We start from the raw sequence: 227,476 nt of genomic DNA on the forward strand, positions 1-227,476 counted from the left end.
AGCGCGCGCCGCGACAGCGCGGCCGCGGGCCTGACCAGCCGATGCGCCAGCAGCAGGCCGATCGCGACCCCGAAGGTCTCCGCGATCACGGCGGCGATCGCCGCACCGGCAATGCCGGTCTCCATCACCTGCACCAGCAGGATGGTCGCCGCCATGTTGATCAGATTGATCGCGATCTGCACCGCGAGCGCGAGCCGGGCCCGCGCCAGGCCGACCAGCCAGCCGAGCAGGACATAATTGGCGAGCGCCAGCGGCGCCGACCAGATCCGGATCATGAAGTAGGTCCGGGCAGCGCCGCGCACGGCCTCGCTGCCGCCCATCAGCTCGAACAGCACCGCCGCGAGCGGCACCTGCACCGCGATCAGCCCGAGCCCGACCAGCCCCGCCAGCGCCAGGCCGCGGATCAGGACCATCAGCATCTCGTCGCGTTCGCCGGCGCCGAGCGATTGCGCGGTAAAGGCGAGCGTGCTCGCGCGCAGGAATGCGAACAGCCAGAACAGGCAGTCGAAGATCACCGAGGCCATGGCCACGCCGCCGAGCATCGCGGGCGCGCCGAGCCGGCCGATCGCGGTGGTCGCGACAATGCCGATCAAGGGCGTGGTCAGGTTCGCGATCATCGCAGGCCCTGCGATGTCGAACACCTGCCGGCTGGTGATGGCCGGCCTCTTGAATCCCGGTGAATGCAACGGACTGCTCGCTCGCTTGGCCGGGTCGCAATGCGTCGCGCTGGTGCGGCGGATCTCAGCCTCGGTCAGGACCCGAGCTTAGCCGGCCTTCCCGGTATGAGGCTATAGATCAATCGTCATACCGTCATGCGCCGCCGCATGCGGCAGGGTCTCCAGCCGGGAGAGCATGTCCGGGCCCAGATGGGTGAGCACGAGCCGCTTCGGCCTGATCGCGTCGAGATGCGCCGCGAGCGCAGCCAGGCTGAGATGGTTCTTGACCGGCCTGTCGAACGTATAGGCTTCGGCGATGAACAGGTCGGCGTCGCGGCCCAGCGGGATCAGGCTGTCGGTCCATTCCGTATCGGCCGTATAGGCGATCACGCGTCCCTCGGCCGCGATGCGATAGCCGAGAAACGGCCCGCCCGAACCGCCATGCACGACCGCGAACGGCGTCACGCCGATGTCGCCGAAGCGCGTCGTGCGCTCCGGCGCGAGCTCGATCACCGCCAGCTCGAATGTCCGTGGCGTCGACGAGGAATGCTCGAACAGCGCCTCCATCACCTGCGTCAGCCGCGTCGCGATGCCGGCGGGGCCCGCGATCACCAGCGGCTGCGTCCGCTTCGAGAACTGCGCGTCGAGCAGCAGGAACGGAAGCCCGGCGAAATGGTCGCCATGGAAGTGCGTGATCAGGATCAGCGAGACATCGTTGCAGGCGATGCCGAGCCGCTTCAGCGCCGGCGGCGACGAGGCGCCGCAATCGATCAGCAGATTGGTGCTGATGCCCGTCAGGTGGAAGCAGGTGTGGGACCTGCCACCCGATCCGAACGCGTCACCACAGCCGACAAAGCGGAGCTGCATCGGCTGCGTCTTGTCATCTGCCGCGCGGAGCGAACAGCCGCGACAGGAACCAGAGCGGGATCACGATCACCGCGCCGAGCAGGAAGTAGCGCCACAGCCAGTTGAAGGCGTCGAAGCCGAGCTCATAGAGCCGGATGAACAGCAGCCGGATGCTGTGGATGATGTTGAGCGGATCGAAGCCGATCGCCGACAGCACCACGCCGACCAGGATCGACAGCAGCACCAGCCGGAACGCCACCGACAGCGGCGAGCCGCCGAGAAAACGATACAGGCCATCCGAGCTGCGCGCGCGGGCCGGATAGTCCCTGATGTCATTCGACATGTCATCGTCTCCAATGCCGGCTCGCCGGCGGATTCGTGCCGCGATTATAAAGCACGGCAGGGCAGGTGGGGAACCCGCCTCAGCGCCGCAAGCGGGTTACTTGCATTTAATGTTCCCGCGATGTTGGACCTTCGGCTGTGAATTGTCGTCATGGCCGGACTTGCCCCGGCCAACCATCTTGCTTGACGGATGGATGCCCGGGCCTTCGCCGCGCCGAAGCGGCTTCGGCGGCGCAGGCGGGTCAAGCCCGGGCATGACGAGAAACAAGACGGCGCCCTGTCCATTCAGGGACGGTGTCGCACGGAAGACGCGGCACCGCGTCACCCCGCCGTCTCGCTTTTCAGCAGGCGTTCCAGCGTTTCCAGCCGGTCGGCATCCCGCGGCGGCTTGTCCCAGCGCAGGCGGTTGATGCGCGGGAAGCGCATCGCGATGCCGGATTTGTGCCGCGGCGAGCGCTGCAGGCCCTCGAAGGCAACCTCCAGCACCAGCCCCTGCTCGGGCTCGTGCACGACATGGCGGACAGGGCCGAACTTCTCGGTGGTGTTGCGGCGGACGAAACGATCGATCTGCAGCAGTTCCTCGTCGGTGAAGCCGAAATAGGCCTTGCCGACAGGGACGAGCTGATCGCCGGCTTCACCCGCCGTCCACACACCGAACGTGTAGTCGGAGTAGTAGGATGAGCGCTTGCCGTGGCCGCGCTGCGCATACATCAGCACGGCATCGATGATGTGCGGATCGTGCTTCCACTTCCACCATTGTCCTTTGGGCCGGCCCGGCAGATAGGGCGCGTCGCGCCGCTTCAACATCACGCCTTCGACCGCTTCGGCGTCGTCGCCGGCGCCGGCCGATGCGGGATTGGCGCGCGCCGCTTTCAGTTCCTCCCAGCTCGCGAAGGCGATCGTCGGCGACAGGTCGACGCGCGGATCGTCCAACCGCCGGATGAACGCCTCGAGCTGTTCGCGCCGTTCGGCGAAGGGCCGCTCGCGCAGATCACTGCCTTCGTCGCCGAGCAGGTCGTAGGCGCGCAGATGGATCGGATATTCCTTCATCAGCTTTGGCGACACGGTCTTGCGGTTCAGCCGCTGCTGCAGCACGTTGAAGCTCTGCACGCGCTTCTCGCGCACCACCAGCAGCTCGCCGTCGAGCGCGCCGGGCAGATGCAGGGATGGCAACAGATCAGGGAAGCTCGGCGTGATGTCCTCGCCACTGCGCGAATACAGCCGCGTCACGATGCGTCCGTCGCTGTCGCGGCCGCTGACCGCCTGCACGCGGATGCCGTCCCATTTCCATTCGGCGATGTAGTCGGCCGCATTCATGCTCGCGAAATCGTCGTCTTCGACGGCATGCGCGAGCATCACGGGCCGGAACGGCGCGGGATCGCTGTTGACGGGTTTGTCGCCGCGGCCCTCGAGCCAGGCGAACAGGTCGAGATAAGGCGGCGACAGCCCCGGCCAGACCAGCTCGACCTCATGCGGGTCCTTGTCGCCGAGCGCGGCCACCGCGGTCTTGGCGAGACGTGCCGATATGCCGATGCGAAGTGCGCCGGTGACCAGCTTCAGCAGCGCCCAGCGTCCGGTCTCGTCGAGCTCGTCGAGCCATTGCGCCAGCTGCCGCGGCATCTCGGTCTTGCCGAGCGTGCGCAAGGTGGTGACAACCTCGGTGAGCGTCGGGGGTGGCGGATTGTTGTGTCCTGCTGCGTGAGCTCCTGGTGGGAGCGCTTCCGGGAGACTGCCCGTGGGGACACCCCCTCCCTGACCCTCCCCCACAAGGGGGGAGGGAATGGAGAGGGCGGGCGCTGAGGAACGGAGGATGTCTGTTGGAGCCACGTTCGAGGCCGTGCCGGCGGTGGATGCCGCACGCCCTGTCGATGCCGTGGGTCCCATTGCCGATGGCATCCCAGGTGCAAGCGCCACGCGCAACTGCGCTCCCTCCCCCCTCGTGGGGGAGGGCTGGGGAGGGGGGGGCCCCGCGACGTGCTGCTGCTGATGCGCACCGCCCTTCGGCCACATCAGCGCGACGGTCTCGGAGAGGTCACCGACGTAATCATACGACAGCGCGAACAGCACCGGGTCGGTGCGGGCGGCGATGAGGTCGCGGATCAGCGCCGGCTTGGCGTGCTTGAACGACAATGCGCCGGTCAGCGCGCCCAGCGCGTAGCCGCGGTCGGGGTCCTCGGCCTCGCGGAAATACGACGTCAGCAGGCGCAGCTTGTTGTTGCGGCCCGGCTCATAAGCGAGGCGGTCGAGCAGCTCGGCGAAGCGGTTCATGCCTCGGCGTCCTCCGTGGCCGCCGCCTCGCTCTCCTCCTCGTCGCCATAGCCGACCAGGTCGAGCGGCCGTGCCGCGAGGCCCTTGCTCCGGCACCAATGCACCAGCGCGTCCTCCTGGCCATGCGTGACCCACACTTCGCCGGCGCCGGTCGCCGCGATGGTCGCGGTCAGCCCGTCCCAGTCGGCATGATCCGAGATCACCAGCGGCAGCTCGACGCCGCGCTGCCGCGCGCGGGCGCGCACCCGCATCCAGCCCGAGGCGAAGGCGGTCACCGGATCGGGAAAACGCCGCGTCCACAGATCGGAGGTCGCGCTTGGCGGTGCGAGCGTGATGGTGCCGGCAAGCTCCGCCTTCTTGACGCCCTTCACCGGCCTGAGCTCGCCGAGCGCGATGCCCTTGTCCTGGTAGTAGCGCGTGATCTTCTCCATCGCGCCATGCAGGTAGATCGGAGCATCGTAGCCGGCCTCGCGGATCAGCGCGATCACGCGCTGCGCCTTGCCCAGGGAATATGCCCCGACCAGATGCGCGCGCTCCGGAAACAGCGCGACCGACGCCAGCAGCTTCTTCACTTCAGCCGCGGCGTCGCCATGGCGGAACACCGGCAGGCCGAACGTCGCCTCGGTGATGAAGACGTCGCATTGCACCAGCTCGAACGGCGCGCAGGTCGGATCGCGCGCATCCTTGTAGTCGCCGGACGCGACGATGCAGGTGCCGCCGGAGGACACCTTGATCTGCGCTGAACCGAGCACGTGGCCTGCGGGATGAAAGCTGACCGTGGCCTCGCCGAGCCGGATCTCGTCGCCATAGCGGATCGCCTGCGTGCTGCCGGCAAAATTCTCGCCGTAGCGCAGTCGCATGATGTCCAGCGTCTCCTGCGTCGCCAGCACCGCGCCGTGGCCGGCCCGCGCATGGTCGGAATGGCCATGCGTGATCAGCGCCCGCTCGACCGGGCGCACGGGATCGATGTGGAAGCCGCCGGCCTTGCAGCACAGGCCGGCGGGAACCGGCAGCAGGATGTCTTGCGGACGCATGGCGGTCATATAGGTCTCGCGTTGGAAGAATTCAGCCTCTCAACGCTCCACTCGTCATGCGCGGGCTTGACCCGCGCATCCATCTTTTGGAATGACTCGTTCGATGATGGATGGCCGGGTCCCGCCTTCGCTGAAGCTACGGCGGGCGGGCAAGCCCGGCCATGACGACTCCGTGGTTCCCCAATGCCCCACCGCTTCTTCCTCTCCTCCGGCGACCTGATCGCCGACCGCCGCTACGAGTTTGCCCGCGACCTGCAGCTCAAGGGCGATCTGGCCGCGGCCGCCGAAGTGATGGAGCAGGCCATCGAAGTCGCCCCCAACTTTGCTTCCGCATGGTTCGAACTCGGCCAGATCAGGATCGCGCTCGGCGAAACGGACAAGGCGATCACCGCCTTCCAGAACGCCTGCGCCGCCGATCCGGATGACCGCCACGGCGCCGGCGTGCGGCTGATGCAGCTCGGTGCCGCGCCGCTGTCGGATATGCCCAAGGCCTATGTGCGGTCGCTGTTCGACCAATATGCGCCGCGCTTCGAGGCCGAGCTGATCGAGCGGCTCAATTACCGCGCGCCGGCGATCCTGTTCAAGGCGGTGCTCGCGGTGCGCGTGGCCGAGAAGAAGCCGGCTTATTTTCAGCGCGCCATCGATCTCGGCTGCGGGACGGGCCTTGGCGCCGCGGCCTTCGCCAAGAATGTCGACAGCTTCATCGGCATCGACCTGTCAGCCGGAATGATCGCGCAAGCGCGCGAAACGGGGCTCTATGCCGCGCTCGAAGTCGACGACATGACGGCCGGCCTGCAGCGGCAGCCCGACCTGTCAGCCGACCTCGTCCTGGCTGCCGACGCGATGGTCTATGTCGGCGATCTCGCCCCGGTGCTCGCCGAGGCCCATCGTGTTTTGAGACCCAGCGGGCTCGTGACCTTCACCGTGGAGACCCATGATGGTGAGGGGGTGATCATGGGCAAGGGATTGCGCTATGCCCATGGTGCGGAATATGTCCGCGGCGTCATCCAATCGACCGGGTTGCAGCTCAAGCATCTCGAACCGGCCTCGCCGCGCACCGAGGAACAGCTGCCGGTGCGCGGGCTTGCGGTGGTCGCGACCAGGACTTGAGTCTACACGCTATTGAATGCGCTGCACGCAGCGTCGAATGCGGCAACTTCGCTCTTGCCGCAGCTCTCCCGATGCCAAAAAATGCCGGCAGTCTAGGGAGAGACAACAATGAAAAAACATCTCACGCGGCGCGATTTCTGCGCCACCGCGCTTGCGACCATCGGTGCCTCGACGATGGCCTCGCCCTATGTCTGGGCGGCCGAAAAGAAATACGATCCCGGCGCCAGCGATACCGAGATCAAGCTCGGCCAGACCGTGCCGCATTCCGGCCCAGGCTCGCTCTACGGCGTGCTCGGTCGCGTCGGCGAAGCCTATTTCCAGATGCTCAACGAGCAGGGCGGCATCAACGGCCGCAAGGTCAAGTTCCTCACCATGGACGACGCCTACAGCGCGCCGAAATGCGTCGAGGCGACGCGGCGCCTCGTCGAGCAGGAGGAGGTGCTCGCTCTGTACGGCTCGCTCGGCACCGCGCCGCAGACTGCGGTCCACAAATACCTCAATTCGAAGGGCGTGCCGCAGTTGCTGCTCAACACCGGCGCCTCGAAGTGGAACGATCCCAAGAACTACAAATGGACCATGGCCGGACTGCCGCTGTATCCGACTGAGGCGCGCATCCTCGCCAAGCATGTGCTGAGCGTGAAGCCCGAGGCCAAGATCGGCATCCTCTATCAGAACGACGATTTCGGCCGCGACTTCCTCGGCCCCTTCAAGAAGGTGCTGGCCGATGCCGGCGGCAAGGCCCAGGTGATCATGGAGCAGACCTATGATCTCACCGAGCCGACGGTCGATTCGCAGCTGATCAATTTGTCGAAGTCTGGCGCCGACGTATTCTACAACATCACCACCGGCAAGGCGACGTCGCAGTCGATCCGGAAAGTGGCCGAGCTCGGCTGGAAGCCGTTGCAACTGCTGTCTGCCGGCTCGACCGGCCGTTCGATCCTGTCGGCTGCCGGTCTCGAGAACGCCAAGGACATCGTCGCCATCCGCTATTCCAAGGATGCCGGCGTGCCGCAATGGAAGGACGATCCGGACGTCAAGGGTTTCGAGGCACTGCGCGCCAAGTACCTGCCCAACATCGACCCCGACAACACCATCGCCTATGCCGGCTATGGCCAGGCGGTGTCGATGGGCGAGATCCTGCGCCGCTGCGGCGACACGCTGACCCGCGAAAATGTACTGAAGCAGGCCACCACGCTGGCCGGCTTCCACTCGCCCTTCTTCCTCGACGGCGTCAATTTCGCTTATACGCCCGATGACTACACGCCGATGAAGACGCTCTATATCTCGATCTTCGACGGCAAGGATTGGAGCATCTCCGAGAAGCCGATGACCGAGTAGGGGGCGCGCTTAGTCGTCATCGCGAGCGCAGCGACGCGATCCAGAGTCTTTCTACGGATAGAGCCTGGATTTCGTCGTCGCTGCGCTCCTCGCAGTGACGAGGTGGGCAGAGCTGCAGCCTGACATTCTGCTGTCGTCCCTGCGAACGCAGGACCCCCTAACCACCGGCCGTGGTGGGACTATGACTGCAGTTGCGCCTCACGGATGGATTCCGCAGTATGGGTCCGTGCGTTCGCAGGGACGACGGCGGAAATCGGGGAGGCGCTGGTCCGCCCCAGCAAGGGCCGGATGCCAGCGGTGTTTCCCGCGGCGGCTCGGCTGCCTCGGGCCTCGACGAACCGCGGGCGACTGCCTACCTTCCCCCGGTGCCGCCCCGCATCTCACCAGTCCCGCCTGACGACAGCGCCGCGCTGCCGGACCATCTCAATAGATGGTTCGCGGCGCGCGGCTGGGCGCCGCGTGCGCATCAGCTGGCGCTGCTGGACAAGGCGCGCGCGCAGCGCTCGGCGCTGCTGATCGCCCCCACCGGTGCCGGCAAGACGCTGGCCGGGTTCCTGCCGACCCTGGTGGAGCTCGGCTCCGCGGTTGCGACACCGCACCGATCGGCTCTCGCCAAGCAAGCCGCTCTCTCCACTCCTTTCCCCCTCGTGGGGGAGGGGCGAGGAGGGGGGCCGCCGGCGGCGGCGCCAATGGTGGAATCCGCTCCGCAACAGCCCGCTTCTCAGCAATCGGCAACTGCCGACACCGCAGCGAAGCAGCCCGCCAGATTCATCGCCCGCCCCGCCGGCCTGCACACCCTCTACATCTCGCCCTTGAAGGCGCTCGCCGTCGACATCGCGCGCAATCTCCAGGCGCCGATCTCCGAGATGGGCCTGCCGATCAAGGTCGAGACCCGGACCGGCGATACGCCGGCGTCACGCAAGCAGCGGCAGCGACGCTATCCGCCCGACATCCTGCTGACGACACCCGAGCAGCTGGCGCTGTTGTTGTCGTCGGACGACGCGCCGCATCTGTTTTCCTCGCTCCAGCGCGTGGTGCTGGACGAGCTGCATGCGCTGGTCACCTCCAAGCGCGGCGATCTGTTGTCCCTCGGGCTGGCGCGGCTGTGGCGCCTCGCGCCCGGTCTGCGCATGATCGGCCTGTCGGCGACCGTCGCGCAGCCGGAGCAGCTCGCGCGCTTTCTGGTGCCGCAGCCGAATGGCAGCAGCGTCGCCGCCGACGTCGTCGTCGCCGGGGGCGCTGCGCCGCCGCTGGTCGAGATGCTGGACACGCAGGAGCGCCTGCCCTGGGCCGGCCATAGTGCCCGGCACGCGCTGGCCGAGATGTACGAGCTCATCAAGACGAACAAGACCACGCTCGTCTTCGTCAACACCCGCAGCCAGGCCGAGATGCTGTTCCAGGAGTTCTGGCGGATCAACGACGACAATCTCGCCATTGCCCTGCATCATGGCTCGCTCGACGTCGCGCAACGCCGCAAGGTCGAGGATGCGATGGCGGCCGGCAGGCTCCGCGGCGTGGTCTGCACATCCTCGCTCGACCTCGGCGTCGATTGGGGCGACGTCGACCTCGTCATCAATGTCGGCGCCCCCAAGGGCTGCTCGCGGCTGATGCAGCGCATCGGACGCGCCAATCACCGGCTCGACGAAGCCTCGCGCGCGGTGCTGGTACCGGCCAACCGCTTCGAGGTGCTGGAATGCTCGGTCGCGATCGAGGCCATCGCCGACAATGCGCAGGATACGCCGCCGCTGCGCACCGGCGCGCTCGACGTGCTGGCCCAGCACGTGCTCGGCTGCGCCTGCGGCGAGCCGTTTGCCAGCGATGAGCTTTATGCCGAGGTGATCACGGCCGCGCCCTATGCACAGCTGTCGCGTGCCGATTTCGACGATGTCGTCGACTTCGTCGCGTCCGGCGGCTACGCGCTGAAGACCTATGAGCGCTTCGCGCGCATCAAGCAGGACGCTAAAGGACGCTGGCGCGTCGCCAATCCCAAGGTGCGGCAGAGCTATCGCTTGAACGTCGGCACCATTGTCGAGGAGGCGATGCTGAAGGTGCGGCTGGTGCGCTCGCGCGGCGGGGCCAAAGGGACGACCGGCGCGATCGCGCGCGGCGGCCGGCTGCTCGGCGAGATCGAGGAATACTTCATCGAGGGTCTCACACCGGGCGACACCTTCGTGTTCGGCGGCGAGATCGTGCGCTACGAGGCGCTGGCCGAGGATCAGGTCTACGTGTCGCGCGCCAACGACGCCGATCCGAAAGTGCCATCCTACATGGGCGGCAAGTTCCCGCTGTCGACCTATCTCGCCGAGCGCGTCCGCGGCCTGCTCGACGATCGCAAGGCGTGGATGCAATTGCCGGAGCAGGTGCGCGACTGGCTCGCGCTGCAGACCGATGTCTCGCGGATCCCTGCCCGGCGCGAGCTGCTGGTCGAGACCTTTCCTCGCTCCAACAAGCATTACCTCGTCTGCTATCCGTTCGAGGGCCGGCTCGCGCATCAGACGCTGGGCATGCTGCTGACGCGCCGCTTGGAGCGCGCGCGCGCCCGGCCGCTCGGCTTCGTCGCCAATGAATATGCGCTGGCGGTGTGGGGGCTCGGCGACATGTCGCTGATGGTGAGCCAAGGCCGGCTGGATCTCGCCGCGCTGTTCGATCCGGACATGCTGGGCGACGATCTCGAGGCGTGGCTCGCTGAATCCGCGCTGATGAAGCGCACCTTCCGCTCCTGCGCCATCATTTCCGGACTGATTCCCCGCCGTTTCACCGGCGAGGAGAAGACGCGCCGCCAGGTGCTGTTCTCGACCGATCTCGTCTACGACGTGCTGCGCCGGCACCAGCCCGATCACATGCTGTTGCGCGCCGCGCGCGCCGATGCCGCCACCGGCCTGCTCGATCTGCGCCGGCTCGGTGATATGCTTAAGCGCATCGAGAGCCGAATCACCCATCGTCCGCTCGATCGCGTCTCGCCTCTGGCGGTGCCGGTGATGCTGGAAATCGGCCGCGAATCCGTCTATGGCGAGGCAGCCGACGAGCTCCTGGCCGAGGCCGCCGAGGAACTCGTCAAGGAGGCGATGGGGTAGTAGCAGCGAGGCGGAATTGCGGGGGACGATCTGCTCATCGGGGATGATGGACGTCGCCGGAACCGCGCTGCGGGTCGATCTCTCCGGTGCGCTGGTGTGGGACGCGCAGCGCCTGCTCGTCGTCTCCGACCTGCATCTGGAAAAGGGGTCGAGCTTCGCCGCGCGCGGCACCCTTCTGCCGCCGTTCGACACGGTTGCGACCTTGCAGCGGCTTACCGCCGTGATCGCGCACTACGATCCCCGCACCGTGATCGCGCTCGGCGACAGCTTTCATGACCGCGAGGCACATCAGCGTCTCACCGGCGACGACCGGGCCTGCATCGCCAATCTGCAGGTCGGCCGCGACTGGATCTGGATCACCGGCAATCATGATCCGGCGCCACGCGGCGTCGGCGGCGAGGTCGCCGACGCGATCACGCTCGGTGCCGTGACGTTCCGCCACGAGCCGACCGGTGCGCGCGGCGAGATCGCCGGTCATCTGCATCCGAAGGCGCGGGTGGCGACGCGGGCGCGCACCTTGGAGCGCCGTTGCTTCGTCTCCGACGGCGAGCGCGCGGTGATGCCGGCCTTCGGCGCCTATGCCGGGGGCTTGAGCGTGCGCGACGCCGCGTTCGCAAAACTGTTCCCGAAGCGCGCCTTCATCGCGCACGTGCTAGGGGATACTCGCCTGCACAGCATCGCCGCGGCGAGGTGTTATTAGTTGGATTCGTGATCTTGCGTCGGCACGTCTGAATCTGACGTGACGATGCCCACCAAGACTTCTGCTGCGCCCTCTCCCCCGCTTGCGGGGGAGAGTTGGAGAGGGGGGCGCCACGGGCACCGCCGTTGGAGCGGCCCCCTCCCTAGCCTCCTCCGCAAGCGGGGGAGGGAATGTACCGCGTGGCGCGATGGTCAGAGAAGCCGCGGACGCCAGCCGTCAAGCCGCCTTCGCCTGAACCTTGTCGCAGAACTCGGCCAGCCGGTCGGCCAGGCGCAACGTCGCCGGGCTGGCATCGGGCGAGGCGACCAGCGCCACCTCGGTGCGGTCGATCGGCGCGAATCCTTCGCGGGCGGTCAGCACGCGATGGTCTGACTGTACCGACATCTCCGAGAGGATGCTGAGGCCCATGCCGGCCGCGACCGCGGCCTGGATGGCGGCGAGGCTCGACGAGGTGTAGGCCATGTGCCAGGCGCGCCCTGCGCTCTCCAGCGCATGGATCGCGCGGGTGCGGTAGATGCAGCCGAGCGGAAATCCGATCAGCGGCAGCGAGCCGCTGTCGAGATTGACGGGATGACTCTTGCTGGTCACCCAATGCACCTGCTCCGGCCACGCGGCGATCGCTGCCCTGGTGTCGTCGACGCCGCGCTTGAGCAGGGCGAGGTCGAGCTCGCCGCGCTCGATGTCGCGCTTGAGGTTGAGGCTCTGGTCGGCGCGCACGTCGAGCCGCAGATTGGGATGGGCGCGCGAGAACGCGGCGAGCAGCTTGGCCAGCCGGTAGGCGGCGAAATCCTCGGGGATGCCGAGCTTCACCGCGCCGTCAGGTCCCGGCCGCGCCACGACATCGCGGGCCTCCTCGGCGAGCGCGAGCAGGCGGCGGGCATAGGACAGCAGCCGCTCGCCGGCCTCGGTCGGCGTCACCGCGCGGCCGTCGCGATTGAGCAGCGTCTGGCCGAGGTCCTCCTCCAGCCGCCGGATCTGCTGGCTGACGGTCGATTGGGTGCGGTGGACGCGCTCGCCGGCCCGGGTGAAGCCGCCGGCATCGACCACCGAGACGAAGCTGCGCAAGAGCTCCAGGTCGAGCATCGGGAACCGTCATTCAAAAATCCACTGAGTTTCAGTCTATCATTTAATTTCCAAATGCGAAAGAACAGCCCTACATCGGCGCCAGAGGAGTTCCCCGATGTCGTCTGTTTCGTCCCCGGCTGCCGTGACCCCGATGAAGTCGACCCTGCTGCCGCTCGAGATCGGCCTGTTCTGCCTGTTATGGAGCTTCGCCTTCGTGGCCGGCAAGATCGGCGTCACCTATTGCCCGCCTTTGCTGCTGCTCGCAGCGCGTTTTTCGCTCGCCGGCGTCCTGATCCTGCTCGTCCCCGTCATTCGCGGCGAGCTGCGCATGGGCTTTCGTGATGCCGCGGTGTTTGCGATCATCGGCATCGCTAACAACGCGCTGTATCTCGGCCTCGGCTACACTGGGCTGCAGACGGTGTCGGCCGGGCTGGGTGGCCTGATCGTCTCGGCCAATCCGGTGTTCACCGCGGTGTTCGCCGCGTTGCTGCTCGGCGAGCCGCTGACCCTGCGCAAGGTCGCAGGGCTGGCGCTCGGCACCATCGGCGTTGCGATGATCGTCTGGCACCGCATGTCGGTCGGGACCGACCAGCTCGAAGGCATTCTCTACACGCTGGCGGCCTTGGCCTCGATCGTCACCGGAACCATCCTGTTCAAGCAGCTCGCGCCGAAGGGCAGCCTGTGGGTCGGCAATGGCATCCAGAACCTCTCCGCCGGCCTCGTGCTGTGGCCGGTCGCGCTCAGCGTCTCCAGCGTTCATGACATCGTGCCGAATCCGCAACTGCTCGGCGCCTTCGCCTTCCTCGTGCTCGGGGGCTCGATCCTCGCTTATGTGCTGTGGTTCCATCTCCTGAAAGTGTGTGGCGCGACCGCCGCCAGCGCCTATCACTTCGTGATGCCGCCGCTGGCGATGATCTTCGCCTTTGTCGTGCTCGGCGAGCACGTCGCGTTGCAGGACCTGTTCGGCGTCGTCCCCGTCGCCATCGGCATCTATCTGGTGACGCGCACGCCGGCGCCGAAGAATGGCTAATCCCGCCGGAACACGATCGACGCCATCCACCCTGTCAGCAGCGCCATTGCCGTGGTGACCAGGCCGTACACCAGACCGTTCTGCCGCGCCGACGTCGCTACGAACTGTTCGAAGCCGACCTTGACGATCTCGAACGCCGTCTCGGACTTGGTGACGAGCGCCCCGTCGGCGAGCAGCTTGATCTCGATCTCATAGGTGCCGATCGGCACCGCCGCGGGCAGCGGAATGCCGGTGCGGAACAAGGTCGGCGTCAGGAAGGTCACGGCGGATGTGTCCTCGCGATACAATCCATGCTGGGACTGCAGCCTGATGAAGGCGCTGCGGAACGCATCGTTCGGCACCACGTCGGCGTAATCCGGCCCGACGCGCTGGGTCAGCAGGACGTTGTTCAGGCCGAGCTGCTGCCGGCGCTGCACCTCAGGCGCGGCCATCGCGTCGAACGGACGGTTGGCGAACAGCGCGAGATAGCCGGGCACCTTCAGGAATTGCCGGGAATCGGTGTTGATCCAGATGCCGAATTTGCGCTCCTTGCGCCGGGTCACCATGTCGGCGCGCGGCCCGCGCACGGTGACCACGAGATCATAGGCGGACCGGCTCGCTGGCGTCTGCGCGTCCTTCTCGACCGAGCCGAACAGCACCAGCTCTTCGCCGGAATAATTTGGCGTCACCGTGACGCGGTGATTGGAGACGGAGGCGATCAGGCGCTCGGCGTGGGCCCCCGCCGCTCCCGAAAGCAGCAGCAGCAGCGTCGTGCTGGCGGTGCGAAGCGGCCTCATTGGCTCTGCTCGGTTTCACGGATCGTGAACAGGTCGGCGGGGCGGATCACGAGCTCGACCGCGAAGCGGATGCCGACCGCGAGGATCAGCAGGCCGAGCAGGAGCCGCAGCTGCTCGCCGCGGATCATCTGGCCGGCGCGGGCCCCGAATTGCGCGCCGGTGACGCCGCCGACCATCAGGATCAGCGCCAGCACGGCGTCGACCAGATGGTTGCTCACCGCGTGCAGCATGGTCGCAATCATCATGGTCGCGAGCGTCAGCACCATCGAGGTGCCGATCACCGTCGAGGTCGGCACACGCAGGATATAGATCAGCAGCGGCACCAGGATGAAGCCGCCGCCAATGCCCATCACGGCGCCGAGGAAGCCGATGAGCAGCCCGATTCCGATGACGGGAATGACGGAGACGTAGATCTTGGATCGCTTGAAGCGCATCTTCAGCGGCAGGCCGTGTATCCAGACGTGACTGCCCGGCCGTCGCACCGTCGGCAGCGCGCCCTGGCGCGCCCGCATGATGGCGCGCAGGCCTTCCCAGAACATCACGCCGCCGACGCTTGTCAGCAGCGCGACATAGGACAGCGCGATCATCAGGTCGAGCTGGCCGAGTGAACGCAGCAGCGTGAAGGTCGACACGCCGAGCGCGGTGCCCAGCGTGCCGCCGATCATCAGCACCAAAGCCAGCGAGGGATCGATCGCGCGGCGCCGCCAATAGGACAGCGCGCCGGAAAACGACGATGCGGCGATGTGGCTGGACACCGAGGCGACGGCGACCGCGGGCGTGATGCCGACGAAGATCAAGAGCGGCGTCATCAGGAAGCCGCCGCCGATCCCGAACATGCCGGAAACGAAGCCGACGGCCGCGCCCATCGCCAGCAACAGGAAGATGTTGACGGGTATGTCGGCGATCGGGAGGTAAATCTGCATTCGCGCGGCCCTGCGAACGGTCCATTAGAGCATCCCGCGCGTCCGAAGCAGGTGCCGTGATCCTGCATAGCCGAAAACCGCGGCAAATGGATCAGGGATTCCCGGTCGGTTTTGTGCGTCAGAAACGGTGCAGCCGCGCCCGGTCGGGAGCGCGGCTGCTGAAGTTTTCGCCGCGCCGGTCAGACGGCCTGTCCCGACGGCGCGGCGGCCCGGTCTGCGCCCTCCTGGCGGCGGGCTTCGGCCGCAAACAGCAGCGAGAGGATCACCGGCAGCAGGGTCAGGGTCAGCAAGGTCGCTGCTGCCAGTCCGCCGATGATCGCAAAGGCCATCGGTCCCCAGAACACCTGCGGCGCGATCGGGATCATGCCGAGGATGGCGGCGAGCGCCGTCAGCAGGATCGGTCGCGCGCGGTGCCTTGCGGCCGCCTTGATGGCGTCATCGGTGGCCATGCCGCCTGCGACATTGATGTCCGCCTCCTCGATCAGGATCACGGCGTTGCGGATGATCATGCCGGCAAGCGCGATGACCCCGAGCTGGGCGACGAAGCCCATCGCGGTGCCGGTCGGCAGCATCGCGCCGACCACGCCGATCAAGCCGAACGGTGCCATGGCCAGCGCAATGCCGGTCCGCGAGAAGCTGCGCAGCTGGACCATCAGCAGCGACACCATGACCAGCAGCATCAAGGGGATGACGGCGAAGATCGACGCATTGCCCTTGGCCGCCTCTTCGACCACGCCGCCCTCGGCGATGCGATAGCCGTCCGGCAGCCCCGCCGCGAACTTGGCCACGGCAGGCGAAAGCGCCTCCGAGACGGTGGCGGGCTGGACGGCTGCGTCGACGTCGGCCTGCACGGTGATGATCGGCAGCCGCTGCCGGCGCCAGATGATCGGCTCCTCGACGCCATAGGCGACGTCAGCGATCTGGCGCAGCGGGATCGCCGCGCCGTCGGGGCCGGTGATCTGCAGATTGGCCACGGTCGCCAGATCGTTGCGCTCGAGCCCAGCGGAGCGGACGACGACGTCGACCAGCCGGTTGGCGTCGCGGACCGTCGTGACCGGGCTGCCGGAGAAGATCGTGGCGAGCGCGGCAGCGACGTCCTGCGACGACAGGCCGACGGCGCGCGCTTCGGTCTGGCGGACCTTGACCTCGACGCTCTTCTGCGGCTCGCCGGCGCTCAGATTGACGTCGCGTGTCTCGGCATTGCCGGCCACGATGTTCGCAAGCTGCATGGCGATCTCGCGCACCTTGCCGACATCGGGGCCGGTGACACGATATTTCAGCGGCCAGCCGACCGGCGGCCCCAATTCGAGCGGGTTGGCGCGGGTGATCAGGTCGGCGAACTCGGTGCGGAACGCGGCATCGAGCCTGGCCTTCACCCGGTCGCGGGCATCCAGATCCCTGGCCACGACCACCATCTGAGTCACGTTGTCATTGCTGAGCAGCACGTCCATCGGCAAATAGAAGCGGATGGCGCCGGCGCCCACATAGGTCGAGAAGCGGTCGATGTCCGGATCCGTCTTCAGCATGGCTTCGAGCCGCTTGGCCTGCACATCGGTTGCCTCGAACGAGGCGTTCTGCGGCAGTGTCAGGCTGACCAGCAGCTCGGGCCGGTCCGACGGCGGAAAGAACTGCTGCTCCAGCCGCATCGCGCCAAGGCCCGAGACGACAAGCGCCGTCAGCGAGACGATGATGGTGGCGGCCGGCCGGCGCAGCACGAGCTCGAGCAGCCGGTTGTAGGCGCGTCCGATCCGGCCGTCTTCATGGCCGTGCGCGGCCATGCTCTTCGGCAGGATCCAGGTGCCGATGATCGGCGAGAACAGCACCGCGACGATCCATGACGCCGACAGCGAGATCAGCACCACCATGAACAGCGAGAAGCAGTATTCGCCGGCGCTGGAGGCGGCGAAGCCGACCGGAATGAAGCCCGCGATCATCACGAGCGTCCCCGTGAGCATCGGAAAGGCGGTGGAGTCGTAGGCATAGGACGCTGCGCGGGCGCGATCCCAGCCGGCCTCCAGCCGCGACACCATCGCCTCCACGGTGATCATGGCGTCGTCGACCAAGAGGCCGAGCGCGATGATCAGGGCGCCGAGCGAGATGCGCTGCAGCCCGATGCCGGCGAGCTCCATGCCGACAAAGGTCATTGCGAGCACCAGCGGAATGGAGAAGGTCACGACCAGGCCGGCGCGCGCGCCGAGCGACAGGAACGACACCGCGAGCACGATCGCAATCGCCTCGACCAGCACCTTGAGGAAGCCGAAGATCGCATCCTTCACGACGCTCGACTGATCGGCGACCGCCACCATGTCGATACCGTGCGGCAGGCGGGCGCCGATCTCGGTCATGCGCTCGCGGACCGCCGCGCCGAATTCGGAGAGATTGCCAGTCGGCGCCATCGAGATCGCGAGGCCGAGCGCCTTCTCGCCATTGACGCGGAACGCGGCCGCCGGCGGGTCGACTGGAATGCGGCTGATCGTGGCGATGTCGGTCAGCGGCACGTAGCGCTGCGCGACGTGCAGGGTCACCGCCCGAAGGCTCGCCTCCGAGGCGAACGCGCCACTGACGCGCAGTGCGATCTTCTCCTCGCCGGTGCGGGTGACGCCGGCCGGCTGCACCGCGTTCTGCGCCGCCAGCGCGTTCATCACCTGCTGCGCATTAAGGCCGAAGGCGGCGAGCTTGCGTGGCGAGAATTCGACCGCGATCTGCTCTTCCTGCACGCCGAGCAGCTGGACCTTGCCGACATCCTTGACGCGCAGCACCTCGGCGCGGATCGTGTCCAGCCGGTCGCGCAGCTCGCGATCGGAGAAGCCTTCGGCCGTGAAGCCATAGATGATGCCGAACGTATCGCCGAACTCATCGTTGAAGAACGGGCCGCGCACGCCTGACGGCAGCATCGGGGCGATGTCGCCGACCTTCTTGCGCACCTGGTACCAGACGTCCGAGACGGCCTGCGGAGGCGTATCGTCGCGCAGGTTCACCATGATCACGGACTCGCCGGCGCGCGTATAGCTGTCGAGCCGATCGAGATAGGGCGTCTCTTCGAGCTTCTGCTCGATGCGGTCGGTGACGAGGTTGGTCGTGTCCGCGACGGTGGCGCCGGGCCAGATCACCGACACCACCATGGTCTTGATCGTGAAGGGCGGGTCCTCGTTGCGTGTCAGCTTAGTGTAGCTCCACGCGCCGGCCAGCAGCACCACGATCATCATGAAGATGACGAGGGATGATTGGCGCAGCGCCCAGGCCGAGAGGTTGAAGCCGGAGCCGTGACCGGAGTGGGTGTCGGGCGCGCTCATTTCACATCTCCATCAAAGGCGACAATCTGGTCGGGACGCAGCTTGCTGACGCCGGCGGTGACGATGTCGTCGCCGGCCGCAAGCCCGGAGGTGACGTAGATGGTCGAAGCCGTGTAGCGGCTGACGGTCACCGGCTTGCGCTTGAGCGTCTTGCTGCGCGGCTCGACGACATAGACCGCCGGTTGTCCGTTCTCAGCGGTCAGCGCCGAGGCGGGCAATGCGATGCTGCGCCCGGCCAGATAGCGCACCGAGCCGGTCACGACGGCGCCATAGGACAGCGGCGGCGTGTCGGGGAGGGCAACGCGGACGCGGTAGGTCCGGGTCGAGGGATCGGCGGTCGGGCTCACGTCGCGCACGCGTCCGCTCAACACCACCGATGGATCGGACACGAGCGTGACCTTCACCTCGATATCGGGCGGCGCGTTGTTGATCACACTTTCGGCGACGTTGAACACCGCGTCGCGCTCGCGCGACGAGGCAAGCCGGACCACCATCTGGCCGGCGGGCACGACTTGCCCCGCATTGGCGCCGATGGCGGTGATCACGCCGGTCTCCGGCGCGAGCAGCCGCGTGTAGCTCAGCCGCGCCTTGGCATTGGCGAGCGCGGAGGCGGCCGCGTCGAGGCGCGCCTTGGCCGAGCGCCAATTCGCGTCGGCCTCATCGACCCGGACCTGGGCGACGATCTGCTTGTCGAGCAGGATCTGCTGTCGTTCCAGCGTGGTCTTCGCCAGGCTTTCCGCTGCCGTGGCGCTGGCAAGATCCGCTTCCGCCGCACGCAGCTCGTTGGCGACGTTGGTATCGTCGAGCGTGGCGAGCAACTCGCCCTTCTGCACGCTGGCTCCGATCTCGACCTGGCGGGAGGTGACGCGCCCGTCGATCCGGAAACCGAGATCGGTCTCGACATGGGGACGAACCTCGCCGGTCTGGGTGATCTCTTCACCGCCGTCGATGGGCGTTGCCTTGACCGTCCTGACCGGGCGGGGCTTTTCAGCGGCCGGCGGCGGCTCTTGACAGGCCGCCAGTGTGAACAGGGCAAGCAACAGGGTGGCGCCTGAAGGCGCGTGCCGACTGAACGTCATGGGGAGTTTACCTCGTCGTTGAGGGAGGGACAGACAAGCCGCGGAGCATCGTGTCCGCGGCGGTAGCGGCCAGCCGAAGCAGGTCGCCGAAATCGATCTGGTTGACGGTGACCCCGAGCGTGACGATGCCGTGGACGCTGCCCCACAGCAGTTGCGTCGCAGCCTCTGCCGGCATCGCCTGCAACGCTCCGGCGCGGATCGCCTGCTCGACGCGCGCCTGCAGCCGCAGATAGGAGGCGAAGAAGTCCTGCTCGCGCGCGAGTTCGTCGAACTGCCCGAGATCGTTTTCGAGGAACATCAGCCTGAAGCGGGCGGGATCGGCGAGGGCGAATTCCGCATAGGCCCTCAGTATGCCGGCAATCGCATCGACATCGTGGTCATGAGCGGCGTCCATGGCGACGATCCGGGCGTCGAGCTCGGCAATGGCATCCGACCAGAGGGCCATCAGCACGTGCTGCTTGGTCGGAAAATAGCGATAGAGGGCTCCCGCCGTCAGTCCGATCGCGCTGGCGATGCGGCGCATCGACAGCGCCGCATAGCCCTCGCTGGCAACGATCGCCGCGGTTTCCGCCAGGATGCGGCGCCTTGTGCTGTCGAGTTCGTCCGGTGTGAGCGCGGGCCGGGCCATGCCATCTCCAAACAATCATAAACGCGTTTATTATTGATGTTTATTAAACGTGTTTTTCAATACGTCAAGAGATGTTCCGGCCGCTGCTCATCACCCAGCGACATCCTAAGCATCTGATTTTATGGAGTATATTGACCGATGACGGCCGGCGATCACAGAGGCTTGAGCTGGACGCTGACCAGTTTCATCGCCTCCGCGTCCTTCGGGTCGAGCCAGCGGATCTCGCGAGTCTGCGACATGGCCTCGATCACCTGGGATGAGACCCCCATCCGCGTCATGTAGCCGAGGATTGCGCCGGTCACGCGCTGCGTATCGGCCACGGCGTCCTCGCCCTGGGCGGCGGACGTGAACCGGTGCACGCCGAGTGCCGAGCCATCGAGGCCGTACCGGGTCTGGCCACCGGCAAAGGCGAAAACGCAGGCGCTGGCGCAGGTGGCGGGGCGAATCCGGCCGGCATCGTCCACGGCCCCCACGGCGGTGGCGAGGCCATGAGCGCGCAGGATCTCGCCCATCAGCACGCCCTGGTCGAGACTGCCGCCGGGCGAGGCCAGCAGCACGATGTCGCCGGGCTTCAGCTGCGCTTCGTCGATGCGCGCGCGCAGCCAGCCCGCCGCCGCAGGACCGATGCTGCCGCGAACAGCGAGCACGGCGCGCTTTGGCGCCAGTCCGGGAATCGCGGCGTCGGCGATCAGTCGCGACGACAGGCTGGGCGACACATACTGATCCTTCCAGAACGACCAGGCATCGGGACGCGACAGGTCGCGATAGGCGCAAATGCCGGTGCCGAGCACGATGGCGACGAAGAAGATCACCGAGCCGATCCGCCGCCACCGGACCCCTGACGGAAGGCGGTCGGTCATGTCCGGCGGCTGCGGCGGAGGAGCGGAGGTCACCGTCGAGGCCGGCCGCGGCGCAACGCGGGGACCCGTCGGCGACTGCCGGAAGCGCGCCCCGTCCTGCTGTCCGTCTTCGGCCGACACGCTCGCACTCCCTCGGGCGCCCCATGATGGTCCGCCCACCTAGCTATACGGATGGGCGGCGCGACACTATGGCGGGCGAGCGCGGGCGTTCAGAATCTTGCCGCCCGGCCGGGCGGTCTTCATCCCAATGTCCGGCGGCGGCTCGGAGCACGGCGCTCAGCGTGGCGCCGCTGCTGCGGTCCGCTTCGCCATGGCGGCCTTGGCAGCCGCCGCCCTGGCGATGGTCTGGGCGCCGTCCCAGCCACCGGCGGGCGCCGGCACATTGACCGCGTCGTCCGGCTGCGGCTCGACGGTGAAGGTCTGGATCGCGAGCTTCGCCGCGGCGAGCGACTGGGCATCGAGCCGCTTGGCGACATCGTCGCGCTTGCGGCCGGCATCGGCATCGCCCTGTGCCGCCGCGAGGCTGAACCATTTGTAGGATTCAGCGAGGTTCTGTTCGACCCCGATGCCGCGGGCATAGAGAATGCCGAGATTGTACTGGCTGTCAGCCACGCCGCGCTCGGCCGCCTTGCGGAACCACTGCGACGCGCTCTTATAGTTCGCGCCCTTGCCGCCGCCATCGGCGTCGAGCACCGCGAGATTATGCATCGCCTTGGCGTTGCCGCGTTCGGCGGCGACGACATAATAGCGGCGCGCGATGTCGGCGTCCTTCTTCACGCCGAGGCCCTTCTCGTAGAAGGTGCCGAGACGAAACACCGCCGGGATGAGCCCGGCCTGCGCGGCGCGGTCATACCATTTCGCCGCTTCCTCGTAGTTCGCGGCGATGCCCTTGCCTTCGGCGAAGCGCACGCCGACCTCGTAGGCCGCCGTCGGGTCGCCCTTCAGGGCGGAATTGCGCAGCGCCAGCCCGCCGATGCCGTCGGGCAGCTTCTCGGACGTCGGCACCTGCACGAGGCCGAGCTTCTGGCCGTTGGCCGCGGTCGGCACCGTGCCGGTGACGTCGGGCGCGGCGGCAGCGGCTGCCTGCTTGTCGGTATCCTGCGGGATCGCGAGCATCGCGATGGTCTCGGCCTCGGTCGGCATCGACCTGTTGTAGGACTGACGGTCCATCGGCGTCGGCGAGGTCAATGACGGGACGCTCTGATCCGGTGTCGCCGGCCGCGGCGAGAGGCTCGGTGTCGCCGACGGCATCTGTGCGCGCGGCGCCTCACCTTGGCTCTCCATCGGGGTGATCGGCGGTGGCGTGCTGCCGGAGTCGAGCAGCGACATCGCGAATTTGAAGGTGCCGAGCACGATCACGACGACGCTGGCGCCGACCAGCAGCGAGCGGATCTTCGATCCGATCGTCGAGACCTCCTCGTCGCCTTCAGCCGTGAGGGCGACCGTCGGCTTGTCCTTGATCTTGGCCTTTGCAGCTTCCTTTGGAATGTCCTTGACGGCTTCCTTGGGGGGCTCCTTGGCCTTCGGCTTGTCCTTCTTGGCCTTGTCCGCCTTCTTCGCGTCGACCGGCTGGGCTGCGGCTGCCGCCTGGGCGGCCCGGCGGGCCGCCGCGATGAAGCTCGAGGTCGAAACCGGTTCGCGCTTGCCGGCCGGAAGCTCGCTGAGCGCATCCTCGGAGGCCGCGATCCGTTCCGCAGGGGAGGCGGTGCGGCCGAGCGGACGCGTACCGGGCTCCAGCGGATGATCCGGCGGCAATTCGGGGACGATGGGGGTCGGGCGCGCCGCCTGGGCCGCGTGGGGCTCCAGGATCTCGGCGATCGCCTTGGGCGGGATCGGCGGTGGAGGCGCGGCCGGGGCGGCCGCCGCATGGAAGTCGCGCGGCGCTGCCGCGAAGGCCGCTTGGTTGGCAGCCGGGCTCACGATCTGCGCCGAAGGCTGCTCGGTCGCCGGGTTCGGCAGTTCGGGCCGATAAGCCGGTTCGGGCCGGGCCGGCTCGGCATAGGTCTGCGGCGCAGGCGCGCGCGCCGCCGGCATCGGCGCCTCGATCGGGGGAGCCAGAATGGCGGCGGGTTGGCTCGAGGTCGCGCGCACATTGCGCAGATCACCCTCGATCATGGCGAGCCGGTCGACGACGTGGCCGAGCGTATTGTGGACCGCTTCCAGCGAGTCCTGGGTGTTGCGATCGGTTTCGGTCTGGCTGAAGCGGATATCCGACAGCTCGCGCTTGACGACGTCGATCAGGCCGCCGTCCTGCGACGTCTCGCGTTGCGACCTGCTCTCGGCGAGTGCGGCAAAGGTCGCCTGCTGACGCTCCAGATAGCGCAGGATGTCCTGCAGCCCGTCCTCGACGCGGGTCATATTGCCGCCGCGCGGATCGTTGGCCGCCTCGAGCCGCTCGAGCAGGAAGCTGATCCGCTGCTCGAGATGGGTGATCGCCGACGAGCCGTCATTGCCGACCTGCAGCCGGTCGATGCGGTCCGACAGGCCGCGCAGCGCGTCCTCGATCTGGGCGGAATTGTCAGGCGCCGCGGCGGGCCGCTCGCGATTCTCCAAGGTCGAGGTCAGTGCCGCGATGCGCTGCTCGAGCGCCGCAAACGAATCGTGGAAGGAGTCGTGCGTGTCGCGGGCCTGCGTGACCTGGTCGACCTTCGAGGACAATTGCCGCAGATCGTCAGAGAGCCGCTCCAGCGCATCGTTGGAGGCGACGTTGGCCACGATCGCGCGCAAGGCAGTGATCGCGCTTTCGAGCTGCTGCACCGTGCCGGGGTCGTCATTGGCGCGCAGGATCAGATCGAGCTTGGTCCCGAGATTGCGAATCGCCTCGTCATAGACCGCGAGCTGCTCGGCCGGCTTCAGCGAGCCCACGACCTCGCGAATGTCGGTCAGCGCGCGTTCGATGCCGGCCAGCGCATGGCCGTCGACGCCGCTCTGGCGGTTCTCGTCGATGCGGCGCGACAGCGAGCGGATCTCGTTCTCGAGCGATTCGATCGCGCGCCGCGGCATTGCCTCGGTGATGGCGTGGCGGATCTCGGCGAGGTCGTTGCGGAAGCCGGCGATCGACTGTTCGATGCCGTCCTCAGGCCGCTGCAGCGACTCGATCTGGCTCGTGATCTTGAGGAGGTGGCGTTCGAGCTGCGAAAAATCCGGGCCGGGCGCGGCGGCCGGCGGTGGCGTCATCAACGGTGCCGCGGCGGGAGTCATCGTGGGAACGGTCGGCGGCGCCTGATGCGACGGCAGGGCGCGCGCATTGTCGAGCTCGCTCTGCCGGGCGCTGATCTCGGCGACGGCGATGTCGAACGCGCCGGGGTTCAATGGTTGAGCCGGGCGATAGAGCTGCGACGCCGCGCGCTCCACGCCGTCCGGTCCGCGATAGCGCTCCTCGGTGGCCGATTTGCGCAGCGGCGTCGAGATCTGCGACAGGCGGGCATCGAGCCGGGAAATGGCCTCGTTGAGCTGACGGGCGACGCCCTGCTCGTCGCGGGGCGTGTCCTTGCGCGCGACCGGGCGCGACATCTGCTCGATCTGACGGGCGATGGAGTCGAGCCGCTGATGAATGTCGGTGACTTCACGGGCATCGCGATTCGCCGGCGGCGTGGCGCGCGGCGGATAGCTGCTGCGGAAATCGGGCGGAGCAGATGCGCCGAGCGTGGAGTTGATCCAGTCGTTCAGCGTCATCCCGGCGCGCTGCGCCGCGGCCTCGGCCCTCTCGCGGACGGTTGGGTCGATGCCTTCATTACTCCACGGTACGCGCGAATTCATGTCTCGTCCGGTTCCGCTTCCAGCGCTCCACCCAGCGCCTCCAGCCTCCCCACGCGTCCCGGATTAGAAGATGAACGGAACCGCGCAGATCGTCTGCTCCAGGTCCGGACTTTTGGCTTTTACGGTAAATATCGGGTTAAGTTTACCATCGTCGCCGTCATAAGTTTTGCAGGCGCACGTAAGCCCCGCGCATCAGCCCGCAGTTTCCCGTGACGGGGGATCGAGCGGCCGCACGCTGCCGCTGTTGGAGATGGCCGACAGGGCGGTGATCGCCTCCTCGCACCATTCCGCCACCATGCGCTCGTGACGCAGCCCGAGGCGCAGATTGAGCAGCTTGCCCATGTCGGCCGGCGCAACGCTGCCGTCCGCATAATGCTTCTTGAGGATGCGATCGTAGCGCTCGGCGCGGTCGCGATGATGTTCGAGCCGCGCCATCAGATCGGCCCGGATCGGCGCGATGTCGGCCGCGCCCAGCGCATAGAGACGAACCAGGAGATCGTCCTTGACCGAGGCCGGCGTACTCGGCCGTGCCGCCCAGCTGCGGAAGGCTGCGCGCCCTTCGGGCGTCAGCGTGTAGACGAGCTTGTTCGGCTTGCCGGTCTGCACCACCTCGCGGCCCTGGATATAGCCGCGATCGCGCAGTCGCGACAATTCGCGATAGATCTGCTGATGGTCGGTCTTCCAGAAGAACCCGATCGAGGAATCGAAGGTCTTGGCGAGCTCGTAGCCCGTCATGGGATGTTCGGTGAGGCAGGCAAGGATGGCGTCGCCGAGGGCCATGGCCGGAAACTGCTCCCGTTTTTCTGATCGTTGTCTGCCCCGTTCCACGCTTGACATTATGCACACTGACGCATATGCGTCAATGTGCATATGGGGTGGTTGTGGTGCTGGCCTGTTCCACCCCGAGGAGACGCCCAATGACAAAGACCGGCCTCGACGGATGGTACGGCTATATGAGGTCTCACGATCTCGGCGGGTTGTGGGAGCTCTTGCACCCGGACGCCGTGTTCGAAAGTCCCGTCGTGCATACCCCGCAGCGCGGCCGCGACATCACCTTCAAATATCTCGCGAGTGCAGAGAAAGTCTTAGGCGGTCCCGGCTTCAAGTATGTCGGGGAGTGGCGTAACGCCACGGGCGCCGTGCTCGAATTCGAGAATGAGATCGAAGGCATCAAGCTCAACGGAGTCGACATCATCACCTTCGATGACGCTGGTCTGATCACGCATTTCAAGGTCATGGTGCGCCCGCTCAAGGCGATCAATCTGCTGCACCGCCTGATGGGCGAACAGCTCGCCGCCATGAACAAACCATCGTGACGCGACCACCGGCCGCAAAGCTACGGCTGCCGTAAGCCCTTAGAACTCGCTACAGTCCGCGGCCTGCATTGCCCGCCGCGTCCGCCAAACATTCCGTCTGAAACTTCAGCCTTCCTGCCGGAGACGCCGATGCCCATCTACAAAGCCCCCGTGGAAGATGTGACCTTCCTGCTCAACGATGTGTTCCAGATCGATCGCTACGACAATCTGCCGGGCTTCTCCGATGCCTCGGCCGACGTCCGCGAGGCGATCATCGGCGAAGCCGCCAAGCTCGCCGAGGAGGTGCTGCAACCGCTCAATCGCGTCGGCGATCTCGAAGGCTGCAAGCGTCACGATGACGGCAGCGTCACCACGCCGAAGGGCTTCAAGGAGGCCTATAAGCAGGTCGCCGAGGGCGGCTGGCTCGGCCTGTCGGCGCCGACCGAATATGGCGGCCAGGGCCTGCCGGTGACGCTGAGCCAGACGGTCAACGAATTCCAGTGCTCCGCCAACATGGCGTTCTCGATGTATGGCGGCCTCACCATGGGTGCGACCGCGGCGCTGATCGTGCATGGCAGCGAGGAGCAGAAGAAGACCTACGTGCCGAAGATGGTGGCGGGCGAATGGACCGGCACCATGAACCTGACCGAACCGCATTGCGGCACCGATCTCGGCCTGCTGCGCACCAAGGCGGTGCGCCAGGCCGACGGCAGCTTCAAGATCTCCGGCACCAAGATCTTCATCTCCGCCGGTGAGCATGATCTCGCCGACAACATCATCCATCTCGTGCTCGCCCGCATCGAGGGTGCGCCGGCGGGCATCAAGGGCGTGTCGCTGTTCGTGGTGCCGAAATTCCTGGTCAATCCGGACGGCAGCGTGGGGCAGCGCAACGGCGTGACCTGCGGCTCGATCGAGCACAAGATGGGCATCCACGGCAATTCGACCTGTGTGATGAACTACGACAATGCCACCGGCTGGCTGATCGGCGAAGAGAACAAGGGCATGCAGGGCATGTTCGTGATGATGAACGAGGCCCGGCTCGGCGTCGCCGTGCAGGGGCTCGCGCAGTCCGAGGTCGCCTATCAGAACGCGGTCGCCTATGCGCGTGAGCGTATCCAGGGCCGTTCGCTGACCGGGCCCAAGGCGCCGGACAAGGCCGCCGATCCGATCATCGTGCATCCCGACGTGCGCCGCACGCTGCTGTCGATCCGCGCCTTCAACGAGGCCGCGCGCGCCATGGTGGTGTGGACCTCGCTGAAGAGCGACGTCGCCCACCGCTCGCAGGATCCGAAGGACCGCCAGGCCGCCGACGACCATATGGGTCTGATGACCCCGGTCATGAAGGGCTACATGACCGACATGGGCTTCGCCAATGCGGTCGCCGCGCAGCAGATGTATGGCGGCCACGGCTACATCGCCGAATGGGGCATGGAGCAGTTCGTGCGCGATGCGCGCATCGCCATGATCTACGAGGGCGCCAACGGCATCCAAGCGCTCGACCTCGTCGGCCGCAAGCTGCCGCGCGACGGCGGCCGCGCCGTGATGGCGTTCTTCAACGAGGTCGGCAGCTTCGCCAAGGAGCAGGGCGGCCATGATGCGATGAAGCCGTTCGTCGCGCCGCTGTCGACCGCGCTCGGCCATCTGCAGCAGGCCACCACCTGGCTGATGCAGAACGCGATGACCAAGCCGGACAATGCCGGCGCCGCCGCGACCGACTACATGCATCTCTTTGCGCTGGTCACCTTCGGCTACATGTGGGCGAAGATGGCCAAGGTGGCGCAGGACAAGATTGCCGCGGGTGACAGCTCGACCTATCTGACCACCAAGCTGGTGACGGGCCGCTTCTTCATGGAGCGCATCCTGCCCGAGACGGCGGCGCATCTCGCCCGCCTGCAGGCCGGCTGCGCGACTGTGATGGAACTGCCGGCGGAAGCCTTCTGAGGACGAGACGAGAGCCGGTGCGTCGCGCGCCGGCCCTCGTCGCTACTGACAACACATGAAGATGACCAGATGAGGAGGGCGTGATGCCTGAGGCCTTTATCTATGACCACGTACGGACTCCCCGCGGCCGCGGCAAAGCCGACGGCGCGCTGCATGAGGTGACCGCGCTCGCGCTCGCCACCGTGCCCTTGAAGGCGCTCAAGGACCGCAACAACATTCCGGAAGATGCCGTCGATGACGTCGTGCTCGGCGTCGTCGACCCCGTCGGCGAGGCCGGCTCCGACATCGCCCGTTTCGCCGCGCTCAATGCCGGCCTTGGCGAGGCCGTCCCGGGCGTGCAGATCAGCCGGTTCTGCGCCTCCGGCCTCGATGCCGTCAACTTCGCGGCCGCGCAGATCATGAGCGGCCAGCATGAGCTCGTCATTGGCGGCGGTGCGGAATCGATGAGCCGCGTCGGCATCGGCGCCTCCGGCGGCGCCTGGCCGATGGATCCGTCGATGGCGGTGCCAGCCTATTTCATGCCGCAGGGCGTCTCGGCCGACCTGATCGCGACCAAATACGGCTTCTCGCGCGACGACGTCGACGCCTATGCGGTGCAGAGCCAGCAGCGCGCCGCCAAGTCCTGGGAAGAGGGCCGCTTCGACAAATCCGTCGTGCCGGTCAAGGACATCAACGGCCTGACCATCCTGGCCAAGGACGAGCACATGCGCCCGTCGACGACGATGCAGTCGCTGGCGCAGCTGCAGCCGTCCTTCGCGGCGATGGCGCAGATGGGCGGCTTCGACGCGGTCGCGATCCAGTCGCACCCGGAGATCGAGCGCGTCAACTACGTGCATCACGCCGGCAACTCCTCCGGCATCGTCGACGGCGCCGGCGCGGTGCTGCTCGGCAGCAAGGAGGCGGGCGAGAAATACGGCCTGAAGCCGCGTGCGAAAATCCGTGCCTTCACCAATATCGGCTCCGAGCCGGCGATGATGCTGACCGGCCCGGTCGACGTCACCGAGAAGCTGTTCGCGCGCACCGGCATGAAGGCGTCGGACATCGACCTGTTCGAGCTGAACGAGGCGTTCGCCTCGGTCGTGCTGCGCTACATGCAGGCGTTCGAAATCGACAAGGACAAGATCAACGTCAATGGCGGCGCCATCGCGCTCGGCCATCCCCTGGGCGCCACCGGCGCGATGATCCTCGGCACCGTGCTCGACGAACTCGAGCGCACCGGCAAGGCGACTGCGCTTGTCACGCTGTGCATCGGCGGCGGCATGGGCACCGCGACCATCATCGAGCGGGTCTAAGCCGTCATTGCGAGCGAAGCGACGCGTCCGCCGAAGCCATCTTGGGCGTAGGCGGAAGCAATCCAGAGTCCGACCCGAGCCCTGGAATGCTTCGTCGCTTCACTCCTCGCAATGACGCGCAACGAACAAACGTAGGGTGGGCCAAGCGAAGCGTGCCCACCGCCTTCTTCATCCACACTGTGGGTGGGCACGGCGCAAGGGCGCCTTTGCCCACCCTACGAATACAGGACAACGCCGCGCCGACCGGCTGCTGGCACCGAGGGAGCACCACATGGCCTTCAAGAACTTCAAACTGGAAACCGATGCCGACGGCATTGCGCTGATCACCTGGGACATTCCGGGCCGTTCGATGAACGTGCTCGACGAGACCTCGACGAATGAGCTCGAGGCTCTCGTGAAGGAAACCACCGCCGATGCCGCCATCAAGGGCGTCGTCATCACCTCGGCCAAGGAGGCGTTCTGCGCCGGCGCCGATCTGTCGATGCTCGAGGGCATGAACCGCCTCTATGCCGACGTGCTGAAGAGCAAGGGCGAGGAAGCCGCCAACCAGATGCTGTTCGACACCAGCCGGCGCTTCTCGCAGATCAACCGGGCGATGGAAACGTCCGGCAAGCCGTGGGTCGCCGCGATCAACGGCCTCGCGCTCGGCGGCGGCTTCGAGATCACCCTGTCGTGCCACTACCGCGTTGCGGCCGAGAATCCGAAGACGCGGCTCGGCCTGCCCGAGATCAAGGTCGGCCTGTTCCCCGGCGCCGGTGGCACCCAGCGCGTGCCGCGCATCGTGCAGCCGCAGGACGCCATGAACCTGCTGTTGAAGGGCGAGGCGCTCACGCTCGACAAGGCCAAGGCGCTGAAGCTGGTCGACGCGATCGTGCCGGCGGCGGATCTCATCAAGGCGGCCAAGGACTGGATCAAGGGCGGCGGCAAGGCGGTTCAGCCGTGGGACGAGAAGGGCTTCAAGCTGCCCGGCGGCCCGGTGTTCTCCAAGAACGGCATGATGATGTTCCCGGCCGGCAACGCCATCTACCGCCGCGAGACCTACGACAATTATCCGGCGGCGCGCGCCATCATGAGCTGCGTCTATGAAGGCCTGCAGTTGCCGATCGACGCCGCGCTGCGCGTCGAATCGCGCTACTTCACCAAGATCCTGCGCTCGAAGGAAGCCGCGGCCATGATCCGCAGCCTGTTCCTGTCGATGCAGGAATTGAACAAGGGCGCGCGTCGCCCCGCGGACGTGCCGGCGACCAAGCTCAAGAAGATCGCCGTGATCGGCGCCGGCTTCATGGGCGCCTCCGTCGGCTACGTCTCGGCCCGCGGCGGCCTCGATGTCGTGCTGATCGATCGCGACCAGGAGAGCGCCGACAAGGGCAAAGCGCATGCGCAGAGCGTGATCGACGGCCTGGTCAAGAAGGGCCGCGCCAAGCCAAGCGAGGCCGAGGCGATCATGGGCCGCATCACCGCGACCGCCGACTACGCCGCGTTGAAGGATTGCGACCTCGTGATCGAGGCCGTGTTCGAGGACCGCAAGGTCAAGGCCGAGACCTACGCCAAGGCACAGGCCTATCTGAAGGACGGCGCGATCTTCGCTTCCAACACCTCGACCTTGCCGATCACCTCGCTGGCCGAGGAGTTCAAGGACCAGGGTCGCTTCATCGGCATCCACTTCTTCTCGCCGGTCGAGAAGATGATGCTGGTCGAGATCATCATGGGCAAGGCGACCGGCGACGTCGCGCTGGCGACCGCGCTGGACTATGTCCGCACCATCGGTAAGACCCCGATCGTGGTCAACGACTCCCGCGGCTTCTTCGCCAATCGCTGCGTGATGCGCTACATCGCCGAGGGCAACGAGATGTTCCTCGAAGGCGTGCCGCCGGCGCTGATCGAGAACGCCGCCAAGATGGCCGGCATGCCGGTCGGACCGCTGTCGCTGTCGGACGAGGTCGCGCTCGACCTCGGTCTGAAGATCATGAAGGCGACCGAGCACGATCTCGGGCCCAACGCGATCAACCAGGACCACAAGAAGCTGATGGTCGAGCTGGTCGAGAAGCAGGGCCGCTTCGGCCGCAAGAACGGCAAGGGCTTCTACGATTATCCCGAGAAGGGCAAGGGTCAGAAGAGCCTGTGGCCGGATCTGGCCAAGCTGCAGCCGAAGCATCTCGATCCGGATACGCTGGATGTCGAGGAGCTGAAGCAGCGCTTCCTGGTGGTGCAGGCGGTGGAAGCCGCGCGCACCGTCGAGGACCATGTCATCACCGACGTGCGCGAGGCCGATGTCGGCTCGATCCTCGGCTTCGGCTTCGCGCCGTTCACCGGCGGCACGCTGTCCTATATCGACTTCATGGGGACAAAGAAGTTCGTCGAGCTGTGCCACACCTTCACGGCGAAATACGGCTCGCGCTTCGCCCCGCCGAAGCTGCTGGAGGAAATGGCCGCCAAGGGCGAAACCTTCTACGGCCGCTTCCCGCCGAAGAAGGCGGCGGCCTGACGATTGCGGCCTGCCTGATGAAGTCTCGATAGCACCGCATCGACGGTGCGCTCCCCTCCCCGCAAGGGGGAGGGGAGTTTACTGACTTCGCGGCTGAATGATCGCTTCTTAAAGGTCTGGCCAGCTCACCGCGCCTGCATCAGCCCTTCCTTCGCCAGCGCCTCCTGCACCTTCGGCCGGGCGGCGACGCGGTTTTTGTAGGCGACGAGGTTCGGCAGCGCCGACAGGTCGAACTTCATCCGGTCGGCCCAGGTCAGGATGGTGAACAGATAGCCGTCGGCGACCGTGAACTGGCTGCCCATCAGGTAATCGCGCCCCGCGAGCTGGCTGTCGATATACTTGAACTTGCCCATCACGCGGTCCTTGAAGAACGCCTTGGCGTCGTCGGCGAGCACCGGCGAGAACAGCGGGCCGAAATTCTTGTGCAGCTCCGAGGTGATGAAGTTCAGCCATTCCAGCAGCTTGTAACGCTCGCCGCTGTTGCGCGCGGGAGCGAGCTGCTTGTCCGCAGCCTGGTCGGCGATGATCTGGACGATGACCGGTCCCTCGGTCACGATGTCGCCGCTCGGCAGCCCCAGGGCCGGTACCTGGCCCTTCGGATTGACCTTAAGATAATCGTCGCCATTTTCCAGGGTCTTGGCGCGGAGATCGACCTTCACGAGGTCGTAGGGCAGGCCGGCCTCGAGCAGGGCGATATGGGGTGAGAGCGAGCATGCGCCGGGTGAATAATAAAGCTTCATCTTGTATTCCCTCCGTGAGACCGTTGTTTCCTGGTGGAACCGGGCTCTCGCGCACGGCCCTTAAATGCACTTGCATGGAATAGTCAAGATTGATGCAGCTGCATCGAATGCGCTAGAACGAGGACATCGAGAATACGAGCCGGCCCATGAAACGCAAACCATCGACCGAGGCGACCGCCGCCTGGATCCGCCTGATGCGGGTCCAGAGCCGGGTGCTGGACGCCGTCGAGCAGGAGCTGAAAAAGGCCGGTTTCCCGCCGCTCGCTTGGTATGATGCGCTTCTGGAGCTGTCCCGCGCGCCGACCGGGGAGCTGCGGCCGGTTGAGCTCGAACGGCAGATGCTGCTGCCGCAATATTCAACCTCGCGGCTGATCGACCGTCTCGTCGATGAAGGCCTGGTTGTCCGGCGCGAATGCAAGATGGACAAGCGCGGCCAATTCGTGGAGATCACGGAGGCGGGGCGCGAGCTGCAGAAGCGGATGTGGTCGGCCTATTCGGCCGCGATCGAAAAGCATGTCGGCTCCAAGCTGTCGGATGCCGACGCCGCCAAGCTCTGCGCGCTGCTCGATCGGCTCGGCTGCTCCTGCGGTCAGGCCGTTCCCTATTCTGCCGGAGAGGGCGCGTCGACCCGATGAGTTACTCGTACCCTTTCACATCCGCGGTCCCCTCGGGTCCGCGGCCCTTCCTGTCACCACGCGCGATCCTTGACGCGCGCTTCCTCCGAGACTCACATGGCGCGTGACCAGATCGATATGACCCCGCTGCAGTCGCGCGACGAACTCGTGGCGTGGCTCGAAGCCGGCGTGAAGCCGCCGTCCGCCTTCCGCATCGGGACCGAGCACGAGAAGACGCCGTTCACGCTCGACGGTCACCGTCCCGTTCCTTACGAGGGGCCGCGCGGCATCGGTGCGTTGCTTGAAGGCATGAAGCTCCTGCTCGGCTGGGAGCCGATCATGGAGCGTGGCAACATCATCGGGCTCTATGACGTGACCGGAGGCGGCGCGATCTCGCTGGAGCCCGGCGGTCAGTTCGAATTGTCCGGCGCGCCGGTCGAGACCGTGCACCAGACACATTCCGAGCTGATGGCGCATCTGGCGCAGGTGCGCGAGATCGCGACCCCGCTCGGCATCGGTTTTCTCGGGCTCGGCATGACGCCATCCTGGTCGCGCGAAGACATTCCCGTGATGCCCAAGGGCCGCTACAATATCATGAGAGGCTACATGCCGAAGGTCGGTCACTACGGCCTCGACATGATGTTCCGGACCTGCACGGTGCAGACCAATCTCGACTTCTCCTCGGAAGCCGACATGATCAAGAAGCTCCGGGTCTCGGTCGCGCTGCAGCCGATCGCGACCGCGCTGTTCGCCAACTCGCCGTTCACTGAAGGCAAACCGAACGGCTATCTGTCGTTCCGCTCGGAGATCTGGCGCGACACCGACAATCAGCGCTCGGGCATGATCCCCTGGGCGTTCGAGGACGGCATGGGCTTCGAGCGCTGGGTCGACTACGCGCTCGATGTTCCCATGTATTTCGTCAAGCGCGACGAAACCTATATCGACGTCTCCGGCACCTCGTTCCGCGACTTCTTCGCGGGCAAGAATCCGGCGATGGCCGGCGAGCGCCCGACCCTGTCGGACTGGGCCAATCACCTGTCCACGATCTTCCCGGAAGTTCGCCTGAAGCGCTATCTGGAGATGCGCGGGGCCGATGGCGTGCCGTGGGGCCGCCTGCCGGCGCTGCCGGCGTTCTGGGTCGGCCTGCTCTATGACGATGTCAGCCTCGATGCCGCCTGGGACCTGGTCAAGGATTGGACCGCGTTCGAGCGCCAGAGCCTGCGCGACGACGTGCCCCGTCTGGGCTTCAAGGCGCGCATCCGCAATCGCTACGTGTTCGAAGTCGCCAAGGAATGCCTGACCCTGGCGCATCACGGCCTGCGCCGGCGCGGCCGCATCGACCATCTCGGCCGCGACGAAAGCCGCTATCTTGAGCCGCTCGACCAGATCATCGATTCCGGCCGTTCGCCGGCCGAGGAAATGCTGGAGAAGTTCAACGGTCCCTGGCACGGCTCGGTCGAGCCGGCCTATGACGAATACGCGTTCTGACGGACGCAGCCCTGGCTGAGCCGGGCGGGCTCGGCGCATCCGGCCGGCCGGATGCCGCAGCGTCGTCGCGCCGCTCTTCGTCCGGGCCGGAGTTCCAAGCCTGGCGGGAATTGGCGGATGGGCCCGGCTTTTTTGTTGCAGTTTGTGTCTTCGGCCCGGTCTGGCGCCGGCGCGCCCCGGTGTGGCCGTGGGCGCGTCGTGTCCGTGAGAGCCGTTCATCCGCCATACAGGTTCGTGGCGATCAAATGACGCTTCAAAATACTCAAGAAAACCTCAAGTCTAACAATGGGTCTGATGGTTCAGCGGCGGCGCGTGGGGCGCCTCATGGGGGTGTGGCTGTGGGCACTGGCGTGCCTGCTCGCGGCCGTGCGTTCGGAGCCAGCTGACGCCCAGACCTATTCCGATCGTCCCGGCGGCGACTATATGAGCGCGCCGATCGCCTCGGGCGACCCGGCCGATTGCGCGCTGCTGTGCGAGCACGACCGGCGCTGTCGCGCCTGGAGCTTCAACTATCCGACCGTGATGGAAGCGGGCGCGGTGTGCTGGCTGAAGAACAGCGTGCCGGCACGGGTGCCCGACAATTGCTGCGTCTCCGGCGTGCGCGGCGCCGGCGTCGTCGAAATCCGCAACGACGCCGTCGAAACCTCGATCGACCGTCCCGGCGGCGATTATCGCAGCTTCGACATCAAGACCACGGACCTGAAGGCCAACGACAAGGTCGAGAAGCCCGTCGACAAAGGCGCAGACAAGAGCAGCGACAAGGCGCCGGACAAGAAAGACGAGAAGGCCGCCGACGCCGAGGAGATCTGCAAGGCCGCCTGCACCGGCGACAACAAATGCCGCGCCTGGACCTTCGCCCGGCCCGGCTATGCCGGCAAGGAGGCGCACTGCTTCCTGAAAAAGGAGATCAAGCCGCCGCGGCGGCGGGCCGGCTTCACCTCGGGCGTGGTGCGGTAGCGTCCGGAGAGCGTCGATCTGCCGATGGAAGCCGTTACGACGGTGACGCTTCGGGCGCCGACAGTGCACCAAACTCAGTGTCATTCCGGGGTGTGACGCGCAGCGGCGCGAGCCCGGAATCATTACTCACGCTGGTGGTTACGGATTCGGGGCTTCGCTCTTCGAGCTACAGCGGACAAACCGCGCGCCCGGAATGACAGGCGGGGAGAGCGGTGGCTCCGCATAGCCAAGTGTGAATCATTCCTCTGCGGCGATCACGGTGATCTCCGGCCATAGCGCCTTCCAGCGCGACGCCTTGGCCGCGTAGTTCGCCGCCGAAAAATTGGCCGTGATGTTCGGTCGCACGATCATCTGCGCGATGTCATCGAAGCCCTTGGGCGCATAGACCTCGTATCCGCCGGCCACAGGCCGGAGGCCGACCTGCGTATTGGTGGTGAGGAAACGGTCGATGCCGTCGGTGGAGCGCGTCAGCGGCGGGTAGGGGCGGCCGTGCTTGGCGGGATACCAGAGGTGGACGCGGGCCTGGTTGCGCACCTCGACCTTGGCGTCGATGCCGCCGAGCGCGGAAGCGATCTGCTTGATCACGGTATCCTCGGCATCCCACGACGTGTCCGGATCGAAATAGAAAATATCGTAGTCGTTGATGCCGTGGTCGACGGCACGTCCCGTGCGCACGTTCCACACGGTCTGTGTCAGACAACCGGCAACGATCCAGGCATCGGGCAACCCCGTCGCCCGCAGCACGTCCATGATCGCGCTGTTGATCGGGTTGCGTAGCGCTGACGTGACGAAGCCCTCTTCGGTCATGCGCCCTTATAACACGCAAATACCTTCGGATCATGCTGACCCTGGCGGTGCTGCGCAACGAACATGAGGACACTGCCTCAGCCGAGGTCGAAGGCCGGGATCGCCTTTCGGCAAACCTGTATCCGCCAGTGCGGGCGCAGTAGCGCCGCGACATCGCCGCGCTCGCCCGGCAGTCATAGGAGATGCCGTCCTCGACCTCCGGCCATGCCAGCGCGAGCGCGCTGACATCGTCGAAGGTCACGGTGCGGCGCGCTCAGCGCACCGCGGTGAAGAAACGATCCAGCCGGAAGCCTGAGAGCCAGGCCCACACCGGCTGGTTCTTGAAGCCGAGATCCCACGAGCCGACCACCGCGTCGGCGCGGCCGACCAGATTGTCGATCGGCAGCAGGCCGACGCCGCCATCGCGCAACGAGACGCGGCTGTCGGCGGAGTTGTCTCTGTTATCGCCGAGCACGAACAGTTTGCCGGGCGGCACGGTGACTTCCGGCGTGTTGTCGAGACGGCCATTGTCGCGCATCTTGAAGATCAGGTGCGACACGCCATTCGGCAGCGTCTCGACATAGCGATAGGCGGGCTCGTTGCGGCCGGTGTCGTCCTCGGCGTCGCCGATGCCGTCCGGCTTCAGCGCGGCGGCCTCGCCATTGATGTAGAGCTGGCCCTGGCGCATCTGGATGCGGTCGCCGGGCAGGCCGACGACGCGCTTGACCCAGGCCTGCGAGGTGTCGCCCGGCCAGCGGAACACGACGACGTCGCCACGCTTCGGCGTCTCGCCGAACAGCCGCCCGGTCTCGGGCAAGGTGATCTGCATCGGCAGCGAGGACGTGCCATAGCCATACGGGAATTTCGACGCGAGCAGCGCGTCGCCGATCAGCAGCGTCGGCTCCATCGAGCCCGAGGGCACGTAGAACGGCTCGGCGATCGCGCCCTTGGCGACGAACACGACCAGGACTACGGCGGCGAGCTGTGCGAGCTGTCCGCCCCAGGTGGCGGTGTCCTTGCGCGCGGCCTTGGTCACGGTCTTCTCGGCCGACATCTTGTCGAGGCTCATCGGCCCGTGCCTCCCACCGTGATGCGATCCATGCGCAGCGTCGGCTGACCGACGCCGACCGGCACGCCCTGGCCGTTCTTGCCACAGGTGCCGATGCCGGTGTCGAGCGACAGATCGTTGCCGATCATGCTGATGCGGTTGAGGTCGGTCGGGCCATTGCCGATCAGCATCGCGCCCTTCACCGGCGCACCGACCTTGCCGTTCTCGATCCGATAGGCCTCGGTGCACTGGAAGACGTATTTGCCCGAGGTGATGTCGACCTGGCCGCCACCGAAATTGACGGCGTAGATGCCGTTCTTGACGGAGGCGATGATCTCGGCCGGATCGCGGTCGCCGGCCAGCATGTAGGTGTTGGTCATGCGCGGCATCGGCACATGCGCATAGCCTTGCCTGCGGCCATTGCCGGTCGGCGCCATGTTCATCAGCCGCGCGTTCTGGCGGTCCTGCATGTAGCCGACCAGGATGCCGTCCTCGATCAGCACGGTTCGGCTGGTCGGCGTGCCCTCGTCGTCGATCGACAGCGAGCCGCGGCGCGACGACATGGTGCCGTCATCGACCACCGTGACGCCCTTGGCGGCGACCGGCTTGCCCATCAGCCCGGCGAAAGCCGACGTCTTCTTGCGGTTGAAATCGCCTTCGAGGCCGTGGCCGACGGCTTCGTGCAGCATCACGCCGGGCCAGCCGGCGCCCAGCACGACGTCCATCTCGCCGGCCGGCGCGGGGACGGATTCGAGATTGACGAGCGCCTCGCGCAGCGCGCCATCAGCGGCTTCGCGCCATGCCTTGGTCTCGATGAAGCGCGCATAGGCCTCGCGGCCGCCATAGCCCTTGCTGCCGCTCTCCTGGCGGTCGCCCTGGCCAGCGACGACCGAGACGTTGACGCGCACCAGCGGGCGGATGTCACGATAGCTCTCACCGTCGGGCCTGATGATCTCGACCACCTGCCAGGTCGCACCGAGGCTCACGGTCACCTGGCGCACGCGCGGATCCTTGTCGCGCAGATAGGCGTCGATCTCGCCGAGCAGCTTGACCTTGCTCTCGAAGCCCGGCGCGTCGAGCGGATTGTCGTCGCCATAGAGCCGCACATTCGTATGCGGCGGCGGGCTGGCGAAGTTGCCCGAATAGCCGCCCCTGACCGCGCTCACCGCGTCCGCCGCGCGCATCAGCGCCGGCAGCGAGACGTCGGAGGAATGCGCGTAGCCGACCGCATCGTCCTTGACGGCGCGCAGGCCGAAGCCCTGGCTGGTGTCATAGGTCGCCTGCTTCAGGCGGCCATTGTCGAAGGTCAGCGCCTCGGTCTGGCTGTATTCGAGAAACAGCTCGCCGTCGTCGGCGCCGGCCAGGCCGCGCGCAATCTCGCTGCGGACCGCGTCACGATCCAGACTGGCGCGATCGAGCAGGGAGGTGGTGGCGGGATTCGTCATGGGTCAATCCGTTGTCGGAGCGGTCATTCCAAGATAGTTGTTTTGACGTCGGGGCGCGAGGGGCTGGATGATTACCGAATTGACATGGTTGAGATCGTTCCAATCACGGCCGCTTACATCGAGAGCTTTCACCGCACGCTGGATTTTGTCGCGCGTGAACGGCGCTACCTGTCCTTTGTGCAGGCGCCACCGCTCGACTCCACGCGGGCATTCATCCTGAACAATATCCAGGAGGGATATCCGCAATTCGTGGCGTTGTCGGCAGGCGATGTGGTCGGCTGGTGCGATGTGACGCCGAAATCAGGGCCAATCGATGCCCGGGTCGGCGTGCTCGGCATGGGCCTTTTGCCGCAGTTCCGGCGCCAGGGCAACGGAACCCGGCTGATGGCGGCGACGCTGGAGGCAGCGCGGCGGGTCGGGTTCTCGCGCGTCGAGCTGAATGTCTACCGCAGCAATACGGATGCGATCCGGCTGTATCAAAAGGCCGGATTCGTTCTGAAGGCGGTGCAGCCGCGCGAGGCTCGCGACGACGGGTTTGACAAGACGCTGCTGGTGATGGCGCTGGCGCTCGACACGGGACGCTGATCGATACGGTCGCTCGGCGCGCGCCAACGATCGCCGTCGTTCACGGCAATGTGTCAGGCGTTCGGCGATAGCGCTTGCTGGTGTCAGGCCGGCTTGGTGTCAGGGCAGCTTGTCGAAGCCGTCGGCGAGGCCGTTGAGGCTCAGCGGGAAGCCGATGCCTTCCTCCGGCGTTTCGAAGATGATGAAGGTCGCGGTCTTCGCCGTCTTGAGCTGGCCGAGCAGCTTGTCGTCCAGCACCACCTCGGCGACGCAGCCATTCGGCAGGCAGCGCACGAAACCGGCGCGGCCGACATCCTGGTTGTCGAGCTTGAGGCCGAGGCCGGACGGCAGCAGCACGCCGAGCGGCGCCACCACGCGCATCAACCGGCTCTTCTGGTCGGCGGTTTTGAGCATGATCACGGTGAGGCCTGCATTGGAGCGATCCTCGGCGACGACGCTTTGAATCAGCGCGCATTGCTCGCTCTGCGCGCCCGGCGGCGTGTCGCAGCGGATCTGCCAATCGCCATGCACCGAGCGCACCGCGCCCTGTGCCTGCGCCGCGCCGGACGTGGTGAGGGTCAGGCTCATCGCCAAGCTCAGCGCCGCGCCAGCGGCAACCATGCCGGTGGTGAGTCGGGCCCAAACAGTGCTCAAACGGCGCGAGTCATTCGCAGCTGGGGTGGACATGTCAGCTGTCCTGTCCGTTGAAACCCTGATCCGGGTCGGTGCCATGCCAATTTCCTGTGGGTGATCTGCGCGTCTGACGCCAAGATACGGCAATGATGGCGTCTTGAGGACAGCGTCGGAAGCCTACGGCACGAACCGCGACGAAATATGGCCGCACCCGGTCGCGCCGCCGCGCCTCACCGAATCAGCCTCGCAGACGGCCGCTGCGCGTTGCCTACATCGCGCAGCTTGCCTGTCAAGCGCTCGTTGTCGGCGAAATCGCGCAACGTCGCAATTTCTCGGAAAATCCGCGCGTTGCTGCAGATCCTGCCCCCGGCGAAATCCGGCTCAAGACTGCATTGCGATAGATCAAGAATTATGGTTTGAGAAGAAAGATTTCGTCATTCCAGTGAACTGGCCCAGGTGCTTCTCTATGCATCCGCCCGAAGGCCATTTGTCAGGAGCGCGGATCACAACAGCGTACCGCTTCAACAGCGCGTGCGCTGAGGGGGAAAGTTCTGAAGGGAGCGCGACGACATGAAGGTGTCGAAAGGCCAATTGAGTGCCCGTTTGCTGGGCTTGGCCATGGCGGGCGTGACGCTCGTCGGGGGTGGGTCGGCGTTCGCGGAGACGGGGCAGCCGGCGCCGTGGGAGTACAAGCTGCAGGAAGCTGCCACGCCGGTGATGGAGAACATCACCTGGTTTCATGGCCTGCTGCTGACGATCATCACTCTGATCACGTTGTTCGTGCTGGCGCTGCTCGTCGCCGTGGTGGTGAAGTTCAACGCGCGCGCCAATCCGGTGCCGTCGCGCACCACCCACAACACCCTGCTGGAAGTGGCGTGGACGCTGATCCCGGTGCTGATCCTGGTCACCATCGCGGTGCCGTCGTTCCGGCTGCTGTTCCTCGAGCTCGACGTGCCGAAGGCGGACATCACCATCAAGGCCACCGGCAAGCAGTGGTATTGGAGCTACGCCTACCCGGACAATGGCAAGTTCGAGTTCGACTCGCTGATGGCGCAGGACAAGAAGCCCCGCCTGCTCGCGGTCGACAATGAGATGGTCGTGCCGGTCAACAAGGTGATCCGGGTTCAGACCACCGGCGCCGACGTGATCCACTCCTGGGCGATCCCGTCCTTTGGCGTCAAGATCGACGCCATTCCCGGCCGTCTCAACGAGACCTGGTTCAAGGCGACCAAGGTCGGCATGTATTACGGCCAGTGCTCCGAACTGTGCGGCAAGGATCACGCCTTCATGCCGATCGCGGTGCGGGTCGTGAGCGACCAGGAGTTCACCGCCTGGGTCGAGGACGCCAAGAAGAAATTCGCCAGCGCGCCGACCAGCACCTACGCGTCAGCCGCAGGCGTGTCGCAGTAGCGCGGGGACGAAACGCGAAATTGAGGGCCGCCTCTGGCGGTCCACCGGGGACACTGAGGATTGGACAATGGCGACGAACGTAGCGACCCATAGCAGCCATGACGATCACGCGCACGACCATCCGACCGGATGGCGGCGCTGGCTGTATTCGACCAACCACAAAGACATCGGCACGATGTACCTGATCTTCGCCGTGTTCGCCGGCCTGATCGGCGGCGCGATGTCGGTCGCGATCCGCATCGAGTTGATGTATCCGGGCGTGCAGCTCTTCCACGAGAGCCACACCTACAACGTGTTCGTGACCTCGCACGGTCTGATCATGATCTTCTTCATGGTCATGCCGGCGATGATCGGCGGCTTCGGCAACTGGATGGTGCCGCTGATGATCGGCGCGCCGGACATGGCGTTCCCGCGCATGAACAACATCTCGTTCTGGCTGCTGCCGGCCTCGTTCGCGCTGCTGCTGCTGTCGACCTTCGTCGAGGGCGAGCCGGGTGCCAACGGCGTCGGCGCCGGCTGGACGATGTATGTGCCATTGTCGACGTCAGGCCATCCGGGACCCGCGGTCGACTTCGCGATCCTGTCGCTGCATCTCGCCGGTGCCTCGTCGATCCTGGGCTCGATCAACTTCATCACCACCATCTTCAACATGCGCGCGCCGGGCATGACCCTGCACAAGATGCCGCTGTTCGTGTGGTCGGTGCTGGTGACGGTGTTCCTGCTGCTGCTGTCGCTGCCGGTGCTCGCCGGCGCCATCACCATGATGCTGACGGACCGCAATTTCGGCACCACCTTCTTCGCTCCCGAAGGCGGCGGCGACCCGGTGCTGTTCCAGCATCTGTTCTGGTTCTTCGGTCACCCCGAAGTGTACATCCTGATCCTGCCCGGCTTCGGCATGATCAGCCAGATCGTGTCGACCTTCTCGCGTAAGCCCGTGTTCGGCTATCTCGGCATGGCCTACGCCATGGTCGCGATCGGCGGCATCGGCTTCGTGGTCTGGGCGCACCACATGTACACGGTCGGCATGTCGTCGGCGACGCAGGCCTATTTCGTCGCTGCCACCATGGTGATCGCGGTGCCGACCGGCGTGAAGATCTTCTCCTGGATCGCCACGATGTGGGGCGGCTCGATCGAGTTCCGCGCGCCGATGCTGTGGGCCGTGGGCTTCATCTTCCTGTTCACGGTCGGTGGCGTCACCGGCGTCGTGCTGGCGAATGCCGGCGTCGACCGCGTGCTGCAGGATACGTATTACGTCGTCGCGCACTTCCACTACGTGCTGTCGCTCGGCGCGGTGTTCGCCATCTTCGCCGGCTGGTACTACTGGTTCCCGAAGATGTTCGGCTACATGTACAACGAGGGCATCGCCAAGCTGCACTTCTGGGTCACCTTCATCGGCGTGAACCTGGTGTTCTTCCCGCAGCACTTCCTCGGCCTGTCCGGCATGCCGCGTCGCTACGTCGACTATCCCGATGCCTTTGCCGGCTGGAACCTGGTGTCGTCGATCGGCTCCTACATCTCGGCGGTCGGCGTCCTGATCTTCATCTACGGTGTCGTCGACGCCTTCATGCGCAAGCAGCAGGCCGCCGCCAACCCGTGGGGACCGGGCGCGACCACACTGGAATGGACGCTGTCGTCGCCGCCTCCGTTCCACCAGTTCGAGGTGCTGCCGAAGGTGCAGTGATCCCGACCCTTGCGACGCGGCACCGTCTCGGGCGCCGCGTCGATCTATCGATCGGCGCGCATGGCCGCGCCGCTGCCGTGAAGCAAAACGCTTCAGACCTGCTTTGAATTGAAGTCTGGAATCGCTGTGTCGGTCATTGATCAGAACGCCATTGCCGTCGGTCCGCGGATCTCCGAAGCCGATGTCGGCGATTATCTCGCGCTGCTGAAGCCGCGGGTGATGTCGCTCGTGATCTTCACGGCGCTGATCGGCCTGCTGATCGCTCCCGGCCATTTCCACCCGGTGCTCGCGATCACCTCGCTGCTGTGCATCGCGGTCGGCGCCGGCGCCTCCGGCGCGCTCAACATGGCGCTGGAAGGCGACATCGATTCGCTGATGTCGCGGACCGCCAACCGCCCGATCCCGCGCGGCCGCGTCACCCGCCAGGAGGCGCTGGCCTTCGGCATCACCCTGTCGTTCTTCTCGGTGCTGACGCTCGGCATCCTGGTCAATTGGTATGCCGGCGCGCTGCTGGCGTTCACGATCTTCTTCTATGTCGTCATCTACACGCTGTGGCTGAAGCGCTGGACGGCGCAGAACATCGTCATCGGCGGCGCCGCCGGCGCCTTGCCGCCGGTGGTGGCCTGGGTCGCGGCGACCGGGTCGATCGCGCCGGAGCCGCTGCTGCTGTTCCTGATCATCTTCTTCTGGACCCCGCCGCATTTCTGGGCGCTGGCGCTGTTCCGCAGCGACGACTATGCCCGCGCCGGCGTGCCGATGCTCCCCGTCGTTGCCGGTCCTGATGCGACCCGGCTGCAGATCCTGCTCTACACGATCCTCCTGGTGGCGATTGCCGCCGCGCCCTGGCCGCTCGGCTATTTCGACGCCGTCTACGGCGTCGTCTCGCTGGCGCTTGGCGCCGGCATGCTGTGGTTTGCGATTGAGGTGTTCCGCAAGCGCGAACGCAGCCAATCGCTGCGCGCCAACCGCAAGCTGTTCGCCTTCTCGATCCTGTATCTGTTCGCGCTGTTCGCGACGCTCGGGCTCGAGGCGGTCGCGCGCATGATCGCGCCGTTGATCTGGTAAGGGGCGCGAGACTGGAAAGCATGGCGACCGCGATGGCCGATCCGAATGAGCCAGAGGGCATCGTCCTCACCGAGGCGCAGCTGCGCAGCCGCCGGCGGCGTTCGATCGCGATCGCCCTGGCGCTCGGCGTGCTCGTGGTGCTGTTCTTCGCGGTGACGATGGTGAAGGGCCCCGCTGTGCTGAAGCGGCCGATGTAGATGCTGGTGTGATGCAGGACGACGCAATGGCGCAGACCGATCAGACCTCCCCGACGCGCGTACCGGCCGAGCAGGCCGCGGCGCCGGCATTGCGGCGTGGCGTTGGCCGTGACGCTGTCGTCGGCGGCATCTGCGGCGCCGTCGTGGTGCTGATGGTCGGGGCGTCCTATGCGGCAGTGCCGTTCTACAATTGGTTCTGCCGCGCCACCGGTTTCAACGGCACCACCCAGGTCGCAACCTCGGCGCCGACATCGGCGCCGCTGGCGCGCCGCATCGCCGTCCGCTTCGACGCCAACGTCGCCGGCGGGCTGCCCTGGAAGTTCGAGCCGGAGAAGACCGAAATCGAGGTCGCGATCGGCGAGGTGGTCACGGTCTATTACACGGTTACCAACCAGTCGGCGCGCACCACGATGGCGCAGGCCGCCTACAATGTGACGCCGCTGACCTCGGGCGTCTATTTCCAGAAGATCAACTGCTTCTGCTTCACCGAGCAGACCATGGCACCGGGCGAGACCCGCGAGATGCCGGTCGTGTTCTATGTCGATCCGGCGATCACCGCCGACCACGAGAACGACTCGCTGAAGACGATCACGCTATCCTACACGTTCTATCCCGTCCGTGAGGCGCCCAAGCCGGTCGCCGCGGGCGAGCCGGACAAACCGCGGGGCAACCTTTGACCGCGCGGATGTCCACGATCCGGGGACCTGTGCTTGTAAACGAATATGTGCTGGGGCGACCGGCACCGATCTGGGGAGAGACTTGACATGGCTGAGGCGCACGCCAAGCACCACGACTACCACCTCGTCGATCCGAGCCCTTGGCCGTTCGTCGGCTCGGTCTCGGCCTTCATCATGGCCTTCGGCGCGATCGCCTGGATGCACAAGATGTTCTCCGGCGCGCCGATCGTGTTCGGCATCGGCACCATCGGCGTGCTGTACACGATGGCGAGCTGGTGGGGCGACGTCATCAAGGAAGCCCAGTACAAGGGCGACCACACCCGCGTCGTGCAGCTGCATCACCGCTACGGCATGATCCTGTTCATCGCCTCGGAGGTGATGTTCTTCGTGGCCTGGTTCTGGGCCTATTTCAACTCGGCGCTGTATCCGGGCTACGAGGTGCAGGCGACCCGCGATGCGCTGTTCGGTGGCGTCTGGCCGCCCAAGGGCATCGAGACCTTCGATCCCTGGCACCTGCCGCTGCTCAACACGCTGATCCTGCTGACCTCGGGCACGACCGTGACCTGGGCCCACCATGCGCTGCTCGAGGGCGACCGCAAGGGCCTGAAATACGGCCTGATCCTGACCGTGCTGCTCGGCGCGACCTTCACCTGCGTGCAGGCCTATGAGTACAGCCACGCGACGTTCTCGTTCGCCGGCCACATCTACGGCGCCACCTTCTTCATGGCGACCGGCTTCCATGGCTTCCACGTCCTGGTCGGCACCATCTTCCTGCTGGTCTGCCTGGTGCGCGTCTATGCCGGCCACTTCACCCCGAAGCAGCATCTCGGCTTCGAGTTCGCCGCCTGGTACTGGCACTTCGTCGACGTGGTCTGGCTGTTCCTGTTCGTCTGCATCTATGTCTGGGGCCACGGCGCTGAGACCATGGCGCACGGCGCGCATTGACGCATCCGCGCGCGCCGGCGGCGCGCAGGTTGCAGCGAAACATGTTACAAAGGGGCGGCCGTTCGGCCGCCCCTTTCGTTACGGCCGCCACGACGCAGGCAAGTCATCATGATCACGCATCCGCCCGTCACCCTGACCCAGACCATTTTGCGCGGCCTCGCCTGCCGCTGTCCGCGCTGCGGCCAGGGCAAGCTGTTCGACGGCTTCCTCACTCTGCGCAAGCGCTGCGAGGCCTGCGATCTCGATTATGCCTTCATCGACACCGGTGACGGCCCGGCGATCTTCATCATGATGCTCGCCGGTGCGATCGTGGTCGGCGCCGCGCTGATCGTCGAGGTGAAGTATCAGCCGCCGTTCTGGGTCCATGCCGCGCTGTGGGGCCCGCTGATCCTGATCACCACCCTGCTGCCGCTGCGCGCCATGAAGTCGCTGCTGATCGCGCTGCAGTTCCACCACAAGGCCGCCCCCGGCCGGCTGGTGGACAAGACGCCGCGATGAGGTGTCGGATATCCGCGGACGCTCGCCCCGGTTTTGAAGCGCTGCTCGGGTCCCGCCGTGGCGGTCTGTCCCGTGTGAGGCGGGCCACGCCGCTGACCACGCTTGAATGGGACAAAGGCCGTTGCCGCACGCACGCTGCGCTCCCTCCCCCCTCGTGGGGGAGGGCTGGGGAGGGGGGGAGCCCCAACGGCAGTCATTGCTGGGCCACCCCCAACCCTTCCCCGCAAGGGGGAGGCGGGCGCACCGTCTGCTTGGCAAAGTCAGTGGGCTCCCTCACCCGCGTCAACGCATTTGCCTTCAACCAGGCGCGCAGCGTCGGACTCGCCTCATGACCTCCACCCGCTCCCTCACCTCGTCCCGCGCCTTTGCCGCCTTCACCGTCGTCATGGTCGCGCTGTTCATCGGCCTCGGCGTCTGGCAGTTGCAACGCCGCTCGGCCAAGCATGCGCTGATCGCCGCGCTCACCGACCGCGTCACCGCGGCGCCCGCGCCGCTGCCGCCGCAAAGCGACTGGCGCAACTTGACGCCGGAGCGCGACGAATTCCGCCGCGTCAGTTTCACCGCCACCTACGCGAAGCTGCCGGACGCGATGGTCTACAGCGCCGGCTCGGCCGTGCGCGAGGATGTCTCCGGGCCAGGCACCTGGGCGTTTCTCCCCGCGCGGCTGCCGACCGGCGAAACGATCGTGATCGACGCCGGCTTTGTCGCCAACACCATGCAGGAGCGCAGCATTCAGGACCGCCAGGTCGGAAAGCTCGTCACCGGCGAGCCGGTCACGCTGACCGGCTATCTGCGCTTTCCCGAAGCCGCCGGCTGGCTGACCGCCGCCGAAAGCCGCGACAAGCGCCTCTGGTTCACCCGTGACCACCTCGCGATGGCCAAGACGCTGGGCTGGGGCGAGGTCGCGCCGTTCTACATCGATCTCGAAACGCCGGTGCCCGACAACGGCATCCCCAAGCCCGGCCCGCTGTCGCCGCATCTGCGCGACGAGCACATGCAATACGCTTTGACCTGGTTCTCGCTCGCCGCCGCGCTGATCGCGGCATTCGCCGTGTGGGCGAGGACGCGCCGGAACGGCGCTTGATTTTTGACGCTTGACTTAGAGCGCGCTCGAACCCGTAGCCTGCCGGGCGTCGTGAATGGAGACGGGCGCGCATGAAGATCGGCGAACTGGCCAAGCAGTCGGGGCTGACGCCCCATACGATCCGCTACTACGAGCGGATCGGGCTGCTGCCCAGGGCCGCTCGGGATCATGCCCGGCAGCGAGACTACGACGCCACGATCCTCTCCTGGATCGAATTCCTCGGCCGTCTCAAGGCCACGGGAATGCCGATCCGGGACATGCTGCGCTATGCCGAGCTGCGTGCGCGCGGCGTCGCCACTGAGCCGGAGCGGCGTCGGCTGCTGGAGCGGCATCGCGAGGCGGTCCGGGCGCATGTCACCGCGTTGCAGGACTGCCTTCTTGTTCTCGACGGCAAGATCGCCGGCTATGCCGGCAGCAGCGAGAGGACGAACGACGATGACGCAATCAGCGCCCGGCCAATCCACGACGACGAGCGGCACGCAATCCGGCGCCAACCACGATCAGGATCGCCTGGCGCGCGGCCGGCGCGCGCTCGATAGGATCGACGGCGAAGCCGGTCACAACGTGATCGCGGCGCTCGCCGACATCGCGCCGGATTTCGCGACCTACGTGATCGAGTTTCCGTTCGGCGACATCTATTCGCGTCCCGGCCTCGATCTGCGCAGCCGCGAGATCGCGACCATCGCGGCCCTGACGGCGCTCGGCAATGCCAGCCCGCAGCTCAAGGTGCACATCCAAGCGGGGCTCAACGTCGGCCTCAGCCGCGAGGAGATCACCGAGGTGATCATGCAGATGGCGGTCTATGCCGGCTTTCCCGCCGCGCTCAACGGCCTGTTTGCGGCCAAGGCGGTGTTCGCCGAGGCCGACGCAAAGGCCGACGAGGCCAGATCGGTCTAAGCCGCCGGGACTATGCCGCGGGCTGGATCGATCGCACGCTGCCGGACACCCTGACCGGCGCCCCACGCGCTCCATCGAGATCGACCTGCAGGCTGCACGGCACGCCCATGTCCTCGCCCTGCCGGATCACGATCGGTGCTGCGGCCGTCCAGGACAGCTCGCGCAGATAGCCGGCGAGCGCTGCGGCCGCAGCGCCGGTCGCCGGGTCCTCGTAGACCCCGCCGAACGGGAACGGGTTGCGGGCATGGAAGAGTTGCGGCGTCTCGGCGTGCATCAGGGCGAAAGTGCAGAAGCGTTCGCGCTGCGCCAGCGCCTCGCCTCTGGCAAAGTCGTAGCTGATGGCGCCGAGGCGGCTGCGGTCGCGCAGCGCGAGGATGGGATGATCCATTCCGGCATGGGCGATGACAGGCGGTATGCGCGGATCGAGGTCGCCCTGTGATAGCCCGAACAGCGCGAGGGTCTCGTCGAGCGCCGCCGACGGCAGGGCGCGCGTCTGCGTCGGCGGCGACTGGAACGATGCGCTCCAGTCCGTTGCCGTGAGATGGCCATCGACGGTGATGTCGGCATGATTGAGCGTGAGCGCAAACGTGCCGGAGGCTTGATGCCTGGCGAGCGCGGCGCCGAGCGCGATGGTCGCGTGGCCGCAGAAATCAACCTCGGCCTGCGGCGCGAAATAGCGCACCCGCCATGTGTCGCCGATGGGCGCCGCGAACGCCGTCTCCGAATAGCCGATGTCAGCCGCCATCGCCTGCATGGTGGCGGCCTCGGGCAACGTCTCGCAGATGACCACACCCGCCGGATTGCCGCCGCATGGGCCGTCGGTGAAGGCGGCGATGTGCTGGATGATCATTCGGTGTCTCACGCTGGATGTGGGCCTGCGAAGGTCTAAGCCTCCGGCGCATGCAAGTGAAGAACGTTGCGTTGGAGAGAGCATGTCGCAGGCGCTGGTAGCCGCGAGGCGCCGTTGCGCCAGAGCAATCGAGGTCCCTCAGTTGAGGTCGTCTGGATTGCTTCGTCGCTGCGCTCCTCGCAATGACGGTGCGGTGTGAGATGTCGCCCTGCACACCAGTGTCGTCCCTGCGAACGCAGGGACCCATACCCCCGATCGATTGTGGGGCGGCAGGCTGGAGCAACGGCGTGCTTGCCACGGAGGTCGGTGGTTATGGGTCCCGGGTCGGCGTTCGACAACGCTGGCGCGTTGTCGAACTTGCCCGGGACGACACCGAGGTTGGGGATGCTCCGTGGTTCGCATCGCAAGACAAGGCCTGCTGCCCTCATCGTCGGACCTGAGTCGCCCGACGGGCCGTCAGGACCTGCGCCGGCCTGCATCGCGAACTAACAAATCCGCCTGTGCCGAAATGCTCTTTTTGCCAGCCTGTCCAACGCGCTCGGCCTCTCCAGCCGGCCCGGGCAGAAATCTCTGGTTTCATTTTTTCCGAAAACGTGATTGTCTGTCGCCGTCACGCCTCGTTGCGAGGGGCGTACGCGTCGTCACGGACGTGAGGGGGGATGCGATGGCCGCGACCGGATGCGCCAGACGAGCGCGTGTCGGTACGGACATGAAATGGCAGCGTCCTGACACCCCGATGCTGGTGTTACGTTCGCGACGGCGCCGATGCGCCGCGCGGATCATGGTGGCCAGAGAGCCCGGCGCACCAGGGAGACTGCCTATAAGTGTGAAGACCATCGCGCAGGGAAGGCCGGGTCGCTCCGGCTGAACCTGTGGTTCCTGCCCCGTGCATTGTTGTTCGCACGGGGGGCCACGGGCCTCAGTCGAGGTCCGGCCTTCCCTGCGCCCTCCACATCCGGAGGGAGAATTGACGCAAAGCTCGGGCGCCGATCGCGCCGCGAGAAGGTAAAGCTGCGCGGACCGGGATAAGACCGTGCCGCGGGCGGGTGATCTGTGAAGTCGTCGGCTCTCTCCACGTCATTGCGAGGAGCACAGCGACGAAGCAATCCAGAGTCCCGCGCACCGCCCTGGATTGCTTCGCTTTGCCGCTGCGCTCGCAATGACGGAGGACCCAGCAGTGCTTTCGACGATCAATCTCGACGGGGGCCCGCATGGTTACCACATCTACCGCAGTCATCCCCGCGCAGGCGGGGCTCCAGGACGCCGCGGCGCGGTGCGGTCGACCATTGGCGGCACGGCGTACCGGATCGCCCGGTCGAACCGGGCGATGACAGTGAAGCGGGGAAGTGGCATCGGTCGACTCGCGACAGGTTGCCTGCCACCGGTCCTGTACTCGCCCGTAACCCCGCCGTAACCCGCTCGCGTGACCATTCCTGGCCCAACAACCGGTTTCGCAGCCTGCCCAAAACCATTATGGTGCCGGACCATGTTGCCGCCAGGCAGTTCCGATTTCGAGTTCAATCAACGGGTTATGGCCTGATGACGCAGGTCAGGAGAGCGGTTTGACGCGCTATGTTTCGACCCGCGGGGAGGCCCCCGCGCTCACCTTCTGCGATGTGATGCTGACCGGGCTCGCCCGGGACGGCGGCCTCTACGTGCCCGAGACCTGGCCGCAGCTGTCGGCCGAGACCATCGCCGGCTTTTTCGGCCGTCCCTATTGGGAGGTTGCGGTCGAGGTCATCAAACCGTTCGTGGCCGGCGAGATCTCCGACGCCGAGCTCGGCCGCATGGCCAACGAGGCCTACGCCACCTTCCGCCACCCGGCCGTGGTGCCGCTCGACCAGATCGCGCCGCATCAGTTCGTGCTGGAGCTGTTCCACGGCCCGACCCTGGCGTTCAAGGACGTCGCGATGCAGCTGATCTCGCGGCTGATGGACCATGTGCTGGCCAAGCGCGGCGAGCGCACCACGATTGTGGTGGCGACCTCGGGCGATACCGGCGGTGCCGCGGTCGATGCCTTCGCCGGTCGCGACAATGCCGATCTCATCGTGCTGTTCCCGCATGGCCGCATCTCCGAGGTGCAGCGGCGGATGATGACGACGTCGGGCGCGGCCAACGTGCATGCGCTCGCGATCGAAGGCCATTTCGACGACTGCCAGGCGATCGTGAAGGGCCTGTTCAATCATCACGGCTTCCGTGATTCGGTGGCACTGTCCGGCGTCAACTCGATCAACTGGGCGCGCGTCGTCGCCCAGGTCGTCTATTACTTCACCTCGGCGGTCGCCGTCGGCGCGCCGCACCGCGCGGTCGACTTCACCGTGCCGACCGGCAATTTCGGCGACATTTTCGCCGGCTATGTCGCCAAGCGCATGGGCCTGCCGGTGCGCACCTTGCGCGTTGCGACCAACGTCAACGACATCCTCGCGCGCACGCTTGCGACCGGCATCTACGAGGTCCGCGAGGTGCATGCGACGGCGTCGCCCTCGATGGACATCCAGGTGTCCTCGAATTTCGAGCGGCTGCTGTTCGAGGCCGGTGGCCGCGACGCCGGCACGGTGCGGCGGCTGATGGAGGGCCTGAAGCAATCCGTCCGCTTCGTGCTGCCCGACGCAATGCTGGCGGCTGTTCGCGCCGATTTCGAGGCTGGCCGCGCCGACGAGACCGAGACGGCGGCCGCGATTCGCGCCGCGTTCCGCGAGGCCGGCGATCTCGTCGATCCTCACACGGCGGTCGCGCTGGCCGTGGCCGACCGCGACGGGACCGACACCTCCGTGCCGAACATCGTGCTGGCGACCGCGCATCCGGCCAAATTCCCCGATGCGGTCGAGGCCGCCTGCGGAATGCGGCCGCATCTGCCGGTCTGGCTCGACGGGCTGATGACCAAGCGCGAGGAGATCAGGATCATGCGGAACGACCAGGCCGAGGTGGAGAAATTCATCCGTTCGGTCAGCCGGGCCGCCAAGCAGGGAATTGCATGATGGGCGTGGAAGTCACCAAGCTGCCGACCGGGCTCACCGTCGTCACCGATACGATGCCGCATCTGGAAACGGCGGCGCTCGGCGTCTGGGCCGGGGTGGGCGGCCGCGACGAGAAGCCGGATGAGCATGGCATCTCGCATCTGCTCGAGCACATGGCGTTCAAGGGGACGACCACGCGCAGCGCGCGCGAGATCGTCGAGGCGATCGAGGCGGTCGGCGGCGATCTCAATGCCGGCACCTCGACCGAGACCACGGCCTATTATGCGCGCGTGCTGAAGGCCGACGTGCCGCTCGCGCTCGACGTGCTCTCCGACATCCTCGCCAATCCGTCCTTCGTGCCGGAGGAGCTGGAGCGCGAGAAGAACGTCATCGTGCAGGAGATCGGCGCTGCCCAGGACACCCCTGATGATGTCGTGTTCGAACATCTCAATGAGCTGTGCTTTCCGGATCAGCCGATGGGGCGCTCCTTGCTCGGCACCGCCAAGACGCTGCAGGGGTTCGATCGCGACAAGCTGCATGGCTATCTCGCCACGCATTATCGCGGACCGGACATGGTCGTGGCCGCCGCCGGCGCCGTCGACCATCAGCAGGTGGTCGAGGATGTGACCAGGCGTTTTGCCAGCTTCAATGGCGCTCCGGCGCCGAAACCGCTGCCCGCCGCGTTCGGCAAAGGCGGCTCGCGGGTCGTGCATCGCGACCTCGAGCAGGCGCATCTGACCTTGGCGCTCGAGGGCGTGCCGCAGGCCGATCCGTCGCTGTTCTCGCTGCAGGTGTTCACCAACATCCTCGGCGGCGGCATGTCGTCCCGGCTGTTCCAGGAGGTGCGTGAAAACCGGGGGCTCTGCTACTCCGTGTATACGTTCCACGCGCCCTACAGCGACACCGGCTTTTTCGGCCTCTACACCGGCACCGATCCGGCCGACGCGCCTGAGATGATGGAGGTCGTGGTCGACATCATCGGCAACGCGGTGGAAACGCTGAGCGAGGCCGAAGTGGCCCGCGCCAAGGCGCAGATGAAGGCGGGCTTGTTGATGGCGCTGGAGAGCTGCAGCGCCCGCGCCGAGCAGCTGGCGCGCCATATCCTGGCCTATGGACGGCCGCAGACCTTGCAGGAGATGGTCGACAAGATCGAGGCCGTCAGTGTCGAGAGCACGCGCGATGCGGCTCGTGCGCTGCTCGCACGCAGCAAGCCTGCGGTGGTTGCGCTCGGCAGCGGCAGGGGTCTGGACACGGCGGTGACTTTCGCCGAAGCTCTCACCGGGTCGAAGCCGAAGGCCCAGCTGCATTGAGCACCAGTCCGGACAGGCCGATCCTCGTGCGGCTCGCCGCGACGTGGTGTGCCGGACCGGCGCTGAGAGTCGGGGGCTGAAGAGCAGGGGGGAGCATCACCGATGGCCCTGTTTCGCTTGCCATCCAACGGGCCGGCCGCGCTGGCGCCGCGCGGCAATGGCTTGATGCTGCGCGCGCCGCAGATGGCCGATTACGCGCAATGGGCGCAGCTTCGTGAGCTCAGCCGCGATTACCTGACGCCGTGGGAGCCGATCTGGCCGTCCGATGATCTGACGCGGTCCGGTTTCCGCCGCCGGCTGCGGCGCTATGCGGAGGACATCTCGGCCGATCGCTCTTACCCGTTCATCGTATTCCGCGAGCAGGATGGCGCCATGCTCGGCGGCATCACGCTCGCCAATGTTCGGCGCGGCATCGTCCAGGCCGGCACCATCGGCTATTGGATGGGCCAGCCGCATGCGCATCGCGGCTACATGACGGCGGGGTTGCGGCTCTTGCTGCCGACGCTGTTCGGCGAGCTCAACCTGCACCGGGTCGAGGCCGCCTGCATCCCCACCAATACGCCGTCGATTCGGGTGCTGGAGAAGTGCGGCTTCACGCGCGAGGGACTGGCGCGCCGCTATCTCTGCATCAACGGGGTCTGGCAGGACCATTATCTCTACGGCCTGCTGCACGAGGATTTCCGCGGCTAGCGAATGTGATCGACAGGGGCGCAGGAGTGGCGGAGGGGGACTGGTTCCGCGCCTTGAAATGGGTATAGACGCCGGTGTGCAGCCGCCGTCCCGTCAGGCTCTCGAGCTTGGCGGTGTGGCGTTGGCGGGCGAGGCGGGCGAGAGCCGAGGACATCAGACGATGCGACAGACGAGCGTGGTGAGAGTTGGGACATTGGCAGCCGTGCTGCTGGCGATGGGAGCGGCCGGGACCGCCCCGCCGGTGGCAGCCCAATCCCTGACCGACCGCTTCAAGAGCCTGTTTGGTGGCGGCTCCGATGACAAGGAGCAGCAGAATCTGCCCGCGAGCGGCGGACCGCCGGTTGATCCGACCGAGGGCCTGAGCTGCCCGCCGGTGAGCATCCGCGCCGGTGCCTCGACCTATGCGGTCGCAGCGCCCGGCAAGCAGGCGGTCGGCAACGACGTGCGTTTCCAGGCGTCCATCACCAAGACGGCGCGCGAGTGCAATCTCAACGGCGCCGAGATCGTCGGCAAGATCGGGATCCAGGGCAGGGTCGTGGCCGGTCCCGCCGGTGCCCCCGCGACGGTCGACATCCCGATGCGCATCGCCGTGGTCCAGGGGGGCATCGGCGAGAAGGTGATCGCCACCAAATCCTATCGAACCACCGTCCAGATGACCGGCGACGGCAGCGTTCCGTTCACGATCGTGGCCGAGGACATGGTCTATCCGGTGCCGCCACCGGGTGCCAATGCCGACAATTACGTGTTCTATATCGGGTTCGACCCGCAGGCCCTGACCCCCGAGCGGCCGCATGGCAAGAAGCGGAAGTAAGGCTCGCGTCGGCGCTTGCCGGCGGCGACCGCGATCTTGATTTCCTGCGGTCGATCGCGTGATTTGGATTTCAAAAGCGAAGGGCCGGTGCGCTTGGATCGCACCGGCCCTTCGAGAGCTTGGCTTGATGACGGGCTGCGGCTCAGTTCAGCTTGCGGCCGACTTCGGCGATGCCCTTGGCCACCAGGTCTTCGCCGAGGCTGCCCTTGACCGACTGCGACAGCACGGTCGCGGCGGCCTGGACGGCGGCATCGGCTGCAGCGGACCTCACGTCGGCGAGCGCCTGGGCCTCGGCGAGGGCGATCTTGCTCTCGGCGGCCTTGGTGCGACGGGCGACGAAGTCTTCCATCTTGGCCTTGGCGTCCGCCGCAATGCGCTCAGCTTCCGCCTTGGCGCTGGTGACGATCTCATCGGCCTCACGTTCGGCACTGGCGCGGCGGGCCTTGTAATCGGCGAGCACCTTGGCCGCCTCTTGCTTCAGCCGCTTGGCCTCCTCCAGCTCGTTCCTGATGCGCTCGGCACGATGGTCGAGCGCCTTCAGGACCGTGCGGTGGACACCAAGATAGGCGAACAGGCCCATCAGGATCACGAAGGCAATCGCAACCCAGGTCTCCGGATCAGCGAGCAAATGCATCAGGCTGTTCCCTTCAATGATGCATCGACCGCAGCCTCGACCGTCTTGCCCGCAGGGGCCTTACCGGTGAGCTGCTGCACGATCGCGCTGGCGGCGTCAGCGGCGATGCCGCGGACATTGCTCATTGCGGTCGCACGCGTGGTGGCGATCGACTTCTCAGCCGCCGCGAGCTTGGCCGCGAGGCTGTCTTCCAGCGCCTTGCGCTCGGCGTCCGAAGAGGCCGCGAGCTTCTCGCGGGTCTCGGCGCCGATCGCCTGGGCGCGGGCGCGGGCTGCCGCCAGCTCGCTTTCATACGCCTTCATCGCGGCTTCGGATTCATCCTTCAGCCGCTGCGCTTCGGCCAGATCGCCGTCGATCGCCTTCTGGCGGGCGTCGATGACACCGCCCACCTTCGGCAGCGCCAGACGCGAGACGATCACGTACAGCGCAACAAAGGTGATCACCAGCGAGACGATCTGGGAGGGAAAGGTTTCCTTCTGGAAGGGAGGGAAACCGTGCCCGCCTTCGGCCTCGGTATGGGCGCTTGCCGTGCCCTTGGCCTCGCCATGACTTTCAGCCACGGGCTTCTCCTCTCCGGCTCAGGCCGTCTTAGACGGCGTACAGCAGGAGCAGTGCGATCAGCAGCGAGAAGATGCCGAGCGCTTCGGTCACCGCGAAGCCGAAAATCAGGTTGCCGAACTGGCCCTGGGCGGCGGACGGATTGCGCAGAGCGGCCGACAGGTAGTTGCCGAAGATGATGCCGATGCCGGCACCTGCGCCACCCATGCCGATGCAAGCAATGCCTGCGCCAATGTACTTCGCTGCAACCGGATCCATGAAACGAACTCCTTTGAGGGGTTTGGTAGAGAGGGCCGGATCAGTGGCCCGGATGGATAGCATCGTTGAGATAGATGCAGGTGAGGATCGTGAAGACGTAGGCCTGAAGGAACGCAACCATCAGCTCGAGGCCGGTCAAGGCGACCGTGAGGCCGAGCGGCAGCAGCGCGCCGACCTTGCCGACGAAGCCGAGCGCGCCGAGCATGGTCACGAAGCTCGCGAACACTTTCAGCGTGACGTGGCCGGCCAGCATGTTGGCGAACAGACGGACGCTGTGCGAGATCGGGCGGGAGAAGAAGGAGATGATTTCGATCACGACCACCAGCGGCAGGATCACCGCGGGGATGCCGGAGGGGACGAACAGCTTAAAGAACTTCAGGCCGTTCTTGTAGAAGCCGTAGATGATGACCGTCAGGAACACCAAGAGCGCCAGCGAGAAGGTGACGATGATGTGGCTGGAGACGGTGAAGGTGTAGGGGATGATGCCGACGATGTTCGAGACGAAGATGAACATGAACAGCGAGAACACCAGCGGGAAGAACGTCATGCCGTGCGAGCCGGCGCTGGTTCTGAGGGTGTTGGCGACGAATTCGTAGGACAGCTCGACCACCGACTGGAACCGGCCCGGGACGAGCGCGCGCCCGGCGGCCAGCATCATGCCGGCGATCAGGACGACCGCGAGCAGCATGTACGCGGTGGAGTTGGTGAAGGCGATCTCCTGATTGCCGATATGGCCGATCGTGAAGATCTTGTTGAGGTGGAATTGATGGATCGGATCGATCATCCGCGTGGCGTCTCAGTTGTTCACCGGCCACGCCGGCGCTTTGCAATTCACTCGTTTGTCTTCCGCGCTGAGGTCTGCCGCGCATGTCTCATTGGCGGGACCTGTCGGGAGCTATGCCTGCAGATCTCACCACGTTCAACACGCCGGCGGCGAAGCCGAGCAGGAAAAACACGATAAATCCGAAGGGCGATGTCGACAGCAAGCGGTCGAAGCCCCAGCCAAGCACCGCGCCGACGAGGACACCGGCAATCAACTCGGAGGACAGTCGCAGTCCACGCGCCATGGCCGAAGCCCGGGCTGCTGTGTCACCGCTGCCGTTTCCAGGTTGATCAGCCCCGATCTTTCGGCCGTCCCGCATTTGGGACAACCGCTGGTCGAGACTTCCGAGCCTTGCGGAAAGCGCAACCTCATCAGGCGACTTGTCGCGATCTCCGGGTCCGCTGCGCTCGTTCGTGCCATCCGACATCTGTGGAGACCCGATCCGTTGCTGCGAGTTTCAGGAAATAGCGCCCCATCGCCCTTTAAAGCCGCGCGGACCATACTGACCGCATCCCCCCAAGTCAAGATTGCGTGTTGATCTGTTAGATGCCTGAATTTGCTCGTTTTCTCGGCTTTTTCGTCAGATCGGTCGCGGGTGTCACCGCGCCGCATCAACAGCGTTCTCGGCGGTTGCGATCTTGCGTCCTCCGGAGCCCTCTGATCCGATGCCGCTGAACCCGAACCGGGGTGGGACTCCGCATGCCGCGCCACATCGACTATTATTTCTCGCTGCAATCCCCATGGGCCTATATTGGTCATCGCCTGTTCCGCGACATTGCCGCCAGCCATGGCGCTGCCGTGGCCGTCAAGCCGGTGATGCTGCTCGATCTGTTCGCCGAGACCGGGGGCCTGCCGCTGGCGCGGCGTCATCCGGCGCGGCAGCGCTACCGTATCGTCGAGCTTAAGCGCTGGCGCGACAAGCGGGGGCTCGATTTTCATCTCCAGCCCAGGAACTGGCCGTTCAACGCCCGGCTCGCGGATGGGGTGGTCATCGCCGCAATGCAGGCGGGGCTTGATCCGGAGCCCTATCTGCAGCGCGCCTTCCCGGCGATCTGGGAGCAACAGCTCAATCTCGGGGACGCCGAGGTGATCACGCGCTTGGCCGATGCGGCCGGACTGCCCGGGCGCGATCTCGTCGCCAAGTCGGGGTCGGACGCGGTCGCGGCGGTCTACGAGCAGAATCGCCAGGATGCCATCGCCGCCGATGTGTTCGGCTCGCCCGCTTATGTGCTGGACGGCGAGATCTTCTGGGGCCAGGACCGGCTCGAGCTCCTGGCCGACGCGTTGAAATCCGGCCGCTCCGCCTATACGTCCGAGCCATAGGTGCGAGCTGTGGCAGGTGACCGCACCTCGCGCAACGTCATGGCGGCGACACAAAATGAGCGTGCATGGCGGCCATCGCGACCGCATTCTGGAGAGCGAGCCATGAGTCTCACGAAGCCATACCGGCGGCCCCTCATTGCGCTCCTGGCGTTGAGCTGCCTGGGCGGAGAGGCCTGGGCTGCGGAGGAGACCGCGCCAGATGGCGACAAGGGGCGCTACACGATGTCGACGACGCCGGACGGCGTGGTCCGGCTCGACACCAGGACCGGTGCGGTCTCGACCTGCAACAACAACGCCGGTTCCGGCTGGGCGTGCTACGCCGTTCCCGACGAGCGGGCCGCGTTGGATGCCGAGATCGGCCGGCTGCAGGCAGAGAACGAAAAGTTGAAAGCCCAGCTGGCTTCGCGCGATCAGAGCATCTCCGGCAAGATCGACGAGCCGCTGCCGAAGGACCAGGCGCTGCCAAAGTCCGATCAGTTGAAGAAGGCCGAGCCGAAAGCCGGCGAATCGAAATCGACCGATGGAACGCGCAAGCTCGAGATCCCGTTGCCCAGCGACCAGGACATGGAGCGCATGATGGGCTTTCTGGAGCAGGCTTGGCGCCGGCTGCTCGACATGGCCGCGCGGGTGCAGAAGGACGTCTCGGGCAAGATCTGACCCCGCGTCGAGGAGGCTGGACGCATGATCGCACGATCCATCACGCGGACGGCGCCTGCGGCGGTGCCCATCACCACGGTCGTGACCTCGACACTGGCCGTGCAGACGCCGGGCCGCGGCTTCAGTGATCTCACGCGCGAGGTCGACGCCTTCCTGCGCGATATCTCCGCGAAAGAAGGGGCGGTGACGGTCTTCATCCGGCACACGTCGGCGTCGTTGACGATCCAGGAGAATGCCGACCCGACCGTGCTGCGCGATCTCACCTCGGCGCTGGCGCGGCTGGCGCCGGAGAATGCCGGCTGGGTGCATGACACCGAAGGTCCCGACGATATGCCGGCCCACATCAAGACCATGCTGAGCGCTGTCTCGCTCCAGGTGCCGGTGCAGGACGGCCGGATGCTGCTCGGCACCTGGCAGGCGATCTATCTCATTGAGCATCGCGCGCGTCCGCATCGGCGCGAGGTGGTGCTGCAGTTCATCGGCGCGGTCTGAAGTCAAAAGACAAGACCCATCGGCTGAAATGCGGAACGGCCGCGGAGTGATCCGCGGCCGTTCTCTGCAATAGAGAGGCGAGCGGGGTCGCCGCTCGCATCGTGATCAGGTCGACTGGATATCGACGTCCTTGGTCTCCGGCAGGAACAGGAAGCCGACCACCGCGGTGATGACGGCGAACGTGATCGGGTACCAGAGGCCGGCATAGATGTCGCCGGTCGAGGCCACGATCGCGAAGGCCGTTGCGGGCAGCAGGCCGCCGAACCAGCCGTTGCCGATGTGGTAGGGCAGCGACATCGAGGTGTAGCGGATCTTGGTCGGGAACAGTTCGACCAGCATCGCGGCGATCGGGCCGTACACCATGGTGACGAAGATCACCAGGATGAACAGCAGGCCGATGATCGCGGCGACCTGCGGACGGAAGACGTCGAACGGATGCGCCATCTTCACGATCCCCGGGTTGCCGGCCTTCGGATAGCCGGCGTCGGCGATCGCAGACGTCAGGGCCGGATTGCTGGTCTTGGCGTCGGTGTAGGGCACTTCCTTGCCGTTCAAGGTGACCTTCACGCCGGAGCCGGCCGGGCCAGGAACGGTCGAGTACTTGACCGAGGACTGGGCCAGGAAGGCGCGAGCGGTGTCGCAAGGCGCGGTGAAGACGCGGGTGCCGACCGGGTTGAACAGGTCTCCACAACCGGCCGGATCTGCCACGACTTCCACCTTCACCGACTCGATCGCCTTCTCCAGCGCCGGGTTGGCGTTGCTGGTGATCATCTTGAAGATCGGGAAGAAGGTCAGCGCCGCGATCAGGCAGCCGCCCATGATGATCGGCTTGCGGCCGATCTTGTCGGAGAGGATGCCGAACACGATGAAGAAGCCGGTGCCGAGCAGCAGCGACCAGGCGATGAGCAGGTTGGCGGTGTAGCCGTCGACCTTCAGGATCGATTGCAGGAAGAACAACGCGTAGAACTGGCCGGTGTACCAGACGACGCCCTGGCCCATGGTCGCGCCGATCAGCGCGAGCAGCACGATCTTGCCGTTGTTCCAGTTCGCGAACGCTTCCGTCAGCGGCGCCTTCGAGCTCTTGCCCTCTTCCTTCATCTTCTGGAACACGGGCGATTCGTTGAGGCGCAGACGGATCCAGACGGAGACGCCGAGCAGCAGCACGGACACCAGGAACGGCACGCGCCAGCCCCATTTGGCGAAGTCGGCCTCGCCGATGATGGTGCGGGTGAACAGGATCACCAGCAGCGACAGGAACAGGCCCATCGTGGCCGTCGTCTGGATGAAGGAGGTGTAGTAGCCGCGCTTGCCCATTGGCGCATGCTCGGCGACATAGGTGGCGGCGCCGCCATACTCACCGCCGAGCGCAAGGCCCTGCAACAGGCGTAGACCGATCAGGATCACCGGCGCGGCGAAGCCGATGGTCTCGGCGTTCGGCAAGATGCCGACGATGAAGGTCGACAGACCCATGATCAGGATCGTGACCAGGAAGGTGTATTTGCGGCCGACGATGTCGCCGATGCGGCCGAACACGATGGCGCCGAACGGGCGGACCAGGAAGCCGGCGGCGAAGGCCAGCAGCGCGAAAATGTCGCGGGTGGCCGGCGGATAGCTACTGAAGAACTGCGCGCCGATGATCGAGGCGAGGGACCCGTAAAGGTAGAAATCGTACCACTCGAAGACAGTGCCGAGAGAGGACGCCAGAATGACGAAGCGCTCGTCCTTCGTCATGCCTCCCGATCTCGCTTGTGTGGCGACCATTGTTGACATTGGCATTCGCTCCCCAAGATCGTTGTGCTGATGGTTTCGTCCCCGCATGCCGGACTTGGACGGCGCTGGTCGCGGAGACCTTGGCGCTTAAGTAACATTGCAGTGAAACCCGGCCCAATACGACTTTCGGCCCTGGCGGCTGCGGCGCACGGAAACATGGGGACATTGCGGCGGATCAAGTTCGCCTAACGGTCGCCGCGTTATCGATGTTGCGCCGCACAAGGCGCAGATTAACCGCTCTTCCTGCAAGTGGAATTGCATGCTTGCATGCAACCAGTCGCCGGGCGAGTATTTCACAAAAGCCGGGCGGCGTGCAGCTGAGGCGCGTGGCCGGCGTCGTAAGGTCAAGTCAGAATTCATGGCGGCTGCCACCACCCACCTTGTCATTGCCGATGATCACCCGCTGTTCCGCAACGCGCTGCGGCAGGCGGTCACGAGCGTGCTCGCGGAGGCCGTGGTCGACGAGGCCGGCTCCTTCGAAGACCTGACCACGCTGCTGGAGAAGGATTCCGAGGTCGATCTCGTGCTGCTCGACCTGACGATGCCCGGCATTTCCGGCTTTTCCGGGCTCATCTACCTGCGCGCGCAATATCCGGCGATCCCGGTCGTCATCGTCTCGGCCAGCGACGATGGCGCGACAATCCGCCGCTCGCTCGATTTCGGTGCCTCCGGCTTCATCCCGAAGCGGTTCGGCGTCGACACGCTGCGCGACGCCATCATGAAGGTGATGGATGGCGACGTCTGGGTGCCGCCCGACACCGACCTTGCCGCCGGCGCCGATCCGGAGATGACCAGGCTCCGTGACCGCCTGGTCACCCTGACCCCGCAGCAGGTGCGGGTGCTGATGATGCTGTCCCAGGGGCTGCTCAACAAGCAGATCGCCTATGAGCTCGGCGTCTCCGAGGCGACCATCAAGGCGCATGTCTCGGCCATCCTGCAGAAGCTCGGCGTCGAGAGCCGGACACAGGCGGTGATCGCCGCGGCGAAGATCGCAGGCTCCGCCTGGCGGCAGGACGCGCCGACGGGGAAGTGAGGAGATGATCGCCTGTTGATCTCGGCGGTCGCCAACCTTGAACCGCATGCATGGTATGCGACCGAGTGATTGAGTTCGGCGAATTGTTTGCGGCCGTCCTGGGGACGTGGCTTGCGACGGTCCGTGAGGAAAAGGTCTGTCTCCACGGCGGGATCGCTGGTCCTCTCCAACGCCACGCTGTTCCTGGTCCTCTGTAGCGCGAGTTGCAGAACTCCCCCTCATGGTGAGGAGCGGCCGAAGGCGCGTCTCGAACCATGAGGCCCCCTGTCCGGGCCTCGCCCTTCGAGACGCCCGCCCGCGCGGCGGGCTCCCCAGGGTGAGGAGCGACATCGTCGGCGCGAAAGCCACAGGCTCGGAGCTGAGCGCGAAACCAAGTCATTCGGTCGATCCATCGCGCCACGCTTTTCCCGCCTCGCGGCGCAATCAGCGTCCGAGTTTTGCCAATCATTCGCCCTCCGGAAAACTGAGGGCACAGAGAAGGCCGGGCGCTGGCCGCGCCCGTGGCCCGCCTGCAGCAAAAAAAGCAGGCGGCAGTCACCACAGGTCTGGCCGAACACATCGGCGGGCTCAACCCGTCGTCAGCAACATCGTCGTCACCGACTTGGCATCAGCACCGGGATGACAGGACCACACGGCTTGACCGTGCGCACCGGATCGTTCGTCCGCAGGCCAAAGTCCGCTGCGCCCCGGCGCGCCCACCGCATCCCGCGCCCCACGTTCGTGACGATCGCGAAGCGCCCCTCATGGCGGGCACGGGACGATGCAGGGATAGCATTATTTCTGGAAAAAAGAAATGGATGTCTGTCTGCTGAGCCGGGGATTTCGATGCGCTGGGCGACCTCGGGAGCTGCGGGCTGTACGTCCTACGAACGTTCGATCATTCATAAACAGGTACCTTGTAAAACAAGGTACCTTGCGATACCTTGCTGTCATGACAGAGCAGATGCAGGTCCAGCTCAAGAAGGGGGCGCTCGAATTGTGCGTGCTGGCGCTGTTGGCGCGGGGCGAGAGCTATGCCTACGAGATTGCCAGCTCGCTGTCCGCCGGCGTGGGCATCGGCGAGGGGACGATCTATCCTTTGATGCGGCGCATGCAGGACGACAAGCTGGTCGAAACCCGTCTGGCCGAATCCAATAGCGGCCCGCCGCGCAAATATTATCGGCTCACGCCCGCCGGCCGTGCCGCCTTCGCGGCGCAGAAGCGCGAGTGGCGCATGTTTTCCGATGCCGTCAATACATTGCTGGGAGAACGCTGATGGACCGCGCAGCCTTCCTGGGCCTCCTCAAGGATGGTCTCGCCGGCTTGCCTGCTGATGATATCGACGAGATCGTCGCGGACTACATGTCCTACTTCGATGAAGCCGCCGCGTCGGGGCGCGACGAAATAGAGGTGGCCGCGGCGTTGGGCGACCCGCGCCGGCTGGCGCGCGAGCTGCGCGCCGAAACCGGGCTGCGCCATTGGGAGACGCACCGCAGCCTGGGCAACTCCGCTGCCGTGCTGCTGGCGCTCGGTGGATTGGCGACGGTCGACATCGTGTTGCTGCTCCCGCTGCTGTTCGCCGTCCTGCTGGTGACCCTGGCGCTCGGCCTCATCGTCTTCGTGCTCGGAATCGTCGGTCTCGGGCTGCTGCTCAGTCTCTTGAAGATTGGGCACTTCGCCTCGATCGCCGCGATGGCGCTGCGGGCGGTGGCTGGTATCGGGCTCGTCGCCGGCAGCATCGGCTGCGGCGCGCTGCTGCTGCTGGCGCTCAATGCCGCGGTGAGGATGCTCGGCAATTATGCCCGGCTGCACTACCGGCTGCTCAGGCCGGGACACGACCTGGCTCAATCATAGATCAGAGGGGTGCGTGATGAGTGGACGACTCGGACGAATTGCGATGGTGTCACTGAGCGTCGCCGGGCTGTGCGGGGTCATTACCGCGCTGGCCTCGGCGCAGGACTGGGTCGAGGGTGGTGATCTGCCTTGGACAGGCCTCTCTTGGGTCAGAACCTCCTGGGCGGGCGCATCGCGCAGCTGCACCCCGCTGCCGGGGGCGAACAAGACCGGCTCGCGCGAGCGTCGCACGGCCGACCTGGCCTGGTCAGGCAGCGACGCCGTCATGATCAGGATTCCGGCGCAGGTGCATTTCAGGCCGGGGCCATCGCCCAAGGCGAGCGTGACCGGTGACGCCGACATCGTCGAGCACGTCCGCCTGCGGGACGGCCAGCTCGCATGGGACACGGCCGAGTGGGGCCACGCGATCGACTGTCTCCAGCCGGACGATCTCGTCGTCCAGCTCTCCGGCCCTGCGGTCACCGCATGGACCGTGAGTGGATCGGCCGCCCTCGATCTCTCCGATCTCCACCAGGACGTGGTGCGGATCACGGCGCGTGGCAGCGGTGCCGTGACGGCCAGCGGCGACGTCCGCGACGTCGCCGTCGAAGCGGCCGGCTCCGGCCAGGTAGACCTCGGCCGTCTGGTCACCCAGACAGCCACGGCGAACCTGCACGGCAGCGGCAATCTCAGGCTTGCCGACGCCAAGCAGGAGTCGCTGCGCCTCACGCTGCACGGCAGCGGCGCCGTCAGCGCCAGCGGAACGGCGCATGAGGTGTCGCTGGACTCGTCGGGCTCCGGGCGTGCCGATCTCGGCCGGCTGGTCGCCGATCGCGCCAGCGCAACGGTCCGCGGCAGCGGCGACGTCGACCTCGCGCCGCGCCAGGATGCCGACATCTCCGTTTCCGGGAGCGCCGTCGTGCGGCTGCACGGCACGGTGGCGCGGATCAACTCGCACGTCTCGGGATCAGGACAGGTCAAGCAGGTGCCGTAGGCTCATCGCCCGAGATGCATCAGCCAAGGAGGACCCCGATGTTCGCTGTTATCCGCGCCTGCCAAGTCTTCTCGATCCTCGCCGTCTGTCTCACTGCCACGCTGACGCACGCCGCCGGTCTGCGAGCGATCGACATTGCCGCGGCGTCCGACGGTCCGGAGATCCATGGCATGGTCTGGTATCCATGCGCGGAACAGCCGACCGAGATCCCCATCGGCGGCGGCTTCACGTTGACGGGGGTGAAGGACTGCCCCCTCATGGGCGGGCATCTGCCGCTCGTTGTCGCCTCGCATGGGCGCGGCGGTTCGCTGCTCAGCAATCGCGATACGGCCGAGGCGCTTGCCGACCACGGCTTCGTGGTCGCGGCGATCAATCATCCTGGCGATACCGCGCGGGATCGGAGCAGGTCGGGCGATCTCTCGGTGTTCGTCGAGCGGCCCGCCGACATCAAGCGGCTGATCGACTTCATGGTCGGCCCGTCGCCCTTCGCGGCCGACATCGATCGCGACCGCATCGGCTTCTTCGGCTTTTCGCGCGGCGGCTACACCGGGCTCGTGCTGCTCGGTGCCGATCCGGATTGGGCGGGAGCGGCGTCCGATTATTGTCAGCCAATCCGGAGACTGTTCTGCCAGGAGATCCTGGACAAACGAACGCCATCGCAACCGCTGACGCATGATCCGCGGATCAAGGCTGCGGTGCTCGCCGATCCCTTGGCGATCTTCTTCTCGCCCGCGAGCTTCGCCCCGATCAAGACGCCAGTTCAGCTCTGGGCCTCGAGTCGCGGCGGCGACGGCGTGCTGCCCAGCCATGTCGCTTTCGTCGACGCCAATCTTCCGGCAGCACACGACTATCGCGTGGTGCCGAACTCCGGCCACTTCGCGTTCTTCCTGTGTCCGCCGGCGCTGGTCCAGGGGCAGTCCGAGCTCTGCGTCGATGCACCGGGTTTCGACCGTACGGCCTTCCACGCTGAGTTCAACGCCGAGGTGCTTGCGTTCTTCCGGACATGGCTCGTCCCCACGGCGAAGTGAGATGCGCGGCTGACGAGTCCGCAGCGATGAGCGGATGATCGTTCGGCGCCTTTGCCCACGGCCTTTGCTTGAACGTTTTCGTGAACGATTGTACCTCAAGCGGGCGTGTTTGGGGGCGTGTTGTCGTGAACGATATCGGGGAGAGCGGTCGCGGCGGGTCGGCGACGGTCAGCGTCGATGAGGTTCGCTATGCACCCGTGCCGGCGTGGGTCGACCTTGTCCCCTACGAGACGGAGCCGTCGCCCGATCAGGAGTCGGCCATCGCCAATGGCGTTTGCCGGCTGCTCTCCGACATGCAGGTCGACCTCACCGGCCCCGAGCTCTGCTGGAGCTACCGGACCGCGCAGCGGATCCTGACCAAGGAGGGCGCCGAGCGGGCGTCCCACATCGTCATCGAGTTCGATCCCGGCTACCAGAGGCTCGAGGTCCATGCGGTGCGCATCCGGCGCGGCGATCAGTCTGTCGATCATGCACGGCCTGGTTGCTTCCAGGTCTTTCGCCGCGAGCGGGACATTGAGCGCCTGATGCTCAACGGGCGTCTCACTGCCTCTTTCCTGGTGCCGGACGTCAGGGCGAACGACATCCTGGAGTTCAGCTGCTCACTCTATGGCGAGACGCCGATCCTCAAGGGCAAATACCAATCATGGGTGGCCTTCGAAGGGACCAATCCGAGCTTCGACTATCGCCATCGGCTGCTGAAGCGGCGTGATCGCGCCATCGCCAGCAGGGAGTTCAACGATCCGCCGCCTGCAACGGTGAGCGTGACCGGCGAGATCGAGGAGATTTGTCGACGTCTGCGCGGCCAGAGAAAGCGCGGCCCGAGCGCACCGTTGACGCCGTCCTGGGAGATCGAAGACCCAGCCTTTCAGCTCAGCGAGTTCGTTGGATGGAGCGATGTCGCGGGCCTGATGGTGGCGGCCTATGACAGCGCCGAGATTCCTGCGACATTGGCCGACGAGATCGACCGGATCGGTGTGGCCCATCCCGATCCGGCGCAACGCGCGGCCGAGTGGCTGCGCTTCGTGCAGCGCGAATTGCGCTATTTCTTTCTTGCATTGGGAGAGGGCGGCCTGGTGCCGCGCGAGCTCGATGCGATCTGGGCCGGTCGGTTCGGCGACTGCAAGGACAAAGCGCGCCTCTATGTGGCTGGCGCGCGCCGCCTCGGCCTGGAGGCTTGCGCGGCCCTGGTCTCCACGACGCATGGCCGTACGCTCGACCGGGTGCTGCCGAGCCCGGCCGTGTTCGATCACTGCATCGTGCGTGTCCGGCTCGACGGCAAGAGCTACTGGCTCGATCCGACGCTGCCGCTGCAAGGCGGTGGCCTCGACCAGATCGAGCTGCCCCATCTCGGATGGGCCTTGCCGCTGGCCGCAGACGCCTCGCAGCTGGAAAAGCTGCCCGAGCAAGCCGTCAGGCATATCATCCATTGCCACGATGATTGGCGCATCGGTCCTTCGCGCCAATCTCCGGCCTCGCTGCATCGCAGCCTCGAGTTTTCGGCCTGGGGCGCCGACCACATCAGAAACCTGATTGCGAATGAGGGCGAGGCCGGCTTCTCGCGAGCCTTGCTGCGTCAGTTGCAGGCGAGCTGGCCGGCGGCGGCCGAGTCCGCGGCGATCGCGATCCAGGATGATCAGTTGCAGAACAAGATCGTCGTGGATGCCCGATATACGATCAGTGACTGCTGGCGAGCATCCGACACGCCGGACAAGATTCAACTGCAGTTCGTCGAATCCAATATCAGCACGGACTTGTCGGGCGCCGGCCTCGCCGCCCGCGAGCACGATATCTATGTTGGACGCCCCCGACGGCTCTCCTGGCTGCTTCACGTCGAACTGCCCCGCGCTTGGCCGCGAGCGAAAGCTGACGAAACCCATGCCTTGCCCGGGCTGACGCTGACCAGCCGGTACGGCGTGGACGGCCGTCATGTCGACAGCTTCAAGGAGCTGACCGTCGAGACGTGGACGTTGCCGCGCGCCAAGGCCGAGGATTATGATCTCCTGGTGAAATGTGCGCAGCAGAACATTCTCTCGATCCAGGCCTCGGCCAAGCACGACAAGGTCCGTGCGCCCGGCTTCCGGTCCAACCTGAACCTGAATATCTCGGTGTATGTCGCGTTTCTGGTTCTCTGGTTCGTCTACAACGTGCTCCGGACCTTGTTGACGTCCGGCAGGCATTGAACCGGCGCGCACAGGTGGTGATCGGGACGGCGGGGCAGGCGTTCGGCGGCCGCCCGCATCGCCCATGGTGATGATGCCCTGGCCGCCAGCGCCTACCGCAGATCCTTCATCTTCAAGTAGACGACGATCTCGAACAAGGGGCCGTCGTCGTCCCGTACCGTCACCTTGATCGCCGATCCGTTGGCGATGAAGAGGTCCTCGGCGATGGTGGTCGCGGCCCTCAGCGCCTCGCGGCGGGCGGCGGCGGGGTCAAGAAAGTCTGCGCCGTCATCGTCATTCGCAGCGTAGAAATCGTCCCGAATGTCGAAGAAGTAGCGCATCAGAGAGCCGGATCCAGATGAAGATACAGAGGGTCGAAATCGGCGGCGTGACGCAGTCCTTCGAGGTCGAAAATCGTGATCGCGCCACGCTCGATCTCCAACAGCCCCTTCGTGCGAAGCTCCTGTAGAACTCTATTCAAATGAACCGTGCTTGTTCCTATGGCTTCGGCGAGAACGACCTGGGTCGCCGGGAACTTGAAGGACAATCCGGTCACGCGCCCCACCGCGGCGAGCCGCTCGTAGACCTCGACGACCAGATGTGCGAGCCGGCTCGCAGCCTCGCGCCGCCCGACATTGCAGATCCATTCCCGGAACAGCGCGGCGTCGATCAGGGTGTCCCGCCAGAGCGCTTCGGCCACGTCCGGATTGTTCCTGACCACTGCGCGCAGCGGATCGTGCGGAACAAAACCCAGCGTGCAATCCCCCAGCGTCGTGACCTCATGGTCGAGCACGTGAAGGTAGAGGCTCTGCAGATCGGGGATGTCGCCCGGCTGATGAAACGCGAGAATCTGCCGGCTGCCCTCGCCGACGATCTTCGAGCGCTGCACGAAGCCGTCGACGATAAGACAGCAGACGGCGGGCCGGTCGCCGGTCGCGACGATCGTCTGCCCGCCCTCCATCCGCCTGATCGTGATCGGAAGCCGCCGGATGCTCTGCTCGACCTCCGGCGAAAGGTCGGACGTCAGGCGCAGGCGCTTGAGCAAAGGTGCAAATGGATCAATCGTCATGGTTCGCTCCCAGCCGAAAAACGGCTGACGGGGCGGCAAGGTTCCAGCGGCGAAGGGGACGGTCACGCGCCACCTCTGCGCGTCCTGGCTGTAGGGTCAGCCTTGACGAGGTCGCCGACACGCCGCGACCGCGGGCAAGAGGCACTGCAGGCGGTGCTCCTCACCACCAGCGGCGAGATCTCGCTTGGTGACGTGGGCCAGGTCGGGTCTATTCCGCCGCCACCATCTGCTGGATCCGCCATTGCCCGAGCAGCGCGCGCAGCGACGCAGGCTTCAGCGGCTTGTTCAGCACGGCGATGTTTTCGTCGCGGGCGGCGGCGCGGACATGGGGGCTGCGGTCGGCGGTGATCAGGATCGCCGGCAGCGCCTCGTCGAAGCGGCGGCGGATGTCGCGGATGGCGGCGATGCCGTTGCCGCGATCGAGGTGATAATCGACCAGGAGCCCCGTGATGGCGCCGTTGCGGGCGGCGATGGCCTCGACGGCGGATTCCGGATCAGGGACGGCGATCACCTCGGCGTCCCAGGCGGTGAGCAGGGTGCGCATGCCGTCGAGAATGGCCGGGTCGTTCTCGATGCAGACGATCAGCGCGCCGGAGATCGGCGTCGTTGCCAGCGGCGTGGCGCTGGTGACGGCGGCGGTGTGATTGACCGCCTTGGCGATCGGCACCGTCACCGAGAAGGCCGAGCCGCGGCCGGGCTGCGAGTCCAGCGCAATGCCGTGATTGAGCACGCGCGCGATGCGCTCGACGATCGAAAGGCCGAGGCCGAGGCCGCGGGCGATGCGCGCGCCCTGTTCGAGGCGGTGGAATTCCTTGAAGATCTCGCCGCGCTTGACCGGCGGGATGCCGACGCCGGTGTCCCAGACGCCGATCTGCAGCGATGCGCCGCGGCGGCGGCAGCCGACCAGCACGCGGCCCTTGGGCGTGTATTTGATGGCGTTGGAGATGAGGTTCTGCAGCAGCCGGCGCAGCAGCAGCCGATCTGATTCCACCGGCAGCGAACACGGCACGAAGGTCAGCGCGAGGCCCTTGGCGCGCGCCGCCGGCGCGAATTCGATCTCCAGCGAGCGCATCAGATCGGCCATCTTGAAGCTTGAGACCTGTGGCGTCATCGCGCCGGCATCGAGCCGGGAAATGTCGAGCAGCGCGCCCAGGATTTCCTCGATGGCTTCAAGGGAGTCGTCGATGTTCTCGACCAGGCGCGACTCCTCGCCAGCGGTCTGCCGCTCGACCAGGCTTGTGATGTAGAGCCGCGCGGCATTCAGCGGCTGCAGGATGTCGTGGCTGGCCGCCGCGAGAAAGCGGGTCTTGGAGATGTTGGCATCCTCGGCGGCGCTCTTGGCCAGCGCGAGCTCGGAGTTCAGCCGCGTCAGCTCCTCGGTGCGGTCGCGCACGCGCTTTTCGAGCGTCGCATTGGCGCGCTCCAGTGCCTCGGCGGCTTCGAAGGAGGGCGTCACATCGGTGAAGGTGATGACGAGGCCGCCATCCGGCATGCGATTGGTGCGGACCTCGATCACCATGTGGCGGTCGGCGAGACGTTCGAGATAGGGCTCGCCCTCGGTGGTGTAGGCGGCGAGCCGGCGTGCCAGCAGTGCCTCGCTGTCCTCATAGGTCGGCGCGCCGATTGTGCCCATGAATTCGAGGATTTCTTTCAAGGGACTGCCGATCTGCACCAGATGCGGCGGCAGGCCGAGCAGATCGACGAACTGGCCGTTGGAGCAGATCAGCTGCAGATCGGCGTCGAACACGGCGATGCCCTGGCGCACATGGTTGAGCGCGGTCTGCAGGATCTCCCGGTTGAAATGCAGCGCGGCGTGGGAGTCGTCGAGCAGCTTCAGCGCCGCCTTCGCCGACACGGTGCGCTTGCGCAGCAAGAGCGACATCACGAGGCGCGACGACGCCGCGCCGATCGAGGAGGCGATGAGGTGCTCGGCATGGCGCAGCAGTTCGAAATCGGCGGGCGCCGCCGGATCGAGCGGCAGGTTGCGCTGGGCGGCAAACGCCTCGAACGAGGCGCGGGCGCGGTCGGGGCCGAGATATTGGCCGACCGTGGTCTGGATGTCCTGCACGGTCACGGTGGAGCGCCAGCGCCGGAAGCTCGGCGCGCTGGGCGTCAGCTCGGCCGGCACGAACAGGTCGGCCTGCAACAGCTCGATCGACGACGGCTGCCGGGCCAGCGACAGCACGATGTAGGTGAGCAGGTTGAGCGACAGGCTCCACAGCACGCCATGCAGCAGCGGCGGCAGATCGGTGCCGAGCAGCGCCTGCGGCTTGAGCGCCTCGAGCCCGAACGGACCATGCTGCAAGAACAGAATGCCCGACGTGGACGTGTCGAGGAAGCTCGGGATGAACAGCGTGTACAGCCAGACGGCGAAGCCGACCAGCATGCCGCCCATCGCGCCGCGCGCGGTGGCGCGCCGCCACAACAGGCCGCCGAAGAAGCTCGGCGCCAGCTGCGCGATCGCGGCAAAGGACAACAGGCCGATCGCGGCGAGCTGGGTCGTGCCGAGCGCGCGGTAGTAGAAATAGGCCATCACCATGATGGCGAAGATCGCGATCCGCCTTGTGCCGAGCAGGAAGCCTGCGAAGTCGCGCCCGATCTCGCGCTGCTCCTGCTGGCGCTGCAGCACCAGGGGCACGACGATGTCGTTGCACACCATGATCGACAGCGCGACGCATTCGACGATCACCATGGCGGTCGCGGCCGACAGGCCGCCGACGAAGACCAGCACCGACAGCCATTGCGAGTTGGCCTCGATCGGCAGCGCCAGCACATACATGTCGCTGTCGACCGCGCCGAACGGAAAGGTGATGAGGCCGGCGAGCGCGATCGGGATCACGAACAAATTGATCGCGACGAGATATAGCGGGAACATCCAGCGCGCCCGCGACACCTCGGCGTCGTCGGCATTCTCGACCACGCTGACGTGAAACTGGCGCGGCAGCAGCATCGCGGCGCAGAACGACAGCAGCGTCATGGTCAGGAAGCTGCCGATGCCCGGCACATATTCCAGCGCGCGCTCGGCCTCGGGAGACTTCATCGCGCGCTCGATCAGCTCGACCGGCGAGAACATCCAGAAGGTGACGAAGGCGCCTGCCGCGATGAAGGCGATCAGCTTGATGATCGATTCGGTCGCGACCGCCAGCATCAACCCGTGCTGATGCTCGGTGGCGTCGGTCTGGCGGGTGCCGAACAGCACCGCGAAGATCGCCATTGCGAGCGTCACCATCAGTGCCATGTCGCCGACGATCGGGATATGAGCGAAGGCGCGGTCGTCGACCATGATGGTTTCGAGCGACGACGCCACCGCCTTGAGCTGCAGCGCGATATAGGGCACCGAGCCGATGATCGCGATCAGCGCCACCGTCGCCGCCACGGCCTGGCTCTTGCCGTAGCGGGCGCCGATCAGGTCGGCCACCGAGGTGATGTTTTGCGACTTGGCGAGCTGGATCACCCGGCGCAGCAGCGGCGTGCAGGCGCCGACCATCAGGATCGGCCCGAGATAGATCGCGAGGAAGTCGACGCTGTTGCGCGAGGCGAAGCCGACCGAGCCGAAGAAGGTCCAGGACGTGCAATAGATGGCGAGCGACAGCGGGTAGATCAGCCCGGCCAAGCGCGACGGCCGCCGGTCGCCGGCCCGGTTGCCACGGCTGGCGACCAGGAACAGAAAGCCGATATAGCCGAACGCAGCGGCGATCACGCCCCAGTCATGCAGCATGGCTTTGCGCGAACTCCTCGGTCGCTCCACCCTGTGGATCGGGACGCGAACTTAGCGCTTTGCCGGAGGCGGGGCGATAGCGATGTGGCGGCGGACGCTGGAATAGGGATGTCGCGCGTCATCGTGTTGAGAGCCGAGCTCTTACGGCTCGGCCGGTCGGCTCCCCTCCCCCTTGCGTGGAGGGGAGCGCACCGCCTTGGCGGCGGGGGGCTGTGCGCTCACCAAAGCAGAAGCGAAAACTACTCCGCCGCCAGCGGCTTCTTGTGCAGTGCGAGGCCGAGGCGTTCCCAGACCTGCAGCAGGGCCTCGGCGAGGCGGTCGATCAGGCCGTCATCGTGATAGGGGGAGGGCGTGATGCGCAGGCGCTCGGTGCCCTTGGCGACGGTCGGATAATTGATCGGCTGGATGTAGATGCCGTGCTCTTCGAGCAGCAGGTCGGAGACCTGCTTGCACTTCTCGGGATCGCCGACGAACAGCGGCACGATATGGGTGTCATTGGCCATGACCGGCAGGCCGGCGGCATTGAGGATCGACTTGACGCGTGCGGCGCGGTCCTGGTGGCGCTCGCGTTCCCAGCTCGACGACTTCAGGTGCCTGATCGCAGCAGTGGCCGCCGAGCAGATCGGCGGCGGCAGCGCGGTCGTGAAGATGAAGCCCGGCGCGTAGGAGCGCACGGCGTCGATGATCTCGCCCTTGGCGGCGATATAGCCGCCGAGGCAGCCGAACGCCTTCGCAAGCGTGCCTTCGAGGATGTCGATGCGGTGCATGACGCCGTCGCGCTCGGCGATGCCGCCGCCGCGTGGGCCGTACATGCCGACCGCATGCACCTCGTCGACATAGGTCATCGCCTTGTAGCGCTCGGCGAGATCGCAGATCGCCGAGAGCGGCGCGACGTCGCCGTCCATCGAATACAGGCTCTCGCAGGCGATCAGCTTCGGCCGGTCGGGGCCGGCGGCGATCAGCAGCTGCTCGAGATGGGCGAGATCGTTGTGGCGCCAGATCTGGCGCTCGCAGCCGGACTGGCGCACGCCCTCGATCATCGAATTGTGGTTGAGCGCGTCCGACAGGATCAGGCAGTCCGGGATCAGCTTGGCGAGCGTAGCGATGCCGGTCTGGTTGGAGACATAGCCCGAGGTGAACAGCAGCGCCGCTTCCTTGCCGTGGAGATCGGCGAGCTCGGCTTCCAGTTGCACCAGCGGATGATGCGTTCCGGCGATGTTGCGGGTGCCGCCGGCGCCGGTGCCGACCCTGGTCGCGGTCTCGACCATCGCGCCGACCACCTTCGGATGCTGACCCATGCCGAGATAGTCGTTGGAGCACCAGATCACGACATTGCGCGGACCGCTCGGGGAATGCCAGGTCGCGTGCGGGAACCGGCCGGCGATGCGTTCGAGATCGGCGAAAACCCTGTAGCGACGTTCATCATGCAGACGACCGAGGGCGGCACTGAAGTACTGGCTGTAGTCCATCACGAAACCTGACGTGCTGCGCTGCAGCGCAGCGCCTGGAACGGACCCTCTAAGCGACGGGGTTCTAAAGCCTTCTTAGAGCGTTTCCAGAGCGGCTGTCGAGCCGGAATCCCACGGCAGGAGTTGGGCGATTTGTCCAAGGCCGTCGCGAAGCGGGGCAATGTCGGCCGAACCGCGCTTGCATTGTGGCGACGTTGCGGAGTGGCGGCGTTGCGGAGCGGCGCCGGTCGATCTGTCAGCCGCCGCTCTCAGGCTCATCCGCGACCGAAGTCACCGCCGGATGGGCGAGCCGCTCCTGGTAACGCCGGATGTTTGCCACCACCTCGGGTGGCCATTCGCGTCGGGTCAGCTCGGCCGGATCGACGCTGCCGATGCGATCTGCCTCGCCTTCGGTTTCGAAGGCGACGGCTCCGCCGCCAAGATTGAGACGAAACATGGTTTCTCCCGAAAGCCCGTGGATCGATACGCGTCGTGCACCCGCAGCTTACGACCTTTACGATAGTGGTCTATCCGTTGCGCCGCAAGGTGATGAACTCTCCGTCTCGTCGCGCTCGCCGCGCACCGCCCGGATGATCTTGTCTGTCTGCGCCTGCGCCAGCGTGCGCAGCCACAACCGCTGCTTATCGTCCATGTCCTTGATAGAAGAAGCATAGGAGGATGAATCGACGGTAACCACGCCGATCGTTGCCCAGGGCGGAGGCCGCCGGGCGTCCTCGGTGCCGGTATGATAGACTGGCAAAGCGAGAACGTGGACCGCCTCGTCGTCAGCCTCGGCCGGCGGATACGGCACCGGCGTGATCAACGACTTTGCGACACCTTCGGGGTCGCTGATGACGCCACCATGGCTCCAGGCGATGGTCCGGCGCTGCTGGAAGGCGGCGCCGCTGACGCCATCGCCATAAGGGATGCTGAAGCTCCGCGGCAACTCCTCGCGCCGCGGCCCGGAGCGCCGGCTGAGGACGGGCCTCAGGACAAGATCCGCGGCGTCGTGGACCATCAGCGCGATCGTCCACTTCTCGTCCCGGCTGACGCGGCCGAGTTTCAGCTCCGTTTCCAGGGTCTGCACCAGAAGGTCGAACTGCCTGATCGCTTCGCGGTCGTCAGCCGTCGTGTTCCCCGCATCGATCCGATCGCCCAGATTGAGCAGCGTGCGGTGCCATTCCCGCGTATTGCCGGCGATCGTGCGATTCTCGGGCTCTCCCGGCACCTGCCAGCGCAGCGAATATTGGTAGCCGACCAGCGGGTGCTCGATCACCAGCTTCCATGTCTGCGATGGCGCATCGTAGCTGAGCGCGTGCGCTTCTTCGTGCAACGTGTCGGAGTCGATCTCCAGCCCGGGCGGCGCGCCGGTGGTGTCGTCGAGCTTCGCATCGCCCCACTGATCGATCTCGTAGTTGGGATAACGCGGCGGTCGCCGGCATTCGACATCGGGCTGCACCTGGCCCAGGCTCCGCGGAAACCGCACCTTCAGGATCAATGTCCGCGCCGGAAAGGTGACGCGCACCCCCACCCATTCGTGGTCGAAGCCTTGCGGCCGCGGCTTTCGGGTGCCCCGTTCCAGCCGCTCGACCGCCTCCCATTGCGTCATCATCATGCAGTTGGCGCAGCCATGGCTGAACTCGTAGGGCACCGGCTTGTCGCCCTTTGAGATGCCGCCGCCAGGAAATTTGAGCCAGTAGTAGTCGCATTGCCGGTCGTCTCTCGCGCTCCTCGGATAGTCGGACGCCGGAACGATCTCAAAACCTGCCTTGGCCGTCTCCGGGGCCAGGGTAAGAGTGTCCTGCACGAAATGGCCGTATGTCGGCAGATACATGACCAGCGGGCGCTTGTCGTAGCGGCCGATATCGCCCTGCACACGCAATCCCTTGATCCGATGGGTCACCCAGAGATCGCCATTCTCGGTGATCTCACAGCTCTGCTCGCGCGCCTCGCATTCGATCGGGTGGCGCTCGCGGGCACGAGCATGGGCGCGTCGCTTCGCGGCCGCGAGCGGCTCTTTGTAGACGCGGTAGTCGGCACCGGCCGTGCCGTCCGGTCGTGGCGACTGGCCAGCACCATAGAACACGCTCTTGACCTCGATCTGGCCGGTCGGCGCAATCCTGATCAGATTGATGCTGTTGTGGTTTGTGTTGTCCGGCGTGGCCATGGCGGCGCTGCCGGCGGAAACCACCGCCATCGGGTAGCCATCGCTCGAATCGTCGCCGAAATCGATGCGGGCAAATTGCGTCTTGTGCCAATGGCCATGCAGGATGAGGTCGAACTGATGATTAGCGAGAATCCGCAGCAAGGCACCGGCATTGCGAAACACCATCATGGGCTCGCCGGTCGTCTTGTGCCCGTTCGGTGCAAAGGCGATCGGCAGGACGTGATGGTGCACGATGGCGACGCGCGCCACATAGTTCTCTTTGGCCTGCTGCAGCTTGCTGGGCAGCGCCAGCAGCACGTCATTGTCGACGATGCCGGTCGCCACGCCGAGATTGCCGCCGGACCCGTTCGAGTCGAACATCGCGAGCAGGATCGGCGCCGAACGGGCGACGCGGACCAGCGGCAGCGGCGCTGCGGCAGGCAATAGCCGGGCGAAGTCATCGGCCTGGTCCCAGGGCATGATGGCCCGCCCGCCGAACAGGGCCGCGGTTCGTGCCCATGCCCTGCGGGCCCAGCCGGCGTCCTGCGGGCGGGTGCCGGCCGGCAGTCCGAGTGGCTGCGGGCCGAAATCGAGCACCGCGGTCCTGAGCTTCGCCTGCAGCGCCTGCTCGGCCCGCGCCGTGTTTCCGCCGGAGAATATCCGCTCGAACCAATTCAACCGCGGCATCCCCATCGCGATGCCGCTTTCGAATACGTCATGGTTGCCAGGCACGACGACCAATTCGGCCTTGCGGCCGCGGCCATCGCCCCAACGCTTGTCCGAGCTTTCCTGGGTTCGCCGCAGCAATGTGTCGAGCGCTCCCTTGGCGGTCAGCAGATGCTCCGGCGAGGGATCGTCGACGAGGTCGCCCGATACCACGATGATATGGGGATCGAAGTCGACGACGCAGCCGACGACCGCCTGCCACGTAGCCGCGCTGAAATTCAGTCCGAAATGAATGTCTGAAATATGCGCAATATGGATCATGATCGCTCCACCCGATCATTCTAGTTCGGGTTGAGCGGTGGATGAAAGGGGATCTTCGGACCGCGCGCCGGGTCTCAGGTCGTCCGGTAATGCAGCACGCCGTCGATCTCCTGGCTGGTCAGGCGGCCCTCGACCAGCATGTAGTTGACATGGGCGATCAACTCGCCGGCGGCGAAGCCCATCTGGTGCGGGTCGAGCACATGCTTGTGGAACACGACCGGGACCAGCTGTGCCGAGGTCTTGGATTGCTCGCGACAGGCGTCCGCGATCATCCGGCAGCGCTCCTCATGATGGTCGGCAAGCTGCTTGATGCGGGTCTTGAGGCCGTAGAACGGTACGCCATGACCGGGCAGCACCAGCACGTCATAGGGCAGGGTGGTGGTGAGGCTCGCCAGCGACGCCAGATATTCGCCGAGCGAGTTCTGGTCGGGCTCGACCGCCCAGACGCTGACATTGGGCGAGATCTTGCTCAGCACCTGGTCGGCGGAGAGGAACAGCTTGTCGGCGGCGCAATACAGCATGACCTGGTCGAGCGCATGACCGCCGCCGGTGATGACCTTGAAGCGCCGGCTGCCGATCTGGATTTCGTCGCCATGCGAGATGCGGCGGTAGGACGCCGGCAGCACCGAGACGCGCTGCAGATATTCCTGGCCGCGGCCGAGCAGCTTGTCGGTCAGGGTCTCGTCCATGCCGTGGCGGCGGAAGAACAGCCGCTGCGCGTTGCGGCGCTCCTCGGTGCCGCGATTCTGGTGGTAGACCGATTGCAGATATTCGACCTGCGACATGACCAGCGGGCAGGCGAAGCGCTCGACGATCCAGCCCGCCAGTCCGACATGGTCGGGATGCGAATGGGTGACGATCAGCCGGCTGATCTTCACATGCTTCAGCGGACCGTCGAGCAGCCGCGTCCAGGCGGCGATCGATTCCTCATTGCCGAAGCCGGAATCCACCGCCACCCAGTTGTCGCCGTCGGCAAGCAGATAGATGTTCACATGGTTGAGGCGGAACGGCAGTTTCAGCCGCAGCCACAATACGCCGGTCGCGACCTCCACGACCTGATCCTCTCCGGGATGCTGCTCCCAGGGATATCGCAGGGCCTCGGCGGAGGAATGAACAGTTTCGGTCTTGGTCATGCTCATCGATTAACGGCCGCCGCGGGCGAGCGCCAGCCGAAAAAGACATGGCTGGACGGCATTCCGGGACGCGGCAGGCCGGGGCCGACGACCTTCCCTTCTCACCCTGATCAGCCCGGCCGCAGGAGGGCGTCTCGAAGCGCGAGGTCCGGATGCTGACTACGCCGCTCTGATGTTGGTCAGGAACGCGTCGACCTCGGCGCGCAAGGTGTCGGCCTCGCGGCGCAGCGCCTCCGAGGCGCTCAACACCTCGTTGGCGGAGGTTCCGGCCTGGGCGGAAGCGCTGGAGACGCCGGTGATGTTGTTGGACACCTCGGTGGTGCCGGAGGCCGCCTGCTGGATGTTGCGGGCGATCTCGCGGGTCGCGGTGCCCTGTTCCTCCACGGCGGCGGCAATGGCGGTGGTGACGTTGTCGATCTCGGCGATGGTCTCGCCGATGTTGCGGATCGCCGTCACGGCGGTCGAGGCGACCTGCTGCATCCCCGCGATCTGGGTACGGATCTCGTCGGTGGCCTTGGCGGTCTGGCTGGCCAGGCTCTTCACCTCCTGGGCGACCACGGCGAAGCCGCGGCCGGCCTCACCGGCGCGTGCCGCCTCGATGGTGGCGTTGAGTGCCAGCAAGTTGGTCTGCGAGGCGATCGCCTGGATCAGGTCGACGACGACGCTGACGCGGCTCGCATTGTCGGCGAGTCCCTGCATCGTCGAGTCGGTGGCGCCCGCTTCCTCGACCGCCTTCTTGGCGATCTGGGCCGAGGTCACGACCTGGCGGCCGATCTCCGCGATCGACGACGACAGCTGCTCAGTGCCGGCCGAAACGGTCTGCACGTTGACCGAGGTCTCCTCGGCGGCAGCCGCCACCGCGTTGACCAGTGAATTGGACTGATCGGCGGTCTGCGACATGCTCTGCGCCGTCGTCTGCATCGCGGTGGCGGAGCTCTGCAGATTGGCCAGCGCGCTGCGCACCGTCGCCTCGAACTCGGCGATCCGGGTCTCCATGCGTGTGGCGCGCTCGGCCTTGGCGGCATTCTCGCGATCCTGCTCGGCGGCGAGGGTGCGGGCACGCACCATGTTTTCGCGGAACACCTGCAACGTATCGACCATCGCGCCGATCTCGTCGTGCTGCTTCGAGGCCTGGATCTCGGTATCGAGGTCGCCGCTCGACAGAAGCTGCATCGCCTGCTGCAGCCGCTTGATGCGGCGCAGGATGTTGCCGCCGACATACAGCCAGACGAACAGGACCGAGCCGAGCAGGGTGGCGGCGCCGGCTGCGACCATGCCGAGCGTCGCCAGCTCGATGTCGCGGCCCGCCGTGCTGGTGGCGCCTTCCGTCGATTTGCGAACGCCTTCGACCAGCTGCTGTACGCTGATCTCGAGGCCGACATTGAGCTTGCGGGTCTCCTCCAGCACCGTCTGGCCGTAGTCGTTGGAGTCGAGCTCCTTCTCGCGCGTCTTGAACACGCGGCCCTTGCCCTCGCCGAGCGCTGCGAGCTTCAGCGCAGCGTCCTGGATCGCCTTGGTGCCGCGGCCGCTCGGCAGCAATTCGAGATTCGACTTCAACTGGGCGAGTGCGTCCTTGAACTGCCGCTCGATCGCATCAAGTGTCTCGCTGTCATTGGCCGAGAGCGCCGCTGCCATCTGTGCCACGATCAGATTGCCGGAAGCGGTGACGTTACCGAGTTGCTCGACGAACCGAGCTGCCGCTGTGGCGTCGTCTGCCGAGACCTCTGCCGCACCGAGCACGGCGTTGAGCTGGGTCTGGGCGTCGAGCATCGGCTCGTTCGCCGCCTTGGTGAATTCCTCCTGCGCCTTGCGCAACGCATCATATTGCTGGTTGTGGGTCGCCGCGACGGTCAGGCGCTCGCGTGCGGCTGACACCAGGCTCTGATTGGCCTCGTTGATGTTCTTGATGGTTTCGGCCAGCGGGGCGACCACGCTCTTGTCGGCGCCGAGCGCGCTGATCTCGGCGAGGCGCTGCTGGGTGACCTTCTGGATCTCCTGCATCTTCTTCAGCCGATCGTTGAGCGCATCCTCGCTCTGCGATCCCAGCAACGCGGGACCAAGGCTGGCCAGGCTCGAGCTCTGTGCGAGCATCTGCAGGCTGGAAGTCAGGCGCGGAATGTCGCGGCTCGACAGCTCGACCATGGTGCCGCCGATATGACGCAGCATCAGGCCGGCCGCGACGCTGATGGCGATCGCCATGCCGGCGATGACGGCGAAGGCTGCGAACAGACTGCCCCGGACGCCCCATCTGGGGCGCAGACGACCAAGCGCAGTGCTGAAGCTGAAACGACCTGCCATCTCCGGTTCCCCCGCTACGTGCTACTTTGAGCTGAACTTTGCGGGCAGTATCGCGGCTGGCAGTTAACAAATCCGGGAAATCACCCGGTTCCCGCCGAAAATATGTGCATTTTTGCATTTCGTCGCGCGGGAATTAACGGCGTGGCAAGGGTTATTAGTTCCATGCCGATGGTCCTCAAGCAAAAGGGCCGGCATCGCTGCCGGCCCTTTCTTATTGTTGTTAGACGCCTTGATCTCAGTAGCGGCTGGCGACTGGAGCACCCCAGTTGAAGCGATAGTTCACGCCGGCCTTGAAGGTGTGGTCGTCGGTGGTGAAGCTGCCGGTCGGCACCAGTCCGGCGGGCGCCGTGAAGGTGGCGCTGCCGAAATTGTAGTACTGGTACTCGGCCTTGGCGGACCAGCTCGGTGCGAACATGTATTCGATGCCGGCGCCGACGGTCCAGCCGTTGCGGTGGTCGCCATTGGTGGCGAAGCCGATCTGATTGCCGGCGAGCGTCACCTTCTCGTTATTGTCCGAATAGGCGTAGCCGCCCTTCACATACAGCAGGCCCGGTCCCCAGGTGTAGCCGAAGCGGCCGGTGATCGAGCCGAGGCCGCGCTGGCTGTTGGTGTAGACGAAGCCGCCAGGGAAGGCCGCGCCGACATTGCCGCTTAACCAGCTGTACTGGCCTTCGGCGCCGATCACCCAGGTCGGTGCGAACTGCCAATCCGCGCCCACCTGCACGCCGCCCAGGAAGCGGCCGTTCGAATTGTTGCCGGTGGCGAGGCCCGAGAAATTGTTGTCGCTCGAGAACGCGCCGCCGAGATGCGCGCCGAGATAGAAGCCGGTCCAGTTGTAGATCGGCGCGACATAGGCCGGTGCCTTGGTGGCGTAGGGATAGGAGCGGGCGCCGAGATCGGCGGCAAAGGCGGACTGGGCCGAGGCCAACGCGGCGAGCGCAACGGTTGCGAACAGGATCTTCTTCATGGCGGTCTCCAACACTCAACTAACAAGGCTCGCGCATTGCGCGCCGTCGATGCGTTGGAGATAGATCGAATTTGAATCAAATGCTGTCACTCGCGCAGCACAGTGCCTTCCAACCCACCCCATTCGCGATCCAACATCTTCGCGTAGTTAGCAAAGCGCTAACAAAGGCCGTGGCAAGTCGGGACGACGCGCAGATCTGTGCCGCTGCGGCACAACGGGTTAAGACCCGTTAAGAGCCTGCTGCAGCGTGGCGACCGCATCCTCGAGCTGGCGGCGATGAACGTCGTCCTTGGGAAGCGCTCCGATGCCGGCGGCCATATCGGTGAGGATCGCCGCGAGCAGCCCGTAGTTCAGGTGCATGTGGATCGACTTGCGGACGTCCTCCGCTCCCGGCCGTTCCAGGGTCAGCGCCAATCCGGTCGGTTCGAGATGGGCTTCGAAACGCGACGACCGTTCGAACGTGCCGGCATAAAACTTGTCGGGATATTCGAGCGCGATCTCGGCTTTGTCCGGAATGGGCTTCGACATGGGATCTCCTGGAGGCTCCTGCGGATCTCCGATAGATGCTCGCAGATGCCTGTCGGCGCCTTGCGCCAGGTCAGAGATCTGCAATCGCAGGCTGCGATTCCCGTAGTATCGCGAGTTTGTACGGAACCTATTATTTACCATAAATTAGAGAGGGTTCCGTATGGTGCGGTCGACTTGATGCGCCGCAGCATGAGCTGCCTCTGCATCCGTTCACCGCACGGCGCCCCGAGGCGTGGCGGCACATCTCTCCGCACAAAGGATACGACCTCGATGAAAACGCGGCTCTCGATCTCTGCGCTGATCCTGGCCTTTGGCTTGGTCGTGGCCATCGGTCTGGGGGCGGTGGTCGCCACCGCCATCTACGCGGTCCAGGAGCTGAAGGTCGGCGGGCCGATTTATCACAGTATCAAGCTCGGGAACGACCTCGTCGCCGACATCCTGCCGCCGCCGGAATACGTGATCGAATCCTATCTGGAGGCGACGCTGGCGGTGCTCGATCCGAGCACGCTGGATGCGCGGGCCTCACGGCTGGCGACGCTCAAGAAGGAGTATCAGGGACGCCGGGCATTCTGGACCGGCTCGGGGCTGGAGCCTGGGCTGAAGGCCGAGCTTGTGGAGCGGTCCGATGCCGAAGTCAGCAAGTTCTGGCAGGTGCTGGAGGTCGAGCTGATGCCGGCGCTGCGCAGCGGCGACATGCCGGCCGCGAAGCTCGCTTATCAGCGTCTGACCGCGGCGTATTCCGGCCATCGGGCCGTGATCGACGGCATCGTCGAGCGGGCCAATCAGATGATCGCGGCGATGGAGGCGACGGCGGCGAGCCGCGACAGCGGGATCATGTGGTTTGGTGGGGTGCTGTCGGCCCTGGTCTTTGCGGTCGTTGGTGCGGGCCTGTTCGGCCTGATCAATGGTGTGGTCCGCCCGCTGGCCCGCATGACGCGCACGATGCGCCAGCTGTCGGGCGGCGACCTCGCGGCCGCGATTCCGTATGCCGAAAGGGGTGACGAGATCGGCGCGATGGCGCGGGCGCTTGATGTCTTCAAGACCAACGCGCTGGAGAAGGACCGGCTGCAGAAGCAGGATATCCACCGGAGTGAGGCTGACAAGGAGAAGCAGCGCGCGCTCATGACCATGGCGGAGGCGATCGAGCGCGAGACCAGCACGTCGGTGAGCGCTGCGGCCGGTGCTTCGCGCGATGTGGAATCGGCCGCTGGCGGACTGTCCGGCCTGGCCTACGAACTCTCGGCCGATGCGAACGCGGTGGCTTCGGCCTCGGAGCTGTCGCTGTCCAACGCGCATGTGGTTGCCACCGCCGCCGAACAGCTGAGCGCGGCGATATCCGGCATCGCGGGCCAGGTTGCGCGCGCGACGACGATCACCAAGATGGCCGTGACCGGTCGTGAGAAGGCGACGAGCACGATCCAATCGCTCTCGAAGGCCGTCGACAAGATCGCCGAGGTGTCCAACCTGATCGGCGGGATCGCGCAGCAGACCAACCTGCTTGCGCTCAACGCGACCATCGAGGCGGCGCGTGCCGGCGACGCGGGACGCGGCTTCGCGGTTGTCGCGGCGGAGGTCAAATCGCTCTCCGACCAGACGGCCAAATCGACCGAGGAGATCTCGCGCCTGATCTCGGAGGTGCAAAGCGCCACCAATGCGACGGTCGAGGCCGTCGAAGGCATCGGCGGCCAGATCTCGGAGATCGACGTCGTCGCGGCCTCGGTTGCAGCCGCGATGCATCAGCAGCGCGCGGCGACCGGCGAGATCAGCCGCTCGGTGGCGGCGTCGGCAGCGGCGGCCAAGGACGTCTCGACCAAGATCGCCAATGTCGGTCGCGGCGCTCAGGCCGTGAACGATCGTGCCGTCCAGGTTCGTACCGCGATCACGCAAGTCGTCTCGACCATGTCGTCATTGCAGTCGGCGTTGACCAACGTTGTCGGCACTGCCACCGCCAACTCCGCCGCGTCCGCAACCATGCGGGACCGTTGACCGGCGTAGGGCCGCATTCCTACGGAGCTTAAAATTTACTTCCGTTGAGCGATCGCTCTGCAAGCTGTTCGCATTCTCGGCAGGCGCCGGCCGTTCCGGACCGACCATTCGCGGTGATTGCGCCGGGGGCGGTGGGGACGGACCGGCCATTTGTGTCGTCCGGATCCCCCAACGGAAATGTGTCGCTCGACATGAAGATGCGCCTCTCCATCTCCGCCGTCATTGCAGCGTTCGGTCTCGTGCTCGCCATCGGCTTCGGGGCGGTCGTTCTGACCAGCGCCTATGCCTTGCGGGAGTTGAAGGTCGGCGGCCCGCTCTATGACAAGATCAAACTCGGCAATGATCTCGTTGCCGACATCCTGCCGCCGCCCGAATATGTGCTCGAGGCCTATCTCGAGGCGACATTGGCGCTGCGCAATTCCAAGAACGTGGAGGCGCATGCGAAGAGGTTGGCGCAGCTGAAGAAGGACTATGAGGATCGCAAGACCTTTTGGACCGGTTCGGCGCTGGAGCCCGAGCTGAAGTCGCTGCTGGTCGAGCGCTCCGACGGCGAGGTCCGGAAGTTCTGGCAGACGGCGGAAGCCGAGCTGATCCCGGCGCTGCGCGCCGGCGACATGGCCAAAGCGGATGTGGCCTATGATCGGCTGAGCGATTCCTACACAGCGCATCGCGCCTTGATCGATCGCCTGGTCGAGAAGGCGAACAAGCTCAACTCGGACATGGAGGCCGCCGCGGCAGCGCAAGATCGCAGCATCTCCGCGGTGGTCTGGAGCGTCGCCGGCATCGTGCTGATCCTGGTCGTTGCCGGCATATCGGGGTTGGTGATCGGCGTGGTTCGTCCGCTCTCGCGGATGACCGGCCTGATGCGGCGGATTGCCCAGGGGGAACTATCCGCCGAGATTGCCTATTCCGAACGCGGTGACGAGATCGGCGCCATGGCCCGCGCGCTCGCGGTGTTCAAGACCAACGCGCAGGAGAATGCGAGCCTGCGCGACCGTCAGGAGCGCGACCGCGAGGAGGCCGCCCGGTTGAAGAAGAAGGCCATGCTCGACATGGCCGATGTGATCGAGCGCGAGACCAGCACGTCGGTCGAGGCGGCGGCAGGCGCCTCGCGCCAGGTCGAGGCGGTGGCCAGCGGCCTGTCCGAACTTGCGCATGAATTGTCCGCCGATGCCCAGTCCGTCGCCGCGGCGTCGGAACAGTCGCTGACCAATGCACAGACAGTGTCCTCGGCGGCCGAGCAGCTGAGCTCGGCGATCCGCGAGATCTCCAGCCAGGTCGCGCGCGCCAGCGCCATCACCAAATCGGCGGTGACGGGGCGCGAGAAGGCCAAGACCACCATCGCCTCGCTGTCGCAGGCGGTGGTCAAGATCGCCGAGGTCTCCAACCTGATCGGCGGCATCGCCGAGCAGACCAACCTGCTGGCGCTCAACGCCACCATCGAAGCCGCGCGCGCCGGCGATGCCGGCCGCGGCTTCGCCGTGGTGGCGGCCGAGGTCAAGTCGCTGTCGGATCAGACGGCCAAATCGACCGAGGAGATCTCGCGCCTGATCGGCGAGGTACAGACCACGACGCAGGCGACCGTGGATGTGGTCGAAGGCATCGGCAGCCAGATTTCGGAGATCGACGAAGTCGCCGCCTCGATTGCGGCCGCCATGGAGCAGCAACACGCGGCCACGCAGGAAATCAGCCGGTCGGTCGGCTCTTCGGCTGACGCGGCGCGCGATGTCTCGGCCAAGATCGGCAATGTCGGCAAGGACGCCGGCATGGTCAATGATCGGGCCGTCGAGGTGCGCGGCGCGATCGGCGAGGTGGCATCGAGTCTGACCGCGCTGCGGGCGACGCTGGTGAAGCTGGTCAGGACGACGACCAACGAAGCCGACCGCCGCCGCTCGCCACGGCTGAGATCGAACCTGCCGATCAAGGTGGTCGATGACCGCAAGGGCCCGCTGAAGGCCGATCTGGTCGATATTTCCGAGGGCGGCGCCTGGTTCCGTCTCGAGCCTGAGCCGGGCATCGGCGATCGCGGCACCCTGGAGTTCAGCGGCTTCGCCGGCAGCGTGGCGTATTCTGTTCGCGCCAGGGACAACGACGCCCTGCATGTCGAGTTCGACCCCGGCGCCAATCGCGAGGCTTTTCTCGACTGGTTCAGACGGTCGGTCACGCGACAGGCGGCATGAGCCGATCGCATCATCTTCTTGAGAATGGGATGCGCGCTCGCGAGCGGAGGGCGCATCCCACGCTGTCGCGTGTCAGCTCACCGGTGGCACCAGGTCGCTGATCCGCACCGGGAAGCGTCGGACCCGAATGCCGGTGGCATGCGCAACCGCATTGGCGACGGCGCCGGCCGAGCCGGTGATGCCGATTTCGCCGACGCCCTTGATGCCCAGCGGGTTTACGAACGGATCGTGCTCGTCGACCGTGAACGCCTCGATCGCGGGGATGTCGGCATTCACCGGCACATGATATTCGCCGAGATTGGCGTTCATGATCCGCCCCGAGCGGTGATCGATGATTGCCTCCTCATGCAGCGCCAGCGAGACCCCCCAGATCATGCCGCCGATGAGCTGGCTCCGCACCAGCTTCGGATTGATGATCCGCCCGGCGGCGAAGGCGCCGATCATGCGGGTGACACGCACCTGACCGAGATCGGGATCGACCTTCACCTCCGCGAACACGGCGCCATGCGAATGCATCGCGTAGTGCTCGTTCGCAGCCGGGTCCGGCATGCCCGCGCCGGAGCCCTCGACCTCGTCGAGGCCGGCGCGCGCGAGGATCTCGGCGTAGCTCTCGCCGCGCCCCTCATCGTCGCGCCGGAGCAGCCGGCCATTGCGCGCGATCACGCCGGCATTGCCGGCGCCGAACAATGGCGAGCGCTGGTCGGAGGTGGCGAGCTCGGCGAGCTTGGCGATCACGGCGGCGCCGGCATTGTGGATCGCGGTGCCGACGGTTGCGGTGTGGGCCGAGCCACCGGCGATGCCGGCATCGGGCAGGTCGGAGGTGCCGGCCTTGAACGTCACCTGGTCGAGATCGAGCGCGAGCGCGTCGGCGGCGATCTGCGCGAAGGCGGTCCAGGCGCCCTGGCCCATGTCATGCGCGCCGCTCTCCACCACGCCGCTGCCGTCGCGCCGGATCACCGCGCGGGCCTGACCGGCGAACATCAGCGCATGGAACGTGGCCGTGCCCATGCCCCAGCCGACCAGGAAACCGTCCTTGTCGCGCATCGTCCGCGGCTTCAGCGGCCGCTCCCACCAGCCGAACCGTTCCGCGCCCTGCGTATAGCAGTCGCGCAGCGCCTTGGACGAGAACGGCTTGCCAGTGGCGGGCTCGACCTCGGCGTAGTTCTTGACGCGGAACGCCAGCGGATCGAGGCCGCAGGCCTCGGCCATCTCGTCCACCGCGCTCTCCAGCGCGATCGATCCCGGCGCAATGCCCGGCGCGCGCACGAACAGCGGCGTGCCCGTGTCCATGCGCACGGCGTCATAGGTGGTGCTGATCGCCGGCGCGGCATAGAGCGTGTGCGTCACATGCGCCGCCGCCTCGTAGAAATCCTCGAAGCTCGAGGTTGCGATCCGGGCATGATGATGGATGGCCGAGAGCTGTCCCGTCGCATTCGCGCCGAGCTTCAGCGTCTGCCGCGTCGGGGAGCGATGGCCGAACGGGCCGTAGAGCTGCTCGCGGCGCGCCACCAGCTTGACCGGACGGTCCACCAATTTGGCGGCGAGGATGCCGAGCACCTGCGCGCCGGCCATCAGGCCCTTGCCGCCGAAGCCGCCGCCGAGATAGGGGCTGCGGATCAAGATGTTCTCGGGGGCGATGCCGAACAGCTCGGCGAGGCGCGCGCGCATCATCACCAGGCCCTGGGTCGGCGTGTCGATGATGAGGCGATCCCCCTGCCACTCCGCGACGATCGCATGCGGCTCCATCGCATTGTGATAATGCGCCGGGGTCTCATAGGTCGCCGTGATCCGCTTGTCGCTGCCGGCGAGCGCGGCCGCGGCGTCGCCGTGATGGCTCTCGGCCGGAAAGCCCATGCCGACGACGGGCGGCACATAGGCCTCGCCGGTGTCGAGCCCGATGCGCGCCGGTTCGGCCTGATAGCGCGGCGCCAGCAGCGCGGCGCCCTCGGTGGCCGCTTCGAGGCTCTCGGCGATTACCACTGCGATCGGCTGGTTGGCGTAGCGGACGCGATCGTTCTGCAGCGCTTCGAAGCGGAACGCGAACGGGTTTGGCTTGCCGTCGGGATCGGCCTGCAGCGGCGGCCGGTTGGCCGAGGTCATCACCGCGACCACGCCGGGATGCGCCTTGGCGGCGTCGACATCGAGCGACACGACCCGGCCGCGCGCAATGCTGGAGACGGCGAGCACCGCATAAAGCATGCCGGACGGATTGTTGTCGGCGGCATAGCGCGCGCGGCCCGTGACCTTCGCCAGGCCGTCGACGCGCGACAGCGGCTGGCCGATCGTGGAGCCGTGACGGAGATGGGCGGGATCGCGGGAGAGATTGAGCTCAGGTGTCATTGATGCACTCCTGGAACGGAGGAGAAGGGAGAGGCCGGCAGCGCCGGCATGCGCGATGGCGTGCCCTGTGCTGCGGCGGCCAGCGCGCGCACGATCAGGCTGCGCGCGAGCGGAATCTTGTGGGCGTTGTCCCCGGACGGCCTGGCGTCGCGCAGCGCCGCTGCGGCGGCCTGCTGAAACGCCGATGGACCGGCCGGCTGTCCTGCGAGCAGCGCCTCCGCTTCGCGCGCGCGCCATGGCTTGGCCGCGACGCCGCCGAGCGCGAGACGCGCGTGGCTGATCGTACCGTTCTCGATCACGAGGCCGGCGGCGGCGGAGACGACCGCGAAGGCGTAGGAATTGCGCTCGCGCACTTTCAGATAGCGGGCATGCCTGGCGAAGGCGCGCGCTTCGGCCGGCAGCCGGATCGCGACGATGATCTCGCCGGGGTCAAGCACCGTCTCGCGCTCCGGTGTCGAGCCGGGCAACAGATGCAGCGCCTCCAGCGCGATCTCGCGCCGGCCGGCCGGGCCTTCGATCTCGACCACCGCATCGAACGCCGCGAGCGGCACGCAGAAGTCGGAGGGATTGGTCGCGATGCAGGCCTCGCTCCAGCCGAGCACGGCATGCTGATGATTGTCGCCCTCCCGCGCGTCGCAGCCGGCGCCGGGCGTGCGCTTGTTGCAGCCCGATGCCGGATCATAGAAATAGGCGCAGCGTGTCCGCTGCAGCAGATTGCCGCCGACGGTCGCGGCGTTGCGCAACTGCGCCGAGGCGCCCGACAGCAGCGCTTCGGCGATCGCTGGAAAGTCGCGTGCGAAGCTCTGATCGCAGGCGAGGTCAGCATTGCGCACCAGGGCGCCGATCCTGACATCGCCGTTCTCGCGATGTTCGATGCGTGTGAGCTCGGTGAGATGCGAGATGTCGACCAGCCGTGCCGGCCTGACGACATTGCCCTTCATCAAATCCAGCAGGTTGGTGCCGGAGGCGAGATAGGCCGCACCCGGCGCGCTGGCCGCCGCGATGGCTTCGGCGACGCTCGCCGGCTTCACATAATCGAACCGGTTCATGCCGCGCGCTCCGTCTTGCCCGTGAGCTTGTCCTGCGCATCGAGCACCGCTTCGACGATGCCCACATAGGCGCTGCAGCGGCACAGATTGCCGCTCATGCCTTCGCGCACGCGCTCCGGATCATCTCCGGCGTGGCCCTCGCTGATCAGGCCGACGGCGCTCATGATCTGGCCTGGCGTGCAGAAGCCGCATTGCAGGGCGTCATGGGCGATAAAGGCCTCCTGCACCGGATGCAGCTGGTCGCCCTGCGCCAGGCCTTCGATGGTGGTGATCGCGGCGCCGTCCAGGCTGACGGCGAGCGTCAGGCAGGAATTGATGCGGCGGCCGTCGACGAGGACGGTGCAGGCGCCGCATTGGCCGCGGTCGCAGCCTTTCTTGGTGCCGGTGAGGTGGAGGCGCTCGCGCAGCAGGTCGAGCAGCGTGACGCGGGGGTCGTCGAGCGCAAGCGTTCGCGGCTCACCGTTGACGGTGAGTCTGACAGTCCAATTCATGCGTTGTTCCGATCGAAGCGATGGCCTAATCGGATCGCAGCGGAACCCGCCTTACGGGCGGGGCTCCGTCCAGATCCAGCGACCGCGGGACGACGGCAAGGAGAGGTTGGCTGTCCCGGGTGGCAGGTCTAGTTATACGGAGGGCTCCTCCGCTTAGCAAGGGGACATGAACGGTCCGTCATCAAGAGCTGGTGAGATGGAGACGAAACCACAAGAGCGCAGCCGCAAGCCGCGCGCCGATGCCCAGCGCAATCGCGAGCGCGTGCTGGAGGCGGCCAAGGCGGTGTTCAGCGTCGGCGGCGCCGAGGCGAGCCTGGAGGCCGTGGCGCGCCAGGCCGGCGTCGGCATCGGCACGCTGTACCGGCATTTCCCCACCCGCGAGGACCTGTTCGAGGCGGTGTATCGCCGCGAGGTCGAGCAGCTCTCGGAGCTGGCCGAGGCGCTGAAGAGCGAGCCGTCTCCGGTCGAGGCGCTTCGGCGCTGGCTACGCTCGACGGTGCAGTTCGTCGCCACCAAGAAGGGCATGATGGCGGCGCTGGCGATCGTGATGAACGCGAACTCCGAACTCGCCGCTTATTCGCATGGCCATCTCACCCGCTCGATCGGGGCCTTGCTCGCCCGCGCCGTCGAGGCCGGCGAGATCCGCAGCGACATCAGCGCCGACGACGTCCTCCGCGCCCTGATCGGCATGTGCTACATGCACGACCAGACCGGCTGGCAGCAGAGCGTGCTGCGGCTGCTCGATGTGTTCGTGGATGGGCTAAGGGTGGGGAAGGCGCAGGTGTGAGCGTGCCTCACGCGATGCGTGAGCTGCATTGCCATCTCATCCCCGCAGCCATTCCATCAACGCCTGTGCGGTCTCCTCCGGCTGCTCGGGCTGCGGCAGGTGACCGCAATTGTCGAGCACGACCAGCCAGCTGCCGCTGATGCCGTCGGCCATCTCCTTCGACAGGCTGTTCGGAATGGTGTTGTCGGTGTCGGCGGTCAGCACCAGGGTCGGGCAGCGGATCGCGGTCAAGGTCGGTCGCGAATCCGGGCGCGACATGATGGCCGTCAACTGCCGGATGAAGCCGAGGACGCCGACCTCCTCGGCCATGTCGTGCACCAGTTGGCGCAGCCGCGGATCGTCCTGGCGCGACGGATGCACGAAACCCGCGAACAGCTCGTCGACGACGCCGTGATAGTCGCCATCCTTGGCGCGTGTCATCATGGTGCGGCGGCGGGCACTGGCTTCTGGCGTATCGGGCCGCGCCTGGGTGTTGATCAGGGCCAGCTTGGCGACCCGCTCCGGCGCTTGGCGCATGATCTCGAAGGCGATGTAGCCGCCCATCGAGTGCCCGGCGAGCGCGAAGCGCGGCGGCGCCTCGACGAGGATGCGGCGTGCGATCGCGGCCATGCTGTCATCGCGGATGTGATTGGCCACCATCACCGGCCCGAGCCGCCACAGCGCCGGGATGACCGGCGCGTAGATCCGCGGCGAGGAGATCAATCCGGGCACCAGCACGAGCGGCAGCGTTTCAGCCATGGCTTTTCCCCTGGAGCGGCATGACCCTCGTCAAATAGGGTGTCTTTCGCCGGATGTGCCATTTACGCGCGAGATGCCGCCGATGTCCAACGAAGTTGTTCGCTTCGAGCTTCGCCGCCAGAGCGACGATCTGGTCTACAGCTTTGTTCGCGCCCGCCGTCCGGACGGCAGCAGCGGCTTCAAGCGCGCTGATGGTGACTATTGGATCGTGTGGAAGCCGGACTGGGGCTGGGTCGCGTGGGATGAGCCGTCCCACTCCTGCATGGGCCGCCCCTGGAACGTGCTGCCGGCGCAGCAGGGCCCAGCGCCGCCGGAGGGCGATTGGGTGAGCCGCAAAGGCGCGAAGTCGTACGTCTATAGCCTGGTGCATCTGGACTAAGAGAGGGGCGCGCTGTTCTGCGCCTTGAGATCGTGCGCGCCGGCGCATGCTCTCAGAGAGAGTGGGTGATCGTCAGTTGCATGCTGAATGAAGGGCGGCCGCGCGGCTCGCGGCTTTCTGGTGGCGGCGACCGCATTCGCTGGCGGCGCGACGCAGCTGATGACGTCGGTGTCGGACGCGACCTTCGGATGATCAGCGTCATATTACCTGCAGCTCGGTGGCAATCGTGGCAATCGGTTCCGGGCGTCACGACAATATCACGTCCATGGCGGGCGGCATCCGGCAGCGCGCGCGGCGGCGTCCGATTTATTAGTTGTGGCTATCGGGTGGCCAGGAACAGAATTCGACCACATGTCGATCCGCAACTAATAGATGGCTGTGATGAGGTCGGGCTACTCAAGGTTCGCTGCGATGGCGACCTCCGCGGTCGTCATCACGCCATGCCCGAGTTCGGCTCATGGTGCAGCAGCGGATCGCGGCGCCGGTCACGGCGCGCATGCCGCGCCTCCCGCATCAGCATGGTTGCGGCGCGTGTGATCCGACAGGAGGGCGCCGGAGCGCGTGGACCCGCCGCTCGGGCGTGGTCGACGCGGACATCCGACGCGTGCGGCGGCGGCCGCGGCTCTCGTCCGCAACGCCGCCCGGCAGGTGCAGATAGGAGATGGCGGCGCCGCCCCGCGAGAGGCCGGCGCCGTTCGGATGGGATTACACCAGCAGCGGCTGCGCGGTCGTGGCCAGCTGCTGCAGGAGCGGCAGGAAGCGCTCCTTCATTTCGTCGACCGTGATGCGGTCGACATGCCCGCCGATATTGGCGGCGGCGACGATGCCGCCGTCATAGCGGCGGATCGGCACGGAAATCGAGCGGAAGCCGTGCTCGGCCTCGCCATCGACCACGGAATAGCCCTCGCTGCGGACGGCGTCGATCGCTGCGATCAGTGCCTCCTTGTCGGTGGTCGTCTGCGGCGTCATCGCTTTGAGCTCCGTGCGCTCGATCGTCTGGCGCAACTGATCGTCCGGCAAACGGCTCAGTAGCGCTCGGCCGACCGAGGTGCAATGAGCGGGCAGCCGGTAGCCGATCTCGAGCCCCGTGGAGAACATCCGCGTCGCGGTCGCGCGCGCGATGAACACGACCTCGTCGCCGTCGAGAACGGCGAGCGAGCAGACCTCGCGCGCCTCTGCGGCCGTCGCATCCATCAACGGCTGCATCACCGTGTTGATCTGGTTCGATGCGAGATAGCTCGATGCCAGCAGCAGGACGCGTGGTGTCAGCGAGAACAGCCGGTCGTCGCCATGCACCAGCCCCGAGGCCTTGAGCGTCAGCAGGATGCGCCGCACGGTCGCGCGCGCAAGCCCAGTGAGCTCCGCCGCCTTGCTGAGTGTCATTGGACGCCCCTCGCGGCTGAAGGCCTGTATGACCCGCAAACCGCGATCGAGCGCCTCCACGAACTCAGGCCCGTCGCCGCGCGCCTGCTTCTTCTCCTCATCAGTCCGCTTAAGTTTCGGCATCGACCTGACACGATCCGCTGTTGTTGTTTTGGGCCGCAGTGATGCTGCCTGACGTCGGCCCTTGGGCTTCGGTTGTAGCTTTTTCACTTGCGCTTCTCCCCGTTTAAAGCGAATCTAATCTTGGCGAACATATGTTCGTCTAGCGCACAATATTTGATGTTCGCGTGATGCTCAACGCCCGACATGCGACGACACAGGAGGAACGGCCATCATGATGAGCAAGGAGCAGAATGATCTCATCACCCGCATCGGGCCCAGCGCGCCCGCCGGTAAACTGATGAGGATGTACTGGCAGCCGGCCGCTCTGGTGGACGAGCTCACGGGCGATCGGCCGGTTCGCGCCGTCAAGCTGCTCGGCCAGGACTTCGTGCTCTTCAAGGATGAGCAGGGCCGCTACGGACTACTTGACCGCGATTGCCCGCATCGCGGGGCCGATCTCGCTTTTGGCCGGCTGGAGCATGGCGGCCTGCGCTGCGCCTTTCATGGCTGGCTGTTCGATGTCGAGGGGCAATGCCTGGAGACGCCGGCCGAGCCCGCCGGCTCTGCCCTGTGCAAGAACGTCAAGCAGCGCGCATATCCGGTGGTCGAGAAGGGCGGCATCCTGTGGGCCTGGCTCGGCAACGGTGCTGCGCCGGCGTTCCCGGATCTCGACTGCTTCACCGCGCCGGAGGCCTATACGTTCGCCTTCAAGGGCCTGATCGAGTGCAATTGGCTGCAGGCGCTCGAGGTCGGCATCGATCCCGCCCACGCCTCCTTCCTGCATCGCTTCTTCGAGGACGAGGATACATCCACCGCCTATGGCAAGCAGTTCCGTGGCGCCTCCGCCGACAGCGAACTGCCGATGACCAAGGTGTTGCGCGAGTATGATCGCCCCATCCTCAATGTCGAACGCACCGAATATGGCCTGCGCATCATCGCGCTGCGCGAGATCGACGCCGAGCGCACCCATGTGCGTGTGACCAATCAGCTGTTCCCCCATGCCTTCGTGATCCCGATGAGCACGGAGATGACGATCACGCAGTGGCACGTGCCGGTCGATGACGAGACCTGCTACTGGTATGCGATCTTCACCAGTTATGGTGCGCCGGTCGACAAGGCGAAGATGCGGGCGCAGCGGCTGGAGCTCTATGAGCTGCCGGAATACCGCTCGCGCAAGAACAAGAGCAACGACTACGGCTTTGATCCGCGCGAACAGGCGACCGCGACCTATACCGGCATGGGCAACGACATCAACGTGCACGACCAGTGGGCGGTGGAGTCGATGGGCCGGATCCAGGACCGCACCCGCGAGCATCTCGGCCAGTCCGACAAGGCGATCATTCAGTATCGCCGTCTGCTTCGCGAGCAGATCGAGGCTGTCGCGACCGGCGACAAGCCGATGCTGTTTCTCGATGCGGCGGAGGCGCGCAGCGTGCAGGGGCCGGCGACGATGGACGGCATCGGCCCGACCCGCGGTTGGGAGACCTATTGGATGGAGGTCGACGTCCGTCGCCGCCGCAACGCGCCCTGGGCGGCCCCGGTGCCCGCCGATATCATCCGCCTCGCGCCGCATCTGAGCGCCGCGGAGTGAGAGGACGTGTTCGAAAGACGATCAGCCGCATTAGCTGGCGCGCACGGGCCCCGGCCGAACTGCGCTCCGTCTCCCCGTTCTTCACGGGGAGAGGGTCGAGGTGAGGGGCCGCCGCATGGGACGCGCAAGTGGTCGGACCTGTACCCCAAGACCCGGATTGCGTCTCCGCTGCGGGCGGCAGGGCGATCGCCTCTGACGACGTGCGGCAATCGTGCCACCAACGCTTGTCGATTAGTTGCTCCGTCATGCCCGGGCTTGTCCCGGGCATCCACGTCGTTCCGAGGGTGCTGGCCGATGTGGATGGCCGGGACAGGCCCGGCCATAACGACGTGGAAACAGACGGGCGCTATACCCGGAGCACCCTATGCGATCGCCCTGCGCCAGCGTGGCGACGCCGGCACCGAGCCTGCCGCACGGCTGCGGACTCGCTCACACGCATCGCCATCGTGATCAGGAGCCATCGTTGAGTTTCGTCCAAAAGCATCAATTGTGGTCGGCCGAGCAGGCGGAGGCCGCGCTGCGCATGCGCCGGATCGCCGAGGAGCAGGGGCTCAAGACGATCCGCTTCTCTTTTCCCGACCAGCACGGCATCCTGCGCGGCAAGGCGCTGGCCGTCGATGCCGCGCTGTCCTCGCTTGAGGATGGCTGCTCGATCACGACGACCTTGCTCGCCAAGGACACCTCGCATCGCACGGTGTTTCCGGTGTTCACGGCCGGCGGCGGCTTCGGCATGAGCGAGATGCAGGGCGGCAGCGACGCGCTGATGGTCGCCGATCCCACCATGTTCCGCGTGCTGCCCTGGGCGCCCGGGACAGGATGGGTGCTGTGCGATCTTTACTTCGCCAATGGTGCGCCCGTTCCCTTCGCCACGCGCAATCTCTACCGCTCCGCGTTGGCGGCGCTCGATCAGCGCGGCTATCAGTTCAAGGCCGGGCTCGAGGTCGAGTGCCACATCTTCAAGGTCGAAGATCCGCGTCTTGCACCGGGTGATGCCGGCTCGCCCGGACAGCCCGGCGTGCCGCCAACAGTCAGCCTGCTGACGCAGGGCTATCAGTACCTCACCGAGCAGCGCTTCGATCAGATGGAGCCGGCGCTGGAGACCATCCGGGCCAATCTCACCGCGCTCGGTCTGCCCTTGCGCTCGATCGAGCTTGAATATGGCCCGAGCCAATGCGAGTTCGTGCTGCAGCCCGGCATCGGGATGGAGCCCGCCGATACGATGGTGCTGTTCCGCAGCGCCGTGAAGCAGATCGCGCAGCGCCATGGCTATCACGCCACCTTCATGTGCCGGCCGCGCATCCCCAACGTGATGTCGTCGGGCTGGCATCTGCACCAGTCGCTGGTCGCGCGCGACGGCAGCAACGCCTTTATGACGTCGGAAACGGACGGGCTGTCCGCGCTCGGCCGTCACTACATGGCCGGCCTGCTCGCGCATGCGCGCGCCGCCGCGGTGTTCTCGACCCCGACCATCAACGGCTACCGGCGCTATCGCGCCTATTCGCTGGCGCCGGACCGCGCGATCTGGGGCCGCGACAATCGCGGCGTCATGATCCGCGTGCTCGGCGGACCCGGCGATCGCGCCACTCGGCTGGAGAACCGCATCGGCGAGCCCGCCGCCAATCCCTATCTCTACATGGCCTCGCAAATCGCGGCCGGCCTCGACGGCGTCGACCGCAAGCTCGATCCGGGGCCATCCGCCGACGTGCCCTATGAGACCAAGGCTAGCCTGCTGCCGAAATCGCTGCGCGAGGCCGTCGACGCGCTGAAGGCCGACGCCTTCTTTCGCAACGCGTTCGGCGCCACCTTCATCGACTACTACACCTTCATCAAGACCGCCGAGATCGATCGCTTCAACGCCGAAGTGTCCGACTGGGAGCAGCGCGAATATTTCGAGATGTTCTGAGGCTCGAGCGGTCGGAGACAAGCGACGGCCGGCAGAGATAAAATCTCCCGCCCCTCCGTCGTCATGGCCGGGACAAGTCTGGCCACGACGCCGTAACTCACCAGCGGGCTCGGTCGTCGGGATCGCTGACGCTGTGGTATCCGACCGTGTTGCGCAACGGCCGGCTCACACGCTGCGTGTCAGGCCGCCGTCGACGCGGATGTTCTGGCCGGTGATATAGGCTGCGCCATCCGAGGCGAGGAAGGCGATCGTCGCGGCGATCTCCTCGGCCTTGCCGTAGCGGGCCATCGGCACGCTGCTGCGGCGCTCTTCGGTGGCGGGGAGACTGTCGATCCAGCCTGGCAGCACGTTATTCATCCTGATGTTGTCTGCCGCATAGCTGTCGGCGAAGATCTTGGTGAAGGAGGCCAGCCCCGCGCGAAACACCGCCGAGGTCGGGAACATGGCCGACGGCTCGAAGGTCCAGGCGGTCGAAATGTTGATGATCGCGCCATTCTTCTGCGTCTGCATGATCGGAGTCACCAGACGCGACGGACGGATCACGTTGAGCAGGTAGGTGTCGAGCCCCGTGTGCCACTGCTCGTCGCTCAGCTCCAGGATCGGCGCCCGCGGGCCGTGGCCAGCGCTGTTGACGAGCACGTCGATGCGGCCCCACCGGCTCATCGCGCCGTCGACGAGCCGCTTCAGGTCGTCGTTCGACTTGTTCGAGCCGGTGACGCCGAGGCCGCCGAGTTCGGTCGCCAGCGCCTCGCCCTTCCCGGAGGAGGAGAGGATGCCGACCTGAAAGCCGTCCGCGGCCAAGCGGCGGGCTGCTGCCGCACCCATGCCGCTGCCGCCGGCTGTGACCAGCGCGACCCGTTGTTCTGCCATGATGATGAGTCCTGCCGTTGATGATGATCGAGACGATGGTGTAGCGCGTCTGCATCGGGCGCGTCGAGCAGCGGCCGGCGTGAATGGGCGCGAGCGGAGCAGGAGGCGGCGGCTTTCTCAGGTTTCGTTCCCGCGACCGGTCGTCGCGATTTCGTGAGCACGTCCCTGCATATGCGCCACGCTGGCGCAAGTGGGAACCCGATCCCCTCGGGCGGCATATCAAAAGGTGCGCTGCATCGGATGTCCGGCGCGGCCGTGCGCGTCATGCAGAAGGAAAGGCGGAGCTGGGAAGCATGTCAGAAGAGAAGCCGCAGCGGGCGCGCGCGGTCGTCGACCGCGGCGATGCGTCCGATCTGTCGTCGGAGCGCCATGACATCTTCTTTGCCGCGGTCGAGACCACGCGGATGCCGATGATCGTCACCGATCCGCGCCAGAGCGACAATCCGATCCTGTTCGCCAACCGCGCGTTCCTGGAAATGACCGGCTACGAGCTCAACGAGATCGTCGGCACCAATTGCCGTTTCCTGCAGGGGCCCGATACGGACCAGGAGACGATCGCGGCGATCCGCAGCGCGATCGCGAGTCGTCGCGACATTGCGGTCGAGATCCTCAACTACCGCAAGAACGGCGCGGCGTTCTGGAACGCGCTGTTCATCAGCCCGGTCTACAACCGCGCCGGCGAGCTGGTCTACTTCTTCGGCTCGCAGCTCGACGTGTCGCGCCGGCGCGATGCCGAGAGCGCGCTGGTGCAGTCGCAGAAGATGGAGGCGATCGGACAGCTCACCGGCGGCATCGCGCACGACTTCAACAACATCCTGCAGGTCATCATCGGCTATACCGAGACATTGCAGGGCGCCGTAAGCGAGCTTGCGCCGCGGCATCGGCGCGCGGTCGAGAACATCCGCTCCGCCGCCAACCGCGCCGCCACCTTGACGCAGCAGCTGTTGTCGTTCGCGCGCAAGCAGCGGCTCGACAGCCGGCCGATCAACCTCAACAACATGATCGAAACCTTGGTGCAGATGGCGCGGCACACGCTCGGCGAAAGCGTTCGCATTGCGGTCAAGGCGCAGCCAGGCCTGTGGAACAGCCGGATCGACCAGACCCAGGCAGAGGTCGCGCTGCTCAACCTGTTCGTCAATGCGCGCGACGCGATGCCCGATGGCGGCACGCTCACGATCCGCACCGAGAACAAGGAGATCTCCGAGGAGGACGTGGTGCAGTTCGGCGTGCCCAAGGGCGGCCGCTACGTGGCGCTGAAAGTGTCCGATGACGGCGTCGGCATTCCGCCGCACATTCTCGCTCGCGTCGCCGAGCCGTTCTTCACCACCAAGGAAGAGGGCAAGGGCACCGGGCTCGGGCTCGCGATGGTCTATGGCTTCACCCGGCAGTCCGGTGGCAGCACCTATATCTACAGCGAGGTCGGCCTCGGCACGACCGTCCAGCTGTTGTTCCCGGCGACCGAGCAGGAGATCGCGGCGCCCGCGATCCGTCCGCAGATGGCGATGGACCGCACCGGCAGCGAGCGTATCCTGATCGTCGAGGACCGCGCCGACGTGGCCGAACTCGCGCGCTCGATCCTGGAGGATTTCGGCTATCGCACGGAGATCGCCGCCAATGCGCCGACCGCCCTCGAGCTGCTGGATTCGGAGATCCGCTTCGATCTGCTGTTCACCGATCTTGTGATGCCCGGCGGCATGAACGGCACCGTGCTAGCGCGCGAGGCGCGCAAGCGCCAGCCCAAGCTGAAGGTGCTGCTCACAACCGGCTATTCCGATGCGGCGGTGGAGCGGGCCGATGCGAACATCGGCGAGTTCGAGATCATCAACAAGCCGTACCGCCGCACCGATCTGGTCCGCCGCGTCAGGCAGCTGCTCGACGGCCCCACCGGCGTGACCTGATGCGCAGCTTGACCGGACCAGTCCGGGCGCGGAAAATTGCCGGCGACAGCGGAGAGCCAGCATGCGCCATGTAACCACGCCAGCGCCGGCCGAAGCCCCAGCCCCACAGGGGCGGGGTCGGCCACGCGAGCCGGGGGTGGTCGCGGCCGGCGTCTACGCCGGCGGTCGCCGCGTCGTTGACATCGCGATTGAGGACGCCGGCGCCTGGAGCAAGCGGCCCGGCCACGTGGTCTGGATCGGGCTGCATGAGCCGGATGCCGCTTTATTGCAGCGGATCGCGCGCCAGTTCGACCTGCATGAGCTGGCGATCGAGGACGCGTCGAAGGCGCATCAGCAGCCCAAGGTCGAGCGCTATGGCGACGCGCTGTTCGTGGTCGCGCGCACCGCGCAGCTGGTGCAGGATCACATCGTGTTCGGCGAGACGCATATCTTCGTCGGCCCGGGCTTCGTCGTGTCGGTGCGCCACGGCGCCTCGACCTCCTATGGCGCGGTGCGCGAGCGGTGCGAGAGCTGCCCGGGCTCGCTTGCCAAGGGCGAGGACTACATCCTCTATGCCATCCTCGATTTCATCGTCGACAATTATCGCCCGGTGACCGAGAGCATCATGGCCGAGGTCGAGACGCTGGAGGAAGTCGTGCTGCAGCGCCCGCTGGCGCGTCACGAGGTCGACCGGCTCTATCGCCTCCGGCGCGACCTGTTGCGGCTGCGCCGCGCCGTCGGTCCCGTGGTCGACGTCTGCAAGCGGCTGGAGCACGCCGACAATGTCGCGATCGATGCCGAGATGGCACCGTTGTTCCGCGACGTGCTCGACCACGCCAAGCGCGCCGAGGAGGATGCGGATTCGCTGCGCGAGATCCTCGCTTTCGTGTTCGAGGCCAGCATGATGGCCGGCCAGGCGCAGCAGACCGACATCGCCCGCCGGCTCGCCGCCTGGGCCGCGATCCTCGCCGTGCCGACCGCGGTGGCCGGCATCTACGGCATGAACTTCGAGCATATGCCGGAGCTGAAATGGCAATATGGCTACTACGCCGTGCTCGGCTTCATCGTCGCGGTGTGCAGCGTGCTGTACTGGCAGTTCAGAAAGCGCGGCTGGCTGTGAAGGGACGCGCATCGAGGGAGCGATGATATCGGTGACGCGAATAGGCAAGCCAAAGCGACGGCGCACCCTCTTCTAAAAGAGAGAGGGTGCAGCGTCCCCGTGGCGAGAGGTGTCGCCACATCGCCGGTCATCCGTCAGCCTCCGCCTGACTGACAGCTACCCCTTCGCGAACTGCCGGTAGTCCGGCTCCCGGTGAAACCAGAATTCATAACCGCTCACGTTCTTCTGCATCGCGACGTCGTGGATCGGCTGGTTGAGCGGCACGACCGGCACTTCGCGCATGCACAGCGTGATGAACGCCTTCACGGTCGCCTCATATTCCGCGGCGTCATTGGTGAAGCGCGCCGTCTCGATCAGCGCGTCCATGTCCTTGCTCTGATAGGACGAGATGTTGAAGATCGAATTACGGCCATGGAAATTCCAATAGAAATAGTATTCGGGATAATCGAGCCAGCCGCTGAAGCGATTGAGCGCCATCGGCAGCTCCTTCTTGTTCAGCGTCGTGCGCCAGTTGGCGCCGGGGATCTTGTCGATTGCGGCCTTGATGCCGATCTTGGCGAGGTTCTCCTGGATCAGGATCGCCGTGGGTTCGCCGACCGTGGCGGTGCCGGCGTCGAGCGACAGTGTCGTCTCCAGTCCTGCTTCGAAGCCGGCCTCCTTCATCAGCGCCTTGGCCTTGTCGAGATCGGTCACATAGGGGAAGGGCTGCGGCCACACCGGCCTGCTCACCTCGCTCGCGCCGCCATACATCGGCACTGCGCGGCCGAAGAATGCGCTCGACTGGATCTGCTCATAAGGCATCGCCCAGGCGATCGCCTGGCGCAGCTTGACATTGTCGAATGGCGGCTTGGCGGTGTTGAGCGCGACGTACCACAGCGCGTTGGGGATCGGCACGCCCGTCACCTTGACCTTGCCCTCCTTGATCAGCTGGTCGAAATCGCGCGGCGCGAAGCCGCTGGAGAGATCGGCGTCGCCGCGCTCGAGCATGGCGCGGCGGGTGCCGGCGGAGGGGATGTCGCGAGCGATCACGCGCTTGATCTTCGGCAGCGGCCCGCATGTCCAATTGTCGAAGCGGCTCAGCACGGTCTCGGTGCCGGGCTTCCAGCTCTCGACCTTGTAGGCGCCGCTGCCGGCCTCGTTGGCCTTCAGCCAGGCCAGCGCCCAGGGGTCTTCCGCCGTGGCGTTCTTCTTCGCAAGCTCCGAATTGATGATGAAGGGCACGACGACCGCGACGTTGAACAGCAGCATCTTGTCCTTGCGGATGTAGTCGATGCGGAAGGTGTGATCGTCGACCACGACGAACTGCTCCGGCTTCTCCAGCGATCCCGCCGACATCTGGAACGTCGGGAAGCCGCCGACCGAGACGGCGCGGTCGAACGACCATTTGACGTCCCTCGCCGTGACCGGGGTGCCGTCATGGAAGGTCGCGGCCTTGCGCAGCTTGAAGGTGCAGGACAGGCCGTCGGGGGCGACCTCCCAGCTCTCGGCGAGCTCCGGCGCCAGCACGGCGCGGTCGTAAGAGGTGGTGCCATCGGGCAGGGTCTTGGCCGCGTAGCTGAGCAGCCGGTCGTAGCAGTTCCAGGCGAGCCCGTTGACGGTCTGGTTCGCGCCGACGCCCTGCATGTCCAGCGAATTGGGACCGAGCTCCTGCACCACCAGCAGCGTCTCGGCGCGTCCCTGCGCCCAGCCCGCGCGCGGCGCCCATGCGCTCAGTCCGGCAGCCCCCAATCCGCCGAGGACGATCCGGCGTGACAGATGAGTTTTCGAGCTGCTCATGGGACCCCCTGCGGCGTGATCGCGTGCCGTCGAAGAGGCAAACCACGTGCCATCGCGCGCGGTCACGCCGCGGCAGATCGTCCCTGATGCAGGGACCACCAGGTCGCGATGGCATCCGTCAGTTCGTCCCAGAGCGCGCCGGGCAGATCGGGCACGGCGACGCGCACGCTGTAGCGATCGGTGGTGGCGTCGTGAAACCATTCGGTCGCGGCGAAATCGAAGCCGAAGCTGCCGGCGTGACGGATCGGCAGGCCGGCGCGGCGCAGATCCTCGCTCATGGCCGCTGCCGCGCGCCGCGCGCTGGCCTCGTCGAGCGGCGCGTCACTGTCGAGGGTCACGTAGAGCCCGTGCGCGAAATCGAGCTCCGCGGTGAGGCCGCGCAGCGTCCGCGCGAATTGGCGCCGCGCGCGGCGGCTGTTGCGCAGGATGGCGGCGACTCGTCTATTGGTCAGATCCCGGTAGGGCGCCATGCCGACATAGGGCGGAAAATGCGCCGGCAGCGCCGCGCCGCCGAGCAGCCTGACGGCGTTGCGCGTTTCTCCGGTCAGTGCCTGAAGCGCGACGCGACCGGGCGCGATGGTCGTCCAATCGACAAACACCACCGAGCCCAGCCGGCCATATTCCGCGCCGAGCGAATCCAGCTTGGTGTGGCTGCGCAGCATCGCGACCGGCACGTTGCAGCGCCGCGCCCAGGCGAGCACGCGGCGGATGCGTCCCGAACCATTGGCAAAGCAGGTGGTGTCGAAGATCAGGAGATCGATCGCCGGGCGTGCGCAGCGAAGCACGGCCTCGAAGCGCGCCGCCGTCGCGCTGGAATCGAGCAGCAGCAGCCGCGGCGCGGACGATCGCCGCGCCAAAGTGTCGGCGAGGTCGTCTGGGAGCGTCGCCGAGCGCAGATGCCGCGCATGCGCGTCGATCAGCTCCTGGGTCTCTCCATAGGAGCCCGGCAGCATCATCAGGTCGGCCTCGCCGAGCACCGGCCGCGTCGCCAGCAGCAGCGCCGCGATCGCCGCCATGCCGGAAATCGTGTAGATGGTGGATTCCGAGCTCTGTTGTTGCGCATAGAATGACGGGCCGCGCACGTCGAGATCGGCGCGCTGATAGTCATAGCTGAACGCGAACGGGCCGGTGTGGTGATCATCCGTATCGGCCCAGGCCGTCTCGGTTGCGCTCCAGTCGGTCAGCACATGTTCGGCCTTCAGCGCCGCGGCAAGCTGAAACTTGTGCCGGACAACCTCGCTGACCGAGCGCGGCGCCGGCACGGCATGGGGACGGCGCAGGCAGGCGTTCAAGAGCTGCAGCTCCTGATGCTTGCGGGTGAGGTAGGCGTCGATCGTCTCCATCGGACTCTTCATCGTGCGGCCGGAATGCAACGCGCGGGCCTTGGATTGGCTCCAAAGAGACGCGGCGGCCATGCGCGAATTGCGCTAGGGTGCGCGCTCACAGGGAGGACGCGATGACCAGGGAACTCGAAGGCAAGGTGGCCGCCGTCACCGGGGCCGCATCAGGCATCGGCCTCGCCAGCAGCGAGGCGATGCTGGCCGCCGGTGCCCGCGTCGTGATGATCGACCGCGATGCGTCGGCGTTGGCTCGCCTGCGGGAGCGGCATGGCGAAGCCGTGATCCCCGTGGTGATCGACCTGCTCGATTCCACCGATTGCGCCACGCTGCTGCCGCGCATCCTCGATGCCGCCGGCCGGCTCGACATCCTGCATGCCAATGCCGGCAGCTACATTGGCGGCGATCTGGTCGATGCCAGGACGGATGCGATCGACCGCATGCTGAACCTCAACGTCAATGTCGTCATGAAAAACGTGCGTGACGCGCTGCCGCACATGATCGACCGCGGCTCCGGCGACATCATCGTCACCAGCTCGCTGGCGGCGCATTACCCGACGCCGTGGGAGCCGGTCTATGCCTCCTCGAAATGGGCGATCGACTGCTTCGTGCAGACCGTGCGCCGCCAGGTCTTCAAGCACGGCATCCGCGTCGGCGCGATCTCGCCCGGCCCGGTGGTGACCGCATTGATCGCCGATTGGCCGGCCGAGAAGCTCAAGGAGGCGCGGGAGTCCGGCAGCCTGCTGGAGCCCGCCGAAGTCGCCAACGTCATCATGTTCATGCTGACCCGTCCGCGCGGCATGACCATCCGCGACGTCGTGATGCTGCCGACCAATTTCGACCTGTAGGGCGATTCGGGCCAGCCCCAGGCACGGGCTTCGCCCGGAAACCCCGTGGAAATACGGAGGTTAAATTAAGCATAAACTTAAGCGATCGGCCCGTAGCGTCGCCGGATCGAAACCGGGATTCAACGATGAAAATCGGCCGTCTGTTCGCAATATCCATGCTGTCGGTGACCGCGCTGGCCATTCTGCCCGCCGCGCAAGTGGTCATCGAGCAGGTCAGGGCCGTCAACGACAAGGCTGAAGCCATCAAGACCGTCGAGGCCTTCGGCGCCGTGCTGCTGTTCGCGCAGGACGTCGTCGGCCATCGCGCCCCCTACATCACGCCGATCTTCCAGGAGGGTCCTGCCTCCCCCGCGCAGCTCGAGGGCGTGCGCAAGATCAGGCAGTCGGCGGACGCCTCTTTCGCCAAGGCCCGCGCGCAGCTCGCCAACGTGTCTGACAGCGAGGAGATCATGCGCAGCCTGGAGCAGGCCTCATCCAAGCTGTCCGAGATCCTGTCCAAGGTGGACCCCGCGTTGAACGTGCCGCTCAACGCGCGCGACCAGGCCGTGATCAAGGGATTTCTCCCCGGTGTCACCCAGGTGGCCCTCGCCATCGAGCCGATCCTCAACCGCCTGCAGAACCACATCGCCAATGCCGACGCGTCGTTGACCACGCTGCTCGACGTGGCCCGCACCGCGCAGGATCTGCGTGTCACCGCCGGAGGCCGCGCCGCGGCTCTGTCGCCCGCGCTCAGCGCGCGGCGGGCTGTGACCCCGGCCGAGAAGGCGGCAATGGACCGCGCTCAGGGCCGCACCGAGGTCGATCGCGAGCGTCTCGAGGCCGGCATCGACCAGCTCGGCAATCCGGAGCGCCTGCTTGCCGCCTTCAAGGACGCGCGCGAATCCTATTTTGGACGCGCCATCCCGATCGTCGACAAGGACATCGCGGCCGGTCTCGGCGACCTCAATTATTCTCTCAATGCGGATCAGCTGGCTGAGACCGTGGTCCCGGCCGTGCAGAAATTCTTCATCGTGCGCGACGCCGCGATCGCCGAGGCGCGCGACCGGGCGGTCGCCGCGCGCGACACGGCCTATATGATGCTCGCGCTGGCGACGATCGTGGTCGTGACGCTGCTCGGCATTCTCGTGCTCGTTACCACTCTGCTGCGCCGCCGAGTCATCAATCCGATCGTGAGCCTCACCGGGCTGATCGGCCAGATGGCCGCCGGAAACGACGACGTCGTCGTGCCGACCAGCGATCGCGACGACGAGATCGCCGCGATGGCCGGTTCGCTGCAGACCTTCAAGGAGGCCCTGCTCGAGAAGAAGCGCGCGGAGCAGGCGGCTGCCGCCGAAGCCCAGGCGAAGATCGAGCGCGGCCAGCGGGTCGAGCGCTTCACGCGCGAGTTCGAGATGGCGATCGGCGAGGTCGTCGGCGTCGTGTCATCGGCGTCGGCCGACCTGGAGCGCTCAGCTGCCTCGCTGACGACCACGGCCGGCCGGTCATTGGAGCTCGCAACGGTGGTGACCGCGGCCTCCGAGGAGGCCTCGACCAACGTGCATTCGGTCGCCGCAGCTGCCGAGGAGATGAGCTCCTCGGTCAACGAGATCAGCCGCCAGGTGCAGGATTCCGCGCGCATCGCCAGCGAGGCGCTGGCGCAGGCGCGCAAGACCAATGACAACGTCGCGGAGCTTGCCAAGGCCGCCGCGCGGATCGGCGACGTCGTCGAGCTGATCAATGCGATCGCCGGACAGACCAACCTGCTCGCGCTCAATGCCACGATCGAGGCCGCGCGCGCCGGCGAGGCCGGCCGTGGTTTTGCGGTCGTCGCCTCCGAGGTCAAGGCGCTGGCCGAGCAGACCGCGAAGGCGACCGGCGAGATCGGCCAGCAGATCGGCGGCATCCAGAGCGCGACCCAGGAATCGGTCGGCTCGATCAAGGAGATCGGCGAGACCATCGCCCGGATGTCGGAGATCGCGTCCGCCATCGCCTCCGCGGTCGAGGAGCAGAGCTCGGCGACCCGCGAGATCTCGCGCAACGTCCAGCAGGCGGCCCATGGCACCCAGCAGGTGTCGGCGAACATCGCCGATGTCCGCCAGGGCGCCGATGCCACCGGCTCCGCCTCGTCCCAGGTGCTGTCCGCCGCCAAGTCGCTGTCCGGTCAGAGCTGCCGCCTCCGCGACGAGGTCAGCCGCTTCCTGGATTCGGTGCGGGCGGCTTGACGCGAGCTTGATACGTCATCCGGCCGCGCAGGCGGGACAAGCCCGGCCATGACGATCTGGACACGCCGGGCATCATTTGCGTTCGTCCCGCCGTTTGATACGCAACGAGCTTCGCTTACTCCGGGACCGGCACGTCGAAGGTGTTGAGCGTGACCGACACCATGCAATACAGGCCGACCAGATAGGACAGCTCGGCGGCGCCATGGGTGCCGAACTGTTCGACCGCGGCCTTGTAGGTCAGCTCCGGTAGCACGCCGCCATTGACCAGGGCAGAGGCGAAGTCGTAGGCGACGGCCTCGGGCCTCGTGAGATCGGCCGGCCGCTGGCCGGCGACGATGGTCGCGAGCTTGTCGTCGGACAGGCCGCGCTGCTCGGCCACCAGCACATGCGCGTAGAGCTCATAGGCGGAGCGGAAATGCGCGCCGGTCACCAGGATCGCGACCTCGCGCACCGTCGCCGGCAGCGACGGCTTGTCCACCATCGTCTTCACCAGCTCCCACACCGCCTTGCCGAATTTCGGCTCGCGCAGCCACGGGTTCCATGGGCCCAGCAGCGCGCCGTCGTCGCGGATGTTGACGAAGCCCTTGAAGCTCGCCTGAATGCCCTGCTTCATATCGGCATAGAGCGGCTTCTGCTCCTCGCTCAACGCGTCCGGGCTGAGAATGGGAAGCCGCATGAATATCTCCTGTTGCGATGCCCTATGCTACTTCCGCGGCACAGCGGAGCAAGTGACGTTCGGGTGACGATCCGGCATCATGGCAGCAGAGCTGATGAACATGTAGGCATAGCGGGCTGCAGGCGGATCGCTGGAGATGTCTCGGAATCGACGAGAAGCGAATCGACCAGAAGATCGAGAATTTTCATGGGACGCCGCATTCAGATGTGACGACATGGCCTGCGCAAGAGATCGCGCCATCCCCTCGCATTGAGCGGACAACGTAAGTGCCTGCCTGCTATCGACGTCGCTGCAACGAACTTTGATTTGTGAGACGGTGAGGCAAGAAGGAATGCTGAAGCTCGATCATCTCACGGTCATCGCGCCGAGCCTCGCCGAGGGCGTTGCGCATGTTCGCTGTTGCCTCGGTCTCAATGTTCCGTTTGGGCGGCGCCATGACTATATGGGGACTCACAATCACCTGCTTCAGCTCGGCGACGGGGTCTATTTGGAAATCGTGGCCGTCGATCCCGAGGCGGCCATGCCGCGGCGCTCGCGCTGGTTTGGTCTGGATGATCAGAAGAGGGTGCGTGAGGATTGGAACGACGGGCGCCGCCTGCGCGGCTGGGTCGCGCGGACGGATTTAATTGATGTGGTCATGGTCGGACATCCAGATGTGTTCGGCGCAAAGGTGGCGCTGCCGGACGCCGACCCGTCATTCGATTTCACCATTCCCGAGGATGGCTCGTTACCGCACGATGGTGCAGTCCCCTCCATCATCGACAGGCGCGGCAAGCCACGTGCAATGGCGGGCATCGCGGATCTCGGCGCGCGATTGAGGTCTTTCACGCTCGAATATCCGGACCCAACGGCGCTGCAAGCCATCTATCGTGCGCTTCCGGTGGATCGTCCGCCTGAGATCAGGCCCGGCCCGCAATTGCGCTATCGTGCGCAGATTGAAACACCGGCCGGCCTGAAGGAGCTGACGTGAGCTGCAGGGATGTGCCGTGCCGCCGGACGACGTCGCCGCCCAATGGTTTTTGGCTGCGCCTTGAGACTGCAAGAGCCAGCTCGGAAACGACCCATGGGCGCCTCTGAATTTTTCAACGCGATTCCGATGGTGAATCATCTTTCGACAATCGCTGCGATCGGATGCGTGTTCCCGACGTATTTTCTTGACCTGCACCCGCTGGCTTATCGATGGACCTTGTTCGTCGGGATCGTCATCGGACTCTCAACGTGGATTGTAACGATCATGGGGACCGTGATGGACGGATCATCGCAGTATCTTTGGGCCATCTACTTTGTCCTCGTGTTCTCGCCTCTTAACATTGTGTTGATCGCAATTCTAGCCAACATCAGGCGGATAGCTCGGGTCGGTTTGTGGAGCACGGTGGTTTTGGCGTGCGTCGTGATTGACTGGGCAGGAATTTCTCTCCTTGTCCTGGCTGTTGAGTGAGCAATACGTACGAGCGCAAGCGCGTCTCGTGCCGCTCGGAGAACTGATAGTTCGGCAGAAGGTGATCGATCAGGAGCATTTGTCAGTCTCGCAACTCGGATGGTGTGGGCGGCTGCCTGTCGAGTAACACGCTATCGCGCCGCTCAGCTGCCGGCTCAATCCTCCCTTGGCTCCGTAGTCCCGCATACCCGCCATGCCCAAACTGCCCGTCGTGCCAGTTTGTCGCACAGTTTCGGCTTGCACCGTCGGGCAAATCGCGTCCAGATTTTCCGGCGTCCCGCGCTCATCGAAGAGGGGCGCTTCGCGAGTCGTCACGAGCGTTGGGTGTGGGATGCGATGGCCGGTGTGTCGCCAAGGCGCGTCAGCGCGAGACGGCTGGTGACATGCCGGACGACGAAGTCGCGTGGTCCTGGCCTCCCGATGCTGAGGTCAAGCTCGCTGATGTGCTCGGCGCATCGCGGGCGATGGGGGCAAACAAGCCCGGTCCCCAGGGAGAGCGCGTATAAATCGTAAGCCCATCGCGCAGGGAGGGCCGGGATGTCCCAGCCGAACCTGTGGTGACTGCCGCCTGCATTCTTTTTCTGCAGGCGGGCCATGGGAGCGGCAGGCTCCCGGCCTTCCCTGCGCCCTTGATGTTCAAAGAGGGCGGTCCTGCAGCAAAGCTCGGACGCCATGCGCGCCGCGAGGAGGCGATGTCACGCGTTCGACATCCTGCCGTGTTTCCCCAAGCCGCTGCGCGGCGATCCCCGGAAACTTTCCCAGCCGCGAATTTTTGATTGGCCGGCGCGGGCCGTGGCGGATGTGATGTCCGATATCAGCGTGCGCTTCTCATCTCTCCAGCCCATCTCTCCAAGGCTTTTAGAAAGGACTCATTCGCTCATGGCCACCATTGCAGACCAGATCGTCGAGACGCTTGAAATCGCGGGCGTGAAACGAATCTATGGCGTCGTCGGCGACAGCCTCAACGGGCTCACCGAATCGCTGCGCGTGCGCCAGACGATCGACTGGGTGCATGTCAGGCATGAGGAGGCCGCGGCCTTCGCGGCGTCGGGGGAGTCGCAGATCACGGGCAAGCTCGCGGTGTGTGCCGGCTCCTGCGGTCCCGGCAATCTGCATCTGATCAACGGTCTTTATGACGCGCAGCGCAGCCGCACGCCGGTGCTGGCAATCGCCGCGCACATTCCATCGAGCGAAATCGGCGGCGGCTATTTCCAGGAGACGCATCCGCAGAACCTGTTCCGCGAATGCAGCGTCTATTGCGAGCTGATCTCCGATCCCACGCAGATGCCGTTCGTGCTGGAAAACGCGATCCGCGCCGCAGCCGGCGAGCGCGGTGTCGCCGTGATTGTCATTCCCGGCGATGTCGCGTTGAAGGCTGCGCCGAAACGGGCGCTGCCGCCGGCTGTCGGCCTGGTGCCGCCGAAGCCGGTGGTGCGGCCAGCCGAGCCGGAGCTCGCTGCACTCGCGGCGCTGCTCAATGGCGCCGAGCGCGTGACCTTGTTCTGCGGCCGCGGCTGTGCCGGCGCGCATGCCGAACTGATGCAACTCGCCGAGACGCTGCAGAGCCCGATCGTGCATGCGCTCGGCGGCAAGGAGCATGTCGAATACGACAATCCCTACGATGTCGGCCTGACCGGCTTCATCGGCTTCTCCTCGGGCTATCATGCCATGCACAGCTGCGACACGCTGGTGATGCTCGGCACTGATTTTCCCTACAAGCAGTTCATCCCGAACGACATCAGAATCGCGCAGGTCGACATCCGGCCGGGCCAGCTCGGCCGCCGCGCCCGGCTCGATGTCGGCGTGGTCGGCGATGTCGGTGAGACCATCCGCGCGTTGCTGCCGAAGCTCACGGCCAAGTCCGATCGCCGTCACCTCGACGACAATCTCGCGCGCTACGCCTCGGCGCGAAAGGGCCTCGATGATCTCGCCGTCGGCACGCCCGGCCGCCGGCCGATCCATCCGCAATATCTGACACGGCTGATCAGCGAGACGGCGTCGGACGATGCCGTCTTCACCTTCGACGTCGGCATGCCGACGATCTGGGCCGCGCGCTACATCGCCATGAACGGCCGCCGCCGCCTGGTCGGCTCCTTGGTGCACGGCTCGATGGCCAATGCGATGTCGCAAGCGATCGGCATCCAGGCCGCGCAAGCGGGGCGGCAGGTGATCTCTTTGTCCGGCGATGGCGGCTTCGCGATGCTGATGGGCGATCTCATCACCCTGAAGCAGATGAAGCTGCCGGTGAAGGTCGTGATCTACAACAACGGCACGCTCGGTTTCGTTGCGCTGGAGATGAAGGCCTCCGGCTTCGTCGAGCACGGTACCGATCTGGAGAATCCGGATTTCGCCGCGATGGCGCAGGCCATGGGCATCCACGGCCGCCGCGTCGAGGATCCCGGCGAACTGTCGGGCGCGGTCGCCGACTGGCTCGCGCATGATGGCCCCGCGGTGCTCGACGTGGTCACCGCCCGGCAGGAGCTGTCGATGCCGCCGACCATTGGCCTCGAACAGGTCAAGGGCTTCAGCGTCTGGCTGATCCGCGCCGTCATGAGCGGCCGCGGCGACGAGGTGATCGATCTGGCGAAGGAGAATCTGCTGCCGCGGTGAGGGGCGGAGGTGAGCTAAGAGTACAGAGAGGAGCTGAGGGGTGAGGGCCATGTTGCGGTTGGACGCGCGCCCCGTGCCACGACCCCGGTGCACCTCTCCCGCTTGCGGGGGAGGGGGCGCTCCGCCGGTGTGGCGAGCGTCCCGATTCAAAACTGCAGTGACGCCGTCGTCCCTCATGGACCCGTCGCCGCTCTCCATGAGCACGCTGCTCATGGCCAATGTGCAGCGCCGGCTTCGGAGCCGGCGTCTCATGGTGAGGAGCGCCGCGCCCGGGTCGGTGGGCGTTCGCAGTCCCAAGCGCGGCGCGTCTTGAACCATGCGGCCGAGATGGTGCGACAGGTATTTTGGGGAACATGGATGGTGCTGCCGGACAGGATTGAACTGTCGACCTCTCCCTTACCAAGGGAGTGCTCTACCACTGAGCTACGGCAGCAGAAGGGACTCGCGGGGATCAGGCCCGAAGGCCGCGCCCGAACGCGGGCGGTTCTTGCCACAAGGTCCCCGCGGGCGCAAGCGCGGCTCGCCCGGTTTTCGGGGAAAGACGCAGGGCGCCTTCGTCAAAATCGTGCTCAGGGCCCCGGATTCGGTTCGAAATGGCCTGTCTGGGCTACATTTTTCGGCTCGGCCGCCGAATTCACGGGCCGGCGGTGGCTGTCGCCGCAATTCCCCATTCGGGCAGGCGACGCCGGATGGCGCGGAACTTACCGTCTGCGCCGCATCGCCTCTTGGCTTTCGCGCCCGCCGCATCAATTGTGCCCCCACGTCAGGGACCGGAGGAGGGGATGACGGATCAGACCAGCAAGCCAATGCCGAAGGGATCGCGCGAGGAGCGGCTTAAGCAGGCGCTGCGCGAAAATCTGAAGCGGCGCAAGGCGCAGAGCCGCGAACGGAGCCAGATCCTGGCCGCGCCCGATGCCGGCCTGGACAAGGCCGGCGTGCGCGGCCCCGACGAATCGAAGCGTTGAGCCAAGTTTGAAGAGGGGGGCGTGATGCAGGCGGATGACGGGACGGCGGCCGAGGCGCAGCGGGTGGATCTGGCAAAGAGCTTTGCCCGATTCGAGCAGACTTTTCCGGAGCTGACGGCGCAGGAGATCGCCCGGCTGCGCGGTTTTGGCGAGATCCGCAACTATCGCGACGGCGAGTTGCTGTTCGAGACCGGCAAGCCTGGCCCCGGCATGTTCGTGATCCTCAGTGGTCATGTTGCCATCACCCAGCGCGACGGCCTCGGTCACGTCACGCCGGTGATCGACCAGGGGCCGGGGCAGTTTCTGGCCGAGATCGCCCAGCTCTCCGGCCGCGTCGCGCTGGTCGATGGCCAGGCGGAAGGCGATGTCGAGGTGATCCTGATTCCTCCCGACAAGCTGCGGGCGCTGCTGATCGCCGAAGCCGAGCTCGGCGAGCGCATCATGCGGGCGCTGATCCTGCGCCGGGTCAACCTGATCCAGGGTGGCGCCGGCGGTCCGGTGATGATCGGCTCGCCCCAATCCGCGGCGATCGCGCGGCTGCAGAGCTTTCTCACCCGCAACGGCTTTCCGAATCATCTGCTCGATCCCGCCGTCGATCACGATGCCGCCGACCTGATCGCGCGCTATTCGCCGACGCCGGCGGACCTGCCGCTGGTTGTCGTGTCCGATGGCAGCGTGCTGCGCAATCCGAGCGAGACCGAGCTCGCGCGCGCCATCGGCATGATCGGCGGTCCGCGTGGCGAGAAGATCTACGACGTCGCCGTCGTCGGCTGCGGGCCGGCGGGATTGGCCACTGCGGTGTATGGCGCCTCCGAAGGCCTGTCGGTCGCCGTGCTCGATTCGCGCGCCTTCGGCGGCCAGGCGGGCGCCAGCGCCCGCATCGAGAATTATTTCGGCTTTCCCACCGGCATCACCGGGCTCGCGCTGACAGCGCGCGCCTTTAACCAGGCGCAGAAATTTGGCGCCGAGATCATGATCCCGGTGTCGGTGACGGCGCTCGATTGCGAGCGCAAGAACGGCGCCTTCGTGCTGGCGCTCGAGGGCGGCGACGAGGTGCGGGCGCGCGCGGTCGTGGTCGCCAGCGGCGCGCGCTACCGGCGCCCGGATCTCGCCCGGCTCAAGGAGTTCGAGGGCCGCGGCGTCTGGTATTGGGCCTCGCCGATCGAGGCGCGGCTGTGCGTGGGCCAGGAGGTCGCCCTGGTCGGCGGCGGCAACTCCGCGGGGCAGGCCGCGGTGTTTCTGTCTGGCCACGTGAAGAAAGTGCGGATGATCATCCGTGGCGGCGGGCTTGCCGCCTCGATGTCGCGCTATCTGATCGAGCGCATCGAGGCGACGCCGAACATCGAGCTCCTGTTCAATACCGAGGTGGTCGCGCTCGACGGTGGTCCGGATACGGGGCTGGAGCGCATCACCCTCAGGAGCCGGCTGTCGGGCGAAGACGCGCTGGCCGAGATCCGCAACCTGTTTTTGTTCGTCGGCGCTGATCCAGCGACCGGCTGGCTCGGCGATTGCGGTGTCACGCTCGACCGCGCCGGCTTCGTCGTGACCGGCGCGCAGTCGGAGCAGAATGCGGGGCGGATGGTGTCGCCGCTGGAGACCTCGGTGCCCGGCGTCTATGCGGTCGGCGATGTCCGCTCCGGCTCGGTCAAGCGGGTCGGCGGCGCCATCGGCGAGGGCGCCCAGGTGGTGGCGGCGTTGCACGGTTTTCTCGCCGATCCGCTGGTGCCACCGGTGTGATTCGCTGCGGTCGATGGCACAGTCCGGGGGATGAATTCCCGGAGGCTGCCACCTGCCGTTGCGAACTCATCAAATCGCCGTAATGTCGGTCCTGTTGCGCCCATCTCAGCCAAATTTCCCGATCAGCCCAGCAGGATCAGCATGGATCGCATTCGCATCGTCGGCGGCAACCCGCTTCACGGCACCATCCCGATTTCGGGCGCGAAGAACGCCGCTCTGCCGCTGATGATCGCCGGTCTTCTGACGCCGGAAACGCTGATCCTCGACAACGTCCCCCGCCTCGCCGACGTTGCCCAGCTGCAGCGCATTCTCGGCAATCACGGCGTGGACATCATGGCCGTCGGCAAGCGCCCGGGCGACGGTCAGTACCAGGGCCAGACGCTGCAGATCTCGGCCGCCAATATCATCGACACCACCGCGCCGTACGAACTGGTGTCGCGGATGCGCGCCAGCTTCTGGGTGATCGCGCCGCTGCTGGCGCGGATGCACGAGGCGCGGGTGTCGCTGCCCGGCGGCTGTGCCATCGGCACGCGGCCGGTCGATCTCTTGATCATGGCGTTGGAAAAGCTCGGCGCCAGCATCGACATCGACGCCGGCTATGTCGTCGCCAAGGCACCGGGTGGGCTGCGCGGCGGTCGAATCGATTTCCCCAAGGTCACCGTCGGCGGTACCCATGTCGCGGTGATGGCCGCGGCGCTCGCCAAGGGGACGACCGTCATCACCAACGCGGCCTGCGAGCCGGAAATCACCGACCTCGCCGACTGCCTCAACAAGATGGGCGCGCGCATCAGCGGCGCCGGCACGCCCCGGATCGAGATCGAGGGTGTCAACGCTCTGCACGGCGCGCGGCATACGGTGCTGCCCGATCGCATCGAGGCCGGCACCTATGCGATCGCCACCGCGATGACCGGCGGCGACGTGCATCTCGCCGGCGCCCGGCCGGAGCTCCTGCAATCCGCTCTCGACGTGCTGACGGAAGCGGGCGCCGAGATTTCGAGCAATGCCGAGGGCATCCGCGTGGTCAGAAACGGCCATGGCATCCGCCCGGTGCAGGTCGCGACCGCGCCATTTCCCGGTTTTCCCACCGACCTGCAGGCCCAGCTGATGGCGCTGATGGTGCGGGCGCAGGGGGCGTCTGAAATCACCGAGACCATCTTCGAGAACCGTTTCATGCACGTCCAGGAACTCGCCCGCTTCGGCGCGCGTATCAGTCTGGATGGCGAGACCGCGCGGATCGAGGGCATCTCGACCCTGCGCGGCGCGCCGGTGATGGCGACCGACCTGCGCGCCTCGGTGTCGCTGGTCATCGCCGGGCTGGCGGCGGAAGGCGAAACCATGATCAACCGCGTCTACCATCTCGATCGCGGCTTCGAGCGGCTGGAAGACAAGCTGAAGGCCTGCGGCGCCACGATCGAGCGCATCCGCGAGTGAGGGCTGGGCCAAGAGGATGAGACCGTGACCGACCGGCTGAAACTGATCGCGCTCGATGCCGACGATCTCGCGGTGATCTCCGCGCATGTGCAGGACGCGCGGGTGCAGACGGCCGACATCATCTGGCGCCAGGCCGAGAAGCGGCTGGTGATCGGCATGAACCGGCTCGACTGGGCCCAGGCGCTGCACGGCCAGAGCGAGCCGCGCCGCCTCCTGGCCGCGTTGCGCTTCGACCGCGTGCTGGCCTGCAAGTCGCGCCGGATCGACCTTGCCGCGCCCGAGACGGTGCTGGAGCTGATCGGCATCGAATTTCATATCGGTGCCGAGCCGCCGGCCGGCAGCGCCCTGCTGCTGTTCGCTCATGGCGGCGCGCTGCGACTCGATGTCGAATGCCTGGAATGCGAGCTGACCGATCTCGGCGAGGATGACCTCGGCACGTCAGACGGTCTCGACGACGTCCGCCGCTGACCGGGTAGGGCGGTTTCAAAGGGTTGACGGCCCCGCGCTGCCGCGCCATTGAGCAGGGGGTCGGGGGCAGCCACCCCTTCGGAAAGTGCCAGAGATGCCCATTCGCCTGTCCCGCGCTCACGCCGATTTCGACGCCCAGTTTCGGCAGTTTCTCGCCGCCAAGCGCGAGACCTCCGCCGACGTCGAAGCCGCCGCCCGCGCCATCGTCGATGACGTCGCCAAACGCGGCGACGCGGCGCTGCTCGAGGCGACCCGCAAGTTCGATCGGCTGGAGCTGACCGCGGCCTCGCTGCGCGTCACCGCGGACGAGATCGAGGCCGCGGTGACGGCCTGTGATGCTGCGACATTGGACGCGCTGAAATTCGCCCGCGACCGCATCGAAGCCTTTCATCTCAAGCAGCTTCCCACCGACCAGCGCTTCACCGACGCCGCCGGGGTCGAACTCGGCTGGCGCTGGAGCGCGATCGAATCCGCCGGTCTTTATGTGCCCGGCGGCACCGCGGCCTATCCGTCCTCGGTGCTGATGAACGCCATCCCCGCCAAGGTTGCCGGCGTCAGCCGGCTGGTGATGGTGGTGCCGGCGCCCGACGGCAAGCTCAATCCGCTGGTGCTCGCCGCCGCGCATCTCGGCGGCGTCTCCGAGATCTACCGCGTCGGCGGCGCCCAGGCGGTCGCCGCGCTGGCGCATGGCACCGCGACGATCGCCCCGGTCGTCAAGATCGTCGGGCCCGGCAATGCCTATGTCGCCGCCGCCAAGCGGCTGGTGTTCGGCAAGGTCGGCATCGACATGATCGCCGGCCCGTCCGAGGTGCTGGTCATCGCCGACGACAGCGGCAATGCCGACTGGATCGCCGCCGATCTCCTGGCCCAGGCCGAGCACGACGCCAGCGCGCAATCGATCCTGATCACCGACAGCCGCCGCCTGGCCGACGACGTCGCCCGCGCCGTCGAAGGCCAGCTCAAGACGCTGCCGCGCGCTCAGATCGCCGGCGCGTCCTGGGCCGATTTCGGCGCCATCATCGAGGTCGATGATCTCGACCAGGCCGTGCCGTTGGCGGACGCCATCGCCGCCGAGCATCTCGAGATCATGACCAGGGATCCCGATGCCTTCGCCGCCCGGGTCCGCAATGCCGGTGCCATTTTCCTCGGCGCGCACACGCCGGAGGCGATCGGCGACTATGTCGGCGGCTCCAATCACGTGCTGCCGACCGCGCGCTCGGCGCGGTTCTCCTCGGGTCTCGGCGTGCTCGACTTCATGAAGCGCACGTCGCTGTTGAAATGCGGTCCGGAGCAGTTGCGCGCGCTGGGACCAGCAGCGATGACTCTGGGCAAGGCCGAGGGTCTCGACGCCCATTCACGCTCCGTGGGAATACGCCTCAATCTGCCATGACCCAGCACCCGCCAGGCGACGACCGGACCAATCGCATCGTGGCGGTGACGCTCGACGAGGAGTCGATCGGCCGCTCCGGTCCGGACATCGAGCATGAGCGGGCGATCGCGATCTATGACCTCGTCGAGGAGAACCTGTTCGCGCCCGAGGGCGCCGACGGCCAGGGCCCCTTCACCCTGCATCTCGGCATCACCGCCAACCGGCTGATGTTCGACATCCGCAAGGAGGACGGCACGCCGGTGGTGACGCATCTGCTGTCGCTGTCGCCGTTCCGGCGGATCGTGAAGGACTATTTCATGATCTGCGACAGCTACTACAACGCCATCCGCACCGCGACGCCCGACAAGATCGAGGCGATCGACATGGGCCGCCGCGGCATCCATGACGAGGGCTCGCGCACTTTGCAGGAGCGGCTCAAGGGCAAGGTGCGGGTCGATTTCGAGACCTCGCGCCGGCTGTTCACCCTGATCACGGTGCTGCACTGGAAGGGCGAGGGCCAGTGATGCGGCGGGCCGGCCGCCACGCGTCCAGCCGTTCGGCCAAGGGCGCCTAGACCCATGGCCGAGGTGCCGCCGCGCGCCCGCCAGCCGCAGGCGGTGCTGTTCGCCTGCGGCCAGAACAGCGTGCGCTCGCCGATGGCCGAGAGCCTCTTGCGCCAGATGTTCCCGCAGGCCGTCTATGTCCGCTCAGCCGGCGTCAAGAAGGGCGAGCTCGACCCGTTCGCGGTCTCCGTCATGGCCGAACTCGGCCAGGACATCTCGCAGCACAAGCCGACCACCTTCGAGGAGCTCGAGGACTGGGAAGGGCTGAACTTCGACCTCATCATCACCCTCTCGCCCGAGGCGCATCATAAGGCCCTGGAGCTGACCCGCACCATCGCCGCCGACGTCGAATATTGGCCGACGCCGGACCCGACCACCACCGACGGCAATCGCGAGCAGAAGCTCGCCGCCTATCGCGAGGTCTGCGACGGCCTGTTCGCGCGGATCCGCAAACGCTTCGCCAAGCCGGGACCGGCAGGCTTGTAGGGTCCCGGTTCCAGCACAGGTGTCATCGAACCGAAATACCAACGTCGTCTCCCGCTCAAACTGAGCTCGTAGAGCAGGCCGTCGCAGCCTTGTCGCACCCTGCGGGTTGTGGAATGGCAGCCCTTCCGATAGGTTCCGCGCGCCCGCCCCACAGCCTCCGAATCCCCTAGCGAAATCAGCATGCTCGGCCGTCCCAAAATCGTTCTTGCATCCGGTTCGCCGAGGCGTCTGGCGCTGCTCAACCAGGCCGGCATCGAGCCCGACGCGCTGCGTCCCGCCGATGTTGACGAGACGCCGAAGCGGGGCGAGCTGCCGCGCGCCTGCGCCAACCGCCTGGCGCGCGCCAAGGCCGATGCAGCGCTGAAATCCGTCCAGCTCGACGACGAGCTGCGCGGCGCCTTCATCATTTCCGCCGACACCGTGGTTGCGGTCGGCCGCCGCATCCTGCCGAAGGCCAATCTGGTCGACGAGGCCTCGCAGTGCCTGCGCCTCCTCTCGGGACGCAACCATCGCGTCTATACCGCCATCACCCTGGTGACGCCGAAGGAGGCGTTCCGCCAGCGGCTGGTCGAGACCCGCGTCCGCTTCAAGCGGCTCAGCGAGGACGACATCCAGGCCTATATCGGCTCCGGTGAATGGCGCGGGAAGGCTGGCGGCTATGCCGTGCAGGGCATCGCCGGCTCGTTCGTGGTGAAGATGGTCGGCTCCTACACCAACGTCGTCGGCCTGCCGCTCTACGAGACCACGACCCTGCTCGCCGGCGAGGGGTTCCCGATCCGCTTCGGCTGGCTCAACACGGTCGGCGTCTAGCCTCTCCCCAAGGGGGGTGCATTGGCCGCCGTCACCGCCTAAATAGCCGCCGATGTCCGACGAATCGATCCGCTCCAAGACCGCCACCGCGAAGCCCCTCCGCCGCTGCCCGATCTGCAACCGGCCCGCCGCGGACGCGTCGCGCCCGTTCTGCTCGTCGCGCTGCCGCGACGTCGACCTCCATCGCTGGCTGAGCGGTTCCTATGTCATCCCGGCCACCGAGGGCGACGAGGATGACGTCGAATAGATCCGTATTTTCAGGATCTTGTGCCTGGCATGCCGGCTGACGGCCGCGCGCTTACGGCGCCGCTGCGCATCTGCAAAAGGAATGTGAAAACTTCCGCTCAGGGCGGTAGACAGCGCCGTCCGGTCCCACTATAACCCGCCGGCTCGCCGGGCTTTTTTGCCCTTCACGAGACCTGCCCAGGTAGCTCAGTTGGTAGAGCATGCGACTGAAAATCGCAGTGTCGGTGGTTCGATTCCGCCCCTGGGCACCACGCTTCGCCCTTCGGGCTACGCGTGGCGCAGCCGCGCCGTAGCCCGAAGGGCGAAGCGTGCCCGGCGTAGCGTCTTCGCGAAGCCGGGCGTTTGAGCCCCCCAAGTCTCGCTTGAGGCACGCTCTCTGATCTCCTGATCAACCCTGTCAAACAGCCCGCCGCTCGTCGCAGCCTTAGCCTTGTTGACGCCCATGCACCCGCAACCTCGCGGCCGATCAGCCCGAGCTCTGCTGCATGTGGGCGTCCTCATCAATGGAGAGGGCGCAGGGAAGGCCGAGTGCCGACTGGCACCCGCGGCCCCCGTGCGAAAGATAAGCACGGGGAAGGAACCACAGGCTCAGCCGGAAACAACCCGGCCTTCCCTGCGCGATGGTTTGAACGGCTGCTCCGCGCTCTCCCAGGGGACCGGGCTTGCTTGCCCCCGTCATCGGCATCGTCGCCGACCAAGACACCAGCGTCGGGGTGTCGGGACCACACGGCTTGACCGTCCGCACGACGACGTTCGTCCGCACCCCATTGAGGTGCTGCGTCGCCCCGCGGCCACCACTCCCCGCCGCAACGTCCCGTGACGATCGCGATACGCCCCTCTCAGTGCGGGCGGGATGGCCGGAAACGTGGAGGTGATTTGCTCGACGGCGCAAGGGGAATCAGCACGACGGGCAGTTTGTGCAGAGCTGAGATGCTCTGGCCGATGACAGGGGGCTAGTAGAATCAGCGCGAGCAACTCCGAGACATCGCCATTGTTTGACGAATGTATCATGGATTGATACATCATTGCGGATGATCAGAAGCTTCCGGGACAAGATCACCGAGGCTGTCTTCGACGGCGAGAACCCGAAGGGCTTTCCATCCGATCTGCTGAAAATGGCCCGCCGAAAGTTGCGCTACCTCAACGCTGCAGCTGGTCTCGGCGACTTGCGATCGCCGCCTGGCAACCGTCTGGAGGCGCTGACGGGAGATCGCCAGGGGCAGCATTCGACCCGCATCACCGATCAATTCCGGGTCTGCTTCATCTGGACGGCGGACGGCCCGGCGGACGTCGAGATCGTGGACCATCATAGAAAAGGCGCTGCGATGACGAAGAAGCTGAAGCCGATGCATCCCGGTGAGGTTCTGCGCGAGAAGTTTCTCATTCCGCTCGCGATGTCCGCTGGCGCGCTTGCCAAAGTGTGCGGGCTGCCGCGGACGCGGATCGAGCGGATCGCGAGCGAGCAGACCGGCGTCACCGCCGACACCGCGCTCCGGCTCGCCAAGGCGCTCGATACGACACCAGAGCTCTGGCTCAACCTGCAGACGGACTACGACGTCCAGGTCGCGAAACGCAGCCTCGGCAAGACGCTCGACCGGATCGAGACGGTGAACAAGCCACGGGCGGCGTGACCTGCCGCTGGTGCGCACCGGGTCCGGGTCGAGCCGTCAAAGAGTTTTTTGCACTGGACTGCACTAAATTACGCTCATCAGTGAGCGCGAAGAAGCGTGTGTTGTTATCATCTTCGCGCAATCGGATAGGCGACCGAGACGCATTGCACGCCGCGATCGGCGTGATGGATGACGCCGTCGCGCTGCGGCTTGCGGGGCTCGATTGCCTTGTCCAATGCGAGAACGGTGCGGCGGACCCGTAATCCTCGGCATGGGTCGCATGGACTGCACCGGTTGCGGCGTGTTGGCAGAGCTAACGCGAAAGTTCTTGTCTGCTGCACTGCCTGCTACGGAAGAAGAGCATTCAACATGACGGTGCGTGTCTTGCGATCTTGAAGTCAGCCTCGAATGATCATGATCGGATGTGGCGGGATCAGCAGCTTAGCGCAGGACTTCCCGCACGGTGGTTCTGGCCAGCCGATGCAGGCGACGGCTGAGCGGAGGGCGTTCGCTGTATTTCTCGCAGAAGTAATAGCAGTGGACGCTATCACACGGTTCTGCTCGATCCTCGCGCCAAAACGTGCCGTCCAAGAGATTGCCATAGGCGCGGGAATTGCCGCACCTGAAGACATCTCCGTTCGGTTCGATCTTAAAGAAAAGCCGGCCGGCTCCGCATCGCAAGCCATCATAGTTGGGAGTCCCGTGGAGCATGCGGTCGTCGCCGAACATGTCGACGGTTGGGCGTTCGTCACGGTCCTTCAGTGCTGGTGCATAGAAGGCGCGCGCTGCTTCATTATAATGCCTGAAAGCCCGTCGCTCGGTTGACGTGTAGGCGCCTGGATACGACTTTCCCTCATGGTGTCCTCGCAGCACTTTCGGAATCGGAAACATTCCGATCGGTGCAAGCAGATCAATCGCTTCTTCGAATCGCGCCAGGGCCTCGGGCGTGGCGACCAGCGAGGACATGATCTGAAAGCCGGCTTCTCTCAGAGTTTCAACGTTGTCCAAATAGGGCTTCAAGCCGTTCTTGCGCTCGCGTTCGGCAAGATGAAATCCCGCATTGATGAAGCTGACGCGGCGCGGCGAGATCCTCCTCGCGAAATCCTGCCACGATTTGTATGTCATGTTCGAGTTGATGGAGAGCAGATGTCGACCGGTCAATCGCGCGCAGAGATCAACGAAGTCAGGATAGACGCTCGGCTCGCCGCCCGTCATATGGAGGAGCCAGGTGAGTCCGGAGCGGTCGAACGCGTGCTGCCATGCTTCGTTCGAGGCCGCCGGCTTGATCTTTTCCCCGAGCGTGTCGTTGTCAAAAAAGCAATAAGGGCAACGATAATTGCAGGTGTTCAAGAGCTGCCAGTCGGCCTCAACGTCATATTTCATCGTTGTTCCCCGCTCAGACAGTTGTAACTCTACCCCACGCTGCTCATCTCCATCTAGTGATATGATAGCTAGATGCGCGCTCGTCCCCTGACGGCCGCGTTGTCGACTGACGCGGGCCACAGCAGCCAAAGACAGCCGCCAATCTGGTCTCGACGGTATCGCTTGGCCGGCGGTTTGAATAGCAGCATGCATTTGGACCACGCTGCCACCGTGGCCTCAGCCCCTCGCGTCCGCCAGGCGGCCGCGTCCCAGCCGACGCCCGATCAGGCGGCGCGGGCGGACAAGGCTTGGGCCTCGGCGGCGGCGCGCTGCATGCTCGAGGACATCTCGCTCGTCACCGTGCTCTGCTCCTCGACCGCCGCGGCCGTCGAAGTGACATACTCGCTGACATTGACGATCGCCTGCTTGATCGAGCCGAGTGCGGTGACGACGTCGCCGGAGATGCCGTTCAGGCTCTCGATTTCGTCGCCGATCTTGTCGGTCGCCCGCTTGGCCTGATTGGCGAGGTTCTTGACCTCGGAGGCGACGACGGCAAAGCCGCGACCGGCCTCGCCGGCGCGGGCTGATTCGATTGTCGCGTTGAGCGCCAACAGGTTGATCTGGCCGGTGATGCCGTTGATCAGCTCGACAATTCCGCTCATCGCCTGGGCGGCCTCCGACAGGCGCTGGGCCTGTGCGTCGGCCGTGGCCACGCGGTCCACGGCGCTCATCGCCGTGTCGCGGGATTTGGTCATCGCCTCGGAAATCTCGCGCACGGAGGCGTTGAGCTCCTCGGCGCCGGCGGCGACCGATTCCATCATCGCGCGGACGCGCTCGTTGCCCATGCGGACCAGCACCTGCGGCGTGACGTCGGTGGCGTATTTGACGACCTTGAACGGCTTGCCGTTGAGGTCGAGGATCGGATTGTAGGAGGCCTGGATGTAAACCTCGCGGCCGCCTTTGCCGATCCTCTTGTATTCGGCGGACTGATATTGTCCGCAGTTCAGGCCAGCCCAGAACGCGCGATAGTCGTCGCTGTCCCGTTCCTGCGGCTCGACGAACAGGCTGTGGTGCTTGCCCTGGATCTCCGCAAGGCCATAGCCCACCGCCGCCAGGAAGTTGTCGTTCGCGGTGATGATCGTGCCGTCCATGTTGAACTCGATCACGGCCTGCGACTTTTCAATGGCGTCGATCTGGCCGGCAAGATCGGCATTCCGCAGCTTCTGTGCGGTTACGTCGCTGGCGAACTTGACCACGCCGAACGGCCGGCCCTTGTCGTCGAGCACGGGATTATAGGATGCCAGGATCCAGACCTCCTTGCCGCCTTTGCCGATGCGCTTGTATTCGCCGCTCTGGTATTCGCCGCGCCCGAGCGCGGCCCAGAACTCCTGGTAGGCCGGCGTGTCGCGCACGGCCGCCTCGACGAACAGGCTGTGATGCTTGCCCTGGATCTCCGCAAGGCGATAGCCGAGACTATCGAGAAAGTTCTGGTTGGCCTGGATGATCGTGCCGTCGAGATCGAATTCGATGATGGCCTGCGCCCGGTCGATGGCGGCGAGCTTCGAGGAGTCCGTCATGGCCCGCAGCTTCTTCTGGGTGATGTCGGTTGCGTATTTGACGACCTTGACCGGCCGTCCCGAACTGTCGATGACCGGATTGTAGGACGCCTCGATCCAGATGTCGCGCCCGCCTTTGGCGACGCGCTTGAACTCGGCGGCGTGGAATTCGCCTCGGTTCAGCGATGTCCAGAACTCCCGATAGGCGGCATTGTCGCGTTCTGCGGGGGCGACAAACATCGAATGGTGTTGGCCCGCGATCTCGGCGAGCTCATAGCCCACCGCATCGAGGAAATTGCGGTTGGCGGTGATGATCGTACCGTCGAGCTTGAACTCGATCACGGCCATTGCACGGCTCAGGGCTGCGAGTTGGGCTTCAGCTGCGGAACTGGTCTTCGAGCGGAACACGATGGCATCTCCATGTGACAAAGCCCGCATCGAGTCCTCTGCTCGATCTGCGCTGACTTCGGATCTCAGTTGATGGGGGGAAAGGGCGGCGCCGTTGCCGAAGGCGGGCCTTGACGAGCCGATCAAGCGTCGATCGATCAGGCCTCGTGGAACCGACGGGCGGACTCTTCACGCGAGTCGTTTCGGGATCACTAAGGCGATTGAAGGATTGTCGATGTTACGTATTTCTACGTGAGATGATGTGCATCATACGAACGACCTGTTGTTTCTCCGATGTTCGCCCGATGCGATCGCAAATGAACTTTGAGCCCGGGCTTCATCAGAGCCGCTGCGGCGATCCTGCGCGAGCCTCTGACGGAGTGCTCGAGACGGGACTGATTGTGCGGCAAGGTCCAAGACCGCGCGACGAGGAAGACCACTTGCGATGTGAGCGCGCCGGACTGATCTCCCCGGCGCCGCCATGTTCGTCTCCTCCGGGGGACCAGGCTCCAGGCAGGCAACGCCCTCGCTGCAGCCGTGACAGCGCCTTTGACTCTGGGTTGCGGAAGTGCTGATCTGCTCGTGTCGGGAAAGCGACGCAAGCCAATCACGCGCGACCCAGGGAGGCGATGATGAACGGCAACAGCAATAAGCTCGTGGCGGAGGCGATCGGCACCTTCTGGCTGACATTCGGCGGTTGCGGCAGCGCGGTGATCGCGGCCGGGGTGCCGGATGTCGGGATCGGCATGCTCGGCGTGGCGCTTGCGTTCGGGCTCACCGTGGTCACCATGGCCTATGCCATCGGGCACATCTCGGGCTGTCATCTCAATCCGGCTGTCACCGTGGGGCTCGCCTGCGGCGGGCGGTTCCCGACCGGGCTGATCCTGCCCTACGTCATCGCGCAGGTGATCGGCGCCGTCGTCGGCGCGGCCGTGCTGTATGCGATCGCCAGCGGCGCGCCGGACTTCAGCCTCGCCGGCGGCTTTGCCGCCAACGGCTATGCCGAGCATTCGCCCGGCAAATACGGCTTGGGGGCCTGCCTGCTCAGCGAGTTCGTGCTGACGATGATGTTCCTGTTCGTGATCATGGGGGCGACCCATGGCAAGGCGCCGGTCGGATTTGCGCCGCTGGCGATCGGGCTCGCGCTGACGCTCATTCATCTCATCAGCATCCACGTCACCAACACCTCGGTGAATCCGGCGCGCAGCACCGGGCCGGCGCTGTTCGTCGGCGGCTGGGCGCTGGCGCAGCTCTGGCTGTTCTGGGTGGCGCCGCTGCTCGGCGGCGCCGCGGGCGGCTTCATCTATCGCTGGCTGAGCCGGGAGCCGGCGGCCGAGGTGACCGGGCAGACCGTGATCCCGAAACGCGCCTAGGGACATCTCCTCTCGCCGGCGGATCGGGCCATGGCCCCGCGGCGCCAGGATGCTCATGGTGCGAATGAGATCATCCGAGGCGCGCGCCCTGGCGTTCAGGACCGATGGAGGAGGCCGCAATGTTCGTCGACTTGCCCGGCTATTGGCCGCATGAACCGAAGCCGGAACCGCCGAAGCGGCGGCTGTCGGCCGGCGGGGAGAGGCTGCTGCTGGCTCTGATCGGCCTCAATATGATGCTGCTGGTCGTGGCGCCGGTCGGCGGCGTCACGTTGATCCACTGGCTGGTGGCCGTGCTGTCGCGTTGATGATGAGTGAAGCATTTGCCCCTGCGTCAGGTCCGTACGGCTCCTGCGTGGGACGATGCCTTCGACTGCCGCAGGCCAACGCATTTGAGGACGAGGCGTGGCAGCGCCGGTTCCGACCTGGCTCCTCATAGCCCGGATGAGCGCCAGCCGACGCCGCTTCGGCGTCGGCGATAGCGACAGCCGGGTCCACCGGCGACAGCACGTGAGAACCCGGATGTCGCGTCTGCCTCCGCCTTCCGGGCTTCGCGCATCCGGGCAGCGAGGCTGTCTTCTTGGAGATGTCACGGCATGCGGCGATAGATCTGCAGATAGTTGGTCGAGGGCCGGCCGCCGATGCGCCAGCGCATCGTCAGCGGGTTGAGCTCGACGGCCACCGTCTCGAGCGGACTGAAGCGATGCGGCGCGAGCAGCGCTTCCAGCTCGGCCGGCTTGACGAAACGGCGCCAATCATGCGTGCCGCGCGGCAGCCAGCCGAGGATATATTCGGCGCCGATGATCGCCTTCACGAACGAGGTCAGCGTGCGGTTCAAGGTGCCGATCACGAGGATGCCGCCGGGCCGCACCAGCTCGGCGACATGCCCGACGAAGCGGCCGAGATCGGCGACATGCTCGACCACTTCGAGCGTCAGCACGATGTCGGCGCGCTCGCCTTCCGCGACGAGGTCCTCCGGCAGCGCGTGACGATAGGCGACGAGTGCGCTCTGCCGGCGCGCATGATCGGCCGCCACGAGCACGTTGCGCTCCGACGCGTCGATGCCGAGCGTGTCCGCGCCGAGCCGCGACAAGGGCTCGGTGACGATGCCGGCCCCGCAGCCGACGTCGATGATTTCCAGGCCAGCCAGCGGCAGGTTGGCCGCGGCATCGCGGCCGACCAGCGCCGGCAGGCGATCGCAGAGATAGCTCACGCGCGCGGCGTTGAAGGCGTGCACCAGCTTGAACGCGCCGTCCGGCTTCCACCATTCCTGGGCCAGGCGAGAGAACCGCGCGATCTCCGCCGGATCGACGGTCGAGGGACCTTCGGCGGTCGCAGCGAAGGCGGGCTTCACGGCATCCTTGTAGAGCATCGTCGTCGTCCTTTCTCCACTGTCGTCCTCATTGCGCGAGACGCAGCAGCACGCCGCCGCTCAGCACGATATGGACCAAGGTGAGCACGACCGAGGCGCCGTGAAGGCGGGCAAAGCGGCGCTGTTCGCCATGATCTGTGGCGCGGTTGATCGCGGGCATCAGGATCTGCCGCGCCAGCACGGCGGTGAGCGCGACCGCGACCAGGGCGCCGCCCGCGAGCTCGTCTCCGGCGAAAGCGGTCAGTCCGGCGGCGGCGGCCGTCACGATGACGAACAGATAGAAATGCGGAAAGGCGCGGCGGATCACCGCGCGGGTCGTGTCGGCGGGCAGCGCGCTGAACAGGAACGGCGCGAAGCCGAACGCGAACAGGGTCATGCCGCCGAACAGCAGCGCGGTGACGAGCAATGCGGCGGCGTGCATCATGGCGTGGGCTCTCCGCCCGCCGGCCAGCGCGGCAGGATGTAAGGAACGCGCGCGCGATAGGCCCGGAAGCGGGCGCCGTAGATCTGCGCGAAACGCCGTTCCTTCAGCCGCGGCGCGAGCAGGCAATAGGCCGTCAGCATCAGCGCGACCGCGAGCTGGTCAGGCGTCCACACCGGCACCGTCCACAGCGACAGCGCAAAGGCCAGATAGATCGGCTGGCGGATGATCGCGAACAGGCCGCGCTCGGGCATGTCGGGAAAGCGCGGCGGCCGGTCGGCCGCCAGCGACAGCCAGCCGAGCGCGCCGGATTGCACCTCGACGCCGGCATCCCAGCTCGCCTTGATCAGCAGCAGCCAGCTGGTCGCGTAAGCGAGGCACAGCGCCACGAAGGCGCCGCCTTGGGCGCGCCACCAGACGATGCCGCTCGGCGTCCACAGCGCAAACAGGCACAGCAGCTGCAGCGCGGCGATGACGGCATAATGCGTGGTGGCGAGCGTCGCGCCATGCTGTCCCAGGCGCGCCAGCCAGCGGCGGCCCGGTCCGAGCAGCAGCGAATGGACGAGCGGAAATTGCAGCAGCAGCGCGGTGTTTGCGACAATCGCCCACGGCCACGGCACGCGGCCGAAGCTCTCGCTCATGCCGAAGAACATCGCGCCGATCATCGCCAGCACGGCCAGCGCAAACAGCGCGTGGCAGACGAGGCCGGTCAGGACGGCCGTCGCAATCCGGCCTGCGCCCGGTGGCGCGGCCCGTGCGGATCGCAGCAGCGCCGTGAGGCGGGTCAAGTGGGAGAGATCGGCCGGGTTGCTCACATCTTGGCTACGCGGCGCGTCGGGCGTCGGATTTCAGCTGGCCATCACGGATGCGTGAGGGCGGGGCCGTCATGCCTCGGCGCGGCCGCTCGTCGGTTTCGGAGCGGACATCTAGACCTTCATGTCGACGACGATGCGGCTCATCTCGTCGCTCGCCTTCAGCACGCGCGCATTGGCGGCGAAGCTGTATTTGGCGACCAGCTGGCTGATCATCTCCTGGGCGAGATCGACATTGGGTGCGGCGACGAGACCGTCCTTGTTGGCGAACGGCGCCGATGGCTCGTAGCTCGCCGATGTGCCCTGGCTCGCTTTGGTGATGGTGGTCTGGGTGCCGCCGCCGGCGACGTCGCTCTGCACCAGCTCGAGCGGGTCATAGGCCTTCGGCGCGCCCGCCGGCAGCTTGCCATTCGCATCCGGCAGCGCGCCCGTGCTCCTGGCATTGGCGACGTTGGAGGCCGACACTTCGAGCCGGCGCGTGGCCGCGTTCATGCCGGAGACTGCGTTGGAAGCGATCGGGCTCATGATGCTTGCTGCTGATGATGCCTCCTCACCTAAGCCCGGGGCCCCTCAAGCAAGCGTCAAGCCAGACGGTCAGACTCGATCGAGTTCCGAAAGGTCTTGTTCACCATCCACCGCTCTCAGGGCGAGCGATGCGGGGAGAGTTGCAGCAGCCGCAGCGCGCCGGGAACGTCGTTCGGGGACGAGACGAGCGCATAGTCTCCGCGTGCGGCGCCGACGCCGCCGGTGACGACGACGGCCCGCTTCGGACACAGGCCGAAGCAGCTCGTCATCACCACGCGCGGCGGCTTGCCGCCGGCCGAGGCGGCGTGTCCGGCCGCGCGCTTGATGGCCGTCTTGATGCCCTTCGCATCGTCGCTGCGCTTGAGGCATTTGCGGCAGACGAACACGGGGGCGGGGCGGCGGGGTTTGACGAGAGCGGGGGAAGCCATGGCTCTGCAGCTAGGGCGTCGCATGCGCGCCGGCATCCCTCATGAATGCGCGGCCGGTGTGCGGCTGGCGGGGTTCCGCGCCGACCACGTCAGCGCGGGCTGAGCCGGGCCAGCGCCCAGCGCACCGACAGGCCGATGCCGACCGCCGGTAGCACGATGGCGGCGCCGGCGAGCGCGGCGAACAGCAATTCGAGCGGCCAGAGATTGTGCGAGGTCGGGTCGGTCGCCGTGTCCTTGGCGATGGAGACGCCGACGATGATCGGGACGGCGAGCAGCATCGCCTGGACGATGCGCCGGACCGGCGCCATGTCGATCAGGACCAGGACGAGCGACAGAAACGCGAGCAGCAGCGCGCCGGGCAGGACGGCGAACTGTCCCCTGTTGAGCTCGGCAGAGGACAGCCGCCAATAGGGAAGGCCGGCCGCCAGCACGACACCGGCAAGCGCAAGGAGCAACCCGAGAACGTCGCGGATCTTCATGGCGAGAAGCCTGGCAGCCGGACGTTAAGGAGCCCTCACCCAGCGTAACCCTCGAGCTATTGCTCACCGACGGGGCATATGATCTGGTCTGGCGGTGATCGTCGGCGTCGTCTGGGGATGGCCTGAGCGGCCGGTTCCGGACGGCGTGACGGCCATGTCATAGTGACGGACGATCCAGGTCACGCGCGTTCAGGCGTGTGACGGATGGAAAAAAGGAGACGGTGCGGGGTCATGGCGGCGAGCGACAGCGACAAATCCCGGCTCGACGATGCCGCCCGCGCCGGCTGGCTGTATTTCATTGCCGGCCATACCCAGGACGAGATCGCGCGGATGCTGCAGGTGTCGCGCGCCTCGGCGCAGCGGCTGGTGTCGCTGTGCCTCGCCGAGCGGCTGATCACCTTCCGGCTCGAGCATCCCATCGCCTCCTGCATGGCGCTCGCGGGCCGCCTCAAAGATCGCTTCGCGCTGGTGCATTGCGAGGTGGTGCCGACCGATCCGGCCGCGCCATCGGGCGCCGCCGGCATCGCCGAGCGCTGCGCCAATCTGCTGGAAACCACGTTGCGGACCGAGACGCCGGTGATCATCGCGCTCGGCACCGGCCGCGCGGTGCGTGCCGCCGTCGAGCGGGTCACGCCGATCGACCGGCCGGAGCACCAGATCGTGTCGCTGGTCGGCAATATCCTCGCCGACGGCTCGGCCAGCTTCTTCGATACCGTCGGCCGGCTCGCCGACCGCACCGGCGCGCGGCATTATCCGATGCCGCTGCCGTTCCTGATGGGGTCGGAAGAGGAGCGTGACCGCATGGTCCGGCTCGATGCCATCGGCAAGGTCAAGGCGGTCGCGGATCAGGCCGACCTCAAGCTGGTCGGGATCGGCCAGATGGACCAGAAGGCGCAGATGCATGTCGACGGCTTCGTCACCCGCGACGAGCTCACCGAGATGATGCGGCTCGGCGCGATCGGCGAGATCACCGGCTGGGCCTATGATGCCAAGGGCAAGCTGATCGATGGCGGGACCAACCGACGGCTCACCAGCATTCCGCCGGAGGTCCCCGCGCGCGCGATGACGATCGCGGCGGCGGTCGGGCCGGGCAAGATTCCGGCGATCCGGGCAGCGCTGGTCGGGCGGCTGATCAACGGCCTGATCACGGACGAGGCCACGGCCCGCGCCATCCTGGATGAATGAGACCGGCCCCGGGAGCTGACGCGCCGGCGATCCGATGGCCGGATCGCCGCGCCGATCACGCTGTTTTTCAATTCCTGATCATCGATCTGCTGCAGCGCGCAACCTGTGGGCGCCGGGCCATGCTTGACAAAGTCTGACCAGTGTTGTGAACATCAGCTCAGCCCGTGAGCATATGTTCAAAAGACACGGGAAGGGAGGACACCGTGAAGACCATCTTCACCCGGACGCGCACGCTCGCCGCCCTGATGGGCGCCGCCACGCTGCTGACCACCGCGCCCGCATGGGCCGAGACGACCCTGACCATCGCCACCGTCAACAATGGCGACATGATCCGGATGCAGGGCCTGACCGGCGAGTTCACCAAGGCCAATCCCGACATCCAGGTGAAATGGGTGACCTTGGAAGAGAACGTGCTGCGTCAGCGCGTCACCACCGACATCGCCACTAAGGGTGGCCAGTTCGACATCCTCACCATCGGCACCTATGAGGTGCCGATCTGGGCCAAGAAGAACTGGCTGGTGCCGCTCGACAAGCTCGGCGCCGATTATGACGCCAACGACATCCTGCCGAAGATCAAGGACGCGGTGTCCGTCGACGGCAAGCTCTACGCCGCGCCATTCTATGGCGAGAGCTCGATGGTGATGTACCGGACCGATCTGTTCGACAAGGCCGGGCTGAAGATGCCGGAGAGCCCGACCTGGGACTTCGTCATCGACGCCGCCAAGAAGCTGACCGACAAGCCGGGCGGCGTGTTCGGCATCTGCCTGCGCGGCAAGGCCGGCTGGGGCGAGAACATGGCGTTCCTGACCGCGATGTCGAATTCGTTCGGCGCGCGCTGGTTCGACGAGAAATGGCAGCCGCAGTTCAACACCCCGGAATGGAAGAAGACGCTGACCACCTATGTCGATCTGATGAAGGACGCAGGACCTCCCGGCGCCAGCTCCAACGGCTTCAACGAGAACCTCGCGCTGTTTAACTCCGGCAAATGCGCGATGTGGATCGACGCCACCGTGGCGGCGTCGTTCGTGACCAATCCCAAGGAATCCAAGGTCGCCGACAAGGTCGGCTTCGCGCTGGCGCCGAACACTGGCCTCGGCAAGAACGCCAACTGGCTGTGGGCCTGGAATCTCGCGATTCCCGCCGGCTCGAAGAAGACGGACGCCGCCGAGAAGTTCATCGCCTGGGCGACGAGCAAGGACTACACCAAGCTGGTGGCGTCGAAGGACGGCTGGGCCAACGTGCCGCCGGGCACCCGGACCTCGCTCTACAAGAACGAGGACTATCTCAAAGTCGCCCCGTTCGCGAAGATCACCCTGGCCTCGATCGATGCGGCCGATCCGAGCCATCCGACGGTGAAGCCGGTGCCTTATGTCGGCGTGCAATACGCCGCCATCCCTGAATTCCAGGGCATCGGCACCGCGGTCGGCCAGCAGTTCTCCGCGGCGCTCGCCGGCTCGATGACGGTCGATGCGGCGCTCGCAGCGGCGCAGTCCTCCACTGAACGCGAGATGAAGCGCGCCGGCTACATCAAGTAGGCGCGTCACGGCATCAGCTCGACCTGAAACTCCTCCCGAGCTGATCACTGGCGGCCATCCCTCCCCACAGGGATGGCCGCATTTTCTCTCCGATGGGGTCGGCATACGAGCTGCGTAGGGTGGGCAAAGCGCAGAGTGCACACCGCCGAGCGCCAGCCGCGACGCCGGTGCTTGTGAATTCGTCCTCTCCCCTTGCGGGAGAGGGCATGTAGGAACTCGCAACAGGCTCGGTTGGGTGAGGGGTATGTCTCCAGCAGCATCGCTCGCGGATAGATACCCCTCACCCGACTGCGTACGCGGAAGGGCCGGTGATGCCCTCTCCCGCAAGGGGAGAGGGCACATTCACGGGCACCTCGCCCGAGCGTCGCGATGAGAGTCTATTTGTTGGACCCCCAAGCGATCACCGGGTCATTGCGAGGAGCGAAGCGACGAAGCAATTCAGAGCCCCTCCCACGACTCTGGATTGCTTCCGCCTTCGCTCTTCGAGCTACGGCGGACAAGTCGCTTCGCTCGCAATGACGATGCAGCTGACTGTGTGAACGAGGACCGTGACCATGGCCACCAGACAGACTCAACTGCTCGCCCGGGCGCTGCTGTCGCCGGCGGTCATCCTGCTGTTCATCTGGATGATCGTGCCGCTGGCGCTGACCGTCTACTTCTCGACCCTGCATTACAGCCTGCTCGATCCCGGCTCCGAGAGCTTCGTCGGCTTCGAGAATTTCGAGTATTTCCTCACCGATCCCGCCTTTCTCGCCTCGCTGCAGAACACGCTGGTCCTGGTCGGCTCGGTCCTGCTGCTCACGATCGGCCTCGGCATCCCCCTGGCGCTCCTGCTCGACCAGCCGGTGATCGGCCGCAACATCATCCGCCTGATGGTGATCGCGCCGTTCTTTGTGATGCCGACGGTCAGCGCGTTGGTGTGGAAGAACCTCCTGATGCACCCGGTGTCCGGCCTGTTCGCGTGGATCGCGACCTCGCTCGGGATGACGCCGATCGACTGGTTCACCGATGCGCCGCTGCTTGCGGTGATCTTCATCGTCGCGTGGCAATGGCTGCCGTTTGCGACGCTGATCCTGCTCACCGCGCTGCAGTCGCTCGACGAGGAGCAGAAGGAGGCTGCCGAGATGGACGGCGCCGGTCCGCTGTCGCGCTTCATCTATCTGACCGTGCCGCATCTGGCACGGCCGATCACGGTGGTGATCCTGATCGAGACCATTTTCCTGCTCACCGTGTTTGCCGAGATCTTCGTCACCACCGGCGGCGGACCTGGGCTGCAGACCACCAACATCGCCTTCCTGGTCTATTCGCAGGCGCTGATCCAGTTCGATGTCGGCACTGCCTCGGCGGGCGGCCTCGTCGCGGTCGTCATCGCCAATATCGTCGCCTTCTTCCTGGTCCGCATCGTCGGCCGTAACCTCGAGGCGTAACAGCATGGCGCGCAAGGTCACCGGACGTCATGTCGCGATCTCCACGCTGGCTGCATGGCTCGCCGGCTTCGTCATCTTCTTCCCGATCCTGTGGATGGTGCTGGCAAGCTTCAAGACCGAGCTGGAGGCGTTCGCGACGCCGCCCTCGTTCCTGTTCTTTCATTGGACCACCGAGAACTACGCCACCGTGCAGGAGCGCAGCAATTATCTGCATCACGCGCTGAACTCGCTGATCGTCGCCGGCGGCTCGACGCTCATTGCCATGCTGATCGCCATTCCCGCGGCGTGGTCGATGGCGTTCTCGCCGACCAAGCGCACCAAGGACATCCTGCTCTGGATGCTCTCGACCAAGATGATGCCGCCGGTCGGCGTGCTCGTGCCGATCTACCTCATCTACAAGAACATGGGGCTGCTCGATACGCGGACCGGCCTGGTCTTCATCCTCTGCCTCGGCAATCTGCCGATCGTGATCTGGATGCTGTTCACTTACTTCAAGGAGATCCCGAAGGACATCCTGGAAGCGGCGCGGATGGATGGCGCGACGATCGGACGCGAGCTGATCTACGTGCTGACGCCCATGGCGATCCCCGGTCTGGCCTCGACCTTGCTGCTCAATCTCATCCTGGCCTGGAACGAGGCGTTCTGGACCTTGAACCTGTCGACCCTGAATGCGGCGCCGCTGACGACCTTCATCGCCTCCTATTCGAGTCCGGAGGGCCTGTTCTGGGCGCGGCTGTCGGCGGCCTCCACGCTCGCGATCGCGCCGATCCTGATCATCGGCTGGTTCAGCCAGAAGCAGCTCGTGCGCGGGCTGACCTTCGGCGCAGTGAAGTAACGAAAGGGCTGGGTTCACATGGGACGGATCACGCTGGAAGGTGTGCAGAAATCGTTCGGGCCGGTCCACATCATCAAGGGCGCCGACCTCGACATTCCCGACGGCGCCTTCGTGGTGTTTGTCGGCCCCTCCGGTTGCGGCAAGACCACGCTGTTGCGGCTGATCGCCGGGCTCGAGGACGTTTCGGGCGGCCGCATCCTGATCGACGGCCATAATGTCGTCGACGTGCCGCCGGCCAAGCGCGGCCTGTCGATGGTGTTCCAGTCCTATGCGCTGTATCCGCATATGAGCGTCCGCGGCAACATCGCCTTCGGCCTGAAGATGGCCGGGCTGCCGAAGGCCGAGATCAACCAGAAGGTCGAGGCGGCCGCCGCGACCCTGAACCTCACGCCCTATCTCGACCGCAAGCCGCGCGAACTCTCCGGCGGCCAGCGCCAGCGTGTCGCGATCGGCCGCGCCATTGTGCGCGAACCGAAGGCGTTCCTGTTCGACGAGCCGTTGTCCAATCTCGACGCCGCGCTGCGTGTGCAGATGCGGCTCGAAGTGACGCGGCTGCAGAAGCAACTCGGCACCACGGCGATCTATGTGACTCACGACCAGGTCGAGGCCATGACCATGGCCGACAGGATCGTGGTGCTGAACGCCGGCCGGATTGAGCAATATGGTTCGCCGATCGAGCTCTATCAGAAGCCCGCCAATTTGTTTGTGGCCGGCTTCATCGGCTCGCCGAAGATGAACTTCATCACCGGCCCCGAGGCTGCGCAGCGCGGCGCCACGACGATCGGGGTGCGGCCCGAGCACATCGCCGTCGTCGATGACGGCGGCGAGGGCTGGCCCGGCAAGGTGCTGATTGCCGAGCATCTCGGCAGCGACACCTTTCTCTATGTCGATGCCGGTGCGCTGGGCACGCTGACCGTGCGCTGCGTCGGCGAGAAGCGGCTCGGCGCAGGCGACGCCGTGACGCTGCGGCCCGAGCCGGGCCGGATCTACCGCTTCGACAACAATGGACTTGCGATCTTCGCATGAGAGGTGACGTCCCCTCCGGACGTCAGTGACAACAACGGACGACGACCATGTATCTCGAAAAATTCAAACTCGACGGCAAGACCGCGTTGATCACCGGCGGCGCGCAGGGCATTGGGCTGGCCTGCGTCGAGGCGCTGGCCGAAGCGGGCGCGCATGTGGTGATCGCCGATCGCGATGCGAAAGCCGCGGCGGATGCGCAGGCGGCGATGAAGGCCAGGGGTTTCGACACCGCGACGGCGCTGATGGACGTGACCAATTCTGCCCAGGTGACGCAGATCGCCGACGATCTGGCCGCGCGCCACGGCAAGGTCGATATCCTCGTCAACAATGCTGGCATCGCGCGCAGCGAGACGCCGGCCGAGACCGTCACCGACGAGCATTGGCTGAACGTGCTCGATGTCAATCTCAATGGCACGTTCTGGTGCTGCCGCGCCTTCGGCAAGCACATGCTGGCGGCCAAGAGCGGCACGATCGTCAATATCGGCTCGATGTCCGGCTTCATCGTCAACAAGCCGCAGGAGCAATGCTTCTACAACGCATCGAAGGCCGCGGTGCACCATCTGACCAAGTCGCTGGCGGCCGAATGGGGCGCCCGCGGCATCCGCGTCAATGCGGTCGCACCGACCTATATCGAGACGCCCCTGAATGCCTTCGTGAAGAACAATCCACGCATGTATGATGCCTGGATTGGTGGGACCCCGATGGGCCGCATGGGCCAGGTCGAGGAGATCGCCTCGGTCGTGCTGTTCCTGGTTTCAGAAGCTGCAAGTTTGATGACCGGCAGCGTCGTCGTTGTCGATGGCGGCTATACTTGCTGGTAAACTCCCGTCAACGACAGACGGGAGTGAAACATGCGTCAGGCCTTTATCGGTGTCGATGTCGGCACAACCAGCACGCGCGCCGGCATCTTCGACCAAGCCGGCCGCCTCCTTGCCGCGGCGCGGCATCCGATCAGGACCTGGCATGAGGCCGGCGATGTCGTCGAGCAATCGTCCGACGACATCTGGCGCGCGTGCTGTGCGTCGGTCAAAGCGGCGCTGGCAGAAGCAGCGATCGCGCCGGAGCTGATCAAGGGCATCGGCTTCGACGCGACCTGCTCGCTGGTCGTGCTGGACCGCCAAGGCGCGCCGGTCACGGTCAGCAGTTCCGGCGACCCCACCCGCAACGTCATCGTCTGGATGGATCATCGCGCGCTGTCAGAGGCGCGCGACATCAATGCGACCAAGGACGAGGTCCTGCGCTATGTCGGCGGTTCGATCTCGCCGGAAATGGAGATGCCGAAGCTGCTCTGGCTGAAGCGGCATCTGCGGACGAGCTTCGACGGCGCCGGGCATTTCTTCGATCTCGCTGACTTTCTTACCTGGCGTGCGACGGGCGCCGTGGCGCGCTCGATGTGCACCGTCACCTGCAAGTGGAATTATCTTGCGCATGAGGCGCGCTGGAGCGCGGATTATTTCCACCGCATCGGGCTCGATGAGTTCGTCAAGGAGGACTACGCCCGGATCGGCACCGAGATCGTTGCGCCGGGGACGGCGCTCGGTCACGGCCTGTCGCGGGACGCAGCAGCCGAGCTCGGCTTGGTGGCCGGCACGCCGGTCGGCGCGGCGCTGATCGACGCTCATGCCGGTGGGATCGGCGCCATCGGCGGCCGCGCGTCGGATGGCGGCGAGGTCGATGTCTGCGATCGCCTGGCCTACATCATGGGGACCTCGGCCTGCATCATGGCGACGACGCGGGCACCGTCCTTCGTGCCGGGGGTGTGGGGACCTTATTATCAGGGCATGGTGCCGGGGTTCTGGCTGAACGAGGGCGGCCAGTCTGCGGCGGGGGCGGCTGTCGACCATCTCCTGCGCTCACACCCCGCGGCTGCCGACGCGACCGCCGCCGCGCGTGCCGAGGGGCTCGACGTGATCAGTTTCCTGGAGAAGCGCATCCTGGCGCGCACGCCCCAGGTCGGCGCTGCGGCGCTACTGGCCCGCGACATTCACATCCTTCCGGAATTCCTCGGCAACCGCTCTCCCTATGCCGATCCGGCCTCGCGCGCGGTCATCGCCGGTCTTGATCTCGACGCCGATATCGGCGCGATGGAGCGGCTGTTCGTGGCCGGGCTCTGCGGCCTTGCCTATGGGCTCGCCGACGTGATGGATGCCTTTGCGGCCAATGGCGTCACCAGCCGGATTCTGGTGATGGCCGGCGGCGCCTCCCGCAGCCCGCTGGTGCGCCAGATCATGGCCGACACGACCGGGTTGACGGTGGCGCTGCCGGGCACCCAGGAGCCGGTGCTGCTCGGCGCGGCCATGCTCGGCGCGGTTGCCAGCGGCACCTTCCGGTCCATCGGTGAGACGATGGCGTCGATGTCCTCGCTCGGCCGCCTCAGCGATCCGACCGATCCGGACATTGCGGCCTTTCATCGCCGCAAGCGCCGTGTCCATGACCTGTTGCGGACACTTGATCGCGACAGCCGTTCCGTGATGCATGGGGTCGGTTTGGAGGCACGCTGATGATCCTGAGCTGCGGTGACGCGCTGATCGATTTCGTTCCGGCCCGGTTGGCCGATGGGCGTGATGGCCTGAGGCCGGTGGTCGGCGGGTCCTGCCTGAACGTCCCTGTCGGCCTGGCGCGGCTCGGCGCGCCGGCCGGCTTCGTCGGCGGCATCTCGACCGACCTGTTCGGCAGCATGATCGCCGCGCATGCGCAAGCCTCGGGCGTCGATCTCAGCCATGCCACCCGCAGTGCCGATCAGACGACGCTGGCCTTCGTGCGGCACGTCGGTGGCGAAGCGCAATACGCCTTCTATGATGCGGAGACGGCTGCCCGGAAATGGACCTACCGTCACGGTAGCATTCCGTTTACCAGCATTGACGCCATCCATGTCGGGTCGACCACGCTGATTCATGATCTGGGCGCCGCGGAGACCCGGGCCTTGATCGCCGCGACGCAAGGCGGGGTCACGATCTCCTTCGATCCCAATTGCCGCCCGAACCTGGTGCAGGACAAGGCGGCCTATCGCGTGCAGATGGACGGCTTTGCGGCGTCGGCCGACCTCATCAAGATGTCGGATGTCGATTTCGACTATCTGCATGGCCATGACGATTATGCGGCGCGCGCCGAAGCGCTGCTGGCGCGCGGCGCCAAGCTCGTGGTGGTGACCCGCGGGCCGAAAGGCGCGCTCGGCTGGCATGCCGGCGCCGGTGCGGCCGAGGTCGCGGCGCCCGCTGTCGAGGTCGTCGACACGATCGGCGCCGGCGACAGCTTTCAGGCCGGGCTCCTGTTCGCGCTGCATCGGCTCGGCCGGCTTGGCAAGGCGGCGCTCGCGGAGCTGACCGCCACCGAGCTGCGCAAGGTGCTGGCCTTTGCCGCGGCCTGCGCGGCCGTGACCTGCACACGCGAAGGCGCCGATCCGCCACGATGGGCCGACATGACCGCGACATGGAATGACCTGGGCTGAGAATGACCTGGGTTGAAGCAACCCATTGCACTCGTCATTGGGAACTGGTTGGCTGTTCCCCCGTCATATGAGAGGACCGGTCGCGGCGCGAGGAGCCGAGGCCGCCGCCGAAGCCATGACGCGACAAAGAGTTGCAGGGAGGAGAACGATGGCACCCGCCGCCAGGACCGAGCCGCTGTCCCGTCACGCGCTGGCGTTTGTTTTGGCCGGAGGGCGTGGCAGCCGTTTGCTTGAGCTGACTGACCGGCGCGCCAAGCCCGCCGTCTATTTCGGCGGCAAGTCGCGCATCATCGATTTCGCACTGTCCAACGCCGTCAACTCCGGCATCCGCCGCATCGCAGTCGCCACGCAATACAAGGCGCACAGCCTGATCCGACACCTGCAGATGGGCTGGAACTTCTTCCGCCCCGAGCGCAACGAGAGCTTCGACATCCTGCCCGCGAGCCAGCGCGTCTCCGAGACGATGTGGTACGTCGGAACGGCCGATGCCGTGTACCAGAACATCGACATCCTCGAGACCTACAACACGAAATATATCGTCGTGCTGGCCGGCGACCACATCTACAAGATGGACTACGAGCTGATGCTGCAGCAGCATGTCGACCAGCGCGCCGATGTCACCGTCGGCTGCCTGGAGATGCCGCGCGAGGAATCCTCGGGCTTCGGCGTCATGCACATCAATGAGGACGACACGATCCGCGACTTCATCGAGAAGCCGGCCGATCCGCCGCCGATGCCGGGCAAGCCGGACAAGTCGCTCGCCAGCATGGGCATCTATGTGTTCGACGCCAAATTCCTGTTCGAGGAGCTGAAGCGCGACGCCGGCGATCCAAACTCCAATCACGATTTCGGCCGCGACATCATTCCCTACATCGTCAAGAACGGCCGCGCCGTCGCCCACCAGTTCTCGCGCTCCTGTGTCCGTGCCGGTCACGATCAGACCAGCTACTGGCGGGACGTCGGCACGGTGGATGCCTATTGGGCCGCCAATCTCGACCTGACGGATGTGGTGCCCGAGCTCGATCTCTACGACCGCTCCTGGCCGCTCTGGACCTATTCCGAGATCACGCCGCCAGCCAAGTTCGTCCATGACACCGACGGCCGCCGCGGCGAGGCGACCTGCTCGCTGGTCTCAGGGGGCTGCATCGTCTCTGGCGCCCAGGTACAACGCTCGCTGCTGTTCACGGGCTCGCATCTGCATTCCTACGCCAAGGTCCACAATGCGGTGCTGCTGCCTTATGTCAACGTCGCCCGCCATGCGCGCCTGACGAATGTCGTGGTCGATCGCGGCGTGCAGATTCCGGAAGGCCTGGTCGTCGGCGAGGATCCGGAATTCGATGCCAAACGATTCAGGACGACGGAGAACGGGGTCACATTGATCACCCAGCCGATGATCGACGGGCTCAATTCATGACGCCGTTGCGCATTCTGTCGGTCGCGTCCGAGGTTTATCCCATCGTCAAGACCGGCGGCCTCGCCGACGTCGTCGGCGCCCTGCCGTGGGCGCTGATGGCCGAGGATGTCGAGGTCCGCACCCTGATCCCCGGTTATCCCGCCGTGATGCTGGCGCTAGAGCAGGTCAGCGAGATCAGCTCGCTGCCGAACTTCTTCGGCGGCAATGCAAGGCTGCTCGGCGGCAGCCATGGCGCGCTCGATCTGTTCGTGCTGGACGCGCCGCATCTGTATGACAGGCCCGGCAATCCGTATCTGGGTCCCGAGGGCAAGGATTGGCCCGACAACGCCTTCCGCTTTGCGGCGCTGGCGCGTGCGGCCTCTTATATCGGGCTCGGCGCGGTGCCGGCCTTCGTGCCCGATATCGTTCACGGCCATGACTGGCAGGCGGGCCTGGTGCCGGCCTATCTGCTCTACAGCCATCGGCCGCATCCCGGCACGGTGATGACCGTGCACAATCTGGCGTTCCAGGGCCGCTTTCCGCGTCACTTCCTGCCGCCGCTCGGGCTGCCGCCGGAATCCTTTTCGATCTATGGCCTCGAATATTATGGCGACATCAGCTTCCTCAAAGCGGGGCTGCAATTCGCCGACAAGATCACCACGGTGTCGCCGACCTATGCCCGGGAGATCCAGAGCGACGAGCAGGGGATGGGCCTGGGCGGCCTGCTGCGCCAGCGCGCCTCCGATCTCGTCGGCATCCTGAATGGCATCGACACCGCGGTGTGGGATCCCGGCAGCGATCCGGCGATCGCATCGCATTTTGGCATCGAGCGGCTCGAGGCCCGCGCGCCCAACAAGGCCGCGCTGCAGACGCGGATGGGCCTGCAGGTGTCGCCTGAGACCTTCCTGCTCGGCGTCGTCAGCCGCCTGACCTCGCAAAAAGGGCTCGATTTGCTGCTGTCCTGCCTGCCGACCCTGGTCGGCAGCGGCATCCAGCTGGCGCTGCTCGGGGACGGCGAGGCCGAACTGCGGGACGCGTTTCACGCCGCGGCCCAGCGCTATCCTGGCCAGATCGGGGTTGTCATCGGCTACGACGAGGGGCTTGCACATCTCATCCAGGCCGGCTGCGATGCGCTGGTCGTGCCGTCGCGGTTCGAGCCCTGCGGCCTGACGCAGCTCTGCGCCTTGCGCTACGGCGCGCTGCCGATCGTCACCGCGGTGGGCGGGCTTGCCGACACCGTGATCGACGAGACCGAAGCCGGCGTCGCCGCCACCGGCTTCAAATGTGCCTCGGTCACCGCGGAGGCGCTCGATCAGACGCTGCGGCGGGCCGCAGCCGCGTTCTACGCCGCGCGGAGCAACGCCTCGAACTGGACCCGCATGCAGCTCAACGCGATGCTGACCGACGTCTCCTGGCGTCATCGCGCTGGCCGCTACGCCGAGCTCTACCGGCAGATCGTCGCGCAGCGGCGCCCGGCCGGGTGAGCGTGGACAGCCTGATCAGCCGACCTATGCCTCGATGAGAACCTTCAGAGCATGGGTCCTGGCCGCGGCGCCGAAGGTCTCATAGGCATCGAGGATCTGGTCCAGTCTGAAGCGATGGGTGATCAGCAGCTTCGGCTCGAGTTTCTTCGACTGTACCGTCTTGAGCAGCATCGGCGTCGTCACGGTGTCGACCAGCCGCGTCGTGATCGCGATGTTGCGATCCCACAGTTTCTCCAGATGCAGGTCGGCCTTGACGCCGTGCACGCCGACATTGGCGATGGTGCCGCCAGGGGCGATGATGTCTTCGCAGGTCACAAAGGTCGCGGGGACGCCGACCGCCTCGATCGCCGTGTCGACGCCGCGGCCATGTGTCAGCGCCATCACCTTCTCGACCGCCTTGCCGTCGGCATTGTTGATGGTGCTGGTGGCGCCGAAGCGGGCGGCGACCTCGAGCCGGTTGTCATCGAGATCGATCATGATGATCTCCGCCGGCGAATAGAACTGCGCGGTCAGCAGCGCCGCCAGGCCGATCGGACCGGCGCCGACGATCGCGACCGTCGAGCCCGGCTCGACCTTGCCGTTGAGGACACCGCATTCGAACCCGGTCGGCAGGATGTCACTCAGCATCACCAGCGCCTCCTCCTCGGTGCCCGGGGGCACGTGGTAAAGGCTGGTGTCGGCGTGCGGCGTGCGCACATATTCCGCCTGCGTGCCATCGATCTTGTTGCCGAGGATCCAGCCGCCATGGCGGCAATGCGAATACATGCCGCGGCGGCAATAGTCGCAGGTTCCGCAGGCCGAGATGCAGGAGATGATGACGTGGTCGCCGGGCTTGAAGGCGCGCACCGCGCTGCCCACCGCCTCGACCACGCCGACGCCCTCGTGACCGAGGATGCGGCCCGGCGTGCAGGTCGGCACGTCGCCCTTGAGGATGTGCAGGTCGGTGCCGCAGATCGTGGTCTTCAGGATTTTGACCACGGCATCGCCGGGTTCGAGGATCGTCGGCTTCGGCCGCTCATCGACGGATTTCTGGCCGGGACCATGATAGACCAGGGCCTTCATGATGTTCCTCCGCAAGTTGTTGGCGAAGCATCACGCGAACGAGGTTGCCGTCGATTGAGGCGTATCAAGCCAGGGCGCCTTTCCTATCACTATCCTGTGTTGCAGGGGGCGCGGAGGCCGACGGTGCCGCGCAGCGTCCTATTGCAGCCCAGCCCGGCGCCGATCACATGCCGATCCGGCTGGACGCATCGGCACGGCTCACGGATAGTCCTGCGGTTCCCTGCGAGACTGTGACCTCATGACCGACCTGCCGACAACTTCTCCCGCCTTCGATCTCATCATCCGCGGCGGCACCGTGATCGACGGCACGCGGGCGCCGCGCTTTCAGGCGGATGTCGGCATCACGGATGGTCGCATCGCTGTCATCGGCCCGCTGGACAACAGGACGGCTGCGCGGGAGATCGACGCCACCGGCCGCATCGTCGCGCCGGGTTTCATCGATTCCCACACCCACGACGACAGCGCGGTGCTGGTCGATCCCGGCATGACCTGCAAGGTCTCGCAGGGCGTGACATCGGTGGTGACCGGCAATTGCGGTGTCAGCATCGCGCCGTTGAAACCCGGCTCGCCGCGGCCGATGCCGCTCGGCCTGCTGTCGCCCGGCGGCGGCCAGGTTGCCGAGTTCGCGTCGTTTGCAGGCTACGTCGCGGCGCTGCGCGCGGCACCCGCAGCGGTCAATGTCGCGCCGATGGTCGGCCATACCTCGCTGCGGGCGTCCGTCGTGAGCGATCTCGGCCGCGCCGCGACCGACAGCGAAATCGGCGCGATGCGCAGCCATGTTCAGGAGGCGCTCGACGCGGGGGCCATCGGCGTGTCGACCGGAACGTTCTATCCGCCGGCCGAGGCGGCGCCGACCGCGGAGATCATCGAGGTCTGCCGTCCCCTGACCGGCAGCGGCGGCGTCTATGCGACGCATATGCGCAACGAGGCTGATCAGGTGACGCAATCGCTGGAGGAAAGCTTCGCGATCGGCAAGGCGCTCGATGTCCAGGTCGTGATCTCGCACCACAAGGTGGTGGGGCCGGCCAATTTCGGCCGCACCAAGGAGACCTTGCCGCTGATCAGCAAGGCGATGAGCTGCCAATGCGTCGCGCTCGACTGCTATCCCTATAATGCCTCGTCGACGATGCTGCACACCGATCCGGCCAAGCTGCAGGTGAAGGTGGTCGTCGCGGCGTCCGGTCCGCATCCCGAGGTCGCCGGCCGCGATCTTGCTGAGATCGCTGCCGCCTGGGGCGTCGACCGGCTGGAGGCGGCCAAGCGGCTGCAACCCGCCTCTGCGATCTATTTCGCGATGGACGAGGCCGACGTGCGGACCATCCTGGCCTTCGAGCCGACCATGATCGGCTCCGACGGCCTGCCGTTCGGCGAGCGGCCGCATCCCAGGCTGTGGGGCACGTTCCCCCGCGTGCTCGGCTATTACTGTCGCGAGCTCGAGCTGTTCTCGCTGGAGACCGCGGTCTGGAAGATGAGCGGCCTGACCGCGCGCAATTTCGGCATCAAGGAGCGCGGCACGATCGCGGTCGGCAACCACGCCGACATCACGATCTTCGATGCATCCCGCGTGCGCGACGCCGCGACCTATGATGACCCCTGCGTGCCGGCCGCCGGCATCGAGGCCGTCATCGTCAATGGCGCGCTGACCTGGTGGCAGGGCACGCACCAGAACGCGCGCGCCGGGCAGGTGATCACGCGTGCTACGCGGCGATGATCAGGAGCGCGGCCGCGCCGTCGATGCGCGGATGATGAGCTCCGGCTGCAGCACGACATGCTCGTTGGCGGCGTCGGGACTGCGGATGCGCGCGAGCAGCAGCCGCGCTGCGGTCGCGCCCATCTCGCGCTGCGCGATCCGTACGGTGGTGAGCGGCGGCGAGACCAGGTCGACGAAGGGCATGTCGTTGTGGCCGACGACGGAGACATCCGCCGGGCAGGTGAGGCCGCTCGCGGCGAGCGCATCATAGACGCCGAGCGCCAGCAGATCGTTGGCGGCGACGATGGCGGTCGGCCTCGCCTTGCGGCCGAGAAGCCGTAGTCCCGCCTCGCGGCCGGCGGCGCGCGTATAGGCGGTGGCGGCCTCGATCGGGGCATCGCCGAGGGACAAGCCGGAATCTGCGATGCTGGCTTCGAAGCCTGCGCGTCGCCGCGCGCCGGTCGAGATCTCCTGCGGGCCCGCGACATGGCCGATCCGCCGATGGCCCAGCGCGACCAGATGATCGACCGCCAGCCGCATGCCGGCCGCATCGTCGCTGGCCGCCGACGGCAACTCCCCGGCCGCATCGACGCGATTGACCAGCACCACTGGCGTCGATGCTCCGACGGAGTGCGCCACGACGTCGTCGTGCAGCCTCACCGTCGCCAGGACCAGGCCGTCGACACCGCGCGCGATCAGGCTGTCGACGAGATCCTGCTGCGAGCCACCCGTGCCGACATCGACGACGATCGTTGCATATCCCTCCGCGTTGAGATGTTCCGCCAGGCCCGAGAGAACGGGGGGGAAGCCGGGATCCGCAATGTCCGGCGCCAGCACGCCGATCAGGCCGCTGCGGCCGGTGCGCAGGCCCTTGGCGGCCATGTTCAACCGGTAGCCGAGCGCGTTGGCCTCGGCCTGGATCCGCTCGGCGACGTCGGCAGCGACCAGATGCTTCATGGCCGGGCTCAGCGCCCGCGACACGGTCGAGGGATGCACGCCGCAGCGCGCTGCGATGTCCTTGATGGTGGGACGTGGCGCCGTCGCCCCGCGGCCCGTCAGTGATCGGCGGTCCCCGTGTCTCATTCCCGCTCCGTGGTGCCACACCCTTGGACAAATCCTGCCTATAATACCTTGACACATTTCTCGCGGATGCACTAATCTCTCGTGCAATCGATTGCAATCCTCGGGAAGGAGCGTCCACATGACAGGAAGCGCGCTGAAGCCGCATTTGGTCAGCCCGGAGCATCTCGATCCGCATTGGCGTTGGAACCGCGCCATCCCGGCGCATGGCCATGTCTCGGTGGATTTCGAACGCCGCGTCGATTTCGATCGTCTGCGGAACTATCGGCTGGCGCGGGCGCGCGCGGCGCTGAAGGCGTCCGGCTGCGGCGCGCTGCTGCTGTTCGACGTCAACAACATCCGCTACGTGTCCGGAACCAAGATCGGCGAATGGGAACGCGACAAGCTGTGCCGGTTCGCGTTGCTCGCCGGCGATGGCGAGCCGATCGTATGGGATTTCGGCTCGGCTGCCGTGCATCACCGGATGTTCTGCGACTGGCTGGCGCCGGAGAATTGCCGCGCCGGCATGCTCGGCATGCGCGGCACCGTGCCGCCCGCCGTCGGCCTGATGAAGGCGCATGCCGAGGAGGTGATGAGCCTGTTGCGATCAGCAGGGGTCGCCGACATGCCGGTCGGCGTCGACCTCGCCGAGACCGCGATGTTCTTCGAACTGCAGAAGGCCGGGATGAAGGTCGTCGACGGTCAGCAGGTGATGCTGGATGCGCGCGAGATCAAGAACATCGACGAGATCATGCTGCTCAACCAGGCCGCCGCGATGGTCGACGGCGTCTATCATTCGATCTACGAGAATTTGAAGCCCGGAGTGCGCGAGAACGACATCGTCGCGCTCGCCAACAAGCTGCTCTACGAGATGGGCTCCGATGACGTCGAGGCGATCAACGCCATTTCGGGCGAGCGCTGCAATCCGCATCCGCATAATTTCACCGACCGCATCCTGCGCCCTGGCGATCAGGCGTTCTTCGACATCCTGCAATCCTACCAGGGCTACCGCACCTGCTATTACCGCACCTTCAATGTCGGCCGCGCCACCCCGGCGCAGCATGACGCCTATAAGCGCTGCCGCGAATGGCTCGACCATGCGATCGCCTTGATCAAGCCCGGCGTCTCGACCGACACCGTCGCCAAGGTCTGGCCGGCGGCGGAGGAGTTCGGCTTCCCCTCGGAGATGGCGGCGTTCGGCCTGCAATTCGGCCATGGCCTCGGCCTCGCGCTGCATGAGCGCCCGATCATCTCGCGGCTGGTCTCGCTTGACAATCCGATGGAGATCAAGACGGGAATGGTGTTCGCGCTGGAGACCTACTGTCCCGCGACCGACGGGTTTTCGGCCGCACGGATCGAGGAAGAGGTCGTGGTGACGGATAGAGGCTGCCAGGTGATCACGCTGTTCCCCGCGGAAGAGCTGCCGATCGCCAACCGCTATTGAGCGAAGCAACGGGGAGACGACACATGGCTGCAACGCATTCGCTCGGCTGGATCGGCATGGGGCGCATGGGCTATCCGATGGCCGAACGTCTCTTGAAGGCTGACCTGAAGCTCTCGATCTGGAACCGGACCCGCGCCAAGGCCGAGCCGCTGGCGGCGAAGGGCGGCGTGATCGTCGACCGTCCGAGCGATCTTGCGACGTGCGACATCGTGTTCTCGATGGTGTCGACCGGCAAGGATCTCGAACAGGTCTATTTCGGCGACAACGGCCTCGTGGCGTCGAGCCTCGGACCGCGGCCCAGGATCCTGGTCGACTGCTCCTCGATCGGCATCGAGCAGTCGGAGGCGATCGCCGCCAGACTGAAGCGGCTCGACTGCGCGTTCGTTCGTGCGCCGGTGTCCGGCAACGGCAAATGCGTCAAGGCGGGGAAGCTGTCGTCGGTGGTCTCCGGGCCGGAATCGGCGTTCGAGATCATCGCGCCCTATCTCGCCAAGATCGCCGTCTCCGGCGTGTCCTATGTCGGCGAGGGCGAGCTCGCGCGCATCTGCAAGATCGCGCACAATGTGTTCCTCGGCGTCGTGATCCAGAATCTCGCCGAGATCACGATCCTGGCGCAGAAGGCCGGCGTGCCGCGCCATGCCTTTCTGGATTTCATGAATGCCAGCGTGATGGGATCGACCTTCACGAAATACAAGAGCAACGCGCTGGTCAATCTCGACTGGACCACGACCTTCACGCCGACGCTGCTGCGCAAGGATCTCGATCTCGGCCTGTCGGCGGCGCGCCAGCTCGATGTCGCGATGCCGGTCGCGGCCGCGACACGCGAAGCGCTGCAGGCCCATGTCGGCGCCGCCTCGCTGCAGGCTGATCCCGCCGGCTATCTGGACAAGGATTTTGCGGCGCTGCTTGAGACCGTGGCGCTCGCTGCCGGCGTGAAGCTGCAGCCCGAAAACGTGCCGATGCCGACGGGGCTGGAGACCGAGGGGTAGGCGGCTCAGGCCTCGGTGAGCGCCCGCCAGCGCGTATCGCGCGCCGATGGCCGGCGATGCAGGCGGGCATCGATGAGCTGGCGCGCTTTCGCCAGCGCGCCGCTGCGGATCAGCGCCAGGATGTAGGTGTCCTCGATCACCTGGCGTTGCGCATGGCTGCCGCCGAGGCGGGCCATCTCCGCCTGAACCGGTGCGAGCTGCTCGGCGCAAACCCGATAGTTCTCGTTGTAGAACGCCTGGAATGCCAGGTAGAGCCGCGGCAGCAGCGGGGCAGCCGGCGAGCTCCCGCCTGCCGGCGGCGCCTTGAACGAGCGCAGCCTTTGGTTCAGGGCGATATCGTCGTCGGTCACCGCCGAGACCATCGCGCGATGCATCTCGACGAAGGGCAGCCGCGAGGTCGGAAACCCCGTCCTCGCATAGGTGCCGATCTCCTCCCACAGCTCAAAGGCGATCGGATGGTTTTCGATGCTCAGGCGCCACAGCAGGGATGCGCAGTCGGACAGGGTGTTCAGCGGCGGCGCGGCGCTCACGGCGGGGCTCAGCACGTTCAGGTGGATCGCGACCGCGCTCGCGGCATCGCCCCGGTCCAGGGCGCCAAGCGCCTGGTGCCAGCGGATGTGACCGTGCAGCATGCCCGTGTGGTCGTAGTCACCGATCCAATTCTCGACCAGCGCATCGGCCTCGTTCAGCGCACCGTCCTCGAACATGGCATGCAGCAGCGCATGCACGGCATAGGCATTGTGCCGGCGCAGCGCAAAGCTGCGCTCGGTGATGGCGCGGCCCTTCGCGACCTCGCCGGCCTCGGTCAGGGCCCAGCCGTGATTGGACAGGAACCACCAATCCTCGCCGTATTCGGCGGCGAAGCGCTCGCAGAGGTCGCGGCGGGCGGCGTCGTGATCGATGCGGCCGGAGAAGGCCAGCAGGCCGAACGCGCCGAGCGGCAGCGCCATGACCATGGCATCGCGCGGCCAGCTCGCAAGATGCGTCAAGGTCGATGTCAGCGCCTCCGCGCCGCGGCCTTCGATGGCCAGCGCCAATGTCGCGACATGGCTCTGCTCGCGCGCCGTGCCGCGTTTCGCGACAAGCTCACGCGCCCGCGCGATGGTCTGCAGCGCCGGCCCGCGCTGCTGATAGATGGCATGGATGCGCGCGCGGGCCGCATGCGCCAGCGCGAAATCCGGATCGAGCATGATCGCGCGCTCGAACGCGTCCGTTGCGCCGGGCCAGAATGCGAGCAGCAGATCGACGCCGTCGCGATAGGCGGTTGCTGCCTCGGCCGAGGCGGTCGACAGCTCCAGGCCGTAGCGATCCTCCTCCATCTCAGTTTCTCCGCGGCTTGCGGCCTTCGATCGGATAGGCCGGATCGTTATAGCCGGGCGTCGAGGCATGGCCGGTGACGACGAGGCCGTCGATCAGCGCCTCGTCGTCGGCGGCGTAGGGATAGTCGAGCGCACGGATGTAGTCGTCCCATTGCGCCTCGGTCCGCGGACCTGCGATCACCGAGCTGATGAAAGCGGAGTTCAGCACCCAGGCGACCGCGAACTGCCCGGCCGTGAAACCCTTGGCCTCGGCATGGCGCTTGATCTCCTGCGCCAGCCGCAAGGATTCCGGCCGCCACTCGGTCTGCATCATCCGGGTGTCGTTGCGGCCGGCGCGCGTCTCCTTGTCCGGCGGTGCATCGGGGCTGTATTTGCCGGTGAGAACGCCGCGCGCCAGCGGGCTGTAGGGCACCACGCCGAGGCCGTAATGGCCGCAGGCCGGCAGATGCTCGACCTCCGGCATCCGGTTCATCGCGTTGTAATAAGGCTGGCTGACCACCGGGCGGTCGATGCCCATCCTGTCGCACAGATTGCAGATTTCGGCGACGCGCCAGGCGCGATAGTTGGAGACGCCGAAATAGCGGATCTTGCCGGCGCGCAGCAGGTCGCCCATCGCGCGCACGGTCTCTTCCAGCGGTGTCGCGTGGTCCTCCTTGTGCAGATAGTAGATGTCAATGTGACCGGTGCCGAGCCGTTTCAGGCTCTCGTCGGCGGCCTGCAGCACCCAGCGCCGCGACAGGCCGGCGCGGTTGGGGTCATCGCCCATCGGATTGGCGAGCTTGGTGGCGACGATCCAGCGGTCGCGCTCGGCGGCGATGGCGCGGCCGACGACCTCCTCCGATGCGCCCTTGTTGTAGGCGTCGGCCGTGTCGATGAAGTTGATGCCGGCGTCACGCGCCGTGGCGATGATCCGCGCCGATGTCGCCTCGTCGGTCGGGCCGCCGAACATCATCGTGCCCAGGCAGATCGGCGACACTTTCAGGCCGGAACGGCCGAGCTGGCGATATTGCATTCTTGCCTCGTTGACAGACCCTCACCGTCCGCGGACGGGGAACTACGATAGCCGTCTCAGCGCGTCATTGCGAGCGCCGCGAAGCAATCCAGGATCGCGTCCGCGGAGGGACTCCGGACGGATTCGTCGCTGCGCGCCTCGCCCTGACGTGGAGAGGCCGCAGCCTCACTCGCTCTTCAAGATCTTGAACACGCCCGAGGCCATCGCGATCACCCGGCTGGCTGCCGTGACCTCGGTGGTGATGAACACCAGGCTGCGGGTGATCCGCACCACATGCGGCCGCGACACCAAGGTCTCACCGATCTTGCCGGCCTCGACGAAATGGGTGTCGAACTGGACGGTCGCCATGTGCTCCTTGCCCGCGGCGTAGCGGGCGGTCATGCCGCAACTGCGGTCGGCCAAGGTCATGATCACGCCGCCTTGGACGAGGCCGCGACGATTGTGATGCTTGTCCTCGGTGACGATGGCATATTCGTGGGCGCCATCGAGGACACGTTGCCAGAGCGGACCGATCAGATGCAGGAAGCCGGACGTGTCGACGATGTCCCAGCCGTCGGACGTCATCTTTGCGGCGGCCGATTTGGTCATCTGTCGCACCTTCCCTGTTCGCCTTCGCTGCGTCGCCGGTTCCGGCTGCAGGTCGTTTCATCCGCCGCGGCCCTGGTGTAGTCAAGGCACATGCTGCTGCCGTTCGACGATGCCACAAGGCGGAAAATTGCAAGCTGCTGCGCCGGCTTTGCACGTCGTGGCGACGATGTGTCGGCACCGGCGCTGAAGCGCGCGGCGGTGGCGATCGCGCTGGCCCCTGATCACGACACCGGCGCCACGACGCTGCTGCTCACCTTGCGCGCCGCCGGCCTGCGCAGCCATGGCGGCCAATGGGCGCTGCCGGGTGGGCGCTGCGATGCCGGCGAGACGCCGGTCGCCGCCGCCTTGCGCGAACTGGCGGAAGAGCTCGGACTGATCGCATCGCCCGAGGCGGTGCTGGGCCTGCTGGACGACTACCCCACGCGGTCGGGCTATCTGATCACCCCTGTCATCCTTTGGGCGGCGAATGGCCGCACGCTCCGGCCCAATCCGGATGAGGTCGCGTCCGTCCACCGGATCGGGCTCGACACCATCCTGGCAGATGATGCATTCGATTTCACCGTCATCCCCGAGAGCACGCGGCGCGTGGTGCGTTTTCACGCCCGCGAAGGTCTCATTCACGCGCCGACGGCCGCCTTGATCTATCAGTTCCGCGAGGTGCTGGCCGGCCGCGAGACCCGCGTCCACGAGCTGGAACAGCCGGTGTTTGCCTGGAAGTAGCCGCGGTTTCGGCTACAAGAGCGGCATGCTGCATCAGCCGATTCGCAAGCTTGCCCTGATTCTTGCCTGCGCCGTCGCGGGCGCGCCACCCTTGTTCGCCGGGGAACCGGGCTCGGCGATCGCGTCCCGCGACGCGCTGGCGCAGATGGCTTCGTCCGACGCGATTGCGGAATACCGGCGCAAGCTCGCCGAATATCAGCAGGCGCGCGCGGAGTTCGAGCAGGAGGCCGGCGCCTATTGGAAGGCGATTGCCGACAAGCGCCGCCTCCGCAACGCCAAGCGGCGCGATCGGCAGCCGATCGGGCTCGACGATTACGTGCTGGAGCAGCCGCCGGTCTATAGCGGGCCGAAGCGGCCGGTGAACCCCGAGCCGGAGCCCGAGGGCGAACCGCGCGAGCGCAAATATATTCCGGTCGTTGCCGATTTGCTCAAGGCGGCGCAGCAGCATTTCCAATGGTCGCCGCAGCGTCCGACCAATGATGTCGACTTCAAGCGGGCCTATGCGCGATTTGCTGCAGCGTCCGGACTGACCCGCGAGCAGGCGGTGCGAGTCTATGCGTTCGAGACCGGCGGCAATGGCAAGCACGATTCGCAGTCCGGCTTCAAAGGCAATCGCGCGATCTCGACGGCCATCGGCTACAACCAGCTGCTCACGACCAATACGGTCGAGCTGCTGGCCGAGCAGGGGCCGCTGTTCGTCCGCCTGCTCGGCGAACGGGTGGCGCAGACCTCGGGACCGTCGCGGGCCGCGCTGGAGCACAAGCTCTCGGTGCTGAAGAAGATGGTCGCGATCGCGCGTTCGGTGCCCGACGACTGGTCGGCGCATGAGAAGATAGGCAATACCGAGCAGGGCTGGGCGATGCATGCGATGGTGCTCGACATCGATGTCGGACCGATGCTGCAGACCCACAAGCTGCTCACCTCGGTGCTGTTCGCCCGCGCCAAGGGCTACACGCGGCCGCTTTCGGCCGCGGAGCTGGAGATGATGAACCTGACCGGCGACGGCACCGGCTTCGACATGGTGACCATGCCGCTCGACATGCGTGACCAGGTGCCGACCGCGAATTTCTTTCAGCGCGGCGGCTATGAGCGCAATCCCGTCGCCGTACGCCACAACACGGTGGCGAAGCTGCTCGCGGTCACCGATGCGCGGATGGATTCGCTGAGCAGCCTGCCTGGCGCCAAGGAGCTGGCGGCCGCATTCTGAGGCGTCCGCGCCGGCTCAATCGTCCGCGCCGAACGAGAAGCTGCCGTCGCCTTCGAGATAGGGGGCCGTCCGCATATAAAGCTGGCCGTTCTGGCCGACGAAGAACAGCGTGCCCTTTGGCACCTTCTTGGCGCCTTTCAGCAGCATGTCGGCATTCTTCGTGCCCATCCTGTAGGCCAGCGTCTTGCCGTCCTTGCCATAGGCGTAGCCCATGTCCGGTCTCAGCTCCCACGGCTCCGGCGGGGCCGCGCGAGTCACGCTGGTCATCGCGCAGAGCGCTCCGGCTGCGATCAGGCTTTTCACAACAGCGCTCCTCATGTCGTTCTCCATCACATTCACCATCATCTCGAACAAATCGCGAACATTCTTCGGGCGTCAACATCGTCAGCGGTCAAGCGCGGCTGCACGGTGCCGGATTTTCCATCCGCCGATCTCGCGATTATCCTGCAGCGTGGTTTAGAAACAAAGGGCAAGAAACACTTTGGGGATGATTCGGATGAGCCTCGCCACGAAGATCGGTATGTTTGCGGCGCTGTCGCTGGTGACGTTGGCGTCCACGGCGCGGGCCGACGACTTCAAACTGTCCAACAACCAGCGCATTGCCTGCAGCCGCGGCCTGTCCGCCGGCAAGCTCAACACCGCGGTCTGCAAGTCCTACGCTTACCTGTTCAACATGAAGACGTCGGAATATTTCCGCTGCCAGGTGTCGCTGTCCCTGACCCGGGACAACAAGGAGGTCATCAACGTTCAGACCGACGGCGGCTGCACCAAGAAGCCGCGCGTATTCGATACCGACTCGAAATACGATTTCGACGCCACCGAGACCGAGCCGGCGAACACCAATTCCTTTTTCGGCAATGGCGGCTATTCGATCTGGGTGGCGGACACGACCCAGCAGAAGGTGCGCGGCTGCATCACGATCTCGTCCGGCCTCGGCTCGGACATCTCCAAATGCCTCGACATGACCTTCCAATGAGCGGCCCGGCCTGCCGGTCGCCGTCATGCGAGAGCAGTGAGCCTCTGCGGCCGATGGCCTGACGCGCTGTCCCTCACGCGGTCCTTGGCAGGTGGCAGCTGCGTCTGCCGGTTCCTGATGCTGCGAGCCGGGCCTTCGGGACCGTCTGGCCGTCTTTCGGATGGGTTGACCCGGCGCCTGCATCCGTCCAATTTGCCGGCAAAATCAATGGGAGGACCCATGCGTTTCTCGACATTCTCTGGCACTGCAACCGGTCTGATCGTGGCCGCGGCCTGCCTGCTCGCGGCGCCCGCGGCGCAGGCGCAGAGCTTCATCAACGTCCTGACCGGCGGCACGTCAGGCGTCTATTATCCGCTCGGCGTCGCGATCGGTAAGATCTATGGCGACAAGATCCCGAACGTGAAGACCCAGGTGCAGGCCACCAAGGCCTCGGTCGAGAATCTGATCCTGCTGCAGCAGGGCCGCGGCGAGCTCGCTTTCGCGCTCGGTGACTCGCTGAAATCGGCCTGGAACGGCGAGGAGGAGGCCGGCTTCAAGACCAAGCTGGACAAGCTGCGCACCCTCGGCGCGATCTATCCGAACTACATCCAGATCGTTGCGACCGCCGAGTCCGGGATCAAGACGCTGGCTGACCTGAAGGGCAAGAGCCTCTCGGTCGGCGCGCCCAAATCCGGGACCGAGCTGAATTCGCGTGCGATCCTCGCCGCCGCCGGCATGAGCTACAAGGATCTCGGCAAGGTGGAATATCTGCCGTTCGCCGAGTCGGTCGACCTGATGAAGAACCGGCAGCTGGGCGCGACGCTGCAATCGGCCGGCCTCGGCGTCGCCTCGTTGAAGGACCTGTCGACCTCGTCGCCGATCACCGTCGTGTCGGTGCCGAAGGAGGTCGTCGACAAGATCGGCGCGCCCTTCGTGGCCGCGACCATCCCGGCCAACACCTATACCGGCCAGGACAAGGACGTGCCCACCGCCGCCGTGATCAACTATCTCGTCACCAGCTCGGCGGTGTCGGACGATCTCGCGTATCAGATGACCAAGCTGATCTTCGACTCGCTTCCCGAACTTGCCAATGCGCATGCCGCCGGCAAGGAGATCAAACTCGAGACGGCGGCGCAAGACAGCCCGGTGCCGCTGCACCCGGGTGCGATTCGCTACTACAAGGAAAAGGGCGTCCTGAAATAGGGCCGCTCGTCCGGCCTGGTTTGCTGGCCGGAACGTTCGCATCCGACGGCGCGGGACAGATCCCGCGCAGTCCTGTCGTTCAGGTGGTTGCGGCCATGGTCAGCAGCGCCTGACGGGGCGCTGGGGGGATCATGACGATCGAAGCCGTGAACATGGAAACGCCTGTGAAGGTCGAGTTCGACAATTTCGAACACGGCTTTCCGGAGGGATTCGGCCCCGGCCGCTGGGGCTATCTCGCTTACGGCATCGGCCTCGCTTTCGCACTGTTCCAGCTCTATGTCGCCGCCTTCAATTATCTGCCGAGCCAGGTGGTGCGCGGCGTCCATGTCGGCTTCCTGCTGCTGCTCACCTTCGGCCTGATCGGCAATTTCACCGCCAAGACCGATGCCGGACGCATCGCCGGCTGGGCCATCGGCGCCATCGGCTTCAGTTGCGGACTTTACCAGTGGATCTTCTACGCCGATCTGATCGCGCGTGACGGCGATCCGACCCGCGCCGACCTCGTGGTCGGAACCTTGCTCGCCGTGCTGATTTTCGAGGGCACCCGTCGCCTGATGGGTCTGGCACTGCCGCTGATGTGCGGCGCCTGCCTGTTGTACTGGTTCTTCGGCCAGTATCTGCCGGCGCCGCTCAACCATCGCGGCTATGATTTCGATCAGGTCATTACCCATCTGTCGTTCGGCACCGAGGGCTTCTACGGCGTGCCGATCTACGTCTCGGCCACCTACATCTTCCTGTTCATCCTGTTCGGATCGTTCCTCGAACATGCCGGTATGATCCAGCTGTTCACCGACGTCTCGCTTGGCCTGTTCGGGCGCACGCGGGGCGGTCCGGCCAAGGTTGCGGTGTTCGCCTCGGGCATGATGGGCACGATCTCCGGCTCCGGCGTCGCCAATGTCGTCACTGTCGGCCAGTTCACGATTCCGCTGATGATCCGGTTCGGCTACCGCCGCGCCTTCGCTGCCGGCGTCGAGGCCACGGCCTCGATGGGCGGCCAGATCATGCCGCCGGTGATGGGCGCGGTGGCCTTCATCATGGCCGAGACTCTCGGCGTCGACTATTCGGTAATCGTCAAGGCCGCCGTGATCCCGGCCATCCTGTATTTCGCCTCCGCCTTCTGGATGGTGCATCTGGAGGCCGGCAAGCATGGCCTCACCGGCATGAAGCCGTCGGAGATCCCGAGCGCGTGGAAGGCGCTGGTCGCCCGCTGGTATCTCGTGCTGCCGCTGGCCGCACTGGTCTACATGCTGTTCGAGGGCTTCACGCCGCTCTATGCGGGCTCGATGGGCCTGGCCCTTACTGTGGCGCTGATCCTCGGCACCTCGATCACGATGGGCTTCTCCAACCAGGTGCTGCGCTACGTGTTCTGGATCGGTCTCGCGCTCGTGGTCGGCGCGCTGTCGCGCAACGGCCTGCAGATCGTGCCGGTCGCGTCCGTGGTCGTCGCGCTCGTCGTGATCACCGGCTTCGTGCGCGGCGGCATGGCGACCTTGCATGCGTGCCGCGACTCGCTCGCCGAAAGCGCCAAGTCGGCGCTGACCGTCGGCATGGCCTGCGCCATCGTCGGCGTCATCATCGGCATGATGACCCAGACCGGCGTCGGCTCGATCTTCGGCAGCTGGGTGATCGGCCTCGGCAAGACCAGCCTGTTCGCGGCGCTGATCATGACCATGCTGCTGTCGATCCTGCTCGGCACGGGCATTCCGACCATCCCGACCTACATCATCACCGCGGCGCTGGCGGCGCCCGCGCTCGCCAAGCTCGGCGTGCCGCTGATCGCCAGCCATATGTTCGCGTTCTACTACGGGATCATGGCCGACCTCTCGCCGCCCGTGGCGCTGGCGGCGCTGGCCGCCGCGCCGATCGCCAAGGAGAACCCGGACAAGATCGGCTGGGAGGCGATGCGGATCGCGCTGGCCGGCTACGTCATTCCCTTCATCTTCGTCTACTCGCCGGCGCTGATGCTGCAGGCCGGCGACCCGATGGAGGCGCAACTCGGCTTTCTCGGCGCGGTGGCCTATGCCGGCGTCAAGGCCCTGGTCTCGATCGGCCTGTTCGGCATGGTCGCGATCGGCTTTTTGTTCACGCGCATGACCGTGATCGAGCGTCTGCTGTCCTTCGTCGCATCGGTCTGTCTGCTCGGCGAATTCCCCTATAGCGACGTGCTGGGCTTCGTCCTGGCCGTAGCGATCGTCGCGTGGCAGTGGCGGCAGCGGCCGCCTGCGGCCGTGGTGGTCTCAGCTTGAGTCTCTGTCTCGCGTCAGCCGGCGTCGTCAAGGCCCTGGCCCTCGCCGGCTTCACGTTGGCCTGGACCCATTCGGTCGAGAAGACCGCATGGCAGGAGGACTGGCGCGTCACCGGCGATGGCCTCCAACTGGTACAGGCGCGGGTCAAGGGCTCCGGCGCCGGCATGGAGCCTCCGCCTGGGGCACGGCTGGTCGACGGCTGGTTTGAGTGGCAGGTCGATCGCGAGCCGCTGTCGCGGATCGTGCTCGCCAATTCTGGCGCTGCGGGGGAATGGCGGATCTGCACCGAGGGACAGTGCCGGACGCTGTCGGAAATCTTCGATCATGACATCGGCGCCGCGACCATTACGATGAGCGCCTGCAACCAATAACAAACAGGCGGGAGAACGCGATGGATCGGCTCAAGGGCAAGGTGGCGATGGTGGTGGGCGCCGGCTCGATCGGACCGGGCTGGGGCAACGGCAAGGCGACCGCGGTGACCTTCGCGCGGCAGGGCGCGAAAGTGTTCTGCGTCGACCGCAACGGAGACGCGGCGGCGGGGACGGCGTCGATCATTTCAGGCGAAGGCGGTCAGGCCGAGGCGTTCACCGCCGACGTGTCGAAAGCTGCCGAGGTCGAGGCCATGGTGAAGGCTTGCCTTGCAGCCTTTGGCCGCATCGACGTGCTCGACAACAATGTCGGGATCGCCGAGATGGGCAGCGTCGTCGATGTCGAGGAGGCTGAGTGGGACCGCGTCTTCGCGGTCAATCTCAAGAGCGCTTACCTTGCCATGAAGCACGTCATTCCCGTGATGATCGGCCAGGGCGGCGGCTCGATCATCAACATCTCCTCGGTGGCCTCGATCCGGCAGGTCGGCATTTCCTATGTCAGCTACGGCGCGAGCAAGGCGGCGATGAACCAGATGACGCGCACCACCGCGGTCGAGTTCGCGCCGAAGCATGTCCGTGTGAATGCGATCCTGCCCGGGCTGATGAAGACGCCGATGGTCGAACATTCCGCCGGCCTCGCCGCGAGCTACGCCAAGGGCGACGTCGAGGAGATGTGGAGGAAGCGCGACGCACAGGTGCCGATGGGGCATATGGGCGACGCCTTCGACGTCGCCAACGCCGCCCTGTTCCTCGCCTCCGACGAATCGCGCTACGTCACGGGGATCACGCTGGTCGTCGACGGCGGACTGACCTGCCGGAGCTGATCTTTCGATAGCTCCTCCGTCATTGCGAGCGAAGCGAGGCCATCCAGGGCATCCGCGGAGCCCTGGATTGCTTCGTCGCCTTCGGCTCCTCGCAATGACGAGCGTTGATCGGCTGCGCTACTGCGCCATCGCCAGGATACTGCCGCCGATCGCATGCCACGTCGACGTCATGCTGATCGGCCAGTTCAGGAGCTTCACCGCGATCAGCGCAAGGCCGCCATAGACATAGACCGGATGAACCCGTCCGAATGTGCGGCGATCGTAGATGATGGCGACGACGAGCAGCAGATAGGCAACGAAGGCTGGCGGGATGGTCACGAACACCGGCGGCGGGCCGAGCGGGCCGGGCGGTGCCAGGAAGGTCAGAAACCAGCGCGCCACCGCGGCATCGAGCAGCGAGATGCCCGCGAGCAGCATCAGCCGCTTGTGCGTTTCCGGCCGCCGCGCCTGCATCACCGCGAGCGCGAACACGACCGCGAAGAACGCAATGCCGCTGAGCGGCACGATGGCAAAGGCGATGCCTTCATTGCCCTGTCCGATCGCGGCGGACCGCTTCATGGCCTCCACCGCAACGAGGAAGCCGAAGATCGTCATCGCCGTGGCGAGCGACACGCCGAAAATGCCGAGCGAGCGGTGCCATGCCTTGCGTCCCGAAGCGGCCAGCCCGCTCTGGAACGTGAAGTACAGGGTCCAGGTGAAGAACAGGAAGCCGTGGAAGTGAACCACGGGCGCGCCGGAGAACGAACCGCGCGCCAGCGGCAGCCAGTAGGTCGGTGCAAAGCCGAGAAACGCCGTGGCCATGCAGGCCAGGGACATGTTGAAATAAAAAGAGCGCGCAGGGGACGCGATGGCGCCGCGTGCGCGCGAATGGTCTGTCATGATAGTCATGGAGGTTGAGTCTGCGTGCGGCGCGACAGGTTCAAACGCGGATCGTCATGACGGGCTGGCCTGATCCGCTGCGCCCTCGCAGGAACTTGCGAAATCATCAGGCGCATGTCAGTTGCCTGTTCGCGGCAAATCGGAATGCGGCCGCAGGCCGTCTGTGCGACGCGTGAAGGACTATCGTACCGAAACGGTGTCTGTATAGTTGAGCAGCCCGCGGGATCAATGAGGCTCCGCCCGCGATGTCTGGATGATATATGCGATGAGAAAAGCAGCTGCTCTGTCCGGATCCGCCTGGCGATGTGCCGTTAGTTGCCGCGCAGATGTGAGGCGTCTGGTTGCGCTCGTCGGCTTGGCAATGCTGCTGACCTCGCCGCTTCATGCGATCGGCGCGGCCGAACCCGGCAAGGAGCCGGTGGTGGACCCCGGTGCCTGCATGGCTGCATCGGAGGCGCATGACGCCGACAAGGTGCTGACAGAATGCGGCGCGTTGATCGATAATGCCAAGGCGGCTCGGGCCGATCGTATCAACGCGCTGATCGCGAGGGCATCGATCTTCATCACCAAGGGCGAGCCGGATCGCGCCATCGCCGATTACGACGTCGCGCTGCAGCTGGATCCGACGCTCGCCGACATCCTGAATGCGCGTGGCGAGCTGTATCGCAAGAAGGGCAACCGCCCGAAAGCCCTGGCTGACTTCGCCGCCGCGCTGCGGCTCAATCCGGATCATGCCAGCGCCCGCAGCAACTATCATGCGCTCGCCATTGAGCTCGAGCGTCTCGGCGCCCAGCTGGCTGTGGCCGGCCGGCCGAGCTTCAACTGCGCGACGGCGCGCCGTGCGGTCGAGAAGGCGATCTGCGCCGATCCCGAGCTTGCCAATCTCGATCGCGAGATCGACGGCGCGCAGACACGGATCATGCGCGAAGCTGTGCAGCCGGCCGCGGCACGGGCCCTGCAGCAAGAGCAGGACGCATTCATCGCCCGCCGCAATGTCGGCTTCGGCCGACCCGGCTACGACCTCAAGAAGGAGATGCAGGATCGCCTGCGACGATTGAACGGCGTCGACGGCTATTGACCAGCGGCCGGAGCAGCGCGATTTCATCGCCGAGCGGAACGCGCGGTTCGGCAAGCCCGGCTACGACCTTCGTCTAGCCCTGCAGCGCCGTTTGGACACGCTGCGCGACACAGCGCATGGATCCGTGCCAGAAAATGGCCGGTACCACAGTGGCTCCTGATCTGGATCAATTCATGACGGCTTGAACTGTCGCTTTGTCCCGGACAATAGTCGGGAATAAACACAGATCTTGGGGAAACGTCATGAGCGCTGCGAGCCGCTATCACGAGGTCCATGCCAGGTCGGTGCGGGACCCGGAGGGATTCTGGGCCGAGGCCGCCCGCGCGATCGACTGGATCGAGCCGGCCAAAAAGATCTTCGATCCCTCGAGCGGCGCCTATGGCCGCTGGTTTGCCGGCGCCGTCGTCAACACCTGCTATAACGCGCTCGATCGCCACGTCGCCGCCGGTCGCGGCGAGCAGTTGGCGCTGATCCATGATTCGCCGCTCACCAACTCTGTCACCCGGCTCACTTATGCCGAGATGCTGAAGGAGGTGCAGACGCTGGCTGCGATCATGCAGGATTTCGGGGTGGCCAAGGGCGATCGCGTCATCCTCTATATGCCGATGGTGCCGGAGGCGATGGTCGCGATGCTCGCTTGCGCGCGCATCGGCGCGGTGCATTCGGTGGTGTTCGGCGGCTTCGCGGCGAAGGAGCTTGCGACCCGCATCGATGACGCCACCCCGAAGCTCGTGTTGTCGGCGAGTTGCGGCATCGAGCCGGGCCGCATCGTGCAGTACAAGCCGCTGCTCGACCAGGCGATCGAGCTTGCGGACAAGCGGCCGCAGGCCTGCATCATCCTGCAGCGGCCCGAGCATGTCTGCGAGCTCAAGCCCGGCCGCGATTATGATTGGGCGGCGCTGCGCAAATCCGCGCTTGCCAATGGCAAGCTCGCGCCTTGCGTGCCCGTGCTCGCGACCGATCCCCTCTACATTCTGTACACGTCCGGCACGACCGGCAAGCCGAAAGGCGTGGTGCGCGACAATGGCGGGCACCTGGTCGCGTTGAAATGGTCGATGGAGAATCTCTACGGCATCAAGCCGGGCGAGGTGTGGTGGTGCGGCTCCGACATCGGCTGGGTGGTCGGCCACAGCTACATCATCTACGGCCCGCTGATCCATGGCGCGACCTCGGTGATGTATGAGGGCAAGCCGGTCGGCACGCCCGATGCCGGCGCATTCTGGCGCGTCATCAGCGACCACAAGGCGGTCGCGCTGTTCACCGCGCCCACGGCCTTCCGAGCCATCCGCAAGGAGGATCCCGAAGGCACCTTGCTGCGCAAATACGATCTGTCGCAGTTCCGCACGCTGTTTCTGGCCGGCGAGCGCGCCGACCCGCCGACGGTGGAATGGGCCGAGCAGCAGCTCAAAGTGCCGGTGATCGATCATTGGTGGCAGACCGAGACCGGCTGGTGCATCGCCGGTAATCCGGTCGGCCTTGGCCTGCTGCCGGTCAAGCACGGCTCGCCGACCGTGCCGATGCCGGGCTATCAGGTTGACATCGTCGACGAGGCGGCGAAGCCCGTGCCCGCCAACACCATGGGCTCGATCGTGATCAAGCTGCCGATGCCGCCGGGCTGCCTGCCGACGCTGTGGCAGCAGGAGGATCGCTTCAAGGAGTCCTATCTCAGCGAGTTCCCCGGCTACTACAAGACCTCCGACGCCGGCTACAAGGACGAGGACGGCTATGTCTTCGTCATGGGCCGGACCGACGACATCATCAATGTCGCCGGCCACCGGCTTTCGACCGGCGGCATGGAGGAGATCCTGGCCTCGCATCCCGATGTCGCCGAATGCGCCGTGCTCGGCATCAAGGACGCGATCAAGGGCGAGGTGCCCTGCGGCTTCATCGTGCTCAAGGCCGGCGTCTCGCGCAGCCCGTCGCAGATCGAAAAGGAGATCGTGGCGCTGGTGCGCGACAAGCTCGGCCCGGTCGCGGCGTTCAAGCTCGCGATCACCGTCGGCCGGCTGCCGAAGACGCGCTCCGGCAAGATCCTGCGCGGCACGATCAAGAAGATCGCCGACGGCGAGCAATGGAGCATGCCGGCCACGATCGAGGATCCCAAGGTGCTCGAGGAGATCGGAGAGGCGCTGAAGAGCCGGGTCTAGCGTCGTTCTTTGCGGCCCATCGAGACGCCCGCCTCCGGCGGGCTCCTGAGGGTGAGGAACAAAGTCGTACCCAGAACATGAACCATGCGATGCTGTGTCGGCGCGCCGGCCATGGCCGGAAACGCCGCATGCGGCGATGCTCTGGTATGGCCTGGCGTAGGATGCGCCTCGACATACGCGCCCCCGGACTTGACCCGGGCGTCCATTGTCGTCAAGCAACGGCTTCGCCTGATTGACGAGAATGGAACGTTCGATGCGACAGACCTCTGCCCGTTTGGCCCTGGTGTTGATGGCCGCGCTGGCGCTTGCCGGCTGTGCCGCCCGCAATCAGGGGGCTGCGGTGGCGCTCGGCAATGACGACGACGATGCGGTCTGCCAGGCCGGCGGCAAGGTTGCGCCCGGCTCGGCCGAATATGTCGCCTGCCGCAAGGACCGCGACGTGCAGCGGCAGCGGGCCGAGGCGCGCGCCGATCGCCGGCAGCGCGATCTCGGCGAATACATGCTGAATCATCCCGACCGGCGCTGAGCGTGACTGCAAGCGCCTCTCATGGCGCGTGACATCGGTGCAACAGTCGTGCGACTTCGGCGCTGCAACCGCACCGATTGATCGAGATCAAATCCAATCGAATGTCATCCCGCCACATCTGTGGCCACAACGCGCGGTTATGAGCGCGCAAGTGTAGCTCAAGCGTGGCTATGGGGACCTCGATGAACAGAACATTCAAATTTTCGTCGTCGCTGCTGGTGCTGGCGGCGGTCTGCGGAGCGATGGGCTCGGCGCAAGCAGCGGACCTGCAGGCGGCGCCGGTCTACACCAAGGCGCCAGTGGTCGAGGCCTGGAATCCCTGGATGATCCGCGTCCGCGCCCTCGGCGTGCTGCCGGACGCGGGCGGCTCCACCGTGAACGTCACCGGCGTGCCCGCGCTGTCGTCGCCGAATTCCGGCCTGAAGATCTCCAACCAGGTCGTGCCGGAACTCGACATCAGCTACTTCTTCACCAAGAACATCGCGGCCGAGCTGATCCTCGGCGTCACCCGTCATTCGATCAGCGGCACCGGCACGCTGGACGGACTGAATATCGGCAAGGCCTGGCTGCTGCCGCCGACGCTCACGCTGCAATACCACTTCACCGATTTCGGTGCCTTCAAGCCCTATATCGGCGCCGGCGTGAACTACACGGTGTTCTTCAACCAGAGCGCTTCGAACCAGGTGTTCAATGGTCTTGCAGTGACCAACCTGCATATCTCGAACCAATGGGGCGCCGCTGTCCAGTTCGGCTTCGACTACATGCTCGACAAGCATTGGGGCCTGAACGTCGACGTCAAGAAGCTGTGGCTGCAGCCGAACTACTCGGCCACCGTCAACGGCGCCATTCCGATCACTGGCCGCGCCAACATCGATCCCTGGCTGGTCGGCGCCGGCGTCACCTACAAGTTCTGATTTGTCGCGTTCCTCCCAAGACTGCCATGGCGCCGGCATTCCCGGCGCCATTTTTTTTGGAGGAATTGCGCACGCGGCACCGGGACGCCTCCGCGTGATGTCCGAAACGGGCAGGCGGCCCGTTCGGGGGGCTCATCGAATTCGGTAGTTATGGATCCCGGATCTGCGCCCACCGCCGCTGCGCGTCGATGGGCTTGTCCGGGACGACACCGGGGATGGTCCCGCGCACCGGTGTCCGGATCGAGATCGAGAGCAGATCGAGCCGGGGACGGTGGGCGGCCGTCCTACTCCTCGTCCTCGTCGGGCTTCTTGCCGCCGATGGTCTTGAGCTTGGCGAACACGGCGTCGACGTTGAGATCGTCCTGATCGCGGCCCTCCGGCTCGTATTCGTCCTTGCGGGTGGTTTCGGAGGCCGGCAGCAGGGTGGCGCCGCTGTAATTGGCGTCGAGCGGCCGTTCCTTGGCGGCGCGCTGCACTTCGAAGTCGAGCTCGATCTGCGAGCACAGGCCGAGCGTCACCGGGTCCATCGGCGTCAGGGTCTGCGCATTCCAATGGGTGCGGTCACGCACGCTGGCGATGGTGGTCTTGGTGGTGCCGACCAGCCGCATGATCTGCGCATCCTTGAGCTCGGGATGGTTCCGCACCAGCCAGAGGATCGCGCTCGGGCGCTCATGGCGGCGCGACACCGGGGTGTAGCGTGGCCCCTTGCGCTTGGGCTGCGGCGGCAGCACGACTTTGCTTTCCTGCAATCTCAGGCGGTAATTCGGGTCACGCTCGCCCTTTTCGATCTCTTCGCGGGTAAGCTGGCCGGTCGAGATCGGGTCCATGCCCTTGATGCCCTGGGCCGCGTCGCCGTCGGCGATCGCGCGCACCTCCAGCGGGTGCATCTTGGTAAAATCGGCGACCTGGTCGAAGGTCAAAGCGGTATTGTCGACCAGCCACACGGCAGTTGCCTTCGGCATCAGCGGGGCGTTGCTCATGGCAAATCTCCTTTGTGCTCCGCCCCGGCCCTGGAGGCGAAACCTACGGTCATCGGCGATGACGGGAATTGGCCCTATATAAGCCGTCCGGGGGGCGGCGCGCAATGGCCTGACGAAAACGGCCTTGACAGCGCTCGAAAGCAGTCCCAAGTCCTACCCAAACAAGTTCTAGCGCAAAGCCGTGACGTCTCGGCCGCCCCCGCCTGTCGGCCCTGGGGTGATCCGGTCGCCGCACAAGCCGCACAGATCAGGCCCGAAGATCAGCCCATGGCAGCCAAACCAGACCTCAAAATCGTGCTTTGCTCGCCGCGCGGCTTCTGCGCCGGCGTCGTGCGCGCCATCGACACCGTGGAGCGGGCGCTCGCCATCTATGGCGCCCCGGTCTATGTCCGCCACGAGATCGTGCACAATAAATACGTCGTCGACAGCCTGAAGACCAAGGGCGCCATTTTCGTCGAGGAACTGGCCGAGATCCCCGACAATACCAATGCACCGGTGGTATTTTCGGCCCATGGCGTGCCGAAATCGGTTCCGGCCGAGGCCCAGGCGCGCAATTTCTTCTCCCTGGACGCGACCTGCCCGCTGGTGACCAAGGTCCATCGCGAGGCGGCGATCCACTTCAAGCGCGGCCGCGAGATCCTGCTGATCGGCCATTCGCACCATCCGGAGGTGGTCGGCACGGTCGGCCAGCTGCCGCCCGGGGCCGTGACCCTGATCGAGACCGCCGAGGACGCCGCGACCTTCACCCCGAAGGACCCGAACAACCTCGCTTTTGTCACCCAGACCACGCTGTCGATCGACGACACGGCCGACATCGTGTCGGTGCTCAAGGGGCGCTTCCCGAACATCTCGGGCCCGCACAAGGAAGACATCTGCTACGCCACCACCAACCGCCAGCTGGCGGTCAAGAAGGTGGCCCCGGTGGTCGACGCCCTGATCGTGGTCGGCGCGCCGAACTCATCGAACTCGCAGCGCCTGCGCGAGGTCGCCGAGCGCGAGGGCTGCCCGATTGCGGTGCTGGCCCAGCGCGCCTCCGATATCGACTGGGCGCGCTTCGAAGGCATCAAGAGCCTCGGCATCACCGCCGGCGCCTCGGCGCCCGAGGTGATCGTCGAAGAGATCATGGGCGCCTTTGCCGAGCGCTACGTGCTCCATGTCGAGACGGTCTCGGCGGCGGAAGAGAACGAATTCTTCCCGCTGCCGCGCTCGCTGCGGCCGGAAGCGGCGGCCGAATAGGCGCGTTGCGGGCGGTCGTTGTTTTCCGTCCGCGGCGCGGCGCATCGGTCTTGAACGCGGCGCGTGCATGCGCGATGAAGGGCGCAACGGGCCTCCCTGGTCTCGAAGTTCGCATCGGGGGAGGCGGGTGCGGGCGAACTTCGACAATCAGGATAGGGTATGGCGGTCTATACCGACGTCGCCGCCGACGAGCTCGCGGACTTTCTCAAGACCTACGACATCGGCGAACTGCTCTCCTACAAGGGCATCGCCGAAGGCGTCGAGAACTCGAACTTCCTGCTCCACACCACCAAGGGCTATTTCATCCTCACGCTCTATGAAAAGCGCGTGGCGGTGGACGATCTGCCGTACTTCCTGGGGCTGATGGCGCATCTGGCGGAGCGCGGCGTCAGCTGTCCGCAGCCGGCGCGCAACCGCGACGGCGCCGTCTACTCGACGCTGTCCGGCCGGCCGGCGGCGATCATCAACTTCCTCGAAGGCCTATGGCCGCGCAAGCCGAACGTCGCGCATTGCGCCGGCGTCGGCACGGCGCTGGCGCGGATGCATCTGGCGGGACGCGACTTCCCGCTGGTACGCAAGAATCCGCTCTCGGTGTCGGGATGGATGTCGCTGTTCGCCCAGGCCGCCGACCGCGCCGACACCGTGCAGGCCGGCCTGTCCGCGCTGCTGTCGGCCGAGCTCGACGTGCTCGCGCGCAGCTGGCCGACGGATCTGCCGGAGGGCGTCATCCATGCCGATTTGTTTCCGGACAACGTGTTCTTCCTCGGCGACCAGCTCTCGGGCCTGATCGACTTCCCATTCTCCTGCAACGACATCCTCGCCTATGACGTCGCGATCTGCCTGAACGCGTGGTGCTTCGAGGCCGATCATTCGCTCAACGTCACCAAGGCCCGCGCCTTCTTCCATGCCTATGGACGCGAGCGGCCGCTGTCGCAGGCCGAGCTCGCGGCGCTGCCGCTGCTGGCGCGCGGCGCCGCGATCCGCTTCCTGCTGACGCGGCTGGTGGACTGGCTCAACGTGCCGGCGGGCGCGCTGGTGAAGCCGAAGGATCCGCTCGAATATGTCCGCAAGCTGCGCTTCCACCAGGCGGTGACGAGCGTGCGCGATTACGGCCTGGACGGCTCGGGAGCGACGGCATGAGCGAGCTTCCCACCGTCAGCATCTACACCGACGGCGCCTGCTCGGGAAATCCCGGGCCCGGCGGCTGGGGCGCGATCCTGCGCTTTGGCGACAAGGAAAAAGAGCTCAAGGGCGGCGAGCCGCACACCACCAACAACCGCATGGAGCTGATGGCCGCGATCTCGGCGCTCGAGGCGCTGAAGAAGTCATGCCAGGTCGAGCTCTACACCGACAGCCAGTATGTGCGGCAGGGCATTACCGGCTGGATCCACGGCTGGAAACGCAACGGCTGGAAGACCGCCGACAAGAAGCCGGTCAAGAACGCCGAGCTGTGGCAGCGGCTCGATGCCGCGCTGAAGCCGCACAAGGTCAACTGGCACTGGGTCAAGGGCCACGCCGGCCACGCCGAGAACGAGCGCGCCGATCAATTGGCCCGCGACGGCGTGGCGATGGCCAGGCTGCAGAAGAACGTGCGCGGCTGATTGTTAGTTGGGCGGCGCTATCGGCTCACAGCAGCTCATTGCGACACGCCCATCAGTCGTCGCGACAAGCCCAACTGTCATCGCCCGGCTTGACCGGGCGATCCAGTGGTCACTGACAGTCGTGTTCAACCGAAACGCTGCGGCGTACGGGATTCCCCGCCTCCGCGGGGAATGACCGTGGTTGGAGGGGCGGCTCGCCCCCCAGTCTGATAGCCGTGCCCTTACAGCTGCCCGAGCAGCGTGTCGCCGCCGGAGACCTCGACCTTGCCGGGGGCGGCTTCGAGGTTGAGCTTGGTGACCACGCCGTCCTCGACCAGCATCGAATAGCGCTTGGAGCGAATGCCGAGCCCGTGGCCGGAGGCGTCGAGCTCCATGCCGATCGCCTTGGTGAAGTCGGCATTGCCGTCGGCCAGGAACACGGCCTCGTCGCGCTGGTCGGTGTCGCGCTTCCAGGCATTCATCACGAAGGCGTCGTTGACCGAGATGATCGCGATGGTGTCGACGCCCTTGCCCTTCAGGGCATAGGCGTTGAGGAAGATGCTGGGCAGATGCATCTTGTGGCAGGTGCCGGTATAAGCGCCGGGCACCGCGAACAGCGCGACCTTCTTGCCCTTGAAGATGTCGTCGGTGGTTTTGACCTGCGGGCCTTCCTCGGTCATGACGCGGAACTGGGCCTGTGGCAGCTTTTCGCCTACCTGAATGGTCATTTGAGTAACTCCTTCCCCTGGATGTGGCTTGTGACGCGTCTGGAGACGTGTCTTGCGCTTGGCGCGCTACACTATTCGGCGGGCCAGAAACGGCAACGGCCCGCCCCGATCACGTATCCGTCATCGCACAGCCGCCGGCCCGGCGCTACGGCCTCACGCCGCCGCCGCCGGATTCTTCTTTTCGTCACGCAGCTCGCGGCGCAGGATCTTGCCGACATTGGTCTTCGGCAGCTCCGTCCTGAACTCGATCTGCTTCGGCACCTTGTAGTTCGTCAATTGCGCGTGGCAATGCTTGACGATGTCCTCGGCCGTGAGGGCGGGGTCCTTCTTGACGACGAACGCCTTGACGACCTCTCCGGTCTTTTCGTCGGGCAGGCCGATCACCGCGGTCTCGAGCACGCCCGGATGGGTCGCGATCACTTCCTCGACCTCGTTCGGATAGACGTTGAAGCCGGAGACCAGGATCATGTCCTTCTTGCGATCGACGATCTTGATCGAGCCGTCCGCGGCCATGATGCCGATGTCGCCGGTGCGGAAGAAGCCGTCCGCCGTCATCACCTTGGCGGTTTCATCAGGACGATTCCAATAGCCGGCCATCACCTGCGGACCCTTCGCACAGATCTCGCCGGCCTGTCCCAGCGGCACCTCGTTGCCGTCGTCGTCACGGATCGAGAGCCAGGTCGAGGGCAGCGGCAGGCCGATCGTGCCGGTGAACTCGGTCGAGGTCGGCAGGTTGCAGGTCAGGACCGGCGCGGTCTCCGACAGGCCGTAGCCTTCGGCGATGCTGCAGCCCGTCACCTGCTTCCACTGCTCGGCCACCGGACGCTGCACGGCCATGCCGCCGCCATTGGAGACCTTGAGCTTGGAGAAGTCGAGCTTCCGGAAGTCAGGGTGATGCAGCAGGCCGTTATAGAGCGTGTTGACGGCCGGGAAATTGTTGACCTGATACTTCATCAGCTCCTTGATGAAGCCGGGAATGTCGCGCGGATTGGGGATCAGGAGATTGGCGCCGCCGGCGCGCACCGCGAGCAGGAAGCAGCAGGTCAGCGCAAAGATGTGATAGAGCGGCAGCGCGCAGACGATCAGCAGCTGATCGACATGCGGTGGCCGCTCCATCACCGGCTGCAGCCAGGCGTCGTTTTGCAGCACGTTGGCGACCACGTTGCGGTGAAGCAATGTGGCGCCCTTCGAGACGCCGGTGGTGCCGCCGGTATATTGCAGGAAGGCGACGTCGTCGGGACCGATCACGGGCTTCTGAAACCGCTTGCTGCGGCCGGCGGCGAGCGCATCGTTGAACGGCACCGCGCCGGGCAGCGAAAAGGCCGGCACCATCTTCTTCAGCCGGCGGACGACGAGATTGACGATCACGCCCTTGAAGCCGAGCAGGTCGCCCATGCTGGCGATGATGATGTTCTTGACCTTTGTCTGGCCGACCACCTGCTGCACCGTGTGGGCGAAATTCTCCAGCACGATGATCGCCTCGGCGCCGGAGTCCTTGAGCTGATGCTCGAGCTCGCGCGGCGTATACAGCGGGTTGACATTGACGACGGCATAGCCGGCCCGCAGCACGCCTGAGATCGCGATCGGATATTGCAGCACGTTGGGCATCATCAGCGCGACCCGCGCGCCCTTGGCAAGTCCGAGCCCCTGCAGATAGGCGCCCATCGCCACCGACATGTCGTCGAGCTCGCGATAGCTGATCGCCTTGTCCATGCAGATGAAGGCGCGGCGGTCGGCGAATGTCTTGAAGCTCTCTTCCAGCAGTTCGACCAGCGACTGGTATTTGCTGGGATCGATATCGGCGGGAACGCCGGCCGGGTAGTGCTTGAGCCAGATGCGCTCCATGAACCTTCCTCTCTGATCGTCTCTTATGGTCGCTTGATGTTGGTCGCGTGATGCGTCCGCGCCCCGGTCGCGCCGGGGCATTTGGCGGCCAATATCTAATCTCCGGCCGGGCAAGGCAAGCCGGCCGAAGTATCGACGAAAGAGGCAGAGAGCGGGGCTATCGTGGCCGGGCCAAGGCCGGCTGTGCCCCGCGCGCGATCAGCCGTCCTTTGGCGCCGGCTTGCCGTCGCTCTTCGGCTTGGCGGCGGCCTTGGGCTTCGCCGGCTTGGATGCCGCCTCCGAGGCGGGCTTTTCCGCCGCTTTTGCGCCGGACTCGTGCTTGGACGCGGCGTGGTGTGCGGCTGCCGGCTTGGCGTCGGACACTTTTGCATCCCGCTTCGCTCCGGCTTTCGCTCCCGTATCACCCTTGGAATCCGATTTGGAATCGGCCCTGGCGGCGGTCCGGGTCGTGGACTTCGCCTCCTTCCCGGCGGCGACATGCGCCTTCTTGCCGCGGCGCTTGGGCGGGGTCTGGGCGTCGGCATCGGCCGCGACGGCTGCGATCAGGGCCGCGCCGGTACGCGTCGGTCCGGTATAGACCACAACCGGTTCGGACGGGGCAGGGGCCGCGGCCAGGATCTCCGACGGCTTCAGCGCGGGGGCCTGCAGCCCGGCCAGCAGAGTCCCGCCCGTGGTCTCGCCCTCGCCGCCGGCCACCGTCTCCTCGTCGTCATCGCTTGCGGGCCGGTGCCGCTTGCCGCCGCACATGTCGTCGCGCAGGTTGGGCGGGGTGGCATCGACCGGCACCAGCTGCTCGACATTGCCGAGCGGCGCCTTCAGCCAGCCGAGCTGGTTGCCGTTGAAGCCGCGGTCGAGCATCTGGATGGCGCGCACGCCGCGCATCTGCCCCGACGAGGCGCCGAGCACGACGGCGATCAGGCGCTTGCCGTTGCGGGTGGCCGATGCGACCAGATTGTAGCCGGAGGCGCAGATGAAGCCGGTCTTGAAGCCGTCGGCGCCCGGATAGCGGCCGATCAGCCGGTTGAAGTTCTGCACTACGCGACGGCCGTAGCGGATCGACGGGATGTGCACGAAATATTCGTATTCCGGCAGGTCGCGGATGATGGCGCGGGCGAGGATCGCGAGGTCGCGGGCCGAGGTGATCTGGCCATCGGCCGGCAGGCCGTTCGGATTGACGTAGCTCGTCTGCGTCATGCCGAGCTTCTGCGCGGTCTCGTTCATCATCGCCGAGAAGCCGTCGATCGAGCCGCCGACGCCCTCCGCCAGCACCACCGCCATGTCGTTGGCGGACTTCACCAGCATCATCTTCAGCGCGTTGTCGACGGTAAGCTGCGTGCCCGGCCGGTATCCCATCTTCGACGGCGATTGCGCTGCTGCGGTGGGCGATACCGTCACCAGCGTGTCGAGCGAGAGCTTGCCCTCCTTCACCGCCTTCAGCGTCACATAGGCTGTCATCAGCTTGGTGACGGAAGCCGGATACCACGGATAGGTCGCGTTCTGCGCCTCCAGCACCTTGCCGGTATCGGCTTCGACGAGCAGCAGCGCCTCTGCGTTGGCCAAGCGAGGCGCAACTACGAGAGCGGCGGCGAGAGCGATGATCTTGATCGGCGCGTAGCGGAACAACAGGCGAAGCGTCTGCACTGGTCTGGTCCGGTCCTTTGAGAACCCGCCTCGCGCTGCGAGGTGGGCAAACGGGCTTTCGGGTTTCAAGCGTGTCCGGCGCCGCTTCGGTCGCGGCAGGTCGCGAACCTATACCGGCTCGACGCTCCAGAACAGAGGCGAGCTATTCAATTCCACGATGAAAGCGTCCCGCGATCAGGCCTTGACGGTGGGGCCGTCGCTCGCACTCGCACCAAGCGCGGAGCGTGCGCTTTCTTGCACCATGAATTGGGCCTTGGCGAGTTCCGCGAAGTGACAGCCCTGGGCGACGAGTTCATCGAACGTTCCGCTTTCGATCACGCGTCCGTTCTCGAACACCAGGATTCGCGTCGCCTTGCGAATGGTCGAAAGCCGGTGCGCGATGACGAAAGTGGTGCGGTCCTTCATCACCTCGTCGAGCGCCGCGTTGAGCTTGGCCTCAGTCACGGCATCGAGCGCCGAGGTCGCCTCGTCGAGAATCAGGATGGGCGGATCCTTCAACAGCGCACGCGCAATCGACAGCCGCTGGCGCTCGCCGCCCGAGAGCATGCGGCCACGCTCGCCGGCATTGGTATCGAAGCCCTGCTCGGCGCGGTCGATGAAGTCGAGCGCCTGGGCGCGGGCGGCCGCGCTGCGCAGCTCCTCGTCCGTCGCGTCGGGCTTGCCGACCAGCAGGTTTTCGCGGATCGAGCGGTTGAACAGCAGCGCCTCCTGGAACACGACGCCGATGTTCCGGCGCAATGCCGCCAGCTTGAGGCCACGCACATCCATGCCGTCGATCTTGATGAAGCCGGATTGCGGATCGAAGGCGCGATGCAGCAGCGCGATCGCGGTCGATTTGCCGGCGCCTGTCGGGCCGACCAGCGCGATGGTCTGGCCGGGCAGCGCGGTGAAGGTGAGGTCCTCGACCGCCGGGCGCTTGCCGTCATAGGAGAACGAGACGTCGTTGAACTCGACAAGGCCCGACAGGCGACCGACATCGATCGCGTCCGGACGGTCACGCACCGCCGGCACGGCGTCGAGCACGGTGAAGAATTCCGCCAGCCGCGGCGCCTCCATGAACACGTTGTTGATGAATGACACGACCTGCTCGAGCTTCTGGATCAGCATGGTCGCGAACGACACGAACATCACGATTTCGCCCACCGAGCTCAGCCCGGCCTGATGCAGCGCGATGCCGAGCGTGAAGATCGCGAGCACGGTGATGGTGGTGGAGGCACGGGTGATCACCGTCACCAGCGCCCACCAGCCGAGCACGGGCATCTGCACCGACAGCAATTGTCCGGCGACGCTGCGCAGGCCCTGCACCTCGGCGTCGATGCGCACGAAGCTCTGCACCAGCGCGACATTGCCGAGCGCGTCGGAGGCGCGGGCCGACAGGTTGCTGTAGTGCTCCTCGACCTCGCTCTGCATGCCATAGGTCTTGCGCACGACCAGCGTCGTCAGCACCGTGAAGACGACGCAGAGCACGAACAGCAGGATCGCGAGCCGCCAGTTGAGATACAATGACAGCGGCAGCAGCACGATCACCGACATGATCGCGGCAAAATGCTCGCGGAAGAACGACAGCCATAGATGCCATAGCGCGTCGGTGCCGTTGATCATGACCTTCATCAGCCGCCCCGAATGCGTGCCCGAGTGGAAGGTCAGCGGCAGCTGCAGGATGTGCTCGAAATAGCTCGTCAGCACGGCGTGGCGCTGGCGATGGGCGAGCCGGTCAGCCTGCAGCGCGACCCAGGCGCTGGCGAGAATCGTGAACAGGCCGAAGCCGGCCCAGGCTGCGAGCAGCGGCCATGCGGTGGTGGTGGAGGCGCTGCCCGACAGCGAATCGACAATGCGTCCGAACAGCACCGGTTCGGCGAACTGCGCCACCGCGAGCGCGAGGTTGGCGACCGCCAGAAACCAGCCGAGCCTCGCCTCCTTGCCAAGCAGGTGGAGCACGCGGGCGTAGATGCGGAGCAGGGACATGGGCGGAGCGCTTCGTGAGCAGAGGTGGAATCACCGCCGGCCGGCGGCGCGCGATGTTAGCAAGGGATCGGCAATCGCGGCGAGCGCTCAATTGACCAGGCGGCTGTCGGTGGGCGGCAGGAAGCGGTCGTCGAAGATCTCGCCCGGCAGCGGGCGCTTGTGAAATTTGCCGTCCTCGGCAAGCTGGTCGAGGGCGCGCTCGAACCTGGCGGGGTCGATGCCGCCGATGCCGTCGCGGCGCACGTCGGATGTCAGCACATTGTCGGCGAGCACGGCCTGCAGCCGTTCGAGCTCGAGGTCTTGCGAGCCATCCTCCATGCGGCTCACCACGTCAGCGGCTGCAGCCGCAGGGTCCTTGATCGCGAGTTGGAGACCTTCGGTCAGCGCCCGCAGCATGCCTTTCACGGCCTCCGGCTGCCTTGCTGCAAAGCCGGGATTGACGATCACCGCGTGGCCATAGGCCTCGCACCCATAGTCTGCGAAGCGCAGCACCGCGAGATCGGCGGCGGGCACGCCGCGGTCGCGCAGATTGATCGCCGACAGATACGAGAAGCCGCTGACGGCATCGACCTGGCCCGCGGACAGGATCGGCTCGCGCACCGCGGCGCCGACCCGCGACAGCTTCACGCTGTCGGGCTTGAGATGGTTGTGCCGCGCGACCGCCGGCCAGAGCCGGATCGAGAGGTCGCCCTCGGCGACACCGATCGTCTTGCCCTCGATATCGCTGAGCCCGTTGATGCCCCGGCTCTTGCGCGCGATCAGCGCATAGGGCGCCTTGTTGAACAGCACGAAGACGGCTTTGACCGTCTGGCTGCCGGCGCCGTCGCGATAGCGGATCAGTTCGTTGATGTCGGCAAGCGCCATGTCGGCGTCGCCTGACGCCACGCGCGCAATCGCGTCGGGCGAGCCTTTGGCCGTGGTCATCGTCAGCGCCACGCCCACGGTGCTGAACAGCCCGCGGCTTGCCGCAAGGACCAGCGGCGCCATGCTGCCATCGAGCGGACGATCCAGCGCGAACATGACGGCGACCGCCCGCTTGGGCTCCTCGGCCGCGGCGTACTGCTGTGACAGCCATGCAGGGACAAACGCCGTGACAAGCGCGAGGGTAAGCAGGAAAGCGGGTCGTCGCATACGCATCAGCTCACGCCGGTATTCGCAGGCCGCACCGGACTGTCTCGCCGGTATTCACGTCGCTTCGCCGGACTGCTGATGTGTCAATTTCGTGACGTGTCGCTCCGGCCGGCGGCGCCTGATCATGTCGGATCGAATCTGAACGGTCCATGAGCAAGCCCTGCGGCGTTTTGCGGCTTCGACTCATGGTTTCGAGAGGGGAACTGTGGACCCACATAATGAGTTGGTTTGCGAGATTTCGATCGCACGGAGAATCCACATGATCGCACAGCGCGGAAATGTTTCACGCTTCGGCCGTGCTACCGTCCTGGCGACGGTGGCGGCGGTCACTTTGACGGCCGTTCAGCCGACGCTCGCCTTCGCCGGATCGGCGCCGGGCGAGAAGGGCGTCGTCGCCAAGACCGCCAGCGACGGCGGGCTGACCGATATCAGCGCGCGCCGGCGGCATTATCGTGGCAATGGCGGCGCAGCTGCCGCTGCGGCCTTCGCCGGCATCGTCGGCACGGGTCTGGCGATCGCCGCGGCCCAGAACCGCCGCTCCTATTACGAGGACCACTATTATTACGGCCGCCCGGCCTATTACGGCTACCAGCCGGGTTATCAGTATTACGGCGGCGGCCCCTATTACGGTGGCTATGGTGGCGGCTATTATCATCACCCCCATTGGTGATGTCGGATCGATTGATGCGATCCGCCGGCTCTGGCCGGCGGATTTTTTCATGCTCGTGGCAAACGTTAATATACGGGCCATCGATTTTAACTAGTGTGGCGCGATGACTGATTCGATCGACCGGCTCTATCGCGCTGTGCTGGCGGCCAGGGATCTGGATCCGGCGCGCTCGCGCACGGCCAAGCTGATGCAGCAGGGCACCGGCAAAATGGCCAAGAAGCTCGCGGAGGAGGCCATCGAGGTCGCGATCGATGCAGTCGGCGGCGACGCCCAGGCCGTGGTGCGGGAAAGCGCCGACCTGATCTACAATCTGACGGTGCTGTGGGCCGAACTCGACGTCCGGCCGGAGGATGTCTGGGCAGAGATGGAGCGGCGTGAACGGCTGCTCGGGATCGCCGAGAAGCTGCCGAAATCGCCGGTGAAGGTTGCCAGGACGGCGCCGGGACGGGTGCCGGAGCGACCGATCGTCGCGGTGGAAGGCCGGACGATCCGCAAGCGGCATTAGAGCCAGTCCGCAAGAGGCGGTCCGAGGCGCGGATCGGATCAGCACATCGGCCATAGACAAAAGCTGCCCGGTTTGCTTCATCGCGGACCATGCTCAGACGTATCTATGATTGGTGTATCGACGCCGCGCACAAGCCGCATGCCCTCTGGATCATGGCTGCGGTCGCCTTCGCCGAAAGCTCGTTCTTTCCGGTGCCGCCGGATGTGATGCTGATTCCGATGTCGCTGGCCAAGCCGCAGCGCGCCTGGCTGTTCGCCGGCGTCTGCACCGCGGCCTCGGTGGCGGGCGGTTTGGTCGGCTACGCCATCGGCGCACTCCTCTACGATTCGCTCGGCCAGTGGCTGATCCATCTCTACGGCCTCGGCGACAAGGTCGAGACCTTCCGTGCCTCTTATGCCGAATGGGGCGCGGTCATCATTCTGCTGAAGGGGCTGACGCCGATCCCCTACAAGCTCGTCACGATCACGTCAGGCTTCGCGGGCTATAACCTGTTCCTGTTTGTGTTGTTCTCGATCGTGGCGCGTGGCGGCCGCTTCTTCATCGCTGCGATCCTGCTGAACCGCTATGGCGAATGGATCAAGGTGCACATCGAGAAGCATCTCGGCCTGTGGGTGGCGCTCGGCGCGGCCGTGCTGGTCGCGGGCTTTGTCGTCGCGATCAAACTGATCTGATGCGATCGGGGCCGCTCGCCGCCGCCACGCTGCTGCTTGGTGTTGTGCTGCCGGGCATCGCGCTTTCGGCCCTGGCCTGGACTCCGTCGGCTTTGGCTCAGTCAGCTTTGGCTCAGTCGGCGCCTGCAGCCGGTTTGCGCGAGCCGCCTCCGCCGTCGCCAACGCCCTCAGCCGAGCCCGCGCCGCCGCCGTCCAACCCCGGCCTGGTCGAAGAGCTCGGCAAGCTGTTCGACAAGATGTCGATCATTCCGCTCAAGCCCTCGGCGGATGCGCCCGTCACGCCACCCGCCTCGGCGAGCGATCAGGTCGGCGCTCCCGGCGATCAGGCTGCGCCGCCGGCGCCGCAGGCGGTCCCGAACGGCGACGCTGGCACGGCAGGCGTCCTGAAAGAGACCGGCGATGCGCTGTCACGGCTCGCCAAGCCCTCGAGCATGGTCTCGGGCCGGGCGGCCTGTCCGATGGCCGCCAACGGCACGCCGGATTGCAAGCTCGGCGCCGACCGGCTCTGCCAAAGCAAGGGCCACAAGGAAGGCAAGAGTCTCAACACCGATTCCGCAGAGACCTGCTCGGCCAAGGTGCTGATCCCCGGCCGGCAGCGCAAGCCGGGCGACTGCCGAACCGATACGTTCGTCACCTCGGCGTTGTGCCAATAGACCTCAGCGCGCCGTCTCGCGGTCTGTCAGCGCCTCAACGCAAGACCCCCCACGGGCTTTTCCGGTCCCTCTGCGAGCGAATTGCCATCACGGCATGATGTCGGGCATGCTCGCCATCACGAGCGTCTCCGTATTTCACAACGAGGAATTCCCATCCATGTCCATGCCCGCCTTGTTCAAGGGGCGCCTGTCGATCCCCGTGATCGGCTCGCCATTGTTCATCATCTCCGTGCCCGACCTGGTGATCGCGCAGTGCAAGGCCGGCGTGGTCGGGTCATTCCCTGCGCTGAACGCGCGGCCGGCGGCGCTGCTCGACGAATGGCTGGCGCGCATCACCGAGGAGCTCGCCGCCTATGACCGCGCGCATCCGGAACGTCCCTCGGCGCCGTTCGCGGTCAATCAGATCGTGCACCGCTCCAACAACCGGCTCGAGCAGGATCTGGCGCTGTGCGAGAAGTACAAGGTGCCGATGATGATCACCTCGCTCGGCGCGCGCGAGGAGCTCAATCAGGCGGCGCATCGCTGGGGCGGCATCGTCTTCCACGATGTGATCAACCAGACCTTCGCCCACAAGGCGATCGAGAAGGGCGCCGACGGCCTGATCCTGGTCGCGGCCGGCGCCGGCGGCCATGCCGGCACCATCTCGCCGTTCGCCTTCGTCGCGGAGACGCGCAGCTGGTTCGATGGACCGATCGCGTTGTCCGGTGCGATTGCCAATGGCCGCGCCATCCGCGCCGCGCGTGTGCTGGGCGCCGACTTCGCCTATATCGGCTCCGCCTTCATCGCCACCAAGGAAGCGAACGCGGTGGAAGGCTACAAGCAGATGATCACCAGTTCGGGCGCCGACGATATCGTCTATTCGAACCTGTTCACCGGCGTGCATGGCAACTACCTGAAGCCGTCGATCGTCGCCGCCGGGCTTGATCCCGACAATCTGCCGACCTCGGACCCGTCGAAGATGAGCTTCGGCACCGATGCCTCGGGCGAGCGCGCCAAGCCGAAGGCCTGGAAGGAGATCTGGGGCTCGGGCCAGGGCATCGGCGCCATCAAGGACGTCCTCCCGGCCGCCGAGCTGATCGCCCGTTTCAAGAAGGAATATGACGAGGCGATCGACCCGCCGCTCTAAGTTGGTAGAATGAAAAAGGCGCGGCAACCTCGGTTGCCGCGCCTTGTCTCGAAGATCCGTCCGAGCCGACGGCTATTCCAGCTCGATCGCCTGGAACTTGCCGCGGTCGTCGAGCGCCGTGCCCCAGATCTTGTGCGAGGCCTGGTGTTCGGCGCGGCCGAAGCCGAGCTTGGCGCCGAGGCCCAGATCGATGTTCTGCAGGTTCTCCAGCGTGTCGATCAGCGCCTCGGTGTCGAGCTGCGGACCGACCTTGCGCAGCGCCTGGATCAGCACGTTGGCGGCGACATAGCCCTCGAACGAGACGTAGGACGGCGCTTCGCCCGGGAAGTACTTCTCCAGCGCGCCCTTGTACTCGAGCACGGCGCTGGAATAGCCGCCCACCGCAGGCACCACCTGGGTGACGATGACGCCGCTGGCGTAGCGCGGACCGAGCAGCATCAGCTCGTCGGACAGCTCGGTCGACCCCACGAACGACACGTTGGTGTAGATCATGTTCGGGTACAGATCGCGCGTCTTCTCGATGAACTTCGCGGCAGCCCGGTAGGTCGCGACCATCACGATCGCCTTGGGCGGGTTCTTCATCGCGCGGAGCTGGTTGACGGCCTCGTCGACGTCGACCGTGTTGCGCTTGTAGTTGAAGCGCACGATCGAGGTGTCGGCCAGGCCGAGCGAGCGGAACGCCTTGGCGACGCCGGAGAAGCCCGCATCACCATAGGAGTCCTGCTGCGCAAACACCGCGATGTCGCGCGGCTGCAGGCGGCGCAGTTTCACGAGATAACGGACGACGGTGTCGGTCTCTTCCGCGTAGCTGGCGCGGTAGTTGAACACGTAACGATCCGGCGGATCGTTGCGCAGGATGTTGGCGCCCGTGAACGCACCGTAGAACAGAACCCGGCGCTGCAGCGCGTAGGGCATCGCGACGGCAGAGGTCGGCGTGCCGACATTGCCGATGAAGCCGAACACCTTGTCCTTTTCGTAGAGTTGCTTCATCGCGTCCAGGGTCCGCGAGGGCTCATAGCCGTCATCGGCCGAATACAGCCGCAGCGAGCGGCCGGCGACTCCACCCGTGTCGTTGGCGCGGTTGAAGGCGGCCTCGATGCCCATCTTCATCTGGCGGCCGAGCTCCTTGGCGGCACCCGAGAATGGCGCAGCGATGCCGAAGCGGATCTCGTTGGCGGTGACGCCCTGAACGTTGCTGGTCGACGCCGGAGGCAGGGTCGTCGTCGGCGCAGTCGCGGCGACGGCTGCAGACGGAGCGATCACCCCGGCGAGGCTGGTGGCGGTCTGGCTCGGCGCGGTCTGCCCGAGCGAGCGCTCGAGCTCGGCGAGTTGACGACCGGCGGCATTGCAGTCGGTCTGAGCTGCTCCCACGCGGTTGCGGCCATCCGCGACATAGCCGTTGAACACGCGAGTGAGTTCGTCCCGATCCGAGCCGCCCGTCGAGGCCTCGCGGATCACCTCGCGAAACTTGTCGACAATGGCCTGAACGCGGCCTTGGTCGATCGCCTGACAGGCGGATGCTGCTCCCACGATCGGCCCGACCCGGCTCGCAAGATTACGCACCACATCCGCATTGGTGCCCGCCGCGCTGGCGGGCGTTGCGAGCAATGCCGCAACCAAGAACACGCTAGAACGAAAGCTCATTGCCACTATCCCACTATGGACCCCATCCAGGTCTTTCGCCTGGTGAATTTGACGCTTTGTCTACGACGGAGGAGACTATGACCGCCACCATGCACAGACTAGCCTTTCCCAATAGCATGACCATTTCGGTAACCCGGCACGGCTATCTCGGATCATGCTTTAGAACCTGCTAATGCGTCGCTTTCAACCAGTTCTTTATGCTTAGTCATTTTCAGTCATATCTATTCAAGTTCGATCGGCTGGTACGTGCCGGTTTCGTCCAGCGTAGTGCCCCAGATCTTGTGTGACGCCTGGTGCTCTGCGCGTCCGAACGCGAGCGGCGTGCCGAGGCCGAGATCAAGGCTGCGCATCGATTCGAGCGTGTCGACCAGTCGTTCAGTGTCCAGCGGATTGGTCTGCTTCAACGCCTGGATCAGGATGGTCGCCGCGATATAGCCTTCCAGCGACGTGTAGTCGGGGGCTTCGCCCGCCGCGTATTTGGCCAGCGCATTCTTGTAGTCGAGCACGAGGCTCGAATAGCCTGAAACGGCCGGCACGCCCTGCGTCACGATGACGCCATTGGTGAAGCGCGGGCCGAGCAGCTTCAGCTCGGTTGCAAGCGACGTCGATCCAACCGCGGATACGTTGGCGTAGATGAGGCCAGGGATCGCATCGCGTGTCTTTTCGATGAACTTCGCGGCAGCGCGATCGGTCGCAACCATGATCACCGCCTTGATCTGCGGTTTGTAGGCCTTGATCTGGTTGACCGCCTCGTCGACGTCGACGCTCGCCCGTGGATAGGTGAAGCGCGCCACGGGGTCGGCGATGTTCAGCTGGCGATAGGCCTTCGCGACGCCGGCAAAGCCGTCGTCGCCGAACGGATCCTGCTGCTGGAACACCGCGATCTGTCGCGGCGGAATCCGCTTCATCTTCACCAGATAGCGCACCAAGGCGGCCGTCTCCTCGGCGTAGCTGGCGCGATAGTTGAAGACATAGCGGTCCGGCGGATCGCGCCGGACCACGGCCGCGCCGCTGTTCGGGGCGAAGTACAGCGCGCGCCGCTCCAGCGCGTACGGGATCGCCACCTGCGAGTTCGCCGTGCCGATATTGCCGATGAAGCCGAACACCTGCTCCTTCTCATAGAGCTGCGTCATCGCCGCCAGCGTTTTGTTCGGGTCATAGCCGTCATCGGCGGCGATGAGGCGAAGCTGCCGGCCGCCGACACCGCCGGCCTCGTTGGCGCGCGCAAAGGCGGTCTCGATGCCGAGCTTCATCTGCCGTCCGGTCTCCTTGCGGATGCCGGAGAACGGCATGACGATTCCCAGCCGGATTTCCCGATCGGTGACGCCGCGGACCGGCGATGCGGTGACCGCGCCGGTCGTGGCCGTCGGTGCGTTGACTGGCGGGGAGCCTGCAGTCGTGGCCGGCCCGCTCTCGATCAATGACCGCTCCAGCTCGGCCAATTGTCGCTCGGCGGTGCTGCAGTTCGCCGCTGACGGGCCGCCGCGGCTGCGGCCCTCGGCGATGTAGCCGTTGAAGGCGCGTGTCAGCTGATCGCGTTCGCCATCATTGCTGGAAGCCTGGCGGATGGCTTCGCGGAATTTTTCGACGATGATCTGGACGCGGCCCTCCGCGATGTCCGGACAGGTCGAGGCCCGCCCGACAATCGGTCCCACCCGGCCGGCTAGATCCCGTACAACGTCGGGGGCGGCCGCAAAGGCGTAGCTGAGGGGAGCCCCGAACAGGCTCCCGATGATCAACGCGGACCAACGAACGGTCATCGAACTATCTATCCACTTGCACTTATGAGCTGCTGCTAACCCTCATCACCTGCTATTCCGTGGCATTTCGAATTAATGTCGGGTTTCTCTGTCGCGCTTTTGTCGTCGTTGCTGGTGCGGACCTCTTTCCAGCGGTATCCTAGTCAAGTTCGATCGGCTGATAGGCGCCGGTCTCGTCCAGGGCGGTGCCCCAGATCTTGTGCGAGGCCTGGTGTTCGGCGCGGCCGAAGCTGAGCTGAGTGCCGAGCCCGAGATCGATGTTGCGCATGGTCTNTGAGCTGAGTGCCGAGCCCGAGATCGATGTTGCGCATGGTCTCGAGCGTGTCGACGAGCTGCTCGGTGTCGAAGCTCGGGCCGGCGCGCTTCAATCCCTCGATCAGGATGTTCGCCGCGATGTAGCCTTCGAGCGAGGTGTAGTCGGCCGCCTCGCCGGGGGCGTATTTCGCAAGTGCGTTCTTGTAGTCCAGGACGAGGCTCGAATAGCCGCCGACGCTTGGCACGGTCTGGGAGACGATCACGCCGTCAGTGTAGCGCGGACCGAGCAGCATCAGCTCGCTCGCGAGCGCGGAGCCGCCGACAGCGGAAATGTTGGCGAAGATCGCGCCCGGAAACACGCCGCGGGCCTTCTCGATGAACTTGGCCGCGGCCCGCGTCGTCGCCAGCATGACCACGGCCTTGACCGGGGTCTTCAGCAGCCTCAGCTGATTGATGGCGTCGTCGACGTCCACGGTGTTGCGCGGATAGTTGACCCGCACGATCGCATTGTCGCTGGCGCCGAGGGTGCGGAACGCCTTGGCCACGCCGGAGAAGCCGGCATCGCCGAACGCATCGTTCTGTGCGAACACCACGATCTGGCGCGGATTGAGCTTGCGAATTTTCACCAGGTAATGGACCAGCGCGTCCGTCTCCTCGGCGTAGCTCGGCCTGTAGTTGAAGACGTAGCGGTCGGGCGGATCGTGGCGCACCACATTGGCGCCGGTGTAGGGCGCGAAGAACAGCACGCGCCGCTCCAGCGCGAAAGGAATCGCGACGGCGGCAGTGGCGGTGCCGAAATTGCCGATGAAGCCGAACACCTGCTCGCGGTCGTAGAGCTGCCTCATCGCGTCGAGCGTGCGCGACGGATCGTAGCCATCATCCGCGGTCACAAGCTTCAGCATACGGCCGTTGATGCCGCCGGCCTCGTTGACGCGGTTGAACGCCGTCTCGACGCCGAGCTTGAGCTGACGGCCGCTCTCCTTCACCGGGCCGCTGGTGGGGATGACCATGCCGAGCTTGATCTCGCTCTGACTGACGCCGCGCACATTGCCTGCCGGCGGCAGCAGTTGCGCCGGCGTGGTCGCGGCCTGCGCGCTTGCCGGTCCGATCGTCACGACGGGCAGGTTGGATCGCGCCTGCGCTGGCGCCGCAATCGACTGTTCGAGGTCGCCAAGCTGGCGGTCCGCGCCGCGGCAGTCGAGGCGGCCGCTGGTGACCAGGCCGCGGCCTTCGGCGACGTACTGATCGAGCAGGCGCGTCAGCTCGTCGCGATCGGCTTCGCTCGCCGCCGCTTCGCGGATGACAGTCTGGAATTTCTCGATGATCGACTGAATGCGCGGTCGCGCAATGTCGCGGCAGGCGAGCGCCGCGCCGATGACGGGGCCGACGCGGGTGCCGAGCTGGCGGACCAGCGCGACATTGTCGCCGGGCGCGGCAAAGGCGCTGCTCGCCATGAAGGTGGCGAGTGCAGCGACGGCCATGCGGGCATGAGCCAGCAGACGGCGTGCTCCCGCTTTCTGCGGTCGGACGTCGATCATAATCGCCTTGTCAGATATGTTTGAGTTCGGATCAGCTCAGTGAGCGCTGTTAGCGCGACCGCTCCATCTGGCCCGCCTTCTGGTTCCACTGCATGAACTGCTGCAGCATCGGCTTTTCGGGAGTGTCCGCGTCGGCCGTCGGTGCCGGAGCGTCCGCGGCGAGCAGGGACTTGAACTGCGTCAGGGCCGGGGCCTGGGCTTCGGTGCGCTCCGGCAGAGAGCTGGTCTGGTCGGCCTTGGCATCCTGCGCATCGGCGGCGACCGGCGGCAGCGACTTCATCGACTGCACGGCGGCAACGAAGGACGAGCTGGCATCGGATGGCTGGCGCCACACCGGCACGATGTTGACGAAGAACAGCGCGACGACAGCGGCGACACCGGTGGCGGCGGCGAAACGGCCGGCGATCTTGAACACGACCGAGCGGCGGTCGCGTTCACGCTCGATCTCTGGCGGCTCGCGCATCACCTGCGGATTCAGCGACTGGCGGAGGGATTCGAACACGGCAGTCTCCAGGCGAGCATCGAGGGGTCCTTGCTGTCCCGAAGCGGGACGCTCGGCCGCCTCCACTGCCTTGGCGTTGTCGCCGACGAGAGATAGACGCGCAGCTTCCGGGCGTTCACGCAGCCAACGCGGCGCGTAGTGCAGCGGGTCCTGCGGGTTCATCGGATTCTGTTCACTCAACGAACTCATACGCTACTCCTCTGACGCTCGATTCCGGTAAACTGATACGCTTCTGCCACGGTCGTATGAGAGCGAGTTCAAACGAAGAGCGGGAGCGTCCAGGCCACTTCAGTCCACAAGGAATCCCTGTTCAGAATCAGACGCTTCGCGTCGATCATCGATCGCACGCATGGTGTCCTTTCCTGCAAGGCGCCCTGGCACGTTGATCGTGCCTTCAGCACCTCTATCGATCCCATGCCCCGCCCCCTGACGAGTGTCAATTGATCGGACCCGCCTGCAGCCGCAGGATCGGAATTATATGTACGTTAAAGTTATCATCATGATGTGATTAAATTGAGGCATGATTAGTCTTGACGCAACCGCTCCATGATTCACGCCCTATTCGCGCCCAGATTGCGCCTTGATTCGATCATCATCGAACTATGTCAGGCAGCGCGCCGTCGATTTTTGAGCAGCTTAGCGTCGATTTAACCATCCGTTAACCATCTGGCGCCGACAGTTAACCAATCACTAAGAAGGGTTGGGTCGGATGGTCATGAGTGCCAGCGCTGAAACGGTACGTCCTTTAATTCGTCTGCGCGGGCGCTCCTATGTCGCCTTCGTGTTCTCGCCGGTGGTCCCGATCGCCGACTGGCTCGCTGAACTCGACGCGACGCTTGCGGGGTCGCCGGGCTTCTTCATCGGCAAGCCGATTGTGCTCGATCTCTCCGCCGTGGATCTGAGCCCGCTCGCCATCACGCATCTCATCAAGAGCATCGAATCGCGCAACATCCGTGTGCTCGGCCTCGAAGGCGTCGAGCAGGGCCGGCTCTCGCTCGGCATGCCGCCGCTGCTGTCGGGCGGCCGTCACTGCGCGGTGCAGGAAATCGAGCCGGAGAAGCCGTCGCTGCAGCAGCCGACCTCGCTGTTGCTCGATCAACCCGTGCGCTCCGGCCAGTCGATCGTGTTTCCCGACGGCGACGTCACCGTGCTCGGCGCGGTGTCGTCCGGCGCCGAGATCGTCGCCGGCGGCTCCATCCACGTCTACGGCGCGCTGCGCGGCCGCGCGATGGCCGGCATCAACGGCAATGCCGCCGCGCGCATCTACTGCCAGAAGATCGAGGCCGAGCTGGTCGCGATCGATGGCTACTACCAGACCGCAGAGCAGATCGATGCCGCATTGCGCGGCCGCGCCGCGCAGGCGCGGCTCGAAGGTCATTCCATGAAGATCGTAGCTTTGAACTGAGTAACGGGAGGTTTGAGAGATGGCGAAAGTACTTGTTGTGACGTCCGGCAAGGGTGGCGTCGGCAAGACCACCACGACGGCAGCCATGGGCGCGGCGCTGGCGCAGGCCGGCGAGAAGGTGGTCGTGGTCGATTTCGACGTCGGCCTGCGCAATCTCGATCTCGTCATGGGCGCGGAGCGGCGCGTCGTGTTCGATCTCATCAACGTCGTGCACGGCGTCGCCAAGCTGCCGCAGGCCCTGATCCGCGACAAGCGGCTGGAAAATCTCTGGCTGCTGCCGGCCTCGCAGACCAAGGACAAGGATGCGCTGACCGAGGAGGGCGTCGGTCGCGTGATCGCCGAATTGCGCAAGAGCTTCGACTGGGTGATCTGCGACAGCCCCGCCGGCATCGAGCGTGGCGCCATGCTGGCGATGCGCTATGCCGACGAGGCGATCATCGTCACCAATCCCGAAGTTTCATCGGTGCGCGATTCCGACCGCATCATCGGCATGCTGGATTCCAAGACGGTGCGCGCCGAAACCGGCGAGCGCGTCGAGAAGCACATCCTGATCACGCGCTATGATGCGGGACGCGCCGCGCGTGGCGAGATGCTGTCGATCGATGACGTGCTGGAGATCCTGGCGACGCCGTTGCTCGGCATCGTGCCGGAGAGCCAGGACGTGCTGCGCGCCTCCAATGTCGGCTGCCCGGTCACGCTCAACAGCCCGGCCAGCGCGCCGGCGCGCGCCTATCACGACGCGATGCGCCGCCTGCTCGGCGAGGCCGTCGAGATGCAGATCCCGAGCGAGCGCAAGGGCCTGATGAATCTGCTGCTGGGACGGAGGGCTGCATGAGCGTGCTGCGGCTCTTTACGGGGCGTGCAGCCTCTGCGCCTGTCGCGCGCGAGCGGCTGCAGATCCTGCTCGCGCATGAGCGCAGCCTGCGTGGCCAGCCCGATCTGCTGATGCAGCTGCGCGAGGAAATCCTCGCGGTGGTTTCGCGCCATGTGCTACTCGATCCGGACAAGGTCATCGTCCGCATGGACCGGGGGAAGCATGTCTCGACGCTCGAGGTCGACATCGAACTGCCCAATGGCGCCGATCGCGCCTTTGCCAGCGCTGGCTGACGCATGGGACAGCGCGTGCTGATGCGGCCGATCTTCCGCATCGCGGACAATCGCGTGACGGTCAGTCCCGATGCCGCGGGTCCCTGGGATCCGACCATGCAGCACGGGTCGGCGCCGTCGGCGCTGGCGGTGTGGGCGGCGGAACGCATCCCGACGAAGTCGCCGATGCGCATCGCCCGCGTCACCATCGACCTGATGCGGCCGGTGCCGCTCGCCGAGCTCACGGTCGAGACCGAGGTGCTGCGCGAGGGCCGCAAGATCCAGCTCTGCGCCGTCCGCCTGCGCGCCGGCGACACGGTCGTGGTCACGGCGACCGTGCTGAAGATCAGGCAGGACGCGGTGCCGCTGCCGGATGACGTCCGCGAGCTGCCGGTTGATCTGCCCGGTCCTGACGCAGCCACGCCGGAGCCCGCCGATTTCTCCACCAGCCCGTTCGTGCGCGGCATGACGCTCCGGGCCGCGCGTGGCCGTTTCGGCGTCAAGGGGCCGGGCGCGATCTGGTATCGCGTCGACTGGCCGCTGGTCGAAGGTCACGCCGTCTCGCAGGCGATGCGCGCCGTGGTCGCCAGCGACTTCTGCAACGGCACGTCAGCCGCGCTCGACTTCCACAGCTACACGTTCCTCAATGCCGACCTGACCGTCAACATGGCCCGCGAGCCGGTCGGCGAGTGGATCCTGCTCGATGCCGAAAGCTGGATCGGCCCGGACGGCGCCGGGCTGGCGATGGCGCGGCTGGGCGACGCCAGGGGCTATTTCGGGCGCGTGGTGCAGAGCCTGGTGATCGAGAAGCGGTGAGGACGTCGTCGCCATGGCCGGGCTTGTCCCGGCCATCCACGTCGTTCGGCACCCTCGGAAAGACGTGAATGCCCGGGACAAGCCCGGGCATGAAGAGTAACTCCTTGGCAGGCGTTCGTGTCGCGACTGTCCCATTTCGTCAAATGCGATCACCTTGCCGCAAGCGGGGAGAGGCGAAGGACGCCGCCTACGCCGCCCGCACCGTGTTCAAGAATCGTCCCACTTCCAGCTTCAGCCGGTTGCTGTCCTGCGACAGCGACTGCGCGGCCGACAGCACCTGCGAGGAGGCCGAGCCGGTCTCGCTGGCGCCGCGCTGCACGTCGGTGATGTTGGACGACACCTCATGCGTGCCCTGCGCGGCCTGCTGGATGTTGCGCGAGATTTCCTGCGTCGCGGCACCCTGTTCTTCGACCGCCGCAGCGATGGTGGACGAGATCTCGGACAGCCGCTCGATCGTGCCGCTGATCTCCTTGATCGCGCCGACGGACTCCTGCGTCGCACTCTGGATGCCCGCGATCTGCTGGCCGATCTCGCCAGTTGCCCGCGCGGTCTGCTCCGCCAGGGCCTTGACCTCGGAGGCGACCACCGCGAAGCCGCGCCCGGCCTCGCCGGCCCGCGCAGCCTCGATGGTGGCGTTCAGCGCCAGCAGATTGGTCTGACCGGCGATGGTGTTGATCAGTTCGACGACGTCGCCGATGCGCGCGGCCGCCTTCGACAGCTCGCTGACCCGATCATTGGTCTTGCGGGCCTGATCGACGGCCTCGTTGGCCATGCGTGCGGACTCCTGCACCTGCCGGCTGATCTCGGTCACCGACGAGCTCAGCTCCTCCGTCGCCGATGCCACCGACTGCACGTTGGCGGTCGCCTGCTCCGAGGCCGCGGCCACAGTCGTGGTGCGCTGCTGCGTGCGCTCGGCGGTCGATGTCAGCGTCGAGGCCGACGCTTCCAGTTCGGTCGAGGCAGAGGAGACGGTCTCGATGATCTGTCCGATCGCGCCTTCGAAGCTGTTGGCGAGATCGTGCATGTCGCGCTTGCGCCGCTCGGCCGCCAGCCTCTCGGCCTCGGCCTGCTCGGCGCGCAGCCGCTCGGTCTCGACGGCGTTGTCCTTGAAGACGAGCACGGTGCTCGCCATCTTACCGATCTCGTCCTTGCGCTCGACGCCGGGAATGGGAGCCGACATGTCGCCGCCAGCAAGCTTGCGCATCGCCTCCGTCATCGCCGTGATCGGGCGCGCCACGCCGGACACGATCATGGTGCCCATGGCGATGCAGAGCATGGCGGCCAGCGCGATCGTCGCCAGGATCCATATGCGCGAGGAGACGTAAACGGCCGCGCCCCGGTCCGCTTCAGCCTTGCCCTGGGCGACGTTCCACGCCAGGTCCTTTTCGAGGGCGCTGCGCAGGTGGGTGAAGTCGTCTCGCAGCTTGCCCATATAGAGCGTCGTTGCGGCCTCGGTCTGGTTCTTGCGCGCCATGTCGACCAATTGCCTGCTGCTCTCGAGATAGGAGTTCCACGGTCCCTTGAACCCCGCCACGAGGGCCTTCTCTTCTGCGCTCGTCACCGTCGGCTCATACAGGCGCCAGGTCTGCTCGAACAACTGCAGGCTTTCATTGAGCAACCGCTCCTGCCGATCCTTGACCGCCGGCGATGCAAGCAGCAGCGCGCCCTCGCGCGCGCGATATTGCTCCACCGCCTTGGAGATCGTTCCGAGCCAGCCGGTCGCCGGCAGCCAATTGTCGCGGACCTCGGCGGCCGAACCGTTGACGGTCGACAGACGATCGATCGAGAAGCCGCCGAGGCCCATGGCCGTGAGCAGCACAATGCCGAACGCCAACAGGACCTTGTTGCGAATGGAGAGGTTGGAAAAGGACGGCATCTGCGACTCCAGCTTGATAGTCCGGGAGGATTCGTTCGGGGAGGGCCCGGGGGACGGCACGCGCGGCTGGCGTGAGGGATGCTCGTCGTTGAGGCATCATGTGGGGCTTGCTGTGATTAGTGGTCGAAGAGTTAAACTTTGCCCTAAAGTTAGGCAGGCAATCGCGACCGTAGAACTACGGCGTGGAACCGAAGCTGCTACAAGGTGGAGGCGACCGAAGATGAGATCGAAGGGATCATCGAAGGCCGAACCAGGCAACGCATCTGCCGCCGAATTGATCGACGCGCGCATCGCCGAGCTCGCGGACTGGCGCGGCGCAACGCTGGCGCGGGTGCGCAAGCTGATCAAGCAGGCCGTCCCGGAGATCATCGAGGAGTGGAAGTGGCGCGGCGTTCCCGTGTGGTCGCACGCCGGCATCATCTGCACCGGCGAGAGCTATAAGACTTATATCAAGCTGACCTTCGCCAAGGGCGCGTCGCTGCCCGACCCCGCGGGATTGTTCAACGCCAGCCTCGAGGGCAACACCCGGCGTGCGATCGACATCCACGAGACCGATGAGCTCGACGCCGCCGCGTTCAAGTCGCTGATCCGCGCCGCGGTGGCGCTGAACATGGCGAAGCGGAAGAGGTAGGCGCGTCGACCTGATCGATGCAGTCATGGTGGGCCATCAGCAACCCCGTCATTGCGAGCGCAGCGCGCTGCGCTCGCAATGACGTGCGTGCACCCTCGCATCCCGCCAACGTGGCGCAACCGACACGATTTGGAGCTCCTTCCATGGCGAAGCGTTACGGCGGCTCTGAGACGACAGTGTGAGTTGCAAGCCACCGCCTTCTCCGCGTCTTTGCGAGCGCAGCGAAGTAATCCGGGGCCAAGCCCGACGTCTTTCCGGAGAGCCTTGGATCGCGTCGTCGCTTTGCTCCTCGCGATGACGGCAGAGTAAAGCTGACGGCGAGCCTTTCAAACGGTCGATTGCGCACCGACGCCACGGGTTGGCTCCTCGTAGTTGATTTGTGCAGGAAAACAAGGTACAGAGCGCTACCCCAATCTCAACGCAGGAGGCGACGATGTCCAGACTCTCTCGCTTCCCGGGCTCGCCGCGCGATCATTGACGCAGGCACCGGGATGATTGTCCCGGTTACGATTTGACACTTTCGTATCGCATCGAAATGCCCGCGGCCCTCGTGGTCTGCGCTTGAACCGTCGTGTCATGACATCTCATCTGTTGCTGACTCCCCGCCGGGAGCCGGTGCGTTCCGACCTGCGTGAACGCCGGCTGCGGCGCTATTCGTCTCGTTTTCAATTCCGCGTCGTCGCGCTGGCGCAGAGCCATCCGCATCTCGCCGACCTCGCGCTGAGCTTCCCGGCGCTGCTGTTCGCGCTGGCGGTGCCGCGCACGCAGTTCGATCCGAAGCCGGCGATTGCTTGCGTGATCGCGGGACGTCCGCTCGCCGAGGCGGCCGCTGCGGCCGGCCTGCCACTCTGGCTGCGCAAGCTGCCGCCGGAAGCGTTCGTCTGTCCGATCGATCCGCTGCCCGATGGCGAGCTGTTCCGGCGGCAGATCGGCAACCATCTGCCGCGCTCGCCGAAGCTGATGCCGGGATGGTTGCAACTCGTCGCCGGGATGGCGGCGCTGGCGCATGAGCCGGCGGCAGTGTGGATGGCCCGTGAGCATCTTCGTGCGCCGCAGGCCGCGACGCTCGCGCGCATCAATTTGCTCGGCCTCTGGATCTGGTTTTGCAGCCAGCCGACCACGACGGGCCACGGCTTTGTCGAACGGCCATGGTCCCCTGATATGAGACTCGGTGCGGCCGTCGCGGCCGCCCGCGCCTGGCTGGAGTTCGCGGTGCTGCACCTGAATCTCGGTCAGCGGCCGATCCGCGACATGTGGCTCCATCCCGGCCGTGTTGGCGACTATGAGTTTCGGCCGATCAACGGCGTCTCCGATATCAATGAGGAGGGGACCGTCATGCGCAACTGTGTCCGGCTCTATGGCGAGGACATTGCCCTCAACCGGTCGCGGCTGTGGAGCGTCCGGCGCGGCGGCGAACGCGTCGCGACGCTGGAGGTCGCCATCCGTTATGGCGATCCGCTGTTGAACATCGTCCAGCTCGAGGCGCCGGGCAACACGGCCGTCTCGCGCGAGCTGTGGTGGGTGGCGCGGCGTTGGCTGCACCTGCACGATCTGCCGCGAATCGAGACCAGCGAGCTCCGCCGGAAGCAGGCGCCGCTCGACGCCGCCACGTGGCGCGGCTTGTGGCGGCCCTATTGGCTCGCCAAGCGCCGCATTCCCAAATGGCTGCCGCTGGCACCGTCCCGGTTTGCACTGGAGGCGTTGTGAGATGGCGGGGGCCGTGTGACGTCGCGCTTTGCTCTACAGATCGAGTTCATATTGAGGTGTCAGCGATGCCCCAGAACACCTGTCAGTCATGTCCCCGGGCTGAACGCAAGCGAAGCAATCCAGGGCGACATGCTGGGCTCTGGATTGCTTCGGCGCAAGGGCGCCTCGTAATGACGAGGAGGCGAGAGCGTCACCCCACCATCCGCCCGCGTCCTTCCCAATAGCGTGCGCGCAGCACCTTCTTGTCGACCTTGCCGACGCCGGTCACCGGCAGCTCGGCCACGAACTCGATGCGCTTCGGCGCATGGGCCGAGCCCTTGCGCGCCTTCACCAGCTCGATCAGCTCGGTCGCGTTCGGCTGCGTGCCGGCGCGCGGCACCACGATCGCGGTGACGGCCTCGCCCCATTTGTCGTCGGGCACGCCGACCACGGCGCACATCGCGACATCGCTGTGCTGGGTGAGCACATCCTCGATCTCACGCGGAAAGATGTTGAAGCCGCCGGAGACGATCATGTCCTTCTTGCGATCGAGGATGTACATGTAGCCGCGCTCGTCGCGGCGGGCGATGTCGCCGGTGTGCAGCCAGCCGTTTTTCAAGGTCTCGGCGGTGATGTCCGGCCGCTTCCAATATTCCGCCATGACATGCGGCGCGCGCACGCAGATTTCGCCGGCCTCGCCTTGCGCGACCTCCTGATCATCGTCGTTCAGAATCTTGACATCGCAGGCGGCGATCGGGAAGCCGCAGGACAGGAACAGCTCCGGCTGCTTCGGATCATGATCGGCCTTGCGCAGCACCGAGACCGGATAGCATTCGGTCTGGCCGTAGAGCTGCGAGAACACCGGGCCGATGCGCTCGATGCCCTCGACGAGCCGCGTCGGCGACATCGCCGAGGCGCCGTAGAGCACGAGGTCGAGCGAGGAGAGATCGGTCCGGCTCAGCGCCGGATGGTCGAGCAGCACGTAGATCATGGTCGGCACGAACAAAGTGAAGTTGATGCGCTCGCGTTCGATCGTGGTCAACACCGCCTCCGGGTCGAACCCCTTCAGCATGTGCACGGTGCCGCCGCGCATCAGCGTCGGCAGCACCTTGGTGCCCGCGACATGGCTGATCGGCGCCACCGCCAGATAGCTGGCGCGTTCCGGTATCTCGAAATCGGCCAGGATTGCAGTGGCGAAGCCGCCATATTCGCGGTGATGGCGCAGCGCGCCTTTGGACTTGCCGGTGGTGCCGCCGGTGTAGTTCAGCGTCGCGACATCCGTGGGTGTGGCGAAGTTGCGCGCGCTGGCCTGACCCGCGGCCTCGATCGCCGACAGCAGGTCGGCGCCATAGCCTGCCGGTCCGAGCGTGAAGACGTGGCGGAGGCCGTCGGCGCGCGAGGCGAGCTCGCCGCCGCGGTCGCGGAAGGCGGCGGCGTCGACCACCAGGACCTGCGATTCGGAATCGGCGAGCTGGAACAGCTGATCGTCCAACGACCCCAGCGGGTGCAGCCAGGTGATCGCGAGCCGCGACAGCTGCGCCGCGATGCCGGCGCACCATGTGTCGGCGCGGTTGGCGGTGAGGAACGCGACGCATGTTCCCGGCTGCAGGCCGAGCCGCATGAACACGCTTTGCATGCGCCCGATCAGGTCGATCGCGCCCTGATAGGACAGCGAGCCGCCGGGCCAGCTGAAGGCAATGCGCGACGGATGGCGCGACAATGTGAGCAGCGTCTGCTCGCAAACGACCGGAAACGAATGAAGCTGATGGTGCATGGCCTGTCCTCCCGTGATGCCGCGATCCTTGTTGCGTCGCATGGCTTGTTGCTGACGCTAGCAGAAAGGCGCGCGTTCTCAAGCTGCGCCTGGTTCTGCTCGGAACATCGCCGCGCGCGCCGCGTTGCCCGGCCGAACAACAGGGAGCCAAGGCCATGCGCACCTCGACAGCTTTTTTCGCAGGGGCCGGAACGGTCGCCATCGCCGTCGCAGCGGGCCTCGGGGCAGGGCTCGTGATCGCCGAGGGAATGAATCCGAAGGCGCCGGCGCTGGAATCGACCAGGCTCGAACGCGCCGCGCCCGCGGCGCCATCGCCAAGCCCGACCGCGACCTCCTATCTCGCTGCGACGCAAGCGGCGGCGACGGCGCCGATCAAGGTGACGCCTGCGCAGGCGGAGCCCGTGCCGGAGCCGTCCGCAGCGCCGGCGTCCGCGCCTGCTGTCGCCGCCCAGAACGCCGCGACCGAGAATGCACCGGCCCAGGCGCAGGAGAAGACGGCTGAGAAGGCGCCGGACCCGGATCTCAAGGCGCGCGAGGCTGAGCGCAAGCGCGCTGCGGAGCAGCGCCGCGCCGAGCGGCACCGCCAGGTCGCGGAGCGCCGTCGCCAGCGCCGCGAGCAGGATCTGCGCGCCGTCGAACAGGCGGTGCGCGAGGATTCGATGCCGCGCGCTTATGCTGCGCAACCCGTCGACATGGACGCCCCGCGCTTCCGCCTGTTCGGCGACGATTGATCCTGCACGCCGGCGTCGCTATGCCCTGAGCCAAGCAAAGACGACCAGGGAGACACGCCGTGCAACAGAGTCCCATCGCCGAGCTGCGCGCGCGGCTGCGCCTGCCGCTGATTGCCGCACCGATGTTCCTCGTGTCCGGCGTGGCGCTGGTGAGTGCGGCTTGCGTCCATGGCGTGATCGGCGCGTTCCCGACCGTGAACTGCCGCACGCCTGAGGAGCTCGACGGCTGGCTGCGCGAGATCGAGAGCCGGACCTCACGCAGCTCAGATGCCAGTGGCGTCGCGGCGGCGCCGGTCTGCCCGAACCTGATCGTGCATCGGTCCAACATGCGGCTGCAGGACGATCTGGCGGTGCTGCTGCGGCACCGTCCGGAGCTCGTGATCACCTCGGTCGGCTCGCCGGCGCCGGTGATCGCGCCGTTGCACGATGCCGGCGCGCTGGTGTTGGCCGATGTCGCCTCGCTCCGGCACGCGGAACGCGCCGTCGAAGCGGGCGCCGATGGTCTCGTGCTGCTGACGGCCGGCGCCGGTGGCCAGACCGGCTGGCTCAATCCGTTTGCCTTTGTGCGCGCCGTCCGGCGCTTCTTCGCGGGTCCCATCGTGCTCGCCGGCGGCATCAGCGACGGCGTGGCGCTGCGTGCAGCCGAGATGCTCGGCTGCGATCTCGCTTACATGGGCACCAAGTTCATCGCCACGCATGAGAGCATGGCGGACGCGCGCTACAAAGCGATGTTGGTCGAGAGCTCGGCCGATGACGTGCTGCTGACCTCCGCCGTCACCGGCCTGCCGACCAGCATGCTTCGTCCTTCGCTGCTCGCCGCCGGGCTCGACCCGGACAATCTGCCGGCGCGTGGCGCGATCGAGATCGGCAACGACATCGATATCGACGCGCGCGCGGCGCGGCCAAAGCGCTGGCGCGACGTCTGGAGCGCGGGCCATTCGACCTCGGGTGTCACCGATATTCTGTCAGTTGCGGCGCTGATCGATCGCACGACTGATGAGTATCATGGCGGCAAACAGGTATTTTGATAGGGAAAATGCGCTCTTTGTCTTTAAGCAGGCATTAACCATCCGGTCCGACAATCGCTCAAGGTCGAACGTGGCGAATGTGCGATGGGCATCGAGATGGGGCAGGGCAAAGAGCGTGCGACGCTCGAGGAGATCAGGATCCGCGTCGGACATGCGCTGCAGCGACATCCGCTGTGCCGCAACGTCCAGTTCGACATCATGAGCGTGCCGCGGACGGCGCGCGGCGGGAACTGGACCATCAGTCTGCATTCCGTCGAACCGGCCGCCTTGTGGGAGGCCTCCGACATCATCGCCGACATCCAGGCTGCCTACGATTTGCATGCGCAGGAGCTGTATTCGGCGGCCTGACAAAAATATCCGCCATGTTCACAGGGCTGAGTGGTGGTCGATCTGTTTCTGTGGCATGGTAAAGCCTTAATTAACTCCCAGTTTTCGGCAAAGTGCGGCGTTTCCGCCGGGATACGGAGATTTGCGTGACGAAGTCGATCGCTTTTGTCGCTTTGCTGGGTGTGCTGGTCGCAACTGCGGCCATGGCAAGTATCCTGATGCGCGACAGCGTTCCATCGGCCGGTGCGATGATGCCGGTCGTCATCGCCAAGAGCCCGGTGTCCAACCGCGAAGCCAAGGCGGACCGTCTCGCCGTGGTCAAGCTCACGGTGGCCGAGGAACCGCAGCCGAGTGCGCCGAAGGCGGATGTGCTGCGGCAGGCCTTTGCCTATGCGCCGGCTGAAGCCGAGATGCCGAAGACCTCGGCTGCTGCGGCCGTCGCCGAGCCGGCGGCGCCGAAAGCCAAGATCGTTGCCAAGCCCGCTGAGCCCGCGCCCGCCGCGCTGAAGCCCGAGGTGCAGAAGGCCTATTCGCTGCTATCGGATACCCAGATCGCCGGCATCAAGGAACGGCTGCGGCTGTCGGCGAGCCAGGAATATTACTGGCCGGCGGTGGAGACCGCGCTGCGCGCGGTCGCGCGCAAGATCCACACCGCGCGCCAGGGCGCCGCCAAGCCGGGTGCCGTGGCGATCGATCCTGATTCCGACGAGGTTCAGCAGCTGAAATCGGCGGCGATGCCGCTGCTGTGGCAGCTGCGCGACGACCAGAAGGACGAAGTGCGGCGTCTCGCGCGCACCATCGGCCTCGACAAGGTCGCCGCCGCGATCTGATCGGAGCGCGTTTCGATCATCCTCGGGCCGCGCGTTTGCACGTGACCGGCTCGAATCAGTTCTGAAATGAATGAGGCCGCGCAATGCGCGGCCTTTGTTTTTGGAACTGGCGTTGTTCTTTGGGAACTGGCGTTCTCGATCAGCGCGCCGGCGGATTGGCCTCGGGATGGCCGCCGCTTTCGGGGCCGGCGCCGGTCGGCGACGAAGCGGGCGACGTCCGCAGATCGGGACCCGGCCGGGCCGGCTGGGTCATCGTCGGCGCCTGCGGCGGGGTGATCGCGGCGCCGGCGCCCACCGTGGTGCCGCGGTCGGTGTTGGTCGGGGCGGTCGGCACCGGCGTCGGCTTGTCGCCACCGGCAAAGCGCGTGGCGCCGCCGCTCTGGTAGCCTGCCACCAGCAGGCCAGCCACGACGACAGCGAGCACGAACAGGCCGCCGAGCTCCGGCAACGCGCCGGAGGGCGCGATGCCGCGGCCGCGGCCGTCGCCCTCGAGCGCGACCGCCGCAATCTCGCGGTTGTGACGTGAGCGCAAAAACGCCAGGAATGCGCCGGCCGCGACAACGATCGCGGCGGCCAGGGTGAAGAAGGTCAACCAAGTAATGGGCTGATCGGACGGCATGTCGAACATCCTTTGCGTGAGGGCCGCGCGACGTGCAGTCGCGTCAGGCCTGCATGACAATCTCTGTTCGAAGCAATCGCCAGCGCAGCCGAAGGTTTCCCGGCGCCGCCAAAATTCGTCGTCAGCGTCCTTCGCCGGCGGCCCATAGTGCGTCCAGCCCGGCCCGATAGGTCGGGTAGGTGAACACCAGGCCGAGCTCCTGCTTGGCGCGGATGTTCCGGATGCGCCGATTGCTGGCGTAGAAGCTCCGCGCCATCGGCGACAATTCGGCGCTGTCGAACGCGAGCTCCGGCGGCGGCGCGACACCCATCAGTTTTGCGGCGTAGGCGATGACGTCCTGCGGCGGCGCCGGCTCGTCGTCGACGATGTTCCAGGCACCGCCTTTCCCGCACCGGACCGCTGCCATGACCGCGGCCGCCGCGTCATCGACATGGATGCGGTTGAACACCTGGCCCGGCTTGACGATGCGGCGGGCGCGGCCGGCGCGCAGCTCGACCAGCGCGTTGCGGCCAGGGCCGTAGATGCCGCCGAGCCGGAGCACCGTGAGCCGGTCACCGATCCGCGCCTGCCACTCCTGCTCCACGCGCACCCGCGCCTGCACCCGGTCATGCTCGGGCGCCAGCGGCGTCGCCTCGTCGATCCAGGCGCCCTGATGGTCGCCATAGACGCCGACGGTGGAGAGATAGATCACCCGGCGCGCGCGGCCCGTGGTGATCGCGTCACCAAAGGCCGTGAGCGCCGGATCGTCGCCGGAGCCCGGCGGCACCGAGATCAGCACGATGTCGGCCTGCGCCGCCTTGGCCAGGGTCGCATCCGCCGGCCGCGTGCCGTCGAACAGGTAAATGTCGTCAGCCGCGAGCAGCGCGCGCTTCTCCGCGCTGCGTACGGTGCCGGTGATGCGCGAGAAGCCGCTGCCGTGCAGATCGACGACGCGTTGGGCGGTGTAGCCGAAGCCGATGACGAACAGGTTCATGCGTCTTGATCGCGTGGTGGAAGCGCCCGGATTGGCGAGCTCCGAATTACCCGGCCAGGGTCGGTCGGCGCAAATCAAATGACGCGGGCCCGCCAGGCCGCGCCTTCTGCAGGCGTGGCGGTGCTGACCTGCCGCCCTTGTTATGGCTCCCGTCATGGTCCATGTCGTATGATCGGGCGACAGGAGATGGACTGCCACGATGAATTTCCATTCGATCTACCGGCATGGCTTCGCCCGCGTCGCCGCTTGCGTCACCGCCAGCAGCGTCGCCAACCCCGCCGCCAATGCCGCCGCGATTCTGGCTGCGGCGCGCGCCTGCCATGACCAGGGCGCCGCGGTCGCGGTCTTCCCCGAGCTCTGCCTGTCCGGCTATGCCATCGACGATCTGGTCAAGCAGGACCCGCTGCTCGATGCCGTCCAGCGCGGCCTGCTCACTCTGGTCGAAGCCTCGCACGATTTGACCCCGGTCTTGATCGTCGGCGCGCCGCTGCGCTTTTCCCATCGCGTCTACAATTGCGCCGTGGTGATTCATCGCGGCGAGGTGCTCGGCGTCGTCCCGAAGATCTATCTGCCGACCTATCGCGAATTCTACGAAGGCCGGCACTTCGCCTCCGGCGCCGGCATCCGCGGCGAGATGATCGAGGTCGCCGAGACCATGGCGCCGTTCGGCACCGACCTGTTGTTCGCCGCTGCCGATGTCGCCGGCCTCGTGATCGGCGTCGAGGTCTGCGAGGACATGTGGATCCCGGTGACGCCGGCCTCCGAGCTCGCGCTCGCCGGTGCCACCGTGCTCGCCAATCTCTCCGGCAGTCCGATCACCGTCGGTCGCGCCGAGTCGCGCTCGCTGTTGTGCCGCTCGACCTCGGCGCGCTGTCTCGCCGCCTACATCTACGCGGCCGCCGGCGTCGGCGAATCCACCACCGATCTCGCCTGGGACGGCCAGACATCCATCTTCGAAAACGGCGTGCTGCTGGCCGAGAGCGAGCGCTTCCGCCAGACCGGCCAGACCATCTTCGCCGATGTCGATCTCGATCTGCTGCGCCAGGAGCGCGCGCTGATGGGCACGTTCGACGACAATGCGCGCGCGCAGACGCGCGGCGAGCATTATCGCCGCATCGGCTTCGAGCTGCAGCCGACAAAGGACGACATCGGCTTCATGCGCAGCATCGAGCGCTTCCCGTTCGTGCCGAGCGATGCCGCGCGTCTCGATCAGGACTGCTACGAGGCCTACAACATCCAGGTCGCCGGCCTGACGCAGCGGCTGCGCGCCACCGGCACCAAGCGCATCGTGATCGGCGTCTCCGGCGGCCTCGATTCGACGCATGCGCTGATCGTTGCCGCCAAGGCGATGGATCTGCTCGGCCTGCCCAGAACCAACATCCTCGCTTATACGATGCCGGGCTTTGCCACCGGCGCTCAGAGCAAGAGCTACGCGCATGCGCTGATGAAGGCGCTTGAGGTCAGCGCCGCCGAACTCGATATCCGCCCCGCCGCGACGCAGATGCTGAAGGACATCGGTCATCCGTTCGGGCGCGGCGAGGCCGTTTACGACGTCACCTTCGAGAACGTGCAGGCGGGCCTGCGCACCGATTATCTGTTCCGGCTCGCCAATGATCGCGGCGGCCTCGTGCTCGGCACCGGCGATCTGTCCGAGCTCGCGCTGGGCTGGTGCACCTATGGCGTCGGCGATCAGATGTCGCACTACAACGTCAATGCCGGGGTGCCGAAGACCCTGATCCAGCATCTGATCCGCTGGGTGATCGCCTCGCATCAGTTCTCGGACGATGTCGACCGCACGCTCGAGGCGGTGCTGGCAGCGGAGATCTCGCCGGAGCTGGTGCCGGTGAAGGAGGGCGAGACGCCGCAGAGCACGCAGGCCGCGATCGGCCCCTATGAGCTGCAGGATTTCAACCTGTTCTACACGCTGCGCTACGGCATGCGGCCGTCGAAGATCGCGTTCATGGCGCATCACGCCTGGAAGGATGTCGGCGACGGCGCCTGGCCGCCCGGCTTTCCGGCCGACAAGCGTCATGCCTACGCGCTCGGCGAGATCCGCAAATGGCTGGAAGTGTTCCTCAAGCGCTTTTTCGCCTTCAGCCAGTTCAAGCGGTCGGCGATGCCGAATGGCCCGAAGGTCGTGGCCGGTGGCTCGCTGTCGCCGCGCGGCGACTGGCGAGCGCCGTCCGACGGCAACGCCACGGCGTGGCTGGAGGATCTGGAGAGCGTGCCGAAGTGATTGGAGTCGCGCGGACGTCGCCCGCGGCTCGCTCGCTCTTCACCTCGCCCTGCCGCGAGCGGGGCGAGGGAGCGTATCGACGTCGTAGCGAGGGCCTGAGGCACATTTGGAGCGTTGGCCCATTGATCCTGAAGCTCTGGAGATAGGCCGAGCATGCTCAGCCAGGCGCCATCTTGCCCTGCTGTGCAGCTTGCCATATCGGGTGAAGACCCCGCGTTCTGCTTTCGCCACCCTTTTCCGAACGGAGCCAACCATGAGTGTCACCGCCGCCGGCATTTCTTCGATGGCGACCAGGCAGATCCTCGCCGAGCTCGCGGCCGCCTATGAGGAGGCGACCGGCGACATGATCACGATCGAATCCGTCGGCGGCGTCGATGCCGCCAAGCGCATTCGCGCCGGCGAGGCGTTCGACTTCGCGGTGCTCGCCTCGGACGCGCTGCAGAAGCTCGAGGCCGACGGCCATCTCGTGCCCGGCAGCATCATCGAGATCGCGGAATCGCCGATGGCGATGGCGGTGCGCGCAGGTCAGCCGAAGCCGGATCCGCTCGACGAAGCCGCGGTGCGCAAGGCCATGGAGAGCGCCAAGGCGATCGGCATCTCCACCGGGCCGAGCGGCACCCATGTGCAGAAGCTCGCCCGCGATTGGGGTCTGGAGAGCGAGGGCGCCTCGCGCCTGGTGCAGGCCAAGCCGGGCATTCCCGTCGCCAAGCTGTTGGCGGATGGCGAGGTCGATGTCGGCTTTCAGCAGCTCAGCGAGATGCTGGGCGCCCCCGGCATCGAGATCGTCGGCCTGCTGCCGGAATCGCTGCAGCCGGGCACAGTGTTTGCCGCGGCGCTCTGCAAGGCGGCGGCGCATCCCGACGCGGCGCGGGCCTTCATCGAATATCTGGTGTCCGAGGAAACGGCCGAGACCAAGCGCCAGCACGGGATGACCCCGGTGTGAGGCGAGCGAAGCCGGCTTGGCACACTGACGAAGCCGATGCGTCGTTGTCAGGCGCGCATCGCCGTCGGCTCCAGGCAATCGAGAGGTAATCGAGCCGCTGGTGATCTCGTTAGGACGAGCGGCGCTGGCCGCCGGTCTCATGCTCGGCGGCGTCGCGGGCCAGCCGCTCGGACCGGAGCCGCTCGCGATTGTCTTGGAAGGCCTTTTGCTGGGCGGCGTATTCCGTGGGTTTCGGTTCGACAGGCTTGAACACCTTGTTGGCTTCGAGCACGGCCTTGGTTGTTGGTTTGCGTTTGAGCATCTGATCGTCCTGTGTGTGGTTTGGATGCGGTAGACCCACCTGATCGTGGGCGGTGATCACCGGAATTGTGTCGCATCGGACGGCATCGCGTGGGCAAGCCAACCCGGCCGTTCGCGCCTGATACCGTCAGGACTCGTACAGTCCGAGCCTCATACAGTCCGAGCCTCACGTGGTACAAAGCCTGTTACAGTCCGACGGGGGCTGATCTGAGGCACCACGCCTCTCAGAGTGATGCGTTCATTGACTGCGGCCTGCTGCCAAACTGCGGCAGCGAAACCGAAGCCGTCGTGAAGCCGGCGTCCACGAAGCCGAGGTCCACGAGACTGCGGTCCGTGAAACCCGCCATGGAACTCCGCATGCCGATTTCGGTCAGAAGCACGTCTGCACATTCGGCAGCACGTCGATCGCCTGATCTGCACCCCGAACCGACCTGACCTCGTGTCCCGCGTCCTGAAGCTGGCGCTCAGTATCCATGAGAATGAGCGGCTCGTCTACTGCTCTCGGTTCGCTGCCGCGCGGTCTCCTGCGCGCCAGGACGGCGTCGGATCTGCTGGGGCCGGATCAAGTGTCTGATTTGCAAGTATCCTAGGCTCCAGACGTTCCCGGTCCGCTCGAATGTTTCCCCGCGCAGTTTCCGACATCATCATTACCGGCCGGGCGGCGGGCGCAACTCGGCGACAGGTGCTGACCACCGTGTTGCGTCCCTATGAAAGTGGGATGCGCGGCCCGGACGTTCATCTCGGGGACCACGCGATCAGCAGCATGGCGCTGATCTTTCATGAGCTGGCCACCAATGCCAGCAAGTACGGCGCGCTGAGCGCCGAGTCGGGACGGGTCGAGCTCAGCTGGTCTCTCGACGGCGAGGACCTGAGCATCACCTGGAACGAGATCGGGGGCCCCGCCGTCTCGGAGCCTGCAAGCGAGGGCTTTGGCAGCTCCCTCGTTCGCTCGACAGTGAGCCGGCACAATGGGCACGTGACTTGGCGGTGGCTGCCGGACGGCATGATCGTTTCGATCGCCGTCGCGGCTGCGACTCTCCTGCAGTGATGCGTCAGACCTGGTGTTCGCCGACGATCCGAGCGGTCGCAGGTCGCGTTTGAACGATCGCCGCCGCAGCGCGTCGGGTCGCCATGCGGGCGAAAAAGTCCGGTCGCGCATGTCGTCCCGCTGCTGTCCTCTGCGTCTTCATTCCATGGAGTGACATGGAGCGACCGATGAGCGCATTGCATGATCGCTGGGTGATCGTGGCGGCTGGAGGCCTTCTGGGCTGTGTTGCAATCGGAGGCATGTTCTCGCTGCCGGTGTTCCTCAAGCCGATTGCCCTGGACACCGGGTGGTCGGTGGCCGGGCTGTCCAGCGCCATGACGATTGGCTTCCTGGCCATGGCGGTCACGAGCATCGGATGGGGAACCCTCTGCGACCGCGTTGGACCGCGTCCGGTGGTGCTGATCGGCTCGATCCTGTTGGCAGCCAGCCTCGCGCTCGCCAGCCTGGCATCGTCGCTGCTGATGTTCCAGCTGCTGTTCGGGCTGCTGGTTGGCGGCGCCACGGCGGCGATCTTCGCGCCTGTGATGGCGACCGTGACCGGCTGGTTCGACACCCATCGCAGCCTCGCCGTCTCGCTGGTCTCGGCCGGCATGGGCGTGGCGCCGATGACCATGTCGCCGCTCGCGGCCTGGCTGGTCTCGCATTGGGATTGGCGCACCTCCATGCAATGCATCGCCGCCGTCGTCGCAGCCATCATGATTCCCGTGTCGCTGCTGGTGCGCCGCCCGCCCGAGGTCGAGCGCGACACAGCCGCGGCGCCGCAGCACGGCCCAGGGCTCCCTGAGATGACGCGGCCCACCGCACTGCGATCGCCGCAATTCACCATCCTGCTCGCCACCAACTTCTTCTGCTGCGCGACGCATTCGGGCCCGATCATTCACACCGTGAGCTACGCGGTGAGCTGCGGAATCCCGCTGATGGCCGCGGTGACGATCTACAGCGTCGAGGGGCTGGCGGGGCTGTTCGGTCGGATCGCTTTCGGCCTGCTCGGCGATCGGTTCGGGGCCAAGCGCATTCTCGTCCTCGGCCTGCTGGCGCAAGCCTTCGGTGCGCTTGCCTACGTCTTTGCGCAGGATCTCGCGGCATTCTATGCGGTCGCGGCCGTATTCGGCTTCATCTATGCCGGCACGATGCCGCTCTATGCCGCGATCGCGCGGGAGAATTTTCCGCAGGCGATGATGGGCACGGTCATGGGCGGGATCGCGATGGCCGGCAGCCTGGGCATGGCGACCGGACCGCTGGCCGGCGGCCTGATCTATGACAGCTTCGCCAGCTACACATGGCTCTATGTCGGCTCCTGGCTGATGGGGCTCGGGGCGGTCCTGATCATGACGATGTTCAAGCCGTTTGCCAGGACGAGGCCGCAGGCGCCTCCGATGCCGGCGCGAGCGTCGGCATGAGACATGCGCAGCGCGTCTCGAACTCACAACAACGCTTGATCCGCCGGCTGGAACGCAAATGTCGCAGGCGGGTTGGGCGTGCGTGGAGTTCACCCCCGATGGAGATCGATCCATGAAGAAGACGCAGCTCGCCATTGCCACCTTCGTTGCGGCCAGCCTCGCCGCCGTGCCGCTTGCGGCGCAAGCGAAACATCACAAGAAGCACAACGCCTCGACCTCAGCGACCTCGTCGCAGACCACCGGCAGCAACATGAAATCCGGCCGCGATTCCACCTCGTCGAGCCAGGGCAATGTCGGCCCGGGGACCAACCAGGCGGGCAGCCTGCCGAAGTAGGACGGCCCGGTCGATCCGCATCAGCGTCGGAGTGCCCGATGCACGGGCTTTCCGACGCGCGAAAGAGCTCCGCGCATCGGCGCGCAGCGATTAAAAACCTTGCTCGCCGTGGCGAGAGGGCGCGAAATAAAGGGAGCGAACAAGTTGTGCGAAGGCTAATCAGCCTCGCCAATCGGACGAGTCGCCTTCAGCAAGTCTCGATCACTTCGAGGCCTCCTTGAGCTTGTGGTCCAGGTGCCCGGTGCCGTGATCACGGCGCAACTGGCTGAGTGAGGTTTCGTTCAGTTGCATCAGCACGTCGCTGAGCTTGGTCGCCTCCGGATAGCCGGCGGCAAACGACTTGCCGTAGATCTTGCGCAAGGTGCCGACCAGCGTATTGCCGTGCTTCCTGCTGATCTCGCCATCCTTGTCCCGGTGGCGGCCATCGAGGCCCGGTTCCTTCATGCGTCTCTCCCTTGATGCGACGTTCGCGCTTGGGAGGAGCCTGCGCTCAATTTGCCTGATTAGCAACGCTGCGACGCGAAAGGACGAACTCAACTCCACGAATGCGGGGCGATGGCATCTGGCGATCCAGCCTTGCGCTGACGTACGGACAGCTGCACGGGCACTGCAGTCCGCATGTGGTGAATTCCGGCTTCGGCGGTCTGCATCGATCCGATGAAATCACCGCTGCAACTCGTCTTCCACGATCGACAACACGAGGCGTTCGGCGCCGGGCGTCTTGACGGCCCAGCCGTGGATCTGGTGGGGCGCCCCGGCAAGGCGTTCGAGCCTGACGCTTCGTGCACGCTTGGCCGCTGCCAGATATCGATCGATGACCTCTCCCGGAATGATCTCGTCTTCCGCTCCGATGATGATGGTGAGGCGGCCCGCATAGTGGCTGATCGCTGAATAAGCGAGCGAGTTGTGATAGGAGCCCGGTCGCCTCAGCGCATCGGTGAAGGCTGGTCCGAAGGTGATCGTCTCGGTGGCTGTGCCATAGGCCGCGGGACAGAACAGAATCAGGTGCGACGGTCCCAGGTCTTCGCTGAGCCTGACGGCCAGATGTCCGCCCATGCTGGTCCCGATCAGGACTGGCGCTGTGGTCCTGTCCAGTTCAGTCGCCACGGCCAGCGCCTCTTGCATGCGCTTGTCGATGCTCGATCCGCTCATCGTACCGGAGCTGTCGCCGTGGCCGGAAAAGTCGAAGCGGACCGTTCCCCAGCCCAGCCTGGCCAGATGCGCGGCGAGATAGTCCATGCGCGCACGATTGGAGGGACCGGCACCGTGCAGCGACAGCACACGCGGCAGCGTGTCTTCTGCCGGAAGATCGACCGTCACGCGCAGGCGCTCGGAAGCCGTGTGCAGATCGAAGTCGCGAGAGAGCAGGGGCATGCCTGGAAGATCCTGATAGCCTGGCGAGAGGCGCTCGGGTGAGTGCGTTCGGTCGCGATGAACGTTCAAGCGAGTCTTGCCCCGCGAAGCGTCATCGGATCACGCTTGCTTGACCCCCGGCAAGGCGGCGTGATGATCCTCGATATCGGTCCTTCGACCTCATGAGCCTGCAAGTGTCAGCATGAGGGGGGTCCTTTCGTCCGGGGCGCCGGGCAATCGGCCAATGCTCATTTCGCTTAGTTTGCAGGAAGATGCCCTATTTCAAGCTCCCGCCGCGAAAATATTGATCTTCCATTTTTCCGAATTCTATGCTTCACTCCTCCCATCCCGCCTCATGCAGAGGGCGTACGCGTCGTCACGATACGTGGAGGTGGGCTGCGATGGACGCGGATGCTGCGCCAGACGAGCGCTTGCGTCGCGGACGGCGAAGTCGTGTGGTCCCGGCCTCCCGATGCTGAGGTCAAGCTCGTGCTCGTCTGCTCGAAGCAGCAGCACTGGCGATGGGGGCAACAAAGCCCGGTCCCCAAGGAGAGCACGAAGGACACCGTTAAAACCGATCGCGCAGGGGGGGCCGGATCGTCCGGCTGGACCTGTGGTACCTGCCGCCTGCATTTTTTTTCCGCAGGCGGGCCACGGGCCTCAGTCGAGGTCCGGCTCTCCCTGCGCCTCTCAGATGTCGAGGCGCGCGACGACAGCATGGCTCGGGCAGATCACGCCGCGAGATCACGCCCGCACGGCCTAAGCGATCGCATGGTCTGGTTGAAACTTGACGTCGCGACAGTTGGAGCGAGTTGCGCTGATGATAACGACAGAAGGGCAGATGCGCGGTCGTCTGCGGCAACGCGCGCTGTCTCGTCTGGCTGGAAAGTTGCCTATGTGGATGTCGGCGGCGACGCCGGTGCGAGAGCCGTCGCACCATTCAACGCGATGGTTCGAAAGCGGCGGCGCAGGACTCGCCACAAAAGCCGGGCGCGAACACGCTGCTGCTTTCTCCTTGACCGAGCTCGAAGATGCGGGTTGTGATCTCCGTGCCAAAGCCGAGCAGGGTGAGGAGAGTTCAGGCGTGGGGCGGGGTCGGATCGAGTATCTGGACGGGCTGCGAGGCATCGCGATCATCGCCGTCGTGATGTTTCATGGCTATGTGGCGTTCCCGGACACGTTGCCATTCGGGGATCGTTTCGCAGTCATTCCGCTCCGGTTGGGCTGGCAGGGTGTCCAGCTTTTCTTTCTGATATCCGGCTTCGTCATCCTGATGAGCCTCGAAGCCTGCAATGATGTCGCGTCATTCGTCGCTCGGCGGTGGCTGAGGCTGTTTCCTGCGATGCTGATCTGCTCGTGTTTCATCCTCGGCTTGGAGAATATCATCGGTGCCGGACCGAATAGCCCGAAGACCTGGATCAATCTCATCCCCGGCCTGACCTTCCTCAATCCGGCGCTCATCCACTCGCTGACGGGTCTCAGCATCGCCTCGATGGAAGGATCATTCTGGTCTCTCTATGTCGAGGTCGTGTTCTACATCGTGTTCGGGCTCGCGTATTTCGCTGGCGGCCGTGCGTTCGCCGTCGCCCTCATCTTCGCGATATTCCTCTGCTCGCTGGGTCTGCGGCTGATCTTCGGTCTGGATCTGAGCTCGCTGGGCAGCCGCATCGCGGCCGCCACCGATTGGATCGGCTTCATTCATTTTGGCTGGTTTTCGAGCGGTGCGCTGTTCTATCTCTACTGGTCGCACCGACGGTGGCCGATGCTTGCGCTGGCAATCAGCGCGGGATTGATCTCCGCAGCCACGGCGCGCTTCGCGATTCCCGAACGCATGGGCTTGTGCGTCGTGGTGCTGTTGTTTGCGACGGCGGTCACCATCCCACTGTGGCAGCGAACTCTGTCCTCGCGCGTTCTCCTGTTCTTCGGCTTCATCAGCTACCCATTGTACCTGGTTCACTATCCCATCATCCGGGCACTGCTCCCGGCTATGGCGGTACACGCGCCCGTCCTGCCGTCGCTGCTGTTGCCGGTCGCGCCAATCGCCTGTGCGGTGGTGACTTCCTGGGCGGTCGCCCAATTCGGCGAGCCGTTGGTGAGGCAGGCGATCCGGCGGATCGCCGGACTGCGGCATGTGCAGAAATCGGCAGGCGCCGTGCAGCCCTGATGCCGGCGGCTGCGATCCGATATGCGCCCTGCGACAGACACGAGGACAGCAGAGGCTTGAATCAACTCAAAGGAAACTACATGACTAGGACAAAACTATTGATTGTCGCGCTGGTCGGTTCCGTTCTCCTGGAAAAAGGCATGTCGCGATAGTTTCGCCACAAATCCTCTATTTTCAAAGCGTCACCTGCCGTATCCAATTCCGGCTCAAAGAAGTATCGCGTGGGGCACTGACTTGTCTTTCAACAGGCAGATTTTCGTCGGCGTCGCCTGCCAGCTCCTGCTGATGGCCGGCGCTGCCATGGCGCAGACGACCGGCGCCACCAAACCAGCGCCTGCCGCAGCGGCAACGGAGGCCGGGCCCGACCAGCCGCCGCCGGGCGGTTGCATGCCGATCGGGATCACCGCGGCGGGCGATGTGGTGTTTCCCTTCGCCTGCAAGGATCTGATCGACCTGCATCGCGGGAAGGGCCAGCAGAGCTCCGCCACGCCGGAGGCGGGGCAGGGGGCACCTGCTCATGACGCGGCCACGGCTGCGGCGGGAGACGCCGTTAAAACGACGGGCAGTGTGGCCGTTCAGCCACAGTCGCGGCCCTCGACCGACGGCGACGGAATCAAGGCGGCTGAAGGCACGCCGGCCCCGGCGCAGCCGGCCGTGCGGGAGAAGGATGCCCCCGAGGCGAATCGCGCCGAACCGTCGGGATCGCGTGCCAGCCGGGGCGATCCCGCGGGCTGCACCTCGTTCCGCACCTATGATGCGAAGACCGAGAGCTACCGGGATTTCAGTGGTCGCCGGCGGCCGTGCCGATCATGAGCTGGATCCGACGGCCGAGGCCGTCGGATCGCCTGTAACGATCAATAGCGGACGGAAATGACGGTCTGTCCCGCCGGCACCACCGCGGCCTCCGACCAGACGCAGGTCGGCGTCGGCCCGAACCGGTAATAGTGCTTGTGGAAGAACGGCCGCCAGTCCGGCGCGGGATAGATCAAGGGCAGCGGCTGCGGAATCACGGTGCAGACGCCCGACGCCTCGGCGGCCACGAGCGTGCGCCGGTGCCCCGCTTCCGCCGGACCCGCCGCCAGGCAAACCGCCACGGCTGCGGCTGAAAGCCCCAAGGACATTGTGAAGCGAAACCCCATATGCGTCTCCTGTGCAGTCGTCCTGCCGCAACGGCCGGATGATCCGGCAGCGGTGCCCGAATGTGCAGTGGACGAATATCCTGCGAATCCGCCGCTTCGACAAGGGACCTTACAGCGCGCGGGCTTCGATGCGACCCAGCATGAGGTCGAGGGTCCGCATGATGTCGGAGGGCGCGAACAGATATCCGTCGTCGGCCTGCTTCCCGACGACGAAGCCGAACCAGATGCCCGCGGCTTCGGTCCAGCCGCGGTGAAAGGCCAGGAAACGGTCGGGGGGCTGCAACAGCAGCAGGCCGCTGTCCTCGGGCATCGAGAAGATGCCGTGGCTGACATGGCTGCCCTCGATCGAGACCACGATCTTCGCCCGCGACAGCGCCGCATGGATCTGCGCGAGACTCATCGTCTCCAGGTCGATGGTGATGAAGCCGTTCTGCGCCAGCCGTGCGACAAGCTCGTCCTCGTTCTGAATCACGCGGCGCATCCCGGTCCTGCCGCGCTTGAGGTAGATGAGATGCTCGCGTTTTCCCAGCTGGCCGTTCCGCGCGCGCTGCCTGAGCGCGCGCGTCAGCGAGCGCCGGAGGCTGTTCTGATGAATTCCCCAGTAGAAGTCCTGATAGAGGGTGAGGTCTCTCACCACGGCGCGGCTGGTGGGTGAATAGGTCTGGCGCAGCTGGGCCGCGTAGAAGTCGCGGTGCTCCGAATAGATGGGGAGCGGGAAGCAGAGCGGCTCGCCGCGCTCCTGGGCGAGCTCGTATTGCAGGCTGTCGTCGGCGAGCCAGTGGCCGAAATACCTCCCGGCCAGATGGGACGAAGCGAGGCCGGCTCGGTCCACGTGTCGAACCTCGCGGCTGCGGAAATGCGAGCGTGCGGCGATGAAGGCCTTGAAGCTGCCGCGATAGACCGAGCCGTCGACAAGGATGGCATCGGCGATGCGATAGGCGATGGTGGGGCTCGCTTTCAGGCGCTCGGCAACGGCGGCGTCGAGTTCGAGAGCGACGGTCGTCCCGTCGGCGGTGCCGATGATCGCATCGATCTGTCCAGGAAGGACGATGGCCGGTCGGGCCCGAATCGACTCTTCGGGACACAGAACGTCCTGCCGATCGGCAGCATGTTCCAATCTGACGCCGCCGAAAAGGCGGCGCTGGATATAGTTGACGTAAGGAACAAGACGAATGGGAACGGCCAAATGACACCGCAGTCTGAAAACAGTACGAGCCTCCCTGCTATAGGAAAGCGCGGCGGATCGGAATAGCCGCAACCCTCGCCGAGCGGGAGTTCGCGATCGCGCGGCCCGGCGCCCGTTTGGTCCGAAGCGCAGGGGATGTGGAGCTCTGACGACAACGGGTAGCCAGCGCCGGCCAAGATGCGGTATTGAGGGGCCTGGTTCGGTCGGAGGATGACATGAGGTTGAGAGCAATCGGTCTCGTTGTGGCGATGGCCGCAGCCATGGTGACGACCGCAGCCGACGCGGCCATGAAGAGTCCCTGGCGCGTGGCCGAGAGCGCGAATGCCTGTCTCGTCAATTGCGCCAGCCAGGCCGAGGCTTGCAAGCGGGTCTGCCCGAGCTCCTATAGTGGGCCATGCCTCAGCTCCTGCGACAACCAGGCTCAGTTCTGTCAGCAGTCCTGCCAGCGCAAATAGATCCGAACCTGCCGGTCTGAGCTGACGTCATAGATACCGCCGGATCATCATCCTTCCCGAGGCCAGGCGAACGTCGCAATGCCGAATTCATTCGCCTATGTCGCGCTGTTGGCCTGGCCGGTCGTTGCGATCGTGCTCTATGCCACGCGGCCGCTGGTCCAGGCGACGTTGTGGACGATGCTGGGAGCGCAGCTGCTGCTCCCGGTCGGGACGTTCTTCAAGATCCCGATGATTCCGCAATTCGACAAGTTCTCGATTCCGAGCCTGTGCGCGCTCGCCGGCTGCATGCTGGCAACGAACCGTGCCGTCAGGCTGTGGCGCAGCTTCGGCCTGGTCGAGGGCTTGATGCTCGTCTTCCTGTTCAGCCCGGTGGTGACCTCGCTCTTGAACAGCGATCCGATTTATGTCGGCCGCTCGGTCATTCCCGGCGTCGGCCTGTATGACGGCCTGTCCGCCGCCTTGGCCCAGTTCATCGCGCTGATCCCGTTCCTGATCGGCCGCGAGTTCCTGCGGCGAATGGAGGATGTGCAGGCGGTGTTCGTGGCGCTGGTCGTTGCGGGGCTCGGCTATTCGCTGCTGCTGCTGTTTGAGATCCGCATGAGCCCGCAGCTGCATTTCTGGTTCTACGGCTACTATCCGAGCGACTTCATCCAGCAGATCCGCGAAGGCGGCAGCTTCCGGCCGATGGTGTTCATGGGGCACGGCCTGATCGCTGGCTTCTTCGCGATGAGCGTGACGGTCGCGGCGGCCGTGCTGTGGCGGGCCAAGGTGGTGGTGGTGCGCTCCGCGCCGGCAGGCGCCGTCACCTTCTATCTCGGCGTCGTCCTGGTGCTGTGCAAATCCGGCGCCGCCCTCGTCTACGGGGCCGTGCTGGTGCCCCTGGTGCGATGGACGCAACCGCGCCTGCAGGCCAAGCTGGCCGTGATCCTGGTCGCGCTGGCCCTGACCTATCCGGCCATGCGGATTGCGGGCGTGTTCCCGACCAACATGCTGTTCGATGTCGCGTCGAGCATCAATCAGGATCGTGCCTATTCGCTGAAGTTCCGCTTCGACCAGGAAGAGCAACTGCTTCAGCACGCCGGTGAGCGACTTGTGTTCGGGTGGGGCCGGTTCGGGCGAAACCGCATCCACTTGGAGACGTGGGAAGGACTCGCGGGCGATGCCAGTGTCACAGATGGTCGCTGGATCATCACGCTGGGGCAGTTCGGGCTGATCGGCTTCATCGCCGAATTCGGGCTGTTCAGCGCGCCGGTGTTCTTCGCTCTCCGCGCACTGCGCAAGGCCGCCTCATTTCGAGATGCCGTGCTGTTGGCGGGTCTGTCGCTGCTGACCGCCGTGAACGTCGTCGAACTGCTGCCGAACTCGACGCTCAGTCCGTGGTCGTGGCTGCTGGTCGGAACGCTGCTCGGAGCGTCCGAGGCCTATGCGGCCAAGGTACGACAGCGCCAGCCGCAAGCGGCGCCGGCTGCTGAATTGCCTGCGATGGCAGAGCTGACCGGGCCGGTCGCCTTTCCTGACATGCCGGATCGGAGCCGTGATCGGGGCACTCATATTCCTGTACGTCCTCGCAATCGTCCGGTCGGTTGATCCGGGCGGCAGATCAGATTTGAATGTAATCGATTTCGATAGGGATTAGTTACGCCATGCTGGATCGCCGTCAGTTGTTGTCCGGGGCGGGTGCCCTCGCGTTCGCCGAGTTGGTCCCGTCCGTTGTCTCAGCCGCAGATCCTGAGGCTGGACGTCGCATCGTAATCAACGCGATCGCAGGTTATGCCAATTTGGCAAAACATTTCGTCTTTAACAGCGATCCTGGCAATCAAGACGCCAACGGCTATCCTATCAAGACGCCCGCGACAAACATGGGTGCCAACCCGTCGATGCCGGAGGGGTACTTCGGCGATTTCGTCTGGAAGTTTCGTGGGCGCGGTTCGATGCAGTTCTCGCCTGGCGCGCTGATCCGCAGCGGTGGCCAGAACATCGTCGGCGTCAGCGGCAATACCGGGGAGACGAACTACAACACCACGATCCTCGACAAGACCAATCCGCGGGTCGTACTGACCTTCGGCGCCAACATTCTCAACATGTCGCCATCGCCCGTCGACAACGGCGCCGGCGGCCGGCGCGTGCGCCTGACTTTCAAGCCGGGCTTCGCCAATTCCGCAAGTCCGGTGATCAAGGTGCAGGCGCTGGCCGGTCGTGGCCAAGCCAGTGCGGCCGGCATCTGGAAAAGCGTGCGGGTCGATCCGAATACGGTGGATCTGGTCGCCAATGCGCTCACGGGAGAGCCGGCGGCCTGGAATCCGAACGATCCCTATCGCGGGCCGGGCGGTGAAGCGATCTGGCAGGCGACGAACATCGCCGTCTACATCCTGGCCCAGGGCACGTTTTCGGGATTCAGCAATCTCGTATTCTGCAAGGCCGAGAACGAGACGCTGGTCGATTCCGGGGCGCTCGTCGATCCGCTTCTGATCGAGCAGATGCGACATTTGCGGCCATCCTGGCTGCGATTCATGGATCTCACCGGGGTACAGGCCAGCTATGAGAGCGAGTTCGCGCGGCGCGTCCCGGCGGCGAGCTTGTTCTATCCTGGGCCCGGAGGAAGGTTCGTGCCGGATTATTGGGTCGGTAGCATCAAGCGGGGCCCCGAAGATGCCTACACGTGTGTCAGCCGGTCGGGGCCGAGTGCGGGACTGTACCGGGACAACGAGGTCGTTCAGGGAGTTCTCGATCTCCCCAATAAAGGTATCAATCCGACGTTGAATGTCGATGGCCGCGGGGCGAAGTACATTTACGGATTCGGTGCGCAGTGTCGAATACTGAGATTGTCGGGCACTATTCCTGCGCCGGGCAGCAAGCTCGAGTTCAGGTTTTCGGCGCCATGGCTCAATGGCGGTAAGCCGTATGATGCATCCTATGTTGTCGGATCCCGCAGGCGCTACCAGGATTCGAGTTTCGCCGGCATCAAAGCAAATCTCATGGACCTTTTCGCTGCCGATCCGATACTCACCGGCAAGGTCGCGGTCTGGAATTCCGGAGACTTGAGCTTCTTTCCGATTACCCCTCACATGGGCGCACTGTCTATCGACTACCTGTCAGGGCCTGCGGGCACGTTTTGCCGCATCGGTCGACTCGATCCCTACGCCTTCGCGGCTGGTCAGAATCGAATTCGCATGCGCTTCGCCGGAAATGTCTCGAATGCGGAGATATTGTCGCTGACCTTCAATCGCGCCGATCTTCCGGGCGGCTCATATACATTGTCTTACGAGACCCGGATCGGGACCGACAAGTCGCTGCAGGTGCTATGCGCGAGTCTCAATCAGGCCATCAACAACGATACGGTATTGAAGCAGGCCGGCATCTCTGCGTTCCCCTTCGGACTGCCGCCCAACACCTTGGACATTCAGCAGGCCGACACCTGGGCCGGCGAGGGCCTGTCGCTGTCGCTGCGCAGCACCGGCGCCGTGTCGGCGACCTTCGGCGAAGGCGGTGCCACCGGGACCTTCATCTACAGCTATCTGCTCGACGGCTGGATCTGGCGTCCTGGCGGCATGCTGCAATCCATTCCATTCGAATACATGGTGGAGTTGTGCAACGCCACCGGTGCGGGCTGTTGGATCAACTGGCCGATCAACACCAACGCGCAGTTCATCACCGACGTCACCAACTACTTCCGGGACAATCTCAAGCCGGACGTGAAGTTCGGCACGGAAGTTGGCAACGAGATGTGGAACTTCGGCCAATCACCCTGGGGAAGGGCGATGGCGAAGGGCTTCTGCCTGGGGTTCGCATCCGGGAGTAACAATCCGAACTACAGCATCACCGCACTGCGAACGAAGCAGTATGGTGATCTCACTATCGCCGCGTGGACGGCAAAACGACCGCGAGCTCAGCTTTATCTTTTCAATCAGTCGGCGACCTGGGATCTTGGCAATACCAACATGTTCCAGTTCAAGGGCGGTAGTCTGGACGCCGCCGCGAACCGCATTTATGCCGCGCATGGCGGACTTGGTGGCGGACCCGCCCCGTCCTACAACGCAGCGCCAAATCGGCCGATCGATATTTGTGATGCCATCGGCGTTGCGCCATATTGGGGATCGCCCTGGATTGCGGGCGACGTGAACTACATCAAGGGAGCAGCGTTTGAAAATGCGCCGCTGCTGCAGGCGGCGAAAGATCATGCCGCCGGCAATGTCGACGCGGCCTATACCGCCCTGTCGGCTCAGATCTATGGGGCCGTGAAACGAAGCTCGCCAGGCGCGGGCGGCATTACCTTTGAGCATTACAAGACGAAGGTCTATCCTCAGCTTGAGCAGATCGCCGCATCATTCGATGCCGGCCGGTCGCGCAAGATGGCTGTGATCCACTATGAAGGCGGGCCACAATTCGGGGTCGGCAACATCAACAATGGCACCAATGATCCTGTCACCGATGTTCCGGGGCTCACCGCGAGGATCAAGTCGCTGGGGTGGAACGTCTCGGCCTACACGGTGAGTGGTCGGGACGACGCCACTGAAATGGCGTCGCAGATCGTCGATATGATCTATCGATACAAATTCAGTCCGCAATATAAGGCGCTTTACAAGCAGGGATTTGCCGACGTGGTTGCTGCCCATCCAGGCCGCGAGGCGGCAGGTGCGCAATACGGCTATGAGCGATCGCAATGGGGTCTGTTCCCGCGCGGCTACGGCGCCGAGCATTATTCGAGCTACGACGCCATCCACGAGTTCAACAGGGGAGGTTGAGGCGGTGCCGTTCCCCGGTTGCGCGAACCGCAGAAGACGGATCACAGTGTCGGGCGCTCGTAAAGCGTCGTCTGGATGATGCCGCCAAACTCAGTCACCTCGCAGAGAACGCGGATGTTGTCGGCCCTGAGATTAAAGGGAGGCTCCGTCAAGACCAGGCCAGATCCGAAATTGACGCGGTGATCCGGTCCGGCGGCCTTGTCCAGATTCGGGATGAAATCGGCAAATCCAGGAATATGCTCGGTGATGATCGCGTAGCGATAGTTGCAGAGCTTCGGCAGTATCTGTGCCACCTGCCGGTTGTCGAGATGCTGGAGCACCTGTCTCACCAGCACGACGTCGCCCCGCGGCAAGTCGTCGGTGACCGCATCGCATACGACGAATTCGACGCCGGGATGCCTGCGCTGGTTCTCGGCGATGACGAAGTCGACGACGTCGCAGCCGATATAGCGTCCGGCGCACGTCACAAGCCGGCTGCCGACGTGAAAATCACCGCAGCCGACGTCGACGACGGAAGGTCCGCCGAGCTTGCTGAGGAAACAGCGCACAGCTTCGACATATGGCGCGACCACGGTTGGATCGCGGCTGCCGCTCCCAGAGCAAGGTCCCATGGAAAATCGCCCGCCCCACAGCTTCTTGCGATAGATCTCGGAAAAGATCTGACGCGGCTCCTGGCCGAGGAATTCTCGTGCGTAACGTTCGGGATTCGTGCTTGGAAACAGGGTGAGCATCAATCTGCGCGCGACAGTCCTGATGGCTATAACGGCTTTTCTGTCGTTCATACAAAATGCTCGGGAACAGGCAGCTCTACAACGGCCATGACTGCGAGATCTCTTGCCCTCGACCGAGAGCGCTTGTACTGTTCTACTTTCAATTAGGCGTCATCGTTGCAAGCCGAAGTTAACGGTACTTGTTTCATGGTTTGACCAATGGCTGTTCCCGCTCGCGTAAAAATGGGCTGGCTAGAGCTGGCGCGAGGTTTGGCTGCGCTCCTGGTCGTAATCAGCCACGGATCTCTAGCGGGCGTGCCGTCGCAATATTTTCCTTTCATCGTATCCCTCGGCACGTCTGCAGTCGCTTTCTTTTTTGTTTTAAGCGGATTCATCATCCTGCACATCCATGGGCGGGATCTTGGTCGGCCGGACATGGCCGCCAATTATGCATGGCGACGAGTTGTTCGGATCTTCCCAACATACTGGCTCGTATTCACAATTGATCTGAGCTTGCACCTTTTCGTGGGCAATAGGGCAGGTATCGCCGAAATGGGCTTGGGCTGGATCGTTCACGAGGCCTTGTTGCTTCCTGGAGGCCAGCTCTATGTGAGCGTGGCCTGGACATTGAGGCACGAACTTCTTTTCTACGGTCTCTTCTTAGTGGCTATTCTGAACCGAAGAGCTGGGGCGCTACTCTTTGGTTGTTGGTTTGCAATCATCTTGGACTATTTTGTGACTTATGGGTGGGAGCAGGACCTGTCTCGGCCTCCATTGCAGACGCTGACTAGTCCGCTGAACCTTTGTTTCTTCCTCGGGATGGCTATTGCTGCTTTTCATCAGAAATGGTCACAGCTCTTTATGTCGATCAACGCACCTGCCGCGAGCCTATGGTTCGGGGCGGTTTCCTATCCGCTCTACCTCGTCCATCTCACCATCTATTTTGCAATGTCAGGCGTATTCAAAAGGCTTGGAGTAGATCCTTCATGGCTCTGGCGATTGGCTGGCGCTGTCGTGTTGTCTCTTGCTGTCGCTTACGTTCTTGCGCGCTGGTTTGAGAGGCCGGTACTTGAGGGCCTTAGAAGGCTGAGCCCCGATCCGCTCTACCGGCGCTCATCGATCAAGCTAGAAAGAAGCGGATGATGCAGCTTATCAGCTGGCCCAGTGTAAACGGGCATCTAGATCGTATCGTGCGCAGATCTAAGCCGGCCGTTTGAGTTCTCTACAGTTCCGGCTTAGATAGATGTGACGGAGGTCAATTGGCTCTGATCCAGGCAGGCATGTGACAGAAAAATTGGTGATTTGTTGCTCCGAGATTGACAGCGCCACGTGGCGCTGGGTCGCGCCGTACTTTCCTGACCTGACCTGGGAATTTGTTGCCTGTAAGTCTCGTTTCGGAAGGGGCCTGCAAAACTTTGTTAATCTGGGGCGTCTCTCGGCGGCTCTGAAGTCCGTCAGACTCGCACGCCGAAACAAGGGGGCGGTGCTGGTTACGCATGGGCCAACCTTGGCCGCCTGGTGTGCATTGTTCGCGCGGCTGCTTGGCGTGGACGTCCCCATCCTCGCCCACAGCTTCAATTTTGTTGCTCTGCCTGGGCGGTTGAAGCTCGTTGTGTTCAGATTTGCGCTGGCGCGAGTGCGACGCTTCGTTGTGTTCTCCCAGGTCGAAAGAGAAGTCTATGCAGCGGCATTTCATCTTCCCATCGAACGTTTCGAGTTCTTGCATTGGAGTGTTCAGCCGCCTGCCGTTGCCTCTCCGGACGATCCCGTAGAGGCAGGCAACTACGTTGCGGCAATCGGCGGTAACGCGCGCGATTACCCGACATTGATCGAAGCGGCGCGCGAATTGCCCGACGTCCGTTTCGTGCTCGTGGTGAGGCCGGAGAACCTCGCCGGATTGAAGGTCCCGCAGAACATGTCTGTCCATTGCAATATCGGCTTTGGAGAGGCGATGAACATTCTTTATCACGCGAGATTTATGGCCCTTCCGTTGAATGATGCGCAGGTTCCTTGCGGTCATGTGACGCTGGTCGCCGCGATGCATCTTGGCAAGGCGATGGTGGTGACCGACTCCCGGGGAGTGCGTGACTATGTGTTCGATGGCGAGAATGCTCTTCTAGTCGAACCAAAATCGCCTGCTGCACTTGCCGCAGCGATCAGGCGTCTTTGGGATGATCGAGAATTTTGCGGTCGGCTTGCGGAGCACGGACGTCTATTCGCGGCGAAGTCGTGTACCGAGGGGCAGGTCGCGGTCCAATTCGGCGGGTTTCTCCATGAATTGGTTGCAGGGCGCCCGCAATGAATGCCGCTTTCTCCGTCAGGAGGACGGAAGCTTGCCAGCTAGGACTCGGCGAGTTCGTGATCAGGGCTGCGATTCGTCAAGGCAGCGATGTCGATTCCTGTCTCAGGGCTTGAGGATGTCTATGGCCACGTTGGCAAGCAGTCCCGCGCCCCATCCGATCGGCCAGAGGCACAAGATCAGGATTTCGAACCGGAAGTTATTCAGCGAATAAGAACGATTTAGCCAGAAGATCAGCGGTACAATTGATATCAGATACAGTCCCGCGCCAATGATGGCGCCGGTCTGTCCATATAAATAGTAGAGCAGCGGTACGACGACGAACAAGGAGATCAATTTCGTGATGTTGATCGCCGTGAGATAGTTCGCTTTTCCAAGCGCGATGTAGACGTCCTGGACGATGCCGTACCTCGAGAACAACAGATAGAACGAGAGAAGCTGCAGCATCGGACCCGCCTCGGCGTAGCGCGGATCGTAGAGCAGTGCGACGATGGAATTTCCTGAGGCGAACAGGAAGCCGGCGCTGGCAACGTAGGCCGCGTCCGCGCCCCACCGCATCCGGTAGAACACTTCACGCAGGCGATGCGGCTGTTCGTGCACGATCTCGCTGAGGGCGGGCAGGGACACTGCGCCGAAGAGCCGTCCACCAATGCCGTCGACAACGGACGAGAGATTCGATGCGATCGAGAACAGACCGAGATTTGTCGGCGTGAGCCAGATCCCGAGTAACAGCCGATTTCCCTGGGAGGCGATGATGCCGACAAAGGATGAGATCGAAGCCCATTTCCCGAACTGCATCAGCTCATTCAAGGCTGCTCGGTCCCAGGCGATCCGATCAGGGGCACCCTTCAACCACAGATGGCCCGCTGCCGTATTGACGATTGAGCCCGCAATGGAGCTGGCGACGAAACACCAGACGGAGCCGGTAAACCAGGCAAGTACGACGGACACGCATAGGCCGACGACCATTTGCCCGAGATCGATGATCGTCAGCCGTGCGAGCGACAAATCGCGTCCCATCGTCATCACTCTCATCGATTGAAGGCTGTCGATGACGATCGAGAAGGAGGTCACGGCGACGATCGCGGGAAGCACCTTGTTGCCATAGACGGAGTTCTCAGTGATGATTCCAAGACGATCGAGCGTTGACAGGCCCGCCGCTGCGATCACGCAGAAGATCCAGATCGACAGGCCGCGCAGGATCTGCACGGTCCATGCGGTGTGGAGGAACCGGGGCTCGCGGATGTTGGGGCTGCGGATCACGGCCTGCCGCAGGCCGATGTCGCCGGTCAATGCGATCACGAGCTGGATCGAGGTGGCCACCGCCATGATGCCGAATGCCTCGGGCGCCAGGAGCCGGGCGATGATCAGATTGCCGAGAAGCCGGAGCACCAGCGCGCTGCCATAGCCGGCGACCGTCCATGCGCTGGCGTTCAAGATGCGCCGCTTGAGCGAACGGGAGGGCTGGGTCATGAACAGACTCTGGCGCGGACGCGGGACGCTTCTGGGGACATCGAGCGGCCGTCACGCCTGCCTGGGACCGGATGCATTGGACCCGTGCGCGCGACCTGTCCTGCAGGCTGCGGCCGGGAGCGTCCTTATTCGCAAGGTCAATCTAAAAGTCAAATCGCCCGAGCTGCAGTCGCGCGGCCGCGGCGGTACTCGCCGGGCCGGCGCGCGCTGATCTCGCCGGGCGATCGAGAAGCACAATTGACCTGATCAGGGCGCTGCAGCTATTGAGCTGCCATGGTGAGCGGAGCGGGAAACAAAGCTGGAACGGTGCTGATTTCTCGTCGTCAACCGCCGTTCGCCGGCTGGGTTGCGATCGACGAATTCGAGGACCTGTTCGCGCGGTTCAGTGACGGACACATCCTCTGTGCCGAGCATCGCTCGATCCGCACCATCGTGGGGCGGACCAAGAGCCGCCTGTTCGGGCCGTTTCTGCGGCTGGACGATGCGAGCGCCGGCGATGTGCTGCTTGTTGTGGCACGCAACCCTAGCGATCTGCGCATGGTGCGCGCCCTTCCAGATGCACGGAAGCGCTTTCGGCAGATCGTCGGCTATGTGATCGACTCCTATTTCCTGGAGGCCTATGGCCGTTGGGCCGGGCAATATGATCACGTGTTCTCGACCAGCGAAGAGGGAGCAGAGCTGCTGCGCCGGAAATTCGGCGTCTCCAGTTCCGTGTTGCGTCAAGGCTTCGATTGCCTGCGCTGGGCCAACACCGATGCGGGGCGCAGCATCGATGTGATCGGCTTCGGCCGTCAGCCGGACAGCTATCATCAGCGCTTCCAGGCCGAATTTCACACCGATCGCTCGAAGGTGCTGTATCTCCACTCGCCGCTCGGCGTCCATACCGGACCGGGCGTCTATACCGAGCGGCCGATGCTGCTGAAGCTGCTGCAGCGAGCGAAGATCTCCCTGGCGTTTCACATGCTGGTGGACCCGATCGGAAACCGGCCGCGTGACGCCGGTTTCGTGACGAGCCGCTGGCTGGAATCGCTCGGCACCGGCTGCGTGGTCGTTGGCAAACGGCCGGTCGGCGTGATGGCCGACGAGATGTTTCCCTGGCCGAATGCGACCATCGAAGTTCCGGACGATCCCGCGCGCGCGGTCGCGTTGATCACCGAACTGCTGGAGGATCCGGGTTTCATTGCCGACACTCGCGCCCGCAACGTCGCCGAGATGTGCCGCCGGCACGATTGGCGGTACCGGATCCGCGACATCTACAAGCATCTCCAGCTGCCAGAGCCGGAGCTTTTGAAGCGGGAGCTCCAGGCCCTGGACAGTCTGAAGCTTCAGCCGCCGCTCCAGGCCGTGGCGACGCGCGGGCTCTCGGGATTCGGCTGATGCGCGACCTCAAGGGATTGCCCGAGGATGGGGCGCAGACGCCCCGCCGGCTGTTCATGGTGCTGTCGCCGCGGTCGCTACCTTATGCGCGGCTGGCGCTGCGGAGCCTGTTGCGCAATAGCGTGGAGCCGTTCACGCTGACGCTGATCACCGATGGGCCGGACGATGTGCGTCAGCTTCGGGAGGAACTCGAGGGCTTGCGCGCGGGTCCCGCGCCGCAATTGCGGGCGATCGCGGTTCATGGCGAGGCCGATCTCGCCGATCTCGAGGCGGCGCGGTTCGGACGCCATCCGGCGCTGCGGCGGTTCCGCCATGGCCATCCCTGCTGGCGCAAGATCACCGATCCCCTGCTGCTGAGCGAGGCGGGGAAGGAGATGGTCGTGCTCGATCCCGATCTGTATTTTCCCAACCGCTTCAGCTTCGAGCCGACGGCAGCGCGCGGCGTGATGCTGATGTGGCAGCGGCCGTCCTGCCTGCTGCCCGACGAGGTCGTGACATCAGCGATCACGGCCGGCGTGGCGCTGGCGCATCACACCGATATCGGCGTCGCGCAATGGCGGCAGCCGGTCGATCTGGATTGGCTGAACTGGCTGATCGCGACGCTCGAGGCGCCGACCCTGCCGCGCCACATGCATATCGAGTCCATCGTCTGGGCCGCAATTGCGATGAAGATCGGCGGCGGCTATCTCGATCCCGGCCAATGGGTCTGCTGGCACCGCACGCAATATAAGCGCCTGCTGCGCCGCCTCGGCGTGTCCGGCGCGGCGGTGCTGCAGCGGGAGCGGTTCTCCGGGATCAAATGCTTTCACGCCGGCGGCGAGGCGAAATGGTGGCTGGTGGAGGCCCATCAACGCGGCCTGCTCGACCGCAACGACACCGCCACGCATCCGGCGCCGCTGTTGCCGTTCGAGGAGCTGCAGCCCTGGCAGTTCCGCATGCTGAAGGCGCGGCGGAGCTGGCTGCGGCGGCTCGGCTATTACGAGCTCATGGGCTGAGCGCGATCTCGCGGTCGATCAGGTCGAGCAGCGCCAGGCTGCGCTCGTCGAATTTGCGCGCGAACAGCTTGGGCGAGGCCCGCAGGCGCTCGGCATCGTCGATGTCCAGCGTGCGTGGATAGAGCGGATTCGGACGCTCCCAATCGGCATAGCGCAGATCGTCGCTGACGATCCGGTCGCGGAACGGCGAGTTCGACAGCAGGCTCTGGAAGAACGATTCGTCGGGAATGAAGACGGTCTTGAAATAGCGGACATAAGCGGGGTTCTGCCGCACGAAGCTGTCGACATAGGCGACGCAGTCGCTGGTCAGGCACCACCACATCGAGCCGCCATGCGGCCGAAAGCCGAGCGGAAAGCGCCGGCGCCATTTGATCTGGATGTGCCGGCTGCGGAACGACAATGTCCAATAGAGCACGCGGTTGAGGGCGTTGTGCTCGCCCTGCGCCGCGGTCCAGCGATTGGGCGCGTCGGCGGCAAAGGATTCGATGAACTCGGCGTTCGGATGCGCATCGAGCCGGGCGCGGATCTCGTCCTGCGATTTGATCGGATAGTCCTGGCCGGACAGCAGGAAGGCGCGGTCGAACGCCAAGGTCCTCGTGATCGCCTCGCGCATGCAGCTCAAGGTCGCCGCGACGATGCCGAACCGGCCCCAATAGCAGCGGTGGCGCTCGGCGCACAGAAACACCTGGCTGGGCAGCCGCTCGGACAGCGCCCGGAGCTCCTGATAGACCTCGACCGCCGCCCGCTTGTCGACATGAACCACGAAGACATTGCGATCGTCGCGCAGGCGCTCGATCAGCCGGATGACCTGATGCGGCGCCTTGTGGCACAGGATGAAGAAGGCGAGCCGGGTTGCGCCGCCCGGCCGCGTCAATGCGGTGGCGTCACCCTGCAGGTCGGGACGGCCGGTCATTGCCAGACCCTCAGTCGAAGCCGGGCGCGGTCACGCCAGCGCCCGATCAAGCAGATCGATGGTCTGTTGGATCTCGCTCAGATCAAAGCAATAGCCGCCGACCTGCTGCCCCCGCATGCCCACGACCATGGCCGACCTGATCCCGAGGCATGCGGTCCATTGCCGTTGATTGGCCGAAAACCGGTCCGGAGGCTGCAGCACCAACAGGCCGCTGCTGGACGGCATGGCATAGACACAATGTGCAATATGGCTGCCCTCGAGCGAGACAACCAGACGCGCATCGACCAGCGCCTCAAGCATCGCGTCGAACGGCGTCGTCGCCGTGTCGAGAACGACGAAGCCGCTGCGCGTGAGACCGTCGATGATCTCGGCTTCGTTCTCGATCCAGCGCCGCGCTCCGTCCTGGCCGCGCTTCAGGTAGACCAATGTGCGACGGCCCTTGTGCGGAAAGCGCGCTCCGACCACCGCGCGGAGGCGTTCGTAGCGCTCGCGCCGCAGGCGGTTGTGATGATAGTCGCTGAAGATCGTCAGATGCCTGATCCGCGCCCGGAACGTCGGCGCGCAGCTCTGGTTGAACAGCGCCTTGTAGTGCTCGACATGAAGCCCGGTCGGCCCCGGCAGGCACAGCGGAGGCAGACCGAGATCGTCGGCCAGCAGGTGCAGCGTGCAATCGTCACGCAGCCAATGTCCGAAATATTTCACGCCGTAATAGGACGAGACGAGGGCTGCCTGCTCGATCTCGACGGGCTCGGCCTGCCCATCATATTTCAGCTCACGCACTCCCAAGCACAGAGGGAGGCCACCACTTCGTCATATTCAGCGTCAATGGGCCTGGGCGGCTTTGCCAGAAGCGTCAGATTCGTATAGTCTCACCACGAATAATGCGCTTCTTTGATTGGGGGATGAAGACGATGCACGCCAAGTTCAAAATTGCGACCGCGGTGGCAGTCGCGATCGCTGCAATGGCGCTATCCAATCCGGCTTCGGCGCGTCATCGGCTTTATCCGCTCACGCAGTGCGGTCCGAACCTCGACCATCTGTGCCCGCTGCATGGTTCATTCGAGGGCGCCCCTTTCCACTATAATCTCGCCATTCACCCAAGCTGCATCAAGACGGTGCCCGTCCAGACCGCCTATGGCATCGAACGCCGCCGCGCGGTCGTCTGCGGAGCGCCGGCGCGCGAAATGATCTGGTGGTGGTGAGGCACGACCTCGACTGTCACCACCGATGACTATCTGCTCGTTCCTTGCGCGGGTGTGCGGTTCGTCGTCGAAGGTTGCGATGGCGTGTTCCTGATGGGCCCGTTGTTGATCGGGCCCTGGTTGATTCCCTGCTGGGAGTAGGGCGCATTTTCACGCCGAAGATTCCCATAGGCGTCTCTTTGCGGTGTAACCCCATTTTGAGCTGTGGCCGAGCCTGCGAAAGCCCCCAGCCACAGTACAATGAGACTGCCTTTTGTCAGCGCGCTCAAATTCTTAACTCCCCGTCCAGCCAGGATATCCTGTGCTGTCAAGCGTACCAGCTTGATAGACACGAGGCGAGACGATCCTTAACGTCGGGCCGCGCGAGTCGTCGGAAAGCTAACTTGGGTTGCCTCGATAGCTGATCGCAGGAGCTCGCGATCGAGTCGGGAGCTGTCGATGGAATGGGTCTTGTTCGTCTCGTTGCAGTGGATCGTGTTTGGAAGCCCGACTCAGCCGACGACCCAGGTCATCGACTCATTCCCCAACGAACAACTCTGCAACAAGGCTGCCGACGCGATCAGGGCGGAGCTCAACAATCCGGTCGGCGGTCAACAGCGCCTTCAGACGGTAGGCCGGGTCGTCTGTTTCATGAGGAAAGACGGCGTGCCCCCCGGCCGCTGAGTTCGATATCCCGCCGCATGATCGCCGATCCGCTTGTCGGGACGGGCTGCCTTTCTGTTGGTCAGACAACCTAGGCTTCTGCTCAGTTCTTACGCAGCGTATGGCCCGCAGTCAGGATAATCAGCATCGCCAGGCACATGACGAGGGCCGCTGATCGGATCTCCTCGCGCGAAAAGCCGGCGTAAACATGGGCAGTGTGCCTAAAGAAGGCAGCGCTCAGAACCGCGGCGCCGAGCGCCATAGCAACATGCTTGAAGCGGGAGTTGAGGGCAGCAATCATTGGCAGGTACTTCAGGTTGTTTTCGACGTGATACGCCCTATTAACTATGTCAAAGCTGGCGCAGATATGGCAGCCCTGCCATAGAGCTCGCCTACCGCGGTCACCATTCAGCAGCTTCAGCGCGCCAAGGACGGCGCAACTGTGCAAAATTGAGTGTAAACCGATGACTTTATGCGGTTCAACACAATTAACGGGCGGTGCCGGGAGCCCAGATCGCCTCCCGGTATAGGAGGTATGCGGCGAGCGCAGCTCTAATCTTGGGCAGGAACCCTGTGACCACGTAGAGAGCCTTGGTGGTCAGATGCGCGCCGGGGGACGAAGTTACCGGTCGGCATCGTCCTTCGCAGATGCGAACGCGATCAGAACGCGTTCCTCTTTCGCACCACTTCGAAGAAGGTCTTCATGATGATCTGAACATCGAGCCAGAGGCTCCA

The 227,476-nt window shown here is 65.6% G+C and carries 204 protein-coding genes, 2 tRNA genes and 2 pseudogenes (2 of these 208 only partly in view); 121 read left to right on the forward strand and 87 right to left on the reverse strand.

Translation table 11 applies throughout. The features are described from left to right. The 5 genes from HL671_RS00930 to HL671_RS00950 form a co-directional block, all read right to left on the reverse strand. Positions 1-641 carry the 5' end (the start) of an MATE family efflux transporter gene (locus HL671_RS00930; RefSeq protein ID WP_172235449.1) on the reverse strand. Its footprint begins 664 nt before the window's first position, so 641 of the gene's 1,305 nt are visible here — the first part of the coding sequence; it begins with the start codon at positions 639-641; its stop codon lies off the left edge, out of view. A gap of 147 nt (positions 642-788) precedes the next feature. Then, a complete protein-coding gene (locus HL671_RS00935; protein WP_172235340.1) occupies positions 789-1,523 on the reverse strand; it encodes an MBL fold metallo-hydrolase in 735 nt (244 codons plus the stop codon). A 13-nt stretch (positions 1,524-1,536) separates the two neighbouring features. Beyond that, positions 1,537-1,845 carry a DUF6460 domain-containing protein gene (locus tag HL671_RS00940; RefSeq protein WP_012041110.1) on the reverse strand — a complete coding sequence of 103 codons (309 nt, stop codon included), beginning with the start codon at positions 1,843-1,845 and terminating at the stop codon, positions 1,537-1,539. 320 nt (positions 1,846-2,165) lie between these two features. After that, a complete protein-coding gene (locus HL671_RS00945) occupies positions 2,166-4,112 on the reverse strand; it encodes an ATP-dependent DNA ligase (RefSeq protein WP_172235341.1) in 1,947 nt (648 codons plus the stop codon). Continuing rightward, positions 4,109-5,155 carry a ligase-associated DNA damage response exonuclease gene (locus HL671_RS00950; protein ID WP_172235342.1) on the reverse strand — a complete coding sequence of 349 codons (1,047 nt, stop codon included), beginning with the start codon at positions 5,153-5,155 and terminating at the stop codon, positions 4,109-4,111. Before HL671_RS00950 ends, HL671_RS00945 begins: the two co-directional genes overlap by 4 nt. A gap of 174 nt (positions 5,156-5,329) precedes the next feature. Between HL671_RS00950 and HL671_RS00955 the strand changes: the two genes are divergently transcribed. The 4 genes from HL671_RS00955 (at position 5,330) to pdeM (ending at position 11,368) form a co-directional block, all read left to right on the forward strand. After that, positions 5,330-6,256 (forward strand): class I SAM-dependent DNA methyltransferase, encoded by a 927-nt coding sequence (locus tag HL671_RS00955; protein WP_012041113.1) that lies wholly within the window; start codon positions 5,330-5,332, stop codon positions 6,254-6,256. Between the two features lie 108 nt (positions 6,257-6,364). Next, on the forward strand, positions 6,365-7,594 hold the full coding sequence (locus HL671_RS00960) for an ABC transporter substrate-binding protein (RefSeq protein WP_012041114.1): 1,230 nt from the start codon (positions 6,365-6,367) through the stop codon (positions 7,592-7,594). Between the two features lie 365 nt (positions 7,595-7,959). Then, positions 7,960-10,668, forward strand: coding sequence for a ligase-associated DNA damage response DEXH box helicase (locus HL671_RS00965; protein WP_307768954.1), 2,709 nt, complete (start codon positions 7,960-7,962; stop codon positions 10,666-10,668). Positions 10,669-10,714: 46 nt separating this feature from the next. Next, positions 10,715-11,368: a ligase-associated DNA damage response endonuclease PdeM gene (pdeM, locus tag HL671_RS00970; protein ID WP_246579446.1), complete on the forward strand. Its 654-nt coding sequence runs from the start codon at positions 10,715-10,717 to the stop codon at positions 11,366-11,368. Positions 11,369-11,584: 216 nt separating this feature from the next. Here the strand turns inward: pdeM and HL671_RS00975 are convergent, their stop codons facing one another. After that, complete coding sequence (locus HL671_RS00975) at positions 11,585-12,451, reverse strand: LysR family transcriptional regulator (protein WP_012041117.1); 867 nt, start codon at positions 12,449-12,451, stop codon at positions 11,585-11,587. A gap of 97 nt (positions 12,452-12,548) precedes the next feature. Here HL671_RS00975 and HL671_RS00980 point away from each other — a divergent pair, with 97 nt between their 5' ends. Further along, positions 12,549-13,463, forward strand: a complete 915-nt coding sequence (locus HL671_RS00980) for a DMT family transporter (RefSeq protein ID WP_012041118.1) — start codon at positions 12,549-12,551, stop codon at positions 13,461-13,463. On the opposite strand, the gene HL671_RS00985 is transcribed toward HL671_RS00980, so the two are convergent. From HL671_RS00985 to HL671_RS01020, 8 genes are all read right to left on the reverse strand, one after another. Beyond that, a complete protein-coding gene (locus HL671_RS00985; RefSeq protein ID WP_012041119.1) occupies positions 13,460-14,239 on the reverse strand; it encodes a TIGR02186 family protein in 780 nt (259 codons plus the stop codon). The two genes, HL671_RS00980 and HL671_RS00985, sit on opposite strands and share 4 nt — an antisense overlap. Continuing rightward, the gene (locus tag HL671_RS00990) at positions 14,236-15,162 is read right to left on the reverse strand and encodes a sulfite exporter TauE/SafE family protein (protein ID WP_012041120.1); all 927 of its coding nucleotides are present in this window, start codon (positions 15,160-15,162) and stop codon (positions 14,236-14,238) included. Before HL671_RS00990 ends, HL671_RS00985 begins: the two co-directional genes overlap by 4 nt. Before the next feature lie 179 nt (positions 15,163-15,341). After that, complete coding sequence (locus HL671_RS00995; protein ID WP_172235344.1) at positions 15,342-18,455, reverse strand: efflux RND transporter permease subunit; 3,114 nt, start codon at positions 18,453-18,455, stop codon at positions 15,342-15,344. After that, positions 18,452-19,534: an efflux RND transporter periplasmic adaptor subunit gene (locus tag HL671_RS01000; RefSeq protein WP_172235345.1), complete on the reverse strand. Its 1,083-nt coding sequence runs from the start codon at positions 19,532-19,534 to the stop codon at positions 18,452-18,454. The genes HL671_RS00995 and HL671_RS01000 overlap by 4 nt, the downstream gene beginning before the upstream one ends. A 7-nt stretch (positions 19,535-19,541) precedes the next feature. After that, entirely contained in the window at positions 19,542-20,162 is a 621-nt protein-coding gene (locus HL671_RS01005) for a TetR/AcrR family transcriptional regulator (RefSeq protein WP_012041123.1), read from the reverse strand. Between the two features lie 152 nt (positions 20,163-20,314). Continuing rightward, complete coding sequence (locus HL671_RS01010; RefSeq protein ID WP_172235346.1) at positions 20,315-21,142, reverse strand: COG3904 family protein; 828 nt, start codon at positions 21,140-21,142, stop codon at positions 20,315-20,317. Positions 21,143-21,298: 156 nt separating this feature from the next. Next, positions 21,299-24,781, reverse strand: coding sequence for a tetratricopeptide repeat protein (locus tag HL671_RS01015; protein WP_172235347.1), 3,483 nt, complete (start codon positions 24,779-24,781; stop codon positions 21,299-21,301). A 192-nt stretch (positions 24,782-24,973) separates the two neighbouring features. After that, entirely contained in the window at positions 24,974-25,561 is a 588-nt protein-coding gene (locus HL671_RS01020; protein ID WP_012041126.1) for a PadR family transcriptional regulator, read from the reverse strand. Positions 25,562-25,698: 137 nt separating this feature from the next. Between HL671_RS01020 and HL671_RS01025 the strand changes: the two genes are divergently transcribed. The 4 genes from HL671_RS01025 (at position 25,699) to HL671_RS01040 (ending at position 31,794) form a co-directional block, all read left to right on the forward strand. Then, complete coding sequence (locus HL671_RS01025) at positions 25,699-26,097, forward strand: nuclear transport factor 2 family protein (RefSeq protein ID WP_012041127.1); 399 nt, start codon at positions 25,699-25,701, stop codon at positions 26,095-26,097. A 129-nt stretch (positions 26,098-26,226) separates the two neighbouring features. Next, positions 26,227-28,017, forward strand: a complete 1,791-nt coding sequence (locus tag HL671_RS01030) for an acyl-CoA dehydrogenase C-terminal domain-containing protein (protein WP_012041128.1) — start codon at positions 26,227-26,229, stop codon at positions 28,015-28,017. An 83-nt stretch (positions 28,018-28,100) separates the two neighbouring features. Next, the gene (locus HL671_RS01035) at positions 28,101-29,309 is read left to right on the forward strand and encodes an acetyl-CoA C-acetyltransferase (protein ID WP_012041129.1); all 1,209 of its coding nucleotides are present in this window, start codon (positions 28,101-28,103) and stop codon (positions 29,307-29,309) included. Between the two features lie 271 nt (positions 29,310-29,580). After that, complete coding sequence (locus HL671_RS01040; RefSeq protein ID WP_172235348.1) at positions 29,581-31,794, forward strand: 3-hydroxyacyl-CoA dehydrogenase NAD-binding domain-containing protein; 2,214 nt, start codon at positions 29,581-29,583, stop codon at positions 31,792-31,794. A 125-nt stretch (positions 31,795-31,919) separates the two neighbouring features. Here HL671_RS01040 and gstA read toward each other — a convergent pair whose 3' ends face one another. After that, positions 31,920-32,534, reverse strand: coding sequence for a glutathione transferase GstA (gene gstA, locus HL671_RS01045; protein ID WP_012041131.1), 615 nt, complete (start codon positions 32,532-32,534; stop codon positions 31,920-31,922). A gap of 146 nt (positions 32,535-32,680) precedes the next feature. Between gstA and HL671_RS01050 the strand changes: the two genes are divergently transcribed. From HL671_RS01050 to HL671_RS01060, 3 genes are all read left to right on the forward strand, one after another. Continuing rightward, a complete protein-coding gene (locus HL671_RS01050) occupies positions 32,681-33,169 on the forward strand; it encodes a MarR family winged helix-turn-helix transcriptional regulator (protein ID WP_012041132.1) in 489 nt (162 codons plus the stop codon). A 96-nt stretch (positions 33,170-33,265) separates the two neighbouring features. Then, positions 33,266-34,636: a glutamate--cysteine ligase gene (locus HL671_RS01055; RefSeq protein WP_172235349.1), complete on the forward strand. Its 1,371-nt coding sequence runs from the start codon at positions 33,266-33,268 to the stop codon at positions 34,634-34,636. A 294-nt stretch (positions 34,637-34,930) separates the two neighbouring features. Beyond that, positions 34,931-35,593 (forward strand): PAN domain-containing protein, encoded by a 663-nt coding sequence (locus HL671_RS01060; protein ID WP_172235451.1) that lies wholly within the window; start codon positions 34,931-34,933, stop codon positions 35,591-35,593. A gap of 237 nt (positions 35,594-35,830) precedes the next feature. On the opposite strand, the gene HL671_RS01065 is transcribed toward HL671_RS01060, so the two are convergent. From HL671_RS01065 to tldD, 3 genes are all read right to left on the reverse strand, one after another. Then, positions 35,831-36,400, reverse strand: a complete 570-nt coding sequence (locus HL671_RS01065) for a nucleotidyltransferase family protein (RefSeq protein ID WP_172235350.1) — start codon at positions 36,398-36,400, stop codon at positions 35,831-35,833. Positions 36,401-36,653: 253 nt separating this feature from the next. Then, positions 36,654-37,433, reverse strand: a complete 780-nt coding sequence (lepB, locus tag HL671_RS01070; RefSeq protein ID WP_172235452.1) for a signal peptidase I — start codon at positions 37,431-37,433, stop codon at positions 36,654-36,656. An 11-nt stretch (positions 37,434-37,444) separates the two neighbouring features. Then, positions 37,445-38,872 (reverse strand): metalloprotease TldD, encoded by a 1,428-nt coding sequence (gene tldD / locus HL671_RS01075; protein ID WP_012041138.1) that lies wholly within the window; start codon positions 38,870-38,872, stop codon positions 37,445-37,447. An 84-nt stretch (positions 38,873-38,956) separates the two neighbouring features. On the opposite strand from tldD, the gene HL671_RS01080 reads away from it, so the two are divergent. Beyond that, positions 38,957-39,457, forward strand: a complete 501-nt coding sequence (locus tag HL671_RS01080; RefSeq protein WP_012041139.1) for a GNAT family N-acetyltransferase — start codon at positions 38,957-38,959, stop codon at positions 39,455-39,457. A gap of 99 nt (positions 39,458-39,556) precedes the next feature. On the opposite strand, the gene HL671_RS01085 is transcribed toward HL671_RS01080, so the two are convergent. Next, positions 39,557-40,168, reverse strand: coding sequence for an invasion associated locus B family protein (locus tag HL671_RS01085; protein ID WP_012041140.1), 612 nt, complete (start codon positions 40,166-40,168; stop codon positions 39,557-39,559). A gap of 471 nt (positions 40,169-40,639) precedes the next feature. On the opposite strand from HL671_RS01085, the gene coxB reads away from it, so the two are divergent. The 10 genes from coxB (at position 40,640) to HL671_RS01135 (ending at position 48,523) form a co-directional block, all read left to right on the forward strand. Next, complete coding sequence (gene coxB, locus HL671_RS01090) at positions 40,640-41,479, forward strand: cytochrome c oxidase subunit II (protein ID WP_012041141.1); 840 nt, start codon at positions 40,640-40,642, stop codon at positions 41,477-41,479. Positions 41,480-41,546: 67 nt separating this feature from the next. Next, complete coding sequence (gene ctaD, locus HL671_RS01095) at positions 41,547-43,160, forward strand: cytochrome c oxidase subunit I (protein ID WP_012041142.1); 1,614 nt, start codon at positions 41,547-41,549, stop codon at positions 43,158-43,160. Positions 43,161-43,286: 126 nt separating this feature from the next. Beyond that, the gene (locus tag HL671_RS01100; RefSeq protein ID WP_012041143.1) at positions 43,287-44,225 is read left to right on the forward strand and encodes a heme o synthase; all 939 of its coding nucleotides are present in this window, start codon (positions 43,287-43,289) and stop codon (positions 44,223-44,225) included. A gap of 20 nt (positions 44,226-44,245) precedes the next feature. Next, positions 44,246-44,422: a hypothetical protein gene (locus HL671_RS01105; RefSeq protein WP_012041144.1), complete on the forward strand. Its 177-nt coding sequence runs from the start codon at positions 44,246-44,248 to the stop codon at positions 44,420-44,422. A 26-nt stretch (positions 44,423-44,448) separates the two neighbouring features. After that, positions 44,449-45,099, forward strand: coding sequence for a cytochrome c oxidase assembly protein (locus tag HL671_RS01110; RefSeq protein WP_172235351.1), 651 nt, complete (start codon positions 44,449-44,451; stop codon positions 45,097-45,099). An 87-nt stretch (positions 45,100-45,186) separates the two neighbouring features. Beyond that, complete coding sequence (locus tag HL671_RS01115; RefSeq protein WP_012041146.1) at positions 45,187-46,044, forward strand: cytochrome c oxidase subunit 3; 858 nt, start codon at positions 45,187-45,189, stop codon at positions 46,042-46,044. Positions 46,045-46,152: 108 nt separating this feature from the next. Further along, positions 46,153-46,542 (forward strand): DUF983 domain-containing protein, encoded by a 390-nt coding sequence (locus HL671_RS01120; protein WP_012041147.1) that lies wholly within the window; start codon positions 46,153-46,155, stop codon positions 46,540-46,542. A gap of 328 nt (positions 46,543-46,870) precedes the next feature. Next, complete coding sequence (locus HL671_RS01125; RefSeq protein WP_172235352.1) at positions 46,871-47,626, forward strand: SURF1 family protein; 756 nt, start codon at positions 46,871-46,873, stop codon at positions 47,624-47,626. Between the two features lie 71 nt (positions 47,627-47,697). After that, entirely contained in the window at positions 47,698-48,165 is a 468-nt protein-coding gene (locus HL671_RS01130) for a MerR family transcriptional regulator (RefSeq protein ID WP_172235353.1), read from the forward strand. Continuing rightward, complete coding sequence (locus HL671_RS01135; protein ID WP_049795294.1) at positions 48,062-48,523, forward strand: carboxymuconolactone decarboxylase family protein; 462 nt, start codon at positions 48,062-48,064, stop codon at positions 48,521-48,523. The genes HL671_RS01130 and HL671_RS01135 overlap by 104 nt, the downstream gene beginning before the upstream one ends. 10 nt (positions 48,524-48,533) lie before the next feature. Here HL671_RS01135 and HL671_RS01140 read toward each other — a convergent pair whose 3' ends face one another. After that, positions 48,534-49,373, reverse strand: a complete 840-nt coding sequence (locus HL671_RS01140; RefSeq protein WP_172235354.1) for a PhzF family phenazine biosynthesis protein — start codon at positions 49,371-49,373, stop codon at positions 48,534-48,536. Between the two features lie 1,562 nt (positions 49,374-50,935). Between HL671_RS01140 and thrC the strand changes: the two genes are divergently transcribed. The 4 genes from thrC (at position 50,936) to HL671_RS01160 (ending at position 55,141) form a co-directional block, all read left to right on the forward strand. Next, entirely contained in the window at positions 50,936-52,351 is a 1,416-nt protein-coding gene (gene thrC / locus HL671_RS01145; RefSeq protein WP_172235355.1) for a threonine synthase, read from the forward strand. Beyond that, positions 52,351-53,640, forward strand: a complete 1,290-nt coding sequence (locus HL671_RS01150) for a M16 family metallopeptidase (RefSeq protein ID WP_012041153.1) — start codon at positions 52,351-52,353, stop codon at positions 53,638-53,640. Before thrC ends, HL671_RS01150 begins: the two co-directional genes overlap by 1 nt. 102 nt (positions 53,641-53,742) lie before the next feature. Beyond that, positions 53,743-54,330 carry a GNAT family N-acetyltransferase gene (locus tag HL671_RS01155; protein WP_172235356.1) on the forward strand — a complete coding sequence of 196 codons (588 nt, stop codon included), beginning with the start codon at positions 53,743-53,745 and terminating at the stop codon, positions 54,328-54,330. Positions 54,331-54,523: 193 nt separating this feature from the next. Beyond that, a complete protein-coding gene (locus HL671_RS01160) occupies positions 54,524-55,141 on the forward strand; it encodes a hypothetical protein (RefSeq protein ID WP_012041155.1) in 618 nt (205 codons plus the stop codon). A gap of 142 nt (positions 55,142-55,283) precedes the next feature. Here the strand turns inward: HL671_RS01160 and HL671_RS01165 are convergent, their stop codons facing one another. The 5 genes from HL671_RS01165 to HL671_RS01185 form a co-directional block, all read right to left on the reverse strand. Beyond that, positions 55,284-55,775: a F0F1 ATP synthase subunit B family protein gene (locus HL671_RS01165; protein WP_172235357.1), complete on the reverse strand. Its 492-nt coding sequence runs from the start codon at positions 55,773-55,775 to the stop codon at positions 55,284-55,286. Beyond that, the gene (locus HL671_RS01170) at positions 55,775-56,335 is read right to left on the reverse strand and encodes a F0F1 ATP synthase subunit B family protein (protein ID WP_172235358.1); all 561 of its coding nucleotides are present in this window, start codon (positions 56,333-56,335) and stop codon (positions 55,775-55,777) included. Before HL671_RS01170 ends, HL671_RS01165 begins: the two co-directional genes overlap by 1 nt. Positions 56,336-56,363: 28 nt before the next feature. Then, the gene (locus tag HL671_RS01175) at positions 56,364-56,591 is read right to left on the reverse strand and encodes a F0F1 ATP synthase subunit C (protein ID WP_006615622.1); all 228 of its coding nucleotides are present in this window, start codon (positions 56,589-56,591) and stop codon (positions 56,364-56,366) included. A gap of 40 nt (positions 56,592-56,631) precedes the next feature. Then, positions 56,632-57,375, reverse strand: a complete 744-nt coding sequence (locus tag HL671_RS01180) for a F0F1 ATP synthase subunit A (RefSeq protein WP_012041158.1) — start codon at positions 57,373-57,375, stop codon at positions 56,632-56,634. A gap of 88 nt (positions 57,376-57,463) precedes the next feature. Beyond that, positions 57,464-57,841 (reverse strand): AtpZ/AtpI family protein, encoded by a 378-nt coding sequence (locus HL671_RS01185; protein ID WP_041750308.1) that lies wholly within the window; start codon positions 57,839-57,841, stop codon positions 57,464-57,466. A 272-nt stretch (positions 57,842-58,113) separates the two neighbouring features. Between HL671_RS01185 and HL671_RS01190 the strand changes: the two genes are divergently transcribed. From HL671_RS01190 to HL671_RS01200, 3 genes are all read left to right on the forward strand, one after another. Then, positions 58,114-58,737, forward strand: coding sequence for a 2-hydroxychromene-2-carboxylate isomerase (locus HL671_RS01190; RefSeq protein ID WP_012041159.1), 624 nt, complete (start codon positions 58,114-58,116; stop codon positions 58,735-58,737). Between the two features lie 102 nt (positions 58,738-58,839). After that, entirely contained in the window at positions 58,840-59,394 is a 555-nt protein-coding gene (locus HL671_RS01195) for a hypothetical protein (RefSeq protein ID WP_172235359.1), read from the forward strand. Between the two features lie 24 nt (positions 59,395-59,418). After that, on the forward strand, positions 59,419-59,886 hold the full coding sequence (locus HL671_RS01200) for a secondary thiamine-phosphate synthase enzyme YjbQ (protein ID WP_012041161.1): 468 nt from the start codon (positions 59,419-59,421) through the stop codon (positions 59,884-59,886). Between the two features lie 105 nt (positions 59,887-59,991). On the opposite strand, the gene HL671_RS01205 is transcribed toward HL671_RS01200, so the two are convergent. Then, the gene (locus HL671_RS01205) at positions 59,992-61,617 is read right to left on the reverse strand and encodes an MFS transporter (protein ID WP_246579438.1); all 1,626 of its coding nucleotides are present in this window, start codon (positions 61,615-61,617) and stop codon (positions 59,992-59,994) included. Positions 61,618-62,014: 397 nt separating this feature from the next. Here HL671_RS01205 and HL671_RS01210 point away from each other — a divergent pair, with 397 nt between their 5' ends. The 6 genes from HL671_RS01210 to HL671_RS01235 all read left to right on the forward strand — a co-directional run bounded on the left by HL671_RS01210 (position 62,015) and on the right by HL671_RS01235 (position 68,703). Continuing rightward, positions 62,015-62,689 (forward strand): response regulator, encoded by a 675-nt coding sequence (locus HL671_RS01210; protein ID WP_172235361.1) that lies wholly within the window; start codon positions 62,015-62,017, stop codon positions 62,687-62,689. A 931-nt stretch (positions 62,690-63,620) separates the two neighbouring features. Further along, complete coding sequence (locus tag HL671_RS01215; RefSeq protein ID WP_041750310.1) at positions 63,621-63,944, forward strand: PadR family transcriptional regulator; 324 nt, start codon at positions 63,621-63,623, stop codon at positions 63,942-63,944. Continuing rightward, positions 63,944-64,522 carry a DUF1700 domain-containing protein gene (locus HL671_RS01220; protein WP_172235362.1) on the forward strand — a complete coding sequence of 193 codons (579 nt, stop codon included), beginning with the start codon at positions 63,944-63,946 and terminating at the stop codon, positions 64,520-64,522. The genes HL671_RS01215 and HL671_RS01220 overlap by 1 nt, the downstream gene beginning before the upstream one ends. Positions 64,523-64,538: 16 nt before the next feature. Continuing rightward, entirely contained in the window at positions 64,539-65,495 is a 957-nt protein-coding gene (locus tag HL671_RS01225) for a GIN domain-containing protein (protein WP_172235363.1), read from the forward strand. Between the two features lie 38 nt (positions 65,496-65,533). Then, entirely contained in the window at positions 65,534-66,523 is a 990-nt protein-coding gene (locus tag HL671_RS01230; RefSeq protein ID WP_246579437.1) for an alpha/beta hydrolase family protein, read from the forward strand. A gap of 125 nt (positions 66,524-66,648) precedes the next feature. Beyond that, the gene (locus HL671_RS01235) at positions 66,649-68,703 is read left to right on the forward strand and encodes a DUF3857 domain-containing transglutaminase family protein (protein ID WP_172235365.1); all 2,055 of its coding nucleotides are present in this window, start codon (positions 66,649-66,651) and stop codon (positions 68,701-68,703) included. A 92-nt stretch (positions 68,704-68,795) separates the two neighbouring features. On the opposite strand, the gene HL671_RS01240 is transcribed toward HL671_RS01235, so the two are convergent. The 10 genes from HL671_RS01240 to HL671_RS01285 all read right to left on the reverse strand — a co-directional run bounded on the left by HL671_RS01240 (position 68,796) and on the right by HL671_RS01285 (position 82,976). Next, on the reverse strand, positions 68,796-69,023 hold the full coding sequence (locus tag HL671_RS01240) for a DUF6894 family protein (protein ID WP_012041169.1): 228 nt from the start codon (positions 69,021-69,023) through the stop codon (positions 68,796-68,798). After that, positions 69,023-69,751 carry a Crp/Fnr family transcriptional regulator gene (locus HL671_RS01245; protein WP_041750312.1) on the reverse strand — a complete coding sequence of 243 codons (729 nt, stop codon included), beginning with the start codon at positions 69,749-69,751 and terminating at the stop codon, positions 69,023-69,025. The genes HL671_RS01240 and HL671_RS01245 overlap by 1 nt, the downstream gene beginning before the upstream one ends. Before the next feature lie 208 nt (positions 69,752-69,959). Then, complete coding sequence (locus HL671_RS01250) at positions 69,960-73,469, reverse strand: PAS domain-containing hybrid sensor histidine kinase/response regulator (protein WP_172235366.1); 3,510 nt, start codon at positions 73,467-73,469, stop codon at positions 69,960-69,962. Between the two features lie 239 nt (positions 73,470-73,708). Continuing rightward, the gene (hemA, locus tag HL671_RS01255) at positions 73,709-74,938 is read right to left on the reverse strand and encodes a 5-aminolevulinate synthase (RefSeq protein ID WP_172235367.1); all 1,230 of its coding nucleotides are present in this window, start codon (positions 74,936-74,938) and stop codon (positions 73,709-73,711) included. A 235-nt stretch (positions 74,939-75,173) separates the two neighbouring features. Beyond that, positions 75,174-75,374, reverse strand: coding sequence for a hypothetical protein (locus HL671_RS01260; RefSeq protein WP_012041173.1), 201 nt, complete (start codon positions 75,372-75,374; stop codon positions 75,174-75,176). Positions 75,375-75,431: 57 nt separating this feature from the next. Next, positions 75,432-78,050: a metallophosphoesterase family protein gene (locus HL671_RS01265; protein WP_172235368.1), complete on the reverse strand. Its 2,619-nt coding sequence runs from the start codon at positions 78,048-78,050 to the stop codon at positions 75,432-75,434. Positions 78,051-78,124: 74 nt separating this feature from the next. Continuing rightward, positions 78,125-79,183 (reverse strand): MBL fold metallo-hydrolase, encoded by a 1,059-nt coding sequence (locus tag HL671_RS01270; RefSeq protein ID WP_012041175.1) that lies wholly within the window; start codon positions 79,181-79,183, stop codon positions 78,125-78,127. A 159-nt stretch (positions 79,184-79,342) separates the two neighbouring features. Further along, positions 79,343-81,481 (reverse strand): methyl-accepting chemotaxis protein, encoded by a 2,139-nt coding sequence (locus HL671_RS01275; RefSeq protein WP_172235369.1) that lies wholly within the window; start codon positions 81,479-81,481, stop codon positions 79,343-79,345. 235 nt (positions 81,482-81,716) lie between these two features. Next, positions 81,717-82,448 (reverse strand): outer membrane protein, encoded by a 732-nt coding sequence (locus HL671_RS01280; protein ID WP_012041177.1) that lies wholly within the window; start codon positions 82,446-82,448, stop codon positions 81,717-81,719. A gap of 219 nt (positions 82,449-82,667) precedes the next feature. Further along, a complete protein-coding gene (locus HL671_RS01285) occupies positions 82,668-82,976 on the reverse strand; it encodes a hypothetical protein (RefSeq protein WP_012041178.1) in 309 nt (102 codons plus the stop codon). A 270-nt stretch (positions 82,977-83,246) separates the two neighbouring features. On the opposite strand from HL671_RS01285, the gene HL671_RS01290 reads away from it, so the two are divergent. Continuing rightward, positions 83,247-84,962: a methyl-accepting chemotaxis protein gene (locus tag HL671_RS01290; RefSeq protein WP_012041179.1), complete on the forward strand. Its 1,716-nt coding sequence runs from the start codon at positions 83,247-83,249 to the stop codon at positions 84,960-84,962. A gap of 191 nt (positions 84,963-85,153) precedes the next feature. Next, a complete protein-coding gene (locus HL671_RS01295; RefSeq protein ID WP_012041180.1) occupies positions 85,154-87,142 on the forward strand; it encodes a methyl-accepting chemotaxis protein in 1,989 nt (662 codons plus the stop codon). A gap of 72 nt (positions 87,143-87,214) precedes the next feature. On the opposite strand, the gene HL671_RS01300 is transcribed toward HL671_RS01295, so the two are convergent. The 3 genes from HL671_RS01300 to HL671_RS01310 are packed head-to-tail and all read right to left on the reverse strand — an operon-like array spanning position 87,215 to position 91,022. Then, on the reverse strand, positions 87,215-89,482 hold the full coding sequence (locus tag HL671_RS01300; protein ID WP_172235370.1) for a xanthine dehydrogenase family protein molybdopterin-binding subunit: 2,268 nt from the start codon (positions 89,480-89,482) through the stop codon (positions 87,215-87,217). Beyond that, complete coding sequence (locus HL671_RS01305; RefSeq protein WP_172235371.1) at positions 89,479-90,531, reverse strand: FAD binding domain-containing protein; 1,053 nt, start codon at positions 90,529-90,531, stop codon at positions 89,479-89,481. The genes HL671_RS01300 and HL671_RS01305 overlap by 4 nt, the downstream gene beginning before the upstream one ends. Further along, the gene (locus HL671_RS01310; protein WP_012041183.1) at positions 90,528-91,022 is read right to left on the reverse strand and encodes a (2Fe-2S)-binding protein; all 495 of its coding nucleotides are present in this window, start codon (positions 91,020-91,022) and stop codon (positions 90,528-90,530) included. The genes HL671_RS01305 and HL671_RS01310 overlap by 4 nt, the downstream gene beginning before the upstream one ends. A gap of 196 nt (positions 91,023-91,218) precedes the next feature. Between HL671_RS01310 and HL671_RS01315 the strand changes: the two genes are divergently transcribed. Continuing rightward, positions 91,219-91,809 carry a TetR/AcrR family transcriptional regulator gene (locus tag HL671_RS01315; protein WP_012041184.1) on the forward strand — a complete coding sequence of 197 codons (591 nt, stop codon included), beginning with the start codon at positions 91,219-91,221 and terminating at the stop codon, positions 91,807-91,809. Between the two features lie 36 nt (positions 91,810-91,845). Here the strand turns inward: HL671_RS01315 and HL671_RS01320 are convergent, their stop codons facing one another. Continuing rightward, positions 91,846-92,547 carry an alpha/beta fold hydrolase gene (locus HL671_RS01320; protein WP_012041185.1) on the reverse strand — a complete coding sequence of 234 codons (702 nt, stop codon included), beginning with the start codon at positions 92,545-92,547 and terminating at the stop codon, positions 91,846-91,848. A gap of 82 nt (positions 92,548-92,629) precedes the next feature. On the opposite strand from HL671_RS01320, the gene HL671_RS01325 reads away from it, so the two are divergent. Next, complete coding sequence (locus HL671_RS01325; RefSeq protein WP_012041186.1) at positions 92,630-92,926, forward strand: hypothetical protein; 297 nt, start codon at positions 92,630-92,632, stop codon at positions 92,924-92,926. Between the two features lie 705 nt (positions 92,927-93,631). Here HL671_RS01325 and HL671_RS01330 read toward each other — a convergent pair. Then, the gene (locus HL671_RS01330) at positions 93,632-94,432 is read right to left on the reverse strand and encodes an IclR family transcriptional regulator domain-containing protein (protein WP_041750313.1); all 801 of its coding nucleotides are present in this window, start codon (positions 94,430-94,432) and stop codon (positions 93,632-93,634) included. Between the two features lie 211 nt (positions 94,433-94,643). Here HL671_RS01330 and HL671_RS01335 point away from each other — a divergent pair, with 211 nt between their 5' ends. Both HL671_RS01335 and HL671_RS01340 read left to right on the forward strand, forming a co-directional pair. Next, entirely contained in the window at positions 94,644-96,002 is a 1,359-nt protein-coding gene (locus HL671_RS01335; protein ID WP_012041188.1) for an aromatic ring-hydroxylating dioxygenase subunit alpha, read from the forward strand. Positions 96,003-96,465: 463 nt separating this feature from the next. Then, complete coding sequence (locus HL671_RS01340; RefSeq protein ID WP_172235372.1) at positions 96,466-97,905, forward strand: glutamine synthetase family protein; 1,440 nt, start codon at positions 96,466-96,468, stop codon at positions 97,903-97,905. Positions 97,906-98,070: 165 nt separating this feature from the next. Here the strand turns inward: HL671_RS01340 and HL671_RS01345 are convergent, their stop codons facing one another. Beyond that, positions 98,071-98,775, reverse strand: coding sequence for an SDR family oxidoreductase (locus HL671_RS01345; protein ID WP_172235373.1), 705 nt, complete (start codon positions 98,773-98,775; stop codon positions 98,071-98,073). 293 nt (positions 98,776-99,068) lie between these two features. On the opposite strand from HL671_RS01345, the gene HL671_RS01350 reads away from it, so the two are divergent. Next, positions 99,069-100,673, forward strand: coding sequence for a hybrid sensor histidine kinase/response regulator (locus HL671_RS01350; protein WP_012041191.1), 1,605 nt, complete (start codon positions 99,069-99,071; stop codon positions 100,671-100,673). A gap of 61 nt (positions 100,674-100,734) precedes the next feature. Continuing rightward, positions 100,735-101,772, forward strand: a complete 1,038-nt coding sequence (locus HL671_RS01355) for a magnesium and cobalt transport protein CorA (RefSeq protein WP_012041192.1) — start codon at positions 100,735-100,737, stop codon at positions 101,770-101,772. A 156-nt stretch (positions 101,773-101,928) separates the two neighbouring features. On the opposite strand, the gene HL671_RS01360 is transcribed toward HL671_RS01355, so the two are convergent. Then, entirely contained in the window at positions 101,929-103,548 is a 1,620-nt protein-coding gene (locus HL671_RS01360; protein WP_172235374.1) for an ABC transporter substrate-binding protein, read from the reverse strand. Between the two features lie 62 nt (positions 103,549-103,610). After that, complete coding sequence (locus HL671_RS01365; RefSeq protein ID WP_041750314.1) at positions 103,611-104,891, reverse strand: hypothetical protein; 1,281 nt, start codon at positions 104,889-104,891, stop codon at positions 103,611-103,613. Positions 104,892-105,004: 113 nt separating this feature from the next. On the opposite strand from HL671_RS01365, the gene HL671_RS01370 reads away from it, so the two are divergent. Both HL671_RS01370 and HL671_RS01375 read left to right on the forward strand, forming a co-directional pair. Continuing rightward, positions 105,005-105,733: an SDR family oxidoreductase gene (locus HL671_RS01370; protein ID WP_012041195.1), complete on the forward strand. Its 729-nt coding sequence runs from the start codon at positions 105,005-105,007 to the stop codon at positions 105,731-105,733. Between the two features lie 125 nt (positions 105,734-105,858). Next, complete coding sequence (locus tag HL671_RS01375) at positions 105,859-107,934, forward strand: methyl-accepting chemotaxis protein (RefSeq protein WP_012041196.1); 2,076 nt, start codon at positions 105,859-105,861, stop codon at positions 107,932-107,934. A gap of 115 nt (positions 107,935-108,049) precedes the next feature. Here the strand turns inward: HL671_RS01375 and HL671_RS01380 are convergent, their stop codons facing one another. Beyond that, positions 108,050-108,610 (reverse strand): carboxymuconolactone decarboxylase family protein, encoded by a 561-nt coding sequence (locus HL671_RS01380; RefSeq protein ID WP_172235375.1) that lies wholly within the window; start codon positions 108,608-108,610, stop codon positions 108,050-108,052. A 331-nt stretch (positions 108,611-108,941) separates the two neighbouring features. Between HL671_RS01380 and HL671_RS01385 the strand changes: the two genes are divergently transcribed. The 3 genes from HL671_RS01385 to poxB all read left to right on the forward strand — a co-directional run bounded on the left by HL671_RS01385 (position 108,942) and on the right by poxB (position 112,658). After that, complete coding sequence (locus tag HL671_RS01385; RefSeq protein WP_172235376.1) at positions 108,942-109,580, forward strand: VOC family protein; 639 nt, start codon at positions 108,942-108,944, stop codon at positions 109,578-109,580. 93 nt (positions 109,581-109,673) lie between these two features. Beyond that, positions 109,674-110,048 carry a hypothetical protein gene (locus HL671_RS01390; protein WP_172235377.1) on the forward strand — a complete coding sequence of 125 codons (375 nt, stop codon included), beginning with the start codon at positions 109,674-109,676 and terminating at the stop codon, positions 110,046-110,048. A gap of 879 nt (positions 110,049-110,927) precedes the next feature. After that, on the forward strand, positions 110,928-112,658 hold the full coding sequence (gene poxB, locus HL671_RS01395) for a ubiquinone-dependent pyruvate dehydrogenase (RefSeq protein WP_172235378.1): 1,731 nt from the start codon (positions 110,928-110,930) through the stop codon (positions 112,656-112,658). A gap of 358 nt (positions 112,659-113,016) precedes the next feature. On the opposite strand, the gene HL671_RS01400 is transcribed toward poxB, so the two are convergent. Next, positions 113,017-113,091, reverse strand: a tRNA-Thr gene (locus HL671_RS01400). Positions 113,092-113,440: 349 nt separating this feature from the next. Here HL671_RS01400 and HL671_RS01405 point away from each other — a divergent pair. From HL671_RS01405 to HL671_RS38160, 12 genes and pseudogenes are all read left to right on the forward strand, one after another. After that, the gene (locus tag HL671_RS01405; protein WP_012041201.1) at positions 113,441-113,623 is read left to right on the forward strand and encodes a hypothetical protein; all 183 of its coding nucleotides are present in this window, start codon (positions 113,441-113,443) and stop codon (positions 113,621-113,623) included. Positions 113,624-113,647: 24 nt separating this feature from the next. Beyond that, positions 113,648-115,360, forward strand: coding sequence for an FAD-dependent oxidoreductase (locus tag HL671_RS01410; protein WP_172235453.1), 1,713 nt, complete (start codon positions 113,648-113,650; stop codon positions 115,358-115,360). 141 nt (positions 115,361-115,501) lie between these two features. Beyond that, on the forward strand, positions 115,502-116,791 hold the full coding sequence (murA, locus tag HL671_RS01415) for a UDP-N-acetylglucosamine 1-carboxyvinyltransferase (RefSeq protein ID WP_172235379.1): 1,290 nt from the start codon (positions 115,502-115,504) through the stop codon (positions 116,789-116,791). Between the two features lie 24 nt (positions 116,792-116,815). Beyond that, the gene (locus HL671_RS01420; RefSeq protein ID WP_172235380.1) at positions 116,816-117,259 is read left to right on the forward strand and encodes a DUF2948 family protein; all 444 of its coding nucleotides are present in this window, start codon (positions 116,816-116,818) and stop codon (positions 117,257-117,259) included. 94 nt (positions 117,260-117,353) lie between these two features. After that, a complete protein-coding gene (hisD, locus tag HL671_RS01425; RefSeq protein WP_172235381.1) occupies positions 117,354-118,649 on the forward strand; it encodes a histidinol dehydrogenase in 1,296 nt (431 codons plus the stop codon). Further along, complete coding sequence (locus HL671_RS01430; protein ID WP_008962298.1) at positions 118,646-119,152, forward strand: UPF0262 family protein; 507 nt, start codon at positions 118,646-118,648, stop codon at positions 119,150-119,152. The genes hisD and HL671_RS01430 overlap by 4 nt, the downstream gene beginning before the upstream one ends. Positions 119,153-119,206: 54 nt before the next feature. After that, positions 119,207-119,677, forward strand: a complete 471-nt coding sequence (locus HL671_RS01435; protein WP_172235382.1) for an arsenate-mycothiol transferase ArsC — start codon at positions 119,207-119,209, stop codon at positions 119,675-119,677. Between the two features lie 180 nt (positions 119,678-119,857). After that, positions 119,858-120,487, forward strand: coding sequence for a Maf-like protein (locus tag HL671_RS01440; protein ID WP_006613056.1), 630 nt, complete (start codon positions 119,858-119,860; stop codon positions 120,485-120,487). Positions 120,488-120,539: 52 nt separating this feature from the next. Beyond that, positions 120,540-120,734 (forward strand): DNA gyrase inhibitor YacG, encoded by a 195-nt coding sequence (yacG, locus tag HL671_RS01445; RefSeq protein WP_172235383.1) that lies wholly within the window; start codon positions 120,540-120,542, stop codon positions 120,732-120,734. Positions 120,735-120,908: 174 nt separating this feature from the next. After that, positions 120,909-120,984: transfer RNA gene (locus HL671_RS01450), tRNA-Phe, on the forward strand. A gap of 780 nt (positions 120,985-121,764) precedes the next feature. Continuing rightward, positions 121,765-122,031 (forward strand): annotated as a pseudogene (locus HL671_RS38155) (type II toxin-antitoxin system RelE/ParE family toxin); the annotation flags it as partial. Between the two features lie 27 nt (positions 122,032-122,058). Next, positions 122,059-122,364 carry a HigA family addiction module antitoxin gene (locus HL671_RS38160; protein WP_244424454.1) on the forward strand — a complete coding sequence of 102 codons (306 nt, stop codon included), beginning with the start codon at positions 122,059-122,061 and terminating at the stop codon, positions 122,362-122,364. 420 nt (positions 122,365-122,784) lie between these two features. Here the strand turns inward: HL671_RS38160 and HL671_RS01460 are convergent, their stop codons facing one another. Together HL671_RS01460 and HL671_RS01465 are read right to left on the reverse strand one after the other, a co-directional pair. After that, a complete protein-coding gene (locus HL671_RS01460) occupies positions 122,785-123,726 on the reverse strand; it encodes a radical SAM protein (RefSeq protein WP_246579436.1) in 942 nt (313 codons plus the stop codon). 263 nt (positions 123,727-123,989) lie between these two features. After that, positions 123,990-125,609, reverse strand: a complete 1,620-nt coding sequence (locus HL671_RS01465; RefSeq protein WP_463054335.1) for a methyl-accepting chemotaxis protein — start codon at positions 125,607-125,609, stop codon at positions 123,990-123,992. 671 nt (positions 125,610-126,280) lie between these two features. On the opposite strand from HL671_RS01465, the gene aqpZ reads away from it, so the two are divergent. Together aqpZ and HL671_RS01475 are read left to right on the forward strand one after the other, a co-directional pair. Then, positions 126,281-127,021, forward strand: coding sequence for an aquaporin Z (gene aqpZ, locus HL671_RS01470; protein WP_041751218.1), 741 nt, complete (start codon positions 126,281-126,283; stop codon positions 127,019-127,021). A gap of 119 nt (positions 127,022-127,140) precedes the next feature. Beyond that, on the forward strand, positions 127,141-127,326 hold the full coding sequence (locus HL671_RS01475) for a hypothetical protein (protein WP_172235386.1): 186 nt from the start codon (positions 127,141-127,143) through the stop codon (positions 127,324-127,326). Positions 127,327-127,607: 281 nt separating this feature from the next. Here the strand turns inward: HL671_RS01475 and ubiG are convergent, their stop codons facing one another. The 6 genes from ubiG to HL671_RS01505 all read right to left on the reverse strand — a co-directional run bounded on the left by ubiG (position 127,608) and on the right by HL671_RS01505 (position 131,055). After that, a complete protein-coding gene (gene ubiG, locus HL671_RS01480; protein ID WP_172235387.1) occupies positions 127,608-128,390 on the reverse strand; it encodes a bifunctional 2-polyprenyl-6-hydroxyphenol methylase/3-demethylubiquinol 3-O-methyltransferase UbiG in 783 nt (260 codons plus the stop codon). A gap of 28 nt (positions 128,391-128,418) precedes the next feature. Further along, entirely contained in the window at positions 128,419-128,814 is a 396-nt protein-coding gene (locus HL671_RS01485) for a DUF4149 domain-containing protein (protein WP_172235388.1), read from the reverse strand. Then, complete coding sequence (locus HL671_RS01490) at positions 128,811-129,599, reverse strand: methyltransferase family protein (RefSeq protein ID WP_210263708.1); 789 nt, start codon at positions 129,597-129,599, stop codon at positions 128,811-128,813. Before HL671_RS01490 ends, HL671_RS01485 begins: the two co-directional genes overlap by 4 nt. Positions 129,600-129,737: 138 nt before the next feature. Then, the gene (locus HL671_RS01495; protein WP_172235390.1) at positions 129,738-130,148 is read right to left on the reverse strand and encodes a flagellar basal body rod protein FlgC; all 411 of its coding nucleotides are present in this window, start codon (positions 130,146-130,148) and stop codon (positions 129,738-129,740) included. A 116-nt stretch (positions 130,149-130,264) separates the two neighbouring features. Next, the gene (locus HL671_RS01500; RefSeq protein WP_172235391.1) at positions 130,265-130,576 is read right to left on the reverse strand and encodes a hypothetical protein; all 312 of its coding nucleotides are present in this window, start codon (positions 130,574-130,576) and stop codon (positions 130,265-130,267) included. Between the two features lie 89 nt (positions 130,577-130,665). Next, positions 130,666-131,055 carry a hypothetical protein gene (locus tag HL671_RS01505; RefSeq protein ID WP_172235392.1) on the reverse strand — a complete coding sequence of 130 codons (390 nt, stop codon included), beginning with the start codon at positions 131,053-131,055 and terminating at the stop codon, positions 130,666-130,668. Positions 131,056-131,286: 231 nt separating this feature from the next. Between HL671_RS01505 and HL671_RS01510 the strand changes: the two genes are divergently transcribed. The 10 genes from HL671_RS01510 to glgA all read left to right on the forward strand — a co-directional run bounded on the left by HL671_RS01510 (position 131,287) and on the right by glgA (position 143,388). After that, positions 131,287-132,240: a sugar-binding transcriptional regulator gene (locus HL671_RS01510; RefSeq protein WP_012041219.1), complete on the forward strand. Its 954-nt coding sequence runs from the start codon at positions 131,287-131,289 to the stop codon at positions 132,238-132,240. A gap of 245 nt (positions 132,241-132,485) precedes the next feature. Then, positions 132,486-133,775 (forward strand): ABC transporter substrate-binding protein, encoded by a 1,290-nt coding sequence (locus tag HL671_RS01515; protein ID WP_049795467.1) that lies wholly within the window; start codon positions 132,486-132,488, stop codon positions 133,773-133,775. A gap of 554 nt (positions 133,776-134,329) precedes the next feature. Further along, positions 134,330-135,202 carry a carbohydrate ABC transporter permease gene (locus tag HL671_RS01520; protein ID WP_172235393.1) on the forward strand — a complete coding sequence of 291 codons (873 nt, stop codon included), beginning with the start codon at positions 134,330-134,332 and terminating at the stop codon, positions 135,200-135,202. 4 nt (positions 135,203-135,206) lie between these two features. Further along, on the forward strand, positions 135,207-136,037 hold the full coding sequence (locus HL671_RS01525) for a carbohydrate ABC transporter permease (protein WP_172235394.1): 831 nt from the start codon (positions 135,207-135,209) through the stop codon (positions 136,035-136,037). An 18-nt stretch (positions 136,038-136,055) separates the two neighbouring features. After that, on the forward strand, positions 136,056-137,063 hold the full coding sequence (locus HL671_RS01530) for an ABC transporter ATP-binding protein (protein WP_172235395.1): 1,008 nt from the start codon (positions 136,056-136,058) through the stop codon (positions 137,061-137,063). Between the two features lie 47 nt (positions 137,064-137,110). Next, positions 137,111-137,884, forward strand: a complete 774-nt coding sequence (locus HL671_RS01535) for an SDR family NAD(P)-dependent oxidoreductase (RefSeq protein WP_172235396.1) — start codon at positions 137,111-137,113, stop codon at positions 137,882-137,884. A 30-nt stretch (positions 137,885-137,914) separates the two neighbouring features. Continuing rightward, positions 137,915-139,564 carry an FGGY-family carbohydrate kinase gene (locus HL671_RS01540; RefSeq protein WP_172235397.1) on the forward strand — a complete coding sequence of 550 codons (1,650 nt, stop codon included), beginning with the start codon at positions 137,915-137,917 and terminating at the stop codon, positions 139,562-139,564. Next, positions 139,564-140,511, forward strand: coding sequence for a carbohydrate kinase family protein (locus HL671_RS01545; protein WP_012041226.1), 948 nt, complete (start codon positions 139,564-139,566; stop codon positions 140,509-140,511). Before HL671_RS01540 ends, HL671_RS01545 begins: the two co-directional genes overlap by 1 nt. 148 nt (positions 140,512-140,659) lie before the next feature. Then, positions 140,660-141,925 carry a glucose-1-phosphate adenylyltransferase gene (gene glgC, locus HL671_RS01550; RefSeq protein WP_012041227.1) on the forward strand — a complete coding sequence of 422 codons (1,266 nt, stop codon included), beginning with the start codon at positions 140,660-140,662 and terminating at the stop codon, positions 141,923-141,925. Continuing rightward, complete coding sequence (gene glgA / locus HL671_RS01555; protein WP_012041228.1) at positions 141,922-143,388, forward strand: glycogen synthase GlgA; 1,467 nt, start codon at positions 141,922-141,924, stop codon at positions 143,386-143,388. Before glgC ends, glgA begins: the two co-directional genes overlap by 4 nt. Positions 143,389-143,412: 24 nt before the next feature. Here glgA and HL671_RS01560 read toward each other — a convergent pair whose 3' ends face one another. Continuing rightward, positions 143,413-144,450 (reverse strand): zinc-dependent alcohol dehydrogenase family protein, encoded by a 1,038-nt coding sequence (locus tag HL671_RS01560; protein WP_012041229.1) that lies wholly within the window; start codon positions 144,448-144,450, stop codon positions 143,413-143,415. 238 nt (positions 144,451-144,688) lie between these two features. On the opposite strand from HL671_RS01560, the gene HL671_RS01565 reads away from it, so the two are divergent. Further along, a complete protein-coding gene (locus tag HL671_RS01565) occupies positions 144,689-146,161 on the forward strand; it encodes an N-acyl-D-amino-acid deacylase family protein (protein ID WP_012041230.1) in 1,473 nt (490 codons plus the stop codon). On the opposite strand, the gene HL671_RS01570 is transcribed toward HL671_RS01565, so the two are convergent. Further along, positions 146,162-147,223 (reverse strand): LacI family DNA-binding transcriptional regulator, encoded by a 1,062-nt coding sequence (locus tag HL671_RS01570; RefSeq protein ID WP_083780595.1) that lies wholly within the window; start codon positions 147,221-147,223, stop codon positions 146,162-146,164. A gap of 118 nt (positions 147,224-147,341) precedes the next feature. On the opposite strand from HL671_RS01570, the gene HL671_RS01575 reads away from it, so the two are divergent. Both HL671_RS01575 and HL671_RS01580 read left to right on the forward strand, forming a co-directional pair. Then, positions 147,342-148,643, forward strand: a complete 1,302-nt coding sequence (locus HL671_RS01575; protein WP_012041232.1) for a M24 family metallopeptidase — start codon at positions 147,342-147,344, stop codon at positions 148,641-148,643. A gap of 23 nt (positions 148,644-148,666) precedes the next feature. Next, a complete protein-coding gene (locus tag HL671_RS01580) occupies positions 148,667-149,632 on the forward strand; it encodes an NAD(P)-dependent oxidoreductase (protein ID WP_012041233.1) in 966 nt (321 codons plus the stop codon). A gap of 5 nt (positions 149,633-149,637) precedes the next feature. On the opposite strand, the gene HL671_RS01585 is transcribed toward HL671_RS01580, so the two are convergent. The 3 genes from HL671_RS01585 to HL671_RS01595 all read right to left on the reverse strand — a co-directional run bounded on the left by HL671_RS01585 (position 149,638) and on the right by HL671_RS01595 (position 152,551). Further along, positions 149,638-150,951, reverse strand: a complete 1,314-nt coding sequence (locus HL671_RS01585) for a tetratricopeptide repeat protein (RefSeq protein WP_012041234.1) — start codon at positions 150,949-150,951, stop codon at positions 149,638-149,640. A gap of 1 nt (position 150,952) precedes the next feature. Next, positions 150,953-151,963, reverse strand: a complete 1,011-nt coding sequence (locus tag HL671_RS01590) for an aldo/keto reductase (protein WP_172235398.1) — start codon at positions 151,961-151,963, stop codon at positions 150,953-150,955. A gap of 165 nt (positions 151,964-152,128) precedes the next feature. Beyond that, positions 152,129-152,551, reverse strand: coding sequence for a PaaI family thioesterase (locus tag HL671_RS01595; protein WP_172235399.1), 423 nt, complete (start codon positions 152,549-152,551; stop codon positions 152,129-152,131). 90 nt (positions 152,552-152,641) lie between these two features. Here HL671_RS01595 and HL671_RS01600 point away from each other — a divergent pair, with 90 nt between their 5' ends. Next, positions 152,642-153,271 carry an NUDIX hydrolase gene (locus tag HL671_RS01600; protein WP_246579435.1) on the forward strand — a complete coding sequence of 210 codons (630 nt, stop codon included), beginning with the start codon at positions 152,642-152,644 and terminating at the stop codon, positions 153,269-153,271. 25 nt (positions 153,272-153,296) lie between these two features. Further along, entirely contained in the window at positions 153,297-154,478 is a 1,182-nt protein-coding gene (locus tag HL671_RS01605; RefSeq protein ID WP_172235455.1) for a hypothetical protein, read from the forward strand. Positions 154,479-154,493: 15 nt separating this feature from the next. Here HL671_RS01605 and HL671_RS01610 read toward each other — a convergent pair whose 3' ends face one another. Next, on the reverse strand, positions 154,494-154,796 hold the full coding sequence (locus HL671_RS01610) for a hypothetical protein (RefSeq protein ID WP_012041239.1): 303 nt from the start codon (positions 154,794-154,796) through the stop codon (positions 154,494-154,496). A gap of 178 nt (positions 154,797-154,974) precedes the next feature. Between HL671_RS01610 and HL671_RS01615 the strand changes: the two genes are divergently transcribed. The 5 genes from HL671_RS01615 (at position 154,975) to HL671_RS01635 (ending at position 160,074) form a co-directional block, all read left to right on the forward strand. After that, complete coding sequence (locus HL671_RS01615; protein WP_172235400.1) at positions 154,975-155,454, forward strand: hypothetical protein; 480 nt, start codon at positions 154,975-154,977, stop codon at positions 155,452-155,454. Positions 155,455-155,673: 219 nt separating this feature from the next. Next, on the forward strand, positions 155,674-156,636 hold the full coding sequence (locus HL671_RS01620) for a TAXI family TRAP transporter solute-binding subunit (RefSeq protein ID WP_012041241.1): 963 nt from the start codon (positions 155,674-155,676) through the stop codon (positions 156,634-156,636). Positions 156,637-156,788: 152 nt separating this feature from the next. Next, positions 156,789-158,882, forward strand: a complete 2,094-nt coding sequence (locus HL671_RS01625; protein WP_012041242.1) for a TRAP transporter permease — start codon at positions 156,789-156,791, stop codon at positions 158,880-158,882. Beyond that, positions 158,879-159,253, forward strand: coding sequence for a DUF1850 domain-containing protein (locus HL671_RS01630; RefSeq protein WP_012041243.1), 375 nt, complete (start codon positions 158,879-158,881; stop codon positions 159,251-159,253). Before HL671_RS01625 ends, HL671_RS01630 begins: the two co-directional genes overlap by 4 nt. A gap of 20 nt (positions 159,254-159,273) precedes the next feature. After that, positions 159,274-160,074: an SDR family NAD(P)-dependent oxidoreductase gene (locus tag HL671_RS01635; RefSeq protein WP_172235401.1), complete on the forward strand. Its 801-nt coding sequence runs from the start codon at positions 159,274-159,276 to the stop codon at positions 160,072-160,074. Between the two features lie 117 nt (positions 160,075-160,191). Here HL671_RS01635 and HL671_RS01640 read toward each other — a convergent pair whose 3' ends face one another. Further along, positions 160,192-160,962, reverse strand: a complete 771-nt coding sequence (locus HL671_RS01640) for a hypothetical protein (RefSeq protein WP_172235402.1) — start codon at positions 160,960-160,962, stop codon at positions 160,192-160,194. 352 nt (positions 160,963-161,314) lie between these two features. Between HL671_RS01640 and HL671_RS01645 the strand changes: the two genes are divergently transcribed. The 4 genes from HL671_RS01645 (at position 161,315) to HL671_RS01660 (ending at position 165,618) form a co-directional block, all read left to right on the forward strand. After that, on the forward strand, positions 161,315-162,031 hold the full coding sequence (locus HL671_RS01645; RefSeq protein ID WP_012041246.1) for a tetratricopeptide repeat protein: 717 nt from the start codon (positions 161,315-161,317) through the stop codon (positions 162,029-162,031). 242 nt (positions 162,032-162,273) lie between these two features. Beyond that, positions 162,274-164,178 carry a propionyl-CoA synthetase gene (locus tag HL671_RS01650; RefSeq protein WP_172235403.1) on the forward strand — a complete coding sequence of 635 codons (1,905 nt, stop codon included), beginning with the start codon at positions 162,274-162,276 and terminating at the stop codon, positions 164,176-164,178. Positions 164,179-164,431: 253 nt separating this feature from the next. Then, the gene (locus HL671_RS01655; RefSeq protein WP_041751219.1) at positions 164,432-164,704 is read left to right on the forward strand and encodes a hypothetical protein; all 273 of its coding nucleotides are present in this window, start codon (positions 164,432-164,434) and stop codon (positions 164,702-164,704) included. Between the two features lie 182 nt (positions 164,705-164,886). Further along, the gene (locus HL671_RS01660; protein ID WP_012041250.1) at positions 164,887-165,618 is read left to right on the forward strand and encodes an OmpW/AlkL family protein; all 732 of its coding nucleotides are present in this window, start codon (positions 164,887-164,889) and stop codon (positions 165,616-165,618) included. A gap of 284 nt (positions 165,619-165,902) precedes the next feature. Here HL671_RS01660 and HL671_RS01665 read toward each other — a convergent pair whose 3' ends face one another. Continuing rightward, positions 165,903-166,598, reverse strand: coding sequence for a DUF1013 domain-containing protein (locus tag HL671_RS01665; protein WP_012041251.1), 696 nt, complete (start codon positions 166,596-166,598; stop codon positions 165,903-165,905). Positions 166,599-166,865: 267 nt separating this feature from the next. Here HL671_RS01665 and ispH point away from each other — a divergent pair, with 267 nt between their 5' ends. The 3 genes from ispH (at position 166,866) to rnhA (ending at position 169,435) form a co-directional block, all read left to right on the forward strand. After that, positions 166,866-167,834: a 4-hydroxy-3-methylbut-2-enyl diphosphate reductase gene (gene ispH, locus HL671_RS01670; RefSeq protein ID WP_041750323.1), complete on the forward strand. Its 969-nt coding sequence runs from the start codon at positions 166,866-166,868 to the stop codon at positions 167,832-167,834. A gap of 159 nt (positions 167,835-167,993) precedes the next feature. After that, complete coding sequence (locus HL671_RS01675) at positions 167,994-168,974, forward strand: homoserine kinase (protein WP_012041253.1); 981 nt, start codon at positions 167,994-167,996, stop codon at positions 168,972-168,974. Next, positions 168,971-169,435, forward strand: coding sequence for a ribonuclease HI (gene rnhA / locus HL671_RS01680; RefSeq protein WP_012041254.1), 465 nt, complete (start codon positions 168,971-168,973; stop codon positions 169,433-169,435). The genes HL671_RS01675 and rnhA overlap by 4 nt, the downstream gene beginning before the upstream one ends. A gap of 221 nt (positions 169,436-169,656) precedes the next feature. Here the strand turns inward: rnhA and HL671_RS01685 are convergent, their stop codons facing one another. From HL671_RS01685 to HL671_RS01705, 5 genes are all read right to left on the reverse strand, one after another. Next, positions 169,657-170,142 carry a peroxiredoxin gene (locus HL671_RS01685; protein ID WP_041750324.1) on the reverse strand — a complete coding sequence of 162 codons (486 nt, stop codon included), beginning with the start codon at positions 170,140-170,142 and terminating at the stop codon, positions 169,657-169,659. 153 nt (positions 170,143-170,295) lie between these two features. Beyond that, the gene (locus tag HL671_RS01690) at positions 170,296-171,987 is read right to left on the reverse strand and encodes a long-chain fatty acid--CoA ligase (RefSeq protein ID WP_172235404.1); all 1,692 of its coding nucleotides are present in this window, start codon (positions 171,985-171,987) and stop codon (positions 170,296-170,298) included. Positions 171,988-172,185: 198 nt separating this feature from the next. After that, a complete protein-coding gene (locus tag HL671_RS01695) occupies positions 172,186-173,628 on the reverse strand; it encodes a D-alanyl-D-alanine carboxypeptidase family protein (RefSeq protein WP_172235405.1) in 1,443 nt (480 codons plus the stop codon). Between the two features lie 174 nt (positions 173,629-173,802). Continuing rightward, entirely contained in the window at positions 173,803-175,593 is a 1,791-nt protein-coding gene (locus HL671_RS01700; RefSeq protein ID WP_172235406.1) for a glucan ABC transporter ATP-binding protein/ permease, read from the reverse strand. An 87-nt stretch (positions 175,594-175,680) separates the two neighbouring features. Then, positions 175,681-176,730 carry an ABC transporter substrate-binding protein gene (locus HL671_RS01705; RefSeq protein ID WP_012041259.1) on the reverse strand — a complete coding sequence of 350 codons (1,050 nt, stop codon included), beginning with the start codon at positions 176,728-176,730 and terminating at the stop codon, positions 175,681-175,683. A 253-nt stretch (positions 176,731-176,983) separates the two neighbouring features. Between HL671_RS01705 and HL671_RS01710 the strand changes: the two genes are divergently transcribed. The 5 genes from HL671_RS01710 to HL671_RS01730 all read left to right on the forward strand — a co-directional run bounded on the left by HL671_RS01710 (position 176,984) and on the right by HL671_RS01730 (position 180,349). Then, positions 176,984-177,394 carry a hypothetical protein gene (locus tag HL671_RS01710; RefSeq protein ID WP_012041260.1) on the forward strand — a complete coding sequence of 137 codons (411 nt, stop codon included), beginning with the start codon at positions 176,984-176,986 and terminating at the stop codon, positions 177,392-177,394. Between the two features lie 103 nt (positions 177,395-177,497). Further along, on the forward strand, positions 177,498-177,899 hold the full coding sequence (hisE, locus tag HL671_RS01715; RefSeq protein WP_012041261.1) for a phosphoribosyl-ATP diphosphatase: 402 nt from the start codon (positions 177,498-177,500) through the stop codon (positions 177,897-177,899). Between the two features lie 89 nt (positions 177,900-177,988). Then, the gene (locus HL671_RS01720) at positions 177,989-178,570 is read left to right on the forward strand and encodes a YqaA family protein (RefSeq protein WP_172235407.1); all 582 of its coding nucleotides are present in this window, start codon (positions 177,989-177,991) and stop codon (positions 178,568-178,570) included. After that, complete coding sequence (locus HL671_RS01725; RefSeq protein WP_012041263.1) at positions 178,570-179,223, forward strand: hypothetical protein; 654 nt, start codon at positions 178,570-178,572, stop codon at positions 179,221-179,223. The genes HL671_RS01720 and HL671_RS01725 overlap by 1 nt, the downstream gene beginning before the upstream one ends. A gap of 157 nt (positions 179,224-179,380) precedes the next feature. Beyond that, positions 179,381-180,349, forward strand: a complete 969-nt coding sequence (locus HL671_RS01730; protein WP_012041264.1) for an NAD(P)H-dependent flavin oxidoreductase — start codon at positions 179,381-179,383, stop codon at positions 180,347-180,349. A gap of 72 nt (positions 180,350-180,421) precedes the next feature. On the opposite strand, the gene HL671_RS01735 is transcribed toward HL671_RS01730, so the two are convergent. The 4 genes and pseudogenes from HL671_RS01735 to HL671_RS38165 form a co-directional block, all read right to left on the reverse strand. Beyond that, positions 180,422-181,993 carry an ABC transporter substrate-binding protein gene (locus HL671_RS01735; RefSeq protein WP_244424328.1) on the reverse strand — a complete coding sequence of 524 codons (1,572 nt, stop codon included), beginning with the start codon at positions 181,991-181,993 and terminating at the stop codon, positions 180,422-180,424. Between the two features lie 221 nt (positions 181,994-182,214). Continuing rightward, on the reverse strand, positions 182,215-183,753 hold the full coding sequence (locus HL671_RS01740) for an ABC transporter substrate-binding protein (RefSeq protein ID WP_172235408.1): 1,539 nt from the start codon (positions 183,751-183,753) through the stop codon (positions 182,215-182,217). Between the two features lie 139 nt (positions 183,754-183,892). Continuing rightward, positions 183,893-185,546, reverse strand: a pseudogene (locus HL671_RS01745) (ABC transporter substrate-binding protein). 49 nt (positions 185,547-185,595) lie between these two features. Next, on the reverse strand, positions 185,596-186,237 hold the full coding sequence (locus HL671_RS38165) for a hypothetical protein (RefSeq protein ID WP_246579434.1): 642 nt from the start codon (positions 186,235-186,237) through the stop codon (positions 185,596-185,598). Positions 186,238-186,763: 526 nt separating this feature from the next. On the opposite strand from HL671_RS38165, the gene minC reads away from it, so the two are divergent. The 4 genes from minC to HL671_RS01770 are packed head-to-tail and all read left to right on the forward strand — an operon-like array spanning position 186,764 to position 189,355. After that, the gene (gene minC, locus HL671_RS01755) at positions 186,764-187,453 is read left to right on the forward strand and encodes a septum site-determining protein MinC (RefSeq protein WP_371260183.1); all 690 of its coding nucleotides are present in this window, start codon (positions 186,764-186,766) and stop codon (positions 187,451-187,453) included. Between the two features lie 19 nt (positions 187,454-187,472). Then, the gene (gene minD, locus HL671_RS01760; RefSeq protein WP_012041270.1) at positions 187,473-188,288 is read left to right on the forward strand and encodes a septum site-determining protein MinD; all 816 of its coding nucleotides are present in this window, start codon (positions 187,473-187,475) and stop codon (positions 188,286-188,288) included. Next, positions 188,285-188,560, forward strand: coding sequence for a cell division topological specificity factor MinE (gene minE, locus HL671_RS01765; RefSeq protein ID WP_009029981.1), 276 nt, complete (start codon positions 188,285-188,287; stop codon positions 188,558-188,560). The genes minD and minE overlap by 4 nt, the downstream gene beginning before the upstream one ends. 3 nt (positions 188,561-188,563) lie before the next feature. Continuing rightward, complete coding sequence (locus HL671_RS01770; protein ID WP_172235409.1) at positions 188,564-189,355, forward strand: thioesterase family protein; 792 nt, start codon at positions 188,564-188,566, stop codon at positions 189,353-189,355. Positions 189,356-189,542: 187 nt separating this feature from the next. Here the strand turns inward: HL671_RS01770 and HL671_RS01775 are convergent, their stop codons facing one another. Continuing rightward, a complete protein-coding gene (locus HL671_RS01775) occupies positions 189,543-191,231 on the reverse strand; it encodes a methyl-accepting chemotaxis protein (RefSeq protein ID WP_172235410.1) in 1,689 nt (562 codons plus the stop codon). Between the two features lie 220 nt (positions 191,232-191,451). Between HL671_RS01775 and HL671_RS01780 the strand changes: the two genes are divergently transcribed. Then, complete coding sequence (locus HL671_RS01780; protein ID WP_041750326.1) at positions 191,452-191,862, forward strand: DUF1801 domain-containing protein; 411 nt, start codon at positions 191,452-191,454, stop codon at positions 191,860-191,862. A gap of 615 nt (positions 191,863-192,477) precedes the next feature. Next, the gene (locus tag HL671_RS01785; protein WP_012041274.1) at positions 192,478-193,569 is read left to right on the forward strand and encodes a PcfJ domain-containing protein; all 1,092 of its coding nucleotides are present in this window, start codon (positions 192,478-192,480) and stop codon (positions 193,567-193,569) included. Positions 193,570-193,759: 190 nt separating this feature from the next. Here the strand turns inward: HL671_RS01785 and HL671_RS01790 are convergent, their stop codons facing one another. Continuing rightward, positions 193,760-195,322, reverse strand: a complete 1,563-nt coding sequence (locus tag HL671_RS01790) for an AMP-binding protein (RefSeq protein WP_172235457.1) — start codon at positions 195,320-195,322, stop codon at positions 193,760-193,762. A gap of 155 nt (positions 195,323-195,477) precedes the next feature. On the opposite strand from HL671_RS01790, the gene HL671_RS01795 reads away from it, so the two are divergent. The 4 genes from HL671_RS01795 (at position 195,478) to HL671_RS01810 (ending at position 198,238) form a co-directional block, all read left to right on the forward strand. Continuing rightward, positions 195,478-196,053, forward strand: coding sequence for a hypothetical protein (locus tag HL671_RS01795; RefSeq protein ID WP_172235411.1), 576 nt, complete (start codon positions 195,478-195,480; stop codon positions 196,051-196,053). A 59-nt stretch (positions 196,054-196,112) separates the two neighbouring features. Next, the gene (locus HL671_RS01800; protein ID WP_172235412.1) at positions 196,113-197,081 is read left to right on the forward strand and encodes an NAD(P)H-dependent flavin oxidoreductase; all 969 of its coding nucleotides are present in this window, start codon (positions 196,113-196,115) and stop codon (positions 197,079-197,081) included. A gap of 84 nt (positions 197,082-197,165) precedes the next feature. Beyond that, complete coding sequence (locus tag HL671_RS01805; protein WP_012041278.1) at positions 197,166-197,429, forward strand: hypothetical protein; 264 nt, start codon at positions 197,166-197,168, stop codon at positions 197,427-197,429. A gap of 182 nt (positions 197,430-197,611) precedes the next feature. Then, a complete protein-coding gene (locus HL671_RS01810) occupies positions 197,612-198,238 on the forward strand; it encodes a hypothetical protein (RefSeq protein WP_172235458.1) in 627 nt (208 codons plus the stop codon). Positions 198,239-198,377: 139 nt separating this feature from the next. Here HL671_RS01810 and HL671_RS01815 read toward each other — a convergent pair whose 3' ends face one another. Together HL671_RS01815 and HL671_RS01820 are read right to left on the reverse strand one after the other, a co-directional pair. After that, the gene (locus tag HL671_RS01815; RefSeq protein WP_012041280.1) at positions 198,378-198,857 is read right to left on the reverse strand and encodes a hypothetical protein; all 480 of its coding nucleotides are present in this window, start codon (positions 198,855-198,857) and stop codon (positions 198,378-198,380) included. 121 nt (positions 198,858-198,978) lie between these two features. Next, positions 198,979-199,830, reverse strand: a complete 852-nt coding sequence (locus HL671_RS01820; RefSeq protein WP_172235413.1) for an NAD-dependent epimerase/dehydratase family protein — start codon at positions 199,828-199,830, stop codon at positions 198,979-198,981. A gap of 199 nt (positions 199,831-200,029) precedes the next feature. Between HL671_RS01820 and HL671_RS01825 the strand changes: the two genes are divergently transcribed. Together HL671_RS01825 and HL671_RS01830 are read left to right on the forward strand one after the other, a co-directional pair. Next, positions 200,030-202,066 carry an NAD(+) synthase gene (locus HL671_RS01825; RefSeq protein ID WP_172235414.1) on the forward strand — a complete coding sequence of 679 codons (2,037 nt, stop codon included), beginning with the start codon at positions 200,030-200,032 and terminating at the stop codon, positions 202,064-202,066. A 253-nt stretch (positions 202,067-202,319) separates the two neighbouring features. Continuing rightward, a complete protein-coding gene (locus tag HL671_RS01830) occupies positions 202,320-203,009 on the forward strand; it encodes a substrate-binding domain-containing protein (protein WP_172235415.1) in 690 nt (229 codons plus the stop codon). A 109-nt stretch (positions 203,010-203,118) separates the two neighbouring features. Here HL671_RS01830 and HL671_RS01835 read toward each other — a convergent pair whose 3' ends face one another. Together HL671_RS01835 and HL671_RS37940 are read right to left on the reverse strand one after the other, a co-directional pair. Next, complete coding sequence (locus HL671_RS01835; protein WP_172235416.1) at positions 203,119-203,310, reverse strand: hypothetical protein; 192 nt, start codon at positions 203,308-203,310, stop codon at positions 203,119-203,121. A gap of 223 nt (positions 203,311-203,533) precedes the next feature. Continuing rightward, complete coding sequence (locus HL671_RS37940; protein ID WP_210263709.1) at positions 203,534-203,689, reverse strand: hypothetical protein; 156 nt, start codon at positions 203,687-203,689, stop codon at positions 203,534-203,536. 302 nt (positions 203,690-203,991) lie between these two features. Here HL671_RS37940 and HL671_RS01840 point away from each other — a divergent pair, with 302 nt between their 5' ends. From HL671_RS01840 to HL671_RS01850, 3 genes are all read left to right on the forward strand, one after another. Continuing rightward, positions 203,992-204,357 carry an ATP-binding protein gene (locus tag HL671_RS01840; RefSeq protein WP_049795296.1) on the forward strand — a complete coding sequence of 122 codons (366 nt, stop codon included), beginning with the start codon at positions 203,992-203,994 and terminating at the stop codon, positions 204,355-204,357. A gap of 167 nt (positions 204,358-204,524) precedes the next feature. After that, complete coding sequence (locus HL671_RS01845) at positions 204,525-205,757, forward strand: MFS transporter (protein ID WP_012041286.1); 1,233 nt, start codon at positions 204,525-204,527, stop codon at positions 205,755-205,757. Positions 205,758-205,869: 112 nt separating this feature from the next. Then, positions 205,870-206,091 carry a hypothetical protein gene (locus HL671_RS01850; protein ID WP_012041287.1) on the forward strand — a complete coding sequence of 74 codons (222 nt, stop codon included), beginning with the start codon at positions 205,870-205,872 and terminating at the stop codon, positions 206,089-206,091. A 201-nt stretch (positions 206,092-206,292) separates the two neighbouring features. Here the strand turns inward: HL671_RS01850 and HL671_RS01855 are convergent, their stop codons facing one another. After that, positions 206,293-206,535 carry a hypothetical protein gene (locus HL671_RS01855; protein ID WP_012041288.1) on the reverse strand — a complete coding sequence of 81 codons (243 nt, stop codon included), beginning with the start codon at positions 206,533-206,535 and terminating at the stop codon, positions 206,293-206,295. 219 nt (positions 206,536-206,754) lie between these two features. Beyond that, positions 206,755-207,465, reverse strand: a complete 711-nt coding sequence (locus HL671_RS01860; RefSeq protein ID WP_172235417.1) for an alpha/beta hydrolase — start codon at positions 207,463-207,465, stop codon at positions 206,755-206,757. A gap of 799 nt (positions 207,466-208,264) precedes the next feature. On the opposite strand from HL671_RS01860, the gene HL671_RS01865 reads away from it, so the two are divergent. Together HL671_RS01865 and HL671_RS01870 are read left to right on the forward strand one after the other, a co-directional pair. Then, positions 208,265-209,608 (forward strand): acyltransferase family protein, encoded by a 1,344-nt coding sequence (locus HL671_RS01865; protein ID WP_172235418.1) that lies wholly within the window; start codon positions 208,265-208,267, stop codon positions 209,606-209,608. Positions 209,609-209,710: 102 nt separating this feature from the next. After that, a complete protein-coding gene (locus HL671_RS01870) occupies positions 209,711-210,421 on the forward strand; it encodes a BA14K family protein (RefSeq protein WP_210263710.1) in 711 nt (236 codons plus the stop codon). A 41-nt stretch (positions 210,422-210,462) separates the two neighbouring features. Here HL671_RS01870 and HL671_RS01875 read toward each other — a convergent pair whose 3' ends face one another. Together HL671_RS01875 and HL671_RS01880 are read right to left on the reverse strand one after the other, a co-directional pair. After that, the gene (locus HL671_RS01875) at positions 210,463-210,747 is read right to left on the reverse strand and encodes a hypothetical protein (protein WP_172235420.1); all 285 of its coding nucleotides are present in this window, start codon (positions 210,745-210,747) and stop codon (positions 210,463-210,465) included. A gap of 109 nt (positions 210,748-210,856) precedes the next feature. Continuing rightward, entirely contained in the window at positions 210,857-211,864 is a 1,008-nt protein-coding gene (locus HL671_RS01880; RefSeq protein WP_172235421.1) for a glycosyltransferase 61 family protein, read from the reverse strand. A 284-nt stretch (positions 211,865-212,148) separates the two neighbouring features. Here HL671_RS01880 and HL671_RS01885 point away from each other — a divergent pair, with 284 nt between their 5' ends. The 3 genes from HL671_RS01885 (at position 212,149) to HL671_RS01895 (ending at position 217,130) form a co-directional block, all read left to right on the forward strand. Beyond that, a complete protein-coding gene (locus HL671_RS01885; RefSeq protein ID WP_049795298.1) occupies positions 212,149-212,388 on the forward strand; it encodes a hypothetical protein in 240 nt (79 codons plus the stop codon). A 78-nt stretch (positions 212,389-212,466) separates the two neighbouring features. Next, positions 212,467-213,975, forward strand: coding sequence for a hypothetical protein (locus HL671_RS01890; protein ID WP_172235422.1), 1,509 nt, complete (start codon positions 212,467-212,469; stop codon positions 213,973-213,975). Positions 213,976-214,031: 56 nt separating this feature from the next. Further along, positions 214,032-217,130: a hypothetical protein gene (locus HL671_RS01895; protein ID WP_172235423.1), complete on the forward strand. Its 3,099-nt coding sequence runs from the start codon at positions 214,032-214,034 to the stop codon at positions 217,128-217,130. A gap of 41 nt (positions 217,131-217,171) precedes the next feature. On the opposite strand, the gene HL671_RS01900 is transcribed toward HL671_RS01895, so the two are convergent. Continuing rightward, positions 217,172-217,861 carry a class I SAM-dependent methyltransferase gene (locus HL671_RS01900; RefSeq protein ID WP_172235424.1) on the reverse strand — a complete coding sequence of 230 codons (690 nt, stop codon included), beginning with the start codon at positions 217,859-217,861 and terminating at the stop codon, positions 217,172-217,174. Positions 217,862-218,059: 198 nt separating this feature from the next. Between HL671_RS01900 and HL671_RS01905 the strand changes: the two genes are divergently transcribed. Together HL671_RS01905 and HL671_RS01910 are read left to right on the forward strand one after the other, a co-directional pair. Next, positions 218,060-218,983, forward strand: coding sequence for an acyltransferase family protein (locus HL671_RS01905; RefSeq protein WP_172235425.1), 924 nt, complete (start codon positions 218,060-218,062; stop codon positions 218,981-218,983). 139 nt (positions 218,984-219,122) lie between these two features. Then, a complete protein-coding gene (locus HL671_RS01910; RefSeq protein WP_307768956.1) occupies positions 219,123-220,142 on the forward strand; it encodes a glycosyltransferase family 4 protein in 1,020 nt (339 codons plus the stop codon). Positions 220,143-220,244: 102 nt separating this feature from the next. On the opposite strand, the gene HL671_RS01915 is transcribed toward HL671_RS01910, so the two are convergent. Continuing rightward, positions 220,245-221,612, reverse strand: a complete 1,368-nt coding sequence (locus tag HL671_RS01915) for an oligosaccharide flippase family protein (RefSeq protein ID WP_172235426.1) — start codon at positions 221,610-221,612, stop codon at positions 220,245-220,247. A 306-nt stretch (positions 221,613-221,918) separates the two neighbouring features. Here HL671_RS01915 and HL671_RS01920 point away from each other — a divergent pair, with 306 nt between their 5' ends. Further along, positions 221,919-222,989, forward strand: coding sequence for a glycosyltransferase (locus HL671_RS01920; protein WP_172235427.1), 1,071 nt, complete (start codon positions 221,919-221,921; stop codon positions 222,987-222,989). Beyond that, positions 222,989-223,984 (forward strand): hypothetical protein, encoded by a 996-nt coding sequence (locus HL671_RS01925; protein ID WP_172235428.1) that lies wholly within the window; start codon positions 222,989-222,991, stop codon positions 223,982-223,984. The genes HL671_RS01920 and HL671_RS01925 overlap by 1 nt, the downstream gene beginning before the upstream one ends. On the opposite strand, the gene HL671_RS01930 is transcribed toward HL671_RS01925, so the two are convergent. Continuing rightward, positions 223,974-224,897, reverse strand: a complete 924-nt coding sequence (locus HL671_RS01930; RefSeq protein ID WP_172235429.1) for a beta-1,6-N-acetylglucosaminyltransferase — start codon at positions 224,895-224,897, stop codon at positions 223,974-223,976. The two genes, HL671_RS01925 and HL671_RS01930, sit on opposite strands and share 11 nt — an antisense overlap. A gap of 30 nt (positions 224,898-224,927) precedes the next feature. Continuing rightward, a complete protein-coding gene (locus HL671_RS01935) occupies positions 224,928-225,677 on the reverse strand; it encodes a glycosyltransferase family 61 protein (RefSeq protein ID WP_172235430.1) in 750 nt (249 codons plus the stop codon). A gap of 122 nt (positions 225,678-225,799) precedes the next feature. Here HL671_RS01935 and HL671_RS01940 point away from each other — a divergent pair, with 122 nt between their 5' ends. Beyond that, positions 225,800-226,099: a hypothetical protein gene (locus tag HL671_RS01940; RefSeq protein WP_148221395.1), complete on the forward strand. Its 300-nt coding sequence runs from the start codon at positions 225,800-225,802 to the stop codon at positions 226,097-226,099. A gap of 438 nt (positions 226,100-226,537) precedes the next feature. Further along, positions 226,538-226,762, forward strand: a complete 225-nt coding sequence (locus HL671_RS01945; protein WP_172235431.1) for a hypothetical protein — start codon at positions 226,538-226,540, stop codon at positions 226,760-226,762. An 82-nt stretch (positions 226,763-226,844) separates the two neighbouring features. Here HL671_RS01945 and HL671_RS01950 read toward each other — a convergent pair whose 3' ends face one another. Continuing rightward, entirely contained in the window at positions 226,845-227,042 is a 198-nt protein-coding gene (locus HL671_RS01950; RefSeq protein WP_148221396.1) for a hypothetical protein, read from the reverse strand. A 359-nt stretch (positions 227,043-227,401) separates the two neighbouring features. Then, a protein-coding gene (locus HL671_RS01955) for an undecaprenyl-phosphate glucose phosphotransferase (protein WP_244424352.1) crosses the window boundary here: on the reverse strand, positions 227,402-227,476 show its 3' portion. 1,392 nt of this gene lie beyond the right edge of the window; 75 of the gene's 1,467 nt are visible here — the last part of the coding sequence; its start codon lies beyond the right edge, outside the window — the gene reads right to left on this strand; the stop codon is at positions 227,402-227,404.

Source organism: Bradyrhizobium denitrificans (genome assembly GCF_013179005.1).
Classification (GTDB): domain Bacteria; phylum Pseudomonadota; class Alphaproteobacteria; order Rhizobiales; family Xanthobacteraceae; genus Bradyrhizobium; species Bradyrhizobium denitrificans.

Bases quoted from the DNA above. Each gene is read 5' to 3' on its own strand.
- HL671_RS01730 (WP_012041264.1), top strand. From the start codon at position 179,381: ATGTCCATGCCCGCCTTGTTCAAGGGGCGCCTGTCGATCCCCGTGATC.
- HL671_RS01285 (WP_012041178.1), bottom strand. From the start codon at position 82,976: ATGTCGAAGCCCATTCCGGACAAAGCCGAGATCGCGCTCGAATATCCC.
- coxB (WP_012041141.1), top strand. From the start codon at position 40,640: ATGAAGGTGTCGAAAGGCCAATTGAGTGCCCGTTTGCTGGGCTTGGCC.
- HL671_RS01690 (WP_172235404.1), bottom strand. From the start codon at position 171,987: ATGGAGCGCATCTGGCTCAAGCACTACCCGGCCGGCGTTCCCGCCGAT.
- HL671_RS01540 (WP_172235397.1), top strand. From the start codon at position 137,915: ATGCGTCAGGCCTTTATCGGTGTCGATGTCGGCACAACCAGCACGCGC.
- HL671_RS01900 (WP_172235424.1), bottom strand. From the start codon at position 217,861: ATGCTCACCCTGTTTCCAAGCACGAATCCCGAACGTTACGCACGAGAA.
- hisD (WP_172235381.1), top strand. From the start codon at position 117,354: ATGCCCATTCGCCTGTCCCGCGCTCACGCCGATTTCGACGCCCAGTTT.
- HL671_RS01810 (WP_172235458.1), top strand. From the start codon at position 197,612: ATGGCAAGTATCCTGATGCGCGACAGCGTTCCATCGGCCGGTGCGATG.
- HL671_RS00955 (WP_012041113.1), top strand. From the start codon at position 5,330: ATGCCCCACCGCTTCTTCCTCTCCTCCGGCGACCTGATCGCCGACCGC.
- HL671_RS01115 (WP_012041146.1), top strand. From the start codon at position 45,187: ATGGCTGAGGCGCACGCCAAGCACCACGACTACCACCTCGTCGATCCG.
- HL671_RS01815 (WP_012041280.1), bottom strand. From the start codon at position 198,857: ATGCCGTCCGATCAGCCCATTACTTGGTTGACCTTCTTCACCCTGGCC.
- HL671_RS00985 (WP_012041119.1), bottom strand. From the start codon at position 14,239: ATGAGGCCGCTTCGCACCGCCAGCACGACGCTGCTGCTGCTGCTTTCG.
- HL671_RS38160 (WP_244424454.1), top strand. From the start codon at position 122,059: ATGACGAAGAAGCTGAAGCCGATGCATCCCGGTGAGGTTCTGCGCGAG.
- HL671_RS01155 (WP_172235356.1), top strand. From the start codon at position 53,743: ATGGCCCTGTTTCGCTTGCCATCCAACGGGCCGGCCGCGCTGGCGCCG.
- HL671_RS01735 (WP_244424328.1), bottom strand. From the start codon at position 181,993: ATGAGCTTTCGTTCTAGCGTGTTCTTGGTTGCGGCATTGCTCGCAACG.
- HL671_RS01320 (WP_012041185.1), bottom strand. From the start codon at position 92,547: ATGGCTGAAACGCTGCCGCTCGTGCTGGTGCCCGGATTGATCTCCTCG.
- HL671_RS01205 (WP_246579438.1), bottom strand. From the start codon at position 61,617: ATGACGAAGGACGAGCGCTTCGTCATTCTGGCGTCCTCTCTCGGCACT.
- HL671_RS01300 (WP_172235370.1), bottom strand. From the start codon at position 89,482: ATGACACCTGAGCTCAATCTCTCCCGCGATCCCGCCCATCTCCGTCAC.
- HL671_RS01520 (WP_172235393.1), top strand. From the start codon at position 134,330: ATGGCCACCAGACAGACTCAACTGCTCGCCCGGGCGCTGCTGTCGCCG.
- HL671_RS01135 (WP_049795294.1), top strand. From the start codon at position 48,062: ATGACGCAATCAGCGCCCGGCCAATCCACGACGACGAGCGGCACGCAA.
- HL671_RS01335 (WP_012041188.1), top strand. From the start codon at position 94,644: ATGATGAGCAAGGAGCAGAATGATCTCATCACCCGCATCGGGCCCAGC.
- HL671_RS01475 (WP_172235386.1), top strand. From the start codon at position 127,141: ATGTTCGTCGACTTGCCCGGCTATTGGCCGCATGAACCGAAGCCGGAA.
- HL671_RS01280 (WP_012041177.1), bottom strand. From the start codon at position 82,448: ATGAAGAAGATCCTGTTCGCAACCGTTGCGCTCGCCGCGTTGGCCTCG.
- ispH (WP_041750323.1), top strand. From the start codon at position 166,866: ATGGCAGCCAAACCAGACCTCAAAATCGTGCTTTGCTCGCCGCGCGGC.
- HL671_RS01225 (WP_172235363.1), top strand. From the start codon at position 64,539: ATGAGTGGACGACTCGGACGAATTGCGATGGTGTCACTGAGCGTCGCC.
- hisE (WP_012041261.1), top strand. From the start codon at position 177,498: ATGACTGATTCGATCGACCGGCTCTATCGCGCTGTGCTGGCGGCCAGG.
- HL671_RS01865 (WP_172235418.1), top strand. From the start codon at position 208,265: ATGATAACGACAGAAGGGCAGATGCGCGGTCGTCTGCGGCAACGCGCG.
- HL671_RS01615 (WP_172235400.1), top strand. From the start codon at position 154,975: ATGAGCCTCGCCACGAAGATCGGTATGTTTGCGGCGCTGTCGCTGGTG.
- HL671_RS01790 (WP_172235457.1), bottom strand. From the start codon at position 195,322: ATGCACCATCAGCTTCATTCGTTTCCGGTCGTTTGCGAGCAGACGCTG.
- HL671_RS01435 (WP_172235382.1), top strand. From the start codon at position 119,207: ATGGCCGAGGTGCCGCCGCGCGCCCGCCAGCCGCAGGCGGTGCTGTTC.
- HL671_RS01035 (WP_012041129.1), top strand. From the start codon at position 28,101: ATGCCTGAGGCCTTTATCTATGACCACGTACGGACTCCCCGCGGCCGC.
- HL671_RS01055 (WP_172235349.1), top strand. From the start codon at position 33,266: ATGGCGCGTGACCAGATCGATATGACCCCGCTGCAGTCGCGCGACGAA.
- HL671_RS01370 (WP_012041195.1), top strand. From the start codon at position 105,005: ATGACCAGGGAACTCGAAGGCAAGGTGGCCGCCGTCACCGGGGCCGCA.
- HL671_RS01890 (WP_172235422.1), top strand. From the start codon at position 212,467: ATGCCGAATTCATTCGCCTATGTCGCGCTGTTGGCCTGGCCGGTCGTT.
- HL671_RS01860 (WP_172235417.1), bottom strand. From the start codon at position 207,465: ATGCCCCTGCTCTCTCGCGACTTCGATCTGCACACGGCTTCCGAGCGC.
- HL671_RS01700 (WP_172235406.1), bottom strand. From the start codon at position 175,593: ATGTCCCTGCTCCGCATCTACGCCCGCGTGCTCCACCTGCTTGGCAAG.
- HL671_RS01260 (WP_012041173.1), bottom strand. From the start codon at position 75,374: ATGTTTCGTCTCAATCTTGGCGGCGGAGCCGTCGCCTTCGAAACCGAA.
- HL671_RS00960 (WP_012041114.1), top strand. From the start codon at position 6,365: ATGAAAAAACATCTCACGCGGCGCGATTTCTGCGCCACCGCGCTTGCG.
- HL671_RS01725 (WP_012041263.1), top strand. From the start codon at position 178,570: ATGCGATCGGGGCCGCTCGCCGCCGCCACGCTGCTGCTTGGTGTTGTG.
- lepB (WP_172235452.1), bottom strand. From the start codon at position 37,433: ATGTCGGCCGAGAAGACCGTGACCAAGGCCGCGCGCAAGGACACCGCC.
- HL671_RS01685 (WP_041750324.1), bottom strand. From the start codon at position 170,142: ATGACCATTCAGGTAGGCGAAAAGCTGCCACAGGCCCAGTTCCGCGTC.
- HL671_RS01525 (WP_172235394.1), top strand. From the start codon at position 135,207: ATGGCGCGCAAGGTCACCGGACGTCATGTCGCGATCTCCACGCTGGCT.
- pdeM (WP_246579446.1), top strand. From the start codon at position 10,715: ATGGACGTCGCCGGAACCGCGCTGCGGGTCGATCTCTCCGGTGCGCTG.
- HL671_RS01440 (WP_006613056.1), top strand. From the start codon at position 119,858: ATGCTCGGCCGTCCCAAAATCGTTCTTGCATCCGGTTCGCCGAGGCGT.
- rnhA (WP_012041254.1), top strand. From the start codon at position 168,971: ATGAGCGAGCTTCCCACCGTCAGCATCTACACCGACGGCGCCTGCTCG.
- HL671_RS01185 (WP_041750308.1), bottom strand. From the start codon at position 57,841: ATGTCGGATGGCACGAACGAGCGCAGCGGACCCGGAGATCGCGACAAG.
- HL671_RS01295 (WP_012041180.1), top strand. From the start codon at position 85,154: ATGAAGATGCGCCTCTCCATCTCCGCCGTCATTGCAGCGTTCGGTCTC.
- HL671_RS01130 (WP_172235353.1), top strand. From the start codon at position 47,698: ATGAAGATCGGCGAACTGGCCAAGCAGTCGGGGCTGACGCCCCATACG.
- HL671_RS01265 (WP_172235368.1), bottom strand. From the start codon at position 78,050: ATGATCCATATTGCGCATATTTCAGACATTCATTTCGGACTGAATTTC.
- HL671_RS01050 (WP_012041132.1), top strand. From the start codon at position 32,681: ATGAAACGCAAACCATCGACCGAGGCGACCGCCGCCTGGATCCGCCTG.
- HL671_RS01775 (WP_172235410.1), bottom strand. From the start codon at position 191,231: ATGCCGTCCTTTTCCAACCTCTCCATTCGCAACAAGGTCCTGTTGGCG.
- HL671_RS01390 (WP_172235377.1), top strand. From the start codon at position 109,674: ATGGGCGCCTCTGAATTTTTCAACGCGATTCCGATGGTGAATCATCTT.
- HL671_RS01945 (WP_172235431.1), top strand. From the start codon at position 226,538: ATGGAATGGGTCTTGTTCGTCTCGTTGCAGTGGATCGTGTTTGGAAGC.
- yacG (WP_172235383.1), top strand. From the start codon at position 120,540: ATGTCCGACGAATCGATCCGCTCCAAGACCGCCACCGCGAAGCCCCTC.
- glgC (WP_012041227.1), top strand. From the start codon at position 140,660: ATGGCACCCGCCGCCAGGACCGAGCCGCTGTCCCGTCACGCGCTGGCG.
- HL671_RS01080 (WP_012041139.1), top strand. From the start codon at position 38,957: ATGGTTGAGATCGTTCCAATCACGGCCGCTTACATCGAGAGCTTTCAC.
- HL671_RS01575 (WP_012041232.1), top strand. From the start codon at position 147,342: ATGACAGGAAGCGCGCTGAAGCCGCATTTGGTCAGCCCGGAGCATCTC.
- HL671_RS01105 (WP_012041144.1), top strand. From the start codon at position 44,246: ATGGCGACCGCGATGGCCGATCCGAATGAGCCAGAGGGCATCGTCCTC.
- HL671_RS01780 (WP_041750326.1), top strand. From the start codon at position 191,452: ATGAGATCGAAGGGATCATCGAAGGCCGAACCAGGCAACGCATCTGCC.
- HL671_RS00975 (WP_012041117.1), bottom strand. From the start codon at position 12,451: ATGCTCGACCTGGAGCTCTTGCGCAGCTTCGTCTCGGTGGTCGATGCC.
- HL671_RS01720 (WP_172235407.1), top strand. From the start codon at position 177,989: ATGCTCAGACGTATCTATGATTGGTGTATCGACGCCGCGCACAAGCCG.
- tldD (WP_012041138.1), bottom strand. From the start codon at position 38,872: ATGACGAATCCCGCCACCACCTCCCTGCTCGATCGCGCCAGTCTGGAT.
- HL671_RS01770 (WP_172235409.1), top strand. From the start codon at position 188,564: ATGGGACAGCGCGTGCTGATGCGGCCGATCTTCCGCATCGCGGACAAT.
- HL671_RS01000 (WP_172235345.1), bottom strand. From the start codon at position 19,534: ATGACGTTCAGTCGGCACGCGCCTTCAGGCGCCACCCTGTTGCTTGCC.
- HL671_RS01875 (WP_172235420.1), bottom strand. From the start codon at position 210,747: ATGGGGTTTCGCTTCACAATGTCCTTGGGGCTTTCAGCCGCAGCCGTG.
- HL671_RS01885 (WP_049795298.1), top strand. From the start codon at position 212,149: ATGAGGTTGAGAGCAATCGGTCTCGTTGTGGCGATGGCCGCAGCCATG.
- HL671_RS01085 (WP_012041140.1), bottom strand. From the start codon at position 40,168: ATGGCACCGACCCGGATCAGGGTTTCAACGGACAGGACAGCTGACATG.
- HL671_RS01275 (WP_172235369.1), bottom strand. From the start codon at position 81,481: ATGGCAGGTCGTTTCAGCTTCAGCACTGCGCTTGGTCGTCTGCGCCCC.
- HL671_RS01005 (WP_012041123.1), bottom strand. From the start codon at position 20,162: ATGGCCCGGCCCGCGCTCACACCGGACGAACTCGACAGCACAAGGCGC.
- HL671_RS01180 (WP_012041158.1), bottom strand. From the start codon at position 57,375: ATGATCGATCCGATCCATCAATTCCACCTCAACAAGATCTTCACGATC.
- HL671_RS01250 (WP_172235366.1), bottom strand. From the start codon at position 73,469: ATGCTGCATGACTGGGGCGTGATCGCCGCTGCGTTCGGCTATATCGGC.
- HL671_RS01500 (WP_172235391.1), bottom strand. From the start codon at position 130,576: ATGGCTTCCCCCGCTCTCGTCAAACCCCGCCGCCCCGCCCCCGTGTTC.
- HL671_RS01825 (WP_172235414.1), top strand. From the start codon at position 200,030: ATGAATTTCCATTCGATCTACCGGCATGGCTTCGCCCGCGTCGCCGCT.
- ubiG (WP_172235387.1), bottom strand. From the start codon at position 128,390: ATGCTCTACAAGGATGCCGTGAAGCCCGCCTTCGCTGCGACCGCCGAA.
- HL671_RS01600 (WP_246579435.1), top strand. From the start codon at position 152,642: ATGCTGCTGCCGTTCGACGATGCCACAAGGCGGAAAATTGCAAGCTGC.
- HL671_RS00990 (WP_012041120.1), bottom strand. From the start codon at position 15,162: ATGCAGATTTACCTCCCGATCGCCGACATACCCGTCAACATCTTCCTG.
- murA (WP_172235379.1), top strand. From the start codon at position 115,502: ATGGATCGCATTCGCATCGTCGGCGGCAACCCGCTTCACGGCACCATC.
- HL671_RS01245 (WP_041750312.1), bottom strand. From the start codon at position 69,751: ATGACGATTGATCCATTTGCACCTTTGCTCAAGCGCCTGCGCCTGACG.
- HL671_RS01655 (WP_041751219.1), top strand. From the start codon at position 164,432: ATGCGACAGACCTCTGCCCGTTTGGCCCTGGTGTTGATGGCCGCGCTG.
- HL671_RS01940 (WP_148221395.1), top strand. From the start codon at position 225,800: ATGAAGACGATGCACGCCAAGTTCAAAATTGCGACCGCGGTGGCAGTC.
- HL671_RS01215 (WP_041750310.1), top strand. From the start codon at position 63,621: ATGACAGAGCAGATGCAGGTCCAGCTCAAGAAGGGGGCGCTCGAATTG.
- HL671_RS01895 (WP_172235423.1), top strand. From the start codon at position 214,032: ATGCTGGATCGCCGTCAGTTGTTGTCCGGGGCGGGTGCCCTCGCGTTC.
- HL671_RS01175 (WP_006615622.1), bottom strand. From the start codon at position 56,591: ATGGATCCGGTTGCAGCGAAGTACATTGGCGCAGGCATTGCTTGCATC.
- HL671_RS01645 (WP_012041246.1), top strand. From the start codon at position 161,315: ATGCTGCTGACCTCGCCGCTTCATGCGATCGGCGCGGCCGAACCCGGC.
- HL671_RS01270 (WP_012041175.1), bottom strand. From the start codon at position 79,183: ATGACCAAGACCGAAACTGTTCATTCCTCCGCCGAGGCCCTGCGATAT.
- glgA (WP_012041228.1), top strand. From the start codon at position 141,922: ATGACGCCGTTGCGCATTCTGTCGGTCGCGTCCGAGGTTTATCCCATC.
- poxB (WP_172235378.1), top strand. From the start codon at position 110,928: ATGGCCACCATTGCAGACCAGATCGTCGAGACGCTTGAAATCGCGGGC.
- HL671_RS01060 (WP_172235451.1), top strand. From the start codon at position 34,931: ATGGTTCAGCGGCGGCGCGTGGGGCGCCTCATGGGGGTGTGGCTGTGG.
- HL671_RS00945 (WP_172235341.1), bottom strand. From the start codon at position 4,112: ATGAACCGCTTCGCCGAGCTGCTCGACCGCCTCGCTTATGAGCCGGGC.
- HL671_RS01220 (WP_172235362.1), top strand. From the start codon at position 63,944: ATGGACCGCGCAGCCTTCCTGGGCCTCCTCAAGGATGGTCTCGCCGGC.
- HL671_RS00940 (WP_012041110.1), bottom strand. From the start codon at position 1,845: ATGTCGAATGACATCAGGGACTATCCGGCCCGCGCGCGCAGCTCGGAT.
- HL671_RS01460 (WP_246579436.1), bottom strand. From the start codon at position 123,726: ATGAAATATGACGTTGAGGCCGACTGGCAGCTCTTGAACACCTGCAAT.
- HL671_RS01040 (WP_172235348.1), top strand. From the start codon at position 29,581: ATGGCCTTCAAGAACTTCAAACTGGAAACCGATGCCGACGGCATTGCG.
- HL671_RS01635 (WP_172235401.1), top strand. From the start codon at position 159,274: ATGGATCGGCTCAAGGGCAAGGTGGCGATGGTGGTGGGCGCCGGCTCG.
- HL671_RS01350 (WP_012041191.1), top strand. From the start codon at position 99,069: ATGTCAGAAGAGAAGCCGCAGCGGGCGCGCGCGGTCGTCGACCGCGGC.
- HL671_RS01465 (WP_463054335.1), bottom strand. From the start codon at position 125,609: ATGGCCGTGATCGAGTTCAAGCTCGACGGTACGATCATCACCGCCAAC.
- HL671_RS01925 (WP_172235428.1), top strand. From the start codon at position 222,989: ATGCGCGACCTCAAGGGATTGCCCGAGGATGGGGCGCAGACGCCCCGC.
- HL671_RS01310 (WP_012041183.1), bottom strand. From the start codon at position 91,022: ATGAATTGGACTGTCAGACTCACCGTCAACGGTGAGCCGCGAACGCTT.
- HL671_RS01665 (WP_012041251.1), bottom strand. From the start codon at position 166,598: ATGAGCAACGCCCCGCTGATGCCGAAGGCAACTGCCGTGTGGCTGGTC.
- HL671_RS01230 (WP_246579437.1), top strand. From the start codon at position 65,534: ATGTTCGCTGTTATCCGCGCCTGCCAAGTCTTCTCGATCCTCGCCGTC.
- HL671_RS01595 (WP_172235399.1), bottom strand. From the start codon at position 152,551: ATGACCAAATCGGCCGCCGCAAAGATGACGTCCGACGGCTGGGACATC.
- HL671_RS01710 (WP_012041260.1), top strand. From the start codon at position 176,984: ATGATCGCACAGCGCGGAAATGTTTCACGCTTCGGCCGTGCTACCGTC.
- HL671_RS01345 (WP_172235373.1), bottom strand. From the start codon at position 98,775: ATGGCAGAACAACGGGTCGCGCTGGTCACAGCCGGCGGCAGCGGCATG.
- HL671_RS01365 (WP_041750314.1), bottom strand. From the start codon at position 104,891: ATGGAGACGATCGACGCCTACCTCACCCGCAAGCATCAGGAGCTGCAG.
- HL671_RS01110 (WP_172235351.1), top strand. From the start codon at position 44,449: ATGGCGCAGACCGATCAGACCTCCCCGACGCGCGTACCGGCCGAGCAG.
- HL671_RS01905 (WP_172235425.1), top strand. From the start codon at position 218,060: ATGGCTGTTCCCGCTCGCGTAAAAATGGGCTGGCTAGAGCTGGCGCGA.
- minE (WP_009029981.1), top strand. From the start codon at position 188,285: ATGAGCGTGCTGCGGCTCTTTACGGGGCGTGCAGCCTCTGCGCCTGTC.
- HL671_RS01015 (WP_172235347.1), bottom strand. From the start codon at position 24,781: ATGAATTCGCGCGTACCGTGGAGTAATGAAGGCATCGACCCAACCGTC.
- HL671_RS01845 (WP_012041286.1), top strand. From the start codon at position 204,525: ATGAGCGCATTGCATGATCGCTGGGTGATCGTGGCGGCTGGAGGCCTT.
- HL671_RS01930 (WP_172235429.1), bottom strand. From the start codon at position 224,897: ATGACCGGCCGTCCCGACCTGCAGGGTGACGCCACCGCATTGACGCGG.
- HL671_RS01140 (WP_172235354.1), bottom strand. From the start codon at position 49,373: ATGATCATCCAGCACATCGCCGCCTTCACCGACGGCCCATGCGGCGGC.
- HL671_RS01505 (WP_172235392.1), bottom strand. From the start codon at position 131,055: ATGAAGATCCGCGACGTTCTCGGGTTGCTCCTTGCGCTTGCCGGTGTC.
- HL671_RS00980 (WP_012041118.1), top strand. From the start codon at position 12,549: ATGTCGTCTGTTTCGTCCCCGGCTGCCGTGACCCCGATGAAGTCGACC.
- HL671_RS01120 (WP_012041147.1), top strand. From the start codon at position 46,153: ATGATCACGCATCCGCCCGTCACCCTGACCCAGACCATTTTGCGCGGC.
- HL671_RS01330 (WP_041750313.1), bottom strand. From the start codon at position 94,432: ATGCCGAAACTTAAGCGGACTGATGAGGAGAAGAAGCAGGCGCGCGGC.
- HL671_RS01915 (WP_172235426.1), bottom strand. From the start codon at position 221,612: ATGACCCAGCCCTCCCGTTCGCTCAAGCGGCGCATCTTGAACGCCAGC.
- HL671_RS01570 (WP_083780595.1), bottom strand. From the start codon at position 147,223: ATGAGACACGGGGACCGCCGATCACTGACGGGCCGCGGGGCGACGGCG.
- HL671_RS01545 (WP_012041226.1), top strand. From the start codon at position 139,564: ATGATCCTGAGCTGCGGTGACGCGCTGATCGATTTCGTTCCGGCCCGG.
- minC (WP_371260183.1), top strand. From the start codon at position 186,764: ATGAGTGCCAGCGCTGAAACGGTACGTCCTTTAATTCGTCTGCGCGGG.
- HL671_RS01065 (WP_172235350.1), bottom strand. From the start codon at position 36,400: ATGACCGAAGAGGGCTTCGTCACGTCAGCGCTACGCAACCCGATCAAC.
- HL671_RS01385 (WP_172235376.1), top strand. From the start codon at position 108,942: ATGCTGAAGCTCGATCATCTCACGGTCATCGCGCCGAGCCTCGCCGAG.
- HL671_RS01200 (WP_012041161.1), top strand. From the start codon at position 59,419: ATGATCGCACGATCCATCACGCGGACGGCGCCTGCGGCGGTGCCCATC.
- HL671_RS01355 (WP_012041192.1), top strand. From the start codon at position 100,735: ATGCGCCATGTAACCACGCCAGCGCCGGCCGAAGCCCCAGCCCCACAG.
- HL671_RS01640 (WP_172235402.1), bottom strand. From the start codon at position 160,962: ATGACTATCATGACAGACCATTCGCGCGCACGCGGCGCCATCGCGTCC.
- HL671_RS01560 (WP_012041229.1), bottom strand. From the start codon at position 144,450: ATGAAGGCCCTGGTCTATCATGGTCCCGGCCAGAAATCCGTCGATGAG.
- HL671_RS01830 (WP_172235415.1), top strand. From the start codon at position 202,320: ATGAGTGTCACCGCCGCCGGCATTTCTTCGATGGCGACCAGGCAGATC.
- HL671_RS38165 (WP_246579434.1), bottom strand. From the start codon at position 186,237: ATGAGTTCGTTGAGTGAACAGAATCCGATGAACCCGCAGGACCCGCTG.
- HL671_RS01210 (WP_172235361.1), top strand. From the start codon at position 62,015: ATGGCGGCTGCCACCACCCACCTTGTCATTGCCGATGATCACCCGCTG.
- HL671_RS01325 (WP_012041186.1), top strand. From the start codon at position 92,630: ATGTCCAACGAAGTTGTTCGCTTCGAGCTTCGCCGCCAGAGCGACGAT.
- HL671_RS01795 (WP_172235411.1), top strand. From the start codon at position 195,478: ATGCGCACCTCGACAGCTTTTTTCGCAGGGGCCGGAACGGTCGCCATC.
- HL671_RS01165 (WP_172235357.1), bottom strand. From the start codon at position 55,775: ATGCATTTGCTCGCTGATCCGGAGACCTGGGTTGCGATTGCCTTCGTG.
- HL671_RS01705 (WP_012041259.1), bottom strand. From the start codon at position 176,730: ATGCGTATGCGACGACCCGCTTTCCTGCTTACCCTCGCGCTTGTCACG.
- HL671_RS01150 (WP_012041153.1), top strand. From the start codon at position 52,351: ATGGGCGTGGAAGTCACCAAGCTGCCGACCGGGCTCACCGTCGTCACC.
- HL671_RS00950 (WP_172235342.1), bottom strand. From the start codon at position 5,155: ATGACCGCCATGCGTCCGCAAGACATCCTGCTGCCGGTTCCCGCCGGC.
- HL671_RS01605 (WP_172235455.1), top strand. From the start codon at position 153,297: ATGCTGCATCAGCCGATTCGCAAGCTTGCCCTGATTCTTGCCTGCGCC.
- HL671_RS01380 (WP_172235375.1), bottom strand. From the start codon at position 108,610: ATGCGGCTTCCCATTCTCAGCCCGGACGCGTTGAGCGAGGAGCAGAAG.
- HL671_RS01430 (WP_008962298.1), top strand. From the start codon at position 118,646: ATGACCCAGCACCCGCCAGGCGACGACCGGACCAATCGCATCGTGGCG.
- HL671_RS01495 (WP_172235390.1), bottom strand. From the start codon at position 130,148: ATGAGCCCGATCGCTTCCAACGCAGTCTCCGGCATGAACGCGGCCACG.
- HL671_RS01125 (WP_172235352.1), top strand. From the start codon at position 46,871: ATGACCTCCACCCGCTCCCTCACCTCGTCCCGCGCCTTTGCCGCCTTC.
- HL671_RS00995 (WP_172235344.1), bottom strand. From the start codon at position 18,455: ATGAGCGCGCCCGACACCCACTCCGGTCACGGCTCCGGCTTCAACCTC.
- hemA (WP_172235367.1), bottom strand. From the start codon at position 74,938: ATGGACTACAGCCAGTACTTCAGTGCCGCCCTCGGTCGTCTGCATGAT.
- minD (WP_012041270.1), top strand. From the start codon at position 187,473: ATGGCGAAAGTACTTGTTGTGACGTCCGGCAAGGGTGGCGTCGGCAAG.
- HL671_RS01025 (WP_012041127.1), top strand. From the start codon at position 25,699: ATGACAAAGACCGGCCTCGACGGATGGTACGGCTATATGAGGTCTCAC.
- gstA (WP_012041131.1), bottom strand. From the start codon at position 32,534: ATGAAGCTTTATTATTCACCCGGCGCATGCTCGCTCTCACCCCATATC.
- ctaD (WP_012041142.1), top strand. From the start codon at position 41,547: ATGGCGACGAACGTAGCGACCCATAGCAGCCATGACGATCACGCGCAC.
- HL671_RS01650 (WP_172235403.1), top strand. From the start codon at position 162,274: ATGAGCGCTGCGAGCCGCTATCACGAGGTCCATGCCAGGTCGGTGCGG.
- HL671_RS01360 (WP_172235374.1), bottom strand. From the start codon at position 103,548: ATGAGCAGCTCGAAAACTCATCTGTCACGCCGGATCGTCCTCGGCGGA.
- HL671_RS01515 (WP_049795467.1), top strand. From the start codon at position 132,486: ATGGGCGCCGCCACGCTGCTGACCACCGCGCCCGCATGGGCCGAGACG.
- HL671_RS01590 (WP_172235398.1), bottom strand. From the start codon at position 151,963: ATGCAATATCGCCAGCTCGGCCGTTCCGGCCTGAAAGTGTCGCCGATC.
- HL671_RS01530 (WP_172235395.1), top strand. From the start codon at position 136,056: ATGGGACGGATCACGCTGGAAGGTGTGCAGAAATCGTTCGGGCCGGTC.
- HL671_RS01190 (WP_012041159.1), top strand. From the start codon at position 58,114: ATGCCGCGCCACATCGACTATTATTTCTCGCTGCAATCCCCATGGGCC.
- HL671_RS01315 (WP_012041184.1), top strand. From the start codon at position 91,219: ATGGAGACGAAACCACAAGAGCGCAGCCGCAAGCCGCGCGCCGATGCC.
- HL671_RS01950 (WP_148221396.1), bottom strand. From the start codon at position 227,042: ATGATTGCTGCCCTCAACTCCCGCTTCAAGCATGTTGCTATGGCGCTC.
- HL671_RS01510 (WP_012041219.1), top strand. From the start codon at position 131,287: ATGGCGGCGAGCGACAGCGACAAATCCCGGCTCGACGATGCCGCCCGC.
- HL671_RS00935 (WP_172235340.1), bottom strand. From the start codon at position 1,523: ATGCAGCTCCGCTTTGTCGGCTGTGGTGACGCGTTCGGATCGGGTGGC.
- HL671_RS01020 (WP_012041126.1), bottom strand. From the start codon at position 25,561: ATGGCCCTCGGCGACGCCATCCTTGCCTGCCTCACCGAACATCCCATG.
- HL671_RS01855 (WP_012041288.1), bottom strand. From the start codon at position 206,535: ATGAAGGAACCGGGCCTCGATGGCCGCCACCGGGACAAGGATGGCGAG.
- HL671_RS01565 (WP_012041230.1), top strand. From the start codon at position 144,689: ATGACCGACCTGCCGACAACTTCTCCCGCCTTCGATCTCATCATCCGC.
- HL671_RS01485 (WP_172235388.1), bottom strand. From the start codon at position 128,814: ATGATGCACGCCGCCGCATTGCTCGTCACCGCGCTGCTGTTCGGCGGC.
- HL671_RS01580 (WP_012041233.1), top strand. From the start codon at position 148,667: ATGGCTGCAACGCATTCGCTCGGCTGGATCGGCATGGGGCGCATGGGC.
- HL671_RS01625 (WP_012041242.1), top strand. From the start codon at position 156,789: ATGGAAACGCCTGTGAAGGTCGAGTTCGACAATTTCGAACACGGCTTT.
- HL671_RS01585 (WP_012041234.1), bottom strand. From the start codon at position 150,951: ATGGAGGAGGATCGCTACGGCCTGGAGCTGTCGACCGCCTCGGCCGAG.
- HL671_RS01660 (WP_012041250.1), top strand. From the start codon at position 164,887: ATGAACAGAACATTCAAATTTTCGTCGTCGCTGCTGGTGCTGGCGGCG.
- HL671_RS01240 (WP_012041169.1), bottom strand. From the start codon at position 69,023: ATGCGCTACTTCTTCGACATTCGGGACGATTTCTACGCTGCGAATGAC.
- HL671_RS01375 (WP_012041196.1), top strand. From the start codon at position 105,859: ATGAAAATCGGCCGTCTGTTCGCAATATCCATGCTGTCGGTGACCGCG.
- HL671_RS01620 (WP_012041241.1), top strand. From the start codon at position 155,674: ATGCGTTTCTCGACATTCTCTGGCACTGCAACCGGTCTGATCGTGGCC.
- HL671_RS01410 (WP_172235453.1), top strand. From the start codon at position 113,648: ATGCAGGCGGATGACGGGACGGCGGCCGAGGCGCAGCGGGTGGATCTG.
- HL671_RS01535 (WP_172235396.1), top strand. From the start codon at position 137,111: ATGTATCTCGAAAAATTCAAACTCGACGGCAAGACCGCGTTGATCACC.
- HL671_RS01305 (WP_172235371.1), bottom strand. From the start codon at position 90,531: ATGAACCGGTTCGATTATGTGAAGCCGGCGAGCGTCGCCGAAGCCATC.
- HL671_RS01850 (WP_012041287.1), top strand. From the start codon at position 205,870: ATGAAGAAGACGCAGCTCGCCATTGCCACCTTCGTTGCGGCCAGCCTC.
- HL671_RS01290 (WP_012041179.1), top strand. From the start codon at position 83,247: ATGAAAACGCGGCTCTCGATCTCTGCGCTGATCCTGGCCTTTGGCTTG.
- HL671_RS01820 (WP_172235413.1), bottom strand. From the start codon at position 199,830: ATGAACCTGTTCGTCATCGGCTTCGGCTACACCGCCCAACGCGTCGTC.
- HL671_RS01610 (WP_012041239.1), bottom strand. From the start codon at position 154,796: ATGAGGAGCGCTGTTGTGAAAAGCCTGATCGCAGCCGGAGCGCTCTGC.
- HL671_RS01740 (WP_172235408.1), bottom strand. From the start codon at position 183,753: ATGACCGTTCGTTGGTCCGCGTTGATCATCGGGAGCCTGTTCGGGGCT.
- HL671_RS01835 (WP_172235416.1), bottom strand. From the start codon at position 203,310: ATGCTCAAACGCAAACCAACAACCAAGGCCGTGCTCGAAGCCAACAAG.
- HL671_RS01805 (WP_012041278.1), top strand. From the start codon at position 197,166: ATGGGCATCGAGATGGGGCAGGGCAAAGAGCGTGCGACGCTCGAGGAG.
- HL671_RS01675 (WP_012041253.1), top strand. From the start codon at position 167,994: ATGGCGGTCTATACCGACGTCGCCGCCGACGAGCTCGCGGACTTTCTC.
- HL671_RS01195 (WP_172235359.1), top strand. From the start codon at position 58,840: ATGAGTCTCACGAAGCCATACCGGCGGCCCCTCATTGCGCTCCTGGCG.
- HL671_RS01405 (WP_012041201.1), top strand. From the start codon at position 113,441: ATGACGGATCAGACCAGCAAGCCAATGCCGAAGGGATCGCGCGAGGAG.
- aqpZ (WP_041751218.1), top strand. From the start codon at position 126,281: ATGAACGGCAACAGCAATAAGCTCGTGGCGGAGGCGATCGGCACCTTC.
- HL671_RS01030 (WP_012041128.1), top strand. From the start codon at position 26,227: ATGCCCATCTACAAAGCCCCCGTGGAAGATGTGACCTTCCTGCTCAAC.